The sequence below is a fragment of the Sphingobacterium pedocola genome, from assembly GCF_015209965.1.
GTDB lineage: Bacteria > Bacteroidota > Bacteroidia > Sphingobacteriales > Sphingobacteriaceae > Sphingobacterium > Sphingobacterium pedocola.
Genome location: NZ_MU158689.1, coordinates 375,661 through 606,346 on the forward strand (window position 1 = coordinate 375,661; position 230,686 = coordinate 606,346).

Below are 230,686 nucleotides of genomic sequence, written 5' to 3' on the forward strand. Positions count from 1 at the left end.
TAATAAATCTTCACGCATTTGCCCCAAACCAAATTGAGAGTAAGGAGAATGAGAAGTGGATTTTTGAGCGTGGACTTGTAAATTACAAACCACGAGTCCTATACCAATTATGATTGTGACTGCCTTTTTGGTCGTATCGGCTTTAAATTTTTTATACATATATTTCTAAAATTCCGCTTCAGAATGAGTAACACATTTAGAGAAACTCGTTAGGTCAATCTTTGCTGATTTTTTCCGCTTTTTCGATACAAAACTATCTAATTTTTGATGAATCCGTTAGTTCATTTTGTTAAAAAAGGTTAAACGATTGTTTTTTAGCTGGTTATGAGAACTGAAAGTACGTAATAGTTCCTATAATGAGAAGGTATAATGTCTCATATACCCATTTCGTCTTCGCATAGTTAAAATAGTAGGCCAAATAGATAGACAAGGGTGGAGCACATAACAGAAAATGATTGATCGTAATATGATCATTTAGATAAAAAGATCCGCCTATTAATAACAGCATAAAAAATAACAGCTGGAATGATTTTCGAATATGGACTATACTTTTGAAATATTGATCTTTCAAGATGAACAGGAAAAAAATAAGTGCAATGACGATGGGGATGACTACGAGATAGTCGTAAATATCTACGTGCAAAGCCGCAGAAAACTCATTCGTAAAAGGCGAGAAAATAGCTAAAAAAATATCGAATTGGTCAACCCAATAGTAGATCGCTGCTAATAAAGCATATACAGTCGCTAAACCCAATAGTGGGGTCACCCATTCGCGCCAAATAAACGGTCTGAAGACAATCAAACTGATCCATAGCAAAAAAAATAGTACAATGAACGGGAAATATATCAGACTTCCTATTCCTACAATCATACCCAGATCAAACATCAAACCCTTTACATCAGCTTGCTTATAAATGTTAAATAGCTTGGTCAACATCCAGATAGTAATGAAATTACAGATCAGGGTGGGGGATAGTACTAAAAATGGAAGAAATAAGCTGACCAATGTCATATACATCAAGGCGATTAAGAAATTGGATCTTCCCAAAAAATTATAGTAATTAATTAATTTGTTGAGTAGGAAAGCTTGAAAAATCGTCAAAATTAGCGTAATAAATACATTCATAGACGGCGTAATATTTCCTCCAATTTGTATGCCTGCCAAATTGTTGATCGCGGGTTCAAATAGAATTGGGGTAAGGGTATCTGGCAGATGGAAAAAAACACCTAGACATAAAAATGCACCGATAATCGAAACTAGAACGATATTAAAGGGCGTGAATTTTCGATGTTGGTTTATAATCATGAATTAAGGATACAATTTATCGTGCTCTTGGGTTGAAAACGCTATGTATTTACCTACAAATCTACTTATGGTTTTCTAATTTTCTAATTTTGCGATCAATAGAAAACAGGTACAAAAAAACGCCAATAATTAAGGTAAGTACCACGAGGACAACCACCCATATTTTTCCAGAGCTTCTTAGGCCGGTTGCCATTTCTATTTGCGCCATTTGGGGTTGCGCAACTGCCATTCTCAGCAAACATATAATAGATAAAAAAGTTAACATTAAAGTTTTCATATAATACATCATCAATCTAATTTATTCCTGTTATTTTCTACTAATCTTAATCTATAGCGCAACGTGCATATCCATATGCCAGTGAGTATCCATCCGATAACGGCAGTATAAAAAATAGGACGTATATTGTGATCCATATCTATATCACTAAATGTGGAGTTTCCACCACTTCCAGGATGCAGGGAGTCTGTCAATTTGGGCAGAATATACAGTAGTACAATCATGATCGGGAAGGCAAAGATGTTGTAGACTGCGGATATTTTTGCTCTTTTTTGTTCTTCTTCTAGCGCATTGCGAAGTACGAGGTAAGCGAGATACATGAGTGTTGCTATAGCTGAACCATTCAGTTTAGGGTCATTTGGCCAAGGATCTCCCCATGTGATATTAGCCCACTGCATTCCTGTAAGAAGCCCTAAGAAGCAGAATAATATACCCACATTTACTGCTTCTACAGCCATGATATCGTGGTTTCGTTCTCCACTATTCAAGTATTTTACACTAAATATTACGGAAATTAAATATAATACGATCATACTAAACCACATCGGAACATGAAAATATATATTACGGATTGTTTCGTTTAATATCGGTAAAACCGGTACGGGCCCCATAAAGCCCGCAACTACGGAAGAAGAAACCATCACGGCTGCTAATATTTTCCACCAATTTTTTCTCATCATTGAACACACATTTTAATCCCTCCAAAGGTAAGGAAATAACAATAAAGAAATTGTAATTGTAATTACATTAATTGCTAGAAGCACCCCTATCTCTCCATAGCTGATAGCACGATCTAATCCTTGGAGGGCATTTTGAGAAAGCTTGATAAGTACAATTAAAAGAGGTATGACGACCGGAAAAGAAAGCACGGCCATTATAGTGCTATTATTCCCGGTTTTAGAACTAATACCCGATACCATCGTGAAAACTGTTGCAAAACTCACTCCACCTAATAGGATGGCTATAAAATAAATAAGTGGATCCCCGACAGGATTTCTGAAGACAATAGAATATACAAAATAAGCGATAATGGAAAGAAAGACCATCAGTAGCATATTGTATATTATTTTTGATAATATAACGGCTTTGGCACTTACAATACTGTAATAATAAAGTTGCCTGTATTGACTTTCTTGAACGAAAGAACGGCTGATAGCATTAATTGATGCAAAGAGTAGAATAATCCAGAATAAGGCATTCCAAACTAAAGTATCTACAGATTTGAAAGCTTGGTAACAAACAAAAACCGTAGATACTATATACAATAAGATACTATTGATAGCGTGTTTAGAACGCCATTCTAGTAGTATCTCTTTTGATACTAAAGTTTTGACTTGCTGAAAAAAGCTCATTTATGCAAACTTAGATAAAAAGCTTTGCATTCACGAACGACTAATACACAAATATGCGTAATTTACCGTGGGGTACGAGACTGTAAAATAAACTGTGTCAAGAATAATAAAGAGAAGTATTATTTTTGACATAGTAATTATGAGTATTAAGGAAAACGATTTTGATTTTGAGTCCATGAAGGACAAAGCGCTGGAACAGTTACGCAGCGGAGCATCACTTTATGGCAAGAACGGCGCTTTTGCACCTTTGATGAAGAAGTTTTTAGAAGCGGCGTTAGAAGCTGAGATGGAGGGCCATATGGACGAAGTTGAGCGCTCCAGCGGTAACCGGCGTAACGGCAAGTCCAGCAAGCAGATTCGCACCTCCGATGGCACGATCGATATCGACACTCCCCGTGATCGTCGATCTAACTTCGAACCCCAGCTCATTAAGAAACGTGAGACGATTCTAGCCGAGAGCCTGGAGAAGAAGATTTTAGGCATGTATGGCCTTGGTATGAGCCTGCGGGATATATCGAACCACATCAAGGAGATGTACGATACAGACATCAGTCACAGTACGCTTTCTTCCATTACCGATAAGATCATTCCCGAGGTCAAGGAATGGCAGTCAAGAAGCCTTGATTCCCTTTATACGATTGTCTGGATGGATGCGATGCACTACAAGGTGAAAGAAGACCATCGTTTTGTATCGCGGGCTGTATACAATATTCTTGGCGTTGACCGAAACGGTCACAAGCATCTGTTAGGGATGTATGTTTCGGAGAATGAGGGTGCTAACTTTTGGCTAAGCGTACTGACCGATTTACAGAACCGGGGCGTAGAGGATATCTTAATTGCCTGTATCGATAACCTAAAAGGATTTTCAGAAGCGATACAGAGTGTTTTTCCGGATACCGAAGTACAGACCTGTGTAGTGCACCAGATCCGTAACAGCCTCAAGTATGTGGCTAGTAAGGACCAAAAGGAGTTTATGAATGATCTAAAACCTGTCTACCGTGCCGATACATTGGATCTTGCCGGACTGCGGATGGATGAACTTCAGGACAAATGGGGGGAAAAATACCCAGTGGTCATCGACTCCTGGCGGCGTAACTGGGAACGTTTGACCACTTATTTCCGTTACGACAAATCCATCCGAAAATTAATCTATACGACCAATACGATCGAGGGATTCCATCGCCAAGTCCGTAAGGTCACTAAAACCAAAGGTGCCTTCACCTCGGACATGGCGTTATTGAAACTGATCTATTTAGCACATAAAAACATTAAGAAGAAATGGACGATGCCACTGGCCAATTGGGGAACAACGGCACAAAAATTAGCTATTTGGTTTCCCGGAAGAATGGTGTTAGATTTGCAATAAGCAAAATGGTTCAATTACCACCCCGCGGGGTGGTAATTGAACCATTGACACAGTTTGTTTTACACTCCCTGGGGTACAAAATACAATCGTCTCTAAACAGCTGTTACTTGATAACTAGGCGTTAGAAATATCTGATTTTGCTTTGTCCGCAACATCTTCTGCTTTCGTTGAAAATTTATTTGCTGCATCTGAAGCCTTGCTTGCCCAGTCTGTGGCTTTTTCAGACGCTTTATCTATCACTTGTTTACCCACATCCTGAGCACGAGCTTTAAGACCTTCTAAATCTGATTTTGCGGTTTTAGCGAATTTAGCCGCTTTTTTTGCCTCTTTTTTAGAAATGTCCTTTATCGATCTAGTAAGATCTTTGATGCCTTCATTTGCGCGATCTAGTTGTTTCTTGCCGTCTTCCGTACCGAGTAAATAATATGCGGCTGTACCTACTGCTAATCCTAATAATGCAAATGCTACTAATCCATTTCTATTCTTTTCCATGACGTGTGTGTTTTTATAATTATTCTGTAATCTACTTGTTTTAGGTAAACAACTGTTATTCCAAAAAGTTTGGAATAAATATAATTAACGAAAATTTAACGCTCTACCTTTTGCGTAGATTGTAATGTAAACAGATGATGATATAAACCACTTCCTTTAGAAAGCAGATCGATATGGTTACCAAAGTCCGAAATAATTCCATTTTCAACAATTAAGATAGAATCGGCGTTCTTTATAGTAGAAAGCCGATGGGCGATGACAATCGATGTTCGGTTTTTCATCAATTCTTCTAAGGCTTCTTGTACAAGTCTTTCTGATTCAGAATCTAAAGAGGAAGTCGCTTCATCGAGGATCAAAATAGCAGGATCTTTTAATAGCGCCCTTGCAATGGCAATGCGCTGTCGCTGTCCCCCAGATAATTTTACGCCTCTTTCACCCACTAACGTGTCATATCCATCTGGAAATCCCATAATGAAGTCGTGAGCGTTTGCACGCTTGGAGGCTTCAATAATACTTTCCGCATCAGCATCTAGTCGGCCATAATTAATATTTTCGCGGATAGTTCCTCCAAAAAGAAGTACATCTTGGGGGACAATTGCTACTTGATTCCGGATATCGGTCAACGAAAAACTAGAAGATACCCTGTCGTCATACCGGATTTCTCCCGATTGTGGTTGATAAAATTGTAATATCAGCGAAGCTATAGTCGATTTACCTGTTCCACTTGGGCCTACAATTGCTATTTTTTGCCCAGCTTCAGCCGTAAAAGATATGTCTTTTAGAATTTGGATATCGCGCCTTGATGGATAAGCAAAGGCAACATGATCAAATGTGAGCTTACCTCGGATTATTCGGCTAATTTCTTTATCATCTTCCGTTACTTTTATATCTTCTGTTTTTTCATTCAAAATCTCAATTACACGTTCACTAGCTCCTAATGCCCGTTGGATACCGGCATATAATTCTGGAAAACTTCCCATGGAGCCCGCGACAAACATAGAGTACAGAATGTAAGTTGTAAGATCACCCACAGTGATTTCACCCGATGAGACTAATAAAGCGCCATACCAGATCACGGCAATGACCGCTCCAAATATGCAGAAGATAATAAAAGACGCAAATACTCCACGATAGGTAGCACCTTTTACCGCTAAGCTGACTACTGAATCTAATTTCTTTGAATATCGCCTGGCTTCGTAGAACTCATTTACAAAAGCTTTGACATTACTAATGCCGAGCAATGTCTCCTGAACAATGCTGTTGGAGTCTGCCAATTGATCCTGAGTTTGTCGCGAAAGACTACGGATAAATCTTCCAAAAAATATAGCCGTAACCACCAATATTGGCAATATACACAGATTCATTAAGGCTAGCTTGGGCGACACGACTATTAGTAAAATTATACCTAAGGCTAGGCTAATCGCCTGACGAATTATCTCTGCTACAGTTGTAGTCATCGTGTCTTGTATTTGAGATAAGTCCGATGAGAGTCTGCTATTCAGTTCGCCCACCCTTCTATTCGCAAAAAAATCGATGGGTAGCGTAATTAATTTATAATAGGTATCTCGGCGAATGCTCGCCAAAGCTTTTTCGGCTACTTCAACAAAAAGTCTAATCCGGAAAAACGACATTAGAGATTGAAAAAATAGAATACCTAACGAGAGCGACCCGATGAAAAGAATGCTACTTGGTAACCAGGGGTAGGTTTGTTTGCCTTGAGCCGAATCTATCATAGCACCCAGTAAGGCAGGAAAGGTAAGCATAGTAAGACTGGATAAAATCAAAAAAACCATCCCAAACAGGAATTTTGTACGGTAGGGTCTGAGGTAAGAAAATATTTGAAATGCTTTCTTCGCTAATGCCTTATTTAGCTTGGGTTTCGGTAAATCCTCGGAATGTGAATCCCCACTATTCAATCTCGGTCTGGCCATTTATACTATTCTTATATCTATTTCGAGAGGCAAAGATAAAGATATAATGTTTGGCGGTTATCAAACTTTCGTCACTTTTTGGGATTTAATACCTTATGCTGTTTATAAATAATAAGTCCTAATACGGTAATAATGGAGAAGCTAATGTACAGCGTATCGTTTCCGTTAAGTCCCTTACTCTCCTGTGTTTTAATTTCTTCTTTGAACCTGTCGTTTTCCTGTTGAAGTTTGGAGATCGTTTTCATGTAGGCCGTTACTTGTGTGTCAAATTCCGTAGCTAACTTTTGAAATCTCGCACGTTCATCATCTTTGAGAGCAAGCAGTTTGCGCGTTTCGATGAAAATTTTGTTGTCATTGATGACGATCATTTTCAGGATATCAATAGACTTTTGCATATCTCCTTTTGTTTTGAAGATCCCGAATACGCCTGTTTTCTGATCCAGCGAAATATTATATTCTTCAAATTTGCGACTACGCTCATCTAATAATGTATTTACCCGCTTACGTTGTTGCTCAAAGGAGGCAGAATCAACTTGTAAGTTCTGAGAAAATAACGGATGACCTAAGCCTATTAATATAATAAAATACAGTATTTTTTTCATGGGTAAAAGTTATTACTACTTAACTCCTCAAAAGTGCCGTGTAAGAAGTTATTCTTAGAGATTTATAGGTTTTCTGCCCTAATGTCGGCTTCTTTTTAATTATCTAGAAATTTAACCATGATAGTCTCGTCTTGGTGTAATCCCAGCAGATTACTCGCATGACCTTTATTAATGGCGATTTCCAAATAATTACTGATGCCGAAAAGACAAAGCTTTTCACCTTCAGATACTTCATTGTAATGCCAGCTCATTTTTTCAATGGTCTCATTACGTTTGAAAAATAAGGTAAAATTCCGACCTCTTTGAACCTGATTAAATAGGTCTTTACTGATATTACTGATGACATTGCCAAAAGAATCGATATAAGAAACATGACCTTTGATGATGTTATTGTTTTCAATAATCGGAAGGAGAGGTTTCTTTTTAAGCGGTTCCTCGATTTTTGATCCCAATTCGCTGATATTTCCTCCGTTGGCGATATGACAGGCGGCCTTCACCAAGATGTCTGCCAACGGAAAATGAAGAAATCGAAGGTCCTGCATCACTTCGATTTCAACCAACTCTTCTGCTTGGTCGTCGCCTAATATAATGCTAAATATCCCGTTGTCTGCTCCTACAAAATAGTGTCCATCATATTTCATGGCAACATAGCTGCCCCCTTCCTGAAATACCGTGTCTATTCCGATTAAGTGAACTGTGTTTTTTGGAAAGTAGTGGTAAGCATTCTGTAAGATAAATGCTGCATTTTGGATATTGAAAGAAGGAATTTCATGGCTGATATCGAACAAACGAACGTCAGGTAGCAATGATATAATGCTACCTTTGAGTGCGGCTTGATAAAAGTCGCGGTATCCCAAGTCCGTTGTTAATGTTATTACTCCCATACTAACAGCACGTTGTCTTTTGAAACGCGCTCAAAATAGCTTTACGAATTCTTTGTCGAGCTACAAAAGTAGCAAAACTGCTCATCTTGCGTGCTAAAAGCCCTCAAATTAATTAATATTTTTTACAATTCTTAATTGGCCAATTTAAGTTTGTAAATTTGAATGTTTTAGTATAAGATATTGACAAAAACTCATTCGGAAATCGAAAATCTTATCTATATTTATCCACAAGGTATTACAAAGTTAAATTAAAAATAATTTGAGCGAATTAATCATCAATCTAGATAGCGTAAATCTAGTTTCCTTATGGGGGGCACAAAATGAAAACTTTGAGTTTATAAAAACTGCATTTCCGAAATTGCGCTTGGTGGCGAGAGGTGATGAATTGAAAGTGCTAGGTGAAGTCGTTGAACAAAAGATTTTTGAAGAATCTTTTAATAGGATATTGGATCACGCTGCAAAATTTAATTCGTTGTCGGCATTAGATTTAGAAGAATTGCTGCGTTCAAGAGTTGCTGCTTCTGTGTCGGTTAAGAAAGAAAAATCGGAAGAAGGGCGGGTTGCCTTTAAGGGAGAACCTATCGTGTATGGGCCGAACGGCTTGATCGTGAGGGCACGGACGGCCAATCAGCTTAAGATGGTAGAGAGTATTAATAAAAATGATATTATTTTTGCCATAGGTCCAGCAGGTACGGGAAAGACGTATACCGCGGTCGCTCTAGCTGTACGCGCTTTACGTAATAAAGAAATAAAACGTATTATTCTGACGCGTCCGGCAGTGGAAGCGGGAGAGAACTTAGGTTTTTTGCCCGGAGACCTGAAAGAGAAGGTCGATCCGTACTTGCGCCCATTGTACGACGCGTTGGATGATATGATACCGGTAGAAAAGTTAAAAGGTTATTTAGAGAATAGAACAATCGAAGTGGCACCGCTAGCATTTATGCGCGGGCGGACATTGGATAATTGTTTTGTGATTCTGGATGAGGCACAAAATGCGACAGATATGCAGCTCAAAATGTTTTTGACGCGTATGGGGCCTACGGCTAAATTTATCGTAACGGGAGATCTGACGCAAATAGATTTACCGAAAAAGACACAATCTGGATTGGCTACTGCGGTGAAAATACTGGAAAATGTAGAAGGTATAGATGTTATACATCTCACCGGTTCGGACGTAGTTCGCCATAAATTAGTGAGAAGAATTTTAGAGGCTTACGGCGATTTAAACACTTAGAATAAAAAGGGGGTACGTTGCGTACCAATAATATATGAACGCGATAAACGAAACAAATTTTAATTTTGACAAGCAGACTGCTTTTTACAGAGGTAAGGTTAGAGATGTATATACGATCGATAATCAATATTTAGTGATGGTGGCGTCAGACCGTATTTCGGCCTTTGATGTCGTATTACCTCGTTCTATACCTTACAAAGGACAAGTGTTAAATCAGATTGCAGCTAAATTTTTGAAAGCCACGGCTGATATCCTACCCAACTGGGTCATATCCGTTCCCGATCCCAGTGTCACTATTGGGCAGATGTGCGAGCCTTTTAAAGTTGAAATGGTTATTCGTGGGTATTTAGCAGGGCACGCTTGGCGTACCTATGCAGCTGGGGGGCGCGAATTGTGCGGAGAAGTATTAGCTGAAGGGTTGAAAGAAAATGACAAACTCCCTGAACCAATCATTACACCAACTACTAAAGCAGCTGTAGGCCACGATGAGGATATTTCCAAAGTCGATATTTTAGCGAATGGAATAGTTAGTGAAGAAGATTACGTGCAACTGGAGCAATATACCAAAGCGCTTTTTCAACGCGGAACAGAGATCGCAAAAAAACGAGGGTTAATCTTGGTCGATACAAAGTATGAATTTGGTAAAAAAAATGGAAAAATCTATTTGATAGATGAAATTCATACCCCCGACTCTTCCCGCTATTTTTATGCAGAAGGATATGAAGAGCGTCAAGCCGCAGAGGAGCCTCAAAAACAGCTCTCAAAAGAATTTGTTCGTCAGTGGTTGATAGAAAATGGTTTCCAAGGCAAAGATGGACAGCAAGTCCCAGAAATGACAGAAGAGATCATACGGTCTATTTCAGAACGTTATATCGAGCTTTATGAACATATTACAGGCGAAGAATTTATTTATCCCGAGGCCGAGGAAGTGCTGACTCGAGTGGAAAAAAACGTAAAACAGGCATTGTCAACTTTGGGTTAACTCATCGAAAGTGGAGTGATACCCGGCTGCAAGCCATATTGAGGATATGTTAAGCAAAGAAATGGCTTTAACCGTCAAATAATATACATATGAAATATCCAGGTAGCAATGGCTACACAAACACGAATGAATATAGTTTGGATATTCCATATGGCCGTTAAAAGACAAATAATATACATATGAAATATACGATAGATAAGCACGAAAGATATGTCGTCATTGAACCTTTAACTAAGCAGTTAAACGGTGAGGTCGCCGCATTTTTAAAAGGCGAGTTCATGTTACGCAACAGCAGTGGTCAACGTAATATTATTTTGGATCTGTCGAATGTTGAAGAGTCGGATGAGGAAGGAATCCGTATGGGCTTGCTAGCTCAGCGTCTATGTGGTGCTGTTGGAGGTGTATTTATTCTGACCGGCGTATGCTCGCAGATCGCAGACCTCTTAAGAATGGCCGGATTGGAGAACAATTTTACTATCGTAAAATCTATTAGTAAAGCAGAAGATTTGATCTTTGGTAGTGAAATACAGCGTGAGTTACGGGGGGAATAATGAGATTTGAAGTGCTGATTTTGGGAAATAGTTCGGCTACACCGATGTACGAACGGCATCCCTCATCTCAAGTTTTGAATTTCAATGAACAGCTGTTCTTGATCGATTGCGGTGAAGGGACGCAGATGCAACTTTTCCGTTATGGAATAAAGAGTAATAAGATTTCGCATATTTTCATCAGCCATTTGCATGGCGACCACTATCTGGGATTGGTGGGATTATTATCCTCCATGAATTTAAGCGGAAGAAAAAATGAATTACATCTGTATGCACCAGCAGCGCTTAAGGAAATTTTAGATATACAGTTTAAATACTCGGATACCGTATTGCGTTATGACCTTATTTTTCATTCCACCAATCCGGGAGAGCCTGAAATTATTTTACAAACTAAAATGTTAACGGTTACTTCTTTTTCATTGAGACATCGTGTACCGACTACGGGCTTTCGTTTTGATGAAGGGAAGCGATCAGCTTCTTTAATCCCCAAAAAAATAGAAAAGTTAAATATACCCACTGTCTTTCTCTCCCAGTTAAAAAGAGGCATAGATTGTACAGATACGGATGGTACGCTATATAGCGCTTCTGAATTGACATCGCCAGCACCTCGATCAAGAAGTTATGCCTATTGTTCAGATACGCGTGCCTTCGCAAGCTATATCTCCGCAATACAACACGTGGATTTGCTCTATCATGAAACTACCTTTTTACATGAAATGGTAGATCGGGCGGAAGAAACTTTCCATAGTACGGCTTTAGAGGCTGCTGAAGTAGCATTACAAGTCGGAGCTTGCAAATTGTTAATGGGTCACTATTCGGCTCGATACCGCGATTTGACACCATTATTAACCGAAGCGAAGTCAAAATTTTCGAATACACATCTTTCTGAAGAAGGTAAGTGGTATTTAGTTTAGTGATTTTGTAGATTTTTCCCCATATTTACACCTCCAAAATAGTAGACAATGAATATGTCTTTCAACTTAAATATATTATTACGGGACAATATCAAGAATTTGGTCCCCTATTCATCAGCGCGCGATGAATTTAAAGGAGAAGCATCCGTATTATTGGATGCCAATGAAAATGCTTTTGGTTCTCCGTTAGCACAGCATTACAATCGCTATCCGGATCCTTTACAGCATCAGGTAAAAGAAAAATTATCCACGATAAAAGGCGTTCCTGTCGAGAATATATTTTTAGGTAATGGTAGTGATGAAGCCATTGATATTTTGTATCGCGCATTTTGTCGTCCACAAATGGATAACGTTATCCTTGTACCTCCAACATATGGTATGTACGAGGTGTCTGCTAATATAAACGATGTACCTGTCCGTAAAGTTAATTTGACAGCAGATTACGAATTGGATATGGAAAATATTGCAGAGGCCATCGACACCAATACAAAAATGATCTTTATCTGTTCGCCGAATAACCCCACTGGAAATAGCATCAATAGAAAAGATATAGAAACTATACTTACCTATTTTCCTGGTATCGTAGTTATCGATGAAGCGTATATCAATTATTCGAGACACAAATCATTTACGCAAGAATTGGCGGAATATCCGAACTTGGTGATCCTTCAAACACTTTCAAAAGCTTGGGGATTGGCGGCCCTACGCTTAGGTATGGCATTCGCCAGTAAAGAAATAGTTGATATATTCAATAAAATAAAACCCCCATATAATATTAATCAAGCTACCCAAGAATTGGTTTTGGAAGCGTTGAACGGAGTAGATATTGTGAACGAATGGATCAAAGAAGCTGTGTCAGAACGGGATAAACTCAGTTCAGATTTAGAGAAATTTGAACAGGTTTATCATATCACCCCTTCAGACGCCAATTTTATATTAGTTAAATTGCAAGAACCGAGAGCGTTATATACATATTTAGTAAGCAAAGGTATTATCGTTCGTGACCGTTCTAAAGTCGAGCTTTGTGAAGGATGTCTTCGGATTACCGTGGGAACACCCGAAGAAAACAAAAATTTAATAGCTGCGTTACAGCAATTTTATAAGTAATCATGTCAGAAAGAGTGAAAAGAGTCCTATTTATAGATAGAGATGGTACATTAATAGTAGAACCGGAGGACGAACAGATTGATTCCTTTGCCAAACTTAAGTTCTATCCCGGCGCCCTGCAATATTTGCCTAGGATTGCGAGAGAACTTGATTTTGAGTTGATCTTGGTTTCAAATCAAGACGGGTTGGGTACAGATTCACATCCTGAAGTTAACTTTTGGCCTGTACATCATTTTATCATTGACACGTTTAAAGGCGAAGGAGTAGAATTTGCACAAGAACATATCGATAGAACTTTTCCAAATGAAAATGCACCTACCCGAAAACCCGGCATAGGAATGCTAGGGAATTACTTTGATGCTGCGAAATACAATTTGGCCGATTCATTTGTGATTGGTGACCGGGTAAATGATGTGAAATTGGCTCAAAATTTAGGCGCTAAAGTGATTTGGTTGCGTAACAATGACGAGCTTGGAAAAACGGAAAACCTTGAGATTTCGGATGAGGTGGTTGCACTGGAGACGGCGCACTGGAAATCTATATATGAATTCTTGAAGTTGGGAACGCGTACGGGAGAACATCACCGTAAAACAAACGAAACGGATATCTACATCAAATTAAATTTAGATGGTTCAGGGAAATCAGATATCGATACAGGATTACCTTTCTTCGATCACATGCTGGATCAAATCGCAAGGCACGGAGCCATAGATCTGACTGTTAAAGCCACAGGAGATCTTCATATCGACGAGCACCACACAATCGAAGACACCGGCATTGCACTCGGTGAGATTTTCTTGAAAGTTTTAGGTGATAAGCGAGGTATTGAACGATATTCTTATACTTTGCCTATGGACGACTGTCTGGCACAAGTTGCATTGGACTTTGGAGGACGTAACTGGATTGTTTGGGAAGCCGCATTTAAAAGAGAAAAAATAGGAGATATGCCAACGGAGATGTTCTTCCACTTCTTTAAATCATTTTCTGACGCATCTAAATCAAATTTAAATATCAAAGCCGAGGGTGATAATGAGCATCATAAAATTGAAGCAATATTCAAAGCCTTTGCAAAGTCAATAAAAAAAGCGGTACGTCGCGATGCAGACAATATGCAATTGCCGAGCACGAAAGGCGTGTTGTAGAATAGGGGATAGGAGTTAGGATTAAGGATAAAAGAGTAAGGATTAAGATAAAAGATAAACGTCAGATCTCAATACTTAATACTCATTACTAGCTACTTAATACTCATTACTCAATACTAATAGAATGATAGGAATAGTAAATTACGGAGCGGGTAATATATTTTCACTCACTGCAGCATTGCAGCGAATCGGAGTGGATTACGGTATGATTAATCAGGTGTCGGATTTTGATCGATATGATCATATCATCATTCCGGGCGTAGGTCACGCAGGTGCTGCAATGCAAAAGCTGCGCGAGACAGGCCTTGTGAACGATATTTTGCAGCTAGAGAAGCCCGTTTTAGGTATATGTGTTGGCATGCAGCTTTTAACGGCTCATTCCGAAGAAGGAAATGCCGATTTACTAGCTGTATTCCCATTGAAGACGTTACATTTTGACCAACGAATCCAGCTCAAAGTGCCTCATATGGGATGGAATAGTGTGCGGGCTGAAAATGAATGCCCTTTATTCCAGGATGTTCCCGATAATACGTATTTTTACTTCGTACACTCTTATTTTATTGAATACAGTGCACAATATACTGGAGCTGTTTGCGAATACGGTCTACCTTATTCTGCTGCGATTCAAAAAAATAACTTTTATGGCGTACAGTTTCATCCGGAGAAATCCGGTAAACACGGGGAACAGCTTTTGTTAAACTTTTCGAGAATATAATTTATTAAAATATAAACAACTATGTATATCATTCCTGCGATTGATGTTTTAGACAAAAAAGTGGTTCGATTAAGAGAGGGATCTTATGAAGATGTCACTACTTACGAAATTTCATTAGAAGAGCAAATCAGAAAATATCATGCGAATGGTACTGAGCTTGTTCATATCATCGATCTCAACGGTGCAAAAGGTGATTTTTCAAATCAAGAATATTTATTTGATATCGTACAACGTACCGATATGAAAGTACAGTACGGAGGTGGTGTTCGTAGTATCGATAAAGTGAAGGAACTTGTTGATGCCGGAGTCTTTCGTGTTATTGTGGGGACGCAAGCAATTACAAATCCATCTTTTTTGGAAGAGTTAAGCACGTTAAACGAGGGTCGTACAAAATATGCAGATCATATTGTAATAGCGATTGATGTGCTTGATGAAGTTATTAAATATTCGGGATGGCTAGAGAGCTCCCCAATTAAATTGATTGAATATATTGATAAGTGCCTGGCTTTAGGTTTCTTCCGTTTTCTGTGTACAGATATCAGCAAAGATGGAAAATTAGGCGGAGCTGGAGTTGAGCTGTATCAAAAACTATTGGATCACTCGCCTATTATTAAATTGATTGGCTCAGGTGGTATCAGCTCCATGCAAGATATTGAAGCATTGAAAGCGCTCGGACGCATGGAATCATGTGTTGTCGGTAAGGCAATATATGAGAATAAGATCAGTATCGAAGAAATTAAAGATTGGAACCTCAAATCACTAATTAATTTCTAAGATGTTAGCAAAACGCATCATACCGTGTTTAGATGTTAAGGATGGACGTACTGTAAAGGGCGTCAATTTTGTTGATCTGCGTGATGCGGGAGACCCTGTGGAGTTGGCTTGGCAATATTCTGAACAGGGAGCAGATGAACTCGTTTTTTTAGATATCACAGCCACACACGAAAAGCGTAAAACAACGGTTGACCTTGTGAAAGCTGTGGCTCGTCAGGTAAATATTCCGTTTACAATTGGAGGCGGAATTAACGAAATGGCAGACGCAGAAGTACTGTTAAATGCTGGCGCCGATAAAATATCAATCAACTCTGCCGCGGTCCGTAACCCAGATTTAATTAACCAATTGGCAAACGCTTTTGGGACGCAGTTTGTTGTTGTTGCGGTAGATACCAGATTATTTGAAGGAAAGAATTATGTGCATTTGCGTGGAGGGCGTGACAAAACGGAAATAGAAACGGAGCACTGGATAAAAGAGGCAGAAAATAGAGGCGCAGGCGAAATCCTATTGACCTCTATGGATCACGACGGAACAAAAAATGGATTTGATAATGGACTGTTAAAGAAAATAAATGATCAGATTCGGATTCCATTAATTGCATCAGGCGGCGCCGGTAATCAACAACATTTTGCGGACGTGTTTCAATATTCAAATGTCGATGCTGCATTGGCTGCATCTGTATTTCACTACGGCGAGATACGGATTCCGGAGTTGAAAGAGACATTAAGAAAGCAGGGCATTACTGTCCGATGATGTCGGATTAGGACAAAGATAAAAAGAGCAATGGTAGATTTTGAAAAAGGAAATGGATTAATTCCAGTAATCGTTCAGGACTTTCAAACATTAGAGGTGTTGATGTTGGGTTATATGAATGAAGAAGCCTGGCAGAAAACGCAGGAGGATAAAAAAGTTACATTTTACTCGCGGAGCAAGGAAAGATTGTGGACAAAAGGTGAGGAAAGCGGCAATTTTTTACATGTAAAAAGCTATCACATCGATTGCGACAAGGATACCATACTTATTAAGGCGCAACCGGAAGGACCGACTTGTCATACGGGGACTCGAAGTTGCTTTAATACGGACTATAACCAAAATTTTATAGCTGAGTTAGAACGTATCGTGCAGCAACGTTATAATTTTCCTGCTGATGAATCATACGTGAACAGACTACGTGGAAGAGGAATTAATAAGATTGCGCAAAAAGTGGGGGAGGAAGCCGTTGAAACCGTGATAGCAGCTTTGACAGAGTCCGATCATGATTTTATCAACGAAACTTCAGATTTGATTTTTCATCTTTTGGTATTATTGCGGGAGAAAGGTATAAGTCTAGAAACGATAGCAAAAAACTTAGAAAATAGACATCAGTAACTTATTTGTGCATTCGCAGATTTGCGTGTATGTCTATTTTCTCCAGAAGATCTATTATGAGCGAATTACTTTTAAAAGGAACGTTAACAGGACATCAGAACCCTATTTTTGCATTGGAGGGTATTCCGGGGAAATCGCTTCTTTTTTCAGGAGGAAATGATAAAGGGGTTGTAGAATGGGACTTGAAAGAGATGAAATTCAGACGGGTTTTGTGTACTGTGCCTGCTTCTGTTTATACGCTATATCATATTCCTCAAACAAATTACCTTGCTGTAGGCATGCGCAACGGAGAAATCTATATTGTAGATTTTACCAAGCAGGAACTAGTGGCAAAGCTGAAAGTTGAGACAGGGGCTGTCTTCTGTATTAAATCCTTACGGGGTAAACAGGAACTTATTGCCACAGGCGAAGAGGGTAAAGCTTACGTTTGGGATTTGAAAAATTTTGAATTGCTCTATTGTTTTTCGGTTTCAAAAGTCACCGTTCGGACGTTTTCTATTCTTGAAGATGAAAGTAGAATAGCATTCGGGGATAAAGATGGTGTTATTTATGTAGTGGATTCATTAGATTATCATTGCATTGAAAGAAGGCAGGTTCATGAAGGAGGCATCACGAGCCTTGCTTATTTAAATCAAGATCTCTATTCTGGAGGTAGAGATGCCAAGCTCTTTCAACTCAATGCACATTTGGAGACGATAAATCAGATTATACCACATATGTTTACCGTATACGGGATTGCGGCTTTAGCACCATCTCCGAAACTAGTCACCGTAAGCCGAGACAAGACCATTAAAATCTGGAGTACGGCATTAAATTTACTCAGAAATGTATCTAAGGATAGGGGATACGATTCACATATGCTTTCCATTAATTCGGTCTACTTCGACAACGGTATGCAGGAGTTGGCAACTGCCGGAGACGATAAACTGATTAAAATCTGGTCTGTTAGTTAGGTATATTAAATATATCCGGGATTAAGTATATTATCTTTGTGGAACCTAATTTATCCTATAGCAGGTGGACTTCGTACCTGCTTTTTGCTGTTGTTTGGTTTTTGAAGGGATTGATTAAATTAAAGGAAGGTTCGTTTTATTCAGTTTGTCGCTTGCCGCGGCAGGGCATTCCTTTTTTCCGCAAAAAGGAATCAAAAACTCATCGCTGTACCCATTTGCCACGATGGCTAGTGACTCCTCCTTCTATCGGCAAATGGCTAAGGCGATATTTTTTCGAATTTCTGAGGTAGGTGTATTTTTAATATAACGTTTGTTCAGCTGAAGTATAAGTTAAATGCTTAATACTACACACTATCCTTACAAACACGATAAATGTCGCCTTAGTGGGTCGCGGTTTGCAGGAAGGAAGAAACGTTGTAGCGAGCCGGTACAGCGACGATTTTTTCTTTCTTTTTATAAAAAAAGAAAGAGCCCGTCCGGCGGTGAGGACAAGAAAAATATATTTTTTAAGACTAGTCCTATATCCCTAACTATATCAGCGACAGAATTCGTGTTAATTTCACTTCATCAATGTGATCAAAATCGGCGATTTTACTGCTATCCACATCCAAAACACCTATTATCTGCTCATTTTTGTAAAAAGGAATTACTATTTCGGATTTGGAAAGGGAACTACACGCGATATGTCCTGGAAATTCTTCTACATTTGGCACGATTAAGCTTTTCTCTTCTGCCCAAGCTGTTCCACACACCCCTTTATTATAACGGATCCGCGTACAGGCTACAGGACCTTGAAAAGGGCCCAGAACCAATTGATCGTTTTTGACGAGGTAGAACCCTACCCAAAAAAAATTAAACTGCTCCTTCAGTGCCGCAGCAATGTTCGCTAGATTTGCAATGAGGTCGTCCTCGCCATCCAAAAGGGCTTTTATTTGAGGAAATAATGTGTCGTATTGATCCTCCTTATTTCCGGTTACTATGTTAAGATCTTCAGCCATACCAAATTATAAATTATTGAAATAGTACGCGGAGGTTTATCCCGAAGTACGTATAAGATGTAGCATAGTTTTGTGATGTATAGGGTTTTACAGAATTTGAATTATAGAATAATCTGATGTTGTAAAACTGATTTACGGTATACTCTAAGGTAGGATTTATACTGATACTTTTGTTTCCACCTGATACTTCCGCTTCATTTATATCAGATCTATAGACAACAGTTTTCCGATCATTCAAAGCAAAATCCAGTTTGAAATTAAAATCGTTTTTCCATTTTCGGTCGGCGAATAAACCAAATGGAAGCCGTACGTTGTTCTTTCGGTAACCCATCCCAAATACAATAGATTCTTCGCTCATCATTGCCATTTGACTGTTTTGTAAGCTAAAGTTCATGTCTCTAGACTTTCTGTATTCCGCATTTGCAGACATACTGTTTTTTAGGCGGACGTCTACACCAATTAGTGGTACAAATCGGTCAATGATGGACACCTGCCCATACAAGTCTTTTGGAAGGAAGTTATCATTAATATCTCTTTCGGACGGTGCCCCATCGTTTTCGGCATAGCGAATGACAGAATTATATCCCGCGATGACATATTGTGACTGGTATGCATGCGACAAGTTTATGGAAGTGAATAGATCCTGAAGTGCTACGATATTAGACAATCCGTTATATGAAATTCGCCAGTTTGGAAGAGGAAAACGAGGTTTCCGGTCTACGCGACTTTCTTTTGGATCTTTCCCTAAATAAGCAGATAAAAAAGAATTAACAACGACATCTTGCTGTGCGTTACCGTACCCATCGGCAAAGAATTGCGGATCGCCTTTCACAGAATTTATATTTTGCTCCGACAATTTATTTGATACGATTAAACGATGCTCTTCGAACTTTTTAAATAATTCATCGTGGCTCGTGAATGAAGTATGGATAGCGATCTGCGAAATACTGTAATTACCCGTTCTGTAGGGGGTGATAGGCTGCAATGATCCACTTTGCGAATCGTACACTAATTCTGTAGTAGACGAGATATTGTAATTATCTACGCGAGTCATCGTCAGATCTATCCGTAATCCCTTAAGTGGTTCTAAATTAGCGATCGCAGAAATATTTTCGGCGAAGGTTTTTGTGTATAAATTGGTCTGTAGCGTATCCGACGATATCCAACCGTTTTGGGAAGCTCTGGATAAGATATCGCGTTGACTACCAAATAGAAATCCCCATCCAGGAGCATTAGCATCAAAATTATAGCCTAATAAATTGGTGTTTGGTGTATAACCAGGTAAATAGGTTCCTTCAATTCGCGTGTAGGCGCCGCCCACATTTCGTAGAGAGGTCAATAGTTGAACAAAAAATGCCTTCGAACCTTTTGCATTTCTGCCTGAATTTTGTCGAATGAAACCGAATTTATTATACAAAGTTGAGAAGCTTAACGTCGGATTAACTTGAATTGTTCTATTGTTCTGAATACTGTTCCCTAAGCTGATTTCGTCACTTTGAAACGCAATAAGTGGTTCGCTTTGCCAATTAAACTGCGTGCCATACCTTGTTATGACATTGATCCATTCCAGATAAGGTATTTTATTTATGGGTAAGGTATATGTCAAGTTCATCATGTGATTATAATCCGTCGTTCTTCCCATTTTCCAGAAATTAGACCACATCGTATCTTGTTTAATCCCATCAATACGTCCTACCGGTTCATCAATGATCGAATAATTTGTTGCATTGAAATCCAAGCGTAATGATTTGGTTAAATCCCAACTGATACCGTAAATACGGTTCATATTGAAGTTTTTGTTGTAATAAGTTGGTAGTAAATTGTTAGAAGAATTATCTCTTAACGTATTTTCATTGTAAATTCTATTAACTTCCAGTCGGAAGTTTAATAATGAAGGTACCAAGTTGAAGTTTAAGTCTTTAATGAGTGCTAGGTTTTTATTTTTTATACCTTTGAAGGGCTCATAGAAATTGATATTTGGATTGCTATAATTATAGTCTAGCGCACCTCTGTAGTTCTTTTGAATAGAGGTTGCGGTATTGTAATCGCGGTGATTGTATTCGGCGTACGCATAAGATAGTCCAAAGTTTTCGATGCTCCATGGCTTAATCAATGACTCATTGTTTGTTTTGATCTTACGCACATTGGTAAAACTAAAACTTTTGCGCATCGTATAATCCTGTACTAGACGTAATAGCGAATCTCTACTGTTATTGGATAACGTTGCTAAAGCACTATTTAATTCAATATCAGGATTTAATGGATTGTATTCCGGAGTTGATTTCTGATTGGAGTAATTAAAATAAAAAGGAATAACAATACCATGTCTTGGGTGGAAGAATTTTCCCAATTCTGCATTGGTAGTAATATCAAAATAGGTATCCTCAGATCGATTCCTTTCGCCTACCCGCTGATAGATGGAACCAAAACCTACTGTTGATCTCGTTCCAGAAATTGATACGTTAGCAAAATCTGCCAATTTTAAATTAAGACGCGCTGTAGCTGCCCATCCGCCTTTATCATCAAAATCAGTAAGCCTAAGCTCATTAAACCAGAATTCGCCGTTCAGATCTCTACCGTCGTCTAGATCGCTACTCGTGGGAGAGCCTCGAAGTGGATTACGTACGCCCATCATATAGAATCGCACTTTCGAAAGGTCTGGGGTTCCGATAACAGTAATTCTATTTTCACCATCGGCATATTCAAAAGGAACATCTAACGGCCAGGGTTGACCATTACGTGTAGCTTTTTCACGCGCTAGCTTAGCATCTTTTAGTAAGTCAATTTTGATATTCATCCGGTTTTCCGTCGGCCAGATTAAATCGGCCGAAGAAGTACCATATGGCGTAATAAACAGCGGCATATCATACTCATAGTAATTGTATTTGTCGTCGGTTCCTAGCCGGACAAACGCTCTAAAATCACCGTTGTTTAAATTTTCACCTTCGGCGTGAATAAACATTTCTAAGCGGCCATAAGGTCTGAAATCGTGAGACGCAGTTTTATAGGTTGCACGACCGTATCCATCTCTCAGATTTTTAACATCTAAACTTAAAGCTTGTTCATTCAGCTCTACATCAAGGTTGTTATTAGACCAATCTATTTGTCGGTTGATACCAGGTGGTACTTTGTAAGGAATAGGTTCTCTTTTACCGTTTTCTTCGATACTTACATTCGCGACATTGAAGATGGAATTATCAGATGCCACCACGCCCATAGAATAATCACTGATTACTTTGTCCGCAACATTTTCACTGTTGTATTTACGCCAATCTCCGCGTACAAATTGTAACCTACCAAAACGAACGACGGAGGTGTCAGCGAAGTTGGTCATAAACATCCGTACAAATCGGACAGATTTAAAATCTTGGATATCCCCGTGTTTGCTTTCGAATTCATTAAGTGGTATACGGATTTTATACCATTTTACATCAGATTTCTGCGAATTGGCTAAGGTCACCTGCGTAGTTTGCTCATCGACGATAAAGTTTTGACCAACTACCATATCTTGAGGACGGATGGATAATTTATATTGGTAATATTCATCCACTTCGTTCATGGTGTTATCCCGATTCACATCTTCGCCATCAGGTAATAAAGTACTTGCTGAAGTCTCCACACCAAAGTCTGCTAAGGACTGGTCGTTCGTGCGCGTATTTCCTTGCGCGCCATTATAGCGTTTATACCGTTCCAATATTCCGACACTCTGGTCAACATGATTTCCACGGAAATAGGTGTAGTCATCAGTAGAAGGGTCATCCCGTAGTGAAGCAAAAGCTGTTGGGTTTAATACACCTTGTAGCTGATTTAAGAAATTTCCATGAAATGAGCGTTCTTCCTCGTTGGTAAGCCCATCCAGTCCGATATCTTGAAGTAACCTGCTCTCGTTGCTGTTTTCGAAGGCCTGAATAACAGGTTGGTTTTTAATTACATTGCCCCAGACCGTTTGTTCGATCTGGCTTTTATCGCCAGTAGGAGAAAGGCCGTTTTCCAATGATTTTCGCCCGTCTTTCAAGATGTCCTCAGAGATGTTACCTAAATTGATATAAATGTCGCCCCCGTTTTTATTGGGATTGGTAAGAACTGGGTCCATCACCCACATTTCTAAAAACTCAATATTCTGTGCCTCGAAATCAGTTTGGTCAATTTTCCTAAACATACCGCCCCAGCGACTTTCTGGATTGCTTAATGTACCATCGCTGTTGACTCCTGTAGTTGTATAGTTATATTGGCCGCGCAACGTCGGGTAATACGTCAGATCCAACGTGGATAAATACACATCTGAGCCCGTCCTGCTGTTCCTAAAAGGAAATACTTCCTGCTCGGTCACTTTTCTGACGCGATGATCGGATAACATATTGGGCGTTAGTCTTGGATTAAGATCGGAAGGTTGATAAAATATCGGATCGATATTATAAAATGTAAGATGCGATCTATTGTAGCCATAGCTTAGGTCATTATTTAGATTTGATTCTGGAAACATGCGTGGAGTTCCAGAGATCTGCCAACCTAAATATCCTTTGATGTCGATATATGAAACACTATTTTCAAAGTTATCAATGTATGTCGTACCGGTATTATTGTCCGCCGTATTCAAGCCACGGGGATGTCCGGGTATTAGCTGTGCAAATTCGCCATAAAAACTGATATGGGATTCTTCTTTGGTGCTTAAAAAGGGCAATTTGTCGACTAAGCGGGTTAACCATCTAGAAGGTGCATTGTATGTGAAATCGGCGCCCAACATGGTGTTGGAGATTGGTTCCTGGCCAATAGTAACTTTTTCAGTAAGTGGTTTTTCGGTCAGGTTCATGACAGTGGCTCCGATATGAATACTTGGATTCAGGGCATAATCAAAGCGTCCTCCCATTAAGGTCTTTTGTTGTAAACCATATAATGTCTCATCTTCCATGGAAACGGAGATCGGTTGACCTGAAAGAAGCAGCGCTTGATTTAAAATTCGAAGATTCCCTATTTGATAATCGATGTTATAGTCTATTCCTTCCTCTAATACAGCACCCCCAGACATTACCCGAACAGAGTTAGGACGAAGGTTCATGGCACCTAACTGATACTCTGCGCTTCCACCTGTGGAGCTGTACCTGCCTTTTAATAAGTAACGATTTTTGTTGGGATACTTTTGTTGAGCATCCATTTGCGTCATTGTATACAATTCTGGAAATGCATATTTTTCTGCAAGTTGCGTCTCTCCCGAGGTAAATTGATTCGCTAAATCTCTGCCGAAGGGTTCTAGGACAGGGAATATTAATTTTCCTCGTATAGGTTCTATGGTAATATTTTCTAAAAAGTCCATCAGACCATCGGCACCGGCAGCCTGTTGCTGATCCAGACGATCGAGTCCGGTTAATTGGAGCCAGGTTTTATCGACGGTATTTATTCCCTCATATAATGCAGGCCGTTGTGCACCTGTTTCATCTTCTGTACGGTAAATTTGAACGTGAAAGTTTGTATTGGAAATGTTGCTGGCACCCAATGAATACACATTTTTCATCATCAAATCCCATGTAGGAAGATTTATTTTTATCGTTTCGTTTTTTAGAAGCTTGGTGTACAACATCTTTGGCTCCGAAGGGGTAACAGGTATATCTGTACTAAATTCGCCCACTTGATATTCTTTACCGTTTGCGAGATATCTATATGCTACAGCTAAAACCTGATCTTGATTGAGGGGATACACCAAAGAAATATAACCGAGCCTTCTGTTGACTGTAAAATCTCTCCCTTCAACTAATTTTCGCGCATAAGTCAGTTTGACATAATTGTCATTAGCACCAGTCGAAGCAAAAAAGCTTTGGGTGAAATTGCTATTTGATTCGCGACCGTTCTCACCAAGAAGAGTTAATAAGTTGTTGGAAATGGATGGCACAGGTTCTCCCGGTATACCTGTAGAAGGCAGGGGCTGGCTTCCACGAGAAATGAGATTATTATAAGGTGTATATTCGCCCAAATCCATCAGTGCCATGATATCTCTGGCTTCTTCAAATGAGTTTGATCGGTTATTGGTCCAGACCTCTATCTGTGTTATATTTACAGGGGTATTTATTATAGGTGCTAGCGCTAACGACCGGTTGTAAGTTTCCCGGAAATACTGACCCAAAAAGAAATGTTGATTGGCCTCATAGTTATCCATTTCTAAAACAAATTCACTGTCCCTGCTTCCGTTAGTAATTGTAAATTCTTTTTGATGCGAGCGTTGCTGAGAAAGTAATCCCGTGAAAGTCAATTTACCAAACTGTAGCTGCGCTTTAATACCAAATAGTGACTCCGAGCCTTGAATCAAGGTTGAATTCAGCGGCATACTTACGTTGCCGATTTCCAATCTACGTAGGATATCGTCATCTTTGGCTACATAGTCAAACCGTACTTGATTTTCAAATCCAAATTGCGCTTGTGAATTAAAATTGGCGTTAACCTGTACGCGTTCACCGATTCGTCCTGTTAGGTTTAAATTAATGTTTTGATCAAAATCAAAACCCCACTGTTTGCGCTGCCGCTCATTGAACATCGGATTCTGGTTCGTATTGTACTGTCCCATTAAAGTGACGTCAGCACTTCCACGGGGGCTTATGTCAATGGTGTTTCCGCCGAATATCTTTTCGAATGTAGGGCTGTTGATTTCAATTACCGGGAAAAGGCGTCGTCGTCGCTCTTCCGCCAATTCTTTATCCGCTAATTCCTCCCAATAATTTTTTTGTAACCGATTGAACTCGTATTTGCTGAATTCATCAATGGATAAATAAAGTGGCGGTCTGTAAAGCTTAGATCCGATTTTTTCACGAATGATATATTGCCTTGTTTCTGGATCGAAAACAATTTCACGTTCAATATTGGAAGGCTGTCCTAGGGAAATAGGGCGATAAGATTTGGGGAGTTTGACAAAAGGATTATCGCTAAACTGGTATTTAAGTTTCGTACTATCGGATTCCTTATTTCCAATAGATCCTGCTGATGTAATAGTCTGCGCAAAACCCATATATAGGAAAGTGCATACATAAACGATGCATTGTGCTATGAAGCTATATTTTCTCACAAGGAATGGCCAAAAATAGTATTTTGCTTAAAATCAGATTAACAAACGCAAATATCATTGTTTTTATTAACATTCGCAACCCCAATAGCATGCACTGGAGATGCGGATATGTTAAAAAATGCTAATTTTTACATATAGTCCGATTACGACTACAGCTTTTTAAGGGCAGATTTTATAAGTGCTTCAACGGATAGGTCGGGTTCGGCCAGTGTAATGGCGTTTAATACTTTTTCGGCTTGGGGTTTTCCGAAGCCCAGCATGACCAGCGCTGTCAATGCTTCTTCAGGTACAGAAAGCCTGTTTGATGATAAAGGTAATAACGTATCTGCACCTTCTTTTTTCAATTTATCCTGAAGTTCCAAGATCACCCGTTGCGCGGTTTTAGGTCCTATTCCTTTTATTTTCTGGATAATAGCTACTTGTCCATTGATGATTGCCGATTGGATTTCTTCAGGTGTAATAGAAGAAAGTATCATGCGTCCAGTATTTGGACCGATCCCGGATACCGAAATCAAATGATTGAATAGTTGCCTTTCTGCTTCTGTTGCAAACCCGTAGAGTGTGTGCGCGTCTTCTCGTACTTGAAAGGATATGTATAATTTACAGTCTTCCCGCTCCTTAATAAGTGCGAAAGTGGTTAAAGAAATATGTATATGGTATCCGATCCCACTCACATCCAATATGACGTGAGTGGGCGCTTTAAATACCAGTTTACCGTTTAAATAATCGTACATCAATTATGAATTAGATGAGTTACAATATTGTGCTTCTACTACTGCTATTGTAACCATGTTGACGATTTCGCGCACCGAGCTGTCCATTTGAAGCACATGTATGGGCTTGTTCATGCCCAACAAAATAGGACCTACAGCCTCCGCATTGCCTACTTCTTGTAAAAGTTTGTAGGCGATATTTCCTGATTCTAAACTTGGAAATATCAATGTATTCGCTGCTTCTCCATTTAAGGTGCTAAATGGGAAGTTGGTCTCCAAAAGCTCCTTGTTAAGAGCAAAGTTTGCCTGCAGATCTCCGTCTACGATGATGTGAGGATAGTCTTTGTGCAATATTTTTACGGCCTCTCTCACCTTTGTCGCCGTTGTGCCTTCGTTAGATCCAAAGTTGGAGTAAGACAACATGGCCAAACGGGGTTTGATGTTGAATCTTTTTACGGCTGTTTCCAGCAAAACTGCAATCTCTGCCAGCTCCTGTGCTGTAGGATCGGTGTTTACGGTTGTATCACCTAAGAACAAGGGCCCTTTTTCGGTAAGCATCATATACATTCCTGCTAGGCGGCTTCCTTCCTTTGCGCCGATAACCTGCAATGCAGGTTTGATCGTAGAAGCATAATTTCGTGTTAATCCTGAAATTAACGTATCTGCTTCACCAAATTCGACCATACTAGCCGCAAAATAATTCCGATTGGTTATTAACTTCGATGCCTCACCTTTGGTTACCCCCCTGCGTTGGCGTTTAGTATATAGGTGGTTTGCAAATTTTTCATATCTTTCCGTGTCTTTTTCTTCTTGTGGATCAATAATGTCTACCGACCCTATTTCAAAACCATACTCTTTAATCAAGCCGTTTATTTTTTCTTTATTGCCGAGTAAAATCGGGATTGCAATACCTTCTTCCTTTACAATCTGAGCTGCACGAAGCGTTTTGTAATTATCTGCTTCCGCAAAAACGACACGTTTTGGATTACTTTTCGCCTTATCGATCATATTACGCATGATACGGTCGTCTTTTCCAAGACGTTTGCGAAGCTCTTCTTTATAGGCATCCCAATCCTCAATATGCTTACGCGCAACTCCGGAATCAATAGCGGCTTTGGCAACGGCAATGGATACTTCGGTGATCAAACGTGGATCTGTAGGTTTTGGAATAACATAATCCTTACCGAAGCGAAGATTATTCGTGTTATACGCCTGATTAACTTCTTCGGGTACATTTTGCTTTGCCAAATTCGCGATGGCATGTACAGCAGCAATCTTCATTTCTTCGTTGATTGCTGTCGCGCGTACATCCAATGCACCCCTAAAAATATAAGGAAAGCCCAATACATTATTTACTTGATTAGGGTAATCCGATCGGCCTGTACCCATAATGATGTCTTCACGCGTAGCCACGGCCGACTCGTAAGATATTTCCGGATTTGGATTAGCCATAGCCAGCACAATCGGATTTGGAGCCATTGTATTCAGCATTTCCGGCGTTAAAACGTCTGCTTTGGACAATCCGATAAATACATCGCTTCCTTTGACGGCATCTTCCAAGGTATAAATATCAAGGTTTGTAGCCCATTCCGCCTTAGTTGCGTCTAAGTTGTCGCGGTCCGCGCGAATAACACCTTTGCTATCCAGCATAATGATGTTTTCTTTTTTTGCGCCGACTGAAATATACATGCCTGTACAGGATATTGCAGCAGCACCTGCTCCGTTGACTACTATTTTTACATCCGCAATGTTTTTGTTTTGCAGTTCGCACGAATTAATTAAAGCCGCACCCGAAATAATAGCTGTACCGTGTTGATCATCGTGCATTACAGGTATTTTCATTTCGGCTTTTAATCGACGTTCGATTTCAAAACATTCCGGTGCTTTTATGTCCTCTAAATTGATACCCCCAAAAGTGGGTTCGAGTGCTTTTACGATATTTACAAATTCGTCTACGTTTTTTGTGTCCAATTCAATGTCAAAGACATCAATATCAGCGAATATTTTGAATAGCAGACCCTTTCCCTCCATTACCGGCTTTCCTGCCTGCGCACCGATATCACCTAATCCTAATACGGCTGTACCATTACTGATTACCGCAACTAAATTTCCTTTCGCCGTATATTTATAGGCATCTTCGCTGTTTTCGGCAATAGCAAGACAGGGTTCTGCAACACCTGGCGAATAGGCCAACGATAAATCTCTTTGTGAGTTGTATGGCTTTGTTGGTACGACAGCTATTTTTCCAGGACGCCCCATAGAATGGTAGTTTAGTGCGTCCTGTTTTCTATTGATTTTACTCATTTTTTAGTGTTTATTTTCAATACGAGGGTACAAATGTATCATTCTATTTATGTAAAGAAGAAATTTTGCGTCAATATTATTTTAAATTATCTAATACCATAAACATGTTTTGGCGCATTTTCGACGCGGTACCATTATAGTTATACACCAATAATGTAAATGCATACGCCTTTCCGTCCTTTGCCGTATGATAGCCTGTGTATCCTAGCGTGCCTCCAATCGTGCCACTTTTCATCGTCATCTGATTGTAGGTGGGTAGGGCTTTTACGAAATCTGTATACCACGGCCTTGAAATCGCATAGTACATGATTTGAGTCATGGCTGCAGCTGTCACATGATTTTGAGGAGATAGACCAGAACCGTCTTTGACATCTAATTCCTGTTCTTGAATCTGAAGTTTTTGGTTCCAGTACTTTTTGAGGTACATTGCTCCTCCAGACGTCGTAGTTTTATTACCGGTGAAGTATCCAATACTTTTTAATAAAGCTTCTCCATATAAATTGATGCTCTTTTGATTGAACCAATATACCATGTCTATCAGTCTAGGCGAGCTATGGATATCAAGATCCTTTGTTTTCGATGGAAATACCGAATCCTGCTCAACCAATCGTTGACCTGTTGTAGGATTGCCCGAAACTATGATTCCTTCTGCTGAAATGCGTTGATGCAATTGATGTGCTGCATCATATGCCGGATCGGGAACAGATATTTCAATTGTTTTTTTTAAATCTTGTCCATACGATCCTCTTAAGTATATTTTTTCGGAATAGGGCGCCGAGTAGGCATACACGTTATCGCCCGATCCCTTTGCACCAGTCGTGACTTGATTAACGATCGATAAATAGGAAATATCATGCGTCATATTCGAAATAGGTGTGGGCTGGCCGATAGCCGATACGCTAAAGTTTACCCCCATCTTATTTTCTCTCCAGTTCAGCGCGGAAATCCCGGCTCCATAGTAGTTCCCGATATCGGTCCAGATCCAGCCTCCTGGAATATCGTTTCCTAAATACAGCCGATCATCGCCAATGACTCTTCCATTGATTTGTAGTATTCCCGCATTCTTAATCGTCTGGCTCCATTTGGTCAACAGCTGTTCCTCACGCTGCTCCGGAAAACGATCGCTTCCCAGCGTAGGGTCGCCCGATCCCTGAATCACAATATCCCCTTGCAATACACCAAGACTATCGATTTCTCCGGTATAGTAGAGCGTAGTTTGATACCTGTATTCCGGCCCTAAGATGTCTAATACTGTAATCGAGGTAATGACTTTTAAGGTCGAAGCTGTTGGTAACCCGATTTGGCTGTTTTTTTCAAATACCACGTTTCCGTTTTTAGCGTCGACGACATACAAGGAAGCTATTCCATTTTTAAGATTTGATTGATCTGTAAACTGTTGAAAGCCAGTTGTTAGTTTCGACGTTATCGTTTGTTGCGCTTTGGTAAAAACAGGTATAACGAAAAGAGGCGATAGTAGAGCTACAAAAAATAATTTGCTAATGTTCATTCCTTTATTTTATCTTCAATATTACATCGTTGTTTACAAACTTAGACAAGTTACGGGAAAAACTATGGCGTTATTTTGAAAAAATATTTTGCGACAATTCATAGGTTAATCCATCTGGAGCAACTAAAAAAATGTAAGATGATAGGGATAAAACACATGAGATAAAACTTTAAGGGGGAATAAAGTTCGCGTACAACTGATCTTATCCGCGCCCTGCACGAAATGAGAATAACGGTATCCAATCGGTAAGATTTCAGAGCACGAGGAAAGGATACTCTTGGTTAATGATCTCTAGTAGGATAATATCGTCTTGCCATTTCAAAAAATCGCCCCACAAAAAACGGCGAATTTTATTTGCTATAAAAAACTGAATTCATGATATTTGAAAAAAATGTGAAATCTAAATTAAAATCTACTAGATTTGTAGTCTAATTAATGTAATTATAGTTATTCATACTATTACAAACATTACGTATAATAATTGTCGAACAAATGGAACAGAGTCTACAGCAAGAAAGAGCAATCGTCACGAGGTTAATAGCTGGTGATGAAAATGCTTTTTTGATCCTGTTCAAGAAATATTCGCCTATTTTATCCAGCTTTTTATCCGGCCTACAACTTCCAACAGAAGATGTTCACGATGTGATTCAGCAATCTTTTTTAAAGATATGGGAACAGAAAGAACGCATCAATCCGGATACTTCTTTCAAGAATTATCTTATCACCATTGCTAAAAATGACATCTACAATAAAATAAAGCATCAGGTCATTAGAAGAAAGCATCAGGAGCACATTACCTATTTGCAGGATAAAGAAACTACGACCGACAGCAACGAGTTGACAGAGATTTTGTACAAAATATTAAACAATTTGCCGGAAAAAAGAAGAGAAGTGTACGAATTGAGCAGAATAAAAGGTTACAGCAACCAAGAAATATCCGAAAAGTTAGGTATAAGCAAGAGCACGGTGGAAAATCATATCAACAACTCCTCTGCATATATAAAAAAAATACTGAAAAGTCTTGGTTTTATATTTATATATACCCTGTTTCATTGAAAAAATAAAATTTACCTTAGGTGCAAACACAAGCATGATTGTATAGTATATAGTTTCAGCACAAAAACGTGGAAAAAGAAGTTTTAAAAAGATATTTTGAACAAACTAGCACAGATATAGAAAAAAACACTGTGGAAGATTGGCTATTGGATCCTAGCAACAAAATAACTTTTGAGAACTTTCTGGTAGAGGAATGGCAAGAACATGTCCAAGCGAAGGAGTTTTCGTATCGCATAGCGCGCCGAAAATCCAAAAGTAGGTTACTGTGGAAAGCCGTCAGCATCGCAGCTTTACTGCTTTTGGCTTATGGCGGTCACCAGCTTCTTTCGACCCATCAGACACCACAACCGATTCTTACAAAAAAACGGGTTGCAAGTGTACAAGAGCCGGTGCCAACGGCCAGTTCTCTTGCCACCACCCCAACATTTGTGTCTGATACAGCACGTAATTTTCACCCTAAAACTGTACAACATGAAAAAAAGAAAGAACGACACCAATCTAAAGCTTTAATAGCTCAGGCAGACACGACAAATCAACAAATCAAAGAGGCTACAATTCAATCTAGCGTGTTGACGAAAGCTAAAATTAATGAGGCTGCAATAGCACGACTTATTCAAAAAATTGACTCCAATCAACTGGTATTTGATGTCAATGTTGCTGACGCAGCTTTTCAACAATTGGCTTATATCTTTCGCAAAGAATATGGAATTATCTTGGAGTTATGTAGTAACGGCGACGCGGATAAGACATATACCGCCAAGTTTAAAAAGATTTCCATCCATGATTTGTTAGACGATATGTCGGAAAAGATGGCATTTACTTATTCTTTTAAAGACAACAAAGTAAAAATCTGTTTTAACTAACCACAATATTAAATAGTTCAGTAGAATATATGCAATGTTAGCAATGCTATCATTGTGTTCTGTCTACGTGCAAGAATGAAGATTCACCCTTCATCTCTCACAGCAGACATACACGCTTCTGAAGTAAAAACTATCCAGGCTTGCCTTTGCACGGAAAGCCACCAATAAATATACGTTAGAATGGCAAGGCTTATTAACCCAGCTCCTTCGAATTAAATTAACTTAACCTAATTTAAGTAATGAAACACAAAAACACGTTAAACTTTAAAACCAGCTTCTTGGCCTTTACGCTGTTGGGTACACTATGCATTCCAAAGGACACGATGGCGCAAGTCCCCGCTACCCAAGTGCAGTCTATCCCTAAAGTAATCGGTCGGGTTGTCGGTAGCGACCATAAGCCGCTTAGCGGGGTCACTGTATCGATCAAAGAAGACAAACAAAATATCACGACCACAAACCGGGTTGGTGAATTTATACTTTCTCCCCAAAAACAGGATGAAACATTAGCTATCTCCGCGATTGGGTACAAAACCCAAGAAATAAAACTATCCAAGGACACCAAATTGCCTTTGATTATTAAATTGGAAGAAACGACCGATCAGATTGAGGAAGTGATTGTTACAGGGTATGGCACTAGATCGAAAGAAAGTTTTACGGGTAGTGCAAGCACCTTTACAAAAGAAGAATTACTCCGGGTCGGGAATAAAAATGTTTTACAAAGTTTACAGAACTTAGATCCATCGTTTGTCTTGACAGAGAATCTAAGTATCGGTTCCGATCCGAATGCACTTCCAGATGTACAACTTCGTGGACAATCAGGGGTAGGCGATATTCGTGGCGATTATGTAGGTAATCCCAATGAACCGTTATTTATTTTAGACGGTTTTATAGCAAATCTTCAAAAAATAATGGATTTAGACATGAATCGTATAGCTTCAATTACCTTGCTTAAGGATGCTGCGGCTAAAGCAATTTATGGCTCTCGGGCTGCCAATGGCGTTATTGTTATTGAAACAATCGTACCAAAAGAAGGGGCTATGCGAATTTCCTATACAGGCAATTTTAACCTTGAAGCTCCCGACCTGTCATCTTACCAACTTGCGAATGCTACCGAAAAGCTACAAATAGAAAAAAATGCAGGTCGCTACAATGCAGTACATCCATTTACGCAAGAGCTCCTTAATGAACAATACAATCAGCGGTTCAAGAGTATTGAAGAAGGTGTCGATACCTATTGGCTCTCACAACCCGTACGCGTGGGCTTAGGAGATAAACACACGCTTATGCTAGAAGGTGGAACACAGACATTAAGATACGGGCTAGATTTTACCTATAATAATGTCAAAGGTGTGATGAAGGGGTCTAATCGCGAAAACATAGGGGGATCCATCAACCTTTCTTACAGAACAGGAAAGGTCATTTTTAGAAATATACTCAACATCAATTTCAACAAATCAAACAATTCTCCTTACGGAGCATTTTCAGAGTACACCCGTTTAAACCCTTATGACAGTCCCTACAACGAGGTAGGAAACCTTAGAAAGACGCTCAACACATTTGTAACAAGCCCTTTTACAGGAGGTTCAACAACGTATTATTTTAACCCACTATATAATGCAAGTTTGGAGACAAAAAATTTCTCGAAATATCATGAACTCACAGAGAATTTTTATGCCGAATGGACGCCTATAGAATCATTACGATTTACAGGACGTATTGGCTACACCTTTAATGGTAGTGCTTCCGAAAATTTTCTACCAGGAGACCACACCAATTTTGCGTTATGGACTGGTGAAAACTTCTACAAAAGAGGTTCTTACACCATGGTTGATGGCGTTAGTAATTCCGTTAATTCAGATATTTATGCCAATTGGTCTAAAACAATAGGAAAACACTCCATCTTAATCAACGGGGGAGCGAACGTTACAGCTATGCAAAGCCAGAATCATGGAATGACAGCGTGGGGATTTCTCAATAATCGTGTTAGCTACATTACTTTTGCCAAACAGTACGCCGACAATGGTGTTCCAAGTGGTACAGAATCCATACAACGTGAAATTGGATTGATCGGTTTTACAAACTATTCCTACGATAACAAATATTTTGCAGATCTGAGTATTCGTCGGAACGCTTCCTCTATGTTTGGAGCCGATAATCGCTGGGGTACATTCTGGTCAATAGGTTTAGGCTGGAATGTACATCAAGAAACTTTCTTAAAAAACCTGACTCATATAAACCTTTTGAGACTGAGAAGTTCGCTAGGCTCGACAGGCAGTCAAAATTTTAATCCTTATCAGGCGATGACGATTTACAACTTCTTCAACAGCAGTACATATGATAATATTTCAGGTGCTTACTTAGCTGGACTCGCCAACGATAGGTTGAAATGGCAGGAAGCTTTTGATTATAACGTAGGAACTGATATTAGATTATTTGACAGATTAAATGTAAAACTTGATTATTTCATAAGTAACACGAATAATCTATTAATTGACTTCACACTCCCACCTTCAACTGGCTATTACTCCTATAAAGAAAACTTAGGAAGAACACAGAAAAAAGGATATGAAGGAACCATAAACTACTTAGTTTTCTCAGACAAAAGTACACAATCTCATTTCTCTGTATTTACATCATTTGCACACAACTCAAACAAACTACTTGAAATTGCCAATGCACTAAAACAAATTAACAGCGAACGAGATGGTTCAACAGAAAACCTAAATGTACCAAAAATCCGTTATGAAGAAGGACAATCCATTAACTCCATATGGGCAGTACCTTCTTTAGGAATAGATCCTGCTACTGGACGTGAGGTATTCCGATCAAAAGATGGTACGAGCACTTACAATTGGAATCCTGATGACCAAGTCGTTATCGGCGTATCTGATCCAAAACTAAGGGGAAATTTAGGCTTCAATCTAGAATACAAAGGATGGGGATTGAGTACATCATTTCGGTATACATTAGGCGAAGACTACTACAATTCGACCCTAGTCAACCGTGTGGAAAATGTAAACATAGCTTATAATGTAGACACGCGTGTGCTTTATGACACATGGCAGCAGATTGGCGATGAGGCTATATTCAAAAGAATAACAGCGACACCAACTACCACAAGACCGACATCTCGTTTCTTACAAAAGAAATCAGATCTGACACTTTCATCGATCAACGCATATTATGACTTCAAATGGAAAAACCTTTCCAAATACCACCTCAAAAACCTAAAACTTGGTTTTTATACAACTGAAGCCTTCGTCTTATCAACAGTTAGAACAGAAAGGGGTACAGAATATCCATTTGCACGAACTTTTTCATTCTCACTTCAAACCACTTTTTAATATGAAAACTAAGCAAATAGCATATATTTTAGTAGCGGTAGTTCTACTAACTTTAAACGTATCATGTGAAAAATGGTTAGATGTACAGCCAAATTCGCAAGTCAAGTCTTCTGAGCTACTCAGCACAGAACAAGGCTATAAGGAAGCCTTAGCGGGTATCTACACACTTCTTACAGACAATTCTTTGTATGGCAAAGAACTTACTTATGGTATGCATGGGGTATTGTCACATGAATGGAAAAACTATCCATTAGCTTATGCAGATGATGCTCAATATGATTATGAGACAACTTTATCTCAAGGTCGAATTGAAGGCATTTGGAGTAAAATGTACAATGCAATTAGCAATACCAATTATCTATTACAAAACATTGATAATAGCCAAGTCTTCTCCGGAAAAAATTATGAAATAATCAAAGGCGAAGCACTAGCACTACGCGGATTCATTCATTTTGATCTTTTACGGAATTTTGGCGTCAGTTATGTCTTAAATCCCAACCAACAAGCCATCCCTTATGTCACACAGTATTCCGCAAAACAGACTGCACAATCTACTGTACAAGTTGTTATTGAGAAAATAATCGAAGACCTAAAAGCTGCTAAAGAGTTATTAAAATATGATCCAATTTACACGGGAGAAGTTATTAACGAATTTAACGATAACGGTTATTTACTTAATAGACAGCTGCATCTAAACTATTATGCAGTAGAAGCCCTATTAGCGCGTATTTATCTTTACATCGGAAAATACGACTTAGCTGAAATTGCAGCTAATAATGTTATACAGGCTAACAAATTTGCCTTTGTAAGTCAAGCTAGTTTTGCCTCTGGGGTAGATCCAAGTGGTGCAAGCGAACAGATATTTGGACTACAACTGAATACGCTAAGCTTAAATAATACCAATTTCCTATCGGATGAAGGAACTACGACTTTTTCGCTAGATCAAGCCTCAAAGTCGTTATATATTTCTTCAACAGATGACTACAGGTCTTATTTATTTATAAACGGTACAACAACCAATACACTGAATAACATCTACACCCTAAAGTATGCCAAGACAACTGACGATTCTTATTATATAAATAAAATACCTATAATAAAGCTATCGGAAATGTATCTAATACTCGCAGAAAGTCTATGGTCACAGGATAAGGACCCTCTTCTGGTCTTGAACAGACAACGTAACGCTAGGGGATTATCCTCCCTAACTGTGTTACCGACCGATGTTAGAACACTTTTTACAAACGAATATCGAATAGAATTTTTAGCAGAGGGTCAATTATTTTACTATTACAAACGGATTAACCAGGAAATCATCCATGGCTCTACGACTAATCTGGTAAATTCTAAGGGATACACGTTTCCAATTCCACCAAATGAAACAACAAGTGCTGACAGACAACCAAATAGATAATTGCCTTATGAAAAGATTACATTACATATTTTTTAGTTTGATCGTATTGCTCACTGGATGTGAGAAGAACGAACCGATCGTGTTCAAGAAAGAAGATGCAGCCTTACAATTATGGTTTGGAACAACAAATCAAGTATTGGACAGTGTAAGTTTCAATTTTTCTTACATGACATCCGACACCGACTCGGTAGTATTTAATGCCCGGATACTTGGAAAACCGTTAGATCATGATATCGAATTCGAACTTTCCCCTGAAGGTGACGCAGACTTGGTATACTTTGCCTTGCCGAAATTTATCATAAAAGCAGGAGAAGTAGAAGTAAAATATCCTATATATTTTGAAAAACCTGATAATTATCAGGAATTCAAAACAGCAGAGGGCGTTATTCTATTCAAACTTAAACCCTCCCCGATGTTTAAAGAAGGAAATAAGGAAATGTCGGCCCTTAAGATCTCTTTAAAGAACAGTCTAGCTAAACCTGACAATTGGGACAGTGCTCTTTTTCCGTATTCATCACTTAATACATATTTTGGAGCATATAGTAATCGTAAATTCGAATTTATGATCGAGACCCTTGGCGTAAGCTATTTCAACGTATTTTTATCTACCAACGCAGCTCAGAACACAGACCCAAAGGCCATTTCCTCAATTTTTGCAAATTATTACGCTAGTATTTGTAGGACAACGCTTGCGGAATACAATGCCACGCACACCAACCCTATGATAGATGAAGATACTCAAATTCCTGTTACCTTTTAATAATAAGATCATGAGAAAAATACTGAATTATTACATATGTATTATGTTTTTGTGCTCCTTCATAAGTTGTATCAAAGACCAAGGCAATTACGATTATACAGAATTCAACCCAATAAAAATTGACACAGCGAATTCTTCCATAAAAAGTTCCTACTCCATATCATTTAGAGATGTTGTAAGTATTGCACCAAAAATATATTATAATGGAGAACTCATAAAGAATGTCGATCAATTTAAAGATCGATTGTCTTTCACCTGGACGCTCTGTCAGACATTTTCATCGGGAACAATATTTCCTTTGGACACCTTATCCCATGATATTGTGCTCGACGCACCAATCTTACAGTCATCAGGAACTTGGGAAATTAAACTAACCGTGAAAGATCTAGAAACGAACATCGATACGTACGCCAAATTTGCTTTAAACATCAGTGAAAGTTTTCCTGACGGATGGATGGCTCTGTATGAGCGAAACGGTGAAACAGAGGTTGGCTTAATCGTAGATGAACGTGTCAAATCTAACGTCGTGCATAATAGAGTTTTGTATGACATTCTAAAGGATGCAAATGGTCAAAGTCTCATCGGCAAACCAGTAACTTTTCAATATGCGCAATCCAGTGGCGTTAGAGACAGACGAGTCATTATTGTATCCGACCAAGATATGATTGGAGTCGACAAATCTTCTTTTGTAAAAACGTTATCATTTGATGAGTTTTTCTTTGCGAGCCCAACAACAAAAAAAGTAACTGCTTTTACAGGAATCGCCAGCAAGGACTTCATTATCAACGACAACAGGATGTACGCCTTAGATGTAAGTTCTTCACCAACTGGAAGAGATGCATCAAAGTTTGGTCTTGCCTCAGGGAATGATCAGATAATATTAGCCCCATGGCAACCCACAAAATATGTCCAAAGCTACAATGGTCTGGCTTATGATAGTGTCGAAAAAAAATTCTTAAAGCTTACAAGTGGAACAACAAACTTTACAGCTTTTACAAATTTACCTAACGCTGTATTTAACCCCAATGCAGTTGGCTTAGACCTTGTAGTCTATGACTGGGGATATGGGGGGCCAACGCCCGCTTTGGCATTTGAATATCTTATTATGAAAGATGCTACCAAAACATATCTACTATCTGCGAATTTTGCGAGTGCTGCAGATGCGGCTGTGCCTCAGAAAAAAATCGATATGTCTTCCTATCCAGGAATTACAACAGTAAATTCAATGACTGTGGCTGTGGCAGGGCAATATCTTCTTTACAGTAATCCAAACAATGTTTATCTACATAAGTTCAACAACAATCCACCAACCACTGAAGAAATATGGGCGGCACCTAATGGTGAGACGATAACTGATATTTCGGTACTCAAATCATCAAATCTTCCCTTTCAATTAAACGCGAATAATCTTTTCCCTACCGTAAATCAATACGTCTATTTTGCCACATGGAATGAAAGCACAGAAAATGGAAAAATATATTGCTACAAGATAGATATTACCAATGGAAGCATCGACCGATCTACCGAAAGAGTCTACGAAGGCTTTGGAAAAATCAAGGAAATGAATTACAAATATAATCTACCGGGCACTTAGCAAAAGAATACCGTAAAAAAAATAATACAAATACATAGAGAAAGAAAGATGAAGAAAATAATATTTACGATACTCGTACTGGCATGCATAAGTATTGCCCAGGGACAAGATTTTAAAATCAAAGGAAAACTTGCTGGTCAAGGCGACCACGAAATCACCCTAGATGGACTAGATGGAAAAATAACCGTCAAAGCTAAAAATGGTGTTTTTGAACTAAGTGGCAGAGCTGCAGATGAGCCATTTGTCACGCAAATAAACACTACATACGACCGAAATATCTACTTAGGTGGCGGTAAATCTGGCATGTACCAACCTGCGCCCCCATTAGAAATAGTTATTAGCAAGGGTGCTACTATTCTTATTGACGGTAAGGTAGATGATTTACATCTTGCTCAAGTTACCGGTGACATTTTTAATGAGGGTTTCACAAAATTACGTAACGCGCAAAAAGAAGACACCAAGCAAATGTCTACTCTTCAACAACAATTTACTGAAATAAGAATGATGGGGGTAAAAGAAGAGACGGAGGCACATGTCAAAAAAATGATGGCGAATAGAGTAGCTACAGAAAAAGGAAGAAAATCATTTATTCAGCAAAACCCTGATCTTTTTGCAAGTTTGTATTTTCTAAGCCGCTTCTCCAACAGCTATCCGCCCAGTGAATTAGAGGCGGCCTATAATGCTTTGTCAGCAACTTATAAAACCACCAATTATGCCAAAGGATTGGAATCAAAAATTGCGGCCAACAAAATTGTTAGCGAAGGTGGCCCAATGCCGAATTTCACAAAACCTGATACTGATGGCAAACCTGTTAGTTTATCCGACTTCAGAGGAAAATACGTTTTATTAGACTTCTGGGGAAGTTGGTGTGGGCCATGTCGTGCGGCAAATCCGCATTTAAAAGAGCTATACGGCAAATACAAATCAATGGGTTTCGAGATATTGGGTGTCGCCAGCGAAAAAGTCAAAAGTCAAAGTGTCGCAGAAAAAAACTGGAAAGAAGCCATTGAAAAAGATGGTCTTACTTGGGTCAATGTATTGAATGACGAAGAAACGATGAAACAAGATGTCATCCAGATGTACAACATTGAAGCATACCCAACACAGATCTTACTCGACAAAGATGGCAAACTTATAGCTCGATGGAGAGGTGCTGCGCAACAAGAATTAGATAAAAAACTAGAAGAAATATTCGGTAACTAAACAGAACAAAATGAAAAACATAAAATCTCACCTTTTATTATTCGTGATATTTTTGAGCTTAAGCAGTGTATACACTGCTCAAGCTCAAAAAAAAGCAACTATTACGATAGAAGGTCATGTTGCCGCACGAAATCCATCCTTTCTTGACAAATACAATTGGGTATGGCTATACAAAGGTTTCGGTTCGGAGAGACAGTTAGTAGACTCTGCGCAGGTAGATACGACAGGTGTCTTTACACTGAAACTGAAATCTGTGGAGCCCGAATTCTATAGTTTAGATATTTTAAAATGGCAATCCGCTTCATTTTATTCTGATACTGACTTACACATTGAAGCACGTGGATATGATACATCACGTGTTAAGATGAGAAATTCGGGATTTGTAAATGTAAAAAGTAATTCATCTGCCAATCGATTGATAAATGCGGCCAACTACAACAATTATTTAGCATCACTTGAGATGGAAGAATTGAATGCCGAATGGATGTCTTCCATGAGACATGCGCAGAAAGACTCTACATGGTCAAAATACATTAAGTCAGATGGGCTAATCCGGAAAAAAAGCAACTTTGAGCTACTGCGTCTCCAAAATTTGATCCAAACAAACACAGACAACCCAGGAGTAATTTATCTTTTAAGTTTATATCCTACGGATGCCGATAGTGAGTTTTTTGAAAGCCAAATTGAAAACGCACTCTTAAAATTTCCTACATCATCCGATTTGAAACACCTGAAAGCGCAATATCAAACTAAAAAAGAAATAAGGTTTTCGTTAAAGAGAGGAAGTTTAATACCAGATCTAGTCTATGCAAATGCAGAAGGAAAAATTATCGATATCAAAGACTACAGCGGGAAATATGTTTTAATAGATTTTTGGGCGAGTTGGTGTGGCCCATGTCGTAAAGCTATTCCAGCTATCAAAGAACTATATGAAACCTATAAAGACAAAGGATTTGAGGTATTAAGTGTATCCATTGATACAAATAGAGAAGCTTGGGTGAAAGCTGTGCACGAGGAAAACATGCCTTGGGCGCAAGTAATAAGTCCAGACAAAAACAAAACGTTAAAGGAATTTATGATTATTGGAATTCCTACCTTATTCTTAATAGACAAAGAAGGTAAAATCGTGGAGAAATTTACTGGTTTTTCAGAAAGCTTAAAAAAACAGGTGGTAACATCACTTGAAAGCAACATCTAATTAATAATAAGAAGGAGAGATGGTTCTCCTTCTTATTATTCCAGTCCGTGTAGTACATCTCCTTGATATGCTCGCGGATGTCACGCGAACTCATCCCAAGTCCGTACTGGAGTTGCAACTTAAACTAGGAGGATCGATCTTTTGAATGGGATATTCCGGTGCAAAAAGAGAATGGTCTACTTTAGGTTTTAAAATAAAAGGCAAACAACCAAGTCATTTGCCTTTCAAACTTAGAAAATATTTTTCAATTATCTTGTGGTATAACCACCGTTTGCAAAGATGGTCTGTCCGGTAATCCACCAGCCGTCGGTCACTAAAAACTCCACCAACGGAGCGATGTCCTTGATGTCTGTAAGGCCGCCCAGATCCGAAGCCGATTTATGATAAGCCACCGCATCATCACTTTCCTGCCCGTAGAAGAAAGGTGTATCCATTGGACCAGGAGCCACCGCGGTTACCGAAATACCACGGGAACCGAATTCCTTGGAAGCAGCCCGGGTGAAATGTTCCACGGGAGCTTTCGCACCAGCATAGGTGGAATAATATCCCGTAAATGCCGCCAGTAAAGAAGTTACAATCGTGTTGATCTTTCCGTTGTCGTTCAATTTTTTACCCGCTTCCTGAATGAAAAAATACGCCACTTTTGAATTGATGTCACTCATGCTGTCGTATTCTTCCTCGGTTGTATCCGCGAAAGGCTTTTTCAGGACCTTGCCTACCGTATTGATGGCTATGTCGATACCGCCAAACTTTTCGATTGCTGCATCAAAAAGCCGGGAGATGTTCTTCACATCCGTCAGATCAGCCTGGAACGAAGATGCTTCCCCGCCTGCGCCGGCAATAGCTGCCAATGTTTTTTCAGCATCCGCCTTTGTACTGTCGCTGTTATAGTGAATGAATACTTTCGCTCCCTTTGCAGCAAAGTCGCGGCTCAATAAACCCCCTAGGTTTTTTGCCCCGCCTGCAATCAAGACCACTTTACCATTTAAATCATTTCTTGCCATGTTATCTCCTTTTTTATATTTTACAATTGTTATTGCAAAGTTGGCAAGACCATTTCGTTATTTCGTGGTGAACTTTTCGGAACTTTCGTCATTTCTGCTGATTTCGAAATTCACCGGCAGTTTGACCAGTAAATTTTTTGAAAAACTTTCCAAAATTGGAAGGGTCGTAGGTCAATTTTCTTGCAACTTCAGCAATCGATAAATCGGTATCTGCTAAAAGCACTTTTGCTTTGTCTACAATTTTCAGATCGTAAAAATGACAGGGGTGGTTTCCTGTTTCCTTTTGCACCGTATCGGTCAGGTGTTTGTGCGACAGGAACAGTTCACTTGCGATCTGGTTGATTTCCATGAAATCAGCCACCTGTCCCGAAACGACATCTTCGATGTGCTTATCCAAGAACTGGAAATAGTTTGCGGTAATCTCTTCGCTTCTTTTCAAGATACGCTGGTTTGCTTCGTCCATTCTTTTTACCTTCCAAGGTATACGAATGTACGGATTTTTAAAGAACTACTCCCATGAACCACGTCTGGTAGGAGCTTCCGGGTGCGAAGGTTACAGGCCTGACGAACTGCATGGCATGTTTTCGACGTCAATGGCGTTTATTCTAGCCAAGTCCATGTTGCATAAGATCGGTGGGAGTTCTTTTCTGTCCAATACGTTGTATTGTCGTATAGTTAAAACCAGGATGTCTTGTCCTGAAACAGCATCTCAATATTAAATACCTTGTGTCAAGAATTGCCAATGGTATTAAGGTAATACAATCTAAGGTTTCGAATACTAAATGGTTACAAACCAGGACCAGCGAAGGGTACGATTTCCGCTTTGGGCAGATTAATCGGGTTTTACAGCTCGTGATGAAATTTTCAATACTGCTGAAGATTTTTTTGGAAGCCTTTCACAGCGCTGGATGGTCGATCTGTAGATCTTAAAGATTTACAGGGTAAAATGGTGCTCATTGACTTTTGGGCTACCTGGTGCAAGCCCTGTCTGGAGGAACTGCCACGATTGAAATAATTGTATACGCAATACCATGATAGCGGATTGGAGGTTATCGGAATCTGTCTTGACGACGCCTCTGCACGAGTGCGGACACAGCAGTTGCTAAAAAATCATGGTGTAAATTGGCCTCAACGTTTCGAGGGTGTTGGATTTAGCACTGACGCGTATAGGCTTTTGTACGTCATCAACTCGCTTCCTACAGTTTGGTTGTTGGACAAGCAGGGAATAGTAGTTGATTCGAATGCTAGGGGAGAAAAGTTGGAACCGATGATAAGAAAGTACTTAGGTCTATGATTTTTAAGCAATCTACTTATTTTCTTTCAAATCACTTTTTTGAACATATTAAAAAAACCCGCTAATCCGAAGAGGGCACTGAAAAAGTTGCCTTTAAAATGGATAACGATCTAGAGCGATTAAGTAAAACCATGTTTTACTTAATCGCATTTTATTTGCAATATATCGTCAGGAGTCTGTTTTGCTTAAGTTTTACAGACTTAGACGATCAATTGATGACCTAGAGGGCACGCCGGCAAAGAACTCTGAAATTGTTAAAATGTTTATTATTCAACACGATTGATCTGATGAATTTATCGTCGATTTTGCTGAAGTATCTCTTGACTTTGTCTGGAAGTTAGTACAGAGCTTGCTAGGAGCAAAGTAATAGATCTCCTGGTGCGCCTATTTGCGGGCTAAGACGATGTTTTTTTAAAAGGCTTAGTCCGAAGTTCTCTGCGATGTCGTTACCAGAGGTCGGATGGAACATGGGCTTCTTTCAGATATCCCGATAACTGTTCCACAATATAGGGATGTTTATCTGCTACATTATGCTGCTCGGCATCATCAGCTCTGAGATTGTACAATTCATAAGGTGCGTCTGTGTTTTGCCTGATCAATTTCCAGTCGCCCCATCGAACAGCTTGTGCTATCCCCTGACGTGGATACTGCTCCCAATACAGATAGCGTTGCCCGGGATTTAAGCTATTTGGTTTTATAATTTCGGATACTAAACTGATCCCATCGGTCTGTAATGTAGTCTTCGACTTGCTGATATCGACAATGGTAGAAAACAGATCGGGAAAGTAGGCCGGGAAATTTGAAGTAGATCCGGCATTGGTCTCGTCAGGCATTTTAATAATCAATGGAACCCGCAATCCGCCTTCATACAGCTGTGCTTTTGCGCCTCTCAGATGGCCGTTTTGTTTTAGCTGACTGAGCTTAGCCTCTCTCGAACCACCATTGTCCGAAGCGAATATAAACACCGTATTGTCACTGATCCCTGCGTCGTCTACCGCCTTCAGTACTCGGCCTATACCCTCGTCCATGTGCGTGATCAAGGCCGCATAGGCTTTATCATTTGCCGGTAAATCGATATCGGTATAAGGGTCAAGGCTCTTGACATCCAGTGGGGTATGGGGGGCGTTGTAGGTGAGCAAAAGAAAAAATGGTTTCTCCTTTTTTCGTAGAATAAATTCAACAGCTTCATCTGTCGCGATATCTGTCGCGTGGCTTCCCCGCTTATTATCAAGGTTCTCGGTTATTATATGCTCTTCCGTATTGTGGTAACGAATGGTGGGATAATGGTTGTGGCTGCGATCTTCGCGGACTAACCAACCGTGAAATTCCTGAAAACCTCTGTTGAGCGGATGGGCGGCAGTATCAAAACCATCGACATGCCATTTGTTTATCAAAGTCGTCATATAGCCATTGTTGCTCAATACATTTGCAATTGTGGAGTCCTGTGGCAACAAGTTGGGTCTTCTTACCGTTTGATCTCCTTTCAATCCTTCGACACCTCCCTGCCGAGTCATGTTGCCGCGGATACGTGCGTGTCCGGTATGGAGGCCTGTAAACAAGGTGCCGCGCGAGGGTGAACAGACACTGGCTCCGGCATAGGCGTTGGTAAATGATACACCTTGGCGAGCAAGATCGTCGATATGAGGTGTTTTGATAATTTTGTTGCCATAGGATCCGAGATCAGCATAACCTAAATCGTCTGCTATGATCACCACGATATTTGGTTTCCGACCGTCCTCTTGAGCAAATGTTTGCCCGGTAACGCAAGCACCCAAGAGCAGACCAACCATTTTTGACCATGTAATGGTCATTTGTTTTCGTATTCTTATCCGTTTCATTTTTAAGATTTATCTGCCTCTAACATTTCAAGGCTGTTTCTGTGTTGATTTTTTTATTTGTTTCGGTGCAAAGACTGACTAATAAACTTGATTCACGCTGCTTTAAAATGTAACACCTTCGGAATTGGTCACCTTTGGGTTCGTTCCATCTTGTGCTTTAATGGAAACATTATCAATAGACCAGTTTTTTGCATAATTGACACTCCCCGCCTGATCGGCATATATGACTACGTCACGCAACTGGAAATGATCCAAAGGACTACTTTCCAGCCCTTTCGCCTTTATCGCTACCCGTACATTCTTGGCCTGCAATCCGCTGATTTCAATGTTTCTAAAAGTTGGGATGCCCCGTTCTGCAGGTAGGATGGGTTCCAGCATCTTGATCCAGTGGTCTGGCAATTTACTGCGCTCGTATCCTTCTGGAAGTACAGAATAACTGTAAGAACGATGCCAGTCGGAATTGATATCTATAGCAACCCCCACACTATCGAGCAATATATTTTGCAGTTTAATGTTCTCGATGATCCCCCCTCGGTTGGTTGCGGATTTAAATCGAATACCTACCTTGGTCCCCTTTGCACGAAGGTTCCGGGCAATGATATGGCGCATTCCCCCAGACGTTTCGCTTCCAAAGGTAATGAGCCCACCGCCGCGACGTGAAAGGCAATTTTGTATCAGTACATACTCAGTAGGCCTATTGATCCGAAGCCCATCCCAATCGCGTCCGGATTTAATACAAAAATTATCATCGTTACAGTCTATGTCCGCATTTTGTACTAATATCCAGGAAGAAGAATCGATATCAATACCATCTGTGCTCGGTCCATGGCCACCTATATTGTTCTGCACGATAATACCGTCAACCGTTACATAGGAGGAGTACAAAATATGCACCGTCCAAAAGCCCGCTCTTCTAAACGTGACATCTTCTATCAATATATCCCATGAAGAGTCTACCAATAAGGTGCGAGGCCTTTTGGCATCATAGTCTACAATCCAACGGAGCTGTTTGCCCTCATAATCTTCGCGTAATGCCCTGTAAGCATCCCAGAAAGGTTTGCCCTGACCATCTATTACACCGGCTCCCGTCACTGCAGCATTTCGTTGCGCTATAATATTGATCAATGCCGAGGGCCATTTCATTTCTACGCCGGCTACACGGGTTTGTATCTCTGGATAATCTGAGAGATGCTGGCTACCGATAAGTTCTACTCCCTCACCGATATGTAACTCCACATTAGACTTTAAGTAAATGGATCCCGTAAGGTATCTTCCCTTAGCAAACACCACTTTTCCTCCCCCCTGTATGGCGCATGAATCTATGGCCCGTTGAATGGCCAACGTGTTGAGGGTCTTTCCGTCTTGAATAGCACCATAATCGTTTGCAAGGAAGGTGACATCTGGGATAGACAGCTTACGCACCCCTACATGTGATAGCCAGGTGGCATCCTGAACGGCATGACCGCTCGAAATGAAAATCAGACAGAAGCATAACCCCAACAATACGGGCTTGTATAAAAAAGATATTCTAATTTTTGATTTCATCTATTCCGACTAATAACCAAGATTCTGCTGGTACAACCCGGGTTTAGCCCCGAGTTCGTCAGCCGGCACCGGATATATCAAATGGTTTGCCGTTATTTCGTTGATCGTCTTGATGTCATCCTTGGCCAACCATGCATTCATAATCGTGACAGCTCTTCCACTACGGACCAAGTCGTTCCACCGTACTCCTTCACCCAGAAACTCCTTTCTTTTCTCCTCTAAAACGGTGTCAAAAGTCGCGCCTGAAACAGGTTGTAGACCTGCTCTGCGTCGCACTTTGTTTACGATCTCATCTACTTCAGCTTGGTTTCCCAAGTTTCCCAGTAACAGCGCCTCCGCTTTTAAGAACAAAATTTCAGTATATCGCAAAACTATAAAATTAATTGGCCAATCCGTTCGGTTTCTTCCCCGATTAGCGTAATCTATATATTTTTTAATGAAAGGGTTTGAGTAGCTTAATTGTATGTTGAATCCTTTTCTCGTGTCCAGACCATCTGTGGCGTCATAGGAAGCAAGCAAATCCCGGCTGACATTAAAGTTGCTAGAACCCTGTCCATTGCCGTATGTATTGGAGCCATAGGTAGCTGTCCAGAATGCTACAGGTGTCAGAAGACTCGGAAAAGCCGCACCATTAATTCCGGAAGCGAATTGGATATCGAAAATAACCTCTTCATTATTTTCGTTGTTGTATGAAAAAATTGATCCGTAATCGTCAATGAAAGAAAAAGGACCGTCCAATACCTCGTTTAAGAGCGCCAACGCCTTATCGTACTCATTGGATGCCAGACCAGGGCCTTCAATACCGTATGTAGGACCAGATCGTGTCAGATAGACTGCTGCCAACATACCTTTTGCGGCATATTGTGTGGCTCGCCCAATGTCACCTGCCGCATAAGCTTCTGGCAGATTAGCTGCTGCGAATTCTAGATCTGGAATAATCAAACCTTCATAGATCTCTGCAACTGGACTCCGAGGAATGGTACTCACTTCCGGTACCGTAAGCACCTTGTCAACATAAGGGACCTTTCCGAAGGTCCGAACAAGCTGAAAATATAAAAAAGCCCTTAAAAAGCGTACTTCAGCTTCATAACGAACCCTGAGGGCTTCGTTATGAATGAGGTTTCCTTTCGTGAGTAGTGCCTCCAACACAGCATTTGCATTGAAGATTCCATTGAAATCATTGCGCCAAGCTGTATTGACGTATCCGGTAGTGGAAATGGAAACATCAAAGTCGTTGATGCCCTGCCAATCGCGGTTGCCGTCATGCAATGCATTGATATTATCGCTTCGCATCTCGCCCATCCAATATACCAGCGCAGGATAGTTCTTAAGAGCACTGTATACGCCATTTACAGCCTGCGTAAAGTCATTGGCATTATTGAAGGAACTTTCCGTGGTCGTGGTTGATATAGGTAATTGATTCAATTGATCGTCGCACGAAATGATCCCCGTCCCGACAGTCGCGCAGAAAATAATATAGAATATCTGTTTTTTCATTTTTGCAAAATTTTAAGTTAAAAGGATAGGTTGATACCAAATGAGGCCGTTTTATTTAATGGCATAGCGCCATAGTCTCCCGGGATCGGATAGCTACCGTCTCCGCTCACATTGGTGTTTTGAGATTCGGGGTTGGCACCACCTCGGTATTTGTCCCATCCAAACCAGTTCTGTAGCGATACATAGATGCGCGCATTGTTGAATAGACTCTTGTTCCATCTGTTCCCCAGGTTAAAACCTATTGTAATATCCTGAATACGGATAAAATTTGTTGAATACACCCAATCTGATGTGGCATTGGGAACGGTATATCGGGCTCCAAGCTTGCCTCTTGGAGCCTCATAATTCTGGTTTTCTGCTGTCCATCTATCTCGCCATATACCCAGTATGTTGGAGGTGGTACTGCCTGAAAAATCTGCAGCTCTTCCAAAATAAGATAAGATATGTCCGCCCTGCTGCCCATAAACATGAACACTTAAATCCCAGTTTTTGTACTTAAAATTATTGGTGATGCCCCAGGTATAATCCGGATTGGGATGACCATAGACCACTCTGTCATCTGCGTTGATGATACCATTGCCATCGGTGTCTTGATATTTAGTGTCGCCTACTTCCTGACGGGCAATCTTCGCTACCGATGCGTTGTCGATATCCTGCTGCGTTAAGATTCCTTGCGTCTTGGTGACATAATAGCTAAACATAGGAAGGCCTGGCTCTAGGATATAAGGGGCATTGCTTCCGCTATATGCAGAGGGAATATAGATCGGACTTCCATCTTGGTTTAAAGACCGTACTTCATTTTTATTGAAAGCGATGTTGGCCTTCGTAGACCATTCGAAATCAGATCGTCTGATGTTGACGGATTGAACAGCTATTTCTAAGCCGCTGTTTCTTACACTGCCTATATTCTGTAGGCTGGAGCTAAAGCCGCTTGCGCCTAACACCGGAAGATTAAGTAAAAGATCTTTTGTCGTTTTTGTATAAGCGTCTATCACAAGACTAAGACGGTTTTTAAACAGGTAAGCATCAATACCTAGATTATAGGTATCCGACGTTTCCCACTTGAGATTCGGGTTTGCAATACCAGCGGCGACTAGTCCGGGAGCAGAGACCGGAGCATTTCCGCCGAAATTGTAAGAGGTGGATGCCAAGGTAGATACAAAATTATAGTTTCCGATATTGTCGTTGCCAGATTTACCCCAACTAAGACGTAGCTTTAGTTCATCAATAGCGTTGAATTCCTTAAGGAAATTCTCGTTAGAAATCCGCCAGCCTACCGAGACGGATGGAAATGTACCCCATCTGTAATTTGAGCCGAATTTTGATGAGGCATCTCGTCTAATGGTACCCGACACCAAGTATTTATCAGCATAATCGTATTGTAACCGGGAATAGTATGAAAACAGGGTATTCGTGTTCTCGCTTGTCGAGCCGTTGACGGTGATGCCGGCACTATTGGCTATTGCATTATTAAGGGTATTGACAACATCGTTTGCAAAACCACCTGCAGAACTCAGTCCAAAATTATCGACATGCCGCCAGTTGTACGAAAGTCCGGCAACAGCGGACACGACATGTACATCACGAAATGTGCCGCTATAATTGATGGTATTTTCGTTCACGAAATTTTGCTTACGGAAGCCATTGTATGATCCCGAAGCGTTCAGGCCTGGAGCTACATCCCGAGAAGCCCAACCTATAGACGGCGAATAAAACTTATACTGTTCATTGAAATCGTCGTAATTGATCGAAGAACGAAGATAAGCGCCAGGAAATAATGCATACTCTGCATATGTCGTACCTAGCAGGCGCGTATTTTTTGCTAATGCAATTGTATTGGTTAGCTCAGCGTATGGGCTCACCAAACGATCACTAGACCATTTGTATGTTGGAAATTCGCCTACTCCTGTATTTAATCCGGCATCTGCTTCTACGACTGGAGATATCCCCGCAATTTTCATAATAGGAGTATCCTTTCCTTCAAGAGTCGGCGTATTCCGCTCGGAATATGACGGAGAAAGGTTTACGCCGAATTTCAATCTTCCGCGAGACTTCGTTTCCACATTGGCCCGGAGTCCGTAATTTGTATAGTCTGTATTAACAAGTGTACTCTGCTGATTGAGATAATTTCCTGAGATATAATATTTGGTGTGTTCACTTGCTCCATTTGCGGATAGGCTATAGTTTTGGAAAAGTGCATCTCGATAAATAGCGTCTTGCCAGTCGATATATTGCAGACCGGGGTGCCCCGGTTGGGACCAGCGCTCATCGGGCATTAAAGCAGCATCATACGCGCCTGCACCTAAGCCTAAAATTGCTCGGCGCTGGTCGTTGTTTTGGTCTGCAGACCTTCCTGTGCCAGATCGTACCCAATTGATGTCCGCCATTTCGCCCGCAACGGCTATCCATTCCTCAGCATCGAGTAGGTCTAGCTTTCGGGAGATCTGACTGACACCTGTATTCACATTCAAATTAAGACTGGGGATACCCGCTTTTCCTCTTTTAGTCGTCACGATAACTACACCATTGGCGGCACGCGAACCGTATATCGCGCCTGCAGCAGCATCTTTGAGCACTTGGATACTTTCGATGTCGGAAGGGTTTAAATTATTCAACGGATGGGTGCTGTAACTTCCGTTTCCACTTTGTCCAACGACATCCAATGGAAATCCATCTATAACGTACAGCGGATCATTTCCGGCGTTGATCGACCCTGAGCCTCTGATCAAAATACTTAATCCTTGCCCGGGAATAGCGGTTTGTTGCCTTACCTGCACGCCGGGCAATTGCCCAATGAGGGCCTGTTCGACGCGGTGGAGTGGTTTTTCTTCTATATGTTGGGTATTGAGTGAAGATACCGCTCCTATAATGTCTTTACGACGCTGGGAGCCATAACCTACTACGACAACCTCCTCTAGGCCGCTGTCGCTTGCTGATAGGCTCACATCGATCAACGGTTGGTCGCCCACAACGATTTCCCGTGTACTGTACCCGAGGAATGAAAATTCAATGCTTGTTCTTTTGGGCACTTCAAGTTTATAACGGCCGTTTCCATCCGTCGTAGTTCCTTTAGAACTTCCTTTGATACGCACCGTAACGCCCCTAAGTGCAATGCCTTTGCTATCTGTCACACGGCCGGTAATTACATTCAATTGCACTGGGATATTTCCAGTGGATGGGAATGTAATGTCTTTATCCAAGAGCTGATGGCGATAGCCCGTCCTTAGATCAATTTTTGTGTCTTCCGAATAGACCGCTGCTGAAGCCTGGAATAAGCAAATATTCAGCATAAACGTCAATTTCACGGCTAAAAAGTAATGATTGCTGAGAAAAGCAGGGCGGATCATAGCTTTCCTTCGTTTTTTTTCCATATTTTTGATTAGATTAAAATGTAACATCGGAAACTCCAGTCTCGCTTCGACCTGATGCTGTGGCTTCCGTATAATAAAAAAACTTTTTAATCAGGGGACGTTAGCCGACGTCCCTTTTTTACTCCATCTTCGGCTTTTCATGCTGTAGTGAAATTCTAATCTTTCATTTGCTCTTTACTTCGTTCCAATGCTTTCGCAATAGTTGAGAAAGAGACTTCATGGAAAGAAAGCTTGGGTGCCTCTATGAAGTTTCTTCCAGTCTGTGTCTGTGTTAGAAGTGCCACATCACTTGATAAAGTATTTTTGGATTCTGCCAAAGCTAATTCCCGGATAAAAAGTTCATGTCAGCAAATATACATATACTCTACAGAAATGGTAGACTAAAATGAAAAAAATGTTATCATCATTATTTCAAGCTATTTTCCCTCAAAAAAAGCGTTATGGGCAATATAGATATTGAAACTTATTTGCTGGGGACAGTCTGCTCTCATCTCGATGCTTTATACCTTCTCCATGCCAGAAATAATAATTCAGTTACCTGATAAAAAAGTTTAGGTGCCTAAACTGGAAATGTATTTTTGTCCATTACCTTTTAAGCTTGAAGCGTTACGCAATAAATATCATGCTTTGTATGAGCAATATCGCGAGCCGAGTGCTGATGAAGGGAAGGTGATTTGATATCGTGGCTTACGATACGTTAACTTTCTTGTGGTCGAGTTTTTCTTCCCGTAGTCGGTGTTTTTTAATAAGTCAGTGGTTCGGATTATTCTCATGCCTCTTATCATCAATATTACATCATTGTTTTACAAACTTAGACAAGTTATGGGCCAAAACTATGAACTGATGCGTTCTATCTTTTTCTTAAGCTTAGCGATCAACGTTGGATCGATACGATAATATCCGTTCGGTTTGCCAGGGTATCGGTAGGAAGCTATCTTTTTCTTTACCCCTTCGTGATTAACAGCCTTAAAAATCTTCATCAATGGCGGAGCTATCACGATGTAACGTTGCTCAAGATCGATCATCATAATTTGATCAAACCGTATATATAACGCTTTATTAATATGTAAGTACATTCCTTCATGAAGCGTGTCGATTGTGTCATCTTCATCAAATAGAAATGGCGTAGTAAAACCTTCATTGAACACCACGTAATCGAACCCTTCGCCATAGACAAAAGCATAAAAATCTATTTCAACGGTTGGGGCATTCGGGTCGACAGGTTTAGGGTTAGCGAATGTACTGGCGAGCTTTTGTGCCTCATCAAGAAGTGTGTCGGTACTATGGTCTGAAAGTTCTACCGGCTTGGCCGCTTGTGGAGTAGAACTTTGCGCCGGTAAGAAATCCATGGCGATCAGCGTGAAATGTTTTCTAAACCCTTTATAAATAAATAATAGTGCATAGCCTATTAGTGCAGCCACGATAAAATAGTTAAGATCTGCTTGAATGGTCAGTCGTTCTATATCAGGGTCGATACGTATAAAAGGGTGTTCATTCCGATCACTTAAGTCTGTAAGGTCCATATTCGCGAATTGCGCAAAAGCATATGTAAGAAATAAGATGATCAGTGTATATGGAGCAAATGCCCAAAATGCTAAAGCTTGTTTACGGGGAGGTCTCTTTAGATAGATGGGGTACATTGTAAAGTAGGTTGCTGTACATGCTATAATGGAGAATATCAGCCCGGCCATCAACGCATAGCTGATACGGTCTCTCAAAAATTTATCATGAAGTTCTCCCGATAAAGACTGTATAACAGGGATAAAGGCAGAAAAAATAGCTATAGCAATACAGACATACATTAGAATAAAATAAATGCAATAATTTTTCCAGCTAAGTTTTTTATGATTCATATCTTCGGTAATTTGTAGTTATTATATTAACTAAATGTACGGCTTTTCTGTCAAGAATGCAAAATTACGATAGAGTACAAGCGGGCACTAGATCATATCGCCTGCTTTTAACTAAATGAATGAATAATTTGATTTACATCTTTTGATTTTGTATCTTGCTGAAAGATATCTATTTATAAATATATAGCTGTCTCGCGCAGCTATCTTTAAATCAGTTAGTATGCTGCATCTATTTAAAAATATGTTTGGTACAAAGCCCCAGTATGTACCCGTTGTTGCGAATCCGCTGCCCGTATTACCTCGTAGCCAAACGCTCGACCTACGTTTAGATCATTATCTTTATGCGCACCGGCAGTTTCCGACACACATCAAAAAACAATTGGGCAACACAGGTTTTCTTGTTACCGCGCTGGGGACGCAGGGCTTCTTGCCATTTAACCGGATGCCATGGCAATATCCGGTCGAAGGCTGCTGGACTGTTGTAGCACCGCAGTTAATAGGCAAACGTATTTTCTGTACGTTGAGCATGCGATATGAAGAAGAGAAAAATCCTTACCGTCCTCGCTTTATGGCCGATGCAAATGTGCATGGGTTTCCGAGGATTAAACTAGTTCGTGGAGAGCAGTACCAAGCTATCCTACTGCGACGGAGCCGTGCGCATGTCCTACTTGAATTGGGAGGTCATTTCGACTGGCAATATGGATCAATAGTCGCTGTTCAGCATCGTTCCGCGTTTGAAGATCCCTATACTTTCGAGCATTGTAAGAAGGGTCACTCGCTTTTGGTGACCTACCGCAAGTATTTCAAAAATAACATATCAATGTGTGGTGACATTGATATCCCCACGCCCTGGTATGATTGTACCAAGCACGAAGGGATAGGAGAGGTGCTTGATTTCGAAGTCTCTAAACATCCGGATGGAGGTCGCCCCAGACTACTAGTGGATGGCTACATGGCGACAATCCGAGTGCATAAAGAACAATTTGGTGAAAACAAGGAGATAATGATTCAGGCGCTAAAGAAACTAGAAAGCGGAAGCACGTTGCGTGCAGAGATCGTAAAATATCGACCAGATCTGCAAAAGATAAGCGTACGCTTGACCGACGAACAGGCCCAAGAACTATTGGAAAAGGAGCAACGGGATCTCTCCTTGGTATGTAGAGCTCTTGAAGATGTTGCCCATAGCCCTGACATGACGCGTTATACGATATTCAAATCAGGAGGCGAAGTCAATATTTTGGAAAAAGAGGTGAGAGCCGTCGGTCTGCTACCCGTAATCGAACCAGGGATAAACCTCCGTTTCGGCCCCTATACGCCAACGTTTCACATTTGGACCTACAAAACCACAGCCGAAGAGATCGCATTGGATTTTTTGAGATATCAACCTACTGATACATTGCATACCATAATAGGCAATCTAGAAGTTAAAAATACGCGGCAGATTGAATGGACATATACCCTTTTGCGACAACAGGGATTCATGGATATCTTGGCCGAAAAAGTAGCAGAGCATTTTCCGGATATAACGGTTAGTGAAGGCGACGGATACAGGGTAGTTAAGAACAAACGTATAAACATCTTATTTACGCAGGGGCTTACGCTCAATTTTAAAACGGTAAGGTGGTGGGAACTGCCGAATTATGCTACGCAACGTTTTATCCTCGTTAAGATACCTGAGGTATCAGCCCGCAGAGTGCAAATCTTTATAGATCACCACAAGGTGACGGTCGGAGATGGGGTGTACTTTATAGATCCGATAGTAGATGCCTGTTGGTCGGTATTGCAAGGTGTTATTGGGGCGGATGCGCTAGCTAATGATGGCGAAAGAGGAGTAGGTTTTATTCCCATTTAAAAGACTTTATCATAATCTTTCCGCCCATGGTTTCTTTCGCATTAATTTTAAATGCTGCTATAAAAGTAGCATATATCTGCACTACTCTTTTCCTAGAAAGAGTTCGGTTGTCCATTTCGGTAGAATCAAACTTTTCTCGGTGCGGGATAGTGGGACGCATCAAATCCAAGACGACCTCTATATCATTTAGGCACGGGACAAAGTCCACGCGCCAGCGATTTGCTTATACCAGCGCTAACGGAGGGGACTTTTTTTGTTATTTCAATTGTAGATTTTACGAGTCTGACGCCACTAGCAAGATTAGTTATATAGCAGCCATTAACTCTTTTAAACTATTGTCTTTTATTACCTCATTGTCGATTTTGCTGGGATAAAATTTGGAAAGAAGCATTTGTATTAAAGAGAAACTCTGTTCTGATCGTACCTTTGGAGCAGCGAGAGCATCAATAAGTTGTGCCATTAATTTAACTTTTTTCGCTTCATATTGGGAAACCATAAAGTCATTATCTTGTGCATTTTTGTGCAGAAGTATAATTGCATCAATTTTCTTGATCTCATCGACAAGATCCATCAAACCATACATCTCTACATTTTTCATAACACCTCCATTTTAGTCTTACAGCGTAATTTCGATAAAGCCTTTTGGAACTTTGATCCCGTTACGGTTACGTTTGTTTTTATCAAATTTATCCATCCAATACATCTCGTCACCTATATAAAGTGGATAGTTTTTATGATCGCGTGGATAGACCTTTATAATATAGGCATCCAATCCAAATTTACTCAAAGAATTCGGATATTTAAAATCAAGCAAAGATTGTTCCTTTTTATCTAAAATCCTGTAGTTTATAAATGTAACTAGATCTAAATCGTTGGGGCTCTTTTTCTTGGTTGTGTATGATCCGTTTATCCAACAAATAATTTTACCACCATCTAATATGTCTTTTAATCCAGAGGAATATTTCAAGAAGGCTTCATATAGTGAAATCCTCTGAGGCGTAGCCATATTTTCAACAAAAACCTCATGGAATAACGCTAATGTACACTTAATATTACTGTTGGGTACTAGGTTTCCTTTTGAGTCAAAATTAAGTGCCATATTAATTAATTTGTTTTAACGATTTATTCAGCTTCCCCTCAACTTTTTTACCTTATCAGCCAAATCACTTACTACTTTGATCAAATCCCAAATAGGCTGCGTTTTAAGTTCGTTATTCCTTCAATTTTTTCAAAGCGGTCTCGTATTGGCATTCGGTATTCAGCTTGATTTTTGAAAATCTTTTCTTTACCAAGGTTCCTAAGGGCAAAGCTCAAACTCAACCTTTGTTAGTTCAGCGATTTTTACGGCTTCATCTTCTTCTCCTATAACGTAATCAGTTTGACTAGACACCATGCCAGTGGTATCTGCAAGTTACTTTTTTGCTTCAGCGTCTTTTTCTTCCAGATAGGCGTCAAATTCCATATAAAAGTCAACCACTTTTATATCTTCAAACTTACAGAGCTTAAAGATTGTAGAAGTTGGTACATCGTAGCCTTCACCCTTTTTTAACCTAGTAAAAGTTCCTCTCGAAATTTCGCTCTTATCTGCGTACTCATTTCTACTAACTTCTTCTCCGTTAATTTTATGTGGTGAACAAAATTTCTTTTTTAAAAATTGCACTAAGTTTTTCTGATAGGAGTCTAGTTCGTTCATATTAATTTATTGATTATCGTGGGTTTATATTATTTGAAAATAAAAAGGACGAGATGTCGTCCTTTTGAATCTTTATTACTATATTTGCATTAGTTATTTATAAACGCGACAATTAATGAAGGTTTTATACTTTCAAAAACGATGTCACTCATAATCGAAAACCGCTAATTTTCCATATGAGTTGAACGTGGTGTCGCCTTAATATTGGATTCAAATTATATTTATATATTTGAGCCAATAAGGCGCTCCATGTCAGTCTCTGTGGAACCTTGATTTATCAAGGAGGTCCTAGCGGTACCACGGTCAGAGCATTGGAGTGTCTTATTGGTTTACAATACCAATTTTTGCTTCTTCAAGCTTTTCGAGTCTCATCGTTCACATAAACTTTAAAAATTATGATTGAACGATTAAAAACTACCCAGCAGAACCATTCAGCCCCGATCCAGGATCGTAGTCACTGGTTTTCCCTTTCATTACACGTAAAGAACATTATTACTCCACCGGAATAAAGTTGATAATTAATTAGGCAGAAAAAGGGGCGATGGAGCTTAGCTCTATCTTATAATAGTGTCACCTTTTGTTCTGCTACCGGCCTATCATACACCTTGCAACAGGTAGTACGATAGATTGATATCAACTTTTATTTTCGCACTTTAAAGGTAATGATAACTTTCTATTGGTACAAACCATTTGGCATGGTTTATTGTCGTAGTACAATAAAATGTTAGGTCGGTCTTTTATTTTTATTCTGGAGAAGGCGTAAATCAATACCGATTAACCTTGTATGAAAGAGCTTCAAACGCATTCCGGATAAGTCACTGATTTGTTGATTTGTAAAGACTTAGGTCTTTACACTAACCATTAAAAGAATGCGAAAATTACGCAAAGGGGAAAGCTATGGGCTATTGCGAGCTATAGAAATTGCCCTAAATACAATAAAAAGATCGCCACTTCGCTACGCTCGTCGCGATGACGGAGATAAAAGTGGAGTAGAGGAAAGTAAGCGGTGCGTACCACCGATAGTATACCACACAAAGCTGGTGACTTTATTAATTTCTTTCATATGTGTGTTGTTTAGTGATGCCCAGGCGCAGTCGGGTCGTACACTCGGAGGGGAAGTACGCTCGGCTGCCGACGGGCAACCTATTGAGGGTGTATCCATTGAAGTGGGGAAGAAGTACACGCTAAGCGATAAAGAGGGAAAGTTCACTATCACCGTCGCCGAGCAAAAGGGTACATTAAAGATCAATCATATTGGGTTTGTTGGGCAAAGCCTTGCTTACGATGAAACGACAACATCGCTAGATATCACGCTGCAGCCTATTGAAAACCAGATCGAAGAGGTCGACGTGGTCAGCACGGGATATCAGCGCATCCCCAAAGAACGGGCTACAGGGAGTTTTGAGTTTGTGGATTCGGCCTTGTTCAACAGGAAGGTATCCACCGACTTTGTGAGTAGGTTAGAAGATGTGGTGCCGAGTATATCAAGCAATAAGACCTATGCGCCAAATAGAGGAAGATATTTGGGGATCAATATCAGAGGTGTTAGTACCATGCGCTCCGAATTTCAGCCCTTGGTCGTTATTGATGGCGTGCCGTACCCAAATAATTTTGATGAATTTACGGGCAATTTTAACAATATCAATCCCAATGATGTAGAGAGTGTCACGGTTCTTAAGGATGCCGCTGCCTCCTCAATCTGGGGCGCACAATCGGGCAATGGCGTTATTATTGTCACAACGAAACGCGGGAAATACAACCAACCGTTTCAGTTGTCCGTGAATAGCAATGTCACGGTGGGCCAAAAGCCCGATCTCTACTACTATCCACAGATGAACACGTCGGATTACATAGATCTGGAAAAGCAGATATTTGATGCAGGGTATTGGAACAGTCGAATGAACCGGTACAGCGTGAACCTGACCCCTGTTGTTCAGTTACTAAAGAAGCATCGTGAACACGATATTACGGAAGAAGAATTAAACCTCGAATTAGATGCGTTAAGGGGGATTGACATGCGTGAAGATTTTATGAAATATATCTATCGCGAATCGGTGAACCAACAGTACAGTGTGCAGATGCGCGGAGGTGGTGAAAAGATCAATACCGCTTTTTCAATTGGGTATGACAACAACCTGGATAACTTGGTTACCTCGTCCTATAGTCGTTTCACTGCAAAGAACAATACCCAGCTTAGACCCATCAAAAATCTGACGTTGGATATCGGTGTTACCTATACCGAATCCAAACGTAGGGAATCCGAACAGCCGATGGGATATAACTTGATGGGTAGAGGTGAAGGGAATTTTCCGTACATGCAGATGGCCGATGAGCAGGGGAATCCGCTGGTTGTCGATGCAATTTCACGCAATCCGATTTTTCGCGATACCGTAGCAGGAGGGAGGTTGCTAGACTGGAAGTACCGGCCCATAGCTGAACTTTATGAAACACATAATCTGGTTCGTATCCGAGAAACATTTCTAAATCTCGGTGCAAACTATCAAATATTGCCGTCGCTAAAGATTTCTGGTTTGTATGCCCATCAACGTGCAGCGCAGCCCATGGAGCTTTGGCGTGGAATGGGATCCGTACACCAGCGCGAATTTATCAACTTTCGATCGTCTTGGGACAAAGACAATGTGTACTGGGGTATTCCCGTCGGAGAATACCTAAATACGCTTCACAGAAACAATGTATCCAAACAGGGCCGCATACAAATCGACTTCAATGAGCGCTGGGGTGCCCACGAATTAAGTGCTATCGCCGGGGGAGAGATTCGACAAATAGATAGCGATATGATATCGAGTATCTTTTGGGGCTACGATAGCGAAACGATGTCTTTTCAATCCGTGCAGGTAGGCAGCCAGGTCCCCGCGCTGAATGGTATTGCAGGTAACATCCTTCTTATGGATTTTTCGCAGAATGGCGCCTATACAAATCGGTACAGATCGACTTTTGCAAATGCATCATATAGCTATTCAGCGCGGTACACACTTAGCGGAAGCGTGCGTAAAGATGCTTCTAACCTTTTTGGGGTGAATGCAAATGACCGCGGACAGCCCTTCTGGTCTATAGGTGCCGCATGGACGCTCTCCAATGAAAACTTTATAAATAGCGACTGGTTTCCGTTACTAAAACTCCGGGCCACATACGGATACAATGGAAATGTGAATAACAGTACAGCAGCATATCCCATTATAAACGTTTCGTCATCGGCGGATTATATTACCGGACAAAATTATGCTACGATCCAATCGCCTCCAAATCCTTCGCTCCGTTGGGAACGGGTTGGTATGTTTAATCTGGGCTTAGATTTTGCGATCAGGAACAATCGCCTCTCGGGAGCAATCGAATATTATATCAAAAGATCGAAAGATCTTATTGCGCCGACCCAGATTGATCCTACCACGGGCTTTACCAGTTTGAATATTAACAGTGCTGATCTAGATGGCCGCGGCGTGGACCTCACCCTAAATTCGCTCAACGTCAGTACGCGATCTTTTGTCTGGTCGTCCAATCTTGTCTTTGCTTACAACAGGACCGAGGTTGCGAGGTCTTTTGTAAGTAACGATCGTGCCCGAAATTATGTGACCGGGCCGCATAGTATGACATTGACACCCATCGAAGGGATGAATCTCTATAGTGCACTGGGCTATAGATGGGCAGGTCTAGATCCGGCGGATGGAACACCACGCGGATATCTGGATGGGGAGGTATCAAAAGATTATGCCGCACTGGTCAACCAGTCGACGATCGGAGAGTTGGAAAATATGGGCACGACAAAGCCGCTGTATTTCGGGTCGCTCCGTAATAACTTCCGTTTTAAAGCAGTGGAACTATCCTTTAACATAGCCTATAATCTAGGCCACAAATTCCGTAGGTACTCGTTCGACAACCGCTATTTTATCGATCAGGGTGTAGGCCATGCCGATTATGCTAACCGCTGGCAAAAGCCGGGTGATGAGCAATGGACAGATGTACCGGCTTTCACGTATCCCAACAATCTGTATGCAAGCGATCTATATTATTACTCGTCGGCCCTGATCGAAGATGCCAGCTGGATTAAACTAAGGGATATCCAACTAAGCTATACGATTCCGGCAATGAATAATATTCCCCTAAAAAATGCGCGGATATATGCCTACGCTCAGCACATCGGTACGCTCTGGCTTGCAAATGCGCATCGCATTGATCCCGAGTTTGGAAAGATTGTTCCAGATCCACTTACCTTATCACTAGGTTTAAATTTTAATCTTTAATACCATGAGGAATTATCTATTATATGTATTACCAGCCCTATTATGCACAGGCTGTTCCGGTTTTTTGGATATCAAACCTGATCAAAAAATGGCCATACCCAATACATTGGAGCATGCTGATCTCCTGCTAAATGATTATACCAGTATGAATACCGGATACCCCGCATTAGGTGAGATCTCTGCTGATGATTATTTTCTCCGCAGTAATAACTGGCAGTCTATATCTGATATGGACGAGCGGCAGGCGTACATTTGGCAAGATGAGGATATCGTGAATACGGTGCAATGGCAAAATCCCTATCAAACGATATATAGGTCCAATCAGGTATTGGAAGTGTTGGGGGAGTTGGACCGGAATGTCGAAACAGCTAAGTACGATAAAATATTTGGAGGAGCACATTTTTATCGGGCTTTTGCCCTACATCAGGTCGCCCGTGTGTTTGCACCGGCCTATGATCCAAATAGTGCAAACCAAGAACTAGGAATCCCCCTGCGTTTAAGCCCCGATCTGGATATTAAATCAATACGCGCTACATTACAGCAGACCTTCGAGCAGATTACAAATGATTATAAGCAGGCCGTAATGAGCTTGCCCATTACGGAGACTTTGCTGGGCAGACCTTCCAAAGCTTCGGCATATGCCGGCCTAGCAAGGATGTACCTGGACATGGCGGATTATGAGCAGGCTTATCGATACGCAGACTCATGTCTGGGGATTTATAGTGCCCTTCAGGATTTTAACGACGTTAATTTAGGTAGCGCCATGCCAATCACCCGGTTTAATAAAGAAGTACTCTTTTCCGCGGCCAGCTCATTGGCCGGCCCCTTAGCACAGACCTTTGCACGAATCGATACCAATCTTTACAAATCCTATTATGACGATGATCTGCGCAAGCAGGCATTTTTTCAGCATAACACTAACGATGTAGGTACATATGCATTTAAAGGTACCTACAGTGGTTCGCACGTAGGCGTCTTCGTTGGCCTGACTACGAGCGAACTCTATTTGATAAGGTCTGAGGCTGCGGTGCGTACGAATCGACCGGATCAAGCGCTCTCGGATGTCAATCATTTATTAATGCACCGTTGGAACGAGGATGTACCGTATCCGGATATTACGGAGCAACAGCCCGATCGATTGCTGGAGATTATTTTGGACGAGCGCCGCAAGGAACTGATTTTCCGTGGGCAGCGGTGGGCAGATCTCAAACGATTAAATCAAGACCCGCGGTTTGCAAAAACTTTGATGCGGAATATCGACGGGCAGGAATATCGTCTTGAACCAAACTCCCCGAAATATGCGATCAAAATACCGTTGATCGTGATCGAGGAGACAGGGATGGAGCAGAATAAAAGGTAGCGTTTGGAGATCCGTCATGTCGAACTCGACGATAAGAGAGGAGATATCTATGGACTATGCACATTAACTTGTCTATAGACCTCTCCTGTCGTCGAGGTGACGGACTTTGATAATAAGAATATAAAAACATGAAGAAGATTATAACATATATTATTTTATGGAACGTAGTTGGGGTAGGCTATGCACAACAGAAGCAGGTGGATTTGAGCAAGCAGGTGAGGGTAGGGGAAGCGATGCCAACTTTAGATCCACAACAGGTTTTGTTTTATAACCAGAACCATATCAATCTCGGCGACTACCGGGAGAAGGTATTGATCTTGGATTTTTTTGACACATATTGTTCAAGCTGTATTGCTTCACTACCAAAGCTGCAAAAGCTACAGAATGAAATGGGGGATCAGTTACAGATTGTAATGGTTACCTGGCAGGATAGGGAAACCATCGAAAAATTTTGGTCATCGAATAAATTTGTAATGGAGCATAAGATCCATTTGCCGATGATCTACAGTGACTCGCTGTTGCGGAAATATTTTCCGCACCGGGTTATTTCGCATGTGGTATGGGGCTATCAAGGCAGCGTGCAGGCGATTACACAACCTGATTTTGTGACAGGTGATCGCATTATTCAGCTGTATAGAGATGGTAATATCAAGCTGCCATTGAAATATGACTTCGAAGACAATAGAAAGCAAAATGCTAACATACAGAATAGCAAGGGATCCGTATCGCTTACTGGATTTCAGGAGGGGAGACCAACGACGAGCTATGCTTATGGATTGGATAGTTTGACTGGTATGTACAAGACTTCATTCTACAATATGCCAATATTTGGAGCCTATACAGCTGTATGGAGCAAAATCAAAAAGCCTGAATTTATCATGAAACCTGAGCGTATCGTATGGGAGGTACGGGATTCGAGTTTATACAAAAACTTTGGCCCGCAGGGAGCAGGGCAGATCTGGCTGTCGCAGCACGGGATATGCTACGAACGTTATGATCAGGTGGCGCGTAGTGAAAAAGAACAAGCGGAAATAGTTTTGCAGGATTTAAATAGTTTACTTGGTGTTAACGTGTATTGGTCAACTAAAAAGATGCCCACTTTAGTCATCGAAGGAAAATACAGGAAGCCGCAGGATTTCGAATCGATAAAAGGACAAATGATGGAAGGAACCTCTGTATTGGCCTTTAGTCTCGATATGGCAGGAGGATATCCTCCCGTAGTTGATGAAGTAAATAGCAAAGAGTTTCTGGTATTGCCTAGATATAAAACTCTGGCGGATCTCAACCAGCTCCTTAAAAGCTATAATCTTCGTATTATAGAAAAGAAGGCTGATTTGGAAGTGTTGATTTTTCAGGAGAGCGGAAGCAGATAATCTAAGGACACAATAAGGGGTTAGCGCTAACTAACCCCTTTCCGGATAAATTTATATGTTCTTACCTATCTAATCCTTAAGCTGAACATTCGTCGATGGATTTCTGTTATTCAGTGCAATGATCATTTCATTCTTCAATGCCTCTGTTAAAACAGGTTGTCCACCAGCGTTATCAGCTTGAACCGCACAGATTTGGTCAGTTCCACCACATGAAGGTGATGGATTTAACGTGTAATCTGCTGGTTCGGTAGGATTAGAGCCGGTAAATTGAAACCAAGCCATAATGACCTCCGATTTTTAACTATCTTTACTTAGATTTATAAGGTTACAACATGTTACTCGCATGTTGGCCGCTGTGCCTCCGGCTTCCGGGGGCATTGCTTTTTTTATAGCAAGCGGTCTTGAATATTATCATTTCCCCGCCCCACGGGGGAATAACGCAAACTTACGCCAGCGCCATAGGGCCGGGCTGCGGAGCAGGCACCTCATATCCATTCTCCGATAAGCCACAGCAAGAATGGATCTGTTATAGATCATGGGCGATAAGCCGTAATGGGCTTCCTTGCGCCTTACGTTGTTCCGTTCTGCTGCGTACTTTCTTCTGCTTGTATGTAAGCTGTTGCTCGTCATGTATTCTGTTTTTAAAGAATGTGCTACAATGGGAGAGGGTGCATCATAGCCTTATCCTTAAGCGTTTTCTAAATAAAAAATGCGAACGGCAAGCGATACCGTGTAATCGGGGTCTACCTCGTCCTTTACTGCTACGGATTGGCTCTGCACCCGTTGTAACCGCTCTTCCCAAATAACAACCTTTGGATTTTGAGCTGTTGCTCGTTGCTTACGGTTCTCGTCTTTATCCAACGTAATATTACCTCGGTGCTGCAATACATTTTCCAAGGAGGTGCCGTACGATTCTTGCGCAAGTACACCCAAGCTGATGACAAACTCCCGCTGCTCGGCACTAAGGCTAAATCGGTAGCAAACCCAGTCTACAAAATTAGCCCGTATTAGAGCACATTCTTGATCGATACCGGTTTGCCCCAACTGGTAGACCTCGTATTGCCATTCGTCTACGCCTAAGGATGTAAATGCAAATTGTTTGTTCATGATATATTGTTTTACTGTTTAAAAAAGGAATCTAATTCCCGTTAATTGGTACCGGTAAAGCTAGGGGCAATCAAAAACAAAATAAAAGCTTTTTTTGCCAAAGGGCGTAAAGTGGGTTTACGCAGGAGTGAAACCCAAAAAATAGGGAGTAAAGTGTCGATAACTCTATGTAATCGATTGTTTTGGTAGATTTTTTTTGTTATTATTGAATATCGTATGTACCAAACCTCAATTATTTATGAAGATTATACCCGTATGGAAGGAATTTCTTAAATCAGAATATTACAATTTTGGAATAGTAATAGGCATCTCTTTATCGACGGGTCTATTAGTAGCGCTGTTTCCTTTTCAAGATCTAACACCATCAAATATCTTTCGCTTTCCCATATTAATCGTCACCTTGGAAGCTGCATTTATCGCCGGCCTCATTATCACATGGGTCATGTTTGTATCCTGGGTACTCGACGGAAAGTATGACTGGTTGGTAGCTACCTCAAAACGGGCAGTCTATCAGATGCTCTACGGTGGTGTCGTTTCTGTGGGAATTATTACCAGCGTACTGGGCATGGTATATGGTAGACCGTTGTTTGATATTGATACATTTCAATATCTTTTTGCCCTGCAATTGTTGCTGGTATACTTGATTAATGACCGGGCCTATATGATCTATTTGGCAAAGCGAAAGCGTAACTTCAAAAAAGAACTGGTAATTCGGGACGAGCAGTTGCGCCATCAGGCCTTTGAATTGCAACTTCTTACAGATAAAAATAAGATGCAAGAAAATCAGCTACTCGATCTAAAAGACCAACACGCAGCTTTTCGATCGGAACTGGCAACATATACCGACTCGATTATAACGCTTAAAGCGGAACTTGGGGAGAAGGAGGCAATGCTTCAGCAATATCTGATGCCACCTCAGGAAATAGCGCCGTATACCTTAAAAATTGCAAATAATGAGCGCGTATTTCTCGAATCTGAAATCCGAGGATTTGAAATCGATGGCCAGCTCAATAAAAAGCCGCTGATCCACCTGCATACCACCACAGGAGAAAAAATATTGACCTCAGAAAAGGGACTTAATAAAGTTGAAAAAAAGTACCCGACGTTTCCGCGTTTGAATCGGCAACTCCTGGTTGCGCCACACGCAATAGAAAGCTATGAACTTAATGGCACCGATGGTGCTTATGTACGCGTAAACTTTAAAGAGGACGTAGTCCCAGTTAGCGAAGAGAATTGGACGAAAATTGGAGATAAGATAAGGATCATAGTCGCAGAAAATAATAACAGTAGTAGTGCAGCATCTTAGTCCCTCTCCAAGATGCCGTGTAGTAATTAAGATCTACACATTTTTTTGATTTCATCTGGATCAAGCCCCGTATAGTCGGCAAATTCCTGTATGCTCAGGTACTGGTGGTCTGCCTTGCCGTAAACTTCTTTGATTAAGCTTAGGATGCGTCTGGCCTGTGAAAGACTCTTCCCCAAAATGATGCTTACATCTTTGGGATATATACAGATGCGTGTATTGTTCATATCGTTCTATTTTTTTAATTGGTTGTGGTGGAATATGTTGTCACCGCAATATCTTGATAGCGCGCGATCCCTCTCCTCCGGCTACGGCCGGATCGCACAATAAGCTAAAATACCAAAACACAGCTTGCAACAAGAAGCAAATGTTGTCATTTATGCCCATTTGTACCCATATATGCCCATATGGGACATTGAATTACAGTTTACTACACAACTTTGATTAGCGGTAGCATAGTGCTATGGAGAGGAACCATTGAAGTAAAACGTAATAACCATGAAAAATCAAAATGAACGCGTCTTACAGACGCTGCGGGCAATATTGAAATTATTGGAAGATCGGGTGCCTGCAACAATACATGTACCTACAATCAAAAAGGAAGGCGAGGAGACAAGTGTACAAATAATTCATGAAGAAGAAGGACTGATGACCCTCAAGGAGGCATATGTCGAGTTAAATATCAGCCGTAGTACACTGCATACACTTCGTGAAGAAGGTAAACTTACCAGTGTCTATCAAGGTCGTAATGTGCGGCTGCTCCGCATAGAAGTGATGGCCGCCAAGAAATGGTACAGCACGATGAAGGGTAAACTTTAGTCTCCAGCAACCTCCCGGCGGCTTTCCCGTGCCCTATTCCAAATGCCTCCGCTACAGATCGTAAGTGCTATGATGCGGGGGCATTTTTCTTGGACATGAAGGAGTATGTATCTAATGCAAATCGCTTTTACTCCAGTGCCGTTCATACCTTCTGTGATGTACAGGCAATTGCCTGGAGCAACGCGGAAGACTCCTCGGCTACGCAACTATTACGATCCATCATTGATCGTATTTTCTTCGGATGATATCCACTCGGATGCCCTGCGGAAGAAAGCACCTGCACCTTCCATCGTATTATCCCGACTGTTGATCTGGATGTCTATCGTGCCCAGGTAATGGTATGCGTATGCAGGGATATTTTCTTTTATCTTGATCCGGTATCCTGCGCTGTTGATACCATACGATACGGTGCGAGACGGATTGCATGCAACGTTGATCGTTTTCCCTACGTTGCCGATCGTATTTCCTGCCAGCCCGAGCATAAAAGATGCGCCGCTGAGGAGACTTCCTCCGGTGCGCATCGTACTTTCGAAGCGGGCAGTTTGCTCAGGTTTGATCAGAACAAGCCCCTTGTTTGCACAATCTTGAGCAACTTTGATCATAAAATCGACTAAGCTCTGGCTCCTTTCCATCTTTGGAGCATGGAAACAGAAGCACTCATAAAATCAAGACATCCGCCGTAAGAAAAATGCAAATCAGCGAATACACAAATTGGCAGATCTGCGAATCAGCATACGGATATTATAAAAGCAAATCCGCGAATATGCAGATCTGCACATTAGCATACAATAATAAAATTTAAAAACATCATGAGAAAAGATAAAGTAAAAACAAATTACGAGAAAGTATCCGAGTTTGAACTGTCGACATTGGCAGGTCGGGTACTCAAAGCGATTCAGGAACCAGCTGCAGCAGTTTATTTTCCGAATCCAAATCCTACATTGCCTGTTCTCGAGGAATTGGTTAACGATTATATACAGAAGCACGAGATCGCGAGCAGACGGGGTAGTGCTTTGGAGATCGGCCAGAAGAATGAGAGCAAAACACGGCTATTGGAAGGGCTGCAGCTACTGGCAACCTATGTGAATCAACAAGCCGGCGGGCAGATATCCGTGTTGCTTAGCTCAGGCTTGATACTGGCGAACCAACCTAAGAGCAAGGATACGCCGCTGATACCCCTGAATCTCAAACTCCGGGACGGTAGAGTAGGAGGGCAGATGCGGTTGGATTTTCAGGCAGTAAAAGATGCATGGCAGTATGAAGTGGAGATCGGACAATCTGCCGTGGGGTCGGCCGAGATTCTCTGGGAGCGAACCGTCATGACTACCTCCTCGCGTAGCAATGTGCTGATCGGCTTCGAACCGGGCGTAAAGTACTATGTGCGTGTACGTGCCCTAAATGGCAAAGGTATCGGCGATTGGTCCGAGCCGGTATCATTAATAGCGAGGTAAGGTGTAGGAAGGGTAAAGGGTCGGCTGCGGTCGACCCTTTACATTATTCACTACTTGCGCTAAGCGAATGTATATTAGCGTCGAAAACTATATGTTATCCCTCCAATGAATACCCGCCCCGCCTGTCCGGGCATCAACTCGTGTTTGAAATCAAGTATATTATCCACGGTGAATCGAAGTTTCATACGGTCTTTCAGGATTCGTTTTTCTATGTAGGCATTTAGTAGCAGATGCTGCGGTACAAACGTATCGAACCTGTCAATGAAGTTATTGTTATTTCTGTCAGCAAATGCATACTTTCCACGGTAGTTCGCCCGTATCGAGCTACTTGTGTTCCAAGGTTTGTAATGATAGAATACCTGTATATTGGCCATGTGCCGCGATCGATTTACTATCCCCCAATAATTCTCAATCCTGGGAGCAAACGATTGGCCGGTCTTAGGATCGTGCAGATTTTGATTATAAGGCCAGCCCCCCGAGCGGATACTGTCTTGGATGCTAAGGTCTTTTGCCAGAAGGTATTGGTATCCCGCCTGTATCTGTAGTCTTTCCAATGGTTGCCATTGTACATTTGCCTCGATACCTTTGTTGGTCGCTTTGGGTAGATTTTGATAAGTGTAGATCTGTCCGATACGTGTGCCTGTAGCTACAGGAATCGCATCAATTTGATTTCGTAGATAATGATAAAACACTCCTGCCTCTACCGCCATACTGGTATTCGGTTTCCATTGGGTGCCGAGATTGAAAGAAGTACTTTTTTCTGGTTTCAGATTTTGATTCAGTTGATCGGCTATATGAAAAATCTCGCTGATTTCTCCAGCTGCATTCATCAGTTCCAGTGTTTCTTTCAATAATTCATTTCCTATAATAAGGTAATTTGCAGACGGGTTGAAGAATGTGAGATAGCGCATGCGATAATCCGGAGCTTTAAAGCCTGAACCTATACCTGTCTTGAAGGAGATTTTTTCGTTTAGGTAATATTGCAGACCGAAGCTCGGATTAAGCTTTCCTCCATAGGAACTAGTTTTGTCATATCGCAGGCCGCCACGTAGGTCTAGCTTTTCCCATAGGCGTTTGTCGCCCTGGAGATAGGCAAAGAGGGTGGCCAGCTGTTGTTTATCGCCAATAGCTTGATCGTTCATGTATTCTAGGCTCCCGCCAAATCCTCCGGTCAGATTTAATCCACTCCGATAATTTTTGGTCAGTTGCTGTTCGATCCGGTGTACGGTTTGTTTGAAGGAAAGCTCGCCACTATTAGCGGATTGGCTCTGCCATTTGTTAAACTGATCAACGTCATAATGTGACAGGTAGTAGCGGCTGATGCTACGTATCCCCCTACGGAAACTGTGATCTAAACTCAGTGAATAGTTGATGTCTCTTTCATCCTGCTTGTCTTGTCCCTGCCATTCGCTATCCCAGTTCTTGGTCATATCTGATTTTCGTGTACCATACCGTATGCTTGTTCCTAGATATGTTTGTTTGCTAAGTTGGTAGCGTATCCGACCTTGCGTATCAAAGTTGCTATAAGGAGGGCTGGACTGACCGGAAGAAAGATAGGGGTTGGTATTGAAGCCGTCCGTGCGGTAATAGTTTGCACTAAAATGTGCCGATCCGCGCTGATGTGCAAAAGGTGTTTCGGCATCAACGGTAGCGTCGATAATGTGTAAGCTACCGTAATTGAGTGATAGCTGTGCCTGCGGTTCGATGGCACCATAACGGGTGATGATATTAATTGCCCCGCCAAGTGCATCGCTGCCGAATAAGCAGGATGAAGCTCCTTTTACAATCTCTATACGCTCGATGTTGCTGACGGAGATCCTGGAAAGGTCGAAGTTCCCGTTGTTACGTCCCACCATAGGTTGGCCATCAATCAGTACCATGATATATTCGCTTCCAAACCCCTGTAATTGGGCACCGATAGAGCGACTTCCGCCTCCAACATTGTTCACGATAGCTATCCCGGTCTGTTCCTTAAGGACTTCGTCCAGCCGACGGCTGCCCATCATTTCGATCATCCGACGGGTAATCACTTGAAGGGGCATAGCGGAGCGGTTCAGCTGTAGCAGCTGGTCGGGCGACTTCGGTGTTTGTGTGGCCCGTTGTACATCTACGGTTTCAATGAGCTGTGAATCAGAATGAAGGGTGATATTTTTGGAGATTGTCTTTCCCGCCTCGACACGGATCGTGTCTCGGTAGGTGGTATAGTGGTCATGGACGATTTCTATGACATATGTTCCTGGATATAGCTTGTCAAAGATAAACTGGCCGTTCTGGTCGCTTTGCACGAGATGTTTGTCGGGTTCTAAGAGGATGTGTACCCCGCGGAGAGGTAGACCTTCTGTTGTGGAAATCTGGCCCATAAAGTTTCCCAATTGAGCATAAGTTCCCCATGTGATGAATGACAATACCAATACATGGATATAGCGTAAGAGCACGTACATACTTTTAGTTGTCTCCTTTTTACTTTTTACTTAAATTATACGTCATACCTACGAAATAGACTCTTCCGGGCTGGAACGGCATCTTGGAGTCTATAAAATTCAAAATGTTCTCTGTACTCGCCCGCAATGCAAGCCTGTATATGGGGAATTTTTTTTCTATCCCGGCATTAAGCAGGTAGTGCCCACGGACGAAGGTGTCGAATCGATCGAGATAGCCATTGTTGTTACGATCGCTAAAACCGTATTTCCCACGGTAATTTAGCCGGAAGTTAAATGTCATTTGTAGCGGTTGGTAGGTATAAAATACACGCGCATTGAACATGTGATTGGAACGGTTTTCTATACCCCAGTAGTCACTGCCCGAGGGGTTATAATTAACTGTGCCGCCGTTGGGATCAAAAATTGGATCGAAGTATTTGCCTCCCTCGCGGATTTCGTCAGCGATACTTCTGTCCTTGGCAATAAGGTACTGATAGCCTCCACTGATCGTGAGATCTACTATCGGACTGTAACTGAAGGAAAAATCACCACCCTGGTAATATGCTTCCGGATTATTGCGGTAAGAATAGATGAGGCCCCCATCGATATCCGTACCGATCAGGACACGGTTGATCTGATTGTTGATATCATGGTAGAATATGCTTCCCTCCATACGTAGCTTCCGATTGGGCGATTCCCAGACGAGGTTAACGTTATACGATTTACTCATTTCCGCATTTAAGGCAAGACCTTTGATTTCATCATATATAGGTTGCAGTTCATATTGACTTATCCTTCCACTCTCCCTTAGGGAGTTGATGACATCGCGCATGGTATTGGTGCCCAGTACCATACTGTTGATGCCTGGGTCATAGGATACCTGGTATAGCTTTTTCATATCCGGTGCCTTAAAAGCGGTACCGTATGCTATTTTAGCGGTTAAATTTGGCAATATTTTGTATTGCAATGCGGCACTGGGGTCTAACCGCCATCCGTAATCTACAATCTTGTCATAGCGGATTCCAAATGTCAGCTCAAGTTTGGGAATGATATCCCAGTTGGCCTGAGAGTACGCAAAAAAGGTTTTAATCTGGTTGATATCGCTGAGTATGTTTTGGTCGATCTGGTCAATTGTCCCGCCACCTCCCGTAATAACGTCCAGTCTGTCAGGGAGGGTGTAGGAAATCTGTTGCTCGAAGCGATGCAGTCCCTGTCCAAAGGTATTTTGACTTAGGCTGTCGCCTTGTGTCAAGGCAACGAAGTTGTCAAAGTTGAACTGGGTATAATAATAGCGGGTCATGCTTCGCCAGCGTGCATTAAAGCGGTGGTCAAAGTTTGCCATGAGGTTCAGGTCTTTTTCATCGAGCCCATCTCCAGTTTGGTAATTTGTCCCCTCAAACGCCTTGTCCATAAAGCTTCTTCGCAAGCCATAGCGGGCACTGACCGAAACCGCATTTTTAGGATTGAATGTATAGCGCAATCTTGCGTGTGCGGCGTAGTTGTCGTATGGAGGCAATGTGCTGCCTTTGATTAGGCCTTGGGACGTGTTAAATCCGTCGGTATGGTAGTAGTTTCCGCCCATTGATAATGTTCCCTTGTTATTTAGAATCGGTGTCTCTCCATCGAGCATCACATCTACGGTCTGATTGCTGCCGTAACTGGCTGTTACTACAGCCTGCGGATCGGTGACGATTTGTTTGGTAATAACATTGATCGTACCGCCCAATGCGTCTCCACCATAGACAAGTGCAGCAGAACCTTTTGTAATTTCTACCCGCTCAATGTTGGCTACACTGATCCGTGAGAGGTCAAAGTTGCCGTTGTTGCGACCAACTATGGGCTGTCCATCTATCATGACCAGGATATACTCACTTCCAAACCCTTGCATCTGTACACCTATTGCACGTGCTCCTGCACCGATATCGTTGACAATGGCCATGCCTGTTTGCTCTTTGACCACTTCGTCCAGCCGTCGGCTGCCCATGAGTTCTATAGTGCGTCTGTCTATGACCGTCACGGGCATGATACTGTTTTCTAGCTTGACCAATGTCTCGGTATTGGCGTTGATCCGTCTTCCTTGCACGGTAACTTGATCTATGGCTTGCTGATCGGTATCCAACACGATATCCAGTAAACTGGGGTTATTCTTGATTTGTATAGGTAGAATTATACTTTTATACCCCACGGCAGATATTTCGAGGTTAAAGTTTTTGCTTGGAGCGAGGATACTGTAATAGCCGTTGCTATCGGTTTGGACTGCGATCCCCGTATCGAGTATACGTAACGTCACGTTTTCTACTGTTTTCCCTGTTTTGGTAGTCACTGTGCCCTGTAGACGATACGTTTGTGCACGTGATGAAGCTATGGATAGTATAAGGAAGAGTAGGGTAATGTATGTTTTCATTGATGTGTTGTGTACTGTGCTGTTGTTAATCTACGATCGTGTGCATTAGCTTCTGTTAGAAATTAATCCCGGGTTCTTACGTTTCTGCTGCCGTCTTCCTGTATAAAATAGCGAAAAGTGATATACGGGCTGGGCCAATTAGGATCGGTCAATACTTCTGGAGCGCCTTTATACATGGATATCAATTGCATTTTCCCGTAACGGTAGCTCCCGTCTGGTTGTTCCAAACGTAGATAATATGCTCTGTAAGGGAATGGCTTGGCAATAAATGTACTTCCAATCTCATACCAGGGATTTATCCCCGGGCCGTATTGTGAGGTGTATCCAATCTGTAGATTGTCTGCAGGGCGGTTGTCAAAAAACTCGTCTTCGGGCGCTTCATTCATAAAATCGTAGCCGTACTCATACATGATCAAAGACGACTTGGAAATAGGACTTCCATGGCTCGGACTATACCGATTGCGGCCATTGTTAATAAATACGGTACCGTTCAGATCATCTGTAAAAGCAAGATCCCAATCTGCGGTTTTGAGATAACGGGCAGAATCCGCTGCGTCCCGGATAAATTGCTGCCAACGGTCGCTGAACCGATAGAGAAATATACTGTACTTGCCGGCCGCTTTGCCACTCTTGCTATACTCCACTTGGATGAAGTCCGTATTGGCATTATAGTTGGCATCGTTTACCATCAGCTCCCAGGCCTTGCCATTGTATTGGTACACCCGATTGTTGTCATTGTCCCGATAGGCCCACCCATTTTGTGGACTGGGGGGTGGGTTTTGTATGAATCCTCTCCAGTTGATATAAATACTATCATTCTGCGCCGTCCCCCTATGTCCATTGATGTCCATTTGGAACCAGGCATTGCTGCGATAGATATATTGATATCCGTCTATTGTATTGCGGTACGCCTCATTTTCTGCGACCGTGTTGGGATGGGAAGCCGCATCTGCACGCCATTTTATATTTCCTTCGGTACTACCGTTAATCCCTATGGCAGCATTGATGATTTCTCCTGGTCGAGCGACGAAACGTATGGAATCGGTCCACCTTGAGTTGTAATACCGTTGACGAAGGTATAAGTCGTCGGTCTCATAATTGTCATCCCAACCGTCGGTAGCCAGTGTATCGCCCGGCAGATCGTAGATAAGGGTACTACGTCCGTCGTCGTAATTTGGCGTAAGGTCTTCCAGTTTATAACACGAGGCGAGTCCTAATGTTATTAATGTAATTGCGACAATCAATCTACTCATATAGAAAGGATGAAGTTTAAAGTTAGTCTGTACATGCTGAGTGGATAGTTTCTTTAGTTAGTAATATGTGTGTTGGTCAGCTTTTTTCGTGGCAATATGGTATTGTTGATCGGCGTGCCGCGAAAGGTGAGACCTATGATTACCACTTCTTTGTTCAGTACGGCTGTGGCGGTGGTTGGTATGGTAAAGGTAATCCGATTGCCCGATATGGCTCGGTTGGCGGGTGGGATATTATAGGTACTGTAAACCCCGGTGCTGGCATCTTTAAGTCCAAGTGCCAATGCAGCGAATGTAGTATATGCGGATCCGATAGCGCTGTCATCAAAAGTGTAATCTAAGGTCATCTCTTCTCCCGCTTTGATTTGTTTTCCCTCATGTGAAAATTCAAGGGTAGCATACCTCGTTGCCTCGATTATTGGTTGAAATAGGGCTGTGGAAAGAGGAGAGCCTATAGTGTAGCTGTAGCTACTATTACTATGACGCAAGGAGAAGTTAAATATTCTATAATGTTTATAGGTGTTGAAAAAGTCGGGTGCCACCTTTACCACAATATTTCCGATTTCTGAGATGCTGACCAAATTTTTATCGATAGTGACGCTTAAGCCATTGATTACTTGTCCCGGAATGATTTGCTGTAGCCCTAAGCCGAAGGATGCGATGTCACTGATGCTGTAATAGCGGTTAAAAACTGCTTGCCAGCCTTCCTTGACATTGATCTTAAACTCCAAATCGGAGCCAATAGGCACATTGCCGTAGTTGGAATACGTCACATCGTTTATTATGCTAGTTAATGTCGGCAGCAAAAGATTGATGTTAATAACACTCGATTTGAAATCTCCTACTTTTACATACAAGCGGTGAATCCCGGTATCTAATTCGGAAGTTAGTGCGGGTAATGTGGCTTGAAGTAGGTTTGTTGTCGCTGTGCTTTCGTCGAAAGGTACGTCAAATTCAAACCCATCGCTTACACGTTGCAAGTATACTTTGATGTCTTTAACATCTCCAGTAGAAAGAAAATACTGGCCGTTAATGTTAATGGGTGTCGGAGATGACCAGGAATAAAATGTTGGGGCGTTATATATCGAGGGTACTGCAATGTTGAATACTGGTTTTAAATTGAATACCGAGATACTACCGTCTTCGGCGGTGACGGTATACGTCGTGTTCTCTGAAAAATCAACTTCTTCACCGGAAGCGGGGGAGATGGATGCGCCTTCTGAGACTTTGATGTGAGGGGTTATCTTCGCTGGTCGCTCAGCATCCGGACTCCAGTAAACGGTGATTTGATTGTTGTTGATGACGGCATCCAAACTATCGATATCCCCATAACCGGAAATACTGAACTGTTCGATGCTGTTGAATGGTTTTAAGATTTGTTCGTATTCCGTTTTACAGGCATTCATCACCGAGATGCTCGCGACAAACAGCAGGAAAAGAACGATTTTCTGTATATATATATTGCGCATGTTTTCTTGATCAAATAGATTTTGTAATAGGGTTGGATTATTGTTTGGCTTTTACGGTTAAACCTGATGAACCGCCACGGTTTATCAAGACATCGTTACCAAGGTCTGTCTGCTCGTCGAAATCTCCATAGAAGGCGAGTCCATAAGTCGGTCGTGTGTGGTAGATAATGGTCGGAGACTGTGAATTCCATCCACTATTGGGGTATAAACCAATGGGTAGATCGGGAAAAATAGCCTTCACCGTGGTGCGGGTAGCACTCACAATTTTCATGGGCACATTTTTGTTTAGGAGTTCCAAAGGAAAGCCTTCCGGTGTATATCGGATAGCGGTGTTTGGTATAAGTGTGTTGTAGGTGAGCGGATCTCCTGCAACGCGGGCGTATAGATTTTTTAGGCCTACAAACACGGTACCGTAGCGGTCATCTGTCGGGCTGTTCCGACTTATGGTAAATTCTATCGTGTCGCCAGCAGCATAATGCATACTTGATGTTATTTGGGTCATGTAGGGTCTTCTATAATAGAGTTTCATAGGGTTCAGGTCTGTCACGCGCCCCTGATGCTCCATTTTTACGTCGTATTCACCGGCCATGGCATTTGGCGAAATGTCGACCAGCATGGTATATAAGGTGCCGGGGCTTACCGAAAAGGCTGTAGCATAGTCATTATGTTGTTCTCCCGTCGCTTTGTTCGTGAATACAAATCGGGCATTGGTACTGGTGGATTCGAAATTGCCAATTAATGTCAACCGGCCATTGACCGGTTTTTCCAGCAATGTTGTCGCATCCGGCGTACCACTAATACTTACATTTAATGTTTGACCATAGGGCAGTACTTTTTGTATGACCGCATAACTGCGTGAAGCTCCAGTAGCGCTTTTGACAGTGTACTTGGTGGTGTCAGCGCCTAATCTTAATGGTTCTAGACCACCATCTAGGTTGATTTCTTCACCTTCTGAATTATAGATGCTAGCCCCTTCATCCAGTCTAATTTCTGGCATAAGATATTCGATAGCATAGTAATAGGGAACATATAGCGTTATCGTGTTTTTTTCTTCGTTGATCGCTCCTAATAATTCCTGCTCCGTATTGGTAATGCTAAAGGCAAGGATTTTGTTAAATTCAGGCTTCTCGTAATCGACATGTGCTGTTTTGGTACAAGATAGAAATCCGAGAAGGAGGAGCATCCATATGCATGTCTTGGTGTGTATTTTATTCATTATGATAATAACATTGAAGTAATTAAATTATATTCCCACTGTTGTTTTTTTTGTGTTTAGATTTATGTGTAAGGACGGATTACGTGTGACGAAGCCGAAGCGTTTTTCATCTTTTTTTATAATCATATAACGAAAGCTCACATACGGAATGGCACCTACTCCCCGTAACATGGCCATGGGGTCTGTGACGCCTTTGTAAAAACTCTGCACTTCCATTTTGGCATAATTGCCGTTTGCCGTTCGTATAATGATTGTCCGCGGAACAACTTTTATTTTTCGAGGGCCGTACTCTCCGGGAAAAGCCTTTGCCATATCTTCCGAAAGAGGATACATCATGTGTTGATAAAGGTATCCGTTGTCTTGTTCCAGCTTCTCCGGTCTGAAAATGTTGTCGAAAAAAGTGTAAAAGGTATGACCTCCCGGGTTCAACGCATCACCCATGCCCGCTAGTCCTGCAAGACCTGGGATCTTAAAATCGGCGTCGTCGGGTACATCCATCACTTCGCTATAGGGCTGCTCTAACACAACCACTCCTCCTATACTGGAGGAGCCATAACCAAAGCCTGTGGTAGATCCGTTATTGGATATGATGGCTGTTCTATACAATCCGGAGAAAGAGATATCCCAACGGTCACTTGTCCTATAAGCTGTGGGTACCGACGAAAACTTATTGAGGCTGAAAAATAAGGGATCTGAGCCATCCAATGGACGGTGGCTCTCCGGTATGTTGTTAACACCAAGGTCAAGAATTTGTATTTCCCTATTGAATACGGAATCACTTGGAGGGAGATCAGGATCCCAATCGTAACCATTGAGATCGTAGACTTCGCCACAGGAAGTAAGGGCTAAAAGAGTACTACAAACTGTAAAAAGTACTATACTTCTCGTGCATACTTTAATTTTCTTCATTATCGAACTAATTGGCTACAATAATTGTGTTTTTATTCGGTGTGATTTGATACGAATAATTGTCCGTGTAAGTTGGTCTATTTACCATTGGTGCTTTGGGGAGAAATGTGACAGAAGAAATATAACCCCCTATTGCATTTGTTGCAGTCGTAGGTAGTACGAATGTAATCTTATTGTCTGCAAGCGTGAAGTTTGATATGGATATATTGGCAACGCCTACAGTACCATTAGCTCTTGGTACAGCTTGAATATTTAAACCTATAGTAGCACCGAAATTGTTTTGAAAATACCGAACTACCGCTCCATCAAAGTCATCTGAAAGTGCATAATTTAAGGTCAATTCTTGGCCCAACTTTACATTTTGACCAATCTGCTCCAAATGCATACCATGAGTTAACAGACTAGTAGGAGGTTGTCTAATATACACGTCTACATGTCCTGATGTCAAATCTCCAACTTTGAGCCATATCTTGTGCCATCCTGTGTCTTGTTGAGCTGTCAGTCGAGGTAACTTTACATCCAAACTTGTGGAAGTTGCTGTTTCAGGATCAAATGGTATATCAAATTCCAAACCGTCCTTTACCCTTTGTCCATAAACTTTGACTTTACTTAAATCTGTCGCTAGAAAATATTCACCAAACAACTTGAAATCTCGAACGGTTCCCCATCTTAAAACGCTTGTAGAGGTATTAATTGCATTTGTGCTATTTAAGATAGGTATAGGTTGCTGAACGATAGGTTTGATTGTATAGTTACGGACAGTACCGTCTTCTGCGGTCACTGTATAAGTCGTGTTTTCAGAGAATTCCACTTCTGTTCCTGACGCTGGTGATATTGTTGCTCCTTCTGACACACGAATTGTAGGTTTTATCTGTATTGGTAAGGGATTATCTGAATTCCAATAGACCTGAATTTCATCACCAGAAATAGCTGCATTAACAGAGTCTAGACTTCCATATCCTGCTACTGAAAATTTTATAACCTCGTTGTATGGTCGTTTGATTGTTTCTGTTTTGGAACATGATACAATGAACAACGCTAATAAAGAAAATATAACTGTTTTATAAATATTCATATCAATAATAATCTTAAGTAAAATTGTATTTTATAGTACCTCTAATGTGCTCGATATTCCAGATAGCAGTACCCCATTTCCCCAATTTGTTTGTTCGTCAAAATCAAAATAGAATCCCATGCCGATATCTGTTATAAATGGGAAATATTTTCCAAATGCGTAAAACGTACCATATTTTCCTTGAGGTAGATTCGGGAATTTTACTCTTACTTCGGATCTATTCCATGAAATAATTTCTAAGGGGATCTCTTTATTGTAAAGATCTTCCGAAAATCCTTCTGGAGTTAGGTATACATAGGCTTTATCCATCTTTAGATAGACTCTTTTTAGCCCAATAAATACACCATTGTTATTATCGTATACTGCTCCATTGAGTAGACCATATCCTTCTGCTTTTAATATCATTTCTTCTCCAGGTGCATATTTTGTGGTAGACAAGAAAAAACCAGGTATTCCAGGCGTATATTTTAGTTTAATATCGGGTAGATTTGTTTTTCTTCCCAGATGCTCCATACTGACTTCATACTCACCCGCAAGGGCTGTTGGTAGAATGTTGATGGTCATCACATAGTTTGGGGATCCTGAAACAATGTTATTTATTGACACAAAATCATCATGTGTTTTGCCCGTCAATTTATCTTTGAAATAGAATTTAGCTTGTGTGTTCGTAGACTCAAAATTTCCAGTTAATCTTAAAAGACTATGTACAGGTTTTTCTAAAGTGACACCTTCAACAGCTCCAATATAACTAACAGTCAGTGGAGAACTATGGGCTGCAATTTTTTGAATAACCGTATAGCTGCGTCTTGCGCCAGTACTACTCTCAACAATGTATTTTGTATTTTGCCCCAGTGGAATTGGTTCTAAACCTCCGTCCAGATTTATAAGTTCACCTTCTACATCCAACAAACTGGCACCCTCGTCTAATTTTATTGTAGCGTCCAATACACTTAAGCTGATGAAGTATGGTATATATACAGTGATCGTATTATTATCATTATCAATAGCGCCCAATAATTCTCCTGTTGCCGTTTTTATTTTATACTCCAGAATGCGGTTTTTTTCTTCTTTTTGATAATCTACTAACTCGGTCTTGGTACAAGCAAGAAATAGAGAGATTATACAAACTAGTGGTATAAAAATGTTGTTGAGGTCAAATCTCAATTTTGTTTTCATTTTCGTGATTTATATAATAATTAATTTAATTTGTTTTTAAATTTTTACTGCCATCCTGTTGTACAAAATATCGAAATGTCAAATAAGGAGCCGGCCAATATAGATCAGATACAGCTGGAGGATTACCTTTGTAGATACTAATGATCTGCAGTTTAGCAAATTTTCCATCGGCTAGACGGAGTAGATAAGTGCGGTTTGGATAGGTTTTCATGATATGTGTTGTCATATCGTAGCTGTACCATCCGGGCGAACCACCATCGGTAGCCCATCCGATGGTGTGGATTGTGCTATTATCAAATTCGCTGTCTGAAGGTGCTGTGCTCAAAGATTCATACGATTGATGGATTAGGATGATTGACGTATTATCGACTATACCATCGTAACCGGGTGTACCGGTATACTTTTTGTTGTTTATTTGTATATCGCCATTGTAATTGCCCGTAAAAGCCAGATCCCATTCACCCGTCTTAAACCATTTCAACGAATCTGCCTTAGTACGGATCCAGATTTGTTTCTTTAGCTCGAGATTGTACAGAAAGGTATAGAAAGGACGTTTTTCTTTTCCATCGATTCCTTCAGCAATAGAGGCTTTGGTGTCGCCGGCCAAATCATATATAACTGTACTCTTGCCATCTTCTAAAGATGGCGTAGCTTCTTCTTTTGCACAATTTGTAAGTAGTATTACGAGTGTAAAAGCAAAGAGTTTATTTAAACCAATTCTAAATAACATGGTGCAAATGTGCTTAATCTGTTTTGAAATATTTATATGCAATCCGTATTATTTTATATGCAATCTGTATTTTGCCTGTTTAAAGCCTTTGCAGGTGGTTCTTTCTAGGTTTAGTTGCTCAAAATAAATTGCTGTTGTCGTTTTTTCGTACAAATGGGAACAATACATTTGAGTTTTACCAAGAGCCTGACCGTTTTATGTACGGTAGCCCAACTAATGCGGTGTTCTTGGCGGATATATAGCCAAAGATCATCGATGCTGCCTGTAAAAGGGGTAGCACATAAGGTATCGATGATAATCAGACGTTGCTGACTGATGATATAACCGTGTTCAGTCAGCAACGTCAATATGGTCTGCTTTGTGCTTTCCATCTACAGGGCTAACTTGCGGCTGCCGTTTCGAACACATGGCCGAAACGTGTGAAAGTCTCGTCGGCAGCTTCGAGTATAATCCGTTCTTCTGCTTCTGTTTGGGGCAGGCTGTTTAATACCGTGGTAAATGACTGCCACATTTTTCCACTATCTGCTCCGTATCCAGAGAAGAAATTAAAGCCTTTGTCCATGCCGTACTTTTGCAGCATCTGTACAATGTATGGCCCACCCATAATCGAACCTTCTAGCACGTATAATGCGCCAAAAGCTTGTAGGGTATTGCTAATTTGCGGTGCCTGTGCTATAGGAAGGACGTTGATGTCACCGCCGAGTTCTTCAATATCTTTCTTGATGTAAGAAGAGTTTCTTCTTTCTGCCATGTCAGGCAGGTTGCCACTATTAATGTAAGGGGCTATCGCTTGCTCTACTGCATGAAAATAAGCGTAGAAATTCTTCAATACATTGGCGTAGTCTGCGTTGCTTCGTACACTTTTTAGCTGCAAAACAACTGTCTTTTCTAATTGTTGATGGGCCTGTTGCGTGGCCTCTTTGATTTTTGTATTTACCATAGTAGTACAAAAGTGAACAAGAGTTGGGATAGTCGTTATATGATATCCGTATTACTTTATATGCAATCCGTATTATTTTTAATCAGTCTACATAAAAACTTGTTTTTCGATTCATTTAGTCATTTCTTTGCATGGATATGAAACAGAACATTTTCTTATGTTGGCTTTTCTTAATTGTTTTTGCTGCGCAAACAGCTGTTGCACAGCAGCGTATCATTACATTGAGTAGTGCTTTGAGTGAAACGGTACACGCCTTAGGTAAATCCAAAAATATAGTCGCTGTGGATGTGACGAGTGAATATCCACAAGAAATTAAGCAGAAGCCTCGAGCGAGTAGGGATCGCACTTTTGCATTAGAAGGCCTATTGGCCTTTAAACCGGATATGATCCTTACCCCACCTAACGAGATCAGTTATGCTGTTGAAGTAAAATTGAAAAAGCTGGGGGTCAGGGTAATTACTATAGAGCAAGAGTATTCGGCATCGGGTGCAGAACGCTTTATAAAAGAAGTTTCTCAGGCTATCGGTGCAAATTCAGAGGGAGCGATTTTAATTAAAAAGTTCAATACAGAATTAGCGCATGCCCTGAAAACTATCAAGGTGCAACGTAAACCCAAGGTACTCTTTGTCTATGCACGAGGTGTTGGTCTAATGAGCGTAGCAGGAAAAGGCAGTCATATCGATGCGATTATATCTTTGGCGGGAGGCCGTAATGCTGTACAAGAATTTAACGATTTCAAACCGTACAGTACCGAAGCGCTGATAAAAGCTAACCCAGACGTTTTGTTGTTGTTTGATTTCGGAACAACTAGTCTCGGTGGAAAAAATGCAGTGTTGAATATGCCCGGAGTATCGCTCACGAACGCGGGTAAAAATAAGCATGTCATTTCGATGGATGGCCCATTGCTGATTAATTTTTCAACACGATTGCCGCAAGCTATCTTAGCGCTTAACAAACATTTGCTCACTGTAAAGTAATATTTTTTGAAAAGGCAATTTATCTATCTATCGTTTATCATTATACTGTCTTTCTCTACAGTGTTGTCTTTAAGTTTTGGTGCGTTTTATATTCCATGGCGAGATGTGTGGTTGAGTATGGTCCACAAGCTGGGATTTTTTCAATCGGAAGCTATAGATGAACTTCATAGTGGGGTCATCACACTGGTACGTTGGCCTAGGACGTTACTGGGAATCTTGGTTGGTGCAGCATTAGGGGTTAGTGGCGCGGCGATACAGGCAATTTTTCGGAATCCTTTGGCAGAGCCAGGTTTGATCGGCATATCCGCTGGAGCATCTTTGGTAGCAGCTTCGATTATCGCTTTCGAAACATTGCTATTTTCTACACTTGGTTCGTTATTTGGCCATTATTTATTGGCATTTGGTGCTTTTTTTGGTGCAGGATTAGCTACTTGGATAGTGTATCAGATAGCGTTGTATGAGGGCAAACCCCATATTGGTACGATGCTGCTTGCTGGGGTAGCCATCAATGCTTTAGCAGGCTCATTGACGGGATTGATTTCTTTTGTCTCAGACGAGCAGCAGCTCCGCTCTATTACATTTTGGATGTTAGGTAGCCTCGGAGGTGCTTCGTGGGAAACTGTATGGACGATGTCGCCCTTTGTATTAGTGGCATTAGTCGGACTACCGCTTCGTGCAAGAGCCTTGAATGCGTTGTCCTTAGGAGAACAGGAGGCGCAGCAGTTGGGGCAACGCCCTAATAAGATTAAGATCATGGTTGTTCTATTGGCGACGATGGCGGTGGGTGCTGCTGTATCTGTGTCAGGAATAATCGGTTTTGTAGGTCTATTAGTGCCACATGCAGTGCGTATGATAGGAGGTTCAGACAATAGATACGTATTACCAGCATCTGCTTTGTTGGGTAGTATAATCCTGACGATAGCAGACTTGATCGCTCGTACGATCGTTCCTCCGTCTGAAATACCGATTGGCGTCGTGACGGCATTACTAGGGACACCTCTATTTTTGTATATACTGATAAGGGATAAAAAGAAAATAATTATTTAACTGAAATCCATGTTGAAAGAGAAGTGACAGCAAGCTTAGGCTTTTTTTACTTTTTACTTTTGAATTTTTACTTAAAAAAATGCTGGTAGCAGAGAATCTAACTTACACCATTAAAAAATGCCCTATCCTTAAAGGGATAAATTTTGTGATACACCCAGGAGAAATGGTAGGTTTATTGGGTGCAAATGGTGCAGGTAAATCGAGTTTGATTAAATTGTTAAATGCGGAGCATACGGCGACAGCGGGAAAGGTCAAATTAAACGGTGTTGACCTGAGGTCTTATTCGGCGATTTCCTTAGCCAAAATGCGGGCCACGATGGCGCAGCAACAGCAAATGTCGGCCGATTTTTCCGTTAAGGAAGTGGTTTTGATGGGGAGGTATCCACACTACGTGGGTAAACCAAAAGCTAGTGATTTGGAAGCTGTGGAGCAGACAATGGCGCTATGTGGCGTAACCCATCTTGAAGAACGATCTATTTTGAGCTTGTCTGGAGGTGAGCGCCAGCGTGTACATTTGGCTAGGATATTAGCGCAATTATGGGGGCAACCCAACGCGTTGCTTCTACTGGATGAACCCATTTCAGCAATGGATATCAAGTTTCAGCATCAGTCGTTGTCTTTAGTTCGCTCTTTAGCGGATAAAGGATGGATGATTGTTGCAGTACTTCACGATATTAACTTGGCTGCGCAATATGTTGATCGGTTGTTTTTGATGAAAAATGGTCGAAAATTGATGGATGGAACACCTTCTGAAGTATTGAATTCTAGAAATATCTATACCATCTTTGGGATCGATGCTGAAGTGGTAGTTAATCCAAAGACTCTGCATACGTATATCGTACCATCCGCGTTGAAACCCGCTGTTTTTGAATTCGATAAAAGTATGGTTTTATAGTTTAGAACTTGCTGATTGTTATTTAGAATAATTTTAAATAATACGTAGAAAATGTATATTTGTATAAATTGAATGTAGTACTATGTTGATCAGATCCCGTATAGGAGGGTTGTCAAATTGGTTATTTGAAGAAAATATACCCGATGCTTACGTGCCGAACTATAGTTTGGAGGAAAAAGAAGTCAATGTACAGGAAGAAGCCATCTTTTTGCATAATAAACAAGTCACTTCGGGTGGTTTATTTCTGATGAATTCGGAGATGCGCTTCGATAAACCAACCCATATTTATACAGAAGTCAACGGAGAAACAATCACCAGTCAATTTATTTTTTACAAGAAGGCAGCAGAACAGTTCAAAGGAAAGTCTAATGCTTTGTATGGTCGAAGTCGTCATAATATCCGTTACATCCCGACAACTACTAGTGAGCACGAGGTTAAGGAAGGGATTGACTACATGTATTTCCTCATCGTGCTGAGTAAAGACTATTATTTTAATTTGATAGACCGGCATTCTATCTTGCATGAAGATTTTGTAAAAGAAATAGAACGTGGTAACTATACCTCATTTGCTTCGGAGGATTTCTTTGTGACATTAGAGATGCGACGTGTTATTGACGACATGGTCAATTGTCGTCAGGTAGGCGAACTGAAACGTATACACACAGAGGCGCGTATTTTGGAATTGCTGATGTACCAACTGGAACAATTGGGTGGTAATGGACATGAACAGGAGCTTATTAAAGGTGATGACATATTTAAATTGGAACAGGCTCGTGAGGTGTTGAAATCCCGCTATGCTTCGCCTCCTACACAAAAGGACCTGTCACGAGAGGTCGGACTAAATGAATTTAAGTTGCGCAGGGGGTTTAAAGAATACTTTGGTATTACGGTATATGATTTTATTACCAGGCTGCGTATGGAGAAAGCACGAAAGCTTTTATTGGAAGAACAGATGACAATCAGCGAAGTTACTGCTTTGGTCGGGTTTTCGCACCAGAATAATTTTAGTATTGCTTTTAAGAAATATTTCGGACTACCGCCCAGTGAGTTGAAGGCTTGATTATCTGGGGGTGTACGATGTCTGCCAATTTTTCTCGCAGAATGCTTTATTTGACCTTTTAATTAACCGAAAAGTTTAAGATTCCCTAACTTGCATATCTAATTTAATAGCAAACAAAAATGATACATTTGCAACGATTAACTCAGATACGCCAATTGATGGAAAAGGAAGGTGTAGCGGCTTACATCATACCTTCCTCTGATCCCCATATTAGTGAATACTTACCGGAGAGATACAAGTGTATTGCCTGGGCGTCTGGCTTTACGGGTTCTGCCGGTACATTGGTAATAACAGCTGATTTCGCAGGCTTATGGACAGATGCACGGTATTTTGTGCAAGCGAATGAACAGCTTGCCGGTTCTGGTTTTGAACTGGTAAAACTAAAAGTGCAGGCGGCGGCAGAATATGCAGAGTGGGTTGGCGAGCATCTTGTAAAAGGAGGTAAAGTTGCTTTCGATGGCAATTTAGCTTCGTTGGCGGTAGCGCAAACCGTTAAAGCCATCTTGGAACCATTAGGAATCACTGTGGATGGACACGTCGATTTACTGAGCCCAATTTGGAAAGATCGACCGGAGTTGCCTCGCGCAAAAGCCTTTTTATTAGGTGAAGAAAAAACCGGACAGTCAACTGCCTCTAAAATTGAGGATGTGCGTAATGCGTTAGTTAAAAGTAGGGCAGAAGCACATTTGATTTCATCTTTGGATGATTTAGCGTGGGTTTTAAATATTAGAGGGCAAGATGTACCCTGCAATCCTGTCGTATTGGGATTCGTATATATATCGGCCACCGAAGCCATCTTATTTATCGAACCGTCGAAATTCGAGCGCGATGCGATCGATGAATTGAATGCTGCTGGCGTAACTATTAACCCTTACGAGGAGGCGTTCGATTTCGTGAAGAAGCTAACGGTAAAATCTATTCTTATTGATCCCAAACGTACCTGTTTTTCAATTTATGATGATATTCCTGCTGCTGTTCGTATTATAGAGCGCATTAACCCGTCCACTGGGCTCAAAGCGGTGAAGAACGACGTGGAATTGAACCATATCCGCGAAACAATGATTAAAGATGGGGTAGCCTTAACAAAATTCTTCAAATGGTTAGAAGAGCATGTTGACACTAGAGCATTGTCGGAAATTTCGATCGCGGAAAAGCTGCGTGAATTTAGAGCTGCAGACGTAGATTTTGTGGATATTAGTTTTGATACCATTGCCGGTTATCTCGATCACGGTGCTTTACCGCATTATCACGCTACCGATTTCAGTAATTATCAGCTAAAACCGCAAGGCCTTCTTTTGGTGGATTCGGGTGGTCAATACCTCACAGGTACAACGGATATTACACGTATCGTATCGCTTGGTGAAATTACACAGGAAGAGAAAGACGACTATACCATCGTATTGAAAGGAACTATTGAAGGAAGCAATGCGATCTATCCAAAAGGTTCCAAAGGGTATCAGATTGATGCAATTACGCGTCGTCCGATCTGGGCAACACTTCGTAATTACGGTCATGGTACGGGTCATGGCGTTGGTTTCTTCTTGAATGTCCACGAAGGACCGCAGGTGTTAAACCCGACGAATGTAGACGTTGCCATTGAAGAAGGAATGATCACCTCGATAGAACCCGGGCTATATCGTGAGGGTAAGCACGGGATCCGTATCGAAAATTTAGTGCGCTCCAAAAAATTGGAAAGTTCTGTATTTGGTGATTTTATGGATTTTGAAACATTGACGATTTGCTATATCGCTACGGATCTTGTTGAAAAATCGTTGTTAGATCCAGTTCACATCGACTGGCTGAATAGCTACAACCAATGGGTGTTTGATAAATTATCCCCACGCTTGTCCGAAAGTGAGAAGGCATGGTTAAAGGATAAGACGGGAGCTATTTAAACACGTTTAAATTTGTATAGTTTTTAGATCCTATGATGAAGTATGAGATCAACGTAAATTACCGATGAATAATAGAAGAAATTTTATTAAGAAACTAGGACTTGCGTCTGTGGGTGTAGGTCTTGTTTCTTTACAAAAAACGAATGCGGCAGCTAAAAGGAAGATCAATAAGCCCATTGTGGTATCAACTTGGGATTTCGGTTTGAAAGCAAATGAAGAAGCCTGGAAAGTTCTCGATGCTAATGGGCGGGCATTGGATGCCGTAGAGCAAGGAGTACGGTATACCGAAGCCGATCCGAACGAGCGCAGTGTGGGTTATGGTGGAAGACCGGATCGCGATGGCAAGGTAACGCTAGATGCCTGTATCATGGATGAAATGGCTAATATTGGTTCTGTTGCAGCACTGCAGCATATAAAACACCCTATTTCTGTCGCCCGGGCGGTCATGGAAAAAACGCCACATGTGATGCTGGTAGGTGAGGGGGCACTTCAATTTGCCAAAGACCAAGGGTACACCGAAGAAAACCTATTGACCGAAACCTCAGAAAAGGAATGGAAAGAATGGTTGAAAACATCCAAATATGAGCCGATAGTCAATATTGAGAATCACGATACCATCGGTATGATTGCATTGGATTCTGCCGGAAATCTCTCCGGTGCATGTACGACTAGTGGTATGGCTTATAAAATGCACGGACGGGTGGGAGACTCTCCAATTATTGGTGCCGGACTTTACGTAGACAACGAGATTGGCGCGGCTACGGCTACAGGACACGGCGAAGAGGTGATCCGGACGGTAGGCAGTCATTTGGTCGTAGAACTGATGCGTCAGGGACATGCTCCACAAATAGCTTGTGAGGAAGCCGTGAAACGTATTGTTAAGTTTACCCAAAACTGTCAAAAATCTTTGGACAATATTCAAGTCGGGTTTATTGCGCTGAATAAAAGTGGAGAATACGGTTCTTATTGTATACATGGAGGTTTTAATTATGCTAAATATGATGCAAAAGGAAATGAGTTGATAAAATCCGATCATTACTTAAAATAACAAATGGCAAAATTAGAAATTGCTTGTTTCCATCCGGATTCGGCGAGGATCGCTCAGGAAAATGGTGCAGACCGTGTTGAGCTGTGTGCTGAAATGCATGTCGGAGGAACGAGTCCCTCCACAGATATGGTAAAGAATGTACGGAGTCAGGTGCAAATTGATCTAAATGTTATGATTCGGCCCCGGGGGGGAGATTTTGTCTATTCCATCGCCGAATTCGAGCAGATGAAACAAGAGATTGTGGCGTTTAAGGAATTGGCGGTAGATGGCTTTGTTTTTGGTATTCTGGATCTTCAAGGTGCCGTCAATATAACGCAAAATACAGAGTTGGTCGAGTTGGCTCATCCCTTGCCTTGCACCTTTCATCGGGCATTTGACGTCGTCAAAAATTTGGAGACGGCGTTGGAAGATGTCATTACTTGCGGATTTAAGGCCATATTGACGTCTGGTTGTGCGCCAAATGTGGATTTAGGACTGGTGAACTTGGGTAAATTAGTCAAACAAGCTGTAGGGCGTATTACGATCATGCCAGGTGGCGGTTTACGGTCGTCCAATATTACCCGTGTTTTACGTGAAACCGGTGCACAGTATGTTCATTCTTCAGCGATAACAGATGGATCAGAAACGGCGGTAGCCGATGAGGTTGCGGCATTGGCGGGTAGTGTGCGGCAAGCCTGATATCGTGACCTTAAAAAGCTCCATTGCTTTGAGCGGGCATTACTGTTTCTTTGTCATCCCGACCTCAGGAGGGATCTAAAGATATTTATCTATTACACACTATTCGCAAATCATACACCTTACGACTATATTCCCCGTCACCTGCATCCGCAGGAGATCGGGAATCCAGTCCGGGTAATTAACCCATTTTTTGAATGGAAGATCAAATTGTATTATAAGGTACAATTCCGAAAACTATAAGATGAATACCTTAACTCGAACCTTGTATATTTAAAGTATAGTGTTAAATATACAAGGTTAAATCGTTTTTACCTTGTATATTTAAAGTTTAGTGTTAAATTTGCGAGGATGATACGTAGATATATAGAACAAGAAGTCAGAGAATTATTGGAGCAATTTCCAGCTGTAGGGATACTTGGTCCGAGGCAGGTGGGAAAAACGACACTTGCCTTTCAAATTGCCGAATCGATCTCTCCCGAGCCTATATATTTGGATCTCGAATCTCCAACCGACCAAGCGAAGCTTAGGGAACCAGAGTTATATTTTGCGGATCATAACGACCGCGTTATTATTCTTGATGAAATACAACGGGTGCCCGAACTGTTCGCTCCATTACGGAGTATTATCGATAAAAGAAAGCGGAATGGACAGAAGACGGGGCAATTTATCATTCTAGGCTCCGCTTCTTTGGAATTATTAAAACAATCATCGGAAAGTCTTGCAGGAAGAATAGCTTACAAAACATTGTCTGGCTTGAGTCCCAAAGAGCTAGAAAATGAGAATGACAACAAACTGTGGTTACGGGGAGGTTTTCCGGATAGCTATCTAGCTGCAGACGATCAGCGCAGCTTTGTATGGAGACAGAATTTTATTACGACGTATCTAGAGAGGGACATTCCTCAATTTGGCATACGTATATCTGCCTCGGTGTTGAGGCAATTCTGGACAATGTTAGCGCATGCACAGGGAGGGATACTGAATCTGAGTACCCTTGCGCGAGGGCTCGGAAATAGTGTGCCTACGATAAATCGTTATCTCGATTTACTAGACGATCTGTTTTTAATCCGCAAGTTACAGCCCTGGTCTTCCAATGTTGGAAAAAGATTAGTGAAATCGCCTAAGGTTTATATTCGGGATAGCGGACTTACGCATGCGCTTTTGAGGATCACCGATATGGAAGAACTATTTAGCAATCCAGTCCTTGGAGGTAGTTGGGAAGGTTTTATTCTTGAGATGTTAGTTTCAAATTTGCCATCTTGGGCTTCTCCATATTTTTATAGAACGGCGGCAGGTGCCGAGGTTGATCTCGTTATCGATGCAGGGAACGATAAACGAATAGCTATTGAGATCAAACGATCTATGACACCGACCCTCAGTAAGGGATTTGTGAATGGTTGCGACGACATCAAAGCCACCCATCGTTTTTTTGTGTATCCAGGCGATGAACGCTTCCGAATTTCAAAAGATGTGGAGGCTGTTCCGCTCAAAATAATGCTAAAAGAGTTGTATTTGATCCTGGGGCTCTAGATTTAAGCCGATATTGTTCATAAATAGTTGTCATCAATGGTGGCAAGATTTCCAAATTCCCTTTAGATTATCTTATCGTAAGCAAACAGATAGCTTTGAACAGTGGTAAGATTACCGTAACAAGTAGGGGCTTGTAGCCCGTTACTTGCCTGAAATAACTTTCTTATGTTCACTTTTCAGTGCTTTCGGTTTTTTTCTGTTAACATGATCAAACAGGATAATTTTTTCTTTAAAACTCATGGTGATTTGCTCTGGATTCTCGCACCACCACATGTAAAATTCGACCGGATGGTCGGTATAGGGTATAATAGCTTTCAAGGGGGTATTATATCCCTTAAATTGGATCACGAGCTGTAGGCGGAGGGTTCCGCGGTAATACTCGAAGTGATATGCTTTTAACTTGGATACTAAAATACCGTATGTTTTGATATCCAGTTTAAAATCAATTGCACGTCTATTTTTATCAAGGGCGACGGGATCATTCATCAACCATTCGGAAATCCGCATGGTACGTACCTCGTCTTCGGTTTCAATCGTAAGTAATTTACTTTGCGTCAATACACTATCTTTTGTCGCCGAAAAGATATGTAAGTTGGTGTCAGTTTGGGGTACTATCTCTGCCTCCTCCTCCGGTTCTGTCCCTTTTTTCTTTACAGTGCCTTCATTAGAAAGGATTAGTTTTTCCAACTGATCTTTCAGGTCTACATTATTTCTATCCGAGGTAGGGTATTTTCCGAATAAGGCATCCACTTCCATACCTAAAAAATAATCTTCTATAAATCTCCATCTGTCGTTGTGACTAAAATCATTGAGGAAAAAATGATCGAATAGCCGCATGTTTAATTCATGTCTTTCCAGTGTTTTATCAAGCAAAGTGTTCTTGTATTCCGCATGGTGGGTGTCGATTTCTAAACGGGCTGGATCGTTTAAGCGGATGGCTACCAACGTATTTGATCCACCTTTTATTTCGAAGGTGGCCAATCCTAAGATCTCGAGAAAGTTCCCCAATCTGACATAGCTATCAGAGTTAGCACGTTTGCTTGTCAGAAATCGACTCACAGTCCGTTTTTCCGTATTTCCAAATAAACTCTGTAGTCTATTTGTCAGTCCGGTAAATGTATTGCTACAAGGATTGGTCAACGCAATATACTTGTCCTCACCACCAACTTTACGTCTTTGTAAAAAGATATGCGGGAGGTAGGTTTTTTGCCCAAAGGCTGCAGTCATATAGGCTGTAAATAACAGATGGCTAATCTTTTTTACGATTTCCTTGTCTGTTATTTTCTTACCGAGCTGCTGTTCAAATTCATATTGTGTGAAATACCCGGTTAGGAGGGAGAAAACCTGTTCAATGGCATCGAAGGTGCGACGTATTTTATAAGATATAGCTGTGAAAGAATCCGTTTGTACGAATGTGATCTTTATCTGCGGAGTCAGTGTAATGTTATCTTGTTTGAATAAAGTACCGGTGTAAAATGTGTTTTTTAACGCGTCAAAGCTTTGTTTGCTAAAGTACTGTTTCCAGATTTTGTCTAGGTCTAATGCGACGATATGCTCGCCATTTTTTCGTATGCTGATAGATCGATGTGTATTCGGATAGAAGTTTTCCAAGTTTACAAGATCTTGTGCGCTAACTTTGGCGTATCCTTGAACAGACAGTTTCTTCGGACGAGCGGTAACGACGGGAAATCGATATTTGGCAAGATAGTCTTTTTCGATCATCATGAGTGTCGTTAGCACTTTCTGTTGAATATCTTGCCCCTGCTCGAAAATGTACTCGAAATCATCGGTCGATAAGATCAGGTTTCTGTTTTTATCATTACGTAGGTAAGAGAGGTGAATTTTTTGCAATACATCTTGAATCTGTTGCGGTCGTATGGCAGACATGTAATTGAGCGCCTTGGCGTAGCGTAGGTCTTCTGGTGCATAGTTTATCGCTGCTAGCCCTGTGATATCCGTTTGTCGGGCTACTCTTCCTATTTCTTGTATGTAATCAGGCAATAGCCCAGAGGGGGCATGGTGATACACTAGCTCGATGTCGGCGATATCGATCCCCATACCAAATGCTTTTGTCGAGATCATGATGTTCTTTTTCCCACTTTTGAACTGTCGGAACGCGAATTCTTTGATTTCTGCAGCCATACCGCCGTGATAACCTGTGGCAATATCAAGCTTTCTACTATTCAAGGCTTCCATGATCTTACTGATATGTCTTGTGTAGGGCGTATATACCAACGTTTTTAATCCGAGATCGTGTGCTTCCGTAATAAAGGAAACCGTTTGTTGTAATTTATTTGCTTCGTATTTTGATTCGAAGCCATTGTAGTTATGAACGGCGAATGTAATATCATCTCTCTTTACTTGACCAATGAACATATGGGGAGACTGCATGTTTAGACTAGCCATGCTATCAAATACCATATCGTTAGTCCCTCCATATATCGATGTAGCAGTAACAGCCACCATGGTGAAATGGAGGTTGTGATGTTTTCTAAGTTTTCGTACGTGCTCTCCCAGAAACCAATAATCAACCCGGAAATCCCTTCCCCAAGTTGTTATCAGATGCGCTTCATCAACGATGAGAAGTCCAAGTGTACGCTGGTCAATGAAATAGGAAAGGTCGTACGATAAAAGTAATTCTGGAGACATATACAAGATATCTATTTCACCATTTTTACAACGATCAATTACCTTTTCGCGGTCGATAAGTGATAGCTCGCCATTTAGATAGGCTACTTTTTCAAATTGTCTTTCCGATAGAATGCCCTGTACTTGGTCTTTCATTAATGCGATAAGTGGAGACACCACGATGCTGACATCGTTTTGCGCGGATACGTAGTAGGCTGGCAGTTGAAAGATCAGGGATTTCCCGGAGCCTGTCGGAGCGGTTAAAAATATATCTCTGTTACCACTGTTGAGTTTTGCGTTCTTATATTCTGCAATAATGGTTTCCACGATCAGGCCTTGTGATATCTCAATAACTTCATTTCCTTGATCCGGATTTTTGTAAATAGCAAGCTTTCTAAAAGTAGCGTCTTTTCCCCAGTATTTTTTTAGGAGTGCCTGTGTTTCTTCCTGAACAGGTAACTTGTCGCTGATTTGGTCCATCTTTCCGAGAAAGAGTTCTCCTCCAAACTGTTTTAATACCGCATTCCATCGCTGTAAATTTGTCAGCGTCCTTTTATCGATCAATTGCTTGTCATAATATTTGATGGCCATACTTCTATGAAAATCCTGCTCTGCTATACAGGTATTAATTAAGATGTCCAGCGCAAATGGATCAGATGCCAAATCAATAACGGGGAGATCTCCATGTTCCGACGGTTGTATTTCGGCAGCCTCTTCGAACATAGGAAATATATTGAAGTTATCCATTGGACGATTTACCGAATAGTAGTATTGACCATGTATTACCATTTGCTCGATTTGATGAAAGGGTAAATTAGCTGGCCGTTGCTCTATATTTTCTTCGGCTGTCTCTTCTAGAAATTCAGTACTAGTGATCGGAAACAGCTGGCGCAGATTGTCCTCAATGATCATAATCCTGTCTGTGAAAGGAGGTAGATCATTTGCATAATATTTTAAATAGTAGAATTGCGCATATGAAATGATATGAAATGGCTTTTTACATTTTAAAGCAGATAAGATACGCCGATACCATTTTTTGTCAAATACGGTATGGTCGCTTTCCGTTTTTAAGGTACTCGTATCTGCGAAGGCGTCTGTGGGGAAATGTTCGGTCCATAACGAGTTTTGCGCTAAGATTACAAAAATAAGATCCGTTTTCTTTGCGCTTTCGGTTAATACAATGGTATTGATTTTCGTTATATAGTAATCTTGAAAAGTCATCGTCATTGTATATTTGAATTAGTTAGTATTATTGGATTACCCGGAATTTTAGCGATTTTATATTTCCTAATATAGAAAAAAAAATGTAAAAAGCCAATTTGCTGTAGTTAAACATGACATGGTTGCGCATTATGGCGCGGAAGTTATAAGATGTGAGTTGGCGCGTCATGAAGAAATAAACATTATTTAACCTGTGTGCCGCTTGCTCCTTGTTTGTTATACGGATTACGTCGTGAGTTTACATTGGGAATTAATTAGCGTTTTAGCGAAGGAACTTTGAACAAGCTGTTAATTCCTGTGGTAGATAAAAAATAAAAAAAGCGCTCGGTTTTTCGAGCGCTTTTAGTTTGTTAAAAAATGGAAACCTAGTTCTGTTTAGCCCACCAAAGCGGAGTAAATACATTATCCGGGCCTCCTAAATGAGAGACAGCGGTATTGTAGCCTTCTAACGATCCACTTTTGAAATTGGATGGATAAGGCAATCTTTGTGGATAAAATTTGATACTATTGGTCATGTAATTAGAGCTTGTCAAATCTGGCATGTTGGTAAGAGCAACCTCTATGGCCGGGTTTTCGAAGAATGGCAAACCGAGTCTTCGGTGGTCATTCCATGATTCTAAAGGTAACCAGGGAAGATTAGCGATAAATTTTTGCGTGATAATTTTAGTCAACGCATCATTTTTTACAGTTCCATTTTGATATAAATTGTTTGTTGGATACGGTATGGTAACTGTCCCATTGGCGTTTGTATACCCGTCAATGTAATTCATCTGCTTACCCACACCAGGCTCGGTCGTATGCGTAAATTTGACTGAGGTCCCTACACGATTGAATTCTTCTGAGGCTAAATATTGTGTGGCATACTGGCTAACATCCCAATAGTCAAAATTTGCTTTTACACCATCTTCATAAGCCTCTTGAGCAGTTGTTCCGGTATTCCAGCCGCGCAAAGATGCTTCAGATAAGAGGAAATAGGTTTCCCAGTTCGCGAAGAAAATACGTGAACTAGTCGATGCGCGAAAAGCCTGTGAAAGAGCAGGTAACTTACCTACTAAGACATTGTACATATTGTTTTTGCTTCCTTTCTCTCCCCAACTTCCTATAGCAAATGCATTCCAAGTAAATTTTGTATCTAATTTAATGGTATCTCCAGGTGCATTCACAAGATAACTTGTTGTAATTTTCGCCTCATTATTATCTGCAAGAAAATTTGAATTCGTAAAATCACCAGGAATGAAAAATGCTTTGTACGCTCTCGGATCAATTTTATTGGGCAATCCATCTAACCAATACCCTGCTGAGGGATCATTGGTGAGTGATGTGAATTGCTTGTCGTATCTTTTACCAATATAGTTTTCTGGTTTTATATAAGATTGCATAGATGGGCCAACCAGAGATGACGACGGTACTCCCCCTAGGCCAATATAGATGTTATTGAGCGTACTTGGCAAAACCTGTGAATTCCAAGATCTAGACATGACTCCTGATAGACCGTCCCATCCTGTTTTTTCTGCTACTGTGAAGTTATGGGAAGCGTCTTCAATAAATAATCCAACGCGCACCGCATCTTCGAATTCTTCTTTTGCTTTTGTAAGATCTACTTCCGAAAGACGCATAGCGAGGCGCAGTCGCATGGAATTTCCATATCTTTTCCATTTTTCCCAAGAAAACTGATAAGCTCGATCGTATTTTTTTATCCGATCATCTGTAGGCACAGCAACATCCAATTTGTCAACCGCGTCCTTAAGTTCGGCTAATGCGTAGTAATAAACATCTTGTGTTGAGGAAGGGACAGGATTGGTTCCATTGGAGTTTTCGATAGGCATGGGGCCAAAGTTATCGGATATTTCCGTTAGCAGGTAAGCTCGCCAGATTCTAGAAACCTGCAGCATATTGGAGGTGTAATCAAATGCAGCATTTTCTGCTAATTGACCCTCGGCTTTTTGGATAGCTAAATGAATATTACTATGCCATTGACTGGAGTATTTCCAGTATTCAGCTGACCATGAATCGTTTACTGTGCCCGTTGCTAAGCCACTGCTTAAATGTTGTCGCCCCGCTGTTTTCCAGTCCAATACAAAAATCCGTTCAGCAATATTAGGGTCTTGCTGCGCATCGGTCAACGATTTGTTAAAGAAATACTCGGGTTGAGTTAATTCATCATTGACGTTATAAGGGTGCGTATTTATTTCGTCAAATTTAGAACACCCGATAAATCCGGTGGCTAATGCGATGACTATTGCAATTTTTTTCATGTTATTTTTCATTTTAATCTGGTATTAAATTAAAATCCTATTGTTAAGTTAAGGAAATAAGATCGCGCCGTCGGGGTAGAGAAGTTTTCGAAACCGACCGCATTTGAACTGATTGCAAATACGGATTCAGGGTCTACTCCGTTTGCATAACTTTTGATCATCCAAACATTGTTGGCCGTTAACCCTATTTTAGCCCGCTGTACAACGGAATTTTTAAGCACGGAACTTGGTAACGAATAGCTTAATGATACGTTTCTTAAACGTACGTTCGTCGCATCATACATATTACGTTCGGTAATGCCCAGATTTGGATTTCCAATTGCAGCCCAATATTGTTGTGGGTTTACTTCTACCGTGTTTACGTCGTAACCTCCGCTTCCGTTACTGACTACACCATCTACGACAAATCGATCTCTATTTCCATTGTTTACTGTTGCCGCTGCAACACCGAATTGCTGTAGTACCGCATTTGTTCCGGAGAAAAATTTTCCGCCGAATCTTCCGTCTACAAGGAAACTTAATCCAAAATTTTTGTAAGAAAAGGAGTTAGTAATACCTAAAAGCGCTGAGGGGTTTTGCTTTCCTAAGAATGTGGATGGCCCTTCTGTTGGCAAACCATTGGCTGCAACAATCATTTTTCCGAAATATTCGCTGTCCGGATCTTCCACTCTGCTGTAAGCTGATCCGTAAATTTCACCGTAATCATAACCCTCATCTGCCCTTATGGATATATTTTCTAAAGCGAGTAGGTTATATGTTTTTGTGACATCAGACAATTCAATGATCCTATTCCTATTTTTGGAAAAGTTCACGTCTATATTCCAGTTTAGTTTTTCGGAGCTTTCTAAAATTCTCGCGTTCAATGAAATTTCTATTCCTTTATTTTCTATGTTTCCGGCATTAATAAATTGACGTTGGTACCCGCTGAAAGCATCCATCGGTACGTCAATTATTTGATTTGTTGCATTTGTTTTGTACCATGTAAAGTCTAGTCCGATACGGCTATTGAAAAATCTTGCTTCGATACCAGCTTCATAGGTTTTGATCAATTCGGATTTAATATCTTCATTGTACATGACGTCTTCTCGCGTTGTCACGGTATTGCCGTTAGGATCCTTCTCTAGTTTGTATGTATTGTACAACTGAAACGGATCCAGATCATTACCAACTGCTGCATACGAGGCTCTGATTTTTCCAAAACTCCACCATGAAGGTAGGCTACTTCCAGACTTAGAAAGAAGATCCGTTACGATTAAAGATGTATTAATAGATGGGTAGAAAAAAGAACGGTTTTCTTTGCTCAATGCTGAAGACCAGTCATTTCTACCTGTCAGATTCAGAAACCAAACACCATCATAATTAAGTTCGGCTGTAGCAAAAATGGAATTTATTTGCTTCTCGCTTGGCGTTGTTTTGATATTGGGATTGCTAATCCCGTTGTTAGGATTGAAGACGTTCGGAATAATCAATTGACCGATCTCAGTAGTTCTGTACTCTGATTTTGTAGTCATAATTTGACCAAATAAGGAGGCCGCTCCGCCCCATTTACCCCATAGATTGTCTTTTCTGGCATTTAAGGAAAACATGTAGTTGTTTTCATAAAAATTATTATTACCAAATGAATAACTGCCTTCGCCGTCATCTGTTAATGGACTTCCTGCATAAGTTCTGTTATCAATGGTCGTATAGTAAATATCTGAGCCTAATTTAGCTTCTGCATTTAACCACTCGTTAAAATCATATTTTAAGGATCCACTCAAAAGAAAACGATCTCTTTTATCGTTGTTTAATCTGTATTTTTCAATCCAATAAGGGTTAACTTCGTTACCGTTCCCAAACCAGAGCATATTTCCATTACCTTCAGTAGCAGCTTCGAACTCGGTAATGTCTAATGAGCGCGGGAATAAAAACAGTGAATTATACATGTTGGACTGGTTTTGACCAGCTATTGGACGATTTTTCGCGTCAATGTTCATGTATTGTGCTTTTACATCGGAAGACCATTTTTTGTTCTCTCCAAAATTGGTTGTCACCCGGGTCAGTAAATTTAATCTGCTCATGGATGAGCCAGGAATTAAGCTGTTGTCATTGAGGTATGTTGCGGAAGTGTAAAGGTTGGTATTATTGTTTAATTGTTGCTGAAAGGTAATGTTTTGCGTATGGTTAATCCCCGTGCCAAAGAAATTTCCGATATTATCATGGCTCCTTAAAGTGGTGTTTTGCCCATTCCAATTGGTTACTGTTTGTCCCTCGATTTTTGCGCCCCAGCTATTAAATTGTGTGTTTACAAAACTTCCATCTGTACCTTGACCGAAATCGTTTTGAAGTTCTGGTACCATAAATAGGGTTTCAATTCCTAAAGTGGAAGAGTAAGTGATTCCGGAGCCTTTTTGTGCTTTCCCGGATTTTGTCGTAATAACAATAACACCGTTTCCTCCCCTAGAACCGTATAAAGCAGCTGCAGCACCTCCCTTTAAAACAGACATGCTTTCGATATCTTCTGGATTTAAATCACCTAGACCGTTCCCTAAGTCGGTAGAAGGATTCCAAAAATCATTATTTTTATCCGGATTACCCGCCCGATTATTCATCGGTATACCATCTACAACGATGAGCGGCTGATTGTCTCCTTTTAGAGAGTTAAATCCGCGGAGGATGATTTTTGAAGAAGAAGCCGGTCCGTTAGAACCTTTTACAACCTGTAAACCAGATACTTTTCCTACTAGTGCATTAGATATATTATTTTCTTTGGCATCTACCAACTGATCCCCCTTTACGTCTTGGAAGGCATAACCGAGAGATTTCTTTTCTCTCTTTATCCCCATCGCTGTAACGACAACCTCATCCAAAGACCCTGCATCCTCCCGTAGTGTAATATTGTGCGTCGTAGAAGAAACCGTCAGTTCCTGAGACGTATAACCGATCATGGAAAAACGTAATTTCTCTCCGTTCGATGCTGGAATGGTATATTTACCATCGGCATCTGTTTGTGTTCCACGTGTGGTACCGGGTACGGCGACGGTAACCCCGGGAACGACCCCGTTTGCATCTGATACTGTCCCCGTAACAGATTGCTGTGCAAATATTGTCGTAATGCTCAGAAGCATAAACAACGATAGATAGCAGCATTTTAGGTAAAACTTGCTCATTTTGTTTGTTGTTTTAAGTTTATAATACTTTCTAGTTTTAAATTTTTCCATTTTGAATGCTCTACGGCAATACAAGCAGAGCCCAAAAGTTGTGCGTTTTCTAGTTTTGATATTTCGATTGCAGTGTTCTTTGATAGCCTGTGGATACTAAATTCCAGTATAGCGCTTTGAATCTGAGGAGTAAGAATGTGACCGACTTTTGCACCCCTGCCACTGATTATTATTTTTGCAGGATTGATGATATGGATTAAGGTGGCTATCCCTTTCCCAAGCATATAGCCTATTTTGTTAATGGCTTCAATAGCAAGTTGATCTCCATCTACAGCTGCGTCAAGCAATTCATCACCGGTTATCTTTCTGGTTTTTCTGAAAGTTGGCGAAAGTAGCGATTGTTCTCCCTTTACCATTTTTTCGGTTGCAGATTCGACAGCAGCAAGAAGAGAGGCCTCCACTTCCAGACAACCCTTTTTCCCGCAGGAACAAAGTTTGTTAAGATTGGATAGGGGAATATGGCTAAACTCACCCGCATATCCACTATGTCCTTTGAATAATTTGTGATCTATTATCATTCCCAATCCTACACCCCAATTTAGATTAACCACTAAAGCATGGTCGATATCCTTTATGGATCCTAGTTTTTGTTCGGCTATCGCAATGGCGGTAGAATCATTTTCAATATAAGTTGGGATACGGCTATGGTCTTCTATGATTTTCCGTAAATTATAGAGATCACTGTCTTTGGGATGGGAATTATTAACGCCGGCGTGCGAATCGACAAATCCCGGGGCTGTAATTCCTATCGCCAGAATATCTTTTGTATTTGAAAATTGCAGATAGTCGTCAATCAGTTTTTTTATTTCTTCTGTCGGAGAAACAGACTCCTTTAAGTCTATTGTAATTGTTTCGGTAGGTTTGATCGCTCTGTTGGAAAAATCCACTAAAGCAATACTTGTGTAGTATTGATCAATAGCTATTGCTAAAATGTATGGGAGATTCTCTACATGCAGAGAGAACTGGACCGGACGCCTCCCCCCGGTAGAAGGTGCTAATCCATTTTCCACAATAATACCTTTTTCCAATAAGACGTTAACAGTCTTTGTAATGTTAGGAAGACTTTTTCCAATATCATTACTTAAATCAGCTATAGATTGCGGATTTGTAAAATAGAGGCTTTTTAAAATAGATATTTCAAGACTCATTATCATAATAAAGTTTAAAACTATGTTAAAGATACATTAAAATAAATTTAACTTCCAAATACTTTTTAATTTTTTTAATAAGTATTGTCAAAAGCGACTTATTCTTTAATTCGATTTAAAAAGTATTATATTCGTCATCGTACTCTTTCCCTGTAGAACATACCGAAGCATTTCTACAAGGGAAACGAATTATATATAATTATGAAACAGCGCTATTATTCTTTGGACGTATTTAGGGGAGCCACTGTAGCCCTGATGATTCTGGTAAATAATCCGGGAACATGGGCTCATATGTTTAAACCGTTGACGCATGCATCCTGGCATGGTTGTTCGCCAACCGATTTGGTATTCCCATTTTTTCTATTTGCAGTGGGAAATGCAATGTCTTTTGTGATCCCTAGGCTGCAGGTGGCAGGGTCTGGTATTTTCTGGAGGAAGGTGATCAAAAGAACTGTGCTTATTTTTGCGATTGGGCTATTCTTGAATTGGTGGCCGTTTGTCACTTGGGTGGGAAATGAACTTCAGGCCAAGGAATGGGTAAATAGCCTTGACCCTTCTAAGGGCATACGTATTTTCGGGGTCTTACAACGGATTGCCATTGCCTATTTCTTTGCATCTATCTTGGCTTATTATTTCAAGCCTCGCTTGTTAATTTATATCTCGGCAGTAATTCTGTTGGGTTATTGGGGTTTTTGTGCTTTCTTAGGTGGAACGGCTCCATATTCCTTGGACGGCTGGTTCGGAACAGACATCGATAAACATCTCCTAGGGATTGCACATATGTACAAAGGTGAGGGAGTCCCATTTGATCCAGAGGGGATAGCGAGTACTTTACCTGCGATTGTACAAGTTGTATTTGGTTATTTAGCAGGAGTATATATTAAAAATCAAGGACAGGTAGATTGGTTGTGGACTAAAGTTCCAACAAGTAAAGAACCTCACTTCAAATTATTGTCAGGACTTCTGGTAACGGGATTTGTACTTGTTGTATTTGGATGGGTGTGGTCATTGGGTTTTCCGATAAATAAGAAAATTTGGACAAGTTCGTATGTATTATATACTACCGGATTGGGTATAATGACGATTGGCGGAATGATTTGGTACATTGAAGTACAGGGTGTCAAAAATAAGTTAACGAAATTTTTTGATGTATTTGGTAAAAATCCACTGTTTATTTTTGTGTTAAGTGGGGTGTTGCCACGTTTTCTCGGTTTGTTCCGTATTGCTGACGGAGTAGGAGAGAATGGCGAGCCGAAATATACAACCGCACTTGTATGGTTTTACCGAAATGTGTGCGCTGAGATTCCCGGACCGCCTGAAATAGGTTCTTTTATCTATTCGCTTTGTTTCCTTGTGCTAATGTGGGCAATATGTTATTGGTTAGACAGGAAAAAAATCTATGTTAAAGTGTAATTAGGGGTTAGAAGTAGAGGAGGCAGACGGCTAGAGAGTTAGGAGTTAAAAGAGGTCAAAGGTTAGTTAGGTTTTTAAATTTTTATTTTTGACTTATTACTCCTATCTTTGCATCCAATTCATTAAATTTTTAACGCTTTAATATTATTCAAGAAATGTATTTAAGTAAAGAGTACAAAGCTGGTATCTTCGAGGAATTTGCAGGTGCAGCAGGAAACACAGGTTCTGCAGAAGGACAAGTAGCTTTATTTACTAAAAGAATTGCTCACTTAACTGAGCATTTGAAAAAAAACAGAAAAGACTTTAACACACAACGTTCACTACAAATGCTAGTAGGTAAGCGTCGTTCATTATTAGCTTATCTGTACAAAAAAGATATCAACCGTTACCGTGCTATCATTAAAGGCTTAGGTTTACGTGATATCATCAAATAAGCTTTTAGAAAAAACAATGAAAAAGCCACTTACATTCGTAGGTGGCTTTTTTGTAAATTTTAGTTACCTTTGTGCAACTAAAATGTAAAATACAATCGATGCATTCCAGAATTGACGCAAAATGCATCACAACAAGAAAACAATGAGTTATAACGAAAAAAAAGTTACAATTGATTTAGGCGGAGATCTAGCGCCAATCGAATTGTCTACTGGTAAATTGGCTAAACAAGCGGATGGTTCAGTAGTATTAAAACAAGGTGATACGATGCTTTTGGCAACAGTGGTCTCTTCAAGAGAAGCTAAAGCTGGAGTAGACTTTTTACCATTATCAGTCGATTACCAAGAAAAATACGCTTCTACCGGCCGTATACCCGGTGGTTTTTTACGTCGTGAAGCAAGATTATCCGACTATGAGGTGTTAATCTCTCGTTTGGTTGATAGAGCTTTACGTCCCTTATTCCCGGATACATACCATGCAGATACACAGGTGATGATTTCACTTATTTCTGCGGATAAAGATATTATGCCAGATGCATTAGCCGGGTTGGCGGCGTCAGCAGCTTTGGCGGTGTCAGATATTCCTTTCAACGGTCCAATTTCAGAGGTACGCGTGGCGAAAATCGACGGTCAGTTGGTTATTAATCCTCGCCTTTCAGCATTAGCAAATGCTTCTTTGGAATTTATTGTAGCTGGATCAGCTCAGGACATTGTGATGGTAGAAGGTGAAGCAAACGAAATTTCAGAAACTGAAATGGTCGAAGCAATTGCTTTTGCACATGATGCAATCAAAAAACAAGTAGCTGCTCAGGTTGAATTAGCAAACTTGGTGGGATCGACGGTAAAACGTGAATTCAATCACGAGCCTTCAAATCCAACATTAAGAGCAGAAATTTTTAGTGCGACCTACGATAAGGTATATGAAATTGCTAAATCAGGGTCTTCAAAACACGATCGTTCTGAAAATTTTGCAACGATAGGTAATGATTTTTTTGAAAAATTAGGTGAGGATATCGATGATGAAACCAAATTTCTCGCGAAGAAATATTTTCATGATGTACAATATGATGCGGTTCGTAATCTGCTCCTAAATGAAGGAATTCGTTTAGATGGACGTAGTGCACGTACTGTACGTCCGATTTGGTCTGAAGTTGATTTTTTACCTGCTGCACACGGTTCGGCTGTGTTTACACGCGGTGAGACGCAATCGTTAACTTCTGTTACTTTGGGCGCTAAAGACGATGAACAAATGATTGACGGTGCTTTTATCAATGGGTACAATAAATTCATTTTGCATTATAACTTCCCGGGATTTTCAACGGGTGAGGTAAGACCGAATAGAGGTGCTGGTCGCCGTGAAATTGGTCACGGTAATTTGGCTATGCGTTCATTGAAAAAAGTATTACCCTCAGATGCGGAAAACCCTTACACGATTCGTATAGTTTCTGATATCTTAGAATCAAATGGTTCTTCATCAATGGCGACAGTATGTGCTGGTACACTAGCGCTATTGGATGCGGGTGTGAAATTGAAATCTCCTGTTTCTGGTATTGCAATGGGTTTGATCACGGACGAATCAACGGGGAAATATGCTATTTTATCAGATATCTTAGGCGATGAAGATCATTTAGGTGATATGGACTTTAAAGTTACTGGTACAGAAAATGGTATCGTAGCTTGTCAGATGGATTTGAAAATAAATGGTTTGAAATGGGAAGTGCTTACACAGGCATTAGACCAGGCGAAAGAAGCGCGTCTTCACATCTTAGACGAGATGAAGAAAACGATTGATGCTCCTCGTGAAGATTATAAACCACATGCGCCTCGTATTATCCAATTAACTATCGATAAAGAATTTATTGGAGCAGTTATCGGACCCGGTGGTAAAATTATCCAGGAAATGCAACGTGAGACTGGAGCTACAATTTCTATTGAAGAAGTAGATAACAAAGGTATTGTACAGATCTTTGCCGACAACAAGGCTGCTATAGATGCAGCTACTACGCGCATCAAAAATATCGTAGCCAGACCAGAAGTTGGTGAAATTTACGAAGGTAAGGTGAAGTCCATCATGAACTTCGGCGCATTCGTAGAGATTATGCCGGGCAAAGACGGTTTACTACACATCTCTGAGGTCGATTGGAAGCGTCTTGAAACGATGGAAGGTGTATTGAAAGAAGGTGATATGGTAACGGTTAAACTACTGGATATTGATAAACAAGGTAAGATGAAGCTTTCTCGTAAGGTGTTGTTACCTCGTCCTCCACGTGAAGATAAACCTAACCAAGGTCAAGCAGCACCGTCTGCTGATGCGCCTCAAGGATAGTTTAGTTTTATTTTATTAGATATAGAAAAGCCCGCTTACTGCGGGCTTTTTTATGTCTTTATTTGAAAAGAGCTTCTTTTCTTAAAAAAAGGAAGGATTTTCTTAATCAATTTTTATGCGCCTCTATCGCCGGCGCAGGGCGACTTCTTTTTTTATAAAAAGAAGGGAAAAAATCATCGCTGTACCGGCTCGACACTACGGTTCACCATTCCTGCTATTGTCGACCCGCTAAGGCGATATTTGTCCAATTTGTAAGGCTGGTGCTTTTTCTCGATATTATTTTATACTTCAGCTGGATTAAAAAGACGACCTAGGTCGATGTAGCGTTAAGAAAGCTTGTAGATTTGCGTTAAGAACAGATCCACAAAGCGAAGCGGCTTGGAGCTGTTTAGTAAATCCAAAAGCTTTTAGCGTAACATTGACCAAGTCTTGGGTTTTGCTTCTTTTGGCCAAGCAAAAGAAGGAGAGCCGCCCGCCGATGAGGGTAAAAAGTTAAAGTATAGATATTATTGGCTACCAATAAAATTGGAAATCAGCGAATAATAACCTGACTAATTTAATACTTCCTTTAGTAAAAAAAATACAAACGCTAACTATATATAACAAACTTTCATGATCCATTGAATAACCAACGGGCATGAAAGTTCTTGATGGCCTTTGAGAAATAGACACTTTCAGAAAAAAAAGGCTTTAGCATGAAATGCCAAAGCCTTTTGTGTTATTCTATATAAGGCGTTTACGGCGTAGCCGAACTTCTTTTGCCTGAAGAAGAAGGACCATATACATTACCTACCATTGTCATCGCACAACGGAATCCCGTCATCGCATTGGATTCATTCTGTTGCATAAAACGACGCGTTGCTGGATTTAACCAGTAGGCTCTATCATTCCAAGATCCACCCTTATAAACGCGTGATTTGTCGTTAACCAAGGTAGTTTTCCCGTACAACTCTTTGAGTTCTTCATCTTTGAACCCTCTTACATCGTAGTCGTAGCTAGTGGTTGATGGATCTCCGGTTTTAGCTGCTTGCAATTCTTCCCAAGTTTGCTTTCTCGCTGCTTTTGCGGGAACCTTTATCGGGCGACCGTATTTATCTTTTGCTAACGTCCGATTGTCGGTATTTTCATATTCATTGTCCATGAAAACGTGGCCACGGAACGGATTAAAGTCTTCGAAATCCTCGTAGGAAAGTTGGCGATAGACATCGCTTACCCATTCATTTACATTGCCCGCCATGTTATACAATCCGAAATCGTTAGGAGCATAGCTCTTAACAGAAACCGTTATATCGCCACCGTCATTTAAATTTCCCGCAACTCCCATATTATTGCCGCTGGTAATTTTGAAGTTAGCCATCATACGACCCTGATTTTTACGGCTTCCTGAGCGTACACCCAAGCCATTCCAAGGATAAGCTTTACTATTCTCAATGTTGCCTTCTATTGTATTGCCGATCAAACCCAATGCAGCATATTCCCATTCTGCTTCCGTAGGAAGTCTATAGGGCTGTTTAAGGATGCCATCTTCCATGCGCACAATGCGTTTTGCATCTTTTGCTGCACCGATTTTAGTGTCTCTAGGCATGTTCTTGCCATCTATGCCGTCTCCTTGAATCTGACCATTCAAATAAATATCGGTATTAAAGGCTTGACCTTCTCTACCCTGTTGTTCACTTAGTGTCTTATAATCTACCAAGGCGCCACTTTGGCGAAGGATGTGTTCATTTACACGATCTGTCCTCCACAAACAGTAAGCATTAGCCTGATCCCATGTTACACCCACTACAGGGTAATCTTGAAAGGATGGGTGGCGTAAATAAAAATTAACATATGGTTCATTATATGATAAAGGGTTCCTCCATACCAATGAATCGGGAAGGGCATCATAATACAACTTCCCATCTTCAGGATAATTTTGGGCAATCCAATGCAGATATTCGAGCCAATCCGCATTAGAAACCTCTGTTTCATCTATATAAAACGAAGCTACTGTTACCCGCCTTTTCAGGTTGTCATGAGAATAACCTAGGTCTTCATTTAAGCTTCCTCCTAATACGAATGTACCTCCTTCTATACCTATTAAACCGGGGCCAGGAGATTCTTTAACCTTGCGATTAATTTGTAAACCGCCATTATGAGGATCATTGTATCGTACACCGGTTTTGTCAGATACATTGCTTCTACTGCTTTTACAGGATGTCATTATTAATGATGTGCAAAACATTAATAACAATGAGATTATAGCGATTTTGATATAATGCATAAAATGATCAATATTACATTGCTTGAAGCCAAAATTAAGAAATAATTTAATATCAACTATTAAAAAGAGCGTTTATCGTAGTTTTTTAACTTCTAAAAAGTCTTAAAAAATGTTAAAATTTGAGAATATCCTTTTCGACCGTATTCAACTAGTTTTTTTACTGTGACAAATAAGTCTTAATTTCGCTTCCATGAAAGCGAGATCTAAATAAGATGGAGACAGAAGGCAACCGTTATTTACATCGAAATCTCATCAACCATAAAAAAAAAGATGAAACCATCATGATTTTTCAAACCGAACGTAGTGAGCTCATGAACTTAGCGAAGCGATTTCATGAATGCCTTAAAAAGCGAACAAGTGATGAATAATACAAATGAAAGACAAGCGATCTCATTGATCCCGCTAAAAACAAATAATAGATCAATAATTATATACAGATGAAAATTAAAGTAGGTTTTGGATTTGATGTTCATCAAATGAGAGAAGGGCATCCATTTTTCGTAGGTGGAGTTCAGCTTGATCACCATTCGGGAGCATTTGGTCATTCCGATGCGGACGTGTTAGTTCATGCTATTTGCGATGCCATTCTGGGCGCTGCCAATTTAGAGGACATTGGTTATCATTTTCCAAATACGGATTATAAATGGAAAGGTATCAGCAGTCTACTGCTACTAGAAGAATGCGTTCGATTGGTGGGTGAGAAGGGGTGGAAAATAGGGAATGTCGATGCGATGTTGTGTTTGGAAGCACCGAAAATAAAACCGTATATTCTTGAAATGAAAAAGAAGCTAGCGGAGTCTACAGGGTTGGAGATAGACGATATTTCAATTAAAGCGACGACAAATGAGACAATGGGTTTTATTGGAAGGGAAGAAGGGGTGGTAGCATATGCCGTTTGTTTAATTCAGAAGGATTAATTCCCTTTGAATCTCTTAAAGTAACGAATAGCGATAATCAAAGCAGTTAAGGCTAGTAAACCGGCCACAAAAAAAGGCGCTCCAGGGAAATAAATGGCAGTACTTTTACGGGAAAAGTAAGAAAATAAGCTCGTCATCATCAAGGGGCCAATAATGGCAGTTAGACTGATAACACACGTTATCCCACCTTGGATCTGCCCCTGTTCATTCTGTGGCACAAGGTTGGAAATATAACTCTGTAGAGATGGGCCTGCTATTCCGGCTAGGACATAAGGGATGCTGATTGCAAAAAGCATCCAGGTCTCCGTAGAAAGACCATATAAGGGAAGAGATACCGTATACAGTAAGGTTCCTAAAATGATAGCCCATCGTAATCCAATTTTAGGTAATATGAGACGAATTAAGCCGGCCTGGACAATCATCAATAAAACACCTATAAATCCGAGAGATATACCGACCATCCGTTCGTTCCAATGAAATTTTTCCATCGTATAATACGACCACGTGCTTTGTACAGAATGAGCCGCCATGTTAATCAGAAAAATGCATATGATTAAAGGTAGGATGATCGGATATTTATTGATATGTACAAAGGCGCCAATGGGATTCGCCAACCTCCAGTTGAAAGGTCTTCTCAATTCCGGTTTTAGTGATTCGGGAACGATAAAGTAACCATAAGTAAAATTAAGAAAGCTTAATAAGGCGGCCGCGAAAAAAGGCACCCGTGCACCGTAATGTCCTAGCAGTCCCCCTAGCACTGGTCCTATGATAAAGCCTACGCCGAATGCAGCACCCAACAATCCGAAATTTTGCGCCTTGTTTTGTGGGGTGCTGATGTCTGCAATATACGCTGCTGCCACCGAATGACTCGCCCCCGTCACCCCGGCAATGAGACGACCCATAAAAAGCCAGAAAATGGATGGAGCAAAACCCATCAAAAGGTAATTAATACAAAAGCCGAAAAGAGAAATCAATAATACAGGTCGCCGTCCAAAGCGATCGCTTAGGCTACCGAGTACCGAAGCAAAAAAAAACTGGGTGAACGCGTATGCAAAGACAAGCCAGCCTCCGTACCGCGATGCTTCGCTAATATCCCCATGAATAAGTTCCTGAATCAGCTTAGGCATCACAGGAATGATTATCCCTAAACCAATCGTGTCAATTACGACGGTGATAAAAATAAAAAAAAGACCAGCGGATGTTTTATTCTTCATTATAGAGCGTAAATGTATAAAAAGTATAGGTAGTCCGTGATAATAAAATTGAGGTTTTTTACTGTCATAATCACACAAGTCTAGATTTTACGCTTGTCTTTCACGAACGGGAGAAAGGAGATAAAGCGGGTGTTAATATATTGCTAAGAACTTGCTTTGCACCTCAAGTTTATCTAAGTTTGCATTTAATATGGATAGGTATGTGCTGTAGTTACTTAAGTTTTGAAATTAAAGAATGCTTAATCTGAAAAAGACGTATTGGTTGAAAAAGAATTGTTTTCTGTTGTTCCTTGGATTGAGTACCATTGCTTTAGTGATGGGATGTAAGGGGATTAAAAGAAATAATAGCACTTTTAAAAAAGTAGATGCTGGAAATGATACTATAACACAGTATAATTTCATGCAAAACGTCACGTCAAAATATAATATTTTGTACAATGCGAATTTGATGTTGGACAAAGAACGCGAAGCGATAGCAAACACCAATACCCATAACTTTCAAATCCGGCAAACTGTTTTTGACGAACCCACTGCTCAGGGCGACTCGCATATTATGATGGATTCCTTAATTCAGAAGGCTTATAAAGTCGTAAACACGAAGCAGGAAAGCAGATACGTTAACGATGCATATTTTATTATTGGTAAAGCCAATTACTACAAAGGATCTTATTATACGGCTTTAGAGTTTTTTAATCAGCTTATCCGTAGTTCTGGTGAACAGATAGATTTCGTATCTATGGGATATGCTTGGAAATCCCGGGCATTGCTTCAAATAGGTAAAGAAGAACAAGCTAAGTTAATGGTGGATTCTGCATTTGCAACTCTGAGTGAAGAAAAAGAGGTGCGCACCTTCGTTAATGCAGCGAAAGCAAATTACCTGATACGGAATGGAGAAGAACTGGAAGCGATTCCATATTTGGAGTATGCTTTAGAATCGAATAGTGACCTCAGCAATAAAAGGAGGTGGATGTTTTTATTAGCGCAATTATACCGTGATAATGGACAAGCAGAGCAGGCCCTTCAATACTTTCAACAGATTTCAAGAAGCAACGTCCCCTATGATATGGCTTTTGAAGCATCCTTGCAAACTGCGTTTCTAAAAGGAAATAGATATTCGTCGATCGAAGATCGTGTAAAGCCATTAAAAAGAATGCTTCGCGAAGGTAAAAATGATGGATACCAAGACCAGATTTTATTTCAAATCGGAGACATATATTATGCAGACGGTAAAATAAATGAAGCGCTTGTTGCATACAATAAGTCGCTAAATGAACCGAAAAAAAATAATTATCAAACTACCGAGACCTATTTAAAGTTGGGGGACCATTATTTGGAGCAGCGTAAATATCATTTGGCCCAGTTATACTACGATTCTGTAGCGATTGTTTTGCCTGCGGATTATACGGATGTAAATAAAATCCGCCGAAAATTGGGGTATATGTCTGAAATAACCAAGCTGTATGCCGAAGTTGCTTGGCAAGATACGTTATTACAGTTGGCCGCGTTGAATGAGTCCGACTTAGAAAGTGTGCTCAATGCGTATGCGAACGTCGCCTTACAGGCAAAGAAACTGGAAATAGAAAAAGCTCAATTGGCAAAAGCGAAATCAAAAAATAAAAAAAATACTTCGCAGAATGTAAACACTGCGTTGATGGCATTTAATACACCAACGAATTCATTGGCCACAAATTCGGACAAAACCTTTTATTTTAATAATCAGGATGAGCTGGTTTTGGGGCAGTCGTCATTTAGACGACGCTGGGGCAATAGGCAACTGAAAGATAATTGGCGTTATGAGGCAGATAATTCTGCAGCGGTTAAGGTAGCCCAAAACAGCACTGTTGAAACTGATTTTGTAAAAGAGGATGATGCCGAACTGGACGAAGCGCTTTTTATATCCACAGCAAAATCGAAATACAGCAGTGAAATTCCGACGCAAAAAGAGGCTTACGAAGCCAGTCACAAAAAAGTACACGACAACTTAATTGTTATCGGGAACATATATCGAGATTACACAAAGGACAATATCGATGCCATCCATGTATATGAGGAATTCTTGAGAAGATACCCAAACACGGAAGCTGGGGCAGAAATCTACTATTCGCTATACCGCATGTACGACGGCTTAGATCAGGCCAAATCACTGGATTATAAAACTCGTCTTATCGCATTATACCCTCAAAGCTTGCATGCGCAAGTCGCGCTTGATCCGTCTTACATGGATAAAATAAAAAGGGATAAAAATATTTTAGACCGTGTATTCGAAAAGCTATTCACGCTCTACGCCAACGGCGATCACGCTACTGTTATTACGGAGGCCGACAAAGATTTGAAAGAACGTTTTGAAAATACAGGGCTGGTTGCTCAAGTAGAATACCTGCGCGCCTTGGCTGTAGGTCGAGTCGGGAGAGTAGGAGATTTTACAGAAGCGTTGAATGATATCGTTGCGAAGTATCCTACGGATAGTTTGGTAGTACCCTTAGCTAAAGAAAATTTAACTTTTATAGAACAGCACCCAAATTACTTTACCAACCGTGTAAATGCACTGCAGGATATAGATAAAAGCAGAATAGCATTTATAGACGAACCTCATATGACGGCTTGGCCGAACTTAGGTATTAACGGAGACTATAGAACTGGTACGGCAATTGTGCAGGAAAAACCGAAACCCAAGGAAGAAATTAAAATTGCAAAAGTCGAACCTGAAATCGAACAGGTTGTCAACATTGAAAGTGCGGTGGAGAAAGAGGAAACAAAGGAAGAAGTAGTAATTGCCAAAGTTGAGCTAGCGATCAAAGAGGAGCCTAAAAAGGAGGAATTGATAAAAACGGAGGAAAAAGTTGCAGTAGCAGAATTAGGCCAGGAGGAGGTGGCTGAAACTGAGCCGCAACGAACGCTAGCGGGTATATCTGACGTAACGACTGAGGGTAAAATAAGTGCAAGCACACAAGTGAATACGAATGTGTCGTTAGGCCAAATCAATAGACCACTAGGGCAAGTGAATATCGACCTCGGGCCAAATGATTACAGAGACAAAAAACTCTTTCCGGATACTGCCACGTATTATTTTACGATCAACGTGATGGATGCAAAATTAAATATGGCACCGAGTAGGTACGGCATAGGACAGTTTAATAGAACCCGGTATGCACAGTTGAGCATTAGTCATCAACTGAAAATGGTGAACGGCGAAAACCAACTTATATTTATTGGGCCGTTTAATACCTTTGAGGAAGTGAAGGGTTATGAATCAAAAATTTTACCGATGATGCATGAGATTATGAAAGTGCCCGTAGAAATTTATAATACTTTTGTCATTACAAAAGAGGTGTTTCCTTCACTCACCGATGGAGTACAAATTAGAAATTATCATCAAACGTATAGTGAACAATAGTTTTACAACTATCATATTAATATGAAGAGAGAATCCAAAAAGAATAAATTAACTCAAGAAGATGTTTCCCGTTATACACGCAATTTTTGGAAATTCCTGATCGGAATTGTTGTGTTTGCAAGCCTATTTTTGGGAGCTGTACGCATCGGACTTTTTGGTCAACTGCCTTCTTTTGAAGATTTGGAGAACCCGAGAAGTAATCTGGCTTCAGAGATACTGACCGACGACCAAAAGGTGTTGGGTACATATTATGTGCATAATCGATCTAATGTAAAATACAGTGAACTATCCCCACATTTGGTCCATGCACTTATTGCAACGGAAGATAAACGATTCTATAACCATTCCGGGATTGATTATTCTAGAACAGTAACTGCTATATTCTATACGTTGTTCGGTAATAAGCAGGGAGGAAGTACGATTACACAACAATTAGCACTTAACCTTTTTTCTGAAAGAAGAGAGCGTAATAAGGTCCGGCGGGTAATGCAAAAGTTTCAAGAATGGATTACCGCTGTACGGCTTGAGCGTAATTATACAAAGGAAGAAATCATTATGATGTACTTCAATACCGTCGACTTTGGAGCATATAATACATATGGAATTAAATCTGCTGCCCGCACATATTTTGATACAACACCCGATAAACTGACTGCAGAGCAGGCTGCCGTATTGGTGGCGATGCTAAAAGGTACTTATTTATACTCCCCAATTAAGTTTCCCGAGAAATCATTACTTCGACGCAATCAAGTATTGATTAATATGCATGATGAAAATTTCTTATCGAGTGAAGAACTGGCTAAAGCCAAGGAAAAGCCGTTGGGCTTGAAAATACGTATTTCAAATTATGGGGAAGGATTAGCTCCGTATTTCCGAGCGGTATTAAAAGAAGAAATAAAGAAAGAATTCCAGCGACTTTCTATTACCAAGCCGGATGGTAGCCCTTATGATTTAGATAAGGACGGATTACGAATATATACACCTATCAACTATAATATGCAGCAGTACGCCGAAGAAGCGCAAAAAGAATGGATGCAAACGCTGCAAAATGAATTTGACAAGCAATGGAAGCGAAGAAATGCATTTGCCGGTGAAAAAGCAAAATTGTTAGAGACAGGCATGAAACGTTCGGACCGGTATAGGATGCTGAAGAACGAAGGGGTGTCTGAGGCTGATATCAAGAAAGCATTCAATACAAAAACACCCATGACACTATTTACGTGGAAAGGGAACATTGATACGGTAATGACACCAATGGATTCGATAAAATACAATAAGCTCTTGCTACGTAACGCAATGATGGCTATGGAACCTCAGACAGGACATATCAAAGCGTGGGTAGGAGGGATTGATTTTGAGCATTTTAAATATGATCAAGTAAAATTAGGAACGCGCCAGGTAGGTTCTACGGCGAAGCCGTTTACCTATGCGGTTGCAATCGACAATGGTTATTCACCATGTTTCTCCGTGCCAAACCATCAACGGTCTTATGGCAATTGGAATCCTCGCGGAACGATCCAGGGTGGTGATCCTATCACCTTAAAAAACGCACTAAAATATTCTCAAAACTTTGCTTCTGCGTATGTTATAAATGAGGTTGGTGCCGCTAGTGTCGCGGCATTAACGAAGAAGATGGGCGTTACATCGAATGTGCCCAACTATCCTTCCATTGCATTAGGAGCATATGAAGCCTCGGTTTTTGATATGGTGGGAGCTTATTCAGCTTTTGTAAACAACGGTACATGGGTAGAGCCGACCATGATACTACGGATCGAGGATAAGAACGGTACATCCATCTATGAGAAAGCACCAAAAGTAGTAAAAGCGCTAAATAGCGAATCTGCTTATATCATGGTTGACATGCTAAAAAGCGCCGTGGATGGCGGTACTGGTAGTCGCCTTCGGCGTAAGGAATATGGCGGACTGACTTATCCGTTGGGCGGAAAAACGGGGACGACAAACGATAATTCCGATGCCTGGTTTATCGGTATCACTCCTGAATTGGTTGCAGGTGTGTGGACGGGAGCAGAAGATCGAGGTATTAGTTTTAGTAATATGCAATACGGCCAGGGTGCTGCAGCTGCACTTCCCGTCTTTGGACTCTTTATGAAAAAAGTGTATGGCGACAAAGAACTAAAATATTCAAAAGGAGACTTTGCATTGCCTCCTGGTGGAATGACGCGAGAGATGGATTGCTCGCAATACAGTAAATATGATGGATACTCTACCGAACAACCCTTGTTAAATGAAGATGAAGAACGACTGAGTTTTTAATCAGTACTAATTGGTGACAGGAGTAAATATTTTTGTTTAGATGTAGTCCAGTATTTTTGAGGGGGTATGAGTGAATTTGATTATAAGGAAGAACTAAAAAGAATCCCTCATAAACCGGGGGTATATCAATATTTTGATAAAGGCGGTGAATTGATCTATGTGGGTAAAGCCAAAGATCTACGAAACCGCGTAGGTTCTTATTTTGTCAATGATAGGCAACTCAATTCGAAGACACGTGTCCTAGTACGAAAAATTCAGCGTATTGCATTTACGATCGTGGATACGGAAATCGATGCGTGGCTCCTCGAGAACAATCTGATCAAGAAGCATAAACCTCGGTATAATGTCATGCTGAAAGATGACAAAACCTACCCGTGGATCGTTATTAAAAATGAACATTTCCCCCGAATTTATTGGACGCGTAAATATATCAAAGATGGTTCCCGGTATTTTGGCCCGTATGCTTCTGTTGGTATGATGCACATCGTGTTGGATACCATAAGAGAATTATTCCCCCTGCGTACATGCAATCTTAACTTAGCACCTCAAAATATTGCAAAAGGCAAGTATAAAGTATGTCTGGAATACCAGATCGGCAACTGTAAAGGGCCCTGCGAAGGATTTCAGGATGAGGAAGATTACAACCAAAATCTAAGCGATATAAAAGACATTCTGAACGGTAAAATATCGGTAGTCACGAATCGTTTGAAGATGCAGCTAAACGGAGCTATTGCTCAATTAAAGTTTGAGGTTGCACACAATCTAAAGGCTAAATTGGATAAACTGGGGAATTACCAAAGCAAGTCAACCGTGGTAAGCGCCTCCATTTCTAATGTGGACGTATTTAGCATAGCTTCGGATGAAAGTTATGCTTTTGTGAATTTCCTAAAAGTGATGAATGGCGTTGTCATTCAAACCCAAACTTTAGAAATGAAGAAGCGCTTGGATGAAAGTGATGCGGAACTGCTAACTCTTGCTATTCCGGAAATACGTAGCCGTTTTAATAGCGTGTCGCGGGAGATCATTGTGCCTTTTGATTTGGAGATCGAGAGTACTCCCGAATATGTTAAATTTACGGTCCCTAAAGCTGGAGATAAATTTAAGCTATTAGAGCTTTCACTCAAGAACGTTGCCTATTTTAAAAAGGAACGATTGACACAGTACGAGCGTCTCAATCCAGAATTGAAAACAGAACGCATCCTTCTTCAGATGCAAAAAGACTTAAGATTAAATGTGCTTCCCCGCCATATCGAATGTTTTGATAACTCTAATATTCAAGGTAGTTTTCCAGTATCGGCGATTGTAGTCTTCAAAGATGCAAAACCTTCCAAAAAAGATTACCGGCATTTTAATGTGAAAACCGTTGAGGGACCGGATGATTTTGCAACGATGGAAGAGGCTGTATATAGAAGGTATAAGCGTATCTTGGATGAGGAGCAACCGCTACCTCAATTAATCATAATTGACGGTGGAAAAGGACAGTTAAGCGCAGCCTTGAAGAGCTTACGTTTATTGGGGATCGAAAGACAACTGACCGTCATAGGTATCGCCAAACGATTGGAAGAGTTATTTTATCCTGGAGACCAGTATCCGCTTTATCTGGATAAGAAATCGGAGACACTGCGTGTTATTCAACACCTTCGCGACGAGGCCCATCGTTTTGGGATCACTTTTCACCGTAACCAGCGAAGCCGCAAAACGTTTGTCTCAGAATTGGAGAATATTCCCGGCATTGGGAAGACCACCGTGGAACGTCTACTGAAAACGTTTAAGTCCGTGAAACGAATAAAAGAACAGTCTGACGAAGAGCTAAAAAAGGTGTTGAATCAAAAGCAACTAATGGCTCTTCGCACTTATTTTCCGGAAAACTAAAGAGGCAGATTCGCCTATCTGCAAATCTGCGGATTCGTTTTAATCGTCGTAACCGAAACTTTTCAAATAATTTTTCTTAGATCTCCAATCAGGAATCACTTTCACAAATAGTTCGAGAAAGACTTTTTTACCTATGAACTCCTCGATGTCCTGACGTGCATAAGTGCCAACCTTTTTTATCATTGCACCCGCTTTTCCAATAATAATGTTCTTTTGCGAATCACGTTCTACGATAATTTCAGCTGCTATTCGTGTAATTTTAGCCTCCTCTTTGTAAGAAGTTACAATAACCTCCGTACTGTAGGGGATTTCTTTGTCGTAAAGTTTGAACACCTTCTCACGGATCATCTCTGAAACGAAGAAACGCATCGATTTGTCCGTTAATTCGTCTTTCTCGTAATAGGGAGCGTGTTCAGGAAGATTTTCCTTGATATACTGCATGATGCCATTAACTCCGTAATCAAGCAAAGCAGATATAGCAAAAATAGCATGTGGATTTAATTTCTCTTTCCAGAATTCTATCTTGGCCATGACTTCCTCTTCCGAGGATTTGTCTATCTTATTGATTAACACGGCAACGGGTGATGCTGTTTTTTGAAGCTTTTCTATGACATCATTCTCATCGTATTTTTCGTTTATATCTGTCACAAAAAGAATAATATCAGCATCGATCAAAGACCCCTGTACAAAATTCATCATGGATTCTTGTAAAGAATAGTTGGGTTTGATCACGCCAGGTGTGTCTGAAAATACGATTTGATGATCTACATCGTTTACAATCCCGATAATCCGGTGGCGTGTTGTTTGAGCTTTGGGAGTGATGATGGACATCTTTTCCCCTACTAATGAGTTCATTAGTGTCGATTTTCCGGCATTTGGTTTACCTACAATACTTACGAATCCTGCTTTATGCGACATTTTTCAATCTTTATTTGGATTACAAAGAAACAAATAATATCTTTGTACTCCAATTAAGGAGAGCAATATCTTGCGTTTTGACCAAAAGAACGCATTTAATATATAAAATATATTGCGGGGTGGAGCAGTTGGTAGCTCGTCGGGCTCATAACCCGAAGGTCATCAGTTCGAGTCTGGTCCCCGCTACTAAAGAGTTAAGGCAATGCTTAGCTCAAAAAATTAAAATACATTGCGGGATGGAGCAGTTGGTAGCTCGTCGGGCTCATAACCCGAAGGTCATTGGTTCGAGTCCAATTCCCGCTACTAAAGAGCTAAGTGAAGGCTTAGCTCGACGAAATTAAAAATACATTGCGGGGTGGAGCAGTTGGTAGCTCGTCGGGCTCATAACCCGAAGGCCATTGGTTCGAGTCCAATCCCCGCTACTGAAGCAAAGCTTCGACCTTAGGTCGAAGCTTTTTGCGTAATTGCTATCCTCTATTGTTTGAACTCCGGGACCCCACGGATTTAACATTGTTATAAAAGGTTGTGTATGCAAACGTTTGTGTGCTTTTACGCAAACGGTTTCGTTTAGCATTTTGTTTTTCATTAAATTACTTTGGGTTACCTTGGCGGGTGTAGACTACGGAATTCCACTACTTATGGAACTTCGTTAGTTTAATGAAAAACCTTAAAAGTAATTTTATGATAAAGAGATTTACAAGTCCTTTTTTCATTGGTAAAAGTTTTCGACTGGCTTCAATCCTGATGCTTGGGTTTGGTATACCTACTGCTTCGGTATTTGGAAGTGAGTTGACTACACACGCCAATGCATTTTTTCAACAAACGGTAACAGGTCGTGTTACTTCATCTACGGGGGCTGTTTCAGGCGTTACCGTCACCATCAAAGAGAATTCTTCTGTATCTACTTCAACAGATGATCAGGGCAACTTTTCCATTCAGGCAAGTAACGGTCAGACACTGATTTTTACAGCGATTGGATTTACAACGCTGGAGGAGATCGTAACCGGAAATGTACTGTCGGTGGTTTTGGACGAAAGTGATCAAGCTTTGGAGGAGATCGTGGTGGTGGGCTATGGTACTCAGAAAAGAGAGAGCTTAACAGGAGCACTGAATACCGTAAAAGGTAATGAGCTGAGAGATATAACTACACCGTCAGTAGAAAATATGCTGAATGGAAAGGCTCCTGGTGTTTTTGTAGCTCCGGGCTCAGGACAGCCAGGCGCAAGAGGGGGCGTTGTTATTCGAGGTCAGGCTACGTTGAGTGGAAGTACGAGTCCATTATGGGTTATCGATGGTGTTATCGTTGGTTCGCGAGCTGGAGATATAAATCCGGATGACATTGAATCCATGACCATTTTGAAGGATGCGGCATCAACAGCAATCTACGGGTCGCAAGGGGCTAATGGCGTTATTGTTGTCACGACAAAGAACGCAAAAGTGGGAAAGACTACGGTAGACCTTTCTTCGAAGATCGGCTTTAATCAGCTCACGAACGGAAATATGAAAATGATGAACGGAGCAGAGTTGTATGATTATTATGCTTCGTTTGCTAATGCAAGTAATATTTCATTTCCACGTTGGAACGAAGACTTACGTAATAGCGACTTCAATTGGTGGGACTTGGCAACGCAAAGTGGATTCACTCAAAATCACAACGCCACTATTCAAGGGGGAACGGAGACACTGCAATCTTTCATGTCTGTGGGATTGTATGATGAAAAGGGGGCTGTAAAAGGATACGACTTTAAACGTTATAATCTTCGCTTCAGACAAACGTATAAACCGTTTGATTGGTTGTCTATTAAACCATCATTAGTTGGTGCACGCCGAGGAGTAGATGATAAGCAGTATTCTACAACGGCGATGTATTCCAACTTACCATGGGATAGCCCATTTGATGCGGATGGTAATTTAGTTCCACATCGTTACAGTGGTTGGGTAAATAATGCAAGCACCAACTATTTGTATGATCTGCAATGGAACCATTCCGAGAACATCAACTATGAGTTTATGGGAAATCTTGATTTTGATGTCAAATTGACCGATTGGTTGAGTTTCTCGTCTGTCAATAACTATAGGTACAATCATTATTCAGCTGGCGGATATACAGATCCGCGTTCTAATGGAGGATTGAATGTGGGCGGGCGTCTAACCGAATACCGCTCGGAGTATGCGAGGCGATACACCAGCCAAATTCTGCGTGTAAATAAAACCTGGGATCGACATGCGTTAAATGGTTTGATTGCTTATGAATATAATGATTACTCGGCAAAAACATTGGATGCCTATGGTACAGGCTTTATTCCTGGATTTGAAGTGCTGGATGTTGTTACAAGACCAGAGCGCACGCGGGGCAAGATCAATGAATGGGCTGTGCAATCCTTTTTGTCGAATGTGCATTATGCTTATGATAATAAATACCTCGCTCAGGTTTCATTCCGTAGAGATGGCGCATCTAATTTTGGTGACAATGCCAAGTATGGTAATTTTTTCTCTGTTAGTGCAGGTTGGAACATTAACCGTGAAGATTGGTTTAAAGCTGATTGGGTAGACGTTTTGAAACTTCGCACAGCATACGGTTCAGTAGGTAACCGTCCTAGTTCGTTATATCCGCAATATGATCTTTATTCTATATCGCAAAGCTCGAGTTACAACGGTGAACCTGGAGCATTAATTAGCCAAAAGGGCAACAGAGACCTTACGTGGGAGAAAACGTATACAGCAGGAGCAGGGGCTGACGCAACGTTTCTCAATAATCGCGTAAGAGCGACGTTTGACTATTACGTAAAGGATACAGACAATATTTTATACCAAGTTCCTGTCACCGGAACGGTGGGCATTACCAGCATTTGGCAAAATATCGGAGAAATGAGAAATACTGGATTTGAGCTTGCGGTTGGTGGAGACATTATTCGAAATGATAATTGGCTTTGGAGTGTAGACGTGAATATTGGGCATAATAAAAACAGACTGACCAAACTCTACCCGACAAAGGATGCCAGTGGAAATTATACCATTAGACCAGTTATTATTGGTGACGGTTTAGGTATCGCTGGCTCTGCACAGCGCGTGTTGGAGCCGGGACTTCCGGTTGATACATATTATTTGAAGGAATGGGCCGGTGTAAATACAGATAATGGGGCGCCGATGTGGTATCAAGTGGAAAGAGATTCGGACGGGAATGAGGTTTCACGTAATACAACTTCAAATTATTCGGCGGCTACTTTTGAAAAACTTGGTAATGCCGCGCCGGATTTGTTCGGTGGATTCTCTACGGCATTGAGGTATAAACAATTGGATCTAGGTGCTGTCTTTGGTTATTCCATTGGTGGTAAAATTTACAACTACTCGCGTCAGGAATACGATTCAGATGGAACGTATACAGATCGTAACCAGATGAAGTTGATGCCGGGATGGAGCCGTTGGGAGCAGCCGGGTGATAATGCAACACATCCTATCGCCAAATACAACAATCAAGATAGGGGGAATCAAGTTTCTTCACGCTTTGTGGAGAACAGTGATTTCCTGCGGTTACGTTCATTGACTTTAGGTTATAATGTTAACCTTAGCCGGTACAATATCAGGAATGTACGTGTCTTTCTTGCTGGCGAAAACTTATTTGTCATTACCAAATACTCAGGCGTTGATCCCGAGATTCCATTTAAGGAAGATGACGAAGCTAGCTTAGCGGGAACAGAGGGGGTAATCTTAGGTTCAACTGGTCCATCTGTATATCCAGCGACACGCAGATTTATGTTTGGAGTTAATGTCTCATTTTAAAAGGAAAGAACATGAAAAAGATATTTATCACTTTATTAGTTATATCCATATTTGCCTCTTGCGATATTGATCGTTTGCCTTATGGATCAATGGATTCCGAGCGGATTGAGAACGACCCGGAGGCTTATCTAGCATCTTTACTTAATGGTGCCTATGCGCAACTGAAAGCATGGTCTGATCCCATGCACCGCGCAGGAGAATATGCAGGAGATAATATGATGATCAGAGGATCTTCTACGGATGCCTTTTATGAATTTATTTCATTTGCACGAACACCAAATAACGGTCGATTAAACCAGTTTTGGAATGCGGGCTATAAGGCAATTGCACAAGTCTCCAATGTAATCAATATGTTTGACGAAGGGCAGAATGCAGCATTTGACAATGAATTAGGTGAGTGCTATTACATCCGTGGTATGATGTACTTCTACTTGGTTCGTGCGTATGGACGTCCTTACTACCAAAATCCAGAAACGAACCTAGGTGTGCCAATCGTTAATGGAACACCGGATGACGTTATCAATTTGGAACTGCCCGATCGTGCAACGGTCAAAGCTACATACGAACAGGTTATTAATGATTTGAAGAAGGCAGAGGAGTTGCTGACTATTAATGACGGTTCTTCCTATGCATCAAAAGGTGCCGCCCAAGCCATGTTGTCCCGTGTTTATCTCTATATGAGTGGTACGTACCAGTCGCCCAATGCGGAGTATGCGCAACTGGCTGTTGATTATGCAGATAAAGTGATTAACTCCGGAGATTATTCGCTCTTGCCAAGAGAGCAATTTATGAAATACAATACGTATGTGCCAGAGAATAATCCGGAAACGATATTTGCAGTAAAGCGTGTGGCATCTGAGTTTTCTGGCGATGACCATTATTACGGAATCGGCGGTATGTATGCTAATATTGGTGGCCAAGGTTGGGGTGAAATGTATGCTAGCGCTAAATACATTGATTTATTAAATGAAACAGGTCGAAATGATTGGCGCCCGGAAAAATATGCGATGGTAGATGCACGCGCTGCTTTTATTGAACCAACTTATTCAAAAAATGCAACAACGGGTGCTTATGTAGAAGTTTTCCGTTTCATTAAAGAAGATGGTGTGAATGTGCTAAACTACGTACAGGACACGGTAATACGTAATGGTAACACCGTAACCTGTAAAGAAGGCTCAGATATCTACACGTTAAACCCTATTGATGCAGAACAAGAGATTTACAGCATTCAGTATAAGGACGGTAAGACATATCAAGGTGTGATTGATTATTTTATTAGTTTAAACAGGGTTTATCCACAGTTTTATATTACGAAAGCCTCTCGTGAAGGTGAAGATTCACATCTTCATTCTCCCGTTATTAGTAGATTAGCCGAGGTATATCTTAATCGTGCAGAAGCTTATGCTAAACTTGGAAACTATGTCGCGGCACGGACAGACTTAAACGAGATCAGAACGCGTTCTATTGTAAACGGCGGATATAGCTCCTTAGATGCTTCTAATGCAAGCGAGAGAATTGATAAAGAGCGCCAACTAGAATTGGCCTATCAGGCAGAACGCAGCTACGACGTTTTCCGCAATGGAGGGTCATTGAACCGGCAATATCCGGGTCCACACGGGCAGTTTGAAGTGATAGCACCTACGGATTACCGTGTGGTTTATTATATCCCTCAGGATGCGATAAACTCCTACCCAGGTACACTAACGCAGAATCCAACTAATTAATAAGTAACGGGATTCCGGTTGTTAAATACGTTAAAATGGCTTTGCGACACAGCAAAGCCATTTTTGTTTATAACCGTAAAAATCTCTTATTTAATCGTAACTTTGTATCCTTATAAAAAAAGCATAATTTAGAGTTGCCGTGAGGTAACGTTTTTTAATATATATTAAATATGGCAAATATAGTTGCAATTGTTGGGCGTCCGAATGTAGGTAAATCAACCCTTTATAATAGATTGACCGAAAGTCGTAAAGCGATCGTTGACGATTTTAGTGGTGTCACGCGCGATAGACATTATGGAGAGGCCGAATGGATCGGTAAAAGATTTACAGTAATAGACACCGGTGGTTTCGTGCACGGTTCGGACGATATATTTGAAGCTGCTATTCGTGAGCAGGTTCACATTGCAATTGAAGAAGCTTCGGTTATCCTTTTTATGGTAGATGTCACCACTGGTATCACAGATTTAGATGATGATATTGCGAATATCCTTCGCCGTAGTAAAAAGCCGGTATATGTCGTTGCCAATAAAGTAGATCATGCAAAACTACATCATGCTTCGGCAGAGTTTTATGCGTTTGGATTAGGCGAGATCTTTAACATTTCGTCTGCTACCGGATCAGGTACGGGCGAACTGTTAGACGAGGTGGTTTCAAATTTTGAGATATTGGAAGAAGAGGAGAGTACACTCCCGAAGATTACTATCGCAGGTCGGCCCAATGTCGGTAAATCTTCTTTAACAAATGCACTGTTGGGTAAAGATCGCAATATTGTGACCCCGATAGCGGGTACCACACGGGATGCTATACGAATACACTATAACCAATTCGGAAATGAATTCCTTTTAATTGATACTGCAGGGCTTCGCCGTAAAACCAAAGTTACCGAGAATATTGAATTCTATTCGGTAATGCGTACCATCAAGGCGATTGAAGACGCGGATGTTGTCGTGCTGATGATCGACGCGAATGATGGATTGGAAGCACAGGATATAAATATTTTCCATTTAGCAGAAAAGAATAAAAAAGGTGTTGTTATCCTCGTCAATAAATGGGATATGGTTGAAAAAGATCATAAAACAGCGAAGGAATTCGAAGCACGCATCCGTGAAAAAATTGCACCTTTTAATGACGTGCCAATTTTGTTTACATCCGTAACCGAAAAGCAGCGTATTTTCAAGGCGGTAGAGACAATTATGGAGGTGTATAAAAATAAGACGAAGAAAATTCCTACATCGAAGCTGAACGATGTAATGTTGAGTGTTATTGAAAATTATCCTCCTCCAGCTATAAAGGGCAAGTACATCAAGGTTAAATACATAACCCAGATTCCCGGCAGATCACCCATGTTTGCCTTTTTCTGTAACCTACCACAGTATATTAAGGATCCTTACAAACGTTTTGTCGAAAATAAATTAAGAGAAAACTTTGATTTTACCGGGGTTCCTATTCAAGTGTTTTTTAGACAAAAATAGATTTAAGCAGTATCATGCTATGCAGCACAATTTAGTTTTATACAATACCCTTACGCGTAAGAAAGAAAAATTTGAACCGATTCATCCGAATATAGTCGGAATGTATGTCTGTGGGCCTACTGTCTATAGCGATGTACATTTGGGGAATTGTAGAACATTTGTATCATTCGATTTAATATTTCGCTATTTGTTGCATCTAGGTTATAAAGTGCGCTACGTACGCAATATAACAGATGCCGGTCACTTAGAAGGTGATAATGATGAAGGTGACGATAAATTTGCGAAGAAAGCCAAATTGGAACAATTGGAGCCAATGGAAATTGTTCAGAAATATACAATAGGCTTTCATGATGTACTGCGTTTGTTCAATACCATTCCGCCAAGCATAGAGCCTACGGCGACGGGACATATATCCGAACAGATTGAAATGATCAAACAGATTATGGATAATGGATATGCGTACGAGGTGAACGGCACGGTATATTTTGATGTAGAGAAATACATCAAAGAATATAATTATACTATTCTTACCAACCGAAACCTAGAAGATTTATTCAATAATACAAGAGTGCTGAGCGGTCAGGATGAAAAAAAAGGTAGATTGGATTTTGCCCTTTGGATAAAAGCTAAACCTGAACACCTTATGCGCTGGCCTTCGCCGTGGAGTGTGGGCTTTCCGGGATGGCATATCGAATGTTCGGCAATGAGCCGTAAATATCTAGGCGATCAATTTGATATACACGGTGGGGGGATGGATCTTGCTGCTACGCATCATACCAATGAGATTGCCCAATCTCAAGCTTGTAATCATGCTAGCCCGGCTAAATATTGGATGCATACTAATATGTTAACCGTGAATGGTGCGCGCATGTCCAAGTCTGCGGGTAATGGTTTTTTACCACATGAATTGTTTACAGGCAATCACGCGTTATTGCAAAGAGGCTATTCACCTATGGCGGTTCGTTTTTTTATGTTGCAGGCACATTATAGAAGCACGTTAGATTTTTCGAATGAAGCTTTGGATGCTGCAGACAAAGGATACAAGCGCCTAATGACCGCTATCGGTCTTTTAGATAAGATCAATCCTTCGGCTAATTCATCGATCCAACACAATATAGCGAGCATCAAAGCAAATTGTTACGCTGCGATGGACGATGATTTTAACAGCCCGATCCTTATTGCGGAGCTTTTTGAAATGGTAAGGGTAATCAATTCAGTTTATGATGGCAAACAGCAAATAGACCAAACCACATTGGTTGATATAAAAGAATTGATGCAGCATTTCGTTTGTGATATCATGGGATTACAACATGATCAAGTAGGAGGAGACGGGGAAAGTGTTGACAATCTGATGGATGTAATTGTTAAGCTGCGTAACGAAGCCAAAAAAAATAAAGATTTTACGACCTCAGATCGCATTCGCGAAGAGCTAACAGCTATCGGAATTCAACTAAAAGATAGCAAGGAAGGTACACTTTGGAATAAGATTTGATAGTTCAGAAAAATATGAATTTTAATTTCTTGTTTAACGCCTGTCTTTTTGTAGGCCTTACTTCCTTCACATCGTTGTATGGGCAGCTTCCGGATAAAGTAGGAGGACTTATAGCAGCCGATAAAAGCGCTGCTGCAATATCAAAGATGCAAAATCCCCATGCTGCGTTCATGTCAATAATTGATAAAGAATCTATCTTTTATGTGCCTTCCGCAGTAAATGCATTTAATTATTTGAGTAATCGGCCTAATATTCCCGATGTGATGCTATGGGAGCCTAATTTTGCGATCGTTTCTAGAAGTTTGGATTGGGGGTTGACTTCCGGAAAAATGGAATTTCAAAAAGTAGGAGCCGTTAAACGCCATGGACAATATTTGACTGTTTGGAAAAGAGGAAAGAAGGGTGATTGGAAAATAGCCGTACGTGCGGAGGTAGAGAATTTCGGAAAAAAAGCGGCTAGCGACCTTATCTATTTCGAACCCGACGATTCCTGGTATTTAAAGCACCGGTCTCAAGTACGGCTGAAACAACGAGAAGATATCGTTTTTCAGACGGATGAATTGTTTTCGACTATTTTGAAAGCAAATAATGAAACAGCGTATAAAGAGTTCTTAGCAGATGATGTTCGTTTTTATTATCCTTGGCAGGAAGAAATAGAAGGCAAAACAGATGTGCTTTCCTTTTTGAAGAAGCAACGATATGAGATCGTAACAGATCCTGCAGAAGTAGGACGGGCATATAGTGGAGAGTTTGCTTTTACTTCGGGCACGGCAACAGTCCATTCCAAAGATAAAGCCACGAAATTCAATTATATTCGTGTCTGGCAATTGAAAGACGACTATCAGTGGCGTGTGATTATTGAGATGTTATTTGAACGATAGCAGCAACAAAAAAGGGAATGATTAAAAATCATTCCCTTTTTGTTGTTAGTACCTTTTGACTAGTTTTTTGCAACTTTTCCCGTGCTTACCCAGTCTTCCAATTCTTGGCAGGTCATGAAATCCGAATTTACATCTATAAAAGTGTTGTCTTTTCGTGTCTCAAACCATTCGCTCAATTTGATGTTCGTTTTGTTTTGTTTAGCCGCTTCTTTGATTTTTGTAAAATCTTGTTCTAAACTTGCCTTATGCGGAGGGATACGTGATTTTAAGTAGTATAACGCGTAAGATGTTTCACCAGTTCTTTTGTCAGTTACCAAAACGGATTTAGAAGTTTCTCTCGCCTTCAATGGATCGATGGCGTTAAATACAGTCACGTCATTTAATTGCGTTACCGGAATCAAAGTAGAACCGTCGTATTCACTTGTCACTACCCCACCATTATATTTAGTAAAATTGTCATCGGAATACAGAGAAGCTGCAGTAGTAAAATCGATCTTTCCGGTCGTTATTTTGTCGTAAATACTGTCAATTTTGGCCTTAGTACGCTCAAGAGCAGCCGATGTCGGTTTTGTTTTTACGAGTACATGCCTTACATTTACTTCTTCACCCCGTCTAGCGAGTACCTGTAAGAAGTGAAATCCATATTGTGTTTCGAACACAGGGGATATCTCACCTTCTTTCAGTCTAAATGCTTGAGCGGAAAACTCTTTTACGTATGATTCGCGTGTTGCAAATCCTAAATCACCACCACTGGGAGCAGAACCATCTTCAGAATATAGACGGGCGATAGTACCAAAGTCTGAACCATTTACGACTTGCTGACGATAGCCTTCCGCTTTATCTTTAAATGTTTGCTTCTCTTCTTTGGTCAGGATTGGGTTCACAATTAATTGTGCATATTCAATCTCTGTGTCAAAATAAGGAAGACTATCGGCATCTAAGCTCTCGAAATATTTTTTTACTTCTTGAGGCGTTACATCAATTTTAGAAACGATAGTTTGCTGCATGCGCTGTGCTTGTAAAAGTTCCGCTACACTAGGTCTCATCTCTTCCTTGTGTTGTAATAGGGATCGGTTCAAAAATGATTCTAGATTTTCCTTACCTCCTGCTCGTTGTGTCATGAAACGAATTCTTCTATTTAATTCATCATCCACTTGCGATTCAGAGACTTCTATCGAATCAATTACGGCCTGTTGAGCCAAGAGTTTTTGAGTTAGCAACTGCTGAAGAATCGCACATTTCATGGCCTCGTCAGGTTTGCCTCCTTCTGCTAGAGCCTGTGCATACTGCATTTCTAGATCGGATTGTAAGATTGTACTATTACCTACGGTAGCCACTATACGATCAACAAGTCTTTCTTGGGAAAAAGATGAAAATGCCGCTGTAAGTAATAAAATAGTTAATCCTATGTATTTTTTCATGTGTTCGTTGTTCCTTAATTTTTTATTTTATGCCGGTATATTATAATTCAGCATTTTTTATTTGCTACTGTACCTTATTGTCCGTTAATTTTGTGTCTCAGCATTATAGATACAAAAATATCAGAATTATTTGTAAAAGCAGATTTATTTTCTGCACAAGTGTAAGCCGACTTGTATCAGTACGTATCCGTATGCTACGAAGATAAAATTTCAGAATGCTATAATGCTGCTGTTTAACGAATTTTAACGTATAGAATCCGGCGTAAAGTTCATTTCTCGTCTCTGATGTGAGATTTGTAAATGAAATTGACGAAAACCGATTGAATTATTACTAATTTTAAGTATGGAATATTCACTTAGATTAAAGTGAATATTCCATATGGCCGTTAAAAGGCAAATTATATACATATGAAATATTTTTTAATTCTTGTTGCAATGAGCGTTATACTAAAATCCGGAAGCGCACAGGTTATCCCCCTTTTTGTTGGAACCTACACGCATAAAGGAAATAGTGAGGGTGTATATCTGTACAGCTTTGATGTTTCTAGTGGCGATGCCACCATGGAGTCCTATCTTAAAACCGATAACCCTTCCTTCTTAGCGCGTAGTGCGCAATATATCTATGCGGTTAACGAAGACGACAACGGAAAGGTGTCTGCTTTGAAATTTTCCGATTCACAATTTGACGTGTTAAATCAGTTGTCAACAGAAGGAATGCACCCCTGTCATGTTGCCCTAGGAGTTCGAGAGCCTGTGCTGGTGGTATCCAATTACAGCAGCGGGTCGTTGGTCTTATATTCGTTGAATGCCGATGGTTCTCTTCATAAAAAGGAAGATTTTATCCAGTTCGAGGGTACGGGGCCAAATGTCGAAAGACAAAAAAGGTCCCATGTCCACTCCGCATTTTTTAATGTAACGGGAGATAGGCTGTATGTGTCGGACTTGGGATCGGATCGAGTCGTGGAATATAACATTGTAAATACTGGTACAGATTACGCATTTCAACAAGTAGGGGGAATTAAGTTAAAAGGCGGATCCGGCCCCCGTCACGTTGCTATTTCGGAAGATGCCGCTACCATTTACGCACTGGCGGAACTTACCGGTGAGGTTGCGGTTTATCAAAAAAGTAATGGACAATGGCAACTCCGTCAAACGTTGCCTGTTTATGCGGAAGGATTTACTGGAGAACAGGGAGGAGCAGATGTGAAGATATCTCCGGATGGAAAATATCTGTATGCTACTAATAGAGGTGAGGCAGATGTTATCGTCCATTATAAAATTCTGAAAAATGGACTTCTAACACAAAAGAATGTATATTCCGTAGAAGGGAAATCACCTCGAAATTTTAACTTCTCTCCAGAAGGAAAATTTGTGCTGGTAACGAATCAGCAGTCCGACGAAATTGTGGTTTTTAATCGCAATACCAAAACAGGTGCACTTACAGATAGCAAGAAGAGAATTGCAATCGGACAACCTGTATGCGTGATATTCTAGCATTTTTTCTGAAAGTGTGGTCAGGAATCTTCATGACTATCGGTATTGCCGGTAGTCATGAAGGTTTTATTCGGGGATGCTATAATAGCTTAAATACCTAACAATATTATTAGCTCTACGATTTACGTAGTTTGATGGATTGCGAGCGTCCCATTTTTGGGGACTCGGTAAGATCGCTATAATTAATGCTGCTTCCTTTTTGCTTAGGCTTTTTCCTGATTTGTAAAAATAGTATCTGGATGCGGCTTCTGCACCATATACCCCTTGTCCCATTTCAATCACATTAAGATATACTTCTAGAATACGTTTTTTACTCCAAAATATTTCAATCAATACGGTGAAATAAGTTTCTAATCCTTTACGTAACCACGATCTTTCAGGCCATAGGAATACGTTTTTGGCTACCTGTTGGCTGATGGTGCTACCCCCTCGTAATTTTTTTCCTTCCTTGTTCTTCTCTAGGGCCTCTTTGATGGCTTTCGTATCAAAGCCATTATGTGTCATGAAGTGCGCATCTTCTCCCGCTAGAGCGGCGCGTTTTAGATTGTCAGAAATGTCCTCATAATCTAGCCACTCCTTAACTATTTTCCAATCTTTTCCCGCAGCTTTTCGTTCGAATGCACGCTGGAGTTGAAGATACGTGATCGGCGGATTCATAACAATAAGAAGAAGTACCCAAAAGATAGTAAATGCGAAGAATCCCCCCACGATACGTAGTGTCCATTTCAAAATCTTCTTTTTTAGGGAAGGAGATTTTATTTTATTTCTTTTTCTTGAATTCGCGCGTTTGATAGCCATCAGACTTTACTTTGAGTTAGCAAAACTAAATAATTTTATCATGCGCTTTACTAATCTTGAGCAATATTCGCCACAGTTGTCCCCCAATATTGCTATTGCTTATCTAATAACAGGTACTTTATTCGGATTTCATCCGTACTTTATACGGACTTCATTCGGATTAAAGCGAGTAAAATACCTATTAAATATGAGTGATATACTTCTATTTTACCTCTTAATAGCTAAAATGATTATAATTTGTCTCCTGCATATCGTATATTAGTGTCAACTAATTAAACTTGAAAATCACCATGGGAAGAACAAAAAAAGGACTCAATGGCTCTGTTGTAGGAAAAGTAGGGCCGCATGTATTTTATCAATGGAAAGGAATAGACTGCGTAAGGACTAGACCACGCGTCAATAAAAACCGGAAACTTTCCTCAGATGAAACCAAGAATAGGGGTAAATTTGCCTATGTACAGCGCTTTCTAAGCAATTTGACGGTGGCATTAAGGCTCGGATTTCATAATTATAAGGAAAACCAAACGGCATTCAACTCTGCTATGTCCTACACCTTGACGAATGCCGTCCGCAGTGACGAAGAAGGATTTTACATTGACCACAGTGCACTACGTATCAGCAAAGGCATCCCATCTCCCTTAAATGAAGTGACTTTGACTTACGAAGATGATATACTGACCTGTGATTGGGATTACGACAAGACGATTGTTACGGATTTGCATTTGGCAGGATTCCGCTCCTTGCTTTTATTCATGTCGGACGACGAACTTACATTTAATGGAAACATCCTAGATAAAGCTATGGATGACAAAAAAGAACAGATAAGGATCCCTCGGATCAATGATGTCGACACAATCTATCATGTGCACCTGGGTTTTGTAGCAACCGACCATAGCAGCCGTAGGATTGACAGTGTCTACATAGGCACCATCACGATATAATTGTATTTGTCTTTTTAACGGTCATTTGGAATATCCAAACTGAGTGGAACGAGCTCATGAAGTTAATTGTAATCATTCACGTTTGTGTGGCATGTGCTACATGGATATTATTCCCTTGCTAAATCCCCGCAATTCTCCTATTTTTACAGCTTATTTAAAAGCACAGAACCATTGGCAAAGGCAAAGAAAGAAACTCCGTTAATGCAACAGTACAACAGCATTAAGACCAAATATCCGGGTACTTTACTGTTGTTTAGGGTTGGTGATTTTTACGAGACTTTTGGTGAGGACGCAATTAAGGCAGCAGGGATTTTAGGTATCGTATTAACCAAGAGGGGGAACGGGAGCGAATCAGAAACGGCGCTGGCGGGTTTTCCTCATCACTCGTTGGAAACTTATTTGCCAAAATTGGTGCGCGCTGGCCAACGTGTGGCTATCTGCGACCAATTGGAAGATCCGAAACAGACGAAGACTATTGTAAAACGTGGTGTAACTCAATTGGTAACACCAGGTGTATCTTATAATGATAATATCGTCCAACAAAAATCAAACAATTACCTAGCTTCCTTATTTATAGATAAGACGCAGGTAGGCGTGGCATTCTTAGATATATCCACTGGAGAATTTCTTGTTGCACAGGGTAGCATTAGCTATATCGATAAATTGTTGCAGGGTTTTAAGCCTACTGAGGTTATTATGCCCAAAAAGCAGAATAAAGATTTTATCGCAGATTTTGGGAACTCTTATTATACTTATCTACTTGACGAATGGCCTTATACGGGAGATTATGCAGAGGAAGCGCTTCAGAAACATTTTGAAGTCAACTCCATGAAGGGATTTGGTATTGACCGGATGCCATTGGGTATTATTTCAGCAGGTGTTGCATTACATTATCTGAATGAAACAGAACACCGTAATCTGCAACATATTTCCAATATATCGCGAATAGAAGAGGACCGCTACATGTGGTTAGATCGTTTCACCATTCGAAACCTAGAATTGATCGGTTCGGCAAATGAAAATGCTGTTACGTTATCTGATGTATTGGACGATACCTCTTCACCAATGGGTGCGCGTTTACTCAAAAGATGGATTGTAATGCCTTTGAAGGATAAAAAATCTATTCAAGAGCGTTTGAATGTGGTTGAATACTTTCATCAAAATAAGGAATTACGGGATGAGTTAATTCGAGAGATTAAATTAGTGGGTGATCTGGAAAGACTCATCAGTAAGATCGGGCTTCAAAAAGCAAATCCACGTGAAATTATACAGCTTAAACGATCGCTTTTTGCTATTGAGAAGCTAAAGGAGTTGACAAATGTATCTGAATCTGAATCATTGCGAATTATTTCCGAACAGTTGAACACCTGTTCGATTATTCGTGATAAGATCGAAAAAGAGGTTTTTCCCGAACCTCCTGTAGCCTTGAATAAGGGCAATGTAATGGCGGATGGTATCGATGTCGATCTGGATAAATTGAGACGAGTTGCATTTGGTGGGAAGGATTATCTATTAGAAATACAACGTAGAGAATCTGAATTAACGGGTATTCCATCATTAAAAATATCCTTTAATAATGTATTTGGGTATTATCTTGAAGTGACCAATACACATAAAGATAAGGTGCCGGAAGGTTGGATTCGTAAACAGACCCTAGTCAATGCCGAACGTTATATTACAGAAGAACTAAAAGAATATGAAGATCAGATATTAGGTGCTGAAGAAAAAATTCAGGTTATCGAAAACCGGCTATATGCGGAATTGTTAGTTGCTATAGCGGCATATATAAAGCCTATTCAGCTTAACGCGCAATTGATTGCTAAATTGGATGTCTTGCTTAATTTTGCGATTATCGCAGATAAGAACTATTACGTAAAGCCCGAGATTACGGAAGACAGACTGTTGGATATAAAGGGAGGTCGTCATCCTGTGATAGAGCGCAATCTTCCTATCGGTGAAGATTACATCACCAACGATACTTATCTGGATCCTGATATACAGCAAATTATCATCATCACAGGGCCGAATATGGCAGGTAAATCAGCATTATTGCGTCAGACAGGCCTGATTGTCTTGATGGCACAGATCGGTTCGTTCGTCCCGGCTAAAGAGGCACATATTGGATTGGTAGATAAGATTTTTACTCGTGTGGGGGCTTCAGATAATCTGTCGTCCGGCGAATCTACATTCATGGTAGAGATGAATGAGACTGCGAGCATCATGAACAATCTGTCGGATCGCAGCCTGATCCTGTTGGATGAAATTGGTCGGGGTACCAGCACATATGATGGTATTTCGATTGCTTGGGCGATAGCCGAATTTTTGCATAACCATCCGACAGCTCGGGCAAAAACACTATTTGCTACGCATTATCACGAATTGAACGAACTAAGTACGTCCATGTTACGAGTGAAGAACTTTAATGTCACCGTAAAAGAAATCAATAACAAAGTGATCTTCCTGCGTAAGCTTATGCCTGGTGGATCTGAACATAGTTTCGGTATTCATGTAGCGAAGCTTGCGGGTATGCCACCACGATTAATAGGCCGTGCTAATGAGATTTTAAAACGTTTGGAGCAAGAGCGCACCGGCGGAGAGAAAATAAAAGATAGCATGCGTAAAATCCAAAAGCAAGCATACCAATTACAGATGTTTGCGATAGACGATCCAGTATTGGAAAAAATAAGGGATATGCTCAATAATTTAGATGTTAATACCCTGACACCAGTTGAAGCATTGATGAAATTGGATGAAATTCAGCGGTTGTTGAAGAATTAGTTTTTAAAGAGGGGATAAAAACGAACCTATTTTTTATACAATTTTAAAATTTCCCATTTCACCGTCTTTCCGCCACTCGCCGTGGCAAGGCTTTCTTCTTTTCTCCCAAAAGAAGCAAAAGTCGTCGCTGTGCCGGCTCGCCAGAACGGATCACCATTCCTGCTGTTGGCGACCCGCCAAGGCGACATTTGTCGTACATGTAAGGATAGTGCTTTATTACATTTAATTTTTACTTCAGCTGGATTAAAAAGGGCGACCTAGGTCGACGTAGCGTTAAGAAAGCTTTTGGATTTGCGTTAAGAACAGATCCCCCAAGTGAAACGTCTTGGAGCTGTTTAGTAAATCCAAAAGCTTTTAGCGTAACATTGACCAAGTCTTGGGTTTTGCTTCTTTTGGCCAAGCAAAAGAAGGAGAGCCGCCCGCCGATGAGGGCAAAAAGATAAAATATAGATATTAATGGTTTCTCATACAATTTGGAATTAGCGAGCAACGCACTGTATAAATTAATCCTTCTTTTTATTTATTAACCCCTTCAAAAAACACTTCGATTTTATAATTTGAGAAACAATTCCAGACTCCAATAACGAGGTTGTATGTGCGTAATCAGGTCTTTGTCCCAATTATAGGGGATATAATGATATCCCGCTTCAAGTCCGATAAATTTTCTCCCTTTCACGTGTCTCATCAGCGCTACGCCTATAAACGTATGAAATGTATTTGCGTTGTTGTACTGGATTCCAGAAGAACCATTCCCTTCATCGTAATAATCGCCATCGTAAAAAGTGGTTTCAGATAATCCAGTATTAATAAAACCTAATCCGGCTCCTACTTTGGGAAGGATAATCCAAGGGCCGTTGTCCATGACTTTATATCCCGCCGTACCTCCAAAAAAGAAACTAGAAGAGGAGTTGACGTCCTTAATCACACCGTTATCGTTAAATTCAAAATAGTTGTCGTTGGTATTTAACCTAAATTTGAGGGCAAGCTCAAAAACAAATGGGTTTGCCAACGGAGACATAAGGGATACGCCAAAAGAAGGAGAAGTAGAAAAAGTACTGTTTTTTCCTAGTGTGCCGAATGCGCCAGCATATAACGCAAATCCAATACCGTTCTTGTTCAATTCTAATTCCTGATGGGACTGTAAGGCAGGTTTTTGCTTCGGTTGGCGGTTTAGTTGTATATAGAATGCATCAATGTCATCAGCAAACAATAAGCTAATAGCCTCTTCCTGCTCCGAAAGGGTATAACTTGGAGAATTCAATAAGGCAGTAGCTTTTAAACGTATAAGCGAATCTACAGGGTGGTTCAATGGAATAAAATGAAACGATTCCTTGTCTTTGGCGTAAATGGTTGCATAATTTTTTTCTGCGGCATTGTCGTATCTACGTGCTAGTATTTCGTCGTAATGCTTTTCGAGATAGGCAGCAAGTTCTTGTTGTGTATCCTCTTTTAGAATCAATTGTCTCATAAGTTGGAGACGTGATGTAAATTCGCTTTTACCACATACACTTTCCAGTGTGGTTATGATCGATTCGATCTGTGAAAAATCATTTTTTTCCAATAATGGTGCCAGTCGTTGTAAAGAGGCAGTAGTAACTTCTTCACAAGATGACTGTGCATAGGAATAATTGCAAAAGTTGAACAGGGAAATAAGAGCAACAAGAACTTTGGCGATACGCAACATGATGTATTGATTTTGCTCTAAAGTAATTATAATTTTCAGGAAGTTCAACTTAAAAAATAAGTAGATTTGTGGGAATGGGATCCATATTTCGTTTTAAAAGATTTGAAGTAGATCAGTCTGGATGTGCGATGAAGATCAACACCGACGGTGTTTTGCTCGGTGCGTTGGCAAAGCATAGGCATCCCGGACATATTTTAGATATAGGTACGGGTACCGGTGTTATTGCATTAATGTTAGCACAACGATTCGATACCGTAAAAGTAGATGCCGTAGAAATTGATGACCAGGCAGCACAACGTGCACAGTCTAATTTTAATCGCTCACCCTTTGCAGAGAGGTTGCACGTGATACAAGGTTCCTTCCAGGATATGGAAGTTCCGTGTCAATATGATCTGATTGTCAGTAATCCACCTTTTTATATCAACGCGCTTCATAATCCTAACGACCGTAAAAAGTTAGCCCGACATACGGATCTTACATTTTTTCACAATTTAGTTGATTTCAGTGTGCAAGCACTGAGGGAAAATGGAATCCTGCAGTTGATATTACCCAGCGAATTGGCTATCGAGGTCGCGGATATGGCAAAATCAGTTGGTTTAGTACTTGTGGAGGAGGTTAGGATTAAATCCTATCCTGATACCGAATATATACGTACTATTATTTCATTAAAAAAAGATACAGCGGAAACAAAAACAAGCACATCTTTGGTTATTTATGAGGATAAAGATCTGTATACACAATCGTATAAGGAGTTGTTGCGAGATTTCTTTTTGGCATTTTAAAAGTCAGGGGACGATAATAAATGCCTGAAGATATTTTTTGCACCATTTCCGTTGTAAATGGTCTTTATAAAGCTGTTGAAAGATATAATACTTAATAATATACGGATGAAACCTGTCCGCGGTAAGCAGACAAGTGTCGTTACAGTAAAAAAAAACGTAATTCTAATGAAAAAAATTGGCTTGCTTTCTGATACACACAATTTTTTAGATGAGGCTGTTTTCAACTATTTTGATTCGTGTGATGAAATATGGCACGCTGGCGACTTCGGGTCGATTAAAATTGTGGATACATTGGCGGCTTTTAAGCCTTTTCGAGGAGTATATGGTAATATTGATGGAAAGGACGTGCAACTGGTATGTCCTGAACATTTACGATTTGACTGTGAAGAAGTAGATGTTTGGATGACGCATATTGGAGGTTATCCGGGCAGATATGCACCTCGCATCAAGCCCGAAATCGTCGCTAATCCACCCAAATTATTTATTTGTGGGCATTCACATATCTTGAAAGTACAGTACGACCCCAAATTACAACTACTACATCTTAATCCCGGTGCTGCCGGTAAACAAGGATGGCATCAAGTGCGTACATTGATGCGTTTCGATATCAATTGTGGTAGAATAGAAAATCTGGAGGTCATAGAGCTGGCCGGAAGATAAAGTTTATTATAAACTGTCTCGTACTTCCAAAAGAAAAGATTTCAGTCGTTCAAGAGAGTCAATAACGCGTTGGTTCTCCTTTGCCTCGTTTTTGTTTGTACGTAGGAATTCTCGGGCACCTTGTAGGGTGTAGCCCTTTTCTTTTACTAAATTGAAGATAATTTTAAGGTTGGAGATGTCCTCTTGCGTAAACAGACGGTTGCCTTTTTTATTCTTTTTAGGTTGAAGAATGTCAAATTCACGCTCATAAAAACGTATTTGAGAGGCGTTCACATCAAACATTTCAGTAACTTCACCCATCGTGTAATACAATTTGTTTATTTCGCGCTCTTTGTATGGCATACTTTTTAATATTACGATATATTAATTAACAAACTTAGATAAAATGCTTTGCATTCACGAATACCGAATAGAAAAAAATATAATTCTTAATTTGCTTTTATATACAGTTATAATCGGTAGGCACGCATCTGGCAGAGCAAAATCAAAAAATAACAGATGAAGGGAATAATTATCGTGAGTAAATTTTGGACGTATTTCTTTTCTGCGGGGAAAGCAAGTGCCATTACGATATTCCCCATTGTTTTCCTTGCTCATAAATCGTTCAAAAAAGATGAAGCTTTACTCAATCACGAGCGAATTCACATTTCACAAGCTATAGAATTATTGATAGTGCCCTTTTATACGTGGTATTTGATAGAATTTATGTTCCGTTTTTTTAAACATTGGCATTTCCGCCAAGCATATTTAAATATTTCTTTTGAACGGGAAGCGTACAAAAACGAAAAAAACATGGAGTATTTAAAAAAACGGAAGATATGGTCTTTCTGGAAATACTTGTGACCTATATCGGAGAAATGCTCTTCAAACGAACAGCATTTCTTTATGTTTATCCCACTAATTTTAAAAATGTGGCTACTTTTTGCTTCAATTGTCGCCTATCGACAATGAAGTCTAGAAAGCCGTGCTCTTTAACGAATTCGGAGGTTTGGAAACCTTTAGGAAGATCCTTTTTGATTGTTTCTTTTATAACCCGAGGTCCAGCAAATCCAATTAAGGCGCCGGGTTCTGCAATATTAATGTCGCCTAACATTGCATAGGATGCGGTAACACCTCCTGTTGTAGGGTCTGTTAGTAAACAGATATACGGTAGCTTTGCTTGGCTCAATAAGGCTAATTTTGCAGATGTCTTCGCCATTTGCATTAACGAAAAAGCGGCTTCCATCATGCGGGCCCCTCCGGATTTGGAGATTAACATGAACGGGATCTTATGTTCGATGCAGTAATCTATGGAGCGGGCTATTTTTTCGCCGACGACAGACCCCATAGAGCCTCCGATAAATGTAAAATCCATACAAGCGATTACTAAATCCTGTCCCTCTATTTTGCCGTGTGCACAGCGGATAGCGTCTTTGAGCCCTGTTTTCGCCTGACTTTCCACCAGTCTATCTTTGTAAGCTTTAGTATCCTCAAAATTTAAAGGGTCACCCGCTGTTAAATTTGCAAATAACTCCGTGAAGTAATTGTTGTCAAATAGGATCGAAAAATAGGCTGCAGAACCAATCCGGATATGATAATCACAATATTGACATACATAATTATTCTCAATTTGCTCTAAGTTGAGAAGAGGTTTTTTACATGCGGGACATTTATTCCACATGCCGTCTGGAGCTTCCTTTTTATTTTCTGTTGCAGTATTAATTCCTGCTTTATTTCTTTTAAACCAACTCATATGTTCGTGTTAATTCGAATTACAAATAAACGAAAAATATCCTAGTTAAGTCAAAAGACAAAAGTAAAAAGTCAAACTAAGTAAATTTGTGTTTAGTGGAAGCCGGATTGGGCAAAGCTTTAAAGAAGAGGGTTGATTTTAAAGAAGGATTAATTTATACCGTGCGTTGCTCGCTAATTCCAAATTGTATGAGAAACCATTAGTATCTATATTTTATCTTTTTGCCCTAATCGGCGGGCGGCTCTCCTTCTTTTTTCATTTATTGTTTGTACTTAAAGGCATTCAAGAGACCTCTTCGAGGGTTTGCTTGGCCAAAAGAAGCAAAACCCAAGACTTGGTCAATGTTACGCTAAAAGCTTTTGGATTTACTAAACAACTCCAAGCCGTTTCACTTCGGGGATCTGTCCTTAACGCAAATCCAAAAGCTTTCTTAACGCTACATTGACCTAGGTCGGCCTTTTAAATCCAGCTGGTGTATAAAGTAATATTTAAGAGTAAAGCACTATCCTTCCATGCCCGACAAATGTCGCCTTAGTCATTTGCCGATAGTAGGAGGAGGTACGAACCATTGTGGCAAATGGGTACAGCGACGACTTTAAGAATAAATATTTGTTTTCAATGGAATTCTTGAGCTCACTACGTTCGGTTTGCTTCTTTTGGGAGAAAAGAAGAAAGCCTTGCCACGGCGAGTGGCGGAAAGACGGTGAAATGGGAAATTTTAAAATTGTATAAAAAATAGGTTCGTTTTTATTACCCCTACTTCTTATATACTATAATTTAAGCAGAGTTACATCCAAGTTTATTGCTGGTAATAACGGACTTGAACGGACTTTGACTGACTCGAACGGACTTTAACGGGAATTTTGAAACTAGAACTGTTAAACCAAAAAATAATAGATAAAGAGAGGTCGGGTTTATAGAAATAAAAAATGGGTAAGCTCTCTTTATCGCACCGCTCAACCAAATACCCTTGCTTTGTTCCCAACCTGGGGGAGTCAATAGGAGCTGGTCGTAAAGGACTTACCCACCACAAAAGTAGCAAAATTTTTAGTTTTTGAAAAGAATTTCGTCACTTATCTGTTAGTGGGTTGATAGTCAGTTTGGAAAATTACATTTTATCCGAATCGTATTGTTCTGTTTAGGTTATTAAATTAATTTATATACTTTTCCAGGAAGTGATAACAGGTGATTATTTATTTCCATTTCTAATAATATGATCGCTAATTTACTTTGTGGCCAGTCCAGGTGCAATGAAATCGCATCAATGGTCGCTTGTTCATGTTCTTTTAAAAAATTATACACTTTTTGTTCGTCCTTGCTGAGGTTCGCCGGTAAGATACTAAGCTGTTTTGCTTGCTTTGGGGTTTCTGTTATTTCCCAATTCATTAAATAGCAAAGATCCGCTGCATGTCGGATCAAGTGGGCACGATTGGTTTTTATCAGGTAATTGCAACCCGCAGAATACTCTTGATCTATTCTTCCTGGAAACGCACAGACATCCCTATTATATGTATTAGCAATTTCAGCAGTTATTAAAGCACCTCCTTTTATAGCGGCCTCAATCACGATGGTGACATCGGATAGTCCCGCTATGATTCGGTTACGCATCGGGAAATTTTGTTTATCCGGATTGGTACCCGAAGGAAATTCGGTTAATAACCCGCCGCATTGAATCATTCGCGAAGCCACTTCTCGATGTGCGGCAGGATATATCCGGTCTAGACCATGCCCCAATACGCCTATTGTGGATATGTCGTTTTTTACGGCGAGACGATGCGCGTGAACATCAATTCCGTAAGCCAACCCACTTATAACTTGTACATTGAGGTCCTTTAAATCGTGTACTAATTCTTCACAGATACGTTTTCCGTAACTGGTAGCGTTGCGTGTGCCGACAATACTCACTGCTTTTTGTGGATTTAAACTTCCGTCGCCTTTATAATATAAAAGTATTGGGGCGTCGTCACAGTGTCTGAGACGTTCTGGGTAGCTGTCATCTTCTACCCATAACACCTGGATGTCGTGCTTCTCTACAAAATTGAGTTCATCTTCAGCTTCCTTTAAGTAAGATTTTGAAAGGATGGAATCTACAGCAGCCGGGCCAATACCCGGAATGGATAACAGTTGTTTTTTCGAACTTGAAAGCACTGATTCAGCGTTGCCACAATATGCAAGCAGCAACCGGCTCAACTTTGGGCCGATCCCTTTTATTTTTGTGAGGGCTATTTGTTCTATTTTGTTCATAAGAGGTATGCTACAATATAGGAATATCTGTTGTTTTCTTCAAGTATTTGCAAAAAAAATAGCAACAGAAATACTAACTTTGTCAAAAATACCGGATATATGGAATTACAGGAACCTTTTGACATTGAAATAAATAGTATAATATATTCGGTTTTTCCGGATGAGAAGGATGCTTATACGATTTTTAAGGAGGGAAAGGAATACCTCCAGGTTATTAAAGACACCGAAACAAGTTGGCTTAAACTAAGCCCCGAGACAGGTTTACCTCTGTTTGGAATGGATGAGGAAGTAAACGCAATCGGGCAAGAAATTCAACGGGTAGTAGGGTAAACGAGGCTTACATCGGTACGTACACCACATATTTCGTGTCAAAAAACTCATCTTCGAAATAGCTCGATAGTGAATGCAGTTCCGCCTTTAATTTAGATTCTTTAATCTCTTCTTTCAAATCGCCACCCTTTAGATATAAAATTCCATTTGGAATAGCATTTTTGTCTTTTTTCTCAAATTTGTTCCGTATCCAAGGCGCGAAGTCGGCTAAACGGGTAACCGCCCGGGAAACAACAAAGTCGTATTTGTAATCCAGTTGTTCAGCGCGGATGTGATCAGCGTCGACATTCTTTAAACCGATCGCTTCTGCGACTTCCCGCACTACTTTTATTTTTTTTCCTATCGAATCTACCAGATGGAAATGCACATGAGGGAATAGAATAGCCAATGGGATACCGGGAAATCCTCCACCAGTTCCTACATCCAAAATTCGGGTACCTGGGGTAAGTTCCGTAACAAATTTAGCGATTCCCAATGAGTGGAGCACGTGTTTTAAGTACAGGCTTTCAATATCCTTACGTGATACCACATTGATTTGGTCGTTCCAAAACGGGTATACCTCTTCTAATTTAGCAAATTGTTCTTTTTGCGCTGGGGTTAATTTTGGGAAATATTTATAAATGATGTCGACTGTAGGATTCATATATGTTGTTGATCTATTGTTGCCCTAATAGAGGTGTTAATCTCTATTTCCAGGACTTCTGTTTTTTGCTACGGTTAAAAATACCATTGAAACAGATGTAAAAATAAAAAAATAAGTCTAAAATGGGTAGCCAAAGTAAAAGGTCTTTCACCGCCAATTTTGAATAAATGGGGTTAAATACAATAAGCTGAAGAAGTAAACGGAGGAGGTATGCTGCGAGTGCGAAATACCACATCGATGGATAAGATGTTAAGCAGACGATCAACATCAGATAAAACGCAATAGCTGTGAACAGTTGCGTTCCGAGCATATACTGATGTTTTTTCTTATAGGCAATGGAAGCTCCCGCATGTCGGGCTTTCTGTTTATAATAACTTTTCCACGTATTCTTAGCTAACGAATATAGATGTGCATCGGGATGTATAGCAATATTTACATTCTTTCTGGTTGCATTGTGATTGACGAATAGATCATCATCACCCGATTTAATATGCATGTGCGCGTTAAAGCCTTTACCTTTGAAGAATAAAGCCTTGGTATAAGCTAGGTTTCGACCCACCCCCATATAGGTGTTTCTCTGCAGGGCATAAGAAAGATAACTCATAGCGGTGTGCGCCGTCTCAAAGCGAATCAGCTTATTTAAAAATCCCTTGGTTTTGAAATAAGGGGAGTAACCTAATATGATTTCTTTCCCTTTGGTAAAGGCACCCGCTATTTCGCTAAGCCAATGTATGCTTTGTGGTTCACAATCTGCATCGGTCAATAATAAATGGTCGTATTGTGCCGCCTTGATGCCCATGGTCAAAGCAAATTTTTTGCTGTGCTTAAGTTTGATATGCTCTTTAATCTCGACAATCTTGAGATGGGTGTATTTTCTTTCAAAATCCTGAAGTACCCATTTGGTTTCGTCATCGGAGCAATCGTTTACGACAATCACCTCAAAATTGGCGTAATCTTGTTGTAATATGACGGGTAAGAAGTTCTTTAGGTTTTCTTGTTCGTTTCGGGCACAAATAATAACTGAAACAGGAATAATGGCAGGAGTTTCTTTGAAGGATCTCACCTTATAACGTGCCAATCGGCTATAGATAAACAATAAATAATAAAGCTGGAAAGCAAGGAATAAACCTAGTCCTCCGTAGAGAATATGCGGGAGATTTATTAAAATATCTGTTTTATAATCCATAAGACGGTTCAAAGATAAGGCGTTCTTTCAATATATTCGACGGCTGGCGTTAAGATTTGCTAATTAAATGTTCTAGATGTCGTCGGCTCAAAATTTTATAGTATTTTTGCGCTTGATTTAATGTGGTTATCTAAGAATATTATCAATGCACATTTTGTCATACTGACTACAGGAATTGCCAATCATTCATGCAATGAAATTCCAGTATGAATGAATAGCGGTCTAAACGACATAGAATTAGAAGTGTTTAGATATTTCTGCAAGCCTCAGTATGACAAGATAAAAGCGTTAATCTACTTTTGGACGACTTCATTAAAAATCTTTTAAATATATATGAACTTTACGCTTCAAGCACAAGATAAACTTTCCCAGGCCCGCGCGGGGGTGATGGAGACAGCTCACGGAAAGATAGAAACCCCGATATTTATGCCTGTAGGTACTGCAGGGACGGTAAAAGCGGTACATCAGCATGAGCTGGTCAATGATATTCAGGCACAGATCATCCTAGGTAATACCTATCATCTGTATCTACGTCCGGGATTAGATGTTTTGCATAAAGCCGGCGGTTTGCATAAATTTAATGGATGGGACAGACCGATTCTTACGGATTCGGGCGGATATCAAGTTTATTCCTTGACGGAGGTTCGGAAAATAAAGGAAGAAGGCGTCACTTTTCGTTCACATATAGATGGCTCAAAGCATTTGTTTACCCCGGAAAACGTGATGGATACCCAACGTATCATCGGCGCAGATATTATTATGGCTTTTGATGAATGTACTCCCTATCCCTGTGATTATAACTATGCGCGCCGTTCACTGGATATGACACATCGTTGGCTAAAGCGTTGTTGCGACCGCTTTGATAGCACCGATCCAATATATGGATACGACCAAACTTTATTTCCGATTGTGCAAGGCTCCGTTTATAAGGATTTGCGCGAAAAATCTGCTGAAGTCATTGCCTCTTTTGAGCGGGAAGGAAATGCGATAGGCGGACTGTCGGTGGGCGAACCTGCGGAAGAAATGTACGCCATGACAGAAGTTGTTACCAAAATTCTCCCCTACGAAAAGCCCCGTTATTTGATGGGTGTAGGTACGCCTATTAATATATTGGAGAATATAGCATTAGGTATTGATATGTTTGATTGTGTTATGCCGACGCGTAATGCCCGTAATGGCATGCTTTTCACACGGAATGGTATTATTAATATCAAAAATGAAAAGTGGAAAGATGATTTTTCAGCCATAGAGGCAGAAAGTGACCTTATGATGGATCAAGTGTATTCTAAAGCTTATCTTAGACATCTAATTCGATCACAGGAAATTTTAGGTGCGCAGATTGCATCTTTGCATAATTTACATTTTTATCTTTGGTTGGTAAAAGAGGCCAGAGAAAAGATTATTGCGGGAACTTTCTATGACTGGAAAGAAAAAATGGTTAAGGTTCTAGGTGTTAGACTTTAGGGGTTAGAGACCAGATAAGTTTTTTTAACCGAGCTCATCGAAAATAATTTTTACTTTTGATTTTTGACTTTGTAAGATGAATATCATTGATCGCTACATCATTAAAAAATATTTAACTACATTCCTATTTACGGTAGGGATCTTTGTTGTCGTCATCGTCGTGTTTGATGTATCCGAGAAGTTAGATGATTTTTTGAAGAATAAAGCATCGATGTCGGAGGTCTTCTTTCAATATTATGCAATGGGTAGCGTACCTTTCTTTCTGAATATGCTTACTCCATTGATTAATTTTATTGCCGTTATCTTTTTCACTTCTAAGATGGCAGATCAAACCGAGATCGTACCCATTTTGAGTGGCGGAATGAGTTTCAATCGCTTTTTGAGACCATTTATGATCTCTGCTTGCATCGTTTTTGCATTTACATTAGTTTCCAATCTCTACATACTCCCTTACACTAATAAACTCAAAGTAAAATTCGAGAATATATATGTGCATCCGCATAAAGTTAATTCTTCGAAGCAATCTACCCATATGCAGATAGACTCAAATACCTATGTATATATTGATAATTTTGATACAAAGCGTGCTGTAGGTTATAACTTTGTAATGGAAAAGTTTGATGAAAATGAATTGACCGAAAAACTTATGGCCGACCGTGTTACATGGGATTCTGTTTCGAGTAAGTGGCGTATAGAAAATTACACCAATCGCATCATAAAAGGATTAGATGAAGAAATGCTCAAAGGAGAAAGTCGAGATACTACGTTAGATATGAAGCCGCAAGATTTTGAGGCCTATGAAAACATCTTCACAGCGATGGACACGAGAGAGCTTGAGGAGCGTATACGCAAAGAGGAAATCCGTGGTACCGGTATGATGAATGATCTCCTGTTGGAAAAATACAAGCGTTGGATTAATCCTTTTTCTGCTTTTATTTTGACGCTGATGGGTGTTTCGCTTTCATCCAAAAAAGTGCGCGGGGGAATCGGTTTAAGTTTGGGGATAGGCATCGGCTTGAGTTTTGCATATCTCGTGTTTAATCAGTTTTCTACTATGTTTGCCTTGAAAGGGGGGTTACCACCTCTTTTAGCTGTACTCATTCCGAATGTTACATTCTTGATTTTAGGTCTTGTCTTATTGGTTAAGGCACCGAAATAATTTTTAATATGTTATTATCTGCACGTAATCGTAATTTGCTGATCCTGCATTTTACGGTTCTTATTTGGGGATTCACGGGCGTTTTAGGTGGATTGATTTCTGTCTCGGCTTTGCACTTGGTTTGGTATCGGGTGCTATTAGCCGCTTTGGCCTTATTGGTATATTTCCAGATAACTAACAAATCAATTATCGCTTCGCAACGGGAAATTTTTAAATTTATGGGAGTAGGCGTTATTGTCGGCCTTCATTGGGTGTTGTTTTTCCACTCCATTAAAATATCTACTGTTTCAGTCACCTTGGTTACGCTTTCATCCGTTACGTTGTTTACAGCTGTCCTTGAACCTATCATAAATAGATCAAAAATTTCCGTCACTGATGTGCTGATCGGTTTGGTTATTATTTTTGGTATTTATCTGATATTTAAGTTTGAATTTCAATATCTCTGGGGAATTATTTTTGGTTTGTTATGCGCCTTTTGTGCAAGTATATTTTCCATTCTCAATGCGCGAATGGTTAAGCATTCTAGTCCCACTATTATTACCTTTTATGAGATGATAGGTGCTTTTTTTGGTGTTTCCGTTATCATGCTCTTTAAAGGAGAATTTACCGATGAGATGATACTCTCCAATTCCGATTGGGCATATCTTATCCTATTGGGAGTGGTGTGTACAGCCGTGGCATATGTATTGGGTGTGGCGGTGATGAAAGAATTGAGCGCCTTTACCGTGGCACTGACTACGAATATGGAGCCAGTTTACGGAATTATTTTAGCTGTGTTGATTTTTGGGAAAAAAGAAGAAATGAGTACCGGATTCTATGTTGGTGCATTGGTCGTGCTAAGCGCCGTGTTTATTTATCCTTACATCAAAACTAAGATTGAAAACAGACAAAAGCAACTCGTTAATCGGAAGCTTCATTAAAGCAAGGTTGGTATAAATTGAAGGGGGATAATAAAAACGAAGGATTTTCTTAATCGATTTCTCTGTCGCTCAAGCCGCGACTGGCTCATCCTTTTTTTCCTAAAAAAAGGATGCAAAAAAATCGTCGCTGTACCCATTTTCCAGAATGGCTAGTGCCTCCTCCTGCTATCGGCAAATGGCTAAGGCGACATTTGTCGTAGATGTAAGGACTGTGCATTTCTGTTATGAAAGCTAAGTGTTCGGCGAATTGAAAAAGGACGGCCTTAGCGGATTTGGACGTGCAGGCAGCGGATGATGTGTTGCTGAAACGTACAATTAGCACTTAACCAAGCAGATCTCAGCCTTTGATTTGGGGAAGAGCGCTGGAGGCCTAAGAGCTGCGCGCTGCATCATCGCGTCGCCGGAACGACAAATACGGTATAAGCCTTGATTTTTGTTAAACTTTTTATCAAGAAAAAGTTTAGGCCATGTCGCGGCCCAAGCGACAAACTGTATAAAATAAACCTTCTTTAAAATTAACCCTCCTCCTCTCTAAGCCAAACGAAGTGAAGTCACCGAAGGTAAAATTCGCTGTATCCGTTATTTTGTTTCTTCCTCGGTATCTGCGATGTTGTCTTCTTCCGGGGCTCTGGGAGGGTCAGCTTTTTCGGGATCCGATTCCAATTCGTGGGTTTCTTTGTTGTACATACCCTCCAATTCATCTATAATTGTGCCTTTCCAGAGCGGTGTATTTGAAAAATAGGAAGCACGACCTATCATGTGTGCTGCAATTGGCGAAGTAATGAACAGAAAAAAGATGATTGCGATCGCTTTTGTGGTAACAGATATATCCGGAAATATGATTGCCGCACATAGTAATAATAGTCCTACGCCCAATGTAGAGGCTTTTACCGTTACGGATAAACGCAAATAAAAGTCTGGCATACGTAGGATACCTAAGGAAGCGAAGAAAATAGACAGGGCTCCGATCGTACTAATAATAGCTATAAAAATATCACTCATCATTTCGTTTTTCAATATAGTAGGAAAATGCAATGGTGCCTAGAAAGGCGATTAGTGCCAATATAATAGCAACGTCCAAGAGTACCTTTTGATTAGATCGAATGGTAAATACAGTAATAATACCAATACCTATTGTAATGATTAGATCCAGTGCGACCACACGATCTACGACATGTGGCCCTTTCAAGAGCCGGACAAAGACCAAGATAATAGATATGGTCAATATCGGCAATATAACGTAATCAAAGTAAGTTTCTAATGTCATCGCAAAATCTCTAGTAATCTTCTTTCTAAGCCTGTTTTTGTTTCTCTAACGAATGTCTCTGCGTTTTCCAGGTACATAACGTGTATATACATTGTTTGTTTATCCTCACTAATATCTAATATTAAGGTGCCGGGTGTCAAGGATATCATCGTTGAAAGCAAATTGATCTCGAATTCTGTCCTAGCATTCAAGGGGTACCTAACTACACCAGGCTTCATAAAATACTTTGGTGTCATCACATCATAAGCCACTTGTAGGTTTGCTCTCACCATTTGGTAGAGGAAATACAGTACAAAGCTCAGAATCTTGGGGACGCGATAAAAATAACGTTGATCGATGTCATTTCGATTCATTATCCAAAGCACGAAAAAGCCAAGTAAAAAGCCAAAGACAAAATTCGTATAATACATGGAGCCCGTCAATGCTACCCAAATAAAAGACAGCAAGAGGTTCATTAAAAACTGTTTTATCATATCGTTAATTTTGTTTTCCTAAAACTGCTTCCACATAAGGTTGCGTATTTATAAGTTGATCCGATATCTTATCGACCAATTGCACGATTGTTTCCGCGTTAAGTCCTATGTATAATGTCACTATCGCCAGTATACCGACGGGTAGAATGAGTAATATTTTACGGATCAACGGTAGGGGCTCAAATTTGTTTTCTACTTCTACGTCCTTAGGGACATCTTTCCAGAACACTTCGGACCACATCTTAGCAATAACGTACATCGTTACAAAACTACCTATGATCAGCGCGATTGCAAAAGCGTATTGTTGTTGCGTAAAGGCTTCCTGAAATAAATATATTTTAGGCCAAAAGCCCGATAATGGAGGAATACCAACCAATGAAAATAATACCAATGCAATCAATAGCGATATTTTTGGATATTCCGCATAGATTCCACCAAGGCTCTTCATGTCCATCGTTCCCCGCAGCTGTCTGATCACCCCGGCGATGAGGAACATATTCGTTTTTACGACGATATCGTGTATAAGGTAAAAGATAGTTCCCATTAACGCGACTTTGGTAAACATAGCGATACCGCCGACCATAAATCCGATATGACAAACGATCAGGTAAGAAAATAGTCTCCGTATATTGGTTTTTATTAAGGCACCCAAAGCGCCAGTAATGACTGTAAATATAGCCATACCCATGAGTAGGTTTTGGGTAAACGAATCCAACACAAAGATTAGGCTGAATATTCGGATGATTGCATAGATGCCCACTTTCGTCAAGAGGCCACCAAAGGTGGCCGCTACGGCAGACGGCGGGGTGTGATAAGATGAGGGTAGCCAATAATACAATGGAAAAACAGCTGATTTGATCCCGAAACCAATTAAAAAGAAACAGGCTGTAATCCCGACCAGATATTGGTTTTGTACCTGTGTTATTTTTATAGACAGATCCGCCATATTCAGCGTTCCCGTTATCCCGTACAGTATTCCAATGCCGGTCAGAAAAAAGGTGGAAGCCAGAATGTTCATGGCCATGTATTTTACGGCTCCTTCGAGTTGGGCTTTCCGCCCTCCCAGTGTCATGAGCACGAAAGATGAGATGATGATGACCTCAAACCATACATACAGGTTGAAAATATCTCCCGTTAAAAAAGCGCCATTTAATCCCATCAACAGAAAATGAAAAATAGGAAAATAGCCGTAGAGCATACGCTGTCGGTTTAATCCAGTCGATGAAAAAATAGAAACGGCGAATCCTGCAATTGAAGTCAATAATACCAATGTAACGCTGAGTAGATCGGCCACGAACACAATGCCGAATGGTGCTTCCCAATTTGAAGCATTCATTGTCAATATACCGTTATTATATACTTTCGTGAAGAGTCTGATGGCGAGCATTAACCCTAAAAAGCTGCCACCCACACTGATAAAACGCTGAGTAACGGTCTTTCGCCAGGCAACGAGCTGAAGTATTGCTGAAAAGAGATGTATAAAAACGGGTGCTAAAATGTGATTGTCTATCATATATCTTCCTCTTCGGGCGTATTTAAGTCATCTAAATCATCTGAATTTACGAGGGCGTAAACTCGTTTTAATAATACTATTGCAAATGCCGTCAGACCAAAGCTGATCACAATTGCGGTTAAAATTAGGGCTTGTGGAATTGGGTCGGCAAAAGCGTCCTGAAACAACTTCGCATTTTCGTCTATTACCGGTGGTTTCCCTTTGGTAATACCGCCAAGTAAAAAAATCAAAATATTGGTGCCGCTTCCGAGAAGCATGATTCCCAAAAGAAGTTTCACCATACTTCTGCGAAGTATCATGTATACACCTGCTGCATACAGCAGGCCTAAGAGAACTATTAATAATAACTCCATTAGTCTTTTTCGGTTATGTTGTTTAAAGAAATGGTGAACAGGATCGTCAATATCACACCGATAACGACCAAATAAACTCCTAGATCAAAAAATAAGGAAGATCCGATCATACCGATTACAGGGATTGATTGCTCGAACCATAATCCCGTCATTGGAGGAAGTCCAAAAAGCATGGGAGCGGTTAAACTCGTCGCCGATATCCCCAGCCCCATCGGAATTAACGATAAGGGTTTTCGTCTTAAAATTTTCATGGTAGCTTCCGTTCCATTAGCAAAACTATGCAAGACGAATGCGATCGATGCCACTAGGCCACCAACAAATCCTCCGCCGGGATAATAATGTCCACGGAGCAGTAGAAAAAAAGAGAATAGTAAGAGAATAGGAAGTAAGTACTTCGTAGCTGATTGTAATATAGGACTTCGCATATTATTCTTTCTCGGTTGATTTTAATCGTAATCGTATTAAACTATATACCCCTAATGCAGCAATACTCAATACTACGGTCTCAAACATGGTATCAATTCCTCTGAAATCAACAAGTATCACGTTTACTACATTTTTACCTTTAGCTAAGATATAAGCATTTTCACCGTAAAAATTAGCGATATCTTTTGAAATCGGTTCAGACCATACGCGTAAAGCGATTAATGAAATAATCACACCGAAACTCAATGATATGATACCGTCGCGATAGAGCACAGTTTTACTGGTCATATTTATGAAGCTAGGTAACTTATATAACACCAATACAAATAACACGGTGCTTAACGTATCAATGGTAAATTGCGTCATGGCCAGATCGGGCGCACTATAGAATACAAATATCAAACAAATACAATATCCAATCACACTCATAGAGACGACGGAAGTTAACCGAGACGGCGTTGTCACGACAATATACAACGCGCCTATTAGAATTAAGATAACGCCGATTTCATAAAAGGATGGCACGGTCACCGCCTCAAAATTAAGTGTGATGGGGCCACTAATCCATAATTTGTATGCAAGTAGACCTTCTGCAAATAATATGATTTTCATATGGTACGATCTCAGGTACCCGTTGTGAAATAGATTGGTATACCATTTTGAAAAACGCATGATGTCGTTAGCATAACCGGTAAAGACACGTTGGGGTGCTATTGAATTTAGTTTTTCAATGGCATGTAGTTTCAATGCACTGGGTTTATTGATGAAATATACGATGACCCCAGCTATTAAGGTTGCAAGACTTAATATCAATACGATATTAAATCCATGCCATATTTTAAGATGCATGTCGGAGGGGCTTCCCAGAACAGCGTCTGCGGTAGCGTGATTAACAAATTGACCTACCGGACCAGGAAACAAACCAAAGACCAACCCCAATATGGCTAATACCAATGGCGGCATCCACATGGATTTATAAGGAAGATGCACGTTCCCAAATTTCTCTGGTAAAACCCCGAAAAAAGGTTTTATACCAGCCATAAATCCCGCGGCTACTAATCCGATATTGGTGAGTACAGCTATTCCTGTCAAAATCCAGCCGAGGGGCTGATACTCGGTTTTTAAGGTCGCTTCGTATATCAAATCCTTACCAATAAATCCGTATGTAAGCGGAAGTCCGGCACTGGATATGGCAGCTAAGAATCCGGCAATTGAAACGGGTAACAATACTCTTCGTAAACCGCTTAATACCGTGATATCCCGTGTGCCTGTTTCGTGGTCAATGATGCCAGTTATTAAGAATAGCGTAGCTTTGTAAAGTGCGTGTACCAATATAAACACACTGGCTGCGATAATAGCTTCTCGTGTTCCTGCTCCAATAAGGAAGGTCAAAATTCCCAACGCAGAAATAGTGGAATAGGCTAAGATTCCTTTTAAATCAATTCGGAAAAGGGAGTGGATAGAGGCAAATAACATTGTAAATCCACCTACGATCATTAACGTGTAATTCCAGTAGTCGGTTCCTCCCAATATAGGAGAAAACCTCGCCAATAGATAGATTCCAGCCTTCACCATGGTCGCCGAATGCAGATATGCCGATACTGGGGTAGGTGCTTTCATGGCACCCGGTAGCCAAAAGTGAAATGGGAATTGTGCTGATTTTGTGAATGCTCCTAAGAATAGGAATCCGAGTATCAGCGGATATAAGTCGTGACCGAGGATGACTTCGCGGGAAGTAATTAGTTCGGATATGGTATAAGTACCCGCGATATTCCCTAATAACACCAAACCTGCCAGTAAGAAAAAACCGCCTAATCCAGTAATGCTAAGGGCTGTCAAGGCACTTTTTCTAGAATCCGCATTGTCATTGTTAAATCCAATCAGGAAAAAGGAGCTAATGCTGGTTAATTCCCAAAATACAAAAAGCAAAAGGATATTGTCTGACAAAACTACCCCCAGCATCGCAGACATGAAGAGACACAGGTAACCAAAGAAGCGGTCGAAAAAGACATGACCTTTTAGATAGGTTCTTGCATAAAAAAAAATGGCTGTCCCGATGCCGGTAATTAAGAGCGCAAAAAGTAAAGACAAGCCATCCAACCTGAAATCAAAATCGACACCTAAAGAGGAAACCCAATTTGTATGCTGCAAAAAACTAGACCCAGCAGATATGGCAGGTATATAGCTTATGAAGTACAAAAAAAGCAATGCAGGTAGTAAGGTAAGAAGAATACTCCATTTGGTCTTTAACAACCTGCCAAATGGAATAATTAAAAGCGATATGATTAATCCTGATAATACAGCTAATAGCATCTATTTTTTATTATGGATTTATGGAAAGCCATAAAAATACGAAAAAAGACGCTTTTTTTGGTAAAAAATATCATGAAAATTTTAGATCCGCATAACATAAACAAGAGCGGGCAACATTTTTTTGTTGCCCCTCCTTTGTTTTACTTCCTAATTTTTTCAGCACCCTGAACAATCGCTTCGACCACGGTTGGATCTTGTAGCGTGGAGGTGTCGCCCAAACTTGAAAGCTCGTTTTCTGCAATCTTGCGCAGAATACGCCGCATGATTTTACCTGATCTTGTTTTCGGTAACTCATTTACAAATTGGATAATATCTGGTTTAGCAATAGCACCAATCAGACGGGTTACCGTTTGTAAGATATCTTTACGTGTGCTCTCGTCGTCGATATGGTGGTTGGCAATTACATAGGCATAAATTCCCTGTCCCTTAACTGGATGAGGGTAGCCAACAATAGCCGATTCGACTACATCGGAGTGCATGTTTATGGCATTTTCTACTTCAGCAGTACCAATGCGATGGCCTGAAACATTCAATACATCATCTACGCGGCCAGTGATGCGGTAATAGCCTTCCGGACTTCTATAGCAACCGTCGCCTGTAAAATAATTGTTTTCATAGGTGGAGAAATAGGTTTGTTTGCAGCGTTCGTGATCGCCCCATGTGGTGCGCAACATACCCGGCCACGGAAATTTAATGCAGAGGTTTCCCGAGACATCGTTCCCTTCAATTTCCTGTCCATTCTCGTCCATCAAACAGGGCTGAACTCCCGGAAGGGGTAACATCGCATAGCTTGGGATGGTCGGTGAAATACCTGCCATAGGAGCTATTAATATACCACCGTTCTCCGTTTGCCACCAGGTATCCGCTATCGGCGCTTTGCCTTTACCTATTTTATCATGGTACCATTGCCAAGCTTCTTCATTAATCGGCTCTCCAACGGATCCCAGTTTTTTGATGCTGCTGAGATCGTATTTATCGACGAAATCATCGCCAAATGCCATCAGCGAACGGATCGCGGTAGGGGCAGTATAAAGAATGTTTACCTTGAATTTGTCGACGATATCCCAGAATCGGCCCGCATCGGGAAAAGTAGGGATTCCTTCAAACAGCAACGAAGTGGCTCCTTGAGAGAGTGGGCCATATACAATATAGGAATGTCCCGTAATCCACCCAATATCTGCTGTACAGAAATAGACTTCATCTGGCTGGTATTGGAATACATTGGAAAAAGTATATCCTGTGTACACCATGTACCCCCCCGTGGTATGCACAACGCCTTTCGGTTTACCCGTTGAGCCCGATGTATAGAGGATAAAAAGCGTGTCTTCCGCATCCATCTCTTCTGCAGGACAAGACGGATTTCCTTGTGTCTCTACTTTTTTGATTTCGTCTTCCCACCACACATCTCTGCCTTTGATCATCGACACTGGCGTACGTGTACGTGTCAATACGATTACTTTTTCAACCGTCTTGCATTGCATCAGTGCATCATCCACGATGGATTTCAGTTCCAATACTTTCGTGCCGCGGAAACCACCATCCGAAGTAATCACGAGTTTACAGTTGGCATCATTGATCCGGTCTGCAATGGATTGTGCTGAAAACCCACCAAACACGACAGAATGTATTGCACCAATACGGGCACACGCTAATACCGCAATAACTAGTTCAGGTACCATCGGTAAGTAAATACATACACGGTCGCCTTTACGGATATTGTTGTTCTTTAGGACATGGGCAAATTGTTCTACTTTTTGCAACAACTGCTTGTACGAAAGAATACGGTGCGCTTCATTCGGATCATTCGGTTCCCAGATGATTGCGGGCTTATCGCCTTGATTATAGATGTGGCGATCTAGACAGTTTTCTGTAATATTAAGCTTACCTCCTTCAAACCATTTAATGTCCGGCTCGGTAAAATTCCAATTCAGTACATTCGTCCATTTTCTCTTCCAGAAAAAATTCTCCGCAATTTCTCCCCAAAACTGTTCCGGATGATCAACACTTTTTTTGTAAGCTTCTTGATACGCCTCAAAAGAATTTATTTGAAAACTCATCTTTTTTATTAAAATTTATAGGTCTATACTATTTTTGTGTTAAAACTTATCTATTTCTGCCATATATTTATTGCAAACAGTAGATAAGTTCTTATGTGAGCTAATTTAATTTTTTTTGATGTTAATTACTAATTTTCATAATATTCATCCGAGGATGGGAATGTTAAATTGCTCGATAAATGTAACGAGATGGGTATAGTCAAGAACGTATATTATTTCTTTATTTTCAGTAATCTATTGATAGGTACAGCTGCGTATGTGCAGTGTGCACTGACATATATGGTGCTGAATAAAGTTCCTAATTCGGATATTTTGATGATTGAGGGCACTGCTACGCTTCTGCTGTATAACTTTAGCTTATTACTTTCTAAGCCTAAACATCCCCACGAATCACCCTATTTAAGGACGAGATGGATCTTCAAAAATGAATGGTTGCTGTGGACGAACAGTATTCTTGCTTTTGTACTGTTGGCTTGCGCGTTAATAGAAGTCCACCTGTATACCCTGCTCTTTTTGGCCGGGATAGGTTTGCTAAGTTTAAGCTATGCACTGCCTCTTTTTAAGATAAACGGCGTGCGGGGCGGACTACGTCAGTTACCCGGACTCAAACTCTTTCACATAGCAATTATCTGGTCTTTAAGTAGCGTCGGTCTGCCGGTAGTACAATTATGGGCGGAGGGGGGTAACATGGATTGGTATGCGGCAAACTATTTGGGGATTGCAAAAGTCATCTTTTTACTGCTTTGTACCTTACCCTTTGATATACGTGATATGCAGCAAGATTCATATTACCACCTCAAAACTATTCCCCGTATGTTGGGGGAGAAAAAATCGATTCGATTGTGCTATACACTCGTACTGGTACATTCTATCCTCGTGTTATGTTCTCCTTACGAAGGTTATATAAAAATAGGCCTCTTAATCACGAATTTGATCATCGTGCTGGCTATGCGGTTTATGATATTCCCGCACATTAAGCAGTATCACCATGTGTATCTTTTGGATATGGCATTGATTATCCAATTCCTCATCTGTGGTTTATTACTGTATTTATAGCGCTAAGTATTTCGGACACAGTTCAGGTACTGGATTATTTTATCCACCAAGATGTCAGACAATTTATAATAACTCTCAAACGTCCAGCCCGCGACATGCGGACTTACTAAAACGTTATTTCGTGAAATCAAGTCGGAATACCACTTTTGCTGACTGAGGGCGGGGAATTTTTCTACGGGTAAGACATCAAATGCGGCGCCTAGAATTTTACCGTTGCCAAGGGCTTTTAGTACAGCGGGTATATGTGCAATGCCTCCGCGGGCACCCATCAAAAAGAAAATCGGTTTTCGAAAGTGAAAAAGGTATTCATCATCAACAAGACCTCTCGTTTCTCTAGTTAAGGGGATGTGGAAACTAAGTACATCTGCTTGTTTTACAATTTCTTCCATCGATACTTCCCGGACGTATGCATCCGAAAAACCAGTTCTATACTTGTCATAAGCAATGGTCTTGACGTCAAATCCGGATAACTTTTTTGCCATCGCCTGTCCATTATTGCCGTATCCTATTAAAGCCACCGTCCGACCTTTGAGTTCGTAGCCGCGATTTTCTTCCCTTAGCCATTTGCCTTCAGCTATTTCGCGATTACCCCTGTTGAGATTATTCATTAAGCTCAGCAGCATGCCGATCATATGCTCTCCAACGGCATCCCGATTCCCTTCATTAGCACTGATTAACGTAATTCCTTTTTGCGCAGCATATTCATCGTCGATGTTATCCATTCCTGCTCCCGCACGACCGATAAATCGCAATGCCGGTGCTAAGTCTATAAATTCTCGATCTACCTGAAATTTTGAACGTATGATCAGACCCGTGTAAAGCGAAATGTGTGTTTCCGCCTCAGATCTGCTTATGGTAGGCTCATATGTATATTGGATTCCTTCTCTGTCTAGCTTCTCCAACAAAACAGGGTGCACATCATCAACGATAAGAATATTGGTGCTCATAATTAATTACTTATTAATGGTCATAAAATCTACGGAAAGTAGTTTTTCTAAATTTGCTTGACTCATCTTAGAAGGTATATTTTTTAGAATGGTGTTTCGTAGTGAGATCATAAAAGGATTTTCCCATTGAGCCACCTCTCCAATACGTTTCGACGTTTTTGTAATATATCTTGTGCGCTGAAGTCTTCTTTTTTCGAAGGCTAGAAAAGCCTTTGCTACAGATATTTTTTCAGTAAGTTCATCCATCAGCACCGCAACGTCTTCTAGTGCCTGACAGGCTCCTTGTCCCATATTAGGTGTAGTTGCATGACCTGCATCTCCCAACAGGAGAATATTGCCATAAGCAAGATGTCGCAACGGTTTTATATCCACAATATCATTCCATATCAGATCGCTATCCTGTGTATGAGATAAAATTTCGGGAATCGGATCGTGGTAATGGCTGAAGTGACGCCGTAAGTCGGCTATTGTATAATCTCTATAAGTCTCATTCTGAAATGTAGCGTTGATACATGCGTACCAATAGATGCGTTTATGGGTAAGCGGTGTCATTCCAAATCGTCCTTTTTGACCCCAGGTTTCACTTCCGTTTTGCAGCGCAATTCCGCTTTTGTCAATTGTAGCCCGCCAGCAGGTATAACCTGCATAGCGCGGGACAGCAGTTGGTATCAGTTTCTGACGTAGCGGAGATTTAACGCCATCAGCAATGATAAGGTATTTGGTACAATGTGTTGTGCCGTCAGCAAAGTGAATAGTAATGAATCCTTTCTGTTGGGTGAGATCTATCGCTTTTTTGCCAAAATGTAGTGATTGTGTCTCTACTTGAGACAACAGATAAAGATGGAGATCAGCACGATGGATGGCAAAATTTCGCTGATTGTATTTCTGACTTAATGTTTTCGTATTGGGAGCTACTAAGACCTTTCCTTTGTCGTCTAGAATCTTATAGGAATCCAGGTGATGTCCCAGTTTTTCGATGTCTTCCCGCATGCCTAAATATTCCAACGCCTGCATCGCATTTGCCGCTAAACCAAACCCTGCTCCAATCCCCTTTAGTTGATCTGCCTGCTCAAATAGTGAAAAATCAATACGATTGTTTTGGAAGCCTATGGCCGCGGCTAATCCGGCTACCCCTCCTCCAATAATTGTAAATTCACTATCTATATTCATCACATTATGCGTTAGTAATCTCGTTTGTTAATCGTGCAAAATCTTCTACGCTTAAGCGTTCTGCTCGCAATTCGTATAAGGGATTGTCGCTCATTTTATCTTTTGGAATAACACCCGATAACGAATTCCGAAGCGTCTTGCGGCGTTGGTTGAATCCAGCCTTTACCACCCTCCAAAAGAGTTTTTCATCGCAATCCAGAACAGTTCGGGAGTTGCGTGTCATACGCATTACCCCCGATAATACTTTTGGTGGCGGATTAAAAGCCCCCGCTTTTACCGTGAAAAGATATTCGACGTCGTAGTAGGCCTGTAGAAAAACACTTAGTATTCCGTATTCCTTACTGCCTGGTTTGGCAACACATCGTTCGGCAACTTCTTTTTGAAACATGCCAACCATTTGAACCACGCGATTTCGCTCTTCCAATATTTTGAATAATATTTGAGAAGAGATGTTGTAGGGAAAATTACCGATCACGGCCACTTTGTCTCCAAAATATTGGCTAAAATCCAACGCCAAAAAGTCCCCATGGATTAGGCGGTCGCCTAATTGCGAATACTTGTCTGCAAGAAAATCTATGGACTCATCATCGATATCGATTAAATAGGTTTGGTACTCCTCATGCTGGAGTAAGAAGTCGGAGAGTACACCCATTCCCGGTCCCACTTCCAACACCTGTTTGAATCCCAATGAAGGGTTTAATGCTTCTACGATGCGTTGAGCAGCATTTTTGTCGTTTAGAAAATGTTGACCGAGGTGTTTTTTTGCGCGTACAGTACTCATAATATCTATTTGATACAAAGATACTATTTTATGTTTTGCGACTGTTGTAATTTGTTAGAGAGGGGGGGAAGAAAAAAGAAGGTTTTATTTAATCAGTTTTTATGCGCCTCTTTCGCCGGCGCAAGGCGACTTATTTTTCCTAAAAAGAAGCAAACCGAGCGTAGTGAGCTCAAGAATTCCATTGAAAACAAATATTTATTCTTAAAATCGTCGCTGTACCCATTTGCCACAGTGGCTAGTGCCTCCTCCTGCTATTGGCAAATGGCTAAGGCGACATTTGTCGAAGATGAAAGGATAGTGTATTTTTTGTACAACCTTTGCACTTCAGCAGAATTTAAAAGGACGGCCTTAGCGGATTTGGACGTGCAGGCCGCAGATGATGTGCTGCAGAACCGTACAATTAGCACTTAACCAAGCAGATCTCAGCCTTTGAAATGGGACAGAGCGCCGGAGGCCTAAGAGCTGTGCGCGGCATCATCGCGTCGCCGGAACGACAAATACGGTATCAGCCTTGATTTTTGTTAAACTTTTTATCAAGAAAAAGTTTAGGCCACGTCGCGGCCCAAGCGACAGACTGTACAAAATAATCATTCCTTTATATCTTCCCAACCTACAACATCTTGACAATCAACAACACTTAATAAAACATATTAATAACACCTAAATATCCTCCACGTATTGCTTTTTTAACTAAGGTTTAATAACAAAAAATATTGTCTTTAAATGTTGTTAGTTAGATAGATATGGTATTGTTATTGTGCAATTATAAATATGAAATAAAATTATAAACATATGAAAAGGTTGATAAACCTAAGGAACCTCGCTGCTATAGTAGTGGCCGTTTCCATGATGGGATGGACAAATGTCAATGCGCAAGAGCAGAGCAAGACTCCGCCTCCTCCCAAAAAAACAAAGGAGCTTCTAAAATCACCAAAACGTGAAAGTGATAAACCTGATACAACAAAAGTGATAACGCCTAAAAAATCACTCCCAGATTCTAAAGCTGTCCCTTCTCCGAAAATGGAAGATAAGGCAACAGGTGAAAAATACAATGGATTTGAGGTCTTTTTAAATAAGGACAAAAAAAAATACTATTTAAATAAGGAGGGGAAAAAGATCTTCTTGGATGAAGAATAGTAAGCTTTGTGAAAAAAGTAATGTAAGCTAAATGGTTATGTATAAGAATTCTTAAAACAGCAGAAATCACTAGTTTTCTGCTGTTTTTTGTTTATTTTTGAGCGAATAAAGCTTTAAAAGATGAGTGATAAATTAAAAGTAGGTATCAGTATAGGCGATATAAACGGGATAGGACTTGAGGTGATTATCAAATCGTTATTGGATAATCGTGTGATCGAATATTTTACACCTATCGTTTATGGAAATACTAAAAATGCTTCTTTTCACCGTAAAGCAAATAATATCAATGACTTCAGTTTCAATGTAATCAATGGTGCAGAACAAGCGAATCCCAAACGTGCCAATATCATCAATTGTTGGCAGGAGGATGTCCGGATTACATTGGGTGAAGAGAATGAGATAGGGGGGAAATACGCCTTTATTTCGCTCGAGAGAGCCGTCGAAGATTTGAATGCAGGAAAAATTGATGCGTTGATTACTGCTCCAATCAACAAGCATAATATTCAGCAAGAAGGATTTTCGTTTCCCGGTCATACCGAATACCTGCAAAGTAAAACGAATTCGGATGATGTACTGATGTTCATGATCTGTGATGATCTCCGTATCGGCGTGGTCACTGGGCATATTCCTGTCAAAGAGGTTGCCCATCAGATTACAGAAGAGGCAATACTAAAAAAGCTTCGTTTGATGAACGGGAGCCTTAAAACTGATTTCTGGGTTCAGAAACCGAAGATTGCTGTATTAGGACTTAATCCGCATGCTGGTGATAATGGTATTATAGGAACAGAAGACGATACAGTTATTCGTCCGGCCATTAATAAGGCAAAAGAGGAGGGGATCCTTTGTTTTGGCCCTTATCCGGCAGATGGATTCTTTGCTGCGGATACCTATCTAAAATTTGATGGTGTGCTAGCAATGTATCACGATCAGGGCTTAATCCCTTTTAAACATATTGCGAGCCGTAAGGGCGTAAACTACACCGCAGGTTTACCCATCGTGCGGACTTCACCCGATCACGGAACAGGATATGATATTGCTGGGAAGAATTTAGCGTCTCACGACTCATTTTTAGAAGCGATATTTGCTGCGGTGCATATCGTCAAAAATCGTCGGGAGCAAGCCGAATTGTCAAAAAATCCATTAGCGTTTCGTAAACTTTCAAAGGATAGGGATTAATCTATTAAAATAAGTAAAATTGCAAATTATTAGACATTTACAACACCCTATATTTTCCATTATTAAAGAATTGGCAGAACACACAAAAACTGAATGCTACGTCATTGGTGGATACGTGCGGGATCGCATTATGGGGTGTCCGTTCAAAAATGATGTAGATATTTTAGTTATAGGAAGCGGAATAGATTTTGCAAATGCATTAGGCGAAAAATTACGTACCAAGGTGGCAGTTTATAAATCTTTCGGAACAGCCATGTTGGTTTACGATGGCCTGGATGTCGAATTTGTGGGGGCTCGAAAAGAATCCTATCGACGGGAGTCACGGAAGCCCATTGTAGAGGACGGTACCCTGAAAGACGATCAGCATAGACGCGATTTTACCATTAATGCTATGGCATATTCGCTTAATGGGCATAACTATGGCGAATTATTGGATCCGTTTAATGGTGTGGAAGATATTAAAAACCGTGTTATTCGTACCCCTTTAGCGCCTACGGAAACATTTTCGGACGATCCTTTACGCATGATGCGGGCAATCCGTTTTGCTACGCAATTGAACTTTAAAATTGACATCCAGGCAATTCAATCCATATCGGATACAAAAGATAGGATTAAAATCATTTCTAAGGAACGTATTATAGACGAATTAAACAAGATTATCTTGTCAAGTAAACCGTCCATTGGTTTTAAGTATCTATTTGACACTGGATTATTAGCATTGATATTTCCAGCTATGTATGATCTGCATGGTGTAGATGTAATTGATGGTAAAGGGCACAAGGATAACTTTTATCACACATTGGAAGTTTTGGATAATGTTGCTGAAATGTCTACTGATCTATGGTTGAGATGGGCTGCTATTATGCACGATATCGCTAAGCCGGCAACCAAGCGTTTTGATAAACGCATAGGGTGGACGTTTCATGGACACGAAGATAAAGGCGCCCGGATGGTGCCCAAACTTTTTGCCGAACTTAAGTTACCCCTTAATGACAAAATGAAATTCGTGCAAAAATTGGTACAGTTGCATTTGCGTCCGATTGTATTGGCGCAGGAGATTGTAACCGATTCTGCTGTCAGGCGTTTACTTTTTGAAGCTGGGGATGATATAGAGACTTTAATGTTGTTGTGTCATGCGGATGTAACAACGAAAAATGAATTTAAAAAGAAGAAATATAGAAATAATTTTGAGCTGGTAAAACAAAAGCTTAAAGACGTAGAAGAACGAGATCAGATCCGTAACTGGCAGCCCCCCGTGACGGGCGAAGATATCATGCAAGTTTTTGGATTGGGACCGGGCAAGGTGGTCGGAATTATCAAGAATGCTATTCGCGAAGCGATTTTGGAAGGAGATATTCCAAATAATCGTGAGGCAGCATATCATTTTATGGTAAGCCGTGGGAAAGAATTAAATTTGGTACCAAAACGCACTTTATCTTTAGAGACTTCAAAATAATTTTTAATTTTAAACGGTGATTGGGCGCAAGCTTAGAAACGAGACTTATTAATATGGCAATTTATAGATTTAGAGTAACTTTTGAAGATTATGAAGATATATATCGTGACATTGATATGCCTTCAAAAAGTACCTTTTTAGAATTACATCAAGAAATTCACAAGAGCACAGGATATCCAGAGGATGCATCATCTTCATTCTACGTTAGTAATGACCAATGGAAGAAGGGGATTGAGATTGCTTTACAACCTTCTACACGTAAGAGAGGTGAGGGCGTATTGCTAATGGAAAATATCCGTTTGAGTAAGTTTATAGATGATCCCCATCAAAAATTTTATTATATCTATAATTTTGATCGACCCTATGACTTTCACGTGGAGCTCATTAAGATTCTGAAGGAAGAAGAGGGTAAAGAATATCCGTCTTTATTTAAAGTTGTCGGTCAGGCTCCTCGTAATTTAGCGGCAGCCAATTTCCCTGTGACTGACACTGTCGATGACGATGACGAAGAAGATGATACTGATCAGATAGCCGAAGAGTATGGCGTAGACGAAGAGGATGATTTTGACGTTGTCGATGATGAAGAAGGTGGAGAAGAGGAATCATCAAAAGAGTTCGGAGGAGAAGAGAGTTATTAATGCGCACAATACAATAACCAAAAAGACACTTGTCGTAGTGGTTGGCCCGACAGCAGTTGGAAAAACCGCTATGGCTATTTCTTTGGCGCAGCATTTTAATACAGAAATTATTTCCGCTGATTCGCGGCAGTTTTACCGAGAGATGCATACCGGCACCGCAAAACCCAACGCGGAAGAACTGGCCGCAGCCCCACATCACTTTATCGATTCCCATTCCATAGATCAAGAATATTCTGCAGGAGACTTCGAGCGCGATGCGTTGGAATTACTGAACGAACTATTTAAAAAGTGCGAAACTGTCGTCATGGTCGGCGGCTCCGGGTTGTTTGTTCGAGCAGTGTGTGAAGGTCTGGATAATCTTCCCAAGGCTCCTGAAGGTATTCGGGGTCAACTTAATAAAGACTTCGAGCAATATGGGCTTGATCCTTTGAAGGAACGCCTCTTAGCAATAGATCCAGATTATTATGCTATAGCGGATATCGACAATCCTCAACGTGTGATTAGGGCCTTGGAAGTCTACGAAACAACGGGGCTACCGATGTCGTCTTATTACCAGAATAAATCCGCTCCTCAAAGACCATTTGAGGTCGTTACTATCGGTCTCAATATGGAGCGAAGCACTTTGTATAATCGTATTAACTTACGTGTTGATAACATGATCGAGGCAGGTTTGTTAGAAGAAGTGAAGTCCCTACTTCCTTATCGCCATAAGCCTGCATTACTGACGGTTGGATATGCAGAAATATTCGACTATTTAGACGGGAACATTTCCTTTCAGGAAGCGGTTGACAAAATCAAACAAAATTCGCGTCGCTATGCCAAGCGCCAGATCACTTGGTTTAACAAATATGGGAATACGACGTGGTTTCAACCGAATGAAAAAGATAAGATAGTTGCGTATCTCAATCGGTTTGTTTCTTAAGTGGGATGCTTTTAAGGAAGGATTTTCTTAATCAATTTTTATGCGCCTCTTTCGCCGGCGCAAGGCGACTTCTTTTTCCTAAAAAGAAGCAAAAATCGTCGCTGTACCCATTTGCCAGAATGGCTAGTGCCTCCTCCTGCTATTGGCAAATGGCTAAGGCGACATTTGTCGAATATGAAAGGATAGTGTATTTTTTGTACAACCTTTGCACTTCAGCAGAATTTAAAAGGACGGCCTTAGCGGATTTGGACGTGCAGGCCGCAGATGATGTGCTGCAGAACCGTACAATTAGCACTTAACCAAGCAGATCTCAGCCTTTGAAATGGGATAGTGCGCCTGAGGCCTAAGAGCTGCGCGCAGCATCATCGCGTCGCCAGAACGACAAATACGGTACCAGCCTTGATTTGTTTGCTTCTTTATTCATCAAAGGAATAAAGAAGGCCCTGTCGTGGCAACGACGGAGAGGCAAGGCGAGGAAAAAAACTGATTGAATAAAACCTTCTGTTTCCTTTACTAACCTGCTTTCATTGAAAACAAAAATCCCAAACAGAATAACTGCTTGGGATTTAATATTATAGTTGATTTGAACAATTAAACAATGTAATTCCAACCGAATGGGTCTTCGATTTTGCCGTAGCGTAGATCATTTAAGTAGCTCAAGACCTTGTTGGAGAACTCGCGACCTTCTACCGGAGGTAGATTGTAATCCTGCCCGTTGAATCCAATACGTGAGATATGCGTAATCGTAGCAGCGGTACCAGCAGCAAATGCTTCGGAAACGGTTCCGTTTTCGATACCGTCAATTAACTCTTGTACGGACACTTTGCGTTGTTCTGCTTTATAGCCCCATTTGTCAGCTAATTCCATAATCGTGCGTCGTGTAACGCCATGGAGGATGGTGTCTCCGTGAGGCGTGATAATGGTATCGCCGATACGGAATATAAGATTTGCAGTGCCCGCTTCTTCAATGTATCTGTGCTCGTTTGCATCAGTCCACATAATTTGGTCATATCCCTCGTCGTTGGCCAATTTGGTAGGATATAAGGATAATGCATAATTGCCCGCATTTTTGGAAAAACCAACTCCACCCTCTGCGGCACGCGTATAATGGGTTTCTACTTTTAAACTGATTGGTTTGCTGTAGTAAGCCCCTACCGGGCATGTAATGATAATGAATTTATATGATATAGAAGGATGAACACCCAATGCCGCTTCTGTAGCAAACATAAAAGGGCGGATATATAATGAAGTCCCCTCTTTAGACGGTACCCAATTTCTGTCTACATCCAATAATTTTTTCAATCCTCCTAAGAAAATTTCTTCCGGCACTTCAGGCATCTGTAAGCGTGAAGCCGATTTATTAAACCGTTCCCAGTTTTTTTCCGGACGGAAGATGCTAACTGTACCATCTGTAAATTTATATCCTTTAATCCCTTCAAAGATAGCCTGCCCATAATGCAGTGCCGACATAGACGGGTTGAACATTAAATCTCCATAAGGCAGAATGCTGACATTTGTCCATTCACCGTCATTGTATTCAGCGACCAGCATGTGGTCTGACATAATTTTTCCGAATACTAAATTGTTAAAATCTACCTGCGAGAGTCTTGATTGTTGCGTTGGCTCTACGCGAATTGAAAGTTGTTCTGTCGCGCTCATTTCTATTCTAGTTATAAAGTACGCAATTTATGAAAAAGATTAATAGGTGACACATTCTATTTGCTGAATTTTTTGGAAAGGCCTTATAATTAATTGCCCAAGGGCTCTCAGGAACCTCCACGAAATTTTCGGTACCCTTGATGTCACAGGTAGACACGAAGTTTTTTTAATTCTAGGGGTAACAATTTCAGATCACTCTTGATATACGAATGAGTCTGACAAGATTAAGCACGAAAGACTCCCTATCTAGGTCGGATAGACATCTGATTGGGAAGGTAGAAACGCAGATAACTGTAATTAAGAATTTAAAACTAAAAGGTATGAAAAAAATTTTACTCGCTTTAATGTTAATTGGATTTACAATTTTAGCACATGCACAGGACAAAAGCTCCAAAGGGGATCTGCAAATAGGTGTACAAGGAGGCGTAAGCATTCCCATTGGGACATACAAATCAGTAGGTGAAGCCAAGATAGGCTACTTTTCTGGTTTTTTTCTCGACAAATATTTTAAGGGCAACACATTCGGTCTTGGTTTGGATGCACGTTACTTATCACATAGTGCTACTAAGCAAGATACTCTGTTTTTTGCCAATGGCTATCTAAGCACAGGTTATAAAAAGAATAATTTTGTTCATTATTTTGTCGGTATAGGACCGACGTATAAATATGAAAAGAATCGCTTTCAATTTGAAGCGTATATAAAAGGCGGGATCATGCAACAACATTTTCCGGAATATACCCGATCGCTCTATTATGAAGATGCTATGGTATCCCCTTTTACAATGGATATCAAAACTACAGTCAATGATTCGACGAATAAGGCAATGACCTGGGCTGGAGTTGGAGGATTGCGATTTAATTACAAGCTCAACGCGCATTTTGCAATTTTTGCTCATGTGGACTATCTACAATCCTTCGGCACTAAATTCGCTGGTAAAAATAGTCAGTTTACTACTGAAGAGCACGTTGAGAGAAATCCTATTGCTTCGGATACAGAAGTAAAAAGTTTCTTCGATCACTATGAAGAGCGAAAAGTGATGACTTCCACGCTTCACCAAAGCGTAAATGTAGGCATGGGGGTGAAATATATTTTCGGAAGAAAGGCACCTTCCCAAGTTACAGAACCCGTTCAGCAGTACGACGATATCGTAAAAAGAGCGGATAAAGGGCTACAGATCGTGGTGAAAGACAAACAAACGAATCTAGCATTGAGTGGGGTAACGGTATCTGTGAAAGGGGCAAACGTGGAAGAAAGGTCTATAAGCGATGCAAATGGTCAGGCAGCGCGTATTTCCGCCATAATCCCGGGAAGATATGAGATAATAGGGGAGAAGAATGGCATAAAAACGCCACTGCTCACGTTAACGGAAGAAGATTTTAACTCTTCCTCCAGTATTATTTTTAAAGAGATTTATCACGATGATCCGCGCTTCACGTTAATTGGTGAAACATTTGACTGTGCAATCGAAAAAAATACTGCTGGAGTCAATACGATATTGACAAACAACAGTTCAAAGACAAATGTGTCTCAGATATCGGATAGTGAGGGTAAGTTTATTTATCAATTGGAACAAAATGGAACCTTTTCTGTCGTGGCAAATCAAGCCGGAAAATATTCGCAGACAGAAATCGTGAACACAAAAGGTCTAGATCGTAGCCAGACGCTTTATGTAACACTGAAAATGGGTGTGTGTGATCTGGTCGAAGGAGGGGAATGGGTGTTAAAGAATATTCACTACGATTTTGATAAGAGTACTATCCGCGCAGATGCTGCAATTATTCTCGAAAATGTCGTTTCTATACTTCAACAGAATCCGACATTACGTATTGAGTTGTCATCGCACACCGACAGTAGAGGCAATGATGAATACAATCAAAAGCTATCTCAGCGAAGAGCTGAATCTGCGGTACAATATCTTATTAACCGCGGAGTAGCAAAAGACAGATTGGTGGCGAAAGGCTACGGGGAAAGCAGGTTGATAAACCACTGCGGTAACAATGTGAATTGTTCTGAAGAAATGCATGAACAAAACAGAAGGACTGAAATAAAAATACTGGCGCTGTAGTAGCGAATTTTGACTATTAACGTATTATACGAACCAACTAAATAACATACTATTATGAAAGATGCTAAATACAACGGAAGATCAAAGAAAAAACCACAGGGATTGATCAAGTTTATCATCGGATACTTTATTTTTCTCTATAAAATATCCCGTCCCTAAGATTTCGATCTTATGCGCCAAAAGAGCGGTAGCATAATTAGAAACGCTACTATTATACTAGAATAAAGGAGTAGGTTTGAAGATTTCTTCAAACCTATTTCATTGTTTACCCCCGCGTAGTTGATATTTGCCCAATACCAAGGATTCGCTTGCTTGTCAGAGGCTGTAGCCAAAAAGTTTCTTTTTGCCTGTCCCAGTGCCTCCATTGGAAAACCTATATTATATAATTGTTCGTAAAATGAGGCCGTAAGGGATAACATCATTTCATCATTTGCAAACCAATAGGTAGAAATGACAGACGGAACACCTCGGCTCAAAAATACCCGATGTATACTCTCCGTCCCTTCAGAAGGAAGCGGTTTTCCTGTCCCAGTGTTGCAGGCAGACAGAAAAACCAATGGTGTATTCATCTCATAGTAGGAAAGCTGATTGGTTGAAACCTTGTTTTTAAGATAGATATACGGATCTTTATCCTCTTCCAAGATCGCGTGCGCTGCAATGTGAATAACATTTTGCGAGGAGAATTCTTCGGACAATACGGAATCATGCTGACTTTGGAGATTTATTGTTTGCGATAGAAATTTATCGGCTATATTTTTCACCTCTTCTTTTACGAAATGGAGGCTCGGTAGCGGTGCTTGGTACTCCGACCGATGTAAGATGGAAATGGGAGTGGATAGAACCATGTTATTAGGGAGAATATCAAACAGTAAGAAGGAATTGAGATAAGAAAAGTTGTGTTTTTTAATCAGAAAATCGGAATCCCATAATGCATCAAAGGGGAGCCCGTGAAATATACCATCTAGTGATAGGAAAATATTAGGCTTTGCGTGTGCAATACCAGGAAGTAGGTATTCCGCTATGTTATGCGCAGTTGTTTTGTAATTAGCTGGAGATAAATTATAGGCATTTGGTGTATCGCCAAAATAGGACCTTTTGAATTCTGCAATTGTGGTAATAACGTTTTTATCGCTCAGTTTTTTATAGGTGATTTTCTTATTCAATAGACCTAAGATCGTGACACAGCTGTCTTTGTGAATAAAATAGCTGTAGTAATCGGCGCCTTGTCCTCGGAGCTGTTCCATAAATTCATGCTGAACGAGCGGTGCGCTTATTTTTTCGAAATAATTTTCCGATAGCTGAAACTCCAATAATAAGCTTTTTATCCGTTTTTCCAATCTTTCTCGCTGGCTGTTGTCATCAAGTTCAGTGAGGCCTTGATACGATGTGCGGATAATCTGGATAGCCTGTTGTAGTTGCTGATCTTGCGAGTCCCATTTCTCCGAACGGTTAATCTCGGTAATCAACATCCTGGCTTTGCCCAATTCTATGCACCATAGCATCGTTGTATGGATAGTGCTATCATTTGGCTGAATTTCCAATTTCCGCTCACATATCGCGATTGCGTTTTCGATGAGATTCTTATGCCAAATGTTATTTTTTAACTGGTTCTCTTTGCTAACAATAAGCTGTTGTGTACGGTAGTCGTTTTCTATTGCCCATTGATAATACGTAATAGCTGAATCTAGTTCGTTGAGGTTAGCGTAGCAATCTCCAATTTTACTTAACGCTTGTGTATAGGTATAATCTAACTGATATTTATCGGTGGTAGAGAAATAGGATAATACGTTTTTATATTCGCTAAGCGCTTTGTTGGATTCGCTGCGTGTATAGTAAATAGTAGCGAGTTCAAGTTGTAGCTTGGCCTTTTCTCTTAATTTTCGGGTAGGAAAAGTTTTCTCCAATAGCTTTAAGGATGTTTCGAGCGGTATTTTACTGGACGATAGACGACCGAACATACTTAGTGCATTGGTGTACCATAAAATGGAATCGCCGGTCAAAGTTGTCTTTTTAAATTCTGCAAGGGCTTTTTGATTGTAGATTTTACAGCTGTCGATCTTGCCTTCACTCCAGTATATGGAAGTTAGTGTGTTGTATAATAAGGGTTTTAGAGACGCGCTAGATTGCAATGCATTTAAAATAATAGATTTTGCTTGGGATGGATTGTTGTCATAAATGTATGCGTTGGCTAGATTGTTGGTAAAGGAACTGAAATTTTGTGCTGTTTTGACGGTGCTGATGGCCTGTTCCAAAAGCGAAATAGCTTTTTTATTATCATCAATGCGTATATAGAGATTTGCCAAGGGCATAACGATATCGTTGTCGATATCAACATCTGTCAATGCATAAGTCTTCGTAGCCTGCAATGCTTTTTCATAATACTTAATACTTTGGAGAATATCGGCATGTTCACGCAGCTGATACCCCATATTAGAAAGTATATATACATACAATTCCTGCTGATACAGAGTCTTAGGGCTATTCGGAATAATGTTGTAAAATGAATCCGGATGATGAATGAATTTTTCTGGTTGCCCCTCTGCAATATCGGCTATTTGCTCGAATACTTCATCCGTACAAATTACTTTACCGGCATTAGGACCGACTTTACTACTGATAGCAGGATTCAGACTATCTGCCTTTGCACTGTCGTTAGGCTTCTGTTTGGGCGAGCAAGCTCCCACCAACAATAAAAAGCATATCCCAATTCGTATTAACTTCATTGATGCTAAAATCTCCAGATACCATAGACCCCGGCATTTGCTTTTTGGTGTGTATCGTATGCTATGCGAATGCCGAGAGCCGGACCGAGATACACCCGGCCAACATTGATATCCCAAAATGGATTAATCTTGATCGGACTCATTTTATCTTTTTCGACTTCCTGCGGAATGGTAATCTGTAAATTTACGCCATTAGCATTTTGCGTATCGTAGGTAATTGATTCTTGATGCTTGAGATTGAAGTCGGCGCGAAGGCTGACACCTGCGCCGGTCGACAGAAAGCTGTTGATATTAAATCGGATCTGTACAGGTACCTGTACCGTCATAAAATCTTTTTTGCTATTTCTCGTATACGCATTATATTTAGCCTCGGTATTCCTCCCATTTTCATCGACGTACTGAACGACACCTTCGGCAGCGGTTAAAGGGTGCATGGCTTCTTCTTTAAAAGTGGAGGTGTACAGCTCGGCCTGCCAGTACGGTTTTCTGTGCGGTGCTATTGGCGCTATTCCTACCCCGATTTGAATCCCGGGCTTAAACTTGTACTGAATGTCATTGTTCGTAGGTGTGCTGAATGTGCTGCTTGCTCCAAGGGTTACCAGTGGAGAAAATACTTTTCGAAATCGGGAGGTAGCATTGTTCGTTTTAATCGGCGGATTTTTATCAAAGTATATGTTTGTATACGATTTGAAGGCTTTGTTTTTTAATTTTTTATCCGTTTGTACAGTAAATAGAATAAAGCCTTTGGTGCTGTCTTGATCCGTAATATCCGGTGCACCTGTGCCAGGCAGCGAAATATCCTTAAAATGAAAAGTCAAGGTGCCATCCTCTTTAATGTCATATTGATAGCATCCCCTCATATCCGCTGTTAAACAGGAATCACATTGTGGATACAGTGCCTGCAATTTAAAGGTCCTTAGATCTACCTCCCTAGGGAAGAACATCTCCAGACGTATGTTTTTGGCATCGCCTTCGCCATCATTTTGAAATTGTACTTTGTAGGTTAATTCTTTATTCTTCTTTTGAAAGCGATAATTCATACGCGCTGGCCGGATAGACATTTTGTTTGGATCATGTGATTTTACTACGGGTACATCCACCTGATGCACATTCGCAATCCCATCCTCTGGTATAAAAACACCGGTAATCGTCACAATGGCATTGGTATCCACCAGCATATCTTCGGTGATATCCAGGTTTATAAGGGTAAATTGTGTTTCGCTTTGGCTTCCGTCAATTTCATATGTTGCTAAGCTATTATACGCCATATGCAAATCAGAAAAATAAGCTATTGCTTCATTGGGCGATGCGAATGCCTTCTCTTCTTTGATTCCGTAATCCGGACTTCCTGTTTTGGTAAATGTGGATTGCTTTACATTCGCCCAAAGACTGTTTATTTCCTTATGTTGCAATACACTGTCTATTTTTTCATTGTAATACTTGCTTTGTCCGGCTAATACAAAACCATCCAAGCCCGCTACTTTTTCGTTTGTGAGAAGAAGTACCTTTCCTTTTTTGCCATTCGTATTTACACCCACTACCAACGCCATATCCTCTCCGGGTTTGGCATCCGAATTTTTAAAGATTTGGAATATGCCATTGGAGGTAAAGAAACTGTCTTCGAATGAGGAGGGGGAAGTTTCCAAAGATGCAAGCGCCGAATTGACGGTTACTTTTTTCTTTGGTCTTTTTGGTTTTCTCCCATCATCATAATTGTTTACCGCATATACGGTAACCTCGTAATCCCCGGTTTTTTGATATTGGTGGGTCGGCTCTGCAGCAGTGCTGAAATGTCCGTCTCCGAAGTCCCAAAGATAAGTGTAGAAAGGAGCTCTGCCGCCCGGCACCTGTACAAGTGGGCGTAGCTCCGATTTAAAGGCTATCTTATGGTCTACAACCTGAGTGTGAATAACGCTAACGAAGGTGTCTTGTTCGACCAACGATGAATCAATTTGAGCCCCCGCGATATAGGGGATTAAAAATAGATATAGAGCAGTAAACCAAAGTTTCATAATTCGTAGGCTAATTAAGTATCTAAAATAATTAAAATAATCTAATTATGTTTATTTTTACTGAAGATAAGCCAATTGACAATGCATGTAGATCAACGATATCTTGCCTATTTGAAAAATAATGATAGAACGGGCATCGATAAAATATATAAAAACTATGCAAAAAAGATAGTTGCCATGATTGTATACAATAGTGGTACGGAAGATGACGGTTATGATATTTTGCAAGAAGCTTTGGTCGATATATACTATATGGCTAAAGATAAAGATTTCCAGCTCACCACTTCGTTCGAAAATTTTTTATTGATGGTTTGTAAGCGCAAATGGCTGAACGCTCTGAAGAAAAAGCAGCAGATACAGGTAACAAAATCAACGGAAGACTTATTCCATATTGAGGATGAATCAGCAAAGGAAATAGCGGAGTCTGTCCAACAAGTTGAAAAGGAAAATATGGTGATGCAGCTATTGGATACCCTAGGTGAGCGATGTCAGGAGATTATCCGACGTTGTATGACCGAAAAACATCAGGAACAGATCGCGGAGTCCCTTGGTATTACGTATGCTTATCTTCGTAAGAAAAAAAGTGAATGTATGGCGAACCTGATATCCAAGGTTAAGGCACATCCTTACTTTAATGGGGATATAGATTTTTAAGAAAATTGGTTGATTTTAACGAACTAGATGATGAAAACGAGCGAAGAAAAAATTCAGGATTATATAGACGGACTCTTAAAAGGGGAAGAATTGATCGCTTTTGAACAGGAACTTGCTACCGATCCGCAATTGAGCGAACAGCTCAAATTGCACAAGGAAGTTCAATCGATTCTTGCACGAAGAATGAATAGCAGTGAGCATGAACTGCGAACTCATCTTCATGAGGCGGCAACTGCTCATAGACGCCCAGAGGGCAACAATAAATCAAAATCGCTGTATAGAATTCTAATTCCTATACTGGCTGCCGCTTGTATAGTGGTCGTCGTTAAATTTTTTTCCAACACATCATCTACACTTTATCAACTTCCGGTCATGGAATCTGAAATTGTCAGGGGAGCGGGGGAAGCCGGGGAATATGAAGATGCAGTGACGTTTTTTAATAGTCAATCTTTCGGTCAGGCACGAGAGATTTTGGATCAACTCATAAATAGTGACACGTTAAATGTACAATATAAGTATTACCAAGCGCTGACTTATTATGGCGAAGAAAACTGGAGTGAATCGATTGCTAAATTGGAGGTTATTGCTGATGGCGAGTCGGTATTCGCAAGGGAAGCCACTTACTATTTAGCGGCAGCGTATACAAAAACGAATAAAACCGGGCAGGCCATTTTATTGCTTCAACAGATTAAGTCAGACGATGAATTGGGAAGAAAGGCCAATAAATTGTTGAAAGATCTGCAATAGAACGTTAAGCGTTTTTCATGATTTGAAGTAAAGGATCTAAATATTCTCTGCTGTTAGCAAGGCGAGGGACTTTATTTTGCCCGCCCAGCTTGCCGCGAGATTTCATCCAACTGTAGAAGGTGTCAATGGGAGCATTGTGAACCAAAGGTGAGTTTAACGCCATGTTTTTATACCTTTTGGCATCGTAATCAGAATTAATTTCGCGTAGCGTGCTGTCCAGAATTTCACAGAACTGCTTAAAATCATTCGGTTGCTTGTCAAATTCGATTACCCACTCGTGCGCGCCAGCCTCTACTCCCTTAAAATAAACAGGTCCGGCGGTATAGTCTTTTACACAAGCACCAGTTGCTGCACAGGCTGCTTCTAATGCATGTTCGGCATTATCTACAATTACTTCTTCTCCAAAGGTGTTGATATATTGTTTTGTACGTCCTGATATTTGGAAGCGATATGGGTATAAGGATGTGAATTTGATGGTGTCCCCAATTTTGTAACGCCATAGTCCGGCATTTGTGGAAATAATCAAAGCGTAATTTTTACCTAATTCGACTTCATCTAGCTTTAATGTTCTCGGGTATTCATCCTCGAGATTCTCGACGGGTAAAAACTCATAGTAAATGCCGTAATCCAGCATCAATAACAAATCATCGGAGTCAGATTGATCTTGAATACCGAAATATCCTTCCGATGCATTATAATTTTCAAGATAGTACATCTCAGTAGAAGGGATCAGCGTTTTAAACTGCTCTCTATACGGCTTGAAACTCACACCGCCATGTCCGTAAAATTCCAAGTTAGGCCAGACTTCCAATAGATTATTTTTTCCGGTAATGTCAAGGATATGCTTTGCCATGACAATATTCCAAGTTGGAACACCTGCTAAACTGGTCACATCTTCTTGGATCGTAATCTGCGCAATCTGTTCGATTTTCTCTTCGAAATTCGGATTTAACGTTACTTCTAATTGTGGAGTCCGTTTGAATTCTGCCCAAGAAGGTAAGTTGCGGATTAATATGGATGAGAGGTCGCCATAATATGAATCTGGACTAAAATTGTTGATCTGAGATGATCCACCTATTACAACCGTCTTTCCTGTAAATAATTTGTTTTCAGGTCTGTTGTGGCAATATATGGAAAGCATATCTTTGCCGCCTTGGTAATGGCATTCTTCTAATGCTTCCATACTTACTGGAATAAATTTACTTCTATCGGATGTAGTGCCCGATGATTTCGCAAACCATTTGATATCCGAAGGCCACAGAATATTCTGCTCTCCTTTTATCATCCGGTCTACATATCCCTTAATATCGTCATAGTCTTGAATCGGGACACGTCGTTTAAATTCTTCTGGTGTAAAAATACTTTTATAGTCGTATTTTTTGCCCCATTCAGTCGCTTCCGCAGTCGATATCAAACTTTGAAACCATTCTTCCTGTACTTCGTGGGGATACTTCATAAAAAGCTCTATCTGATGAACGCGCTTTTTCAGAATCCATGTGAACAGCGAATTTAATATGGCCATAGGTATGATCTATTCAAAAAATAATTATAGTTTTTTTCGGCGTAGGACGAAGTTTTGACCGAGGTAAAATTTACGTGCTAATTCACTTCCTGCAATTTCTTCAGGAGTACCCGTCAGCATGATTTTTCCTTCTGTCAGCAAATAAGCTCTATCGGTAATGGATAAGGTTTCCTGCACATTGTGATCGGTAATCAATACGCCAATGTTCTTTGCTTTTAATTTGGCAACGATGGTTTGGATCTCTTCTACTGCAATAGGATCGACACCTGCAAAGGGTTCATCCAATAAAATAAAATGAGGGTTAGCACCAAGCGCTCGCGCGATTTCAGTACGGCGGCGTTCCCCTCCTGAAAGAAGATCTCCACGGTTTTTGCGCACCCGGTGTAAACTGAATTCCGTCAAAAGTTCCTCCAGTTTAGCTAATCGTTCTTCTTTATTGGGATAGTGTATTTCTAGAACAGCGAGAATGTTGTTTTCAACGGATAATTTTCGAAAAACCGAAGCTTCTTGCGCCAGATATCCGATCCCCTTTTGAGCTCGTTGGTACATAGCGTCTTTGGTGATCTCTTCATCATCCAAGTACACATGGCCATCATTGGGTTTGATCAATCCAACGATCATATAGAACGATGTGGTCTTTCCTGCTCCATTAGGGCCAAGTAGGCCCACAATTTCGCCTTGCTCCACATGAAAAGATACATCATTCACAACCGTACGTTGCTTGTATTTCTTGATAAGATGTTGTGCTTTAAGTATCATCTATTATTGTCCGCTTTGAATACAAACTTAGCAAAGATTTCTATCATAGAGAAATCTTTGCGGTCTCTCATCTGCCTTTGAGAGAAAAAGACTTCGGATGAAACTTAATAAAGATTTCCATCATAGAGAAATCTTTGCGATTTACCTTCGGCGAGCTCGCAAGCTGGGCTCTCATCCATCGTTGAAAAAGAAAAGGACTTCGAATGAAACTTATAAGTTTTTTTTGAAGTCCATATAGCCTCTTAAATTGAGATCGTCTCCGCATTCAACGTTTATTGTTGTCGTAACAGTGGATGGAGCTGTGATTTTATAAGGTAATAAAAAGGAAGGATTAATTTAATCAGTTTGTCGCTCGCTAATTCCTAATTGTATTAGCAACCATTAATATCCGCATTTTATTTTTTGCCCTCATCGGCGGGCAGCCTCCTTCTTTTCTCTCAAAAGAAGCAAAAGTCGTCGCTATACCCATTTGCCACAGTGGCTAGTGCTTCCTCCTGCTATTGGCAAATGGCTAAGGCGACATTAATCGAATTTGTAAGGATAGTGCTTTATTCTTAAATATTACTTTATACTTCAGCTGAATTGAAAAAGACGGCCTTAGCGGATTTGGACGTGCAGGCAGCAGATGACGCGTTGCAGAAAAGTTCGAGTTTGCATTTAACCAAGCAGATCTCAGCATTTGTTTTGGGACAGAGCGCTGGAGGCCTAAGAGCTGCGCGCTGCATCATCGCGGAGCCGAAACGACAAATACGGTACAGCCTTGATTTTTGTTAAACTTTTTATCAAGAAAAAGTTTAGGCCATGTCGCGGCCCGAGCGACAAACTGATTAAATTAATCCTTCTTTTATTATCACCTCTTACACTTGTAAACCAAACGACATTACGAAGGGAAGTTACCCCGATATACGTTGACGATGCCAATGTGAATTTATTTTAATATCGAATAGATTTGATATTTAATTGCAAATTCTTCTTTCCTCTCCAGTTATTTTCGTCTACAGCGTAGCAAATATCAAAGGGTTTCCCGCTGTTAATGTGATCAACATGATTTGCTAATCCAAATCCAATACATTCAAAATTGGGAGAGTCATCTTGATAAACAGCCATCTTAATATGATTGTTTCCGACAATATACGCCGGACCAATAGCTTTTACACCTGTGGACAGGAATATAGGTGAATCGTTTTGGGGCCCAAAAGGTTCAAACTGTTTTAAAATACGGTAAAACTTACCCTCGATTTCATTTAACGCAATTTCCAGTTCAATTAAAACCTCTTGTTGCAGCATTTCCGGTTTTATGGTTTTCTGAACGACCTCTTCAAATTTTTGCTGGAAAAGAGGGATGTTTTCTTCCTTCATCGTCAATCCAGCAGCATATTTATGTCCTCCAAATTGTTCTAAGAGATGACTGCATTCGCTTAACGCTTCGTATAGGTCAAAACCTAAAACCGAGCGGGCCGAACCGGCGACATGTCCGTTGGTGCGGGTTAAAATAACAGTTGGGCGATAATATTTTTCGGTCAGACGAGAAGCAACAATCCCGATAACGCCCTTGTGCCAATCGGATTTATATAGTACCGTAGATTTGCGTAACTGATTTATTTCACTGTTATCGATAATGGCCAGTGCCTCCTCCGTAATTTTAAGGTCAAAGTCTTTACGAATGTTGTTTTGATCATCTACCGCTACAGAATAATTAACAGCTTCTTCAACGGATTTTGATATCAGCAGGTTAACAGCATCCTTTGCGTGGTCAATACGACCCGCAGCATTTATTCTCGGCCCTATCTGAAATACAATATCATTCACGGTAAATATTCCAGTTCTGTTTGTTGACAATTTAACCAAAGCCTGAAGGCCCACGCAGGGGTTGGAATTGAGTTTTTTAAGACCGAAATGGGTGAGGATTCTATTCTCGCCTGTAATGGGTACGATATCTGAGGCGATGCTAACAGCTACCAGATCTAGATATTGATAGGCTTGCCCCATATCCATTCCGTTTTTTCTGATAAAGGCTTGGATAATTTTGAATCCAATGCCACATCCCGATAATTCTTTATAAGGGTAGGGGCAATCCGATCGTTTTGGATCCAAAACTGCTACCGCATTTGGAATTGTCTCCCCAGGCAAGTGGTGGTCGCCTATGATAAAATCAATACCTTTGCTATTTGCATAGTCTATTTTATCCAAGGCTTTAATCCCACAATCTAATGCTATTATCAATGAAAAATCATTTGCTGCAGCATGATCGATTCCTTGTATAGAGATACCATACCCCTCACTATAACGGTCGGGAATGTAGAACTCTAAACGGCTGTGAAATGTCCTGAAAAAACTATATACTACAGATACAGCGGTGGTGCCGTCTACATCGTAATCTCCATAAATAAGAATTTTTTCATTATTGCCTATGGCTTTTTCGATACGGGTAATGGCGAGGTCCATATCCTTCATTAAGAACGGATCATGGAGTGCTTCTAATGTGGGTCTAAAAAATGTACGTGCTTGTTCGAAAGTTTCGATACTACGATTCAGTAATAACTTAGTAATAAGGGGGCTAATCCCCAATACATCTCGTAATTTTTCAATTTTGCTGACATCATTATTAGATTTTAGTACCCACCTTTTTTGCATATCTTTGCACACTAATTTACATGTAAATATACATTTTATAGCCTTAGCTACCTAATGTAGCCGTGGCGTATTTAAAGTTGTTTGGTGTAACTGTCATATTTACAATATAATAAAAGATGATACAGGCACATTCCTTATTTGAGGGGTCTTTTTCAGTAGATGTCTCCAAGAAATTTGTTCCATTTGATCCCTTAAAAGACGATGTCAAAGATAGGCCGGGATCCTTATTCATACATGTTCACCCTTTTTTAATTGAGTCGAGCGATGGACTGCTCCTGTGCGACGCTGGATTAGGTCAACGTACCCAGGAAGATGAACTTGTCATTCATCATAATATTCGAAAATTGGGATTTGAACCAGGAGACGTAAAATATGTCTTGATGTCACATTTACATAAGGACCATACCGGGGGCATGGTTGATTTTAAAAGCGGTGTAGGTCGGGTGGCATTTCCTGAAGCAGAGTATATTATCCAACGCGGTGAGTGGGAAAATGCCTATAGTTCAGAGTCTGCTTCCTATCGTACTGAAGTTTTCGACGTACTACAACGTAGCGGTAATCTCACTTTGGTGGAAGGAGAGGGCGTGCTGAATCAAGAAATTAGGTATCTTGTGAACGGAGCCCATACGGAGTTTCATCAAGCATTTCATATTGAAACCGGGGGTGAACATTTCTTTTTCGGCGGAGATGTCCTTCCAGAACCGGAAGAGATTTTCCGGAATTTCATTGCGAAGTATGATTTAGACGGTCGACTAGCACGTGATCTGCGCAAGCAGTATTGGGAAGAGGGCAGCACCGAAGGCTGGGTTTATCTATTCTATCATTCCAAAAGCATAGCCATTGGAAGACCTGAGCTTAAAGATGACGGGACTTATCGAATCATTGATGCCACAAAATAAAGGAGGCTGTATCAAAAGGTCTTATAAAGCGTGTAAACGTCATTTCGACCAAAGGGAGAACCCCGAAGGGCTCTCCGAAGGAAAATCTAACGATATATATAAAAAATCCTGAAAATCAGATAAACTTTAATTATTCATGCTTTTAGATTTCTCCTCGTTCCTCGTCGAAATGACGACATAGTTTACTTGCGAGACAGCCTCTTCTTATTTTTATAGCTGTCAGAGCTATTTCCAAGGTAAATTCGTCATGCGCACGTGATGGTAATTTTTTGTAACTTTGCACCAATGGTATTGAATAAATCCCATGGTAATAAAAATGTTATTTCAATTAATTATTGAGTTATGTCTATCGTAAGAGAGTCTGACCTCATTGGCATTGGCAAAAAGTATCAAATCGAAACTGAAGCTGGAGACCATATGGTTGTTGTAATTCATGATGACGGTCGTCGAGAACTGTACCGTCATGATGATGAAGAAAGCGAAACACACTGTGTTATGACTTTATCGGATGAAGAATCCCGTCAGGTTGCTGGTATTTTAGGGGGACTATCGTACAAGCCCAAGGCTCTTGAAACTATTCAAGTCGCATTGGATGATTTGCGCATCGAATGGTATAAAGTTGAAAAGTCCAATGATGGTGTGAACAAAAGCATTGGTCAATTGGAAGTTCGTCAACGTACCGGCGCCTCTATCATTGCGGCTATCCGCGAGGATGAAACTGTTATTAATCCAGGGCCGGATTATGTCATTGTGCCTGGCACCACGCTAGTAATAGCGGGTAAACAAAAGAATATTAAACTGTTAAAAGAAATATTGCTATAGAAGATATATGACTCATATTATTATTTTAGAAATAGGAATTGCTGTACTACTTGTTGCTCTGGTTGGATTATTAGCTAACCGCCTTCGATTTTCTGTTATTCCATTTTTTATTGTAATAGGTATGTTGTTGGGAAATAAAGAATATCCTACCTTCGTTTCCGACTTTTTGAGTCAAATTGGTAATCCCTCGCTGACTTCGGGTTTTAATGTAGTCTGGTCCTTTTTTACGTTCACCGAAAGCAAGCCCTTTATTGAATTTATGGGTCGGCTAGGGGTTCTATTCCTATTGTTTTATCTCGGCTTAGAGTTTTCTGTGGGGCGCCTCGTCAAATCTGGGAAATCAATCGTCACTGGCGGAGCACTTTATGTACTCATCAACTTTGTTTCGGGTTTATTTATTGGATGGCTGATGAACCTCCCTTTCAAGGAGTTAATGGTGTTGTGTGGGCTTATGACGAGCTCTTCTACGGCGATTGTAGCTAAAGTGCTGACTGATCTAAAGCGGACAGCTAATGCCGAAACTGAAGTCATTATGGGAATGATCATGTTCGATGATTTGTTTATAGCCATGCACATATCATTCCTTTCCGGTTTGATTCTTACAGGAGGTACTTCATTCTTTGCAGTAGCAGGTACCTCGCTTTTGGCGTTGGGTTTTATTCTTGCATTTTTAGTATTGGGTAGGAAGCTTATCCCATTTATCGATAAATTATTGCAAGACAAATCGTCTGAATTATTTATTCTCATAATTTTCAGCTTGTTATTTGTTATTGCAGGCTTTTCAGAAACCATTCACGTGGCCGAGGCAATCGGTGCTTTGATGGCAGGCCTTGTATTTGCTGATTCTAAGTACATTAAAAAGATTGAGGCAATGGTATTACCTTACAAAGACTTCTTTGGAGCCATGTTCTTCTTTAGTTTTGGGCTTTCGATTGATATTTACTCGCTTGGAGGGGCCATAGGGTGGGCAGCTGTAGCCGCGCTAGTTACTATAATCGGAAATGTCGCTTCTGGTTACTTCGCCTCACGGTTCTCGAAGTTAAAGCCACGTACGTCGTTTGATATTGGATTTACACTATCAGCAAGGGGTGAGTTTTCGATTATCATGGCCAATATTGGAAAGGCGGGCGGATTACTTCCAGTGATACAATCTTTTGTGGTAGTATATGTCTTGATCCTTTCTATCGTCTCTCCGCTTTTAACGAAGGAGTCTCGCAACATTTGGAATGGGCTATTTGGGAAAGATACGCCTCCTTCCAAACCTCAGAAAACGCTCAGTGATTTGGAAGCGGCGGCTATAATAGAGAAGTCCTAGAATAATCCCAAATCCAGTTTTGCCTCTTCGGTCATCATGTCTTTCGTCCACGGCGGATCAAACGTGAGCTCCACCAAAGATTCATTAACACCAGCTATAGAAGCCACTTTACGTTGTACTTCGTCCATTATTTCACCAGCTACCGGGCAACCCGGAGCGGTTAACGTCATCACCACCTTAGCAATACCGCCCTCTTTCGTGATAATCTCGTATACAAGGCCAAGGTCTACGATGTTTGCCGGTTTTAATTCAGGATCGTATACAGTTTCTAATATTTCTCGGATCTGAGGTGCAAGACCTAACTTATCCATTATAATTATACTCATGACTGTTTCGTATTTAAAATAACATTTTTATAAATAGCAATAAGCGTGCTCATATTACGCGTTGGAGTATATTTGTCGATATACTCTTTCCGACAGTTGGCACCTATTGAACTTTTCACGGAACTATCTAAACTTTGCCATTGATCCAAACTAGCGATTATACTCCTTTTTTCAAATGGATCGAAATGTAATCCCGTATATAAAGGTATAACCATTTTCGCTAATATTCCAATATTGCTTGATATTACAGGTGTACTTAATGCAAATGACTCTAAGATCGTCATAGGCATGCCTTCGTAACATATGGAAGGGACAAGTAATGCGTTTGCGTCTATCAGATGCTGTTGGATTACATCATTTTCTTGAAAACCAAAATACGTTATGTTAGGGACGTCAGCTGTTAAGCGTTCTACTTCATGCTGTTGGGGGCCCGCCCCAAAAATCTTTAAAAAATGAGATGTACCTTTCAGCGCCTCGATCAACGGTAAGATTCCCTTTTCTTCTGCCAGTCTCCCAATAAATATAAAAGATTCACCTTTCGCTTGCGGGGACATCTGAGGATCAGCTACGTAATTTCCTTTAACCGCGAAGTTATCACTAGGAAGGTTTATTTTCGATTTTAAAAAAACGGATTTTGCAAAATCCGATAAAACAATAAAGGTATTTATTTTGTGAAATGTTCCAAGCTTTTTGTGGATCCAATAACTACATGCGACCCAAAATGATTTGAGAACGGAATTGTCCAATACACCTAATTTCACAGCAGTCCAAGGGAAGTTTTCTGTCAGGCTATTGGTAAATATACTATTTTTATAAAAGAGGGTAGCAGAGGGACAGATTAACCTGTAATTGTGCAGGGTCATGACTATCGGGATTCTACTGCTATTGACGGCGCTTATAATCATAGGTCCAGAAGCGTAGTGTATATTGTGTATATGGACAACATCGGGACGAGAGTCCTTTATCGCTCTTTTAATACGATTGGATGCAATTAGGTTAAAAGGATAACTCAAGAATTGCAATAAACCGCTAAAACCTGTCTTATTTTGAAAAGTGAGTTCCGTCACCTCATGATCCTGACGAAGCGCATTAATTTCTTGATGAAAAACCATGTCCTCACCGCCTTGGTGTTGATAATAATTATGGACAACTAAAATGCGCATCTACTATTTTATTTGTACAAACTTAGATAAATTTAGCCGACTTCTCCACTCAGAAATTAAATACTTATCTTCGCAAAACATTTGACATCGCTATGTTTGGAAACACATTATATGTCGAAAAGATTCAGCATGCGCTTGAGCAGTCGAACTTTCCGGCAACACCTGATAATTTATACGATCCTGTCCGTTATATGCTCTCTCTTTCGGGAAAGCGAATTCGCCCTTTACTTGTTTTATTAGGTGCAGATTTATTTAATATCGAGAATATAGACGACGCGCTACCAGCAAGTTTAGCGATTGAGTATTTTCATAATTTTTCGTTGGTCCATGATGATATTATGGATAACGCGCCCTTGCGTAGAGGAAAGGAAGCTGTGCATAAGAAGTGGAACGAAAGTGTAGCTATATTGTCTGGTGATGCCTTATTGGTAAAGGCGTACGAGCAGTTGGCTTTTGTGAAAGTCGAATATATACCGGAGTTGCTGCGTATTTTTAGCCAGTTGGCCATCGAAGTGTGTGAAGGGCAACAGTATGATATGGATTTTGAATCGATTGATTCGATCACGGGAGATCAATATATTGAAATGATTCGTCTTAAAACATCTGTTCTATTGGGTGGTGCACTGGAAATGGGGGCAATAATAGCAAATGCTACCCTTGTGGATCGAAAACATATCAATAATTTTGGCGTCAATTTAGGAATTGCTTTCCAGTTGCAAGATGATATTTTGGATGTATACGGCGATCCATCTACTTTTGGAAAGCAAATCGCCGGCGATATCATTGCCAATAAGAAAACCATATTGTATATTTTGTTAAAATCGAAATTGGAGCAGGAGGATACTCAAGAATTCGAAGATTTGCTAACAAATAAGGCTATTACATCCGATGAAAAAATAACTCGGATGAAAAATTTATACCAAAAATATCATGTTGTGCAAGAGGCGGGTGAATTGAAGGGAAAATATACCCATTTGGCTTATGAAAGCCTACAGAAAGTGAACGTAACAGAACCTCAAAAGAAAGAGCTTTATAGCTTAGCCGATAATTTGATGCGGCGCACGCAATAATCTGATTGAAATGATAGGATTTTATTTTAATTTTATTAAATTGTAACAATAAATCACCGGAAAAACTGTTTTCATATTAATGGAACCTATAAAAATAACAACATTCCAAGCTTACCTGTTTTGGGAGAATGTAGAAAAAAACCTTCAAAATCTGGCTTTGCGATTATCGTCACTACGAGAGAAAACGGATCTTATTCTTTTGCCTGAGATGTTTAATACAGGTTTCACCATGAACGTGGAAAAATGTGCAGAAAAGATGGATGGCCCTTCCATGCATTGGCTTTATGAAATGTCCAAGAAATTCGACTGTGTCGTGGCAGGGTCTCTTATTATTGAAGAAGAAGATAAATATTATAATCGTTTTATATGGATGTCGCCGGATGGCAGTTTCGTGCACTATGATAAGCGTCACTTATTTGGGATGGCTAAAGAGGACGATGTATTCACCGCTGGAAAATCCCGTATTGTTCTTCAGCTTAAAGGATGGAAGATCTGCCCGATGATTTGTTACGACCTACGTTTTCCTGTTTGGTCGCGTAATCAGGTCGATGGATATGATCTTTTGGTGTATATCGCTAGTTGGCCAGATAAGCGTTCGGCGCATTGGCGTACATTGATTCCGGCAAGAGCATTAGAAAATCAAGCTTTTGTGATTGGAGTAAACCGTGTAGGGTACGACGGGAATGAGGTTTATTATTCGGGTGGTTCGATGTGCATTTCGCCTGTGGGAGATGTCGTGTATTATAAACCGGAGGATGAAGATTTGTATACGTTCACGCTCAATCCGAAAGATTTGGAAAATGCACGGGCTCAGTTCCCATTTCTAAAAGACGGCGACAATTTTTCCATTTTATAGTAAGATAAAACCTATCTGTAAGGTCGATCTAAAATAGCCGCTTGAATTACAGCCTGTTTGAGGTCAAAAGCTACTGTTTTTTCCTCTAACGCTTCTAAGGCTAAAGCTTGAGGAATAATCTTTTTTTCCCCCTTATATTTTTGTATGTGCGATACTTCCGGGGGTGTTGATTCCCTTTTAATTACCGGAGGATGAATGGTAGAACGCGTTGGCATTGACGGTGCTTGCATAGGAACAGGTGGTACAGGAACTCTGACGTCACGTTTAGCCGTCTTCTCCATTTCCTTTTTATAATTATTGTAAATATTATAAATGAGTCCCCCCACCAAAACCAAAGTAATTAATATATTTTCCATTGAACTAAAGTTAAGAAATTAATTAAAAAATACAGGTATAGGTGAAATAAAATTTGGAAATTATGCTAATAATGACTTAATTGCATAAGCAACCTAAACTTATTTATTAATCATGACTAGTAATAATCTATTTGCAGAAGAGTTTTTCTCGTTTTTAACTGGAAAAGCGTCTACTGCTATGTCAAGAAGACTACAGCGAAATTTAAAGGAAAGCTGTCTAACGATTACTGCGGAGCAATGGAGTCTCCTGTATTATTTGTGGAACGAAGAAGGACTAACACAACAAGAGTTGGCCAATCTTACCTTTCGCGATAAGCCCAGTATTTCACGATTAATTAACAACCTCGAAAAATTGAAACTGGTTATCCGTGTCAACGATAAAGGAGATCGCAGAACCAACCTTATTTACCTGACGAAGGAAGGCAGAAAGATTAAAATGGACTGCATGGCGCAGGCATCACGTACAATCGCCGAAGCTATCGACAACGTCGATCGGGATAAACTTAAAGATGCGCAGCATATCTTGGAAACAGTATACCAAAATTTAAAGTAAACGCTTAAATGCCCGTCATTGCGAACCGGAGGCACGATGGTGAAGCAATCTATTTGAACAAAAAGTTAAGATTGCTTCGTCATTCTTCCTCGCAATGACGAGTTTTTTCACAGTTCAATGATCTTTTTAGATACGCACAATTCCTTACAGAGTTAGTCCAAGAACTCTTCTTTTGCAAAGTTGTTGTCCTTTTTATTCAATCGACCCGTTTCTTTAAAATAAATGTCTTGAAAACTTAGTGTCTGGATACTATCCACTTTTCGGAAAAATTTATCGGCGGTGACGTCGTCCAATGTTCGAAACCCACAAGCTTCCATGATTTCTGCGGTAGCACGTAATGTATTCCGGTGAAATTGGGCTACCCGTACGTATTTATCTTCCACATCAAGTCCCTTATATAGGTGGGGTTGCTGCGTAGCTACCCCTACAGGGCACACATCTTCGTTGCATTTTAATGCTTGAATACACCCCAAAGCAAACATCATTCCCCTTGCGCTATAGCACGCATCTGCACCTAAGGCAATCACTTTTAATAAATCAAACCCGGTAACGATACGACTGGAAGCGATAATTTTTATGTGCTTTTTAAGTCCGTATCTAATGAGCGTAGTAGTGACGAATGTCAGTGCATCATATAGTGGCATGCCCAGGTTGTCTGTAAACTCCAAAGGAGCAGCTCCGGTACCTCCTTCTGATCCATCTATGGAAATGAAATCCGGGAATATTTGGGTCGTCTGCATGGCCCTGCATATTTCCATAAACTCCTGTTTGTCACCAATACAGATCTTAAATCCTACAGGCTTACCATTCGAGAGCTCGCGCAGCAGCTGGATGAATTCCATCATCTCTATCGGATTACGGAATGCGCTGTGTGCCGGTGGCGACATGACGTCTGTACCCGGTACAACGTGGCGTATAGCAGCGACTTCTGGTGTGTTTTTTGCCGCCGGTAAGATACCACCGTGACCGGGTTTAGCTCCTTGGGAGATCTTGAGTTCAATCATCTTAACGTACGGGCGATTGGCTTTTTCAGTAAACAGGTCGGGATCAAAATACCCCATTTCATTACGACATCCAAAATAGCCTGTTCCGACTTGCCAGATTAAATCTCCTCCGCTGATGTGGTAATTACTTATTCCTCCTTCACCCGTATTGTGCGCAAAATTCTGCAATGCCGCACCTTTGTTTAATGCGGTGATTGCCGTTTTACTCAGTGCCCCGTAACTCATAGCCGAAATATTGAACACGCTCAGGCTGTAAGGTTGGCTGCATGATGTATTACCCACGGTAGTGCGTAAATCGTGATTTTCAATATGGCAGGGGAAAATTGAATGTGCGACCCACTCGTTTCCGACAGCCTGCGGATCTGTTTGCATGCCAAAAGCAACTGTTTCACGTTCATTCTTTGATCGCTGATATACAATTGAACGCTGTCTGCGGTTGAACGGTCTACCATCGGTATCTGATTCCCAAAAATATTGTCTTAATTCTGGGCGGATGGATTCAAAAAAATACCTGAAATAACCAACCAAAGGAAAGTTCCGGAGGATCGCATGGTTCGTTTGGAAGCTATTATAAAATGCAATTATCATTAAAGGAAACGGAACGATAAGCAACCAAAACCACTGCGGAGTAAAGATAAATCCAAAAGAAACAATAATAAGATTGATTAAGATGATCGTGCCAAGAATTAATTTTCTAACTGTCATAGTTTGTTATCAAGTTATATGTGATTCAAACGTCTACTTTTAATGTTTGTTTTATTCCTCGGCAAAATTAGCAAGTAATTTGCGCTTTAATATGTCCCTGATAATTTTTATTTTTTTTGCATATAAAGCTCGCTTTCTATCTTGTTTTTATAATTAAAGCGGTCAAATTTTGATAGATTTGAGCGAGGTGCTTCTCTTGGCTTAAGAATTGTAAATGAGCGTGTATTGTTTGCATGTCATTTCTTATCGCCGGACCGGTTTGTACCTCTCCAGGTTCTTGATGTTGCACTTTGTTGGCTGTTTCTCGTATGATCGGTCGTATCAATTCAATATCCAAATTCTCGCGCTTTAATAGGTCAAAGGCAACTTGATACAAGGCATTAGAAAAGTTGTTCACAAAGACTGCAGCAATATGTAATGTTATCCGTTGTTGGCTATTGCAGCGGAATGATTTGTGTGAAAGCTGTTGTGCTATTTGTAACAGCATTTGTTCGACCTCATGCGTATTCCCTTCAACGGCAAACGGAATGGCGGATAAGTCCGTTTCTATGTTTTTGGAAAGACTTTGCGGAGGATAGATGACCCCACTTTTTTCAAAGCGATTTAATATCGTTAGGGGGGTGGCCCCTGATGTATGAACAACGATACCTTGTAGTTGGTTGGGAAGTTGATCTATAACTGGCTTGATTGCTTGATCAGATACGGCGATAATATATAGATCTGCGCTATCGCTGATTTGAGAAAGATTATGGATGCTTTCCGCAAAAACGACTTCAGCCAATGCATCTGCATTGGCTGAAGTTCTACTATACACTTGTGTAATGTGGTGTCCTAGCGATTGGAACGCTTTAGCATAGTGTGTCGCTACATTTCCGGTTCCGAGTATAACGATGTCCATTAGGATTCAATTTTATCTTCTGGTTTTCTATCCTTTAAGCGTTTGTATATCGCCATGATAAAACCAATCGTCATGATGATGGTGCCACACCAAAAGAAATTAATGTATGGGAACTTTATAGCTTTAAATACAATCCATTTCTTTTCCGGTAACGGCTTTTGATAAACCATTATTTCCAATTTATCCTGATCTGGACGGATATTTGTGAAACGGAAGCGAAGTCCCTGTTCTTCAACATCTTTATTGAAATCATATGCATTACCATCTTTCAATAGAAATACAGGTTCTACATCATATTCCTTCCCGTCTCCGGAAATTACCTTTATCTTTAAACCTACCAATACGTCTTTAGGATCCAAAGGGATGTTCTGTAATTTGGCATCTTTATTTATACCATCAATAACGAATACACCGTTGCGGTAGCGTAAGGTGTCTCCGATACTTACTTGATAGGTTGCGGGTTCATCATAATCTTCGAATCCTGTTTTTTCACTGTCTTGTATATTTGTGGCAGGTAATTGCGAGTCAGCTGATGCTGCGGTGATCAGGGTATAAATATCGTATGTGACGTAGTGCTTGGTAGCGGGTGTGCCAATTAGCCCCCCCATATCCGGGTTGTTTTGGGCAAAAGGACTTAACCGAAAAGATTCCAGTATTTTACCACTTTCTTCGTCGATTTTTTCATATTTGATGTGATAATATACGTTCGGAGGTGCGACGCTATCGCCAACATAAGTGATTCTGTAGGCGCCCATTTGTACGGGTTCGCCTTCGGTTAAAAATAAATTTTCGCCGGGGTCGGTAAATTTATCTCCGTCTTTGCCAAAATTTTGTACGCCAATGTAGCGGCTTTCGTTGACGGAGATCACTTCATTGGTGGCAGCGGCAACTAATGCACCTAAAACAAGTAAGGCAAATCCAATATGTGAAACGGCGGAACCTGCTAATCGCCATTTTCCTTTCAGTGCATCACCCAATACGCGGATATTTGCCAAAATGCAGAAAATAGCGGTGAAGGTAATCAAGACGTACATTACGTTGGTGTATACCTTCGTAAAATATACCACCACAGCTGCCAAAATGAGCGATACGATAAATGAAGCGATAAGGGCCGGCCAAAATTTCTTGGGATCTGACCGTTTATATTTTAAGAACTGTGTACATGAAGTAAGTAATAAGACAACGACAGCGAAAGCACCTTGCCATTTGTTGTAATGTACGATGGGATCAATTGGTGGAGCTACTTTTGTGCCAAATAGCGTGTTGAAAACCGGTATCGAAGTGGTTGCAATCATCTGTACGCAAGCGACAGTTAAAACCAGCGCTCCAATAAACAGCCAGAATTCTCTTGAATAGATGTCTTCTTCTTTCTGTGTACTAGGTAGCTCTTTTCTTCTCCAAATTAACAGGCCGACTGTGATAATCAGAAAGGTCACATTGAAGAAGATCAATTGTCCGGACATTCCTAAACTGGTAAAGGAGTGTACAGAAGTTTCTCCCAATATGCCGCTACGTGTTAAATAAGATGCGTAAATAACCAATACGAAACTTATTAACGCAAGTAAAGTTGCGGTAAAGTAAGCATGTCCGGAATGTTTGTAAGCTAACATCACATGCACTGCGGCAATTAGTGTGAGCCACGGAATAATCGATACATTTTCTACCGGATCCCAGGCCCAAAAGCCTCCAAAGTTTAGCGCTTCATAAGCCCAGAATGATCCCATGATAATACCTGCTCCCAAAATCATCACGGCAAACAGCGCCCATGGCATACTCGCATTTATCCATTCCTTATATCTTCTCTGCCATAAACCTGCAGCTGCATACGCAAAAGGTACAATCATGGAGGCAAATCCCAGAAATAGGGTAGGTGGATGAATAACCATCCAATAGTTTTGTAATAACGCATTCAGTCCCCTGCCATCGGGTATCATCGACAAATAATTGGGGTTATTGAAGATAGGTCCTGGCATGGCATCTCGTAACAAGATGAACGGTGAACTGCCTATCCGAGATCCAAATACTTCTACACCAATCAGCATACAGGCCAAGAACGTCTGACAAAGCATCACGAAGGTCATTACCGGTGCCTCCCAGCTTCGGGACTTGAAGACAAGAATACTACTTAATACGACCTGCCAAAACATCCACAACCAAAAGCTACCTTCTTGTCCTTCCCAGAATGACGAGATGATGTAATGTGTTGGGAGGGATCGCGAAGAATGCGCCCACGCGTAATGGTATTCGAATAGATGGTTATAGATGATATAAAATAAAGTTGAGCCTATTACAAGAATAGAAAGGGCATTCAACCAAAACCCAATTCGACCAAGGGTTTTCCATGATTTGTCCTCGATAGGTTCGCCAGATTGGTTTCTCGCAGCGTTTTGAGCTGCAAAAAAATAGCTTATCAGGGAAAATAAAGATGCGCCGAAAGAGAGGATAACAAAAAATTGTCCTATTTTTCCAGGTAGTAGGTTTTCACCAACGTAATTAACGTCCATTATTTAAATCAAAATTCAAAAATCAAAAGAAAGAAGCCGAAAGTCAAAAGTATTCAAAACGCCCTACTGTGCTAGGTAAGCCGTAGTTGCTTCGATTACTTCTACTTGGTCTTGATTATACTTAGAAGGACATTTCATCAATATTTTACTTGCATGAAATACATCCCCTTCCATTTTTCCGGTAAGCACGATTTGTTCCGAACGTTCGATGTCCTGCGGTTTCGCACCATTAAATACAACGCGACATTCTGTACTGTCATTGTCGTACATGTAAAATGAAAAAAGGTTTGCATCTGTTACGGGATCATAGATCAAATTCTTTTCTTTGTTTAACACGCCGACAACATACAACTCTGTGTTTTTTTCTTTCGCCTCCGTAAAGGTAGAATATGTACTCGAATCGGTGTAAATCACCAAAATCATCGCAATAGCCACCGCTATGATCACAATCAGAATGATTGAACTTTTCTTCATAATGTATATTCACTAAACCAGTTACAAAATTACAAAAAGGGAATTGAAAGAAGGAATTAAACAAATCACACTGTCTATTTAGAAATGATCTAAACTGAGTTAGGTTTTTAGCTTAACCTTTTGGTTAGTAGTTTCTTGTAGGGTGCGTGACAATATGAGCTAGTTGAATTTAATTGTGCATCATCAATATTACAGAGTGAGGGAAGGTTTATTTTATGCAGTTTGTCGCTCGCTCTAAATTGTACTAGCAACCATTAATATCTGTATTTTATCTTTTTGCCCTCGTCGGGGGGCTCCTTCTTTTCTTCCAAAAGAAGCAAACCGAACGTAGTGAGCTCAAGAATTCCATTGAAAACAAATATTTATTCTTAAAGTCGTCGCTGTACCCATTCGCCATACTGGTTCGTGCTGCCTCCTGCTATTGACAAATGGTTGCTGCGTAAGTAGGCATCAGGGCCGAGTGCGGGAATTAGGGGCTGATGCAACTCTAGCGACATTTTTATTTATTTGAGGATAGTGCTTTGTTATTAATTCTCTACTTAGTACTGCAACTGAATTTAAGATGACGACCTAGGTCGATGTAGCGTTAAGAAAACTTTTGGATTTGCGTTAAGAACAGGTCCCGGAAGTGAAACGGCTTGGAACTGTTCAGTAAATCCAAAAATATATCTTTATCCATTTAACAACATATTATCAATAAGCCGCACCCCTTCCACCCAAGCTACAACTAGTGCGACATACTCTTTACCAGCATGAAGCTCGTCAACCTGCTGTAACGTTCTTGTTTCACAGATGGCGAAGTATTCGGGTGTCACACCTTCTTCGGATTGGATTATGTTCTTTCCGATCTCTGTTAATTCGTTGACTGGTATGGACTTAAAATTTTGCTGCACATACCGAAGTGCTTTCGAAAGGATCAGTGCTTTTTCTTTTCCTTGGGAAGAGAGGCGCATATTACGGGAACTAAGCGCCAAACCATGTTGATCTCGTATAATCGGACAAATGATGAGTTTTATAGGGAGTTGTTTTACATCGATCATTTTCTGCACCACCATGACTTGTTGAAAATCTTTTTGACCAAAACATGCAAAGTCGGGCTGAGTAAGGGTAAATAACTTGTATACGATCTGTGTTACGCCTTGGAAGTGCCCCGGCCGGTGCTCTCCTTCCCAGACCGCTTCCAGGTTTCCCAAGTCTAAGTGCCAATTTTCGCCGGTATCTGGATACATTTCCTCGACAGAAGGTAAAAATAAGACATCGCAGGAGGCCAATTTCAATAGTGCGATGTCGTTTTCTAGTGGTCTGGGGTATTTCTCCAGATCTTTTGGATCATTGAATTGAGTTGGATTGACAAAAATGCTACAAATGGCAATATCGGCGGATTGTTTGGCCTGTTGGATAAGGGACAAATGCCCCTCGTGTAAAGCGCCCATGGTAGGGACTAACGCAATGGTTTTATATGCTTCGCGAATACCTTTAAGGTAGTGCTGAAGGCTGTTTTTGGTGTTGAAAATTTGCACGTATTTTTATTTGTAAAAATGGCAGTAAAGTTGCATAATAATTTTGTAATTATAAAACGATGATTTTTAATATATTGTAAAATACAGATAATTTGCGTACCTTTGTGCTACTGATTTTTATATTCTATTAATAAAAAAAGCAATTTGGAGATGGCAAAAACGAAAATATTGTTTATTACCCACGAGATGTCGCCTTTCCTTGAAATAAGTAAAATTTCTGAAATTACACGCCAGTTACCGCAAGCCATGCAGGAAAAAGGATTTGAAATCCGTATCTTAATGCCTCGCTTTGGTAATATCAATGAGCGCAGAAATCGTCTTCACGAGGTGATAAGGTTGTCGGGAATGAATATTGTGGTAGACAATAACGATAATCCATTGATTATTAAAGTAGCTTCATTACCGGCCGCACGTATGCAGGTTTATTTTCTGGATAATGAAGAGTATTTCCAACGTAAAAAGATTTTCCGTGATGAAAATGGTAAATTTTTTAGTGATAACAGCGAACGTTCGTTGTTTTTTGGAAAAGGGGTGTTGGAGACGGTGAAGAAGCTGGGATGGTCGCCAGATGTCGTGCACTGTCATGGTTGGTTTTCAGCTATGGTGCCGTTATACTTAAAGAAGGTGTACCATGATGACCCGACATTCAAGGATGCGAAAGTGTTTTACTCGCTGTATAAAGAAGACTTCGATGCAGATACAGATACATTGAGTGCCAAATATGGCGAGATGCCCGCACAGGAAGATGTAGATGTAGCGGATTCCGCTGCTTACGGTTCGGGTAACTATTTGGATTTGTATAAAGGCGCTTTGACGTATACCGATGTTGCGGTAATCAATGATAAAGATTTGAATACAGAGGTGCTTCAATTTATTGAAGATCAAAAAATTAGGGTATTTACTCCGAGTGGTGATGATGATTATGAAGCTTTTTCTACATTGTACGAAGAGTTTGCCCCTGAAGAAGTAGAAGTTTAATAATTGAAGGTTGATTAAAAAGAAAAAAGCCGGCTGTCTTATTGGCAGCCGGCTTTTTTATAACATGATTACCTTATCTATTTTCGCAACCGCTTTATAATAGGCGATCACTTGATCAGCTGTATTTACAAACGTTTCAATGGTAAACGCGTGGTATTTTCCGGTTTTGGAATCTTTGGTAGAAATTTTCGTACTAGGGTGTTCAAATAGCCGTTCAATTTGATGCTTTGTTTCGATTGAAGCTGGTGCTATAAATTTGAAAACATATAAGGAAGGAAACGTTTCTACATCGATCAATTTTCGTCTAAAATTGTCGTAAAAATCGGTACCGTCATTATCTCCAGGGATGTCTTGTATTTTTATGTTGTTTAAATCTGCCATTGTATATCTCCTTTTATAATGTATTAGCAATAAATATACCTTTTTAATGTTAGTAAGAAAAAAGCGACATTTCGTCGCTTCCCGTTTAATTTTCCATTGATGTAGGCCAACTTGCTTTATGTTTTCCTAACTTTTTATTTGGTTTATTAGACATCTCAAAAACCAATTCGCCTCCCTTGAGCATTTCATCATGTCTAATGAAAACGTTGTGGTAAGGCCTGCCATTGAGCGTAATGGATTTAATGTAGATGTTTTTGGACGAATTGTTGTTTGCTACTATGGTGAATAATTTATTATTCGGCATGGTAATCGTAGCTTTATTTAGCGATGGACTGCCGAAGACGTATTCGCCACCTACCGGAGAAGCGGGATATAGGCCCATCATTGACCATACCGCCCAGGCGCTCATTTGTCCGGCATCTTCGTTACCAGCATAGCCGTCTGGACGATCATGATACATAGAATCCACGATTTGCCGAATTTTTTCTTGTGTCTTCCATGCTTCCCCAATGTAACTGTACATATAGGCAATATGATGGCTCGGTTCATTTCCATGGGCATATTGGCCAATAAATCCGCTGGCGTCGGGTGATTGGTTTTCGCCGGTCATATATGAAGGAGTAGCAAATAACGAATCGAGCATATCACGTAATCCATTTTTATTTGGAAATAATTTGGCTAACCCTCTAATATCGTGTGGTACAAAAAAAGAATGTTGCCATGCATTACCTTCAATGTATTGGCTTTTGTCAAAGTCGTGTTCAGAATGAAAAGGATCAAATGGTTCGACAAATTTGCCGTTTTTGAATTTTGCCCGCATAAATCCGGATTGGGGGTCAAAAAGATGCTTGTAATTTTTTGCCCGTTTTGTGAATAGTTGAAAATCTTCGTGTTTTCCAAGCTTTTGGGCTACCAATGAAATGCAATAATCGTCAAATGCATATTCCAATGTTTTGGTTACGCTTCCTCCGTTGACGTCCTGTGGTACGTAACCATATTCAATATAGGCCGGAACCTCACGTGTTTGTTGAAAGGCGCTTGCACGCATGGCTTGATAGGCGCGTTCAGCATCTACTCCCGGCCAGTTTTTAAGAACAGCATCTGCTAAAACGGGTATAGCGTGATAGCCCGTCATAGTGTTGGTTTCGAATGTGCTTAAGTCCCACACAGGCAATAGCCCGTTTTCATCGTAAAAGGAAAGCATGCTATTTAGTATGTCGCTATATTTTTCGGGTTGAGTAATGGTGAAGAGTGGTTTCAAAGCCCGAAAGGTATCCCAAAGCGAAAATAAGGTATAACGCTGCGCTCCGTCGGCCATGCGATGTATCTCACCTTTGTAGTTTTTGTATCCACCATCTTGGTCTGAATACAGTGTCGGGGATACAGCGGTATGGTAGAGTGCCGAGTAAAATACACGTTTTAGATGATCGTTGTCGGTCTCCACTTTTATTTTTGCCAGTTCTTTTTCCCATTTAGCATCGGCGTCATGTCGCACTTGATCAAAATCCCAATGCGGGATCTCTTGAAGTGCGGCAAGCGCCTTATCTGTGTTTGTCGTCGATAGGGCGACTTTGATCTTTATACTGGATGAGGATTTAAATACCAGTTGTGCGTTTGCTGATTTTGGACCTCCCTGTGCATTACTGTTTTTGATCTCGAGAAAAGAATCGAAGCCGGGAGCCTTAGCGCCGTTGAAGAGGTGATCCGCGATAGGCTGCGACGTGCGTAATGCAAAATAAACGTGTTGTTTATTTGCCCACCCATACGAATACCGATGCCCTATGATGGTGCTGTCATTACGGATTTCTATACGCGTCGATACCGGACTATCCCAATTGTAGGCATGTCCTAAATCTATTCTCACTGTAGGTGATCCTGTGTTGGGAGGGAATGTGTACGCATGTAATCCTACGCGTTCGGTACTTGTCAATTTTGTGTGAATGCCATTATCGAATTTAACTTCATAATATCCGGGACTTGCTTTTTCAAGTTCATCGGAAAACTTTTGGCGCATATCTATTTTTTCTTTTAAAATAGGAGCTAACATAGGCATCACGGCAATATCTAACCAATCACCAATACCTGTCCCGCTCAAATGCATGTGACTGAATCCGGCAATGGAGTCCGAAGAAATATGATAACCGCTGACCCAGTCCCAGCCATTTTTGCCATTATCCGGTGATAGCTGTACTAAGGAAAATGGAACTGTTGCTCCGGGATAGTTATGCCCGTGACCACCTGTGCCTATAAACGGATCTACATATTTTGAGTATGTTTGCGCGGTGACCGTGCAGACTAACAGGTTGAAATATAATATAGTAAGTAATGATATTTTTTGACTAATCATGTAAAAGATAATGATATGACGTATGTGTTTAATTGAATATGAATAGGTAAAACCATTTAGCAAACTTAGGTAAATTTACTTTTATATACAATATAATCACTTTACCTATTAAAAGTTACCTCGAGGTTAGATTGAATACGGTCGGTAGGAGGAGAAGTTTTGTATTCCTCTATTGTTGGATTTTTTTGAAGAAAATTAAAAAAGTAATTTTGCTAAAATTGTTGTTGAATTTTAGTAGATTGTGCTTTGTTAAATTATTATGGTTAAAATTAAGCCTACTTCATGAAAAAAAGATTGTCTATTAGCGATATAGCCAAAAATCTAGGAATATCTGTAACAACCGTTTCATTTATATTAAACGATAAAGCGAAAGAAAAGAGAATAAGCGATGCATTGACGCATCGTGTATTAGACTATGTGAAGAAAGTAGGGTATAAGCCTAATCAGTTGGCAAAAAGTCTCCGTACAGGTAAATCAAAAACCTTGGGGCTGCTTGTAGAAGATATTTCCAATACTTTTTTTGCAAATATTGCGAAGCAAATTGAACAGAGGGCTTACGATCATGGGTACCATATTTTGTATTGTAGTATGAATAACGACGTGAATCGGGCTAAAGAGCTTATCCAGCTTTTTCATGATAGACAGATAGACGGCTTTATCATTGCGCCTACAGAAGGGCTTTCTGAAGTGATTCATAATTTGCTTAAAAATAATGTTCCCATCGTGTTATTCGATCGTTTTATAGAAGATTTAGATACCAATTACGTCGTGTCGGAGAATAAGCAAGCTGCGTACATGGGGTCTAAATACTTATTGGATGACTTAAAGGCTACAAAAGTTGGGATGCTTACAATCAATTCTGCACAGACGCAGATGCGGAGCCGTCTGGATGGTTATATGCAGGCGATGGATGAGTTAGGCAGGGATGCTGTCATTAAGAAAATTCAGGTTGATCAACCAGATGAGGTCACGATTGATCTGGTACGTGATTTCATTGTCGACAACAAGCTAGATGCGGTTTTCTTTGCGACTAACTATATTGCAATAATTGGACTCAAGGCAATTAAAAAATACAAATTAAGTATAGATAAGATCGTATCTTTTGATGATCATGCTATCTTTTCGCTATTCCACACTCCGGTTACTTCATTAGCTCAGGATATCAAGAGTATCTCAGATCATATTATACAGATTCTAATTTCCGAGATCAATGGTAAAAGCAAGGGATACCAGCATATCGTTATCCCTTGTGAATTAAAAGTAAGAAACTAGTTCTTTTCTTACTGGCCTTTTGCCGGTACAAATTTCATGGAAAGGGAGTTTACGCAGTGTCGTGTGTTTTTTGCGGTAAATCCTTCCCCAAGAAACACATGACCTAAATGACCTCCGCATTTTTTACAAAGTATTTCTGTTCTTCTGCCATCGGCATCGGTTATTCGCTGCACGGCGCCTGGAATCTCATCTTCAAAGCTCGGCCAACCACAGTGTGATTCAAATTTATCCTCCGAATTGTAAAGGGGGGCATCGCACCGCTTGCATACGTATGTTCCTTTTTCCTTATTTTCCAGCAGCTCACCTGTAAAAGGCCTCTCCGTCCCTTTATGTAAAATCACGTATTCCTCTTCTGCTGTTAGTTTGTTGTATTTCGTTGTGTCTTCCATATGTTGTTGTACTGAATGTTGTATTGACTGTGAGTTGCCATTCGTGCATGCACTTAATGTCAGCCCTACTATTAAACTAAAAATAAACAAGTTCATATTGATTTCATTTTAAATAAAAGTAACAAAGATTGCTTCGTTACTTCGCGCCTCGCAATGATGATTATAGCAGTGGTTGCATACACGTCAATGCGAGGAGGCACGACGCGGCAGTCTTTTTAGTGGATCATGTGTTTATATTGTGTTGTACTCATAACCCTTTTAAGTACATCTTTGTTTTACAAAAAATATATTTATTCCCACTAAATTACGAATAATAGAAGACGATAAAAAGGATTTTTAACATATCATAATCGTATTGATGTCATTTTTAAAAAGTTAATTTTTTTTTAAAAGAAGAGACCGGTAAAATATTTCCTTACGGTGGTTTGAGTGGCTTAAATAGACGTTTAATTGAATTATTTAGAATGAATTTAAATTGATATTTTGCGTCATTAAATTGTCACTGATTACTTAAATAGTTATACTTTTGTGCATTGTTTTATGGGAGAATTCCACATTGCAATTAAGTTAAGTAATTTTTATATTCATAAATAAATAGTATAAAGTGCTAAATATGAGAAATATCTCATCCGTTTTGGGAAGACTTGCGAAGTCAATATCGGTCAGTTTGGTGTTGTTATTTGCCGTTACGATGACATCAAATGCGCAAGATGTAAAGGAAGGTGCAGCCCTTTTTAAAGCAAATTGTACAACGTGTCACAAGATTGACAAGAAAGTAACAGGTCCTGCTTTAGCTGGGATGTCCGAGCGTCACTCCGAAGAGTGGTTGGTTAGCTGGATCAAAAATTCTAAAGCAATGGTTGATGCAGGTGATCCTGCAGCTGTCAAGATCTATGAAGAATACAATAAGATGGCGATGACTGCGTTCACCCACTTATCTGACGATCAAATTAAAAACATTATTGCTTATGTAGGCGATGAGGAAGCTAAATTAGCGGCGAAGGCGGCTGAACCCCAAGTCGCTGGAGCTGGACAGAGTAGTGGAGCTAATAACTTCATGATCTTTGGTTTGGTGGCGATCTTGATTTTAGCGATTGGTGTGGTGGTTGTTTTAAACCGTGTAACCCGTACGCTGGAAAAAGTGCTTATTAACAACCAGGAAGCTATTCATGCGGCCCAAGCCAACGAGGAAGCGCATGCAGAAAGCCGTAATGCGAAATTCGCAAGAGCATTTTTGAAGAACAAAAAGCTAGTCGGTTTTGCGGTGTTAATGCTGGTTGCTTTATTGGCTGTAGTCGGATGGCGTACCATGTGGAATGTGGGCGTGCACGAGGGGTATCAACCTGTACAGCCGATTAAATTCTCGCATCAAATTCACGCGGGGGTAAATCAGATTGACTGTCAATATTGTCACGGTGGGGCGTATAAATCGAAGAATGCGTCGATCCCTTCAGCGAATGTGTGTATGAACTGTCATAACACAGTAACGGCTTCTGATCACTATGAAGGAGAACTTTCTCCGGAGATCGCAAAATTATACCGTGCAGTAGATTTTAATCCAGATACACGTGAATACGGTAGTAATCCAAGACCTATCGAATGGGTAAGGATTCATAATCTTCCAGACTTTGCTTATTTCAATCACTCGCAACACGTTTCGGTTGCTGGGGTAGAATGTCAAACATGTCACGGTCCGATCGAGACAATGGAAGAAGTATACCAATACTCTCCGTTAACAATGAAATGGTGTGTAGATTGTCATAAGACTACTGAAGTGAATGCCGATAATGCATACTACGATCAGTTGATCGAAGCGCACGAGAAATTGAAGAAAGGTGAGAAAATGACTGCAGCCATGATCGGTGGTCTGGAATGTGGAAAATGTCACTATTAATAATTAATTAGGAAAACGCAATCTTATATACAGCTTAAATGGATAGCAATAAAAAATATTGGAAAGGTTTAGAAGAGTTAAATCAAACTCCTGCTTTCATAGAAAGTAATAAGGGGGAGTTTGCTGAACCTATTCCTGTAGAAGATGTATTAAATGAAGCAGGTTTAAGTACAAGAACACCACGACGTGACTTTTTAAAAGCACTAGGATTCGGTTTAGGAGCTGTTACACTAGCAGCTTGTAATCGGACGCCTATTCATAAGGCGGTGCCTTATGTCATCAAGCCGGAAGAAGTTACACCGGGTATACCTAATTTCTATGCTTCCTCTTTTAACGGACAAAGTGTTTTAGTAAGAACACGTGAAGGGCGTCCTATTTCAATTGAAGCTAATCCGAATGCAATTGGCTTGAATCAAGGAACGGATGCGCCTACAGTCGCCTCTGTTTTGGATCTGTACGATATGTCCAAATTACAAAACCCACAAATTGGTGGTAAAGATGTTGAATGGGCGAAATTAGATAGCACAGTTATTGCTTCTTTGGATAAAGCTGCAGCTGCAGGAAAGCAAATTACAATTGTTTCGAATACGGTGAATTCACCGACAACGTTAGCTACGATAGCGAGATTGGCGACTAAATACCCTACTACGTCTCATATTCAAGTCGATGCGATTTCATATGGTGGTATTATTGAAGCGAATAGGAATTCGTTTGGTAAAGCCGTAATTCCTTCTTACCATTTTGCGAATGCACAGGTTGTCGTTTCGGTAGCCGCAGATTTCTTGGGATCTTGGTTAGCAGGTGAAGAACACACACAAGATTATATTAAAAACCGTGACTACAAATCATTGAAAAATGGTAAAATGTCACGCCATATTCAGTTCGAATCCGGATTGAGTATGACAGGATCTAACGCTGACGTGCGTATCGCTATTAAACCGTCGGAAGAAGGCGCTGTTTTAATTGCATTATATAACGAGATCACGGGTCAAACGATAGCTGGTGGTACGACCAATGCAAAGGCACAGACTGCAATCAAATTAGCGGCTAAAGAATTAGCCAATGCAAAAGGTGCAGCAGTAGTGGTGGCGGGATCAAATGATATCAATACCCAAGCATTAGTAAATGCGATCAATACGCAACTAGGTGCTTACGGCGCAATTATTGATTTAGATAATTATTCTAAACAATATCAAGGTTCAGATGCTGCTTTCCAACAGTTCTTAGCGACAGCTAAGGCGGGTCAGGTAGGTGTTGCCTTTTTCTTGAATAGCAACCCGATTTATGATTATTTCAACGCTGGCGATGTAAAAGCTGCTTTAGCTAAAGTGGATTTCACCTTGTCTTTCGCTGATCGTGCTGATGAAACTGCCTCGGAATTAAAAGCGATTGCACCGGCTTCTACATTCTTAGAATCGTGGGGCGATGCTTCGTCTAAAGAAGGACTCTTTACGATCGTACAACCCACTATTAACCCTGTGTTCAATACCAGACAAGTTGAGCAAAGCTTGTTAGTATGGGCTGGAGATACGACTTCCATTTATGATTTCGTGAAATTAAATTGGGAAGCCAATATTCTTCCAGGTACAGGAAAAGTATGGAAAGACATATTACAATCTGGTTTCGTCTATAAAGGTTCTAGCACTGGTTCATCGTATTCGGCTAATGTAGATGTAAATTCGGTAGCTTCTGCTATCGTAAATGATAGTAAGAAAATTGCAGGGGCGGTAGAATTAAAATTATACGAGTCTACCGTAATGCGTGATGGACGTTACGCAAATAATGCATATCTCCAGGAATTACCTGATCCTGTATCTAAAGTGACGTGGGATAACTACGCCGCTATAAATCCTAAATTTGCAGAGGAATTGGGATTAGGCGAAAATGGTAAAGTTACTGTAGAGGCAAATGGTCAATCGATCGATCTACCTGTTGTGTTGCAACCTGGTCAGACTATGGGAACGGTTTCGGTCGCATTGGGATATGGTCGGACTAAAGTAGGTAAAGCTGGTAATGAAGTCGGAAAGAATGCGTTCCCATTAGCAAGCTTAATAAATGGTACCGTACAATTGGCCGCACAAGCTAAAGTTTTTAAAGCTGTCGGTACTTACGAATTAGCACAAACACAAACACATCATACGATTGAAGGACGTAATATTATTCGCGAGACAACTTTTGCTAAATATTTAAAGGATCCTAATTCAGAGTCAGGTCGTTTTGCGGATTCGCATAAAACGTATGATTTGTGGAACAAATTTGAGCAACCCGGTCACAAATGGGTGATGGCGATTGACTTGAATGCGTGTACAGGTTGTGGTTCATGTATTGTAGCATGTAACGTAGAAAATAACATTCCGGTTGTAGGGCGTGACGAAGTACGTCGTCGTCGTGAAATGCATTGGTTACGTATCGACCGTTATTATACGATCGAAGAGAATGGTACTAAATTTACAAAGGAGAAAGAAATCGCGGATATTCAAGATTTCGAAAATGTAACAGTTGTACACCAGCCTATGTTGTGTCAACACTGTGAGCACGCTCCATGTGAAACGGTTTGTCCGGTATTGGCGACAGTCCATTCTTCAGAGGGTCTTAACCACATGGCATATAACCGTTGTTTCGGTACACGTTACTGTGCAAACAACTGTCCGTATAAAGTGCGTCGTTTCAACTGGTTTAATTACTGGAATGATTCACGTTTCGATAATTACTTAAATAACGAATTTACACAACTGGTATTGAATCCGGATGTAACTACACGTTCTCGTGGAGTAATGGAAAAATGCTCTATGTGTATACAACGTATTCAAGGTGGTAAATTACAGGCGAAAATCGAAAATCGTAAATTGAAAGATGGCGATGTGAAAATGGCCTGTCAAGCGGCTTGTTCGGCAAATGCTATTATCTTCGGTGACGCTAACGATCCGGAATCAGAAGTTTCAAAAGCACTACGAAATGAGCGCGTTTACTACGTCTTGGAGGAAATCAATGTTCAACCGAATATCGGTTACATGACGAAGGTAAGAAATACATTTGAAGCGTAATTTTATTCAATATCTGAAATAAAAAAACTATGTCATCGCATAACGAATCAATATTAAGAGAACCATTAGTAACCGGCAAGAATATCACTTATGCTAAAGTGACTGATGATATCTTGCTTCCGGTTGAAAATAAACCAAACAAAGCTTGGTGGATAGGATTTATTGTAGCTGTCTGCGGAGCAATGCTATGGGTTGTGAGTGTTGGCTATACCTTTTGGACGGGTATCGGCGCTTGGGGTCTGAATAAAACAGTAGGTTGGGCTTGGGATATCACCGACTTTGTATGGTGGGTAGGTATCGGTCACGCAGGTACGCTGATTTCGGCCGTGTTATTGTTATTCCGCCAAAACTGGCGTAACTCTATTAACCGTTCTGCGGAGGCCATGACTATTTTTGCCGTAATCTGTGCAGCGACGTATGTTGTAGCACATATGGGGCGCCCGTGGTTGGCCTATTGGATTTTTCCATTACCGAATCAATTTGGTTCATTGTGGGTTAACTTTAACTCTCCACTAGTATGGGATGCATTCGCTATCTCGACTTACTTTACCGTATCCTTGGTATTTTGGTATTGTGGTTTGTTACCAGATATCGCGTCAGTACGTGACCGTGCGACGGGCCTTAAGCGAAAAATTTATTCTATCTTCTCATTCGGATGGAGTGGGTCTGTAAAGACTTGGCAACGTTTTGAAATTGTATCCCTGATTTTAGCGGGTATTTCGACACCACTGGTGCTTTCGGTGCACACGATTGTATCCATGGACTTTGCAACTTCTGTAATCCCTGGATGGCACACGACTATCTTCCCTCCATATTTTGTTGCAGGGGCGATTTTCTCCGGTTTTGCGATGGTACAGACATTGTTATTGATTCTTCGTAAGGTGTTAAACTTTGAGAACTACATTACCATGTTCCACATTGAATCGATGAACAAGATCATCATGGTAACCGGGTCTATTGTTGGGGTAGCTTACTTAACGGAGTTATTCATTGCATGGTACTCGGGTTCGGAATACGAGCAGTACGCATTTGCAAACCGTATTGCCGGTCCTTATGCGTGGGCTTATTGGGCGATGATGACCTGTAACGTGATCTCACCACAATTGTTTTGGTTCAAAAAGATCCGTACAAGTATTCCTATTTCATGGATACTGTCCATCGTGGTAAATATTGGGATGTGGTTCGAACGTTTTGTCATTATCGTGACGTCATTGCACCGTGATTACTTACCTTCTTCATGGGCAATGTTCTACCCAACATGGACGGATGTAGGTATATTCGTGGGCTCGATTGGTTTGTTCTTTACCTTATTCTTATTGTTCTTGCGTTTCTTACCAGGTATCGCAATTGCAGAGGTCAAATTATTATTGAAAAGCTCAAGTTTACAACAAAAAACGAAATTGGTTCAGGAGGGTGCATTCCCGGATGAACAGGTGGAGTTCTTCAAGAAGTCCCTCGGTAAATACGATTCTGTTACAGAGGAAGATATTAAGGCATTAGACGTTAGAAATTAATAAGCAATGAGCAATACAAAATATATATTAGGTAGTTTTGCCGATCCGGATGAAATGATGCACGGGATCGACAAATTGCAGGCTAGCAATATCAGCATATATGACTGTTTTACACCTATGCCTATACACGGTATAGAGGCAAAGTTGGGCGTGAAGCCTTCACGTTTACCTATCGCGGCGTTTATCTTCGGAGCTATGGGTACTGTTTTGGGATTTAGTTTGTTGTACTATACCATGGCTTACGATTGGCCGATGAATATTGGTGGTAAGCCGTCATTACCTTTGCCAAACTTTGTCCCGGTTACATTTGAGGTAACCATATTGATATGTGCTTTGGGTATGGTGGCAACTTTTTGCTTCCGTAATCATTTATTCCCAGGACGTGCACCCCGCGTGATGGATTTAAGAGCAACGGACGACCGTTTTATTATCGCAATAGACGCAAATGAAAATACAGACCACGCTTTTATTGATAATTTGTTGAAGGAAGCTGGTGCAGTAGAGGTTAAATACAATGAAAGAAAATATGTTAGTTATGAATAAGAAGAATTTTCTTGGAACTGTATGTGTAGCTGTCGCATTAGCAGCAGTGGTTTCTGCCTGTGGCGATGGTACTACGCGCGATGCAGGTTGGGAATTTTCGCGCAATATGTACGATCCGATTGCTTATAATCCGGATCAACCGAATAATAATTTTAAAAATAATCAGACTGCACAGACTCCGCCTTTAGGTACTACGCCGATCGGTTTTGAACGTTTTGAATTCGCAAATACGTTGGAAGATTATCAGCGTGCTGGCGCTGAGCTAACTAATCCTTTAGCGGTAACTCCAGAAAACCTAGCACAAGGCGAGCATTTGTTTTTAGTAAACTGTGCCATGTGTCACGGTGCTGAAGGTAAAGGAGATGGCGCGATTACCAAGGACCGTTTTGTGGAAGATTCACGAGGTAGGCGCCAGTTGGAGAATTTTCCTCCTCCACCGTCGTATTTGAAATCTACTGGATCGGTATCCTCTAGGGGAGGTGCTATGAGTGATTTGACAGCAGGAAAAATTTATCATACCATTTATTACGGGTTGAATGCCATGGGATCTCATGCTTCTCAATTAAATCCAGAAGAACGCTGGAAAGTAGTAATGTACGTACAAGAATTACAAAAAAAATAATCTAACATCGATTTTATAAATGGGAACTCACAGTCATCATCACGATTATAATTTCAGCGAGCAATATAAATTTGCTGGTACCGCGAAGGTACTCAGTTTAGTTGCTATCGTTGTAGGAATAGTTGCAGTCGCGCTCGGTTTGTTATCGAGTGATCACATCATGGTTGAGCGTACATATGCGAATCTTTTATTGATGGGGTATTATTTTACTTGTGTGTGTGCTGCAGGAGCTTTCTTCGTAGCATTACAATTAGTAACTCAGTCAGGTTGGTCTGCCGGATTAATCCGTATTCCTCAGGCAATGGCAAGCATTTTGCCGATCGCTTCTATTATATTGTTTATCATTGTAGCCTTAGGCTTATCTACACATAATTTGTATCATCACTGGCACGCAGATGGATTGATTGATCCCAACAGCCCAAATTATGATGCGCTGATAGCCGAGAAAGCAAGTTATCTGAACATGCCTTGGTTTTTGGGCCGCCAGATTATTTTCATGGGCTTGTACAGTGTATTTGCGGTTATATTAGCGAAGCTATCTTACAACGAAGATTTAGTAGGAGGTTTAAACTCGTACAGACAGAGCTTTAAGTTATCGGCGATATTTTTAGTCATATTTGGTTTTACGACACCTATTTGGTCATTTGATACCATCATGTCATTGGAGGCTCACTGGTTCTCTACGATGTTTGGTTGGTATAATTTTGCTGCTATGTGGGTAAGTGGATTATGCGTAATTACATTGATCTTGATCTTTTTGAAGAAAGCCGGTTATATGTCATGGGTTAATGAAAACCATTTGCACGATTTGGGTAAATTGATTTTCGGATTCTCGATTTTTTGGACTTACGTATGGTTTGCACAGTTCATGTTGATTTGGTATGCAAACATTCCTGAAGAAACAGTGTATTTCTACAAACGTTTTGAACCGGAATACAAACCATGGTTTTGGATCAATATAATCATTAACTTTGTCGCTCCTTTGCTATTGTTGGTAGATAGAGATGCAAAACGCAGACTTAATATGATGGCATTCGTTTGTATTCTATTATTATTAGGCCACTGGTTAGATTATTATATTATGGTAATGCCGGGCACGGTTGAAACACATAGAGGTTTTGGATTTATTGAAGTCGGTACAGCTATAGGTTTTATGGGTATTTTTATCTTTTTGGTGATGAATAAATTGAGCAGGCACCCGTTGGCCGCCAAGAATCATCCTCTCTTAGATGAAAGCTTACATCACCAAATTTAATAGCGAGAAAAAGGAGTTACGTTCAAACGTTTTTTAAGAAATGAAGTTAAAAATAAATAACAGATTCAAATCCATATTGGGTTGTCTACTACTAATCAGCTTATTTTTTGCTGCACCCGTTCTAGCTTATCAACAGGATTCTGTTGTAGTGGATACTATAGCAGGGGAGGAGACTTCCGCGTCAGTAAGCGTTGAAGCCATTGTGGCAGATACAGCTACTTCGGTTAATGGTATTGCGGCAGGAGCTGATTCTTCTGCGGCAGCTGCAGGGTTGTCAAGTGACGCGGCTAGCGCAGCGTCAACCGCGGCAGAAGTGAAACAAATAGACCCACAAGTTTATAAAGACTTTTTCTATTATGTTTTGTTATTCTTGGTTATCTGTACCGTTATAGCTGTCGTTGGCAAAGTTATCTCAATATACGAACTGACACGCAAAACCGAGGGAAAATACAATCCCCTTGCGAATAATACCTTGCAAGCGGTGTTATTGTTGGCGTTTTTAGTCTTCTTCTTGTGGGGAGTCTATTATTCATATTCGGTATGGGGAAGTTGGTCTTGGAGAGATGCCGTTACGGAACACGGTGAGAAGATCGATACGATGTTTATCATTACATTAGTTATTACGACTTTCGTGATGATCGTTGTACACATTCTTCTACTTTCTTTTGCTTATATCTATAGAATGCGCGCCAACCGTAAAGCATACTTTTTACCACACAACGATACGATTGAAAAAATCTGGACTATTGTACCAGCTGTTGTGTTGACGGTATTGGTATTGTTCGGTTTCTTTACCTGGAGATCCATTACCAGTGTTCCGGAAGATCTTCAAAAATCGGCACTTCAGGTGGAGGTTTTAGGAGAGCAGTTCATGTGGCGGGTGAGATATCCTGGAACGGATGGTGAGATGGGTAAACGTAATTACAAATTGACGACTGCAGATAATCCTTATGGTATAGATTTTAACGATAAAACTTCTTGGGATGATATCTCGGGTGAACATATCGTATTACCTGTTGGTAGATCGGTGCGATTCCACATTATTTCCAAAGATATTATCCACTCTTTTTTTATTCCTGATTTTCGCGTTCAAATTAATGCGGTACCCGGTATGACGAATTACTTTCAGTTCACACCAACGGTAACTACCGAAGAAATGCGGGATCGTATGAATGATCCGAAATATGACTATGTCATGTTGTGTAATAAAATTTGTGGATCAGCTCATTATAATATGCAAAAGAAGGTAGTGGTAGTTACTGAAGCAGAGTATAAGCAATGGTTGGGTACACAAGCCAAATATTTCACGGAAGATTTGCAGAAGGAATTTGCGCAACAGAACAAAGAAGTTGAGGGTATCACTACTGCTTCATTAAATTAATAGAACAAAGATTTTTTACAATAGAATATGTCTAGTACAGTTATATCGCACGACGCAGCACATCACGGTTCACATGATCACCATCATGAGACATTCTTGACTAAATATATATTCAGTCAGGATCACAAGATGATTGCTAAGCAATTCTTGATTACAGGTATTATTATGGCGGTTTTTGCCATGTTGTTATCTATATTGTTTCGTATTCAATTAGCATGGCCAGATAAGGATTTCCCTATTTTGGAGGTGTTTTTAGGTAAGTGGGCTGAAGGGGGCCGTATCAAACCGGAGTTTTTTCTTTCTTTAGTGACCATACACGGTACAATGATGGTTTTCTTCGTATTGACGGCTGGCTTATCCGGTACGTTCAGTAACTTGTTGATTCCCTATCAAATTGGTGCACGTGATATGGCATCTCCATTTATGAACATGTTGTCCTATTGGTTCTTTTTTATAGCTTGTGTTATCATGCTTGCATCTTTCTTTGTAGAAAGTGGCCCAGCGTCGGCCGGATGGACTATTTATCCTCCGTTGTCGGCTGTTCCTACTTCTATTTCGGGATCGGGATTGGGGATGACGTTGTGGTTAATCAGTATGACATTATTCATCGCTTCTCAGGTAATGGGCGGTGTTAACTACATTAGTACCATATTGAATATGCGCACGAAAGGTATGGACTTATGGAGAATGCCATTAACGATTTGGTCGTTTTTCTTGACGGCAATCGTTGGTTTGTTGTCATTCCCTGTTTTAGTATCTGCTGTGGTATTGTTGATCTTTGATCGTTCATTTGGTACATCATTTTATCTGTCTGATTTGGTCGTTCAAGGGCAGATTTTGCCAAATGAAGGTGGGTCACCTATTTTATTCCAGCATTTATTCTGGTTCTTAGGTCACCCGGAAGTATATATTGTGGTGATGCCTGCTTTAGGTTTGACATCTGAAGTAATTTCCACAAACTCCCGTAAACCTATCTTTGGATACCATGCGATGGTTTATTCATTAGTAGGTATTACCGTATTATCATTTATCGTGTGGGGTCACCACATGTTTGTAACGGGTATGAATCCGTTCTTAGGAGGTGTATTTATGATCACTACCTTGATTATCGCGGTTCCTTCGGCGGTGAAAGCATTTAACTATATTGCTACATTATGGCGAGGTAATATTCGTTTTACACCTGCGATGCTGTTTGCAATCGGTATGGTTTCGTTTTTCGTGTCGGGTGGTGTTACAGGTATTTTCTTAGGTAATGCGGCTTTGGATATCAACTTGCACGATACGTATTTCGTCGTTGCGCACTTTCACTTGGTAATGGGTTCGGCTTCCATCTTTGGTATGTTGTGTGGTGTATATCACTGGTATCCTAAGATGTTTGGTCGTATGATGAACGCAAAATTAGGGTATCTACATTTTTGGTTGACATTTTTAGGTGCTTATTTGGTATTCTTCCCAATGCACTTTATGGGAATAGACGGTGTTCCTCGTCGTTATTATGCGTTCACTGAATTTCCGTTTATGGAGAAATGGATTTCCGTAAATATTCTTGTTACTTGGGCTGCTATTGTCGCTGGATTGGGCCAAGTTGCATTTTTAGTTAATTTCTTCGGATCAATTTGGGGCGGTAAGAAAGCAACACAAAATCCATGGAAATCAAATACATTAGAATGGACTACACCAGTAGAACATATTCACGGGAACTGGCCGGGAGAGATTCCTGCAGTACACCGTTGGCCATATGATTACAGTAAGCCAGGTCATGATGATGATTTTATCTCTCAAGTTGTGCCGTATTCTCAGACAATGAGTTCCAATTCTTATCACGATTTTGAAGGAGATGAGGAGGCTATCGCAATACAGCGAGAATGGAATAAGGAAAATAATAGATCGGTAGAGGAGTAAGACGTAAACCAAAAAGAAAGCATGTATCCCAGAAGTGAGAAACGATTTGTTACAATAAACAGGATTACGATCGTTGTCTTATTTCTGGTAATTACAGCGGGTGGGGTGGTAAGGAGTACGGGGTCTGGAATGGGATGTCCAGACTGGCCTAGGTGTTTCAACCAGATCATTCCTCCCACAGACGTTACTCAATTACCAGAGGGGTATGAAGAAGAATATATAGCTGGACGGGCTGCTAAGAATCAACGGTTCGCAAAGATGGTAGATTTTTTTGGTTCTGCGGAAATGGCTGATCGGATTCGGAATGATAAATCCATATTAACTCACGAAGAATTTAACGCCGCTAAGACTTGGACCGAATATATTAACCGTCTTGTAGGAGTTGTTGCAGGGTTTTGTCTGTTGTTTTCCGCTCTCTTTGCATCTACATATATCAAAACAAAACCATCCATATTTATATGGAGCGTTCTTAATCTTATTGCCGTAATAATACAAGCGTGGTTAGGCTCTATCGTTGTCTCGACTAATTTAATGCCTTGGATTATTACCGTACATATGTTGTTAGCATTGGTTATAGTTGCGATAAGTATTTATACGTTTTACTTGGCAACTACACTTAGAAACAAAACGATACTGGTGAATTATCAGTATGCGAGTGTGAAAGTCATCGCCATCCTGTCTATTATCATTACGCTGATTCAAGTGGTATATGGTACGGAAGTACGGGAGGGAATAGATCATTTGAATGATGAAGGCGTATCTCGATCGGAATGGATTGACGCTATCGGAAGAAATTACGATATACATCGTTTTCTTTCATATATCACATTGGCGATTACAATTCTATTTTTCTTTTTAGTGAAGAATAGGTTTAGTCGCTTGTCGTTACAGAGTAGATATGCTTGGATAATATTGGCCTTAGTATGTTTGCAGATGTTGTCGGGTCTTATTATGGCTCATTTTGATGTGCCGGCATTTGCCCAGACAACGCATTTAGTAATTGCTAGTTTGTTTTTTGGAGCACAATATTATTTGATGCTTTTGATGACAAAGTTGAAAAGGTAGGTTAGGTAGATTTTTGGAGGTGTCGTATAAATGAAGACTTTTATTTCAGATTTTAACAAACTAGTTAAATTGCGCTTAACGTTAACTGTTGTTTTTTCTGCATCTATTTCATTTTTGATAGGAGCGAAGCAACAGGGTGATGTCATGTGGTTCAATTGGCTTATGCTTACCATTGGTGGCTTTTTGGTCACCGGTGCAGCAAATGGTTTTAACGAGATTATTGAAAAGGATATCGACAAACTAATGAAAAGGACGATGGATCGTCCGTTGCCTTCGGGACGGATGAATACCGGTCAAGCGTTAGTGCTCAGTCTTTTTATGGGTATAGCAGGTACATTGGTATTAGTGCAGCTGAATTTTGTCGCTGGTTTATTATCCGTGTTTTCAATATTTCTCTACGCTTTTGTGTATACACCTTTAAAGCAAAAGTCGCCTATTGCGGTTTTTGTAGGTGCATTTCCCGGAGCATTACCGCCATTGATTGGTTATTACGCGGCATTTCAGTCTGCAGGATTCGGATTAGCCTATGCCGAAGTAAGTGAGGCGGCAATTGTCATTATTCCATTGGTGTTATTTGGAATTCAGTTTTTATGGCAATTTCCACATTTTTGGGCTATCGCTTGGGTGGCAGAAGAGGATTATAGTAACGCAGGCATTCATTTATTGCCTACAACAAAGAAGGACGGCGTATCGGCAACTTTGATTTTCTTTTCTGCCTTGTTAATGGTACCTGCAGGTTTTTTGCCAATGTACTATGGCTTTGGAGGTTGGGTGTTTACCCTTTTGGCGCTGATCGGCGGTCTTCTTTTTACATGGTATGGATATAAACATATGATCGAAAGAACGGATGCTTCTGCCAAGAAGGTTATGTATACGTCGTTTTTGTATCTGCCCTTAACGCAGTTGGTGTTGTTATTTGACTTTATGCCTTTACAATAGAATAATGGAAAACGAGGAATTAGAAGTAGCTGAGTTATTACGCACACGAAAGGCAAAGAAATTTAGTCTTTGGTTGGGTTTGATTGGAATGTTTATGATGTTTGCTGCTTTATCGAGCGGATTCATTGTGTATACAGCAAGCGGTGTTGACAAAGGAATCAAAACAATTTTGCCACACGCATTTATATACAGTACAGCAGTAATTATTTTAAGCAGTGTGACCATGCATTTAGCTTTTCAGGCCGCAAAAAGAGGACAGTTTGTAAAACAGAAATCTCTGCTACTGTTTACAATACTATTGGGACTGATTTTTCTTGTGTTGCAACTGAATGCATGGGGAATTTTGACAGAAAGAGGGATTTATTTTATTAATAATAACGCTTCGCAATCTTTTATATACATATTTACAGGGTTGCACTTAGCACACATTATAGCGGGAATCATTGTTCTATTTAGATGTTATATAGGAGCAGCAAAGCCTATAGCGCATGATTACAATGTTTTTCGAATGGATCTGGGCGCAATTTTTTGGCATTTTCTAGATCTTTTATGGATTTATATTTATGTTTTCTTACTTTTGAATCAATAATAGTAAACAATGAGTACAACAGTATCGCAATTGGATAAGGTAAAAGACGGCCCGTGGAACGGTGGCAAGTCTCCTTGGAACTTAGAGTATGGAAAAATCATGATGTGGTTTTTCTTAGTGTCGGATGCATTTACATTTTCTGCATTCTTAATTTATTATGGTACTCAAAAATTTGCACAACCTACCTGGATTGATGCGGATAAAGTGTTCCAATCTATTCCTGGTATTGCGGAATCTGGACAGCCTTTGGTGTTCGTCGGTATCATGACATTTATCTTAATTATGTCATCGGTAACTATGGTGTTAGCGGTGGAAGCAGGACATCGTAATGCAAAAAACGAGGTGGTGAAATGGATGTTATGGACAATCTTGGGAGGTTTGTTGTTTGTGGGGTGTCAGGCTATTGAATGGACGCATTTACATCACCAAGGATTTTGGTTTGGACGTAATCCAGCAACGGGTTTGGAAGGAGATCAGGCTATTGCAGATGCATTAAGGCCGTATTTTACAAATGATATCTCGTATACGGCGGCCTTGCAATTTTCGAATCTATTCTTCACCATTACTGGTTTTCACGGATTCCACGTTTCTATTGGTATCCTTTTAAATATAATTATTTTGAGTATGACCCTTAATAATACATTTGAAAGAAGAGGCACGTATTTGATGGTTGAAAAAGTTGGTTTGTATTGGCACTTTGTGGATTTAGTGTGGGTATTTGTATTTACTTTTTTCTACTTGATCTAATTGACAAAGTAAAAATTATCTAAAGATGAGTTCACTGGAACTCGATTAAAAATAAAAATTAAAAAACAGGTGTTGTCAAAGAGTATTTGATAAGAATAATTAGCTCAATACTCAATACGCAATACGCAATACTAAAAAAATGGCTAATCACGATCATATTGCTACACATGATGCGCACGAGCATGCAGATGGAATGGACAAAAAAAGAATTTGGTCTGTATTCTTTATTCTGTTGGCGTTAACTGCATTAGAGTTTTTAATTGCATTAGGCTTTGTTCACCATTGGGGGATTTTACAAAAGGGAACTTTGGTAAACGTTATTTATATCATTCTCACATTAGTGAAGGCTTTCTATATTGTCGCTTTCTTCATGCATTTAAAGTTTGAAAAATCTAGTTTTATAGTCTGTTGTTCGATAGTATTTCTTTTTATTATCTATTTCATCGCACTGATGTTAATTGAAGGAGACTTTTTATTAGGCGCATTTCAAAGTCACCCATTGTATCCAAATAAATAAATTGAATGAGTAATACTACTCAAAAAAGGAGTTTTTCAAAAATAATTATCCTGGCCATTGTTTTGTTGGTGCCAGGATTTTTATATTTATTGCTCAATCGTATTGGGTCCAATGAATATGTGAAGTTGCCAGTGTATGGTGAGAAATCGCTATCTGGAAAGGTGAATAGAAAAATGGGCAGGGAAATTCCGGATACAACATATCATCAATTAACGCCCATCGACTTTATAAACAGCGAAGGAGATACCATCCATTTTCTTGGATCGGATAGCGTAATTACAGTAGTGCACCTTTTTTACACAAAAGACACCGCATTGTCTCGGAGCATGATGGATAATCTCTTTACTATCGCAAATAGATTTAAAAATAACTCTTCCGTGCGTTTGCTGTCCATTTCCGTCGATCCATCGGACATCCCGGATAGCTTGAAAAGCTATGCGCGACCATATGATACACTGATTGGAAAGTATTGGAATACTGTGAGTGCGCCTCATGTTGACCTGTTGAAATATGCGCGGGAAGAAATGTTGATTGATGCGATGCGGAATCCGGTTGATACGAATACGTTTGTCATTAGTAATAATTACTTGTTGATAGATTCACAACGTCGTATCAGAGGTTTTTACGATATAAATTTAAAGACTGAAGTAGACAGATTAGAAGACGAAATCAAACTCCAGATGGTAGAGGAAATAAGAAATAATCCGTTAAAAGTAGAGCAGCGATAAAATGGCAATGACAGAAGAAGAAAAGAGATATAAGGGTTGGATTTGGACATTATCTGTTATAATCCCATTGGCAGTAGCGGCTTTATTTGGTGTTAACTTAAGGAAATTGGGATACGATGTAGAACCACTTTCTTTCTTGCCACCCATTTATGCATCTATTAATGGTTTAACGGCGGTGCTCCTCGTATGGGCTATTTCAGCGGTAAAAAAAGGTAATTTCAAGTTACATGAGGGATTGATCAAGCTTTGTATGCTGTGCTCTTCCTTATTTCTGATCATGTATGTTGCCTATCACATGACTTCAGATTCTACCCCTTACGGAGGTGAAGGTGCGATTCGGTATGTGTACTTCTTAATATTGGTAACACATATCTTGCTGTCAATCATCATTATACCTTTTGTTTTGTTTACTTTTGTAAGAGGAATTGCAGGTGCCTATGAACGGCATAAAAAATTGGCTAGAATTACGTACCCCATGTGGCTCTACGTAGCGGTTACGGGCGTAATTGTGTATATGATGATTTCACCATATTATACACATTAATCGACAAGTAATAACAGGAATAAAATCGAAGATTGTTTTTTATTTTTAATTTCCTCTATAAATAAGTTCTCAAAGGCCGAGGAGAGACCGAAAATTTGCCTTTATATCAAAACGCGATTATAATTGCACGGAACGGCAAATTTATCTATGTTTGAAAGATGAATAAGATTTGGATATATCAGGCGGATAGGATTCTTTCACAGCGAGAAAGTGGACAGGTTCTGGAAAGGATAAAGCCGTTTATTTCTTCGTGGACAGCCCACGGCAGTGCTTTAGCAGCGGATGGGTACATAAAACATGATTTATTTTTGGTTTTCGAAGTTAATGAAGAACAAGCCGGGGTAACGGGGTGCTCAATAGATAAATCTGTTCATTTCGTAAAATCACTGGAACAAGAATTTGGCGTTAGCTTTTTCGATAGGTTGAAGATAGCCTATCGGGATGCGGAACATGTGATTCAGCTAGTGGATCGTTCTGTTTTTGAAGAATTGATCAAATCGGGAACAGTTCATTCGCAAACTATCGTATTCAACAATATCCTAACGCATGCGTCTGAATTGGAGTCTAACTGGGAGATTCCTTTTCAAGATAGCTGGCATAGCAAGGTTTTCTAAAAAGGTCAGGGTTTAACCCTGACCTTTTTAGAAAACTGTTTTTGGTGCAGCAGATAGGATCTCTTCGCTAGCCCTATCTTCAAATTGTTTGAAGTTGTTTACAAACAGTTGGGCAAGTATTAGGGCACGCTGATCGTAGGCCTCTCTGTTTTCCCATGTATTCCTCGGATTAAGGTATGCGCTTGGAACGTCGGGACAAGATTGCGGTTTTAATATGCCGAACACGGCATGCGGTATATATTCTACCTCATCCAGATCCCCATTTATTGCTGCGTTTATCATCGCACGCGTATATCTGAGACTAATCCGTTTTCCTATGCCGTAAGGTCCTCCTGTCCACCCGGTATTAATCAACCATACGTTTACATCGGGATGTTTTTCTAGTTTATCGCCCAGAAGCTCTGCATATTTAATGGGATGTAGCGGTAAAAATACTCTTCCGAAGCACGCGGAAAATGTTGTTTGGGGTTCAGTTATACCAATCTCGGTACCAGCCACTTTAGCGGTATAACCCGAAATAAAATGATACATGGCCTGTTCTTTTGTCAACTTGGATATCGGTGGTAGAATACCGAACGCATCGCAGGTTAGGAAGAATATGTTCTTGGGGTTTCCGCCCAAGGACGGTTTTTTTGAATTCGCGATATATTCGATTGGGTAGGCTGCACGGGTGTTCTCGGTGATACTGGAGTCTGCATAGTTTACGGTATTGGAATTGGGGAAAAATGATGTATTTTCTAATAATGTATGTTCTTTTACAGCAGCAAATATCTCAGGCTCTTTCTCGGCGCTGAGATCCACACATTTCGCATAGCAGCCTCCTTCAAAGTTGAAAATTGACCCATCGGCCCAACCGTGTTCATCATCACCGATAAGCGCTCTATTTGAATCGGCAGACAACGTCGTCTTTCCGGTGCCGCTGAGACCGAAAAATAGCGCGACATCTTCGACTTTTCCTTCGTTAGCTGAGCAATGCATAGGTAACACATTGTGGTGATGAGGGAGAAGGAAGTTTAACACACTGAATATCCCTTTTTTGATTTCTCCGGTGTAGGCAGATCCTCCAATTAGTATTGTTTTTTTACTGAAATTGACGATCGTAAAATTTTCTTGTCTGGTGCCGTCCACTTTGGGATCTGCTAGGAATTCCGGAACTTGAAGAATAAGCCATTCCTGCTTAAAAGTTTGCATTTCCTCTTCCGTGGGTAGGATGAAAAGATTGCTGCAAAAGAGGTTTGCCCACGGTGTAGTATTTACCACCGTCACATTTAATCTGAAATGCGGATTGGCTCCCGCAAAACAATTTCGGATCCAGATTTCTTTTGTGCTTAAGAGATGAACCATTTTAGCATAGAGATGATCAAATATATGCGCTTCAATCGGAATATTAACTTCTCCCCAATCAATTGCACCTTCTGTATAAGAATCCTTTACAATAAATTTATCCTTTGGTGATCGGCCGGTAAACTTTCCAGTAGAGACACATAGTGCCCCGGTATCGCTTAATTTTCCTTGCCCAAGTGTCAACGTTTGTTGGGTGAGTATGTGTCGGTCTAGATTCCAGTTTATTTTACGCGATAGTAAACCCAATTTAGTAACGTCAATGAATGGACTTTTTGTCCCTAATTGTAATAGCTCCATATATATCATAATTTACGGAGCTAAGGTAAGAACAATGTTAAAATGAAAATAAAATAATGTAATTTTTATAAATATTGTTTTTATTCAGTGTTTTTAACGGTTTGTTTTATTAATATAATAATTTTTATTGAAACATTCGTGGGGTTTATAATGAATCTTTATGAGAATATTAATTGGGATTTTGCTAATGTTAAAAGAAGGTTTAATTTATACAGTTTGTCGCTCGCCGCGACGGGGCTTTCATTTTTTCTTGATAAAAAACGAAACAAAAAATCAAGACTGGGTCAATGTTACGCTAAAAGCTCTTGGATTTACTAAACAGCTCCAAGCCGTTGCACTTCGGGGATCTGTTCTTAACCCAAATCCAAAAGCTTTCTTAACGCTACATCGACCTAGGCCGTCCTTTTAAATCCAGCTGAAAATCTCGGTAGTATTGTTAAATAACAGCAAGAGCACTTTTTTCTTTCCATTTACAGTGGCGGAGAAACAAAGAGAATGAAGGTGGATGCGCGCGAAGGGAGAGGTCTTGGATCATTTCAGAAGCCCAACCAAAAGGGCTTCGGAATTTATCCCAGCCTGTGCATTCTCTTTGTGCGGGGAGACTTGTGCGAAAAAGCCGCCTTAAATGGGGGAAGCCCCTTGGTCCTTGGGGGCTCCAAGGACTAGGCCTCCGCGGCTAATGAGCGGAAACAAAACTGTATAAATTAAACCTTCATTTTTTTAACAACTACAACCTATTACAACGAATACGTTAAAGACACTTTTATATCTTCAACGTGAAGTTTTACCTTTTTTCCGAAAATCAAAGCCCTATTGTCATCCATATGACCTGCTGGAAATCCAAAGGCGACGGGGTAACTGAATTCGTTGACCTTGTTCATAACGATTTCCTCAAAACGCTGTCCAAATGGAGGATCGCTATCCCGCAGTGACGTAAAACTTCCTACAATAAGACCTTTTAGTTTATCAAATTTATGTGCTCTTTTTAATGTCCATAGCATACGATCAATATTGTAATGGGATTCTCCTACATCTTCGATGAACAGTATTTTGTCTTCGTAAAAGGGATCAGAAGCGGATGCAATGATACTTTGCAGAATGGCTAAGTTTCCTCCAATGAGAACCCCTTCGCTTTCTCCGGGACGATTAGGGAAATCGGTATTTGCATATACGATATCCAAAGGCTGTCCAAAAAGTGCATGTTTAAGCGACTCCAGCGCTTCGTAAGTCGAATCGGCGAAAGATTTTACCATCTGTCCATGGATAGTAGGAATGGCAAACTGACGCTGAATATGACTATGAATGGCTGTAACATCACTAAAGCCCACTAGCCATTTCGGTTTCGCTATGAATTTACTGAAGTCTAGTTTATCGATAATACGTACCGAACCATAGCCTCCCCGACCAGCTATGATTGCTTTAATTTGTGGATCGTCTAGCGCCCGTTGAAGATCTCGTGTACGTAGACTATCATCACCGGCGAATTGATGAAATTGTGCTGTTGCAGATGAACCAATCTGAACCGTTAATCCCCAACTTTCTAAGGTCTTTACACCGAGGTCAATATCTCCTTTTATATAGCTTGCCGGACATACAACGGCTACTTTATCACCGGGTTGTAGGTATGGAGGTATCTTCATGTATGATTTTAAGTTATGGTGTCTAAAAAAATGTCTATTCTAACGGAATATTATTTGATGTCTATTTATTAAGCTCAAATTGCGTTATCTTTGCAAACAATTTTACGATTTATTTTTTTAGTATTAACATTAAAAATACGATATATCTTGAGTACTTTATCTAAAAAACGCTATACTATTACTTCTGCCTTACCGTATGCAAATGGTCCTTTGCACATCGGGCACCTGGCAGGAGCCTATATACCAGGTGATATTTTTGTTCGCTTTTTGCGGTTGAATCATAAAGATGTGGTGTATGTGTGCGGTTCGGACGAACATGGTGCTGCTATCACGATCAAAGCAAAGAAAGAAGGGGTGACACCCACGGAAATTATCGATAAGTACAACAAACAAATTAAAGATAGCTTCGAAGAATTCGGTATTTCGTTTGATATTTATCACCGTACATCCGAGCCTATTCACCATCAACTGTCCCAAGAATTTTTCTTGAACCTATATGAAAAGGGAGAATTTATAGAGAAGTTCTCTGAGCAATATTACGACGAGGAATTTAATCAGTTTTTGGCCGATCGATATATTGTAGGAACCTGTCCGCATTGCCAGAATGACGGCGCGTACGGAGATCAATGTGAAAAATGTGGTACTTCACTCAGTCCGACGGATTTGATCAATCCTAAATCTACCTTAAGCGGAAACACGCCAATTTTGAAAGAAACCAAACATTGGTACCTTCCGTTAGATAAATATCAACCTTGGCTGGAAGAATGGCTTATCGAAGGCAAAAAAGGGGAGTTGAAATCAAATGTATTCGGGCAATGTCAATCTTGGTTAAAATCAGGGTTGCAACCGCGCTCTATGACTCGTGATTTGGATTGGGGAGTAGATGTCCCGTTGGCTGAGGCAGAAGGAAAGAAACTGTATGTATGGCTGGATGCGCCAATAGGGTATATATCGGCAACAAAGCAGTGGGCTATAGATAATGGAAAAAACTGGGAAGATTATTGGAAAACGCAGGCGAACCCCGAGGAGGATTCGACCTTGGTCCATTTTATTGGTAAGGATAATATTGTTTTCCACTGTATTATATTCCCCGCTATATTGCATGCACATGGTGGATATATTTTACCAGACAACGTGCCGGCGAATGAGTTTTTAAACCTTGAAGGAGACAAATTGTCTACTTCCCGTAATCATGCAGTATGGTTACATGAGTACTTAGAAGAGTTTCCGGATAAGCAGGATGAACTGCGTTATGTATTGACATCAATTCTGCCCGAAACTTCGGATAGTGAATTTACTTGGAAGGATTTTCAGGCTCGTGTCAATAATGAACTAGTAGCAATCTTAGGCAATTTTGTAAATCGTGTAATGGTCTTATCGCACAAATATTTTGATGGCAAGGTATTGAGCGGATCTGCGTTAACAGGTGCCGATCAAAATGTGTTCGAGGAGTTGTCAAAATATCCGGGATTGATCGAACAATCTATCGGAAGTTACCGGTTTCGTGAGGCACTATCTCACTTTATGAATGCCGCACGCCTTGGAAATAAATATTTAGCCGACGAGGAACCTTGGAAAATCATCAAGAGTGATGAGGAACGCGTAAAAACAGTGCTTTTCGTTGCTTCACAAATCGTAGCAAACCTAGCGGCTTTGGCCCAGCCCTTCTTACCTAAAACGGCGACGAAATTATTTGAAATGTTAAATCTGCCACAGCAAAGTTGGGAAAAGGCGGGACAGGTGGATGTATTGACTGATGGGCACCAGTTTGGTGAAGTGCAGTTGCTATTTGAGAAAATAACTGATGAACAGGTCGAATTTCAATTAAGTAAATTGACTCAGGCTAAGATAGATAATGCTAAGGCTGCTTTTGTCGCTACTCCAGTTAAAGCGAACGTGACCTTTGATGACTTTATGAAGTTGGATATCCGTGTAGGCACGATTTTAGAAGCCGAGAAAGTAGCTAAAACCAAGAAATTGTTGAAGTTAAAAATTGATACGGGAATCGACCAACGAACCGTGGTATCGGGAATCGCCGAATTCTTCACGCCAGCAGATATTATCGGCAAACAGGTTTCTATTTTAGTGAACCTCGAGCCTCGCGAAATAAAAGGAATTATGTCGCAAGGTATGATCCTGATGGCGGAGGATGCGGATGGTCGATTAGATTTTGTAAATCCTACCGGCGCAATTAAATCGGGTAGTACGGTGAGGTAACTGGAACAAGAATTAAGGATCAAAGAGCAAGGCTAATATGTGTTCTTTATCCTTGCTCTTTAATCGTTGTTCTTTCTTCATCATCAGTAAAACAAATCAATTAGCTGTTTTGCTTCTTTCACATCGTGTACACGTAGAATTTGAACACCACGCTCTAATAATAAGGTGTTTAGGGCCATGGTCGCATGCAGCGATTCTGCTGCACTGATCCCTAATTTTTTATAGATCATAGACTTTCTCGATATACCACCGAGAATAGGTAATCCGAGGTAATGTAATTCATTCACGCGATACAGCAGCTCATAATTCTGTTCCATTGTTTTTGCAAATCCGAATCCCGGATCGAGCAGGATATCTTTGACCCCCAACGCACGTAATGCCGCTATGCGCTCGCCCAAAAAGGTTGCAACATCAGTTACAATGTCATCGTAATCCGTATGCTGCTGCATGTTTTCCGGAAGACCTCGCATGTGCATTAAGATGTAGGGTACTTGCAGCGTTGATACGGTTTCGAACATCCTTTCATCAATTGTTCCACCCGAAACGTCATTGATGATGTGCACGCCAGATTTTACGGTTTCTTCGGCTACATCGGCCCGAAAGGTATCGATAGAAAGCAGTGCGTCCGGAAATTCTTTCCGTATGGCATGGATAACAGGCAGTGCACGATCTTTCTCTTCTTGAGAGGAGATCAGTGTTGCGCCGGGTCTTGAGGAGTAGGCGCCAATGTCGATGATATCAACCCCTTCCGTGATCATTTGTTCGGCTTTTTTCAGCGCTTTTTCCAGATTGTTATGCTGTCCTCCGTCGTAAAATGAATCCGGGGTTACATTGAGGATACCCATGATGATGGGCTTTTCGAAGGTAAGCAGCTTTCCGTTTACATTGATCGATTGCGTGGGATGCGTTTGAAATTTGTTCATAAAACCAGCTGTTTGATAAAAGAAAGTGACGCGTTATTGCCCGTACGTCATTGCGATGACCATAGCGAGAAAGCAATCTTCCGGACCTAATAAAAGAAAGACTGCTTCGTCGTCCCTTCTCGCAGTGACGATAGTTTGCCTTTAGTTCACAACAAGTATACCATCAGCAACGACCGAAATATCTTTCTTCGGTTTTGTGATTTTAGCTATTTCTGCGGCGCTTTTTCCTTTATCTTCAGCATAATGTTTTTGCCATTCTACTGACGTTTCTTTTACTTTTGCTTTGCCTTCGACGACGACCGTCTTCCCAATGATATCGGCAGGGACGAAATATGCATAATCTGTAAACCGCACCATGATGGGTTCTTGATCACCTTCACGTTTCAACGTGATGAAGCAACCTTTTTTCTTACAGACGTCGACTACCTCGCCTTCAATCTTTCCACTGAAAGTAGAATCTTTTTTGAAAGAATTTTCCAAGGTCTTTACCGAAATAGCATTTTCCTTATTTACCGTTTTTCCATAGGTTACTCCTGCCTTAGCCGGAGTAATTTTTTGTTGTGCATGGGCTACTGACAAGAGAATACCACATAGCGAACAAAGGGCGATTAACTTTTTCATATGTATACTATTTACGTAAAAATTCAAATTTTCCACTGGAGTCCATCTTCATAATGACCGAAGGCTTTCCCTCGCTTTTATCCTGCTGTCCGAATTTCACAATATAATCGACACCTTCTTTTATTTCATCGGATATTTCATTGAAAGAGCTTGCCGAAGCCATGCCGCTCATGTTTGCCGAGGTAGAGATGATCGGTTTTCGAAGCCGTTGCAATAATTGCTGACAAAAAGGATGCTCCACGATGCGGATTCCAATTGAACCATCTTCGGCAACGACGTTTTCAGGTAAATTTTTCGATTTGGAATATACTATTGTAAGCGGTCTATCTGTAGCTTCTATCAATTCATAGGCAATTTCGGGGACGTCGTGTACATAGCCCGCTAGTTGATTGTCACTATGGAGCAGAACGATCAGACTCTTGCTTTTGTCTCTACCTTTTAAGGCAAATACTTTCTCCACCGCTTCCCGGTTAGTTGCGTCGCAACCGATCCCCCATATTGTATCGGTGGGGTAAAGGATAAGCCCTCCGCTTTTCAACGTGTCGAGGGCTTTATTAAGGTCTTCTCGATCTACAAAATTAGACATGAATGGTGTGCAATTAAACGGCTACATTATGTTCACGCAATGCATCATTCAACGATGTCTTTTTGTCGGTCGATTCTTTCCGTTTTCCAATAATTAATGCACAGGGGACTTGATATTCACCAGCAGGGAATTTTTTGGTATACGAACCTGGAATAACGACCGAGCGAGCGGGGACATACCCTTTGTATTCAATCGGTTCTGGACCGGATACATCGATGATTTTGGTCGAGGCCGTTAAGACGACGTTTGCGCCAAGTACAGCTTCCGTTTCAACGCGGATACCTTCAACGACGATGGTACGGGATCCTACAAATACATTGTCTTCGATTACCACAGGAGCAGCCTGTACAGGTTCCAATACGCCCCCAATACCGACACCACCTGATAAATGGACGTTTTTACCTATCTGCGCACATGAGCCTACAGTAGCCCAGGTGTCAACCATCGTTCCTGCATCCACATATGCACCAATGTTTACATAAGAAGGCATCATGATCACGCCTTTGGCAAGATATGCGCCGTAACGCGCCGAAGCTCCAGGTACGACACGAACGCCCAACTCTTTGTAATTTGTTTTCAATTTCATCTTATCGTGATACACGAAAGGTTTGTTGTCAATCTCTTTCATTTCACGGATCGGGAAATATAGAATCACGGCTTTTTTAATCCAATCATTTACATGCCAACGGTCACCAATAGGTTCTGCCACCCGTAGTTCGCCTTTGTCGAGTTTCATGATGACATATTGGATTGCTTCAAAGTACTCTTTATATTCTAATAATTTTCTGTCTTCCCAAGCTTCTTCGATTAGTTTTTGTAAATCCATTTTTAAATTTAATGTTGATTAAAAAATAAGAACAAAGATGCTGATTTTTGTTGAGAACTTGTTTACCCGCGCCATGATTTTTAATCGGTTAAGACTAATTTATTTTGTATATGCTGCTCAAGTTGGCTAAGTTTGCTTTATGGGAACGGAATCTGAGAAACTACGCATTGACAAATACTTATGGTGTATTCGGGTCTTTAAAACCAGGAGTTTGGCAACGGAAGCCTGTAAAGCCGGTCGGGTAAAGTTAAATGGACAAAATATTAAACCATCGTATGTGGTGAAAGTAGGGGAGGCCTATACCGTTCAAAAGGGCGTAGAAAGAAAGGTGATACGCGCGACCGGTCTGCTGGAACGGCGGGTGGATGCCAAAACGGCGGTCCAATTTTATGAAGATCAAACACCTGTAGAAGAAACATATGCTTTTAAATCTGTGTTTCAGGCACCTGTATTAAAAAGAGATCGGGGGGCAGGGCGCCCAACCAAGCGAGATCGCCGTGAAATAGACGGACTTCAAACGGATTGGTGGGAGGAAGAAAAAAAGTAAAACCGTCTTCCAATTAAATGAAAGACGGTTTTGGGGTAAATATATTGATCGATTAGTTACGCGTAATTATAAACTGCTTCTTTACTTTCCAGCTCGGTATTCCCCATTAAGAACTCGTCAACTTTGCGTGCGCACTCGCGACCTTCCGAAATCGCCCATACGACTAACGATTGTCCTCTGCGCATATCACCTGCCACGAAAATTTTGTCTGCAGTTGTTTTGTATTCGCTTTCAGTAGCCTGAACATTTCCTCTGCCATCCAAGGTAACTCCCAATTGCTGTAGTAAACCTTCGTGTTGAGGATGCAGGAAGCCCATGGCTAATGTAACCAGCTCGCAGGGGATTTCCCGTTCCGAGCCTTCCACTTCTTTGAAAGATGTAGGCCGTCCTAAAGCATCTGTTTCCCATTCTAGGTCTACGACTAATGCTCCGCGCAAGTTACCTTCGGCATCTCCCAAAAACTCTTTGGTACTGATACTCCAGTGTCTTTGGCAACCTTCCTCATGAGAGGTGGTCGTCTTCAATAACATAGGGTACGTCGGCCATGGCATGGCAGCGGTACGTGCTTGCGGAGGTTGTGGCATTAACTCAAATTGAGTCACTGATTTGGCGTTGTGGCGATTCGATGTTCCGACACAGTCAGATCCCGTGTCGCCACCACCTATTACCAGTACATTTTTATCCGTTGCCATTATTGCTTCCACCTCAATTGGTGAATTGCCAACGCGTTTATTCTGCTGTTTTAAGAATTCCATCGCGAAATGAACGCCTTTAAGCTCACGCCCGGGGATATTCAGATTACGCGGGATAGTGGATCCACCAGCAAGTACAACCGCGTCATATAAATTCAATTCAGAAGCTGGTACATTGTTCCCCACTTCAGCATTGGTGCGAAATTCGATGCCAGACTCTTCCATGATTTCAATACGGCGATCGATAATGGATTTGTCCAATTTAAAATCAGGGATACCATAACGTAATAATCCGCCCACTTTGTCATCACGTTCGTAAACGACAACGTCATGGCCAGCTTTGTTTAGCTGTGCTGCGGCGGCAAGACCGGAAGGTCCTGAACCTACAACAGCGACTTTCTTCCCTGTTTTTAAGAAGCTTTTGTTCGGCTTAACATAACCTTTTTTGTAAGCGATTTCGATAATGTGTTTTTCAATTTCTTCGATCGCTACAGGTGATTTGTTGATCCCTAGTACACATGCTGATTCGCAAGGTGCAGGGCAGATACGCCCCGTAAATTCAGGAAAATTATTGGTAGATGACAATATGTTATATGCATCTTCCCATTTTCCGTCATACACCGCGTCGTTAAATTCCGGGATTACATTCCCCAGTGGACATCCTGAATGACAGAATGGAATTCCACAGTCCATACAACGCGCTGCTTGGCTATTTAATTGATCCTCCGAAAAGAGGTGAGCAAATTCTTGATAATTTTGTTTTCTACTTTCTACAGCGTCTTTCTGCGGAAGCGCTCTGTCAAATTCTAAAAATCCTGTTGGTTTTCCCATGATACTTTCCCTCTTATTTTATGCTACAACCAATTTTTTTCTTAATACATTTTTATACTCACGTGGGAACACCTTGATGAAACGAACCTTCTCTGTCGCCCAATTGTTTAGGATATGAGACGCTCTTTCACTATTTGTTAACAAAATATGGCGTTTCAAAAGTGCGATGATTGCAGTTTCATCTTCGGATTCTAACGGGTCTAGATCAACCATTTCCTGATTGCAATTTTCTCTAAATGTACCGTTGATATCATAGATCCATGCAATACCGCCGCTCATCCCTGCAGCAAAATTACGTCCTGTTGACCCCAGTATCAGTGCTTTACCACCTGTCATATATTCACATCCGTGATCACCAATTCCTTCTACTACTGCGGTAGCCCCGGAGTTACGTACGGCAAACCGTTCACCGGCCATACCGTTAATAAATAGGTGTCCCGAAGTAGCGCCGTAAAGGGCTACGTTGCCAATGATAATATTGTCGTGTGGAATAAGTGTACTCACTTTCGCTGGATAGATGGCTAGTTGCGCACCCGATAAACCCTTACCTACATAATCGTTTGCTTCACCTTCTAATTCAAAAGAAATCCCTTTGGTATTGAAAGCACCAAATGACTGGCCTGCCGA

The 230,686-nt window shown here is 40.5% G+C and carries 186 protein-coding genes, 3 tRNA genes, 1 other RNA gene and 1 pseudogene (2 of these 191 running past the window's edge); 97 read left to right on the forward strand and 94 right to left on the reverse strand.

All coding sequences use genetic code 11. From position 1 onward, the window contains the following. From C4F40_RS01500 to C4F40_RS01515, 5 genes are all read right to left on the reverse strand, one after another. On the reverse strand, positions 1 to 159 hold the 5' portion of the coding sequence (locus C4F40_RS01500; RefSeq protein ID WP_196937604.1) for a porin family protein. It extends 1,167 nt beyond the left edge of the window; 159 of the gene's 1,326 nt are visible here — the first part of the coding sequence; its start codon is at positions 157 to 159; the stop codon falls past the left edge of the window. A 163-nt stretch (positions 160 to 322) separates the two neighbouring features. Beyond that, positions 323 to 1,306 carry a DUF6427 family protein gene (locus C4F40_RS01505; protein WP_196937605.1) on the reverse strand — a complete coding sequence of 328 codons (984 nt, stop codon included), beginning with the start codon at positions 1,304 to 1,306 and terminating at the stop codon, positions 323 to 325. Between the two features lie 61 nt (positions 1,307 to 1,367). Further along, complete coding sequence (locus tag C4F40_RS21640) at positions 1,368 to 1,595, reverse strand: CcmD family protein (RefSeq protein WP_313784902.1); 228 nt, start codon at positions 1,593 to 1,595, stop codon at positions 1,368 to 1,370. Continuing rightward, positions 1,595 to 2,260, reverse strand: coding sequence for a cytochrome c biogenesis protein CcsA (ccsA, locus tag C4F40_RS01510; protein ID WP_196939231.1), 666 nt, complete (start codon positions 2,258 to 2,260; stop codon positions 1,595 to 1,597). The genes C4F40_RS21640 and ccsA overlap by 1 nt, the downstream gene beginning before the upstream one ends. A 15-nt stretch (positions 2,261 to 2,275) precedes the next feature. Further along, positions 2,276 to 2,935: a heme exporter protein CcmB gene (locus C4F40_RS01515; protein ID WP_196937606.1), complete on the reverse strand. Its 660-nt coding sequence runs from the start codon at positions 2,933 to 2,935 to the stop codon at positions 2,276 to 2,278. Between the two features lie 139 nt (positions 2,936 to 3,074). Between C4F40_RS01515 and C4F40_RS01520 the strand changes: the two genes are divergently transcribed. Beyond that, on the forward strand, positions 3,075 to 4,301 hold the full coding sequence (locus C4F40_RS01520) for an IS256 family transposase (protein WP_196937607.1): 1,227 nt from the start codon (positions 3,075 to 3,077) through the stop codon (positions 4,299 to 4,301). Between the two features lie 114 nt (positions 4,302 to 4,415). Here C4F40_RS01520 and C4F40_RS01525 read toward each other — a convergent pair whose 3' ends face one another. The 4 genes from C4F40_RS01525 to C4F40_RS01540 form a co-directional block, all read right to left on the reverse strand. Further along, entirely contained in the window at positions 4,416 to 4,793 is a 378-nt protein-coding gene (locus C4F40_RS01525) for a hypothetical protein (RefSeq protein WP_196937608.1), read from the reverse strand. 95 nt (positions 4,794 to 4,888) lie between these two features. Continuing rightward, positions 4,889 to 6,724: an ABC transporter ATP-binding protein gene (locus C4F40_RS01530; protein ID WP_196937609.1), complete on the reverse strand. Its 1,836-nt coding sequence runs from the start codon at positions 6,722 to 6,724 to the stop codon at positions 4,889 to 4,891. A 71-nt stretch (positions 6,725 to 6,795) separates the two neighbouring features. Then, positions 6,796 to 7,326 (reverse strand): hypothetical protein, encoded by a 531-nt coding sequence (locus tag C4F40_RS01535; RefSeq protein ID WP_196937610.1) that lies wholly within the window; start codon positions 7,324 to 7,326, stop codon positions 6,796 to 6,798. A gap of 95 nt (positions 7,327 to 7,421) precedes the next feature. Then, positions 7,422 to 8,210 carry an SAM hydrolase/SAM-dependent halogenase family protein gene (locus C4F40_RS01540; protein ID WP_196937611.1) on the reverse strand — a complete coding sequence of 263 codons (789 nt, stop codon included), beginning with the start codon at positions 8,208 to 8,210 and terminating at the stop codon, positions 7,422 to 7,424. A gap of 259 nt (positions 8,211 to 8,469) precedes the next feature. On the opposite strand from C4F40_RS01540, the gene C4F40_RS01545 reads away from it, so the two are divergent. The 11 genes from C4F40_RS01545 (at position 8,470) to C4F40_RS01595 (ending at position 17,948) form a co-directional block, all read left to right on the forward strand. After that, positions 8,470 to 9,444: a PhoH family protein gene (locus tag C4F40_RS01545; RefSeq protein WP_196937612.1), complete on the forward strand. Its 975-nt coding sequence runs from the start codon at positions 8,470 to 8,472 to the stop codon at positions 9,442 to 9,444. A gap of 34 nt (positions 9,445 to 9,478) precedes the next feature. Beyond that, the gene (locus C4F40_RS01550) at positions 9,479 to 10,426 is read left to right on the forward strand and encodes a phosphoribosylaminoimidazolesuccinocarboxamide synthase (protein WP_196937613.1); all 948 of its coding nucleotides are present in this window, start codon (positions 9,479 to 9,481) and stop codon (positions 10,424 to 10,426) included. 179 nt (positions 10,427 to 10,605) lie between these two features. Continuing rightward, on the forward strand, positions 10,606 to 10,977 hold the full coding sequence (locus C4F40_RS01555) for an STAS domain-containing protein (RefSeq protein ID WP_196937614.1): 372 nt from the start codon (positions 10,606 to 10,608) through the stop codon (positions 10,975 to 10,977). Then, positions 10,977 to 11,888: a ribonuclease Z gene (locus tag C4F40_RS01560; protein ID WP_196937615.1), complete on the forward strand. Its 912-nt coding sequence runs from the start codon at positions 10,977 to 10,979 to the stop codon at positions 11,886 to 11,888. The genes C4F40_RS01555 and C4F40_RS01560 overlap by 1 nt, the downstream gene beginning before the upstream one ends. 48 nt (positions 11,889 to 11,936) lie before the next feature. Beyond that, the gene (gene hisC, locus C4F40_RS01565; RefSeq protein WP_196937616.1) at positions 11,937 to 12,995 is read left to right on the forward strand and encodes a histidinol-phosphate transaminase; all 1,059 of its coding nucleotides are present in this window, start codon (positions 11,937 to 11,939) and stop codon (positions 12,993 to 12,995) included. 2 nt (positions 12,996 to 12,997) lie between these two features. Beyond that, positions 12,998 to 14,137, forward strand: a complete 1,140-nt coding sequence (gene hisB / locus C4F40_RS01570; RefSeq protein ID WP_196937617.1) for a bifunctional histidinol-phosphatase/imidazoleglycerol-phosphate dehydratase HisB — start codon at positions 12,998 to 13,000, stop codon at positions 14,135 to 14,137. 124 nt (positions 14,138 to 14,261) lie between these two features. Beyond that, entirely contained in the window at positions 14,262 to 14,852 is a 591-nt protein-coding gene (gene hisH / locus C4F40_RS01575) for an imidazole glycerol phosphate synthase subunit HisH (RefSeq protein WP_196937618.1), read from the forward strand. Positions 14,853 to 14,873: 21 nt separating this feature from the next. Further along, entirely contained in the window at positions 14,874 to 15,626 is a 753-nt protein-coding gene (locus C4F40_RS01580; RefSeq protein WP_196937619.1) for a 1-(5-phosphoribosyl)-5-[(5-phosphoribosylamino)methylideneamino]imidazole-4-carboxamide isomerase, read from the forward strand. A gap of 1 nt (position 15,627) precedes the next feature. Beyond that, a complete protein-coding gene (gene hisF / locus C4F40_RS01585; protein WP_196937620.1) occupies positions 15,628 to 16,380 on the forward strand; it encodes an imidazole glycerol phosphate synthase subunit HisF in 753 nt (250 codons plus the stop codon). An 18-nt stretch (positions 16,381 to 16,398) separates the two neighbouring features. Continuing rightward, positions 16,399 to 16,995 (forward strand): bifunctional phosphoribosyl-AMP cyclohydrolase/phosphoribosyl-ATP diphosphatase HisIE, encoded by a 597-nt coding sequence (gene hisIE / locus C4F40_RS01590; protein ID WP_262894815.1) that lies wholly within the window; start codon positions 16,399 to 16,401, stop codon positions 16,993 to 16,995. A gap of 56 nt (positions 16,996 to 17,051) precedes the next feature. Then, positions 17,052 to 17,948: a WD40 repeat domain-containing protein gene (locus C4F40_RS01595; RefSeq protein WP_196937622.1), complete on the forward strand. Its 897-nt coding sequence runs from the start codon at positions 17,052 to 17,054 to the stop codon at positions 17,946 to 17,948. A 530-nt stretch (positions 17,949 to 18,478) separates the two neighbouring features. Here C4F40_RS01595 and C4F40_RS01600 read toward each other — a convergent pair. From C4F40_RS01600 to dacB, 5 genes are all read right to left on the reverse strand, one after another. Beyond that, positions 18,479 to 18,946 (reverse strand): GAF domain-containing protein, encoded by a 468-nt coding sequence (locus C4F40_RS01600; protein ID WP_196937623.1) that lies wholly within the window; start codon positions 18,944 to 18,946, stop codon positions 18,479 to 18,481. A gap of 13 nt (positions 18,947 to 18,959) precedes the next feature. After that, a complete protein-coding gene (gene sov, locus C4F40_RS01605) occupies positions 18,960 to 25,937 on the reverse strand; it encodes a T9SS outer membrane translocon Sov/SprA (protein WP_196937624.1) in 6,978 nt (2,325 codons plus the stop codon). Positions 25,938 to 26,143: 206 nt separating this feature from the next. Beyond that, a complete protein-coding gene (gene ruvA / locus C4F40_RS01610) occupies positions 26,144 to 26,728 on the reverse strand; it encodes a Holliday junction branch migration protein RuvA (protein ID WP_196937625.1) in 585 nt (194 codons plus the stop codon). 3 nt (positions 26,729 to 26,731) lie between these two features. Further along, on the reverse strand, positions 26,732 to 29,011 hold the full coding sequence (locus C4F40_RS01615; protein ID WP_196937626.1) for an NADP-dependent malic enzyme: 2,280 nt from the start codon (positions 29,009 to 29,011) through the stop codon (positions 26,732 to 26,734). Positions 29,012 to 29,087: 76 nt separating this feature from the next. Continuing rightward, positions 29,088 to 30,518 (reverse strand): D-alanyl-D-alanine carboxypeptidase/D-alanyl-D-alanine endopeptidase, encoded by a 1,431-nt coding sequence (gene dacB / locus C4F40_RS01620; protein ID WP_196937627.1) that lies wholly within the window; start codon positions 30,516 to 30,518, stop codon positions 29,088 to 29,090. A 492-nt stretch (positions 30,519 to 31,010) separates the two neighbouring features. Here dacB and C4F40_RS01625 point away from each other — a divergent pair, with 492 nt between their 5' ends. The 8 genes from C4F40_RS01625 to C4F40_RS01660 all read left to right on the forward strand — a co-directional run bounded on the left by C4F40_RS01625 (position 31,011) and on the right by C4F40_RS01660 (position 41,950). Then, complete coding sequence (locus C4F40_RS01625; RefSeq protein WP_196937628.1) at positions 31,011 to 31,574, forward strand: RNA polymerase sigma-70 factor; 564 nt, start codon at positions 31,011 to 31,013, stop codon at positions 31,572 to 31,574. A gap of 68 nt (positions 31,575 to 31,642) precedes the next feature. Beyond that, positions 31,643 to 32,437, forward strand: a complete 795-nt coding sequence (locus C4F40_RS01630) for a hypothetical protein (protein ID WP_196937629.1) — start codon at positions 31,643 to 31,645, stop codon at positions 32,435 to 32,437. Between the two features lie 239 nt (positions 32,438 to 32,676). Continuing rightward, positions 32,677 to 35,781: a SusC/RagA family TonB-linked outer membrane protein gene (locus tag C4F40_RS01635; RefSeq protein ID WP_196937630.1), complete on the forward strand. Its 3,105-nt coding sequence runs from the start codon at positions 32,677 to 32,679 to the stop codon at positions 35,779 to 35,781. A gap of 1 nt (position 35,782) precedes the next feature. Continuing rightward, the gene (locus C4F40_RS01640; protein WP_196937631.1) at positions 35,783 to 37,195 is read left to right on the forward strand and encodes a RagB/SusD family nutrient uptake outer membrane protein; all 1,413 of its coding nucleotides are present in this window, start codon (positions 35,783 to 35,785) and stop codon (positions 37,193 to 37,195) included. Between the two features lie 7 nt (positions 37,196 to 37,202). Then, positions 37,203 to 37,955 (forward strand): DUF4843 domain-containing protein, encoded by a 753-nt coding sequence (locus C4F40_RS01645; RefSeq protein WP_196937632.1) that lies wholly within the window; start codon positions 37,203 to 37,205, stop codon positions 37,953 to 37,955. A 10-nt stretch (positions 37,956 to 37,965) separates the two neighbouring features. Beyond that, on the forward strand, positions 37,966 to 39,549 hold the full coding sequence (locus tag C4F40_RS01650) for a PKD-like family lipoprotein (protein ID WP_196937633.1): 1,584 nt from the start codon (positions 37,966 to 37,968) through the stop codon (positions 39,547 to 39,549). A 48-nt stretch (positions 39,550 to 39,597) separates the two neighbouring features. Then, complete coding sequence (locus C4F40_RS01655; protein WP_196937634.1) at positions 39,598 to 40,752, forward strand: peroxiredoxin family protein; 1,155 nt, start codon at positions 39,598 to 39,600, stop codon at positions 40,750 to 40,752. Between the two features lie 10 nt (positions 40,753 to 40,762). Beyond that, positions 40,763 to 41,950, forward strand: coding sequence for a TlpA family protein disulfide reductase (locus C4F40_RS01660; RefSeq protein ID WP_196937635.1), 1,188 nt, complete (start codon positions 40,763 to 40,765; stop codon positions 41,948 to 41,950). 248 nt (positions 41,951 to 42,198) lie between these two features. Here C4F40_RS01660 and C4F40_RS01665 read toward each other — a convergent pair whose 3' ends face one another. Together C4F40_RS01665 and C4F40_RS01670 are read right to left on the reverse strand one after the other, a co-directional pair. After that, a complete protein-coding gene (locus tag C4F40_RS01665; RefSeq protein WP_196937636.1) occupies positions 42,199 to 42,954 on the reverse strand; it encodes an SDR family oxidoreductase in 756 nt (251 codons plus the stop codon). Positions 42,955 to 43,042: 88 nt separating this feature from the next. Beyond that, complete coding sequence (locus tag C4F40_RS01670; protein ID WP_196937637.1) at positions 43,043 to 43,417, reverse strand: helix-turn-helix domain-containing protein; 375 nt, start codon at positions 43,415 to 43,417, stop codon at positions 43,043 to 43,045. A gap of 441 nt (positions 43,418 to 43,858) precedes the next feature. On the opposite strand from C4F40_RS01670, the gene C4F40_RS21725 reads away from it, so the two are divergent. Beyond that, positions 43,859 to 43,969, forward strand: coding sequence for a TlpA disulfide reductase family protein (locus tag C4F40_RS21725; protein ID WP_196939232.1), 111 nt, complete (start codon positions 43,859 to 43,861; stop codon positions 43,967 to 43,969). Further along, positions 43,970 to 44,248, forward strand: coding sequence for a TlpA family protein disulfide reductase (locus C4F40_RS01680; RefSeq protein ID WP_196937638.1), 279 nt, complete (start codon positions 43,970 to 43,972; stop codon positions 44,246 to 44,248). It abuts the gene before it with no gap. 446 nt (positions 44,249 to 44,694) lie between these two features. Here the strand turns inward: C4F40_RS01680 and C4F40_RS01685 are convergent, their stop codons facing one another. The 5 genes from C4F40_RS01685 to C4F40_RS01705 all read right to left on the reverse strand — a co-directional run bounded on the left by C4F40_RS01685 (position 44,695) and on the right by C4F40_RS01705 (position 54,352). Continuing rightward, on the reverse strand, positions 44,695 to 46,086 hold the full coding sequence (locus tag C4F40_RS01685) for a sulfatase-like hydrolase/transferase (protein WP_196937639.1): 1,392 nt from the start codon (positions 46,084 to 46,086) through the stop codon (positions 44,695 to 44,697). A gap of 102 nt (positions 46,087 to 46,188) precedes the next feature. Beyond that, on the reverse strand, positions 46,189 to 47,631 hold the full coding sequence (locus C4F40_RS01690; RefSeq protein ID WP_196937640.1) for a glycoside hydrolase family 28 protein: 1,443 nt from the start codon (positions 47,629 to 47,631) through the stop codon (positions 46,189 to 46,191). Between the two features lie 9 nt (positions 47,632 to 47,640). Further along, positions 47,641 to 49,128 carry a RagB/SusD family nutrient uptake outer membrane protein gene (locus tag C4F40_RS01695; RefSeq protein ID WP_196937641.1) on the reverse strand — a complete coding sequence of 496 codons (1,488 nt, stop codon included), beginning with the start codon at positions 49,126 to 49,128 and terminating at the stop codon, positions 47,641 to 47,643. A 17-nt stretch (positions 49,129 to 49,145) separates the two neighbouring features. Continuing rightward, the gene (locus C4F40_RS01700; RefSeq protein ID WP_196937642.1) at positions 49,146 to 52,499 is read right to left on the reverse strand and encodes a SusC/RagA family TonB-linked outer membrane protein; all 3,354 of its coding nucleotides are present in this window, start codon (positions 52,497 to 52,499) and stop codon (positions 49,146 to 49,148) included. Positions 52,500 to 53,332: 833 nt separating this feature from the next. Beyond that, positions 53,333 to 54,352 (reverse strand): hypothetical protein, encoded by a 1,020-nt coding sequence (locus C4F40_RS01705; RefSeq protein ID WP_196937643.1) that lies wholly within the window; start codon positions 54,350 to 54,352, stop codon positions 53,333 to 53,335. 220 nt (positions 54,353 to 54,572) lie between these two features. Here C4F40_RS01705 and C4F40_RS01710 point away from each other — a divergent pair, with 220 nt between their 5' ends. Further along, positions 54,573 to 56,204, forward strand: coding sequence for a hypothetical protein (locus tag C4F40_RS01710; RefSeq protein WP_196937644.1), 1,632 nt, complete (start codon positions 54,573 to 54,575; stop codon positions 56,202 to 56,204). Positions 56,205 to 56,508: 304 nt separating this feature from the next. On the opposite strand, the gene C4F40_RS01715 is transcribed toward C4F40_RS01710, so the two are convergent. The 3 genes from C4F40_RS01715 to C4F40_RS01725 form a co-directional block, all read right to left on the reverse strand. Then, a complete protein-coding gene (locus C4F40_RS01715; RefSeq protein WP_196937645.1) occupies positions 56,509 to 56,802 on the reverse strand; it encodes a hypothetical protein in 294 nt (97 codons plus the stop codon). 18 nt (positions 56,803 to 56,820) lie between these two features. After that, positions 56,821 to 57,303, reverse strand: a complete 483-nt coding sequence (locus C4F40_RS01720) for a DUF6932 family protein (protein ID WP_196937646.1) — start codon at positions 57,301 to 57,303, stop codon at positions 56,821 to 56,823. A gap of 312 nt (positions 57,304 to 57,615) precedes the next feature. Next, positions 57,616 to 57,897, reverse strand: a complete 282-nt coding sequence (locus C4F40_RS01725; protein ID WP_196937647.1) for a helix-turn-helix domain-containing protein — start codon at positions 57,895 to 57,897, stop codon at positions 57,616 to 57,618. 869 nt (positions 57,898 to 58,766) lie between these two features. On the opposite strand from C4F40_RS01725, the gene C4F40_RS01730 reads away from it, so the two are divergent. From C4F40_RS01730 to C4F40_RS01740, 3 genes are all read left to right on the forward strand, one after another. Continuing rightward, positions 58,767 to 62,156, forward strand: coding sequence for a SusC/RagA family TonB-linked outer membrane protein (locus C4F40_RS01730; RefSeq protein ID WP_196937648.1), 3,390 nt, complete (start codon positions 58,767 to 58,769; stop codon positions 62,154 to 62,156). Positions 62,157 to 62,160: 4 nt separating this feature from the next. Continuing rightward, complete coding sequence (locus tag C4F40_RS01735; protein WP_196937649.1) at positions 62,161 to 63,516, forward strand: RagB/SusD family nutrient uptake outer membrane protein; 1,356 nt, start codon at positions 62,161 to 62,163, stop codon at positions 63,514 to 63,516. A 128-nt stretch (positions 63,517 to 63,644) separates the two neighbouring features. Beyond that, positions 63,645 to 64,889, forward strand: a complete 1,245-nt coding sequence (locus C4F40_RS01740) for a TlpA family protein disulfide reductase (RefSeq protein ID WP_196937650.1) — start codon at positions 63,645 to 63,647, stop codon at positions 64,887 to 64,889. A gap of 69 nt (positions 64,890 to 64,958) precedes the next feature. Here the strand turns inward: C4F40_RS01740 and C4F40_RS01745 are convergent, their stop codons facing one another. Together C4F40_RS01745 and C4F40_RS01750 are read right to left on the reverse strand one after the other, a co-directional pair. After that, positions 64,959 to 65,171 (reverse strand): hypothetical protein, encoded by a 213-nt coding sequence (locus tag C4F40_RS01745; protein ID WP_196937651.1) that lies wholly within the window; start codon positions 65,169 to 65,171, stop codon positions 64,959 to 64,961. A gap of 405 nt (positions 65,172 to 65,576) precedes the next feature. Further along, complete coding sequence (locus C4F40_RS01750) at positions 65,577 to 65,996, reverse strand: hypothetical protein (RefSeq protein WP_196937652.1); 420 nt, start codon at positions 65,994 to 65,996, stop codon at positions 65,577 to 65,579. 238 nt (positions 65,997 to 66,234) lie between these two features. On the opposite strand from C4F40_RS01750, the gene C4F40_RS01755 reads away from it, so the two are divergent. After that, on the forward strand, positions 66,235 to 67,302 hold the full coding sequence (locus C4F40_RS01755) for a LytTR family transcriptional regulator DNA-binding domain-containing protein (RefSeq protein ID WP_196937653.1): 1,068 nt from the start codon (positions 66,235 to 66,237) through the stop codon (positions 67,300 to 67,302). A gap of 26 nt (positions 67,303 to 67,328) precedes the next feature. Here C4F40_RS01755 and C4F40_RS01760 read toward each other — a convergent pair whose 3' ends face one another. Beyond that, a complete protein-coding gene (locus tag C4F40_RS01760) occupies positions 67,329 to 67,526 on the reverse strand; it encodes a hypothetical protein (RefSeq protein ID WP_196937654.1) in 198 nt (65 codons plus the stop codon). A 271-nt stretch (positions 67,527 to 67,797) separates the two neighbouring features. Here C4F40_RS01760 and C4F40_RS01765 point away from each other — a divergent pair, with 271 nt between their 5' ends. Beyond that, positions 67,798 to 68,118, forward strand: a complete 321-nt coding sequence (locus C4F40_RS01765) for a MerR family transcriptional regulator (RefSeq protein WP_196937655.1) — start codon at positions 67,798 to 67,800, stop codon at positions 68,116 to 68,118. A gap of 209 nt (positions 68,119 to 68,327) precedes the next feature. Here C4F40_RS01765 and C4F40_RS01770 read toward each other — a convergent pair whose 3' ends face one another. Further along, positions 68,328 to 68,750, reverse strand: coding sequence for a hypothetical protein (locus C4F40_RS01770; RefSeq protein WP_196937656.1), 423 nt, complete (start codon positions 68,748 to 68,750; stop codon positions 68,328 to 68,330). A 177-nt stretch (positions 68,751 to 68,927) separates the two neighbouring features. Here C4F40_RS01770 and C4F40_RS01775 point away from each other — a divergent pair, with 177 nt between their 5' ends. Further along, positions 68,928 to 69,569: a fibronectin type III domain-containing protein gene (locus C4F40_RS01775; protein WP_196937657.1), complete on the forward strand. Its 642-nt coding sequence runs from the start codon at positions 68,928 to 68,930 to the stop codon at positions 69,567 to 69,569. Between the two features lie 74 nt (positions 69,570 to 69,643). Here C4F40_RS01775 and C4F40_RS01780 read toward each other — a convergent pair whose 3' ends face one another. The 11 genes from C4F40_RS01780 to C4F40_RS01830 all read right to left on the reverse strand — a co-directional run bounded on the left by C4F40_RS01780 (position 69,644) and on the right by C4F40_RS01830 (position 83,158). Then, positions 69,644 to 72,010 (reverse strand): TonB-dependent receptor, encoded by a 2,367-nt coding sequence (locus C4F40_RS01780; protein ID WP_196937658.1) that lies wholly within the window; start codon positions 72,008 to 72,010, stop codon positions 69,644 to 69,646. A gap of 19 nt (positions 72,011 to 72,029) precedes the next feature. Then, the gene (locus C4F40_RS01785; protein ID WP_196937659.1) at positions 72,030 to 74,393 is read right to left on the reverse strand and encodes a TonB-dependent receptor; all 2,364 of its coding nucleotides are present in this window, start codon (positions 74,391 to 74,393) and stop codon (positions 72,030 to 72,032) included. 62 nt (positions 74,394 to 74,455) lie between these two features. Continuing rightward, positions 74,456 to 75,646 (reverse strand): hypothetical protein, encoded by a 1,191-nt coding sequence (locus tag C4F40_RS01790; protein WP_196937660.1) that lies wholly within the window; start codon positions 75,644 to 75,646, stop codon positions 74,456 to 74,458. Positions 75,647 to 75,699: 53 nt separating this feature from the next. Further along, positions 75,700 to 77,112, reverse strand: a complete 1,413-nt coding sequence (locus C4F40_RS01795) for a hypothetical protein (RefSeq protein ID WP_196937661.1) — start codon at positions 77,110 to 77,112, stop codon at positions 75,700 to 75,702. 37 nt (positions 77,113 to 77,149) lie between these two features. Beyond that, complete coding sequence (locus C4F40_RS01800; protein WP_196937662.1) at positions 77,150 to 78,328, reverse strand: hypothetical protein; 1,179 nt, start codon at positions 78,326 to 78,328, stop codon at positions 77,150 to 77,152. A gap of 27 nt (positions 78,329 to 78,355) precedes the next feature. Beyond that, a complete protein-coding gene (locus C4F40_RS01805; RefSeq protein WP_196937663.1) occupies positions 78,356 to 79,237 on the reverse strand; it encodes an HmuY family protein in 882 nt (293 codons plus the stop codon). A 7-nt stretch (positions 79,238 to 79,244) separates the two neighbouring features. After that, a complete protein-coding gene (locus C4F40_RS01810; RefSeq protein WP_196937664.1) occupies positions 79,245 to 80,312 on the reverse strand; it encodes a hypothetical protein in 1,068 nt (355 codons plus the stop codon). A 30-nt stretch (positions 80,313 to 80,342) separates the two neighbouring features. After that, complete coding sequence (locus tag C4F40_RS01815; protein ID WP_196937665.1) at positions 80,343 to 81,488, reverse strand: hypothetical protein; 1,146 nt, start codon at positions 81,486 to 81,488, stop codon at positions 80,343 to 80,345. 25 nt (positions 81,489 to 81,513) lie between these two features. After that, the gene (locus tag C4F40_RS01820; RefSeq protein WP_196937666.1) at positions 81,514 to 82,218 is read right to left on the reverse strand and encodes an HmuY family protein; all 705 of its coding nucleotides are present in this window, start codon (positions 82,216 to 82,218) and stop codon (positions 81,514 to 81,516) included. Between the two features lie 110 nt (positions 82,219 to 82,328). Further along, on the reverse strand, positions 82,329 to 82,589 hold the full coding sequence (locus C4F40_RS01825; RefSeq protein ID WP_196937667.1) for a transcriptional repressor: 261 nt from the start codon (positions 82,587 to 82,589) through the stop codon (positions 82,329 to 82,331). An 8-nt stretch (positions 82,590 to 82,597) separates the two neighbouring features. Next, positions 82,598 to 83,158 (reverse strand): biliverdin-producing heme oxygenase, encoded by a 561-nt coding sequence (locus C4F40_RS01830; RefSeq protein WP_196937668.1) that lies wholly within the window; start codon positions 83,156 to 83,158, stop codon positions 82,598 to 82,600. A gap of 137 nt (positions 83,159 to 83,295) precedes the next feature. Here C4F40_RS01830 and C4F40_RS01835 point away from each other — a divergent pair, with 137 nt between their 5' ends. The 8 genes from C4F40_RS01835 (at position 83,296) to C4F40_RS01870 (ending at position 92,285) form a co-directional block, all read left to right on the forward strand. Then, positions 83,296 to 84,135 carry a heme/hemin ABC transporter substrate-binding protein gene (locus C4F40_RS01835; protein WP_196937669.1) on the forward strand — a complete coding sequence of 280 codons (840 nt, stop codon included), beginning with the start codon at positions 83,296 to 83,298 and terminating at the stop codon, positions 84,133 to 84,135. A gap of 6 nt (positions 84,136 to 84,141) precedes the next feature. Then, the gene (locus C4F40_RS01840) at positions 84,142 to 85,182 is read left to right on the forward strand and encodes a FecCD family ABC transporter permease (RefSeq protein WP_196937670.1); all 1,041 of its coding nucleotides are present in this window, start codon (positions 84,142 to 84,144) and stop codon (positions 85,180 to 85,182) included. Between the two features lie 79 nt (positions 85,183 to 85,261). Continuing rightward, positions 85,262 to 86,077: a heme ABC transporter ATP-binding protein gene (locus tag C4F40_RS01845; RefSeq protein WP_196937671.1), complete on the forward strand. Its 816-nt coding sequence runs from the start codon at positions 85,262 to 85,264 to the stop codon at positions 86,075 to 86,077. Positions 86,078 to 86,159: 82 nt separating this feature from the next. Further along, on the forward strand, positions 86,160 to 87,137 hold the full coding sequence (locus C4F40_RS01850) for a helix-turn-helix transcriptional regulator (RefSeq protein ID WP_196937672.1): 978 nt from the start codon (positions 86,160 to 86,162) through the stop codon (positions 87,135 to 87,137). Between the two features lie 119 nt (positions 87,138 to 87,256). After that, positions 87,257 to 89,032: an aminopeptidase P family protein gene (locus tag C4F40_RS01855; RefSeq protein WP_196937673.1), complete on the forward strand. Its 1,776-nt coding sequence runs from the start codon at positions 87,257 to 87,259 to the stop codon at positions 89,030 to 89,032. 64 nt (positions 89,033 to 89,096) lie between these two features. Further along, positions 89,097 to 90,080 carry an isoaspartyl peptidase/L-asparaginase family protein gene (locus C4F40_RS01860; RefSeq protein ID WP_196937674.1) on the forward strand — a complete coding sequence of 328 codons (984 nt, stop codon included), beginning with the start codon at positions 89,097 to 89,099 and terminating at the stop codon, positions 90,078 to 90,080. Positions 90,081 to 90,083: 3 nt separating this feature from the next. Beyond that, complete coding sequence (locus tag C4F40_RS01865; protein WP_196937675.1) at positions 90,084 to 90,758, forward strand: copper homeostasis protein CutC; 675 nt, start codon at positions 90,084 to 90,086, stop codon at positions 90,756 to 90,758. Between the two features lie 348 nt (positions 90,759 to 91,106). Continuing rightward, positions 91,107 to 92,285, forward strand: a complete 1,179-nt coding sequence (locus tag C4F40_RS01870; protein ID WP_196937676.1) for an ATP-binding protein — start codon at positions 91,107 to 91,109, stop codon at positions 92,283 to 92,285. A 141-nt stretch (positions 92,286 to 92,426) separates the two neighbouring features. Here the strand turns inward: C4F40_RS01870 and C4F40_RS01875 are convergent, their stop codons facing one another. The 4 genes from C4F40_RS01875 to C4F40_RS01890 form a co-directional block, all read right to left on the reverse strand. Then, positions 92,427 to 96,134: a helicase-related protein gene (locus tag C4F40_RS01875; RefSeq protein WP_196937677.1), complete on the reverse strand. Its 3,708-nt coding sequence runs from the start codon at positions 96,132 to 96,134 to the stop codon at positions 92,427 to 92,429. A gap of 365 nt (positions 96,135 to 96,499) precedes the next feature. Continuing rightward, entirely contained in the window at positions 96,500 to 98,389 is a 1,890-nt protein-coding gene (locus tag C4F40_RS01880) for a SusD/RagB family nutrient-binding outer membrane lipoprotein (RefSeq protein WP_231389884.1), read from the reverse strand. Positions 98,390 to 98,418: 29 nt separating this feature from the next. Continuing rightward, the gene (locus C4F40_RS01885) at positions 98,419 to 101,538 is read right to left on the reverse strand and encodes a SusC/RagA family TonB-linked outer membrane protein (RefSeq protein WP_196937679.1); all 3,120 of its coding nucleotides are present in this window, start codon (positions 101,536 to 101,538) and stop codon (positions 98,419 to 98,421) included. After that, on the reverse strand, positions 101,535 to 102,743 hold the full coding sequence (locus tag C4F40_RS01890) for an ROK family protein (RefSeq protein WP_196937680.1): 1,209 nt from the start codon (positions 102,741 to 102,743) through the stop codon (positions 101,535 to 101,537). The genes C4F40_RS01885 and C4F40_RS01890 overlap by 4 nt, the downstream gene beginning before the upstream one ends. Positions 102,744 to 102,938: 195 nt before the next feature. Between C4F40_RS01890 and C4F40_RS01895 the strand changes: the two genes are divergently transcribed. From C4F40_RS01895 to pnp, 3 genes are all read left to right on the forward strand, one after another. Continuing rightward, on the forward strand, positions 102,939 to 104,150 hold the full coding sequence (locus tag C4F40_RS01895; RefSeq protein WP_196937681.1) for an acyltransferase family protein: 1,212 nt from the start codon (positions 102,939 to 102,941) through the stop codon (positions 104,148 to 104,150). 155 nt (positions 104,151 to 104,305) lie between these two features. Then, positions 104,306 to 104,584 carry a 30S ribosomal protein S15 gene (gene rpsO, locus C4F40_RS01900; RefSeq protein ID WP_196937682.1) on the forward strand — a complete coding sequence of 93 codons (279 nt, stop codon included), beginning with the start codon at positions 104,306 to 104,308 and terminating at the stop codon, positions 104,582 to 104,584. A gap of 142 nt (positions 104,585 to 104,726) precedes the next feature. Then, positions 104,727 to 106,907 (forward strand): polyribonucleotide nucleotidyltransferase, encoded by a 2,181-nt coding sequence (gene pnp / locus C4F40_RS01905; protein ID WP_196937683.1) that lies wholly within the window; start codon positions 104,727 to 104,729, stop codon positions 106,905 to 106,907. 736 nt (positions 106,908 to 107,643) lie between these two features. Here the strand turns inward: pnp and C4F40_RS01910 are convergent. Continuing rightward, the gene (locus C4F40_RS01910; RefSeq protein ID WP_231389885.1) at positions 107,644 to 109,110 is read right to left on the reverse strand and encodes an SUMF1/EgtB/PvdO family nonheme iron enzyme; all 1,467 of its coding nucleotides are present in this window, start codon (positions 109,108 to 109,110) and stop codon (positions 107,644 to 107,646) included. 497 nt (positions 109,111 to 109,607) lie between these two features. Here C4F40_RS01910 and ispF point away from each other — a divergent pair, with 497 nt between their 5' ends. Further along, positions 109,608 to 110,087, forward strand: a complete 480-nt coding sequence (gene ispF / locus C4F40_RS01915; protein ID WP_196937685.1) for a 2-C-methyl-D-erythritol 2,4-cyclodiphosphate synthase — start codon at positions 109,608 to 109,610, stop codon at positions 110,085 to 110,087. Here ispF and C4F40_RS01920 read toward each other — a convergent pair. After that, entirely contained in the window at positions 110,084 to 111,301 is a 1,218-nt protein-coding gene (locus C4F40_RS01920) for a TCR/Tet family MFS transporter (protein WP_196937686.1), read from the reverse strand. The two genes, ispF and C4F40_RS01920, sit on opposite strands and share 4 nt — an antisense overlap. A gap of 235 nt (positions 111,302 to 111,536) precedes the next feature. Here C4F40_RS01920 and porW point away from each other — a divergent pair, with 235 nt between their 5' ends. From porW to uvrC, 3 genes are all read left to right on the forward strand, one after another. Continuing rightward, positions 111,537 to 114,695 (forward strand): type IX secretion system periplasmic lipoprotein PorW/SprE, encoded by a 3,159-nt coding sequence (gene porW / locus C4F40_RS01925; protein WP_196937687.1) that lies wholly within the window; start codon positions 111,537 to 111,539, stop codon positions 114,693 to 114,695. Between the two features lie 21 nt (positions 114,696 to 114,716). After that, positions 114,717 to 116,969 (forward strand): transglycosylase domain-containing protein, encoded by a 2,253-nt coding sequence (locus tag C4F40_RS01930; protein WP_196937688.1) that lies wholly within the window; start codon positions 114,717 to 114,719, stop codon positions 116,967 to 116,969. Positions 116,970 to 117,035: 66 nt separating this feature from the next. Continuing rightward, positions 117,036 to 118,841, forward strand: a complete 1,806-nt coding sequence (uvrC, locus tag C4F40_RS01935) for an excinuclease ABC subunit UvrC (protein ID WP_196937689.1) — start codon at positions 117,036 to 117,038, stop codon at positions 118,839 to 118,841. Positions 118,842 to 118,880: 39 nt separating this feature from the next. Here uvrC and era read toward each other — a convergent pair whose 3' ends face one another. Continuing rightward, entirely contained in the window at positions 118,881 to 119,759 is an 879-nt protein-coding gene (gene era, locus C4F40_RS01940; RefSeq protein ID WP_196937690.1) for a GTPase Era, read from the reverse strand. A 113-nt stretch (positions 119,760 to 119,872) separates the two neighbouring features. On the opposite strand from era, the gene C4F40_RS01945 reads away from it, so the two are divergent. From C4F40_RS01945 to C4F40_RS01980, 8 genes are all read left to right on the forward strand, one after another. After that, positions 119,873 to 119,945, forward strand: a tRNA-Met gene (locus C4F40_RS01945). A 44-nt stretch (positions 119,946 to 119,989) separates the two neighbouring features. After that, positions 119,990 to 120,062 (forward strand) — tRNA-Met (locus tag C4F40_RS01950). Positions 120,063 to 120,108: 46 nt separating this feature from the next. After that, positions 120,109 to 120,181, forward strand: a tRNA-Met gene (locus C4F40_RS01955). 259 nt (positions 120,182 to 120,440) lie between these two features. Then, complete coding sequence (locus tag C4F40_RS01960) at positions 120,441 to 123,539, forward strand: SusC/RagA family TonB-linked outer membrane protein (protein WP_231389886.1); 3,099 nt, start codon at positions 120,441 to 120,443, stop codon at positions 123,537 to 123,539. 11 nt (positions 123,540 to 123,550) lie between these two features. Continuing rightward, a complete protein-coding gene (locus tag C4F40_RS01965; protein WP_196937692.1) occupies positions 123,551 to 125,263 on the forward strand; it encodes a RagB/SusD family nutrient uptake outer membrane protein in 1,713 nt (570 codons plus the stop codon). A gap of 170 nt (positions 125,264 to 125,433) precedes the next feature. After that, positions 125,434 to 126,735 (forward strand): ribosome biogenesis GTPase Der, encoded by a 1,302-nt coding sequence (der, locus tag C4F40_RS01970; RefSeq protein ID WP_196937693.1) that lies wholly within the window; start codon positions 125,434 to 125,436, stop codon positions 126,733 to 126,735. 19 nt (positions 126,736 to 126,754) lie between these two features. Beyond that, positions 126,755 to 128,227, forward strand: coding sequence for a cysteine--tRNA ligase (gene cysS, locus C4F40_RS01975; RefSeq protein WP_196937694.1), 1,473 nt, complete (start codon positions 126,755 to 126,757; stop codon positions 128,225 to 128,227). A 14-nt stretch (positions 128,228 to 128,241) separates the two neighbouring features. Further along, complete coding sequence (locus C4F40_RS01980; RefSeq protein ID WP_196937695.1) at positions 128,242 to 129,108, forward strand: DUF4440 domain-containing protein; 867 nt, start codon at positions 128,242 to 128,244, stop codon at positions 129,106 to 129,108. A gap of 59 nt (positions 129,109 to 129,167) precedes the next feature. On the opposite strand, the gene C4F40_RS01985 is transcribed toward C4F40_RS01980, so the two are convergent. Beyond that, positions 129,168 to 130,154, reverse strand: a complete 987-nt coding sequence (locus tag C4F40_RS01985) for a peptidylprolyl isomerase (RefSeq protein WP_313785369.1) — start codon at positions 130,152 to 130,154, stop codon at positions 129,168 to 129,170. 21 nt (positions 130,155 to 130,175) lie between these two features. Further along, positions 130,176 to 130,532 (reverse strand): annotated as a pseudogene (locus tag C4F40_RS21705) (SurA N-terminal domain-containing protein); the annotation flags it as partial. Positions 130,533 to 130,964: 432 nt separating this feature from the next. Here C4F40_RS21705 and C4F40_RS01990 point away from each other — a divergent pair. Further along, complete coding sequence (locus C4F40_RS01990) at positions 130,965 to 132,023, forward strand: lactonase family protein (RefSeq protein ID WP_196937697.1); 1,059 nt, start codon at positions 130,965 to 130,967, stop codon at positions 132,021 to 132,023. 66 nt (positions 132,024 to 132,089) lie between these two features. Here C4F40_RS01990 and mtgA read toward each other — a convergent pair whose 3' ends face one another. After that, on the reverse strand, positions 132,090 to 132,821 hold the full coding sequence (mtgA, locus tag C4F40_RS01995) for a monofunctional biosynthetic peptidoglycan transglycosylase (protein ID WP_196937698.1): 732 nt from the start codon (positions 132,819 to 132,821) through the stop codon (positions 132,090 to 132,092). 290 nt (positions 132,822 to 133,111) lie between these two features. Here mtgA and C4F40_RS02000 point away from each other — a divergent pair, with 290 nt between their 5' ends. Both C4F40_RS02000 and mutS read left to right on the forward strand, forming a co-directional pair. Then, complete coding sequence (locus C4F40_RS02000; protein WP_196937699.1) at positions 133,112 to 133,762, forward strand: DUF6266 family protein; 651 nt, start codon at positions 133,112 to 133,114, stop codon at positions 133,760 to 133,762. Positions 133,763 to 133,933: 171 nt separating this feature from the next. Then, positions 133,934 to 136,540, forward strand: coding sequence for a DNA mismatch repair protein MutS (gene mutS, locus C4F40_RS02005; protein ID WP_231389887.1), 2,607 nt, complete (start codon positions 133,934 to 133,936; stop codon positions 136,538 to 136,540). A 26-nt stretch (positions 136,541 to 136,566) separates the two neighbouring features. On the opposite strand, the gene C4F40_RS02010 is transcribed toward mutS, so the two are convergent. Together C4F40_RS02010 and C4F40_RS02015 are read right to left on the reverse strand one after the other, a co-directional pair. Then, a complete protein-coding gene (locus tag C4F40_RS02010) occupies positions 136,567 to 136,728 on the reverse strand; it encodes a hypothetical protein (RefSeq protein WP_196937700.1) in 162 nt (53 codons plus the stop codon). Positions 136,729 to 137,090: 362 nt separating this feature from the next. Continuing rightward, complete coding sequence (locus C4F40_RS02015; protein WP_196937701.1) at positions 137,091 to 138,224, reverse strand: hypothetical protein; 1,134 nt, start codon at positions 138,222 to 138,224, stop codon at positions 137,091 to 137,093. Between the two features lie 74 nt (positions 138,225 to 138,298). On the opposite strand from C4F40_RS02015, the gene C4F40_RS02020 reads away from it, so the two are divergent. Both C4F40_RS02020 and C4F40_RS02025 read left to right on the forward strand, forming a co-directional pair. Continuing rightward, positions 138,299 to 139,006, forward strand: coding sequence for a tRNA1(Val) (adenine(37)-N6)-methyltransferase (locus C4F40_RS02020; RefSeq protein ID WP_196937702.1), 708 nt, complete (start codon positions 138,299 to 138,301; stop codon positions 139,004 to 139,006). 165 nt (positions 139,007 to 139,171) lie between these two features. Further along, complete coding sequence (locus tag C4F40_RS02025) at positions 139,172 to 139,666, forward strand: metallophosphoesterase family protein (RefSeq protein ID WP_196937703.1); 495 nt, start codon at positions 139,172 to 139,174, stop codon at positions 139,664 to 139,666. Positions 139,667 to 139,672: 6 nt separating this feature from the next. Here C4F40_RS02025 and C4F40_RS02030 read toward each other — a convergent pair whose 3' ends face one another. Then, positions 139,673 to 140,008, reverse strand: coding sequence for a MerR family transcriptional regulator (locus tag C4F40_RS02030; RefSeq protein WP_196937704.1), 336 nt, complete (start codon positions 140,006 to 140,008; stop codon positions 139,673 to 139,675). A gap of 156 nt (positions 140,009 to 140,164) precedes the next feature. Here C4F40_RS02030 and C4F40_RS02035 point away from each other — a divergent pair, with 156 nt between their 5' ends. Continuing rightward, a complete protein-coding gene (locus C4F40_RS02035) occupies positions 140,165 to 140,509 on the forward strand; it encodes a hypothetical protein (protein WP_231389888.1) in 345 nt (114 codons plus the stop codon). A 46-nt stretch (positions 140,510 to 140,555) separates the two neighbouring features. Here the strand turns inward: C4F40_RS02035 and accD are convergent, their stop codons facing one another. From accD to dprA, 3 genes are all read right to left on the reverse strand, one after another. Beyond that, complete coding sequence (accD, locus tag C4F40_RS02040) at positions 140,556 to 141,398, reverse strand: acetyl-CoA carboxylase, carboxyltransferase subunit beta (RefSeq protein WP_196937705.1); 843 nt, start codon at positions 141,396 to 141,398, stop codon at positions 140,556 to 140,558. A 928-nt stretch (positions 141,399 to 142,326) separates the two neighbouring features. Beyond that, an RNA gene (gene ffs, locus C4F40_RS02045) (signal recognition particle sRNA small type) lies at positions 142,327 to 142,424 on the reverse strand. 120 nt (positions 142,425 to 142,544) lie between these two features. Continuing rightward, entirely contained in the window at positions 142,545 to 143,642 is a 1,098-nt protein-coding gene (gene dprA, locus C4F40_RS02050; protein ID WP_196937706.1) for a DNA-processing protein DprA, read from the reverse strand. Between the two features lie 99 nt (positions 143,643 to 143,741). On the opposite strand from dprA, the gene C4F40_RS02055 reads away from it, so the two are divergent. Then, positions 143,742 to 143,972, forward strand: a complete 231-nt coding sequence (locus C4F40_RS02055) for a hypothetical protein (RefSeq protein ID WP_196937707.1) — start codon at positions 143,742 to 143,744, stop codon at positions 143,970 to 143,972. Positions 143,973 to 143,979: 7 nt separating this feature from the next. Here C4F40_RS02055 and rsmG read toward each other — a convergent pair whose 3' ends face one another. Then, positions 143,980 to 144,615, reverse strand: a complete 636-nt coding sequence (gene rsmG / locus C4F40_RS02060) for a 16S rRNA (guanine(527)-N(7))-methyltransferase RsmG (RefSeq protein ID WP_196937708.1) — start codon at positions 144,613 to 144,615, stop codon at positions 143,980 to 143,982. Between the two features lie 43 nt (positions 144,616 to 144,658). After that, positions 144,659 to 145,801, reverse strand: a complete 1,143-nt coding sequence (locus tag C4F40_RS02065) for a glycosyltransferase (protein WP_196937709.1) — start codon at positions 145,799 to 145,801, stop codon at positions 144,659 to 144,661. A 333-nt stretch (positions 145,802 to 146,134) separates the two neighbouring features. On the opposite strand from C4F40_RS02065, the gene tgt reads away from it, so the two are divergent. The 3 genes from tgt (at position 146,135) to C4F40_RS02080 (ending at position 149,344) form a co-directional block, all read left to right on the forward strand. Further along, the gene (gene tgt / locus C4F40_RS02070; RefSeq protein WP_196937710.1) at positions 146,135 to 147,265 is read left to right on the forward strand and encodes a tRNA guanosine(34) transglycosylase Tgt; all 1,131 of its coding nucleotides are present in this window, start codon (positions 146,135 to 146,137) and stop codon (positions 147,263 to 147,265) included. Between the two features lie 76 nt (positions 147,266 to 147,341). Further along, on the forward strand, positions 147,342 to 148,424 hold the full coding sequence (locus tag C4F40_RS02075; protein ID WP_196937711.1) for an LptF/LptG family permease: 1,083 nt from the start codon (positions 147,342 to 147,344) through the stop codon (positions 148,422 to 148,424). 8 nt (positions 148,425 to 148,432) lie between these two features. Beyond that, positions 148,433 to 149,344, forward strand: a complete 912-nt coding sequence (locus C4F40_RS02080; RefSeq protein WP_196937712.1) for a DMT family transporter — start codon at positions 148,433 to 148,435, stop codon at positions 149,342 to 149,344. 579 nt (positions 149,345 to 149,923) lie between these two features. Here C4F40_RS02080 and mnhG read toward each other — a convergent pair. The 8 genes from mnhG to acs form a co-directional block, all read right to left on the reverse strand. Continuing rightward, positions 149,924 to 150,349, reverse strand: coding sequence for a monovalent cation/H(+) antiporter subunit G (mnhG, locus tag C4F40_RS02085; RefSeq protein ID WP_231389889.1), 426 nt, complete (start codon positions 150,347 to 150,349; stop codon positions 149,924 to 149,926). Beyond that, positions 150,339 to 150,611, reverse strand: a complete 273-nt coding sequence (locus C4F40_RS02090) for a monovalent cation/H+ antiporter complex subunit F (protein WP_196937713.1) — start codon at positions 150,609 to 150,611, stop codon at positions 150,339 to 150,341. Before C4F40_RS02090 ends, mnhG begins: the two co-directional genes overlap by 11 nt. Beyond that, entirely contained in the window at positions 150,608 to 151,084 is a 477-nt protein-coding gene (locus C4F40_RS02095) for a Na+/H+ antiporter subunit E (protein WP_196937714.1), read from the reverse strand. Before C4F40_RS02095 ends, C4F40_RS02090 begins: the two co-directional genes overlap by 4 nt. Before the next feature lie 4 nt (positions 151,085 to 151,088). Next, entirely contained in the window at positions 151,089 to 152,597 is a 1,509-nt protein-coding gene (locus tag C4F40_RS02100) for a proton-conducting transporter transmembrane domain-containing protein (protein ID WP_196937715.1), read from the reverse strand. Then, positions 152,594 to 152,950, reverse strand: a complete 357-nt coding sequence (locus C4F40_RS02105) for a Na+/H+ antiporter subunit C (RefSeq protein ID WP_196937716.1) — start codon at positions 152,948 to 152,950, stop codon at positions 152,594 to 152,596. The genes C4F40_RS02100 and C4F40_RS02105 overlap by 4 nt, the downstream gene beginning before the upstream one ends. Next, complete coding sequence (locus C4F40_RS02110) at positions 152,950 to 153,375, reverse strand: Na+/H+ antiporter subunit B (protein ID WP_196937717.1); 426 nt, start codon at positions 153,373 to 153,375, stop codon at positions 152,950 to 152,952. The genes C4F40_RS02105 and C4F40_RS02110 overlap by 1 nt, the downstream gene beginning before the upstream one ends. Before the next feature lies 1 nt (position 153,376). After that, positions 153,377 to 155,689 carry a putative monovalent cation/H+ antiporter subunit A gene (locus tag C4F40_RS02115; protein ID WP_196937718.1) on the reverse strand — a complete coding sequence of 771 codons (2,313 nt, stop codon included), beginning with the start codon at positions 155,687 to 155,689 and terminating at the stop codon, positions 153,377 to 153,379. A gap of 140 nt (positions 155,690 to 155,829) precedes the next feature. After that, positions 155,830 to 157,746 carry an acetate--CoA ligase gene (acs, locus tag C4F40_RS02120; RefSeq protein ID WP_196937719.1) on the reverse strand — a complete coding sequence of 639 codons (1,917 nt, stop codon included), beginning with the start codon at positions 157,744 to 157,746 and terminating at the stop codon, positions 155,830 to 155,832. Positions 157,747 to 157,935: 189 nt separating this feature from the next. Between acs and C4F40_RS02125 the strand changes: the two genes are divergently transcribed. Then, positions 157,936 to 158,802, forward strand: a complete 867-nt coding sequence (locus C4F40_RS02125; protein WP_196937720.1) for a UbiA prenyltransferase family protein — start codon at positions 157,936 to 157,938, stop codon at positions 158,800 to 158,802. Positions 158,803 to 158,804: 2 nt separating this feature from the next. Here C4F40_RS02125 and C4F40_RS02130 read toward each other — a convergent pair whose 3' ends face one another. Genes C4F40_RS02130 through rsmA form a run of 3 tightly spaced genes read right to left on the reverse strand, consistent with a single transcriptional unit; the run spans position 158,805 to position 161,700 of the window. Next, on the reverse strand, positions 158,805 to 159,749 hold the full coding sequence (locus C4F40_RS02130; RefSeq protein ID WP_196937721.1) for an NAD(P)-dependent oxidoreductase: 945 nt from the start codon (positions 159,747 to 159,749) through the stop codon (positions 158,805 to 158,807). A gap of 6 nt (positions 159,750 to 159,755) precedes the next feature. Beyond that, positions 159,756 to 160,919 (reverse strand): FAD-dependent monooxygenase, encoded by a 1,164-nt coding sequence (locus C4F40_RS02135; RefSeq protein ID WP_196937722.1) that lies wholly within the window; start codon positions 160,917 to 160,919, stop codon positions 159,756 to 159,758. 4 nt (positions 160,920 to 160,923) lie between these two features. Next, positions 160,924 to 161,700 carry a 16S rRNA (adenine(1518)-N(6)/adenine(1519)-N(6))-dimethyltransferase RsmA gene (rsmA, locus tag C4F40_RS02140; protein ID WP_196937723.1) on the reverse strand — a complete coding sequence of 259 codons (777 nt, stop codon included), beginning with the start codon at positions 161,698 to 161,700 and terminating at the stop codon, positions 160,924 to 160,926. A 792-nt stretch (positions 161,701 to 162,492) separates the two neighbouring features. Between rsmA and C4F40_RS02150 the strand changes: the two genes are divergently transcribed. The 5 genes from C4F40_RS02150 (at position 162,493) to miaA (ending at position 167,029) form a co-directional block, all read left to right on the forward strand. Next, positions 162,493 to 162,837, forward strand: coding sequence for a hypothetical protein (locus tag C4F40_RS02150; protein ID WP_196937725.1), 345 nt, complete (start codon positions 162,493 to 162,495; stop codon positions 162,835 to 162,837). Positions 162,838 to 162,957: 120 nt separating this feature from the next. Next, positions 162,958 to 164,013, forward strand: coding sequence for a 4-hydroxythreonine-4-phosphate dehydrogenase PdxA (pdxA, locus tag C4F40_RS02155; protein ID WP_196937726.1), 1,056 nt, complete (start codon positions 162,958 to 162,960; stop codon positions 164,011 to 164,013). Between the two features lie 25 nt (positions 164,014 to 164,038). After that, positions 164,039 to 165,469 carry a CCA tRNA nucleotidyltransferase gene (locus C4F40_RS02160; RefSeq protein ID WP_196939236.1) on the forward strand — a complete coding sequence of 477 codons (1,431 nt, stop codon included), beginning with the start codon at positions 164,039 to 164,041 and terminating at the stop codon, positions 165,467 to 165,469. Positions 165,470 to 165,522: 53 nt separating this feature from the next. Then, a complete protein-coding gene (locus C4F40_RS02165; protein WP_196937727.1) occupies positions 165,523 to 166,107 on the forward strand; it encodes an IS1096 element passenger TnpR family protein in 585 nt (194 codons plus the stop codon). After that, the gene (gene miaA, locus C4F40_RS02170; RefSeq protein ID WP_262894802.1) at positions 166,046 to 167,029 is read left to right on the forward strand and encodes a tRNA (adenosine(37)-N6)-dimethylallyltransferase MiaA; all 984 of its coding nucleotides are present in this window, start codon (positions 166,046 to 166,048) and stop codon (positions 167,027 to 167,029) included. The genes C4F40_RS02165 and miaA overlap by 62 nt, the downstream gene beginning before the upstream one ends. Positions 167,030 to 167,620: 591 nt before the next feature. Here the strand turns inward: miaA and C4F40_RS02175 are convergent. Then, on the reverse strand, positions 167,621 to 168,688 hold the full coding sequence (locus C4F40_RS02175; RefSeq protein ID WP_196937728.1) for a branched-chain amino acid aminotransferase: 1,068 nt from the start codon (positions 168,686 to 168,688) through the stop codon (positions 167,621 to 167,623). A gap of 320 nt (positions 168,689 to 169,008) precedes the next feature. Between C4F40_RS02175 and C4F40_RS02180 the strand changes: the two genes are divergently transcribed. Then, positions 169,009 to 170,754, forward strand: a complete 1,746-nt coding sequence (locus C4F40_RS02180) for an OmpA family protein (RefSeq protein WP_196937729.1) — start codon at positions 169,009 to 169,011, stop codon at positions 170,752 to 170,754. A gap of 155 nt (positions 170,755 to 170,909) precedes the next feature. On the opposite strand, the gene C4F40_RS02185 is transcribed toward C4F40_RS02180, so the two are convergent. After that, complete coding sequence (locus C4F40_RS02185; RefSeq protein ID WP_196937730.1) at positions 170,910 to 173,477, reverse strand: CHAT domain-containing protein; 2,568 nt, start codon at positions 173,475 to 173,477, stop codon at positions 170,910 to 170,912. Between the two features lie 5 nt (positions 173,478 to 173,482). Further along, positions 173,483 to 175,489, reverse strand: coding sequence for a PKD domain-containing protein (locus C4F40_RS02190; protein WP_196937731.1), 2,007 nt, complete (start codon positions 175,487 to 175,489; stop codon positions 173,483 to 173,485). A gap of 81 nt (positions 175,490 to 175,570) precedes the next feature. Here C4F40_RS02190 and C4F40_RS02195 point away from each other — a divergent pair, with 81 nt between their 5' ends. Together C4F40_RS02195 and C4F40_RS02200 are read left to right on the forward strand one after the other, a co-directional pair. Then, entirely contained in the window at positions 175,571 to 176,143 is a 573-nt protein-coding gene (locus C4F40_RS02195) for an RNA polymerase sigma factor (protein WP_196937732.1), read from the forward strand. Positions 176,144 to 176,170: 27 nt separating this feature from the next. After that, positions 176,171 to 176,890, forward strand: a complete 720-nt coding sequence (locus tag C4F40_RS02200; RefSeq protein WP_196937733.1) for a hypothetical protein — start codon at positions 176,171 to 176,173, stop codon at positions 176,888 to 176,890. Between the two features lie 4 nt (positions 176,891 to 176,894). Here C4F40_RS02200 and C4F40_RS02205 read toward each other — a convergent pair whose 3' ends face one another. The 3 genes from C4F40_RS02205 to recJ form a co-directional block, all read right to left on the reverse strand. After that, positions 176,895 to 178,412 (reverse strand): GH3 auxin-responsive promoter family protein, encoded by a 1,518-nt coding sequence (locus C4F40_RS02205; protein WP_196937734.1) that lies wholly within the window; start codon positions 178,410 to 178,412, stop codon positions 176,895 to 176,897. Between the two features lie 24 nt (positions 178,413 to 178,436). Further along, the gene (gene lptB, locus C4F40_RS02210; protein ID WP_196937735.1) at positions 178,437 to 179,171 is read right to left on the reverse strand and encodes an LPS export ABC transporter ATP-binding protein; all 735 of its coding nucleotides are present in this window, start codon (positions 179,169 to 179,171) and stop codon (positions 178,437 to 178,439) included. A 933-nt stretch (positions 179,172 to 180,104) separates the two neighbouring features. Then, a complete protein-coding gene (gene recJ / locus C4F40_RS02215) occupies positions 180,105 to 181,805 on the reverse strand; it encodes a single-stranded-DNA-specific exonuclease RecJ (protein ID WP_196937736.1) in 1,701 nt (566 codons plus the stop codon). 116 nt (positions 181,806 to 181,921) lie between these two features. On the opposite strand from recJ, the gene C4F40_RS02220 reads away from it, so the two are divergent. From C4F40_RS02220 to C4F40_RS02230, 3 genes are all read left to right on the forward strand, one after another. After that, positions 181,922 to 182,704: an MBL fold metallo-hydrolase gene (locus C4F40_RS02220; protein ID WP_196937737.1), complete on the forward strand. Its 783-nt coding sequence runs from the start codon at positions 181,922 to 181,924 to the stop codon at positions 182,702 to 182,704. A 342-nt stretch (positions 182,705 to 183,046) separates the two neighbouring features. Beyond that, positions 183,047 to 183,526 (forward strand): cation:proton antiporter regulatory subunit, encoded by a 480-nt coding sequence (locus tag C4F40_RS02225; RefSeq protein ID WP_196937738.1) that lies wholly within the window; start codon positions 183,047 to 183,049, stop codon positions 183,524 to 183,526. Between the two features lie 7 nt (positions 183,527 to 183,533). Continuing rightward, on the forward strand, positions 183,534 to 184,841 hold the full coding sequence (locus tag C4F40_RS02230) for a cation:proton antiporter (protein ID WP_196937739.1): 1,308 nt from the start codon (positions 183,534 to 183,536) through the stop codon (positions 184,839 to 184,841). Here C4F40_RS02230 and C4F40_RS02235 read toward each other — a convergent pair. Continuing rightward, positions 184,838 to 185,167: a metal-sulfur cluster assembly factor gene (locus tag C4F40_RS02235; RefSeq protein WP_196937741.1), complete on the reverse strand. Its 330-nt coding sequence runs from the start codon at positions 185,165 to 185,167 to the stop codon at positions 184,838 to 184,840. The two genes, C4F40_RS02230 and C4F40_RS02235, sit on opposite strands and share 4 nt — an antisense overlap. Next, entirely contained in the window at positions 185,164 to 186,330 is a 1,167-nt protein-coding gene (locus tag C4F40_RS02240; protein WP_196937743.1) for a glycosyltransferase family 4 protein, read from the reverse strand. Before C4F40_RS02240 ends, C4F40_RS02235 begins: the two co-directional genes overlap by 4 nt. A gap of 92 nt (positions 186,331 to 186,422) precedes the next feature. Here C4F40_RS02240 and C4F40_RS02245 point away from each other — a divergent pair, with 92 nt between their 5' ends. Together C4F40_RS02245 and C4F40_RS02250 are read left to right on the forward strand one after the other, a co-directional pair. Then, positions 186,423 to 187,400, forward strand: a complete 978-nt coding sequence (locus tag C4F40_RS02245) for a polyprenyl synthetase family protein (RefSeq protein ID WP_196937745.1) — start codon at positions 186,423 to 186,425, stop codon at positions 187,398 to 187,400. A gap of 79 nt (positions 187,401 to 187,479) precedes the next feature. Next, positions 187,480 to 188,256, forward strand: coding sequence for an amidohydrolase (locus C4F40_RS02250; protein WP_196937747.1), 777 nt, complete (start codon positions 187,480 to 187,482; stop codon positions 188,254 to 188,256). Between the two features lie 11 nt (positions 188,257 to 188,267). On the opposite strand, the gene C4F40_RS02255 is transcribed toward C4F40_RS02250, so the two are convergent. Beyond that, positions 188,268 to 188,612 (reverse strand): hypothetical protein, encoded by a 345-nt coding sequence (locus C4F40_RS02255; RefSeq protein ID WP_196937748.1) that lies wholly within the window; start codon positions 188,610 to 188,612, stop codon positions 188,268 to 188,270. 112 nt (positions 188,613 to 188,724) lie between these two features. Between C4F40_RS02255 and C4F40_RS02260 the strand changes: the two genes are divergently transcribed. Then, positions 188,725 to 189,165: a MarR family winged helix-turn-helix transcriptional regulator gene (locus tag C4F40_RS02260; RefSeq protein ID WP_196937750.1), complete on the forward strand. Its 441-nt coding sequence runs from the start codon at positions 188,725 to 188,727 to the stop codon at positions 189,163 to 189,165. 152 nt (positions 189,166 to 189,317) lie between these two features. Here C4F40_RS02260 and C4F40_RS02265 read toward each other — a convergent pair whose 3' ends face one another. From C4F40_RS02265 to panC, 6 genes are all read right to left on the reverse strand, one after another. Further along, a complete protein-coding gene (locus C4F40_RS02265; protein ID WP_196937751.1) occupies positions 189,318 to 190,874 on the reverse strand; it encodes an FMN-binding glutamate synthase family protein in 1,557 nt (518 codons plus the stop codon). 136 nt (positions 190,875 to 191,010) lie between these two features. Further along, positions 191,011 to 191,772, reverse strand: coding sequence for a Rossmann-like and DUF2520 domain-containing protein (locus C4F40_RS02270; RefSeq protein ID WP_196937753.1), 762 nt, complete (start codon positions 191,770 to 191,772; stop codon positions 191,011 to 191,013). Then, positions 191,772 to 194,276: a heme lyase CcmF/NrfE family subunit gene (locus C4F40_RS02275; RefSeq protein ID WP_196937755.1), complete on the reverse strand. Its 2,505-nt coding sequence runs from the start codon at positions 194,274 to 194,276 to the stop codon at positions 191,772 to 191,774. The genes C4F40_RS02270 and C4F40_RS02275 overlap by 1 nt, the downstream gene beginning before the upstream one ends. Positions 194,277 to 194,339: 63 nt before the next feature. Then, a complete protein-coding gene (locus C4F40_RS02280; RefSeq protein WP_196937756.1) occupies positions 194,340 to 194,750 on the reverse strand; it encodes a cytochrome c maturation protein CcmE domain-containing protein in 411 nt (136 codons plus the stop codon). Between the two features lie 368 nt (positions 194,751 to 195,118). Beyond that, positions 195,119 to 195,247, reverse strand: a complete 129-nt coding sequence (locus C4F40_RS21645) for a hypothetical protein (protein WP_262894803.1) — start codon at positions 195,245 to 195,247, stop codon at positions 195,119 to 195,121. Positions 195,248 to 195,421: 174 nt separating this feature from the next. Next, on the reverse strand, positions 195,422 to 196,270 hold the full coding sequence (gene panC / locus C4F40_RS02285) for a pantoate--beta-alanine ligase (protein ID WP_196937757.1): 849 nt from the start codon (positions 196,268 to 196,270) through the stop codon (positions 195,422 to 195,424). A 150-nt stretch (positions 196,271 to 196,420) separates the two neighbouring features. Between panC and C4F40_RS02290 the strand changes: the two genes are divergently transcribed. After that, a complete protein-coding gene (locus tag C4F40_RS02290) occupies positions 196,421 to 197,248 on the forward strand; it encodes a glycogen/starch synthase (protein WP_196937759.1) in 828 nt (275 codons plus the stop codon). Positions 197,249 to 197,305: 57 nt separating this feature from the next. Here the strand turns inward: C4F40_RS02290 and C4F40_RS02295 are convergent, their stop codons facing one another. Together C4F40_RS02295 and C4F40_RS02300 are read right to left on the reverse strand one after the other, a co-directional pair. Continuing rightward, positions 197,306 to 197,629 (reverse strand): DUF493 domain-containing protein, encoded by a 324-nt coding sequence (locus C4F40_RS02295; protein ID WP_196937760.1) that lies wholly within the window; start codon positions 197,627 to 197,629, stop codon positions 197,306 to 197,308. Positions 197,630 to 197,714: 85 nt separating this feature from the next. Continuing rightward, entirely contained in the window at positions 197,715 to 199,976 is a 2,262-nt protein-coding gene (locus C4F40_RS02300) for a GH92 family glycosyl hydrolase (RefSeq protein ID WP_196937762.1), read from the reverse strand. 282 nt (positions 199,977 to 200,258) lie between these two features. Here C4F40_RS02300 and C4F40_RS02305 point away from each other — a divergent pair, with 282 nt between their 5' ends. Then, positions 200,259 to 201,248 carry a LacI family DNA-binding transcriptional regulator gene (locus tag C4F40_RS02305; RefSeq protein ID WP_196937764.1) on the forward strand — a complete coding sequence of 330 codons (990 nt, stop codon included), beginning with the start codon at positions 200,259 to 200,261 and terminating at the stop codon, positions 201,246 to 201,248. A gap of 8 nt (positions 201,249 to 201,256) precedes the next feature. On the opposite strand, the gene C4F40_RS02310 is transcribed toward C4F40_RS02305, so the two are convergent. After that, complete coding sequence (locus tag C4F40_RS02310) at positions 201,257 to 201,733, reverse strand: methionine-R-sulfoxide reductase (RefSeq protein ID WP_196937765.1); 477 nt, start codon at positions 201,731 to 201,733, stop codon at positions 201,257 to 201,259. A 517-nt stretch (positions 201,734 to 202,250) separates the two neighbouring features. Between C4F40_RS02310 and C4F40_RS02315 the strand changes: the two genes are divergently transcribed. The 16 genes from C4F40_RS02315 to C4F40_RS02390 all read left to right on the forward strand — a co-directional run bounded on the left by C4F40_RS02315 (position 202,251) and on the right by C4F40_RS02390 (position 219,535). After that, a complete protein-coding gene (locus tag C4F40_RS02315; protein WP_196937766.1) occupies positions 202,251 to 203,531 on the forward strand; it encodes a cytochrome c3 family protein in 1,281 nt (426 codons plus the stop codon). Positions 203,532 to 203,569: 38 nt separating this feature from the next. Next, on the forward strand, positions 203,570 to 206,575 hold the full coding sequence (locus C4F40_RS02320; RefSeq protein ID WP_196937767.1) for a TAT-variant-translocated molybdopterin oxidoreductase: 3,006 nt from the start codon (positions 203,570 to 203,572) through the stop codon (positions 206,573 to 206,575). A 29-nt stretch (positions 206,576 to 206,604) separates the two neighbouring features. Next, positions 206,605 to 208,089 (forward strand): NrfD/PsrC family molybdoenzyme membrane anchor subunit, encoded by a 1,485-nt coding sequence (gene nrfD / locus C4F40_RS02325; protein ID WP_196937769.1) that lies wholly within the window; start codon positions 206,605 to 206,607, stop codon positions 208,087 to 208,089. Positions 208,090 to 208,095: 6 nt separating this feature from the next. Continuing rightward, complete coding sequence (locus tag C4F40_RS02330; RefSeq protein WP_196937770.1) at positions 208,096 to 208,632, forward strand: DUF3341 domain-containing protein; 537 nt, start codon at positions 208,096 to 208,098, stop codon at positions 208,630 to 208,632. Then, positions 208,625 to 209,254, forward strand: coding sequence for a c-type cytochrome (locus tag C4F40_RS02335; protein ID WP_313784903.1), 630 nt, complete (start codon positions 208,625 to 208,627; stop codon positions 209,252 to 209,254). The genes C4F40_RS02330 and C4F40_RS02335 overlap by 8 nt, the downstream gene beginning before the upstream one ends. Before the next feature lie 19 nt (positions 209,255 to 209,273). Next, positions 209,274 to 210,509 carry a quinol:cytochrome C oxidoreductase gene (locus tag C4F40_RS02340; RefSeq protein ID WP_196937773.1) on the forward strand — a complete coding sequence of 412 codons (1,236 nt, stop codon included), beginning with the start codon at positions 209,274 to 209,276 and terminating at the stop codon, positions 210,507 to 210,509. Positions 210,510 to 210,549: 40 nt separating this feature from the next. Further along, positions 210,550 to 211,890 carry a cytochrome c oxidase subunit II gene (locus C4F40_RS02345; RefSeq protein ID WP_231389891.1) on the forward strand — a complete coding sequence of 447 codons (1,341 nt, stop codon included), beginning with the start codon at positions 210,550 to 210,552 and terminating at the stop codon, positions 211,888 to 211,890. Between the two features lie 27 nt (positions 211,891 to 211,917). Beyond that, positions 211,918 to 213,792 (forward strand): cytochrome c oxidase subunit I, encoded by a 1,875-nt coding sequence (locus C4F40_RS02350; RefSeq protein ID WP_390881605.1) that lies wholly within the window; start codon positions 211,918 to 211,920, stop codon positions 213,790 to 213,792. Between the two features lie 21 nt (positions 213,793 to 213,813). After that, positions 213,814 to 214,857 carry a COX15/CtaA family protein gene (locus C4F40_RS02355; protein WP_196937775.1) on the forward strand — a complete coding sequence of 348 codons (1,044 nt, stop codon included), beginning with the start codon at positions 213,814 to 213,816 and terminating at the stop codon, positions 214,855 to 214,857. Between the two features lie 30 nt (positions 214,858 to 214,887). Beyond that, positions 214,888 to 215,796, forward strand: coding sequence for a heme o synthase (cyoE, locus tag C4F40_RS02360; RefSeq protein WP_196937776.1), 909 nt, complete (start codon positions 214,888 to 214,890; stop codon positions 215,794 to 215,796). A gap of 4 nt (positions 215,797 to 215,800) precedes the next feature. Then, positions 215,801 to 216,385 carry a cytochrome c oxidase subunit 3 gene (locus C4F40_RS02365; protein WP_196937778.1) on the forward strand — a complete coding sequence of 195 codons (585 nt, stop codon included), beginning with the start codon at positions 215,801 to 215,803 and terminating at the stop codon, positions 216,383 to 216,385. Positions 216,386 to 216,394: 9 nt separating this feature from the next. Beyond that, positions 216,395 to 217,132: a cytochrome c oxidase subunit 3 gene (locus C4F40_RS02370; protein ID WP_196937779.1), complete on the forward strand. Its 738-nt coding sequence runs from the start codon at positions 216,395 to 216,397 to the stop codon at positions 217,130 to 217,132. A gap of 139 nt (positions 217,133 to 217,271) precedes the next feature. After that, the gene (locus C4F40_RS02375; protein WP_196937781.1) at positions 217,272 to 217,649 is read left to right on the forward strand and encodes a cytochrome C oxidase subunit IV family protein; all 378 of its coding nucleotides are present in this window, start codon (positions 217,272 to 217,274) and stop codon (positions 217,647 to 217,649) included. Positions 217,650 to 217,654: 5 nt separating this feature from the next. Continuing rightward, positions 217,655 to 218,377, forward strand: coding sequence for an SCO family protein (locus C4F40_RS02380; RefSeq protein ID WP_196937783.1), 723 nt, complete (start codon positions 217,655 to 217,657; stop codon positions 218,375 to 218,377). A gap of 1 nt (position 218,378) precedes the next feature. After that, on the forward strand, positions 218,379 to 218,921 hold the full coding sequence (locus tag C4F40_RS02385) for a DUF420 domain-containing protein (protein ID WP_196937785.1): 543 nt from the start codon (positions 218,379 to 218,381) through the stop codon (positions 218,919 to 218,921). A 158-nt stretch (positions 218,922 to 219,079) separates the two neighbouring features. Beyond that, on the forward strand, positions 219,080 to 219,535 hold the full coding sequence (locus C4F40_RS02390; RefSeq protein WP_196937787.1) for an ABC transporter ATPase: 456 nt from the start codon (positions 219,080 to 219,082) through the stop codon (positions 219,533 to 219,535). Between the two features lie 27 nt (positions 219,536 to 219,562). Here the strand turns inward: C4F40_RS02390 and pckA are convergent, their stop codons facing one another. Together pckA and C4F40_RS02400 are read right to left on the reverse strand one after the other, a co-directional pair. Then, positions 219,563 to 221,176 (reverse strand): phosphoenolpyruvate carboxykinase (ATP), encoded by a 1,614-nt coding sequence (gene pckA / locus C4F40_RS02395; RefSeq protein ID WP_196937789.1) that lies wholly within the window; start codon positions 221,174 to 221,176, stop codon positions 219,563 to 219,565. Between the two features lie 737 nt (positions 221,177 to 221,913). Continuing rightward, positions 221,914 to 222,816, reverse strand: coding sequence for a S66 peptidase family protein (locus C4F40_RS02400; protein ID WP_196937790.1), 903 nt, complete (start codon positions 222,814 to 222,816; stop codon positions 221,914 to 221,916). 147 nt (positions 222,817 to 222,963) lie between these two features. On the opposite strand from C4F40_RS02400, the gene metG reads away from it, so the two are divergent. Beyond that, entirely contained in the window at positions 222,964 to 225,033 is a 2,070-nt protein-coding gene (metG, locus tag C4F40_RS02405; RefSeq protein ID WP_196937793.1) for a methionine--tRNA ligase, read from the forward strand. An 83-nt stretch (positions 225,034 to 225,116) separates the two neighbouring features. On the opposite strand, the gene folP is transcribed toward metG, so the two are convergent. The 4 genes from folP to C4F40_RS02425 form a co-directional block, all read right to left on the reverse strand. Next, positions 225,117 to 225,956 carry a dihydropteroate synthase gene (gene folP, locus C4F40_RS02410; RefSeq protein WP_196937795.1) on the reverse strand — a complete coding sequence of 280 codons (840 nt, stop codon included), beginning with the start codon at positions 225,954 to 225,956 and terminating at the stop codon, positions 225,117 to 225,119. A gap of 141 nt (positions 225,957 to 226,097) precedes the next feature. Continuing rightward, positions 226,098 to 226,577 (reverse strand): DUF4920 domain-containing protein, encoded by a 480-nt coding sequence (locus tag C4F40_RS02415; RefSeq protein ID WP_196937797.1) that lies wholly within the window; start codon positions 226,575 to 226,577, stop codon positions 226,098 to 226,100. Positions 226,578 to 226,584: 7 nt separating this feature from the next. After that, entirely contained in the window at positions 226,585 to 227,163 is a 579-nt protein-coding gene (locus C4F40_RS02420; RefSeq protein ID WP_196937798.1) for an L-threonylcarbamoyladenylate synthase, read from the reverse strand. A gap of 13 nt (positions 227,164 to 227,176) precedes the next feature. Then, positions 227,177 to 227,989 (reverse strand): 2,3,4,5-tetrahydropyridine-2,6-dicarboxylate N-succinyltransferase, encoded by an 813-nt coding sequence (locus tag C4F40_RS02425; protein ID WP_196937799.1) that lies wholly within the window; start codon positions 227,987 to 227,989, stop codon positions 227,177 to 227,179. Positions 227,990 to 228,128: 139 nt separating this feature from the next. On the opposite strand from C4F40_RS02425, the gene C4F40_RS02430 reads away from it, so the two are divergent. Continuing rightward, a complete protein-coding gene (locus C4F40_RS02430; RefSeq protein WP_196937800.1) occupies positions 228,129 to 228,536 on the forward strand; it encodes an RNA-binding S4 domain-containing protein in 408 nt (135 codons plus the stop codon). Positions 228,537 to 228,592: 56 nt separating this feature from the next. Here C4F40_RS02430 and C4F40_RS02435 read toward each other — a convergent pair whose 3' ends face one another. Beyond that, positions 228,593 to 230,059, reverse strand: coding sequence for a glutamate synthase subunit beta (locus C4F40_RS02435; RefSeq protein WP_196937801.1), 1,467 nt, complete (start codon positions 230,057 to 230,059; stop codon positions 228,593 to 228,595). A gap of 18 nt (positions 230,060 to 230,077) precedes the next feature. Continuing rightward, positions 230,078 to 230,686, reverse strand: the final stretch of a protein-coding gene (gene gltB, locus C4F40_RS02440; protein WP_196937802.1) for a glutamate synthase large subunit. The gene runs 3,906 nt beyond the window's last position; 609 of the gene's 4,515 nt are visible here — the last part of the coding sequence; its start codon lies beyond the right edge, outside the window; the stop codon is at positions 230,078 to 230,080.

Coding starts and splice junctions, on each gene's coding strand:
- C4F40_RS01515 (WP_196937606.1), bottom strand. CDS start 2,935: ATGAGCTTTTTTCAGCAAGTCAAAACTTTAGTATCAAAAGAGATACTA.
- C4F40_RS01615 (WP_196937626.1), bottom strand. CDS start 29,011: ATGAGTAAAATCAATAGAAAACAGGACGCACTAAACTACCATTCTATG.
- uvrC (WP_196937689.1), top strand. CDS start 117,036: ATGAGTGAATTTGATTATAAGGAAGAACTAAAAAGAATCCCTCATAAA.
- C4F40_RS02030 (WP_196937704.1), bottom strand. CDS start 140,008: ATGCCATACAAAGAGCGCGAAATAAACAAATTGTATTACACGATGGGT.
- C4F40_RS01790 (WP_196937660.1), bottom strand. CDS start 75,646: ATGAGTAGATTGATTGTCGCAATTACATTAATAACATTAGGACTCGCC.
- C4F40_RS02250 (WP_196937747.1), top strand. CDS start 187,480: ATGGAACCTATAAAAATAACAACATTCCAAGCTTACCTGTTTTGGGAG.
- C4F40_RS01690 (WP_196937640.1), bottom strand. CDS start 47,631: ATGAAATCAAAAATTAGAATATCTTTTTTATACAAGCCCGTATTGTTG.
- C4F40_RS01875 (WP_196937677.1), bottom strand. CDS start 96,134: ATGACTTTTCAAGATTACTATATAACGAAAATCAATACCATTGTATTA.
- C4F40_RS01930 (WP_196937688.1), top strand. CDS start 114,717: ATGAAGAGAGAATCCAAAAAGAATAAATTAACTCAAGAAGATGTTTCC.
- C4F40_RS02175 (WP_196937728.1), bottom strand. CDS start 168,688: ATGAGCGCGACAGAACAACTTTCAATTCGCGTAGAGCCAACGCAACAA.
- C4F40_RS02130 (WP_196937721.1), bottom strand. CDS start 159,749: ATGAGCACCAATATTCTTATCGTTGATGATGTGCACCCTGTTTTGTTG.
- C4F40_RS02135 (WP_196937722.1), bottom strand. CDS start 160,919: ATGAATATAGATAGTGAATTTACAATTATTGGAGGAGGGGTAGCCGGA.
- C4F40_RS02240 (WP_196937743.1), bottom strand. CDS start 186,330: ATGCGCATTTTAGTTGTCCATAATTATTATCAACACCAAGGCGGTGAG.
- C4F40_RS02115 (WP_196937718.1), bottom strand. CDS start 155,689: ATGCTATTAGCTGTATTATCAGGATTAATCATATCGCTTTTAATTATT.
- C4F40_RS01655 (WP_196937634.1), top strand. CDS start 39,598: ATGAAGAAAATAATATTTACGATACTCGTACTGGCATGCATAAGTATT.
- C4F40_RS02105 (WP_196937716.1), bottom strand. CDS start 152,950: ATGGAGTTATTATTAATAGTTCTCTTAGGCCTGCTGTATGCAGCAGGT.
- C4F40_RS01745 (WP_196937651.1), bottom strand. CDS start 65,171: ATGGCTTGGTTTCAATTTACCGGCTCTAATCCTACCGAACCAGCAGAT.
- C4F40_RS02365 (WP_196937778.1), top strand. CDS start 215,801: ATGGAAAACGAGGAATTAGAAGTAGCTGAGTTATTACGCACACGAAAG.
- C4F40_RS02205 (WP_196937734.1), bottom strand. CDS start 178,412: ATGGCCATATTAAATTCGCTGTTCACATGGATTCTGAAAAAGCGCGTT.
- C4F40_RS02165 (WP_196937727.1), top strand. CDS start 165,523: ATGGCAATTTATAGATTTAGAGTAACTTTTGAAGATTATGAAGATATA.
- C4F40_RS02095 (WP_196937714.1), bottom strand. CDS start 151,084: ATGATAAAACAGTTTTTAATGAACCTCTTGCTGTCTTTTATTTGGGTA.
- C4F40_RS02375 (WP_196937781.1), top strand. CDS start 217,272: ATGGCTAATCACGATCATATTGCTACACATGATGCGCACGAGCATGCA.
- C4F40_RS02225 (WP_196937738.1), top strand. CDS start 183,047: ATGTCTATCGTAAGAGAGTCTGACCTCATTGGCATTGGCAAAAAGTAT.
- C4F40_RS01880 (WP_231389884.1), bottom strand. CDS start 98,389: ATGAAAAAAATTGCAATAGTCATCGCATTAGCCACCGGATTTATCGGG.
- C4F40_RS01815 (WP_196937665.1), bottom strand. CDS start 81,488: ATGAAAACAAAATTGAGATTTGACCTCAACAACATTTTTATACCACTA.
- C4F40_RS01540 (WP_196937611.1), bottom strand. CDS start 8,210: ATGGGAGTAATAACATTAACAACGGACTTGGGATACCGCGACTTTTAT.
- C4F40_RS02000 (WP_196937699.1), top strand. CDS start 133,112: ATGGGAAGAACAAAAAAAGGACTCAATGGCTCTGTTGTAGGAAAAGTA.
- C4F40_RS01795 (WP_196937661.1), bottom strand. CDS start 77,112: ATGCGCAATATATATATACAGAAAATCGTTCTTTTCCTGCTGTTTGTC.
- C4F40_RS01700 (WP_196937642.1), bottom strand. CDS start 52,499: ATGGAAAAAAAACGAAGGAAAGCTATGATCCGCCCTGCTTTTCTCAGC.
- C4F40_RS01755 (WP_196937653.1), top strand. CDS start 66,235: ATGAAGATTATACCCGTATGGAAGGAATTTCTTAAATCAGAATATTAC.
- C4F40_RS02370 (WP_196937779.1), top strand. CDS start 216,395: ATGAGTACAACAGTATCGCAATTGGATAAGGTAAAAGACGGCCCGTGG.
- C4F40_RS01775 (WP_196937657.1), top strand. CDS start 68,928: ATGAGAAAAGATAAAGTAAAAACAAATTACGAGAAAGTATCCGAGTTT.
- C4F40_RS01535 (WP_196937610.1), bottom strand. CDS start 7,326: ATGAAAAAAATACTGTATTTTATTATATTAATAGGCTTAGGTCATCCG.
- mtgA (WP_196937698.1), bottom strand. CDS start 132,821: ATGGCTATCAAACGCGCGAATTCAAGAAAAAGAAATAAAATAAAATCT.
- C4F40_RS01530 (WP_196937609.1), bottom strand. CDS start 6,724: ATGGCCAGACCGAGATTGAATAGTGGGGATTCACATTCCGAGGATTTA.
- C4F40_RS02195 (WP_196937732.1), top strand. CDS start 175,571: ATGCATGTAGATCAACGATATCTTGCCTATTTGAAAAATAATGATAGA.
- C4F40_RS02275 (WP_196937755.1), bottom strand. CDS start 194,276: ATGGACGTTAATTACGTTGGTGAAAACCTACTACCTGGAAAAATAGGA.
- C4F40_RS02425 (WP_196937799.1), bottom strand. CDS start 227,989: ATGGATTTACAAAAACTAATCGAAGAAGCTTGGGAAGACAGAAAATTA.
- C4F40_RS02355 (WP_196937775.1), top strand. CDS start 213,814: ATGTATCCCAGAAGTGAGAAACGATTTGTTACAATAAACAGGATTACG.
- C4F40_RS01635 (WP_196937630.1), top strand. CDS start 32,677: ATGAAACACAAAAACACGTTAAACTTTAAAACCAGCTTCTTGGCCTTT.
- C4F40_RS01865 (WP_196937675.1), top strand. CDS start 90,084: ATGGCAAAATTAGAAATTGCTTGTTTCCATCCGGATTCGGCGAGGATC.
- C4F40_RS01720 (WP_196937646.1), bottom strand. CDS start 57,303: ATGGCACTTAATTTTGACTCAAAAGGAAACCTAGTACCCAACAGTAAT.
- C4F40_RS01805 (WP_196937663.1), bottom strand. CDS start 79,237: ATGAAGAAAATTAAAGTATGCACGAGAAGTATAGTACTTTTTACAGTT.
- C4F40_RS01560 (WP_196937615.1), top strand. CDS start 10,977: ATGAGATTTGAAGTGCTGATTTTGGGAAATAGTTCGGCTACACCGATG.
- C4F40_RS01960 (WP_231389886.1), top strand. CDS start 120,441: ATGATAAAGAGATTTACAAGTCCTTTTTTCATTGGTAAAAGTTTTCGA.
- C4F40_RS02185 (WP_196937730.1), bottom strand. CDS start 173,477: ATGAAGTTAATACGAATTGGGATATGCTTTTTATTGTTGGTGGGAGCT.
- C4F40_RS01710 (WP_196937644.1), top strand. CDS start 54,573: ATGCTGCATCTATTTAAAAATATGTTTGGTACAAAGCCCCAGTATGTA.
- C4F40_RS02415 (WP_196937797.1), bottom strand. CDS start 226,577: ATGAAAAAGTTAATCGCCCTTTGTTCGCTATGTGGTATTCTCTTGTCA.
- C4F40_RS01740 (WP_196937650.1), top strand. CDS start 63,645: ATGAAGAAGATTATAACATATATTATTTTATGGAACGTAGTTGGGGTA.
- C4F40_RS01980 (WP_196937695.1), top strand. CDS start 128,242: ATGAATTTTAATTTCTTGTTTAACGCCTGTCTTTTTGTAGGCCTTACT.
- lptB (WP_196937735.1), bottom strand. CDS start 179,171: ATGATACTTAAAGCACAACATCTTATCAAGAAATACAAGCAACGTACG.
- dacB (WP_196937627.1), bottom strand. CDS start 30,518: ATGAACATTAGCAAATTATTTTTTGTAGCTCTACTATCGCCTCTTTTC.
- C4F40_RS02245 (WP_196937745.1), top strand. CDS start 186,423: ATGTTTGGAAACACATTATATGTCGAAAAGATTCAGCATGCGCTTGAG.
- C4F40_RS01890 (WP_196937680.1), bottom strand. CDS start 102,743: ATGATAATGAGTCTTGAAATATCTATTTTAAAAAGCCTCTATTTTACA.
- C4F40_RS02010 (WP_196937700.1), bottom strand. CDS start 136,728: ATGTCGCCTTGGCGGGTCGCCAACAGCAGGAATGGTGATCCGTTCTGG.
- C4F40_RS02430 (WP_196937800.1), top strand. CDS start 228,129: ATGGGAACGGAATCTGAGAAACTACGCATTGACAAATACTTATGGTGT.
- C4F40_RS02310 (WP_196937765.1), bottom strand. CDS start 201,733: ATGAACTTGTTTATTTTTAGTTTAATAGTAGGGCTGACATTAAGTGCA.
- mnhG (WP_231389889.1), bottom strand. CDS start 150,349: ATGATGAGTGATATTTTTATAGCTATTATTAGTACGATCGGAGCCCTG.
- C4F40_RS01555 (WP_196937614.1), top strand. CDS start 10,606: ATGAAATATACGATAGATAAGCACGAAAGATATGTCGTCATTGAACCT.
- C4F40_RS01885 (WP_196937679.1), bottom strand. CDS start 101,538: ATGAGCAAGTTTTACCTAAAATGCTGCTATCTATCGTTGTTTATGCTT.
- C4F40_RS02180 (WP_196937729.1), top strand. CDS start 169,009: ATGAAAAAAATTTTACTCGCTTTAATGTTAATTGGATTTACAATTTTA.
- C4F40_RS02420 (WP_196937798.1), bottom strand. CDS start 227,163: ATGTCTAATTTTGTAGATCGAGAAGACCTTAATAAAGCCCTCGACACG.
- C4F40_RS01760 (WP_196937654.1), bottom strand. CDS start 67,526: ATGAACAATACACGCATCTGTATATATCCCAAAGATGTAAGCATCATT.
- C4F40_RS01645 (WP_196937632.1), top strand. CDS start 37,203: ATGAAAAGATTACATTACATATTTTTTAGTTTGATCGTATTGCTCACT.
- acs (WP_196937719.1), bottom strand. CDS start 157,746: ATGAGTTTTCAAATAAATTCTTTTGAGGCGTATCAAGAAGCTTACAAA.
- C4F40_RS01730 (WP_196937648.1), top strand. CDS start 58,767: ATGCGAAAATTACGCAAAGGGGAAAGCTATGGGCTATTGCGAGCTATA.
- C4F40_RS01910 (WP_231389885.1), bottom strand. CDS start 109,110: ATGACATCCTGTAAAAGCAGTAGAAGCAATGTATCTGACAAAACCGGT.
- pckA (WP_196937789.1), bottom strand. CDS start 221,176: ATGGAGCTATTACAATTAGGGACAAAAAGTCCATTCATTGACGTTACT.
- pdxA (WP_196937726.1), top strand. CDS start 162,958: ATGAGTGATAAATTAAAAGTAGGTATCAGTATAGGCGATATAAACGGG.
- recJ (WP_196937736.1), bottom strand. CDS start 181,805: ATGCAAAAAAGGTGGGTACTAAAATCTAATAATGATGTCAGCAAAATT.
- hisF (WP_196937620.1), top strand. CDS start 15,628: ATGTTAGCAAAACGCATCATACCGTGTTTAGATGTTAAGGATGGACGT.
- C4F40_RS01665 (WP_196937636.1), bottom strand. CDS start 42,954: ATGGCAAGAAATGATTTAAATGGTAAAGTGGTCTTGATTGCAGGCGGG.
- C4F40_RS01580 (WP_196937619.1), top strand. CDS start 14,874: ATGTATATCATTCCTGCGATTGATGTTTTAGACAAAAAAGTGGTTCGA.
- C4F40_RS01750 (WP_196937652.1), bottom strand. CDS start 65,996: ATGAACAAACAATTTGCATTTACATCCTTAGGCGTAGACGAATGGCAA.
- miaA (WP_262894802.1), top strand. CDS start 166,046: ATGATGAAGAAGGTGGAGAAGAGGAATCATCAAAAGAGTTCGGAGGAG.
- C4F40_RS02305 (WP_196937764.1), top strand. CDS start 200,259: ATGAAAAAAAGATTGTCTATTAGCGATATAGCCAAAAATCTAGGAATA.
- C4F40_RS02100 (WP_196937715.1), bottom strand. CDS start 152,597: ATGATAGACAATCACATTTTAGCACCCGTTTTTATACATCTCTTTTCA.
- C4F40_RS01625 (WP_196937628.1), top strand. CDS start 31,011: ATGGAACAGAGTCTACAGCAAGAAAGAGCAATCGTCACGAGGTTAATA.
- C4F40_RS01985 (WP_313785369.1), bottom strand. CDS start 130,154: ATGAGACCTAGTGTAGCGGAACTTTTACAAGCACAGCGCATGCAGCAA.
- C4F40_RS01735 (WP_196937649.1), top strand. CDS start 62,161: ATGAGGAATTATCTATTATATGTATTACCAGCCCTATTATGCACAGGC.
- C4F40_RS01825 (WP_196937667.1), bottom strand. CDS start 82,589: ATGGAAAGCACAAAGCAGACCATATTGACGTTGCTGACTGAACACGGT.
- C4F40_RS01695 (WP_196937641.1), bottom strand. CDS start 49,128: ATGAAAAAACAGATATTCTATATTATTTTCTGCGCGACTGTCGGGACG.
- C4F40_RS02055 (WP_196937707.1), top strand. CDS start 143,742: ATGGAATTACAGGAACCTTTTGACATTGAAATAAATAGTATAATATAT.
- C4F40_RS02025 (WP_196937703.1), top strand. CDS start 139,172: ATGAAAAAAATTGGCTTGCTTTCTGATACACACAATTTTTTAGATGAG.
- C4F40_RS01990 (WP_196937697.1), top strand. CDS start 130,965: ATGAGCGTTATACTAAAATCCGGAAGCGCACAGGTTATCCCCCTTTTT.
- C4F40_RS02125 (WP_196937720.1), top strand. CDS start 157,936: ATGGGTATAGTCAAGAACGTATATTATTTCTTTATTTTCAGTAATCTA.
- C4F40_RS02345 (WP_231389891.1), top strand. CDS start 210,550: ATGAAGTTAAAAATAAATAACAGATTCAAATCCATATTGGGTTGTCTA.
- C4F40_RS01670 (WP_196937637.1), bottom strand. CDS start 43,417: ATGGACGAAGCAAACCAGCGTATCTTGAAAAGAAGCGAAGAGATTACC.
- C4F40_RS02220 (WP_196937737.1), top strand. CDS start 181,922: ATGATACAGGCACATTCCTTATTTGAGGGGTCTTTTTCAGTAGATGTC.
- C4F40_RS21645 (WP_262894803.1), bottom strand. CDS start 195,247: ATGTCGCTAGAGTTGCATCAGCCCCTAATTCCCGCACTCGGCCCTGAT.
- C4F40_RS01600 (WP_196937623.1), bottom strand. CDS start 18,946: ATGGCTGAAGATCTTAACATAGTAACCGGAAATAAGGAGGATCAATAC.
- C4F40_RS02230 (WP_196937739.1), top strand. CDS start 183,534: ATGACTCATATTATTATTTTAGAAATAGGAATTGCTGTACTACTTGTT.
- C4F40_RS01505 (WP_196937605.1), bottom strand. CDS start 1,306: ATGATTATAAACCAACATCGAAAATTCACGCCCTTTAATATCGTTCTA.
- C4F40_RS02380 (WP_196937783.1), top strand. CDS start 217,655: ATGAGTAATACTACTCAAAAAAGGAGTTTTTCAAAAATAATTATCCTG.
- C4F40_RS01550 (WP_196937613.1), top strand. CDS start 9,479: ATGAACGCGATAAACGAAACAAATTTTAATTTTGACAAGCAGACTGCT.
- C4F40_RS02080 (WP_196937712.1), top strand. CDS start 148,433: ATGTTATTATCTGCACGTAATCGTAATTTGCTGATCCTGCATTTTACG.
- hisB (WP_196937617.1), top strand. CDS start 12,998: ATGTCAGAAAGAGTGAAAAGAGTCCTATTTATAGATAGAGATGGTACA.
- C4F40_RS02015 (WP_196937701.1), bottom strand. CDS start 138,224: ATGTTGCGTATCGCCAAAGTTCTTGTTGCTCTTATTTCCCTGTTCAAC.
- C4F40_RS01785 (WP_196937659.1), bottom strand. CDS start 74,393: ATGAAAACATACATTACCCTACTCTTCCTTATACTATCCATAGCTTCA.
- C4F40_RS01860 (WP_196937674.1), top strand. CDS start 89,097: ATGAATAATAGAAGAAATTTTATTAAGAAACTAGGACTTGCGTCTGTG.
- C4F40_RS01855 (WP_196937673.1), top strand. CDS start 87,257: ATGATACATTTGCAACGATTAACTCAGATACGCCAATTGATGGAAAAG.
- C4F40_RS02150 (WP_196937725.1), top strand. CDS start 162,493: ATGAAAAGGTTGATAAACCTAAGGAACCTCGCTGCTATAGTAGTGGCC.
- C4F40_RS21640 (WP_313784902.1), bottom strand. CDS start 1,595: ATGATGTATTATATGAAAACTTTAATGTTAACTTTTTTATCTATTATA.
- C4F40_RS01810 (WP_196937664.1), bottom strand. CDS start 80,312: ATGAATATTTATAAAACAGTTATATTTTCTTTATTAGCGTTGTTCATT.
- folP (WP_196937795.1), bottom strand. CDS start 225,956: ATGAACAAATTTCAAACGCATCCCACGCAATCGATCAATGTAAACGGA.
- ispF (WP_196937685.1), top strand. CDS start 109,608: ATGAAAATTAAAGTAGGTTTTGGATTTGATGTTCATCAAATGAGAGAA.
- C4F40_RS02235 (WP_196937741.1), bottom strand. CDS start 185,167: ATGAGTATAATTATAATGGATAAGTTAGGTCTTGCACCTCAGATCCGA.
- C4F40_RS01780 (WP_196937658.1), bottom strand. CDS start 72,010: ATGTACGTGCTCTTACGCTATATCCATGTATTGGTATTGTCATTCATC.
- nrfD (WP_196937769.1), top strand. CDS start 206,605: ATGTCATCGCATAACGAATCAATATTAAGAGAACCATTAGTAACCGGC.
- ccsA (WP_196939231.1), bottom strand. CDS start 2,260: ATGAGAAAAAATTGGTGGAAAATATTAGCAGCCGTGATGGTTTCTTCT.
- C4F40_RS02190 (WP_196937731.1), bottom strand. CDS start 175,489: ATGAAACTTTGGTTTACTGCTCTATATCTATTTTTAATCCCCTATATC.
- C4F40_RS02260 (WP_196937750.1), top strand. CDS start 188,725: ATGACTAGTAATAATCTATTTGCAGAAGAGTTTTTCTCGTTTTTAACT.
- C4F40_RS01845 (WP_196937671.1), top strand. CDS start 85,262: ATGCTGGTAGCAGAGAATCTAACTTACACCATTAAAAAATGCCCTATC.
- C4F40_RS02090 (WP_196937713.1), bottom strand. CDS start 150,611: ATGACATTAGAAACTTACTTTGATTACGTTATATTGCCGATATTGACC.
- C4F40_RS01595 (WP_196937622.1), top strand. CDS start 17,052: ATGAGCGAATTACTTTTAAAAGGAACGTTAACAGGACATCAGAACCCT.
- C4F40_RS02020 (WP_196937702.1), top strand. CDS start 138,299: ATGGGATCCATATTTCGTTTTAAAAGATTTGAAGTAGATCAGTCTGGA.
- C4F40_RS01725 (WP_196937647.1), bottom strand. CDS start 57,897: ATGAACGAACTAGACTCCTATCAGAAAAACTTAGTGCAATTTTTAAAA.
- C4F40_RS01660 (WP_196937635.1), top strand. CDS start 40,763: ATGAAAAACATAAAATCTCACCTTTTATTATTCGTGATATTTTTGAGC.
- C4F40_RS02350 (WP_390881605.1), top strand. CDS start 211,918: ATGTCTAGTACAGTTATATCGCACGACGCAGCACATCACGGTTCACAT.
- C4F40_RS01920 (WP_196937686.1), bottom strand. CDS start 111,301: ATGAAGAATAAAACATCCGCTGGTCTTTTTTTTATTTTTATCACCGTC.
- dprA (WP_196937706.1), bottom strand. CDS start 143,642: ATGAACAAAATAGAACAAATAGCCCTCACAAAAATAAAAGGGATCGGC.
- pnp (WP_196937683.1), top strand. CDS start 104,727: ATGAGTTATAACGAAAAAAAAGTTACAATTGATTTAGGCGGAGATCTA.
- C4F40_RS01965 (WP_196937692.1), top strand. CDS start 123,551: ATGAAAAAGATATTTATCACTTTATTAGTTATATCCATATTTGCCTCT.
- C4F40_RS01715 (WP_196937645.1), bottom strand. CDS start 56,802: ATGAAAAATGTAGAGATGTATGGTTTGATGGATCTTGTCGATGAGATC.
- accD (WP_196937705.1), bottom strand. CDS start 141,398: ATGAGTTGGTTTAAAAGAAATAAAGCAGGAATTAATACTGCAACAGAA.
- C4F40_RS02390 (WP_196937787.1), top strand. CDS start 219,080: ATGAATAAGATTTGGATATATCAGGCGGATAGGATTCTTTCACAGCGA.
- C4F40_RS02435 (WP_196937801.1), bottom strand. CDS start 230,059: ATGGGAAAACCAACAGGATTTTTAGAATTTGACAGAGCGCTTCCGCAG.
- rpsO (WP_196937682.1), top strand. CDS start 104,306: ATGTATTTAAGTAAAGAGTACAAAGCTGGTATCTTCGAGGAATTTGCA.
- era (WP_196937690.1), bottom strand. CDS start 119,759: ATGTCGCATAAAGCAGGATTCGTAAGTATTGTAGGTAAACCAAATGCC.
- sov (WP_196937624.1), bottom strand. CDS start 25,937: ATGGGTTTTGCGCAGACTATTACATCAGCAGGATCTATTGGAAATAAG.
- C4F40_RS01520 (WP_196937607.1), top strand. CDS start 3,075: ATGAGTATTAAGGAAAACGATTTTGATTTTGAGTCCATGAAGGACAAA.
- C4F40_RS01640 (WP_196937631.1), top strand. CDS start 35,783: ATGAAAACTAAGCAAATAGCATATATTTTAGTAGCGGTAGTTCTACTA.
- C4F40_RS01870 (WP_196937676.1), top strand. CDS start 91,107: ATGATACGTAGATATATAGAACAAGAAGTCAGAGAATTATTGGAGCAA.
- hisH (WP_196937618.1), top strand. CDS start 14,262: ATGATAGGAATAGTAAATTACGGAGCGGGTAATATATTTTCACTCACT.
- rsmG (WP_196937708.1), bottom strand. CDS start 144,615: ATGAATCCTACAGTCGACATCATTTATAAATATTTCCCAAAATTAACC.
- C4F40_RS02075 (WP_196937711.1), top strand. CDS start 147,342: ATGAATATCATTGATCGCTACATCATTAAAAAATATTTAACTACATTC.
- C4F40_RS01800 (WP_196937662.1), bottom strand. CDS start 78,328: ATGAATAAAATACACACCAAGACATGCATATGGATGCTCCTCCTTCTC.
- C4F40_RS01895 (WP_196937681.1), top strand. CDS start 102,939: ATGAAACAGCGCTATTATTCTTTGGACGTATTTAGGGGAGCCACTGTA.
- C4F40_RS02335 (WP_313784903.1), top strand. CDS start 208,625: ATGAATAAGAAGAATTTTCTTGGAACTGTATGTGTAGCTGTCGCATTA.
- C4F40_RS02295 (WP_196937760.1), bottom strand. CDS start 197,629: ATGGCAGATTTAAACAACATAAAAATACAAGACATCCCTGGAGATAAT.
- C4F40_RS02290 (WP_196937759.1), top strand. CDS start 196,421: ATGGCAAAAACGAAAATATTGTTTATTACCCACGAGATGTCGCCTTTC.
- C4F40_RS01830 (WP_196937668.1), bottom strand. CDS start 83,158: ATGGTAAATACAAAAATCAAAGAGGCCACGCAACAGGCCCATCAACAA.
- cysS (WP_196937694.1), top strand. CDS start 126,755: ATGCAGCACAATTTAGTTTTATACAATACCCTTACGCGTAAGAAAGAA.
- C4F40_RS02315 (WP_196937766.1), top strand. CDS start 202,251: ATGAGAAATATCTCATCCGTTTTGGGAAGACTTGCGAAGTCAATATCG.
- C4F40_RS02330 (WP_196937770.1), top strand. CDS start 208,096: ATGAGCAATACAAAATATATATTAGGTAGTTTTGCCGATCCGGATGAA.
- rsmA (WP_196937723.1), bottom strand. CDS start 161,700: ATGAGTACTGTACGCGCAAAAAAACACCTCGGTCAACATTTTCTAAAC.
- C4F40_RS02300 (WP_196937762.1), bottom strand. CDS start 199,976: ATGATTAGTCAAAAAATATCATTACTTACTATATTATATTTCAACCTG.
- C4F40_RS02110 (WP_196937717.1), bottom strand. CDS start 153,375: ATGCGAAGTCCTATATTACAATCAGCTACGAAGTACTTACTTCCTATT.
- cyoE (WP_196937776.1), top strand. CDS start 214,888: ATGAAGACTTTTATTTCAGATTTTAACAAACTAGTTAAATTGCGCTTA.
- C4F40_RS02255 (WP_196937748.1), bottom strand. CDS start 188,612: ATGGAAAATATATTAATTACTTTGGTTTTGGTGGGGGGACTCATTTAT.
- C4F40_RS02385 (WP_196937785.1), top strand. CDS start 218,379: ATGGCAATGACAGAAGAAGAAAAGAGATATAAGGGTTGGATTTGGACA.
- C4F40_RS02400 (WP_196937790.1), bottom strand. CDS start 222,816: ATGAAGATACCTCCATACCTACAACCCGGTGATAAAGTAGCCGTTGTA.
- C4F40_RS02270 (WP_196937753.1), bottom strand. CDS start 191,772: ATGGACATCGTTATACTCGGAACCGGAAATGTAGCGACACACTATGCT.
- tgt (WP_196937710.1), top strand. CDS start 146,135: ATGAACTTTACGCTTCAAGCACAAGATAAACTTTCCCAGGCCCGCGCG.
- hisC (WP_196937616.1), top strand. CDS start 11,937: ATGAATATGTCTTTCAACTTAAATATATTATTACGGGACAATATCAAG.
- C4F40_RS02280 (WP_196937756.1), bottom strand. CDS start 194,750: ATGAAGAAAAGTTCAATCATTCTGATTGTGATCATAGCGGTGGCTATT.
- C4F40_RS01650 (WP_196937633.1), top strand. CDS start 37,966: ATGAGAAAAATACTGAATTATTACATATGTATTATGTTTTTGTGCTCC.
- C4F40_RS01820 (WP_196937666.1), bottom strand. CDS start 82,218: ATGTTATTTAGAATTGGTTTAAATAAACTCTTTGCTTTTACACTCGTA.
- C4F40_RS02200 (WP_196937733.1), top strand. CDS start 176,171: ATGATGAAAACGAGCGAAGAAAAAATTCAGGATTATATAGACGGACTC.
- C4F40_RS01765 (WP_196937655.1), top strand. CDS start 67,798: ATGAAAAATCAAAATGAACGCGTCTTACAGACGCTGCGGGCAATATTG.
- C4F40_RS01770 (WP_196937656.1), bottom strand. CDS start 68,750: ATGGAAAGGAGCCAGAGCTTAGTCGATTTTATGATCAAAGTTGCTCAA.
- C4F40_RS01835 (WP_196937669.1), top strand. CDS start 83,296: ATGAAACAGAACATTTTCTTATGTTGGCTTTTCTTAATTGTTTTTGCT.
- porW (WP_196937687.1), top strand. CDS start 111,537: ATGCTTAATCTGAAAAAGACGTATTGGTTGAAAAAGAATTGTTTTCTG.
- C4F40_RS01705 (WP_196937643.1), bottom strand. CDS start 54,352: ATGAATCATAAAAAACTTAGCTGGAAAAATTATTGCATTTATTTTATT.
- C4F40_RS01685 (WP_196937639.1), bottom strand. CDS start 46,086: ATGAAACGGATAAGAATACGAAAACAAATGACCATTACATGGTCAAAA.
- C4F40_RS02065 (WP_196937709.1), bottom strand. CDS start 145,801: ATGGATTATAAAACAGATATTTTAATAAATCTCCCGCATATTCTCTAC.
- C4F40_RS02340 (WP_196937773.1), top strand. CDS start 209,274: ATGGGAACTCACAGTCATCATCACGATTATAATTTCAGCGAGCAATAT.
- der (WP_196937693.1), top strand. CDS start 125,434: ATGGCAAATATAGTTGCAATTGTTGGGCGTCCGAATGTAGGTAAATCA.
- C4F40_RS01525 (WP_196937608.1), bottom strand. CDS start 4,793: ATGGAAAAGAATAGAAATGGATTAGTAGCATTTGCATTATTAGGATTA.
- ruvA (WP_196937625.1), bottom strand. CDS start 26,728: ATGTACGATTATTTAAACGGTAAACTGGTATTTAAAGCGCCCACTCAC.
- C4F40_RS01850 (WP_196937672.1), top strand. CDS start 86,160: ATGTTGATCAGATCCCGTATAGGAGGGTTGTCAAATTGGTTATTTGAA.
- C4F40_RS02265 (WP_196937751.1), bottom strand. CDS start 190,874: ATGACAGTTAGAAAATTAATTCTTGGCACGATCATCTTAATCAATCTT.
- C4F40_RS02035 (WP_231389888.1), top strand. CDS start 140,165: ATGAAGGGAATAATTATCGTGAGTAAATTTTGGACGTATTTCTTTTCT.
- C4F40_RS02320 (WP_196937767.1), top strand. CDS start 203,570: ATGGATAGCAATAAAAAATATTGGAAAGGTTTAGAAGAGTTAAATCAA.